This is a genomic window from Gemmiger sp. An120, from assembly GCF_002160955.1.
In the GTDB taxonomy this organism is placed as follows: domain Bacteria; phylum Bacillota; class Clostridia; order Oscillospirales; family Ruminococcaceae; genus Gemmiger_A; species Gemmiger_A avium.
This window is the reverse complement of record NZ_NFLN01000002.1, coordinates 115,015-332,993: the sequence shown is the minus strand read 5'-3', so window position 1 is coordinate 332,993 and position 217,979 is coordinate 115,015. Positions and strand designations below refer to the sequence as shown.

Genomic DNA, 217,979 nt, shown 5'->3' with positions numbered 1-217,979 from the left:
CCCCGACGGCGACCCCCACCCCGACGGCGACCCCCACGCCGTCGGCTACGCCGGATCCGACGGCAACACCCTCTCCGGACAATACGCCGGATTCGACAGCCAGCCCGGAACCTGTGCAGGGCTGAGACCGGCCGGACACGGTAATGAAAACCAAGACCAATCAGAGAGGAACAGACGAATATGAATCTGACTGTATTGGGCTGCGGCCGCTGGGGTACTTTCCTGGCCGGATACCACTGCGCCCGCAATGACGTTATGCTGTGGGGCCGGCCGGGCTCCCGCAGTATGATGACCCTGCAGACGGAACGCAAAAATGAATACATGATTCTGCCGGATAAACTCCGGCTGGAAACGGATCTGGGCAGGGCCCTGAACTTTGCGGAAATGGTGATCATCTCCATCAGTGCCCAGCAGCTGCGCTCTCTGGCCGCGCAGCTGCAGACCTATCCTCTTGCGGGAAAAACCTTTATTCTCTGCATGAAGGGCATTGAGGCCGAGAGCGGAAAGCGGCTGACCCAGGTGTTCCGGGAAGAAGTCACCCAGCCGGTTAAGCTGGCGGTGTGGGTCGGTCCCGGCCATGTGCAGGATTTTTCGGCCGGTATTCCCAACTGCATGGTGGTGGACTCCGATGACCCGGCCGTTACCGAGTCGATTGTGGAGGGCCTGAGCTCTGACCTGATCCGTCTTTACAAAGGCGGTGACCTGATCGGTACGGAAGTAGGGGCTGCCGCAAAAAACGTGATCGGAATCGCGGCCGGCATGCTGGACGGTGTAGGCTATACCAGCCTGAAAGGCGCTCTCATGGCCCGTGGTGCACGGGAAATCGCCCGCCTGATCCGTGCCATGGGCGGCAATGAGCTGTCGGCCTACGGCCTGTGCCATTTGGGGGATTACGAGGCGACGCTGTTTTCCGCCCATAGCCACAACCGGCTTTTCGGCGAGTGCTTTGTCCAGGGCAAGCCCTGCAACTATCTGGCCGAAGGGGCGGCAACGGTGAAGGCGCTGGTTCGTCTTGGTGAGATCTACCAGGTGGATCTGCCCATCTGCAAAACCGTTTACTGTATGCTGTACGAAGGGCATCCTGTGGACCAGGCGCTGCCCACCCTGTTTGCCCGCAGCGTGAAAGGCGAATTTTACATCTGAATCAGGAAAAGCCCGCCGGTACATTGCGTATCGGCGGGCTTTTGTGTCTTCTATCCGACGCGGTCTGTGCCATATGCTGGTATAAGAAAGCAGTTGCCTATCAGGGCGGGAGGAAGACACCGTGGAAACAATCTTTGCACAGTTGACCGCTTTTCTGTGGAGCTGGCCGCTGCCGCTGGCGCTGGCCGGAACAAACCTGATGCTGACTTTACGCCTGCGGGGAATCCAGCGGTACGGCGCATATGCTGTCCGCCTGAGCCTGCAGGCGTCACAGGCGCAAAAGGGTATCTCCGGCTTCGGGGCGCTGGCCACATCGGTGGGGGCCGCCATGGGGGCGGGCAATATCCTGGGCATGGGGGTAGCGGTCACAGTGGGCGGTCCTGGAGCGGTGCTGTGGTTTGGCGTGGCGGGCGTGCTGGGAATGGCGGCGCAATATGCAGAAAGCAGCTTGTCCCTGTCCAGCCGGAACACAGACCCCGAGCATCAGAACTGGGGCGGGCCCATGCTCGCACTGAAAAAGGCCGGGTACCCGGCTATTGGCAAACTGTATGCCCTGTTTGTAATTCTGGCTTCCTGGGGAACCGGCTGTGTGCTGCAGGCCCGCGCTGTGGTGCAGGCGCTCAATCCCTGGCATATCCCGGCCAGCGCCGTGATCGGGGCGCTGGTGCTGCTCAGCGGGGCTGTGATCCTGTGGGGCGGATCGGGCATTGCCCGGGCCAGCGAACGGCTGGTGCCCGCCATGATTCTGCTGTACCTGGCAGGGTGCGGCGGGGTGCTGCTGCTCTGCCGCCATCAGATCGCTGCGGCTATGGCGTCGATTTGCCGGCAGGCTTTTGCGATACGTCCCCTGCTGGGCGCGGGGATGGGTGCGGCGATCCGGAGTGGATTTGCCCGCGGTTTGCTGGCGGGGGAGGCAGGCCTGGGAACCTGTGGAATCGCCGCGGCGGGGGCAGACACCGGTCCTGATAATCAGGCGCTGATTGCGATGAGCGCAGGGATCTGGACAACGCTGCTGGGCATGCTGACAGGGCTGGCCATCACCGCTGCCGGGCTGGCTTTTCCCGCTCAGCTGGCCGGTGCTTCCGCCGGCGAATATACACTGCGGGTGTTCTCGTTGCTTCCCGGCGGTACCGGCCTTTTGGCAGTATGCCTTTGCATTTTCTCTTTTACCAGTATTCTGGGCTGGTGCTACTATGGCCAGGTCAGCGCGCGGGCGCTGGGAGGCGGAGAAAAAACAGTCCGTATCTATAAGATCCTGTTCCTGCTGGTGCTGGGCGGAGCGCTTTGGCCAGACGCCGAAATGCTGTGGATTTACGCAGACCTGCTGAATGGGCTGCTGGCATTGCCCAATCTGTTCTGTTTATGGCGATTGCGCAGGCAAATCCCCGGTGTATGGTTGACGAACCGCAAGGAATAAGGGATAATAGATAAGAAAGAATACAACTAGAGGGAAGGAACCCATATGGCATATTACCATTGCATTTTGTTCGATGTGGACGGAACACTGCTGGATTTTGAAGCGTCGGAAAGCAAGGCACTTGTGGAGACGCTTACCCACTATAATTGGCCCACGGATGCCGAAACACAGGAGACCTACCGGCGGATCAACCGCGACCTGTGGGCAGCGCTGGAGCAGGGGAAAATCAAGAAAGACCGGCTGGTTATCCAGCGGTTTGAAAAGTTTATGCAGGCCATTCAGGTGTCGGGCAACGCCGCTGAGGTAAACCGGTTCTATCTGGACCGGCTGGGCGATCATGCGGATCTGATGCCCGGCGCGGCAGAGGTGCTGCGGGAGCTGTCGGAGGTGGCAACCCTGGCGGTGGTCTCCAACGGTGTGGCACGGGTGCAGTACAACCGGCTGGAACAGTCCGGCCTGGACAAGTATATGGACGGCGTATTTGTGTCCGAAAAGCTGGGGGTCGAAAAACCCAGCCGCAAATTCTTTGAAACGGCGCTGCGCACGCTGGGTGTGGAGCAGCGGGAAAAAACACTTGTGGTGGGGGACAGTCTGGCCGCTGATATTCAGGGCGGCATCAATGCCGGTCTGGCTACCTGCTGGTTCAATCCGGCCGGGCAGGAAAATCCTGGTTCGATCCGTCCCACCCACACGATCACCACGCTGGAGGAACTGTATCCTCTGGTAATGGAGGAGGATGAACTGCAAAATGTGGGCTCCCGTAACCGAAGACATCAAATTTGATTCCGCCATGCCGGGCCGTAGCATCACCGGCCACCTGTTCTATGATGCGGAAAAGCCGCCCCGGGCGATCCTGCAGATCAGCCATGGTATGTGCGAGTATATCGGCCGCTATGCGGATTTTGCCGCCTATATGGTACAGCATGGTTTTGCCGTGTGCGGCAATGAGCATCTGGGCCACGGTGCGGGCTGCGCGCCGGAGGACCTGGGCTATTTCGGCCCCGGGGACGGGATTGGCTGTGTGCTGCAGGATCTGCGCACCATGAACCAAACCGCGCATGAGCGCTGGCCGGGGCTGCCGCTGTTCCTGCTGGGGCACAGCATGGGCAGTTTCTTTGCCCGTGAGTATGCCGCACGGTATCCCGACACCCTGGATTACCTGATCATCAGCGGAACGGGCGGCCCGAATCCCGCCTCGGCGGCTGGGCTGGCTGTAATCCGGATGAGTACGGCAATAAAAGGGGACAGGGCCCGCTCCGGGTTGGTCAACAAACTGGCGTTCGGCAGTTATCTGCGTCATGTGCCGAACCCCGATACCCCCTATGACTGGATCAGCCGGGATAAAGAAATCGTTCGCCAGTACGCAAAAGACCCGCTGTGCACCTTTGTTTTCACGCTGAACGGCTTCCGGGTGCTGGTAAGCGTCCAGGACCTGGTGAACCGCAAGGATTGGGCCGCCCGGTTGTGTGCCGGCCATTGTCCGCCGATCCTGCTGGTATCCGGCGATGAGGACCCGGTGGGTGCATATGGAAAAGGCGTCCGCCAGGTGTACGAGATGCTGCAGCAGGCAGGGGCACCGGATGTTCAGCTGAAGCTGTATCCGGGCGCCCGGCATGAGGTGCTCAACGAGACGAACCGCGCACAGGTTTATGAGGACATTCTGGCCTGGTGCGAACGGTATGTATAAGCAAACAAACAGAAAAGTCTGCGGCGATAAGCCGGGCGTCGGTGCTTGCTGTACCGGGGTCCGGCTTTTGCAGGCGGCTTAACCAACAGATAAAGGATTTTTAAGTATGCTGTTATCAATGCAAGACCTGGGAAAAAGCTTCGGTGAACAGGTCATCCTGCAGGGTGTGACAGCCAGTGTGGAAAAAGGGGACCGTATCGGCATCATCGGAGAGAACGGGGCAGGCAAGACCACCCTGCTCCGGATGCTGTGCGGCGAGTATCTTCCCGATGAGGGAGAGTTTTCCCTGACGCACGGCGTAACCCTGGGATATCTGGAACAGAACGGCAAGCTGGACCCGGACAAGGATGTATATGGCGAAATGCGCAGCGCCTACGCCCCTGTGCTGGAGGCAATGGCGCAGATGCAGATTTTGGAAAAGAAGCTGGCGGCTGCTCCGCACAACACGGAGCTGCTGGAACAGCACGCTGCCCTCAGCGCGGTGATTGATGCTGCGGACGGCTACCACATGGACATCCAGATTAAAAAGGTGCTCAGCGGCATGGCGTTCGGGCCGGAAACCTATGAAAAGCCGGTTTCGGTGCTGAGCGGCGGCGAATACACCCGGCTGCGCCTGGCCCGCCTTCTGCTGCAGAAACCGGACAATCTGATTCTGGACGAGCCCACCAACCACCTGGATTTCGAGACGATGGAGTGGCTGGAAAACTACCTGCTGGCCTATTCCGGCGCGGTGCTGGTTGTCAGCCATGACCGGTATTTCCTCGACCGGGTATGCAACCGGATCTGGGAGGTAGAGGATAAGAACCTGATTTCTTATAAAGGCAATTACTCCGCCTACATGCCCCAAAAGGAGCAGGCTGTAGCCCTGCAGCAGAAGCAGCACGACGCGGATGTGCAGAAAGCGGCCAAGCTGGAGGATTATATTGCACGGAATCTGGTGCGGGCCTCCACCACCAAGATGGCGCAGAGCCGGCGCAAGCAGCTGGAAAAGATGGAGATCACCGCGGCCCCGCGCACTTTTGTGCGGGAGATGAAGTTCCGGTTTGAATTTGACATTACCCCGTATAACGAGCTTCTTACCGCCAAAAACCTGAGCATTGAGATTGGCGGCCGGACACTTCTGGAGCCCTGCAGTTTCCAGCTGCTGCGGGACGAGCGGCTGATTATTGCGGGCCCCAACGGTACCGGCAAGTCCACCCTGCTGCAGGTGCTGGACGGGCACAGGCGGCCCTCGTCCGGCATGGTGCGGCTGGGGCAGGGGGCGCGTCCCAGCATCTTTACCCAGCAGCAGGCACGCCGTGCCGGGCGGGTGATTGATGCCATCTGGGATAAGTATCCCCGCTTTACCGAACTGGAAGTGCGCAGCCACCTGGCAAGATTCAATTTCCGGGGTGAGGATGTATTCAAACCCTGTTCGAATCTGTCTGGCGGCGAGCTGGGACGGCTTCGCCTGGCCGAGATGGTACTGGAACGGCCCAATCTCCTGTTTATGGACGAGCCCACCAACCATCTGGACATTTATACGCGGGAAAGCCTGACCCAGGCACTGGCGGCCTATGAGGGGGCGCTGGTGCTGGTAACCCATGACCGGTATCTGATGCAGACCCTGGCGTGCCCGATTCTTTACATAGAAGACGGAAAAGCCGTGCGATATGAATCCTTTGCCGCCCTGATGAACCGGAACAAAGGCGAAGAGCTGCCGGCCGCAAAGGAGCCTGCCGCGCCTGCGCGTCCCGCTTACGGAAAAGAGCAGCGCAAACGGCGGGCGGATCTGCGTGCCCGGCTGAAAGCAGTGGAGGACGAGATCGAAGCGGTCAGCGCCAAGGTAGTGGAACTGGAGAACGAGATCAACTCGCCGGAAGTCCTGCGCGACCATGTTCTGCTGCGGGATAAATGCGACGAGCTGGAAGATACCCGCTTCCATCAGCAGGAATTGTTTGACGAGTGGGAGAAGCTGCTGGAAGAGCAGGAGCAGATGGAAAAGGAGGAATAGTTTTGCCGCCGCGCGCCAGAGAGCAGCTGGAAACGCCCCGGCTGATTATTCGCGACTTTGTGCCCGGGGATGCCGCCGATCTGCACGAGATCCTGGGAGATCCTGAGACCATGAAATACTGCGAACCCGCCTATGATTTTGAAAAAACCAGGCGGTTTCTGGCCTCTTTCTGTATCGCCCGCGGCGGCGCGATGGCAGCGGTTCATAAGCAAAGCGCCAAGGTAATCGGATATATGCTGTTCAACGAAACAAGCCCCCGAGAATATGAACTTGGCTGGTTCATCAACCGGCACTTTTGGCGGCAGGGCTATGCGTTTGAAGCCTGCCAGGCTCTGATTGACTATGCGTTCAACGTATTGGGGGCACAAAAGGTCTTTGCCGAAACCGTTGACCCGGTAGGATCCATAGGCCTGATGCAAAAACTGGGGATGCGCCCGGAAGAGCTTCAGCATGATCCGCTGAACAAAACAACACGGTATATCTATGCACTGAAAAACACAGAAAGGGAAGTGTTGATATGAAGTTCGAAAAAACGGTGGTTTTGTCCTTCAGCCCCACGGGCGGTACCGCAAAGGCGGCACGCTTGCTGGCAGAGGGCCTGGCACAGCCGGTAGAATTCCTGGATGTGACGGCAATGGCGGCAGAGCATGACTTTCAGCCCGGTACGCTGGCGGTGCTGGCGGTTCCGGTATATGGCGGCCGTGTCCCGGAACCGGCGCTGGAACGCATCCGGGCCTGCCGCGGCAACGGCACGCCGGCTGTTCTGGCGGCGGTGTACGGAAACCGGGAGTTCGAGGATGCGCTTCTCGAACTGGAAGAGACGGCCCGGAACAGCGGCTTTGTGCCGGTGGCCGGTGCTGCGCTGATTGCCGAGCACTCCATCTTCCGCAAGGTGGCTGCGGGCCGTCCGGATGACAAGGATGCCGCCGCAATCGCGGATTTTGCAGCGGCCATTTCTGCGCGCCTTGAAGCGGCAGGCGACGTGGGGCAGATCCCTGCGCCAGAATTTCCGGGAAACCGGCCCTACCGTAAGTTTGACGGTGTGCCAATGAAGCCCAAGGCAGGCTCTGCCTGCATTCGCTGTGGGCGCTGCGCCGCCGGATGCCCGGTGCAGGCAATCCCGACTTCTGCGCCGGACCAGACCGACACCTCCAAATGCATCACCTGCATGCAGTGTGTGCGCAACTGCCCCACCGGGGCGCGGCAGCTGAACAAGCTGATGTTTGTTGCGGCTGAAGCCGGCTTTGTGGCGAAAAACAGCGCCCGCAAAGAGCCCAAGCTGTATCTGTAAATATTTAAGAAGCCCGTCCGCTCAGCCGAAAGCGGACGGGCTTTTTGTATGTTTTTCTGCAAAGGGTATCACAGTCTGGCATTCCTGACGGTACGCGACAAAACAAAACTTGACATTGTCGATATTCGATAATATAATAATGGCAGAAATATCGATATTCGACATTTGAGACCGGGAGGTGCTGCATGCCACGGGAAAAGTTCAAGACCCTCACGGAACAGATGTACTATATTCTGCTCTGTCTGGCGCAGGAATGCTGCGGTATGGACATTATGGACAAAGTTCCGGAAATGACCGGCGGGCGGGTAAAAGTTGGTTCCGGCACCCTCTATAATCTGCTGGAGCAGTTTCTGGATGCAGAAATGATCCGGGAAACCCGCTGCGAAGGACGTCGGCGCAGCTACATTCTCACCGCAAAAGGCCGCCGCTTACTGGACGAAGAGTATCAGCGCCTGTGTGCGCAGGCGCAGGATTATCGCCGGATCCTGGGCGAGGAGGTGCCCCGATGAAAAACAAAAAATGGGAAATCCCGATGTTCTCCTTTTATGACCACACCGGTATGGAGCACCATCTGGAAAAACGGGCCCGGCAAGGCTGGCTGCTGGAAAAGATGTCCGGTCTGGGCTGGACCTACCGGCGCATTCCGCCGCAGCCCCTTACCTATACGGTCAGCTACTTCAATCAGGAGTCTCTTTACGAACCGGAACCCTCCGAACAGCGCCAAAGCTTTCAGGATTTCTGCGAACATGCAGGGTGGAAGCTGGCCGCCGCATCGCCTTGGGCTCAGGTGTTTTACAACGAACGTCCTGATCCTGTCCCTATCGAAACCGATCCGGAACTGGAACTGGCCAGCATCCAGCGGGCGGCCAAAAAGGCGCTGCCAGCCTATATTATGACCATCCTGGCAGGTATTTGGCTGGGAGGGGGCTGGATCTGGCAATTTATTCTGGACCCGGTTGATCTGCTGGTCAGCCCCAACTGGGCGGCGACAGGGTTCTGTTTTGGCCTGTTGGCTGTCTATATGGTCACGGACCTGGTCTTTTATTACCGCTGGCGAAGAAAGGCAATCCGGGCGGCCCAGCATGGCGAGTTCCTGCCAACCCGGGGCCTCTACAAGCTGCATTATGTGCTGCTGGTTTTGTCGGCAGTTAGCTTTGTTTACTGGGCACTGATGGTAACAACGCCCGGCCTGCGGGGGTTTATCCTGATTTATCTGCTTTTGATAGCGGTATTGTCGGCCCTGACAGCCTGGGTACGGCGTACCCTCCAGCGCCGCCGCGTCTCGGCCGGAGTTAACCGGGGGGTTACGCTTGCGGTCAGTATCGGGCTCTCGCTGGCGCTGTTCAGCGGGCTGTTTATCGGTATGTTTGCCGCGATCCGAAACGGTTGGGTGCGGCTGGACGGGGATGTCCACACCTCCACTACCTATGAATGGAACGGCCAAACGGTGGTTGCCTATTCCGACCCGCTCCCGCTTACGGTGGAAGACCTGACCGGCATCACAGCGGAAGGATATTCCCGCCATTGGGAAACCGAAGCCTCGCTTTTGCTGAAACGGGAAAAAGGGGAGCAGCGGGCCCGTTACGACGTAGAAGAGGACCTGCCGCGGCTGGAGTATGTCCGATATACCACCCGCTTTTCGGCCATCTACGAGCTGTGCCTGAACGAGCTGCTCCGCGATCATGAGGACTGGAATGTGCCGGGAACCCCCTCCGAGCAGTGGATGCAGTACCGGCCCATTGACGCGGCTGCGTGGGGGGCGCAGAATGCCTGGCAGTTGTATATGGGCAGCGAACCTATGGATTGCTATATTCTCACCTGGCCGGACAGGATTGTTCAGCTGGAGCCCGACTGGCTTCTGGATGAGGAGCAAATGGCGATTGCCGGCCAAAAACTGGCGGCTTAATCAAAAATAAACGGCGCCGATCAAACAGAAAAGTTTCTGCTTGATCGGCGCCGTTTGCTTTTATCGCAGGTAATTCCGCAGCGGTTCCAGATTTTCCCGTGCATCGTGTACGCCCAGGTCATAGGCGGTTTGCAGCTTTTGCGGCTCCTTTTCGATCCGCTTTACCGCAACCGGCTGAGAAGGACGGATCACAAATGCCTTCCCGTCCGATTCCCATTGCTTCAGCACATCAATGGAGCGGTTGTATAAAATATGCCGTTCCCGCAGCCGTGCGGCAACCGCCGGATAGTTTCGGCTGTACAGCCGGATCAGAAAGGGAGACATAGGTGCCTTTCTGTATTCCATATCCCGGGTCAGAATTACGACCAGACGGTCACAGCCCTGTCGGGAAAGCCACTCAAAGGGGATACTGTCCGAAATGCCGCCGTCCAGATACCGCTGCCCGCCGATTTCCACCGGGCGGGATACCATCGGCATGGAGCCGGAAGCCCGCAGTACATCCATCTGTTCAAATACGCTGTGGATCTGCACATATTCCGGCTCGCCGCTGTCTACGTTGGTAATCACGGCATAAAAAGGAATCCCGGAACGGCGAAACGCCTCGTCGTCGAAGGGATCCAGCCGACGGGGAACTTCTTCATAGGCGTATCGGGTGCTCACGATATTGCCCTCCCGCAGAAGAGGCAGGATTCCCATATACGCCCGATCGCCGTTGAATCGCTTATTGTACCGGATCACGCGGCCTTTCTGCGCGGAAAGATAGTTTACCCCGAACAATGCCCCGGCGGAAACACCTGCCACGCAGTCGGCCTGAATTCCTTCTTCCAGAAACACATCCAGAACACCGGCGGTATACATGCCCCGCATGGCGCCGCCTTCCAATACCAATCCTGTTTTCATAGCTCTCTCCTTATCCGTTCTTTGTATGGTAATTCGGATTTGACCGTTTGTCAAGCCGGGAACAGACACCTTTTGGGCACCTACGCTGTTTTGACAGCCTTTTCCTTGCCATGGGTGTACACTCAAAAACAGGGGAGGGGACACGCCGGTATGAAAATCATCATCTATCTGGATATCCTGCTGCTGGTCAACTTTCTTACAGGTTACCTGCTGCTTTGCGCAGCCGGTCATCTGGCAGGCAGCGAAACATCCGGGCTGCGTCTCTTGGCGGGCGGCCTGGCCGCCGCGGCCGCGTCGCTGCTGATACTGTTCCCTCCGCTCCCTGTACCGCTCCAGCTAATGAGCAAAGCGCTTGTGGGGGCCTTTGTGGTGCGCACAGCATTCTCCTGGCGGGGCTGGCGCATGTTTGGCCGGCAGACGGCCTGGTTTTTGCTGCTGAATCTAATTGCGGCAGGCAGCTGTCTGCTGCTATCCCTTCGCTGCGGGATTCCGGGCCTTCAGGTAAATAACCTGACCGTTTATCTGAATCTGCCGCCCATGCTGCTGTTAGGCTGTATTCTGGCGGTTTATGGCATTGTGCGCACACTGCTGTTTCTGTTCGGCGCCCCCCGCCCGGCGGAAATCTGGCAGCTTCGTGTTTCTTTGGAGCCGGGGCGCACGCTCAGTCTTCCGCTTCTGCACGACACCGGCTTTTTTCTGAAAGATCCCTACAGCGGGGCCCAGGCAGTTCTGGTGGAATACGCCCCCTGTGCCGGGCAGCTTCCGCCGGATCTGCGCGCCTGTCTGGAAGGGTGCTTTTATCAGGAACAGTGGCCGGAACCGCCGCCTGGCCGGGCGATACGGATTCTGGAGTGCCGCACTGCCTCCGGGCGCCGGCTCCTGCCCGCACTGTGCGTAAAAGACGCAGCGCTTTCCCGGCAGCACCAGACAATCCGGCCAGGGGAACTGACCATTGTATTCAGCCCGGAACACAGCATGGGCGGAAGATTCTGCGGCCTGTTTGGCACAGATCTTCTGACCAGCCGGCCGGCAACACGAAAAGGAGAGGATGGAAGATGGATTTCGGTGGGGTAAAAGCAAAAATCAAAGGAATATGCCGGCACTTGTGGAGGGTGCTCCGCATGCCGGACCCGGTTTACTACATCAACGGGCCGGAAACACTGCCGCCTCCGCTGACACCGGAAGAAGAAAAGATGGTGTTTGCCGGATTGGAGGAGGGCAGGGCCAGCTGCCGGGATATCCTGATCACCCACAATCTGCGGCTGGTGGTCTACATAGCCAAAAAGTTTGAAAGCAGCAATCTTCCGGTGGAGGATGTAATCTCGATCGGAACCATCGGCCTGATCAAAGCCGTCAATACCTTTGCCCCTTCAAGAAACATCAAGCTGGCCACCTATGCCAGCCGATGCATTGAAAACGAAATCCTGATGTACCTGCGAAAAGCCTCCAACCGCCGTCAGGAAACCAGCATTGACGAACCGCTGAATACCGACGGGGAAGGCAATGAGCTGCTTCTGTCCGATGTGCTGGGCACCGACCAGGACCAGATCAGTGTGCAGCTGGAACAGGATGCGGAACGGGATATGCTGCGCGCGGCGGTCAACCGGCTGGATGAGCGGGAGCGCTGCATCATGCAGATGCGCTTTGGCCTGGAGGACGGCAAGGAGCATACGCAGAAAGAGGTGGCCGATGCCATCGGTATTTCCCAAAGCTATATATCCCGGCTGGAAAAGCGAATTATCCGCCGTCTGCGGCTGGAATTGGAAAGCGCTACCTGACCAGAAGAGGGAAGAACCCTTTCCGCATACAGAAAAAGAGAGAATGGCGTTTTGCAACGCACATTCTCTCTTTTTTGCTTCATTCAGCAGAGATAGTAAGATCCCAGGATCTTACTTCACCATGTTGGCGATCTCCTCAGCGAAGTTGTCCTCGCGCTTCTCCAGGCCTTCGCCCTTCTCGTAGCGCACGAACTTCACGATCTTGATCTCGCCGCCCAGCTCCTTGCCAACCTTCTCGGTGTACTTGGAAACAGACAGGTCGGGATCCTTGACGAACTCCTGATCCACCAGGCAGTTCTCCTTGTAGAACTTGCCGATGCGGCCCAGAACCATCTTCTCCTTGATGGCGTCGGGCTTGTTGGCGTTCTTCGGATCGTTGGCGATCTGAGCCAGCAGGATTTCCTTCTCCTTCTCGATCACGGAAGCGGGAACCTCGCTCTCGCACACATAGCCGGGGTTGGCGGCGGCGATCTGCATGGCGATGTCCTTGCCGTAAGCGGCAAACTCAGCCTTGGCAGCCACTTCGTCGCTGGTCTCAAAGTTCACCAGAACAGCATGGGTGCCGCCGGCATGGATGTAAGCAGCGCAAACACCCTCGTAGCGGGCAAAACGACGGATCTTGATGTTCTCGCCGATAACCAGGATCTTGTCCTTCAGAGCGGCCTCAACGGTGTCGTCACCCATCTTGCAGGCCAGCAGGGCTTCCACATCGGCGGGAGCCTGCTTCGCGATCACGTCAGCCACGTCCTTGACGAAGGTCTGGAACATCTCGTTCTTGGCCACGAAGTCGGTCTCAGCGTTGACCTCCAGGATCACGCCCACCTTGCACTCGCTGCAGTAGCTGGCGTACACCATGCCTTCAGCGGCGATGCGGCTGGCTTTCTTCTGCGCGGCGGCCAGGCCTTTCTCACGCAGGTACTCGATCGCCTTCTCGAAGTTGCCGTCAGCCTCGGTCAGGGCCTTCTTGCAGTCCATCATGCCGCAGCCGGTCTGCTCGCGCAGGTTCTTGACGTCTTGTGCAGTAAAAGCCATTTGTCTTTACCCCTTTCTAATCCTTTACGTTTACCCGAATCAGGCCTCAGCAGCCTCTTCCACGGTCTCGGTGCCGGCGTTGTTCTGCTCGCCCTGACGGCCTTCCAGAACAGCGTCGGCCATAGCGCCGGCGATCAGCTTGACAGCGCGGATCGCGTCGTCGTTGCCGGGGATGACGTAGTCGATCTCATCGGGGTTGCAGTTGGTGTCCACGATAGCCACGATGGGGATGTTCAGCTTGCGGGCCTCGGAAACAGCGATGCGCTCCTTGTGGGGGTCAACAATGAACATAGCCTTGGGCAGGCCGTTCATGTTCTTTACACCGCCCAGGAACTTCTCCAGCTTCTCGATCTCCAGCTGCAGCTTGACAACTTCCTTCTTGGGCAGCAGATCGAAAGTGCCGTCCTCGCTCATCTTCTTCAGCTGATCCAGACGGTCGATGCGCTTGCGGATGGTGCGGAAGTTGGTCAGCATACCACCCAGCCAGCGGGCGTTCACATAGTGCATGCCGCAGCGGGTAGCCTCGTCACGGATGGACTCCTGAGCCTGCTTCTTGGTGCCGACGAACAGGATCTCGCCGCCCTGAGCGGACAGATCACGAACAAAGCTGTACGCCTCGTCCAGCTTCTTCACGGTCTTCTGCAGGTCGATGATGTAGATACCGTTGCGCTCGGTGAAGATGTACTTCGCCATTTTGGGGTTCCAGCGGCGGGTCTGATGACCGAAATGCACGCCGGCTTCCAGGAGCTGCTTCATAGATACGACTGCCATAATAAATCCTCCAATTTTTTGTTTTACCTCCGCATTGCATGCATGCTTCCCAACCTGTAAAAAGGCACAGAGAAACACTGCAATGCGTGCGTATTGCCGTAATAGAATAGCACAAGCCGCTTCAGATTGCAAGCTTTTTTCGAAAAAAAGCCCCCAAAACGGATTTTGGCTCAGCGGCTCAACATCTGGGCCAGTTTTTGCCGCAGGGACAGCCCGGCCTGCGCCGGCGGCTGGGGCAGATCGGTCTGCACCAGAATCACGTCGGTGCCCAGATTTACAATATCCTGCCAGGGGATCGGCACATCCGGATCCCGCCCCAGCAGGCCTAAAAACCGTGGCCTGCCGTACAGTATCAGGGCCCGGATGCGGGCGTTCTGCTCATCAAACTCCAGATCGTCCACCCGTCCCAGATTGTCGCCGGTGCGGATCTGCACCACATCTTTCCGGGTCAGTTCACGCAGTGTCAATCAACTCACCTCCTGCCAATAGATAGCAAAAGGGCTTTGTATATTAGAGGCGAATCGTGTATAATAGAGAAAACCGCCGTTCTGCGGCGGCAGATTCCCCGGCAGAAGGAGGCGCAATTCCCATGTATGAAGCGATCGTACTGGATCTCGGCGGCGTGGTGGTGGACTTTGACCCCCGCAGCTTTTTGATGGAACGGCTCTGCAACGAGAGCCGCGAAAATCAGGTGTTTGACCTGGTGTTCGGCAGTAAACTCTGGCAGGAGCTGGACGCGGGCCTTATAACCCGTGCCGAAGCCAACCGGCAGATTATGGAGCAGGCTCGCGAGCAGGGCCTGGCATTTGAAACCCAGGCCATTCTGGACGATTGGCCCCAGATGCTGCATACCCGCCGCCGCACGGTGGAACTGATGAAGCAGCTGAAAAAGCAGGGATACGCGCTGTACTACCTGTCCAACATTGCGCCGGATACCCTGGACATGATCAAAGAACGGGACTTCTGGCGGCTGTTTACCGGCGGCCTGGCCTCCTGCGAGGTACAGATCAACAAACCGGATCCGCGCATTTATCAGGAGTTCCTGCGCCGCACGGGCCTGTCCAGTGATTCCATTGTCTTTGTGGATGACAACAAGGCAAACGTCCAGGCTGCCTTTGAACAGGGGATTGCCGGTATTCATTATAAAGGATACAATTCCTTTGTCAAAGCGCTGGGCGCCTGCGGCATCCACCTGAAAGAGCCGCTTGTCTCCCGTTCCACCAAAGAATGATCCTTTCTGAAAGACCGACGCCAAGAGGCGCCGGTCTTTTGTTTTACAGCTGGCTGCGGATGCGGTCCATGGCACTTTTTTCCAGCCGGCTGACCTGTGCCTGGCTGATACCGATTTCCCGGGCCACCTCCACCTGCGTCTTGCCTGCCATATAGCGCAGCGCCATGATACGCCGCTCCCGGGGAGAAAGTGACTCCACCGTGTCCCGGAACATGATGCCGCTGACCCAGTTGTCCTCGCCGCCGTCATCGCCCAGCTGATCCATCACATACAGCGGGTCGCCTCCGTCGGTGTACACCGGTTCATATAAACTTACCGGATCCACTACCGATTCCAGCGCCAGCACCACGGTTGGTTCCGGCAGGCCGATCTGCCGGGCAATCTCGTCGGTGCGGGGTTCACGTCCCAGCTGCTTTTGCAGGGCCTCCCGGGCCTGCATGGCCCTGTAGGCGGTATCCCGCACCGAACGGCTTACCCGCACCGCGTTATTGTCCCGCAGAAACCGCCGGATCTCGCCGATGATCATGGGCACTCCATAGGTGGAAAACCGCACGTTCAGGTCCGGGTCAAAGTGGTCAATCGCTTTAATCAGGCCGATGCACCCCACCTGGAACAGGTCATCCGCGCTTTCACCGCGTCCGGCAAACCGCTGTACCACGCTCAGCACCAGCCGCAGGTTTCCTTGAATCATGGTCTGCCGTGCCTGCATGTCGCCGGCCCGCGCTTTGCGCAGCAGTTCGATCTTTTCCTTTTCTTTCAGTACGGGCAGCTGCGAAGTGCTTACCCCGCAGATTTCCACCTTGTTGTACATCGTTACCTCCCGCGGCCCCGCCAATTGCACGGGACCTGCCCGTTCACAGTATGGCCGGGGTATCGGCCGCAAAATCACGGGAGCTTCTGGCAAATATTGCACCCGGTACGGCAGGCCTGCATAGGATGAGGCAAAGGAGGCGGTAGGGATGACCATCAAAGGAATTGTGATGCTGCTGATTTTCGCTGCGATTATCGCGGCGGCGATTGTGTACGGGATTGTGCGGGGGCGGCTGCGTTCCGGGCCTATGCGCCGGTATTATCCGCAGCCGGATTTTACGCGGCGGGCAGGGTTTCAGGTAGCGGAATATCCCATCAACGATATTCTGACCTATACCGGCAGCTGGCTTTTGGCAGGCGGTGTGGCGGAACTGCAGTTCCGCGTCCAGCCGGACTGGAAACTGTGGCTGCGTGTGGCACAGGAAGGGCGGTCTCTCCGGCTGGATCAGTTTGACCGGCAGTATGAAACCTATCAGACCGTATACTATGATGGCATTCGGGTGGTGCTGCAGCAGACCCCCGGCGGCGCAGGGCTGGCAACCTGGGTGCGGGACGGATTTTCCTACGCGCTGTATCTGCCCCGGGGCGAAATGGGCCTGCTGAATGGTCTGGCGGTAGAGTTTGTGGAGGGTACAGCCTCCAGCAATTCCTGATTGCGGCGGCAAAGCGTTTCCGGCTGAGGAAACGCTTTTTCTCTGCACAAAACCCGCCAGCCGGGAATATAGTGAAACTATATCTTTAGAGAAAGAGGTCCCGGCTTATGCAAAGAAAGTGCCGCCCGATCGTATGCCGCCGTCCGCGCCGCCGTACAATCGCCCTTTTGCTGGGGGCTGCTGTAGTCTGCTATATCCTGTTCAGCGCTGAGGCCCGGCTGCGCCCGATGATCCTGACCATGGCCGAATACGAATGCCGTCAGCGGGCCATACAAAAGATGAATGCCGCGGTCACCGATGCCATGACGGCAGAGCCGCTGCTCTTTGACGGGCTGTATCAGATTGAACGGGACCCGCAGGGGGCGGTTCTGGCGGTGACCGGCGATACCGCCGCCATCAACCAGGTCAAAGCACACCTGACCCAGCAGGTGGCCGCCGCCCTGGACCAGTTGCGGGAACAGACCTTTTATGTCCCGGTGGGCTCACTGCTGGGATGGCAGCTGCTGGCTGGACGAGGGCCATCCATCAGCTTTCAGGCCATCCCGGACTCTTATGTGAACAGCGACGTGATCACTACATTGGATACCGCGGGGATCAACCAGACCGAACTGCGGGTCTTTCTGGTTCTGCAAGCCGACATGACGGCAATTCTGGGCGGCTATTCGGCAGAAGTCTACGTGGAAAACCAGATCTGCATTGCCCAGGTGCTGATTGTGGGGCAGGTGCCGCAAACCTACGTGCAATAGCTGCGGGAATATGGTATACTATTTCTGCCTGTGGCCATATGGCCGGTTCCGGGCAAAAAGCGGGCTGCAGTGATGCGGCCTGGCAGCAGACACGGGAGAAACAGATATGGAACAGAGAGAACGCATAGACTATCTTGTCGATACATTAAATAAGGCTTCGGAAGCTTATTACGGCGGCGAAGAAGAACGGATGACCAACTTTGAGTGGGATCAGCTGTTTGACGAACTGACCGAACTGGAGGGGCAGACCGGCTACATCCGGCCGGACAGCCCGACCCAGACCACCAGCCATGCGGAGAGCGAGCCGGATGCCGCCGGCGAAAAGGAGCCGCATGAATATCCCGCGCTCTCTTTGGCCAAGACCAAGGACGTGGCGGAGCTGCAGAAATGGGCCGGGGACCGGGCGGTCTGGCTGTCCTGGAAACTGGACGGCCTGACCCTGGTGCTTACCTACGACGGCGGCCAGCTGGTCAAAATCCTCACCCGGGGCAACGGCACCATCGGCAGCAACATTACCTATATGAAAGAAGCCCTGGTTGGCGTGCCGCTGACGGTGGACGAGCCCGGCCACCTGGTGGTGCGGGGTGAGGCGACGATTTCCTACACGGATTTTGAGCGCATCAACGACACGCTGGACGAAGAAGACGACAAATATGCCAACCCCCGGAACCTGGCCTCCGGTACGCTGGCACTGGACAAGACCAACCTGGACAAGGTCAAAGAGCGCCGGGTTACCTTCAACGCTTTTACGCTGGTGCACACCGACCGGGAGATCCTGTCCTGGGGCGACCGGATGGACTGGCTGGACAAGCTGGGGTTCATTACGGTGGAACGGCAGCGCACCGATGCGGCAGGGCTGCCGGATGCAATCCAGCATTTTACCGATAAAGTAGACCGGGGCGAAATGGATTTGCCGGTAGACGGCCTGGTGCTCACCTATGACGATACCGAATACGCTGCCACCGGCAGCGTGACCGGGCATCATGCCACCCGGGCCGGTTTTGCCTACAAATGGCAGGATGTGAAAGCGGTGACCATGCTGGAAAGCGTAGACTGGTCCTGCGCGGCCTCCATCATTACGCCGGTGGCGGTGTTTGCCCCGGTACAGCTGGAGGGCACCACCGTGACCCGTGCCTCCCTGTGCAATATCAGCGAAATGGAGCGGCTGGGCATCGGCGAAAACGGCAAAACCGAGATTGAGGTCATCAAAGCCAACAAGATTATCCCCAAATGTGTGGCGGTGCGCAAAGCGGAGGGCACGTTTACGATTCCGTCTCAGTGTCCGGTGTGCGGCGCCCCCACCGAGATCCGGGTGAACGGCAAAGGGGATACCAAAACCCTGCGCTGCACCAACCCCTCCTGCCCGGCCAAGCATCTGAAACGGTTCTCCCGTTTTGTCAGCAAAACCGGCATGGATATCGACGGGCTGTCCATCCAAAGTCTGCGGGTGTTCGTAAACCAGGGCTTTATCCGGGACTACGCGGATATCTATCACCTCAGTGAGCACCGGGATGCCATTGTGGAACTGGACGGCTTCGGTGAAAAGTCCTATGAAAATCTGGCGGCTGCCATTGAAAAAAGCCGCAATGCCCATCCCGCAAACTTCCTGTTTGCTCTGTGCATTCCGATGATCGGTGTGGACGCGGCCAAAAAAATCCTGGCAGCGCTGGGCAGCGAAGGCTTTGCCAAGCGGGTGGAGGAAGGCCTGCCTTTCGATGATGTGGAGGGCATCGGCCCCGAGCGCTCCCGTGCACTGCAAAGCTGGTTTGCTGATGAGGAAAACCGTGCCGTTTACCACAAACTGCTGAACGAACTGCATCTGGAAACGGTGGAACCCCGGGACACCACCGGCGGCCGCTGCGCCGGGATGACCTTTGTAATCACCGGCAATGTGCATATCTTTACCAACCGGGCCGCGTTCAAAAAGTACGTGGAGGCCGAGGGCGGCTCGGTGGCGGGCAGTGTTTCCGGCAAAACCAATTTCCTTGTCAACAACGACCGGGAATCCACCTCTTCCAAAAATAAAAAGGCGGCCGAACTGGGGGTGCCTATCCTGTCCGAGGAAGAATTTATCGGGCAGTTCGGTCAACCCTGATTTGACCAGTTACTCGTATGCGAAACAGCGCGGAGACCTTTTCGTGGTCTCCGCGCTGTTTCTTTGTTCTAAAACCGTCTGCCCGGCCATATAGTGGGAGCATGGAGAGCGAGGCGAAAAGATGGACGAGTATTACCAGGTTATCCGGCGGTTGCCGGAACAGCTGCAAGCCCGGCTGGCCACGCTGCCGTCCGGTGAAGCGCCCGGCGTGCGGGAGATCCGGCTGCGCAGCGGCCGCCCGGCCGAACTGCGGGGCGAACGAACACTCTATCCGGACAGAGCAGGCGGCTTTTGTGACGATCCGGCCGGTTCTCCGGCACTGACCCACTCCCAGCTGCAGGAATGCTTTTATGCATTGTGCGGCCAGTCGGTTCACAGCCGCGCGCCGGAACTCCGGCAGGGCTTTGTCACCCTGCCAGGCGGCCACCGGGTCGGCGTGGCAGGAATCCCGATCCGGGAAGAAACCGGCCTCATCGCCGGGTTCAAGACGGTAACTTCGCTGAATCTGCGGATTGCCCGCCGCTGCAGCGTTTCTCTTTCGCCCGAAGCGGCGCAGGCCCTGCAAAATTTTACCGGGCTTCTGGTAGCCGGACCGCCCGGCAGCGGAAAAACCACCCTGCTCCGGGCTGTTGCCGCTCAGTTGTGCCGGATGGGCCAAACGGTGGCGGTTGTGGACGAGCGGTGTGAGTTGTTTCCTTGCGGAATGCAGGGCTTTGCGTTTGAGCTGCCGCTCCACTGTGACGTTCTGTCTGCCTGGCCAAAGGCGCGGGGCATTCTGCAGGCGGTGCGCACCCTGTGCCCTGATGTAATTCTGTGTGACGAACTGGGGGACGGGGAAGAGGTCCGCGCCGTTATGCAGGGGCTTCACGCAGGGGTACGGTTCGTGCTTACGGTGCACGCCGCAAGCAGGGAGGACCTTTCCCGCCGTCCGCCCCTGCGGGAACTGACCTCCACCGGCGCTTTTGATCGGCTGATCCTGCTGGAGAGCAGCCTGCATCCGGGCCGGATACGGCAGGTGATGGGCCTGTGAGCGGCGGGGTGCTGCGCCTGGCCGGGGCGCTTCTGGCACTTTCGGCCGGGTATGGGTGGGGCACCGCCCGTGTGGAGCAGGCACGCCGCCACACCCAGGCGTTGGACGAAATGGGCCGTGTGCTGGATTTTATCCGCGCGGCGATCCTGTACCGGGAGATGGATTCCGCCGAAATTCTGCACCAGCTTCGCGCGCAAATGCCGTTGGCATGGCTTTGCGAAAGCGGAGACGCGCTGTGCACGGTGCATCCGCCCACGGTGCTCCCGCCCTGCCAGTATGCGGTATTCGCCGAATGTTTTGCAGGCCTTGGCCGCTGCGGTACCCGGGAAACCGTGCGCCGTCTGGACTACTGCCTGGCGCGCTGCGCCGAGTTCCGGGCCTGTGCCGGGCGGGAAGAAGAAAAAGCAAAAAAACTGTATCGCCAGGCAGGACTGTGCCTGGGGGCGCTGGCGGTGCTGTTTCTGCTGTAAAAACAAGGGATCGGGAGGCGGCATTGCATGGATATTGACCTTGTATTCAAGATCGCAGCCATCGGGATTATCGTGGCGGTGCTGAACCAGCTTCTGATACGCTCCGGGCGGGAAGATCAGGCCATGATGACCACGCTGGCCGGGCTGATCGTGGTGCTTTCCATGATGGTGAAGGAGATCAGCGAACTGTTTGTCACCATCAAAACACTCTTTAACCTGTGAGTGCCGCGCAGATAGGCGCCGTAGCCGGTGTTGCCATCGTCACAGTCGTGCTGGCGGTTCTGCTGCGGCCGTATTCGCCGGTGTATGCACTGCTGGCATCGCTGGCAGGCACCGTGGTTCTTCTGGCCTGGATGCTGCCCTATGCGGCGCAGGCGTTGGAATGGCTGGAAAACTTTTCGGTTTATCTGCTGCGGGAGGAATTTATCTGTCTGATCCGGGCGGCAGGCATTGCACTGGTGGCACAAACGGCGCAGGACCTTTGCAAAGATGCAGGAATGACGGCAATGGGGGCCAAGGTGGAACTGGCGGGACGCTGCATGATCCTGCTGTCGGCCCTGCCCATGCTGCAGCGGGTGGTGGATGTATGGAGTCGATTGCTTCAATAAACAAAGGGGGCGTTTTGAGAAGAAAGCGTTTCCGGCTTTGCCGCCTGCTGGCCATGGTGCTGCTTGTGGCGGCGGGGATCGTGTTCTGCCCGGCCGTATATGCTGAGGAAATGGACACGCCTCCCCAGATTCAGGAATATCTGGACGAGCCGGAAATCAGCGCAGAGGAGTTTTCCTCTATGTCCCTGCCTGAACTCATCGCTGCCCTGTGGAAGACCGTTTCCGGTGAATTCCTGGCCCCATTCCGCCTGTTGGGACAAATCGGCGCGCTGCTTTTGCTGGCTTCGGCCGCGCTTACCTTTGCGCCTTCGGACGGCTGGCGGCAGTGTATTGAACTCATCGCGGTGGCAGGCTGCTTTCTGCTGTCGGCAGACGGCACGCTGGAACTGGTCGGTCAGGTATCCGCCGCGATTTCCGACTGGCGGCTGTACCTGGCAAGTTTCCTTCCCATCTTTGCCGGGGTCATGGTCAGTTGCGGCCAAAGTGCCGGGGCTCTGGTCTGCACGGGCCTGTTCTTTTCCATGGCGTCCCTGTCCGCCCAACTGATCTGCAGTGTAGCCATGCCGTTGGTGCGGGCCTATCTGGCGCTGAACAGCGCAGCCGGTATCAGCGGTGTGCCGCCGCTGCAAGAGGCTACCCAAGGGCTTACCCGCTGTGTGCGCAGCCTGCTGCGGGGTGTTTCCGTTGGCTTTGCCGCGGTACTGGGGCTGCAGAACACGCTTGCCGCCCAAAGCGATAATCTGGCCATGCGGGCGGGCGGCGCAGTGCTGAGCAGCAGCATTCCGGTGGTGGGTGCGGCGGCTCAGGACGCCATGGCCAGCGTGCTGGCCGGTTTGCGGGTGGTAAAAGGCTCGCTTGGGTTTGCGGCCATCGCTGTACTGGCGGCGGCATTCCTGCCGCTGTTCGCAAGGTGCCTGGTCATGCGTTTGGTGCTGGCGGCTGGCGGCCTGCTGGCCAAAGCCTTTGGGCTGCCCCGCAGTGGTGCTGTGCTGGAGGGCGCGGCAGAGGGGGCGGGGCTCTGCCTGTCCTTTCTGGTGTTTTTCTTTATGCTGGTCGTATTGTCCACCGCGCTGATGATTGCAACCGGAACAGGAGGCTTGTTTGGATGAATGAACTGCTTCGCCAATGGGCGGGGGGAATCTGTGCCGGGTGTATGCTGGCCGGTGCTGTCCAGGTCTTGCTGCCGGCCAGCCGGCATACCGCAGTCATAAAAAATATAGCGGTGCTGTATATTGTATTGGCCATTCTTTCTCCGATAAACACGTCTGTAAAGCCGTCTGGCATTACAGATCAATTTGACATCGAACCGGAGATCCTCTATGACACAAAGGCGCTTGGAAATGGCAAAACGGAAGATGTACTGGCAAATGCCTTTACAGATGAACTGGCATCCTGCGGCGTACAGGCACAGGTGGAGGTAAGGCTGACCGGCCTGCCTGACGGAACGCAGACCCTTGCTGTTCAGGCCTGTGCCCCCACCGAGGCGCAAGCCCGGGCGGCAGAGCTGCTTTTGCGGGAATGGGTCGGAGAAAGGGGGACGGTGGAATGCCAAACACAAACAGCACAATAGATCGGCAGGCGCTGGCCAGATTGGCAGCGGGCGCCGTAAAGAAGCCGGGCCTGCTGTTTGCCCTGGGTCTGGCCGGAATGGCACTGATTTTATTCGCTGACCTGTTTGACCCGGGAGACAGCAAAACTACCGAGACAGGTGAAGCAACGGCGGCTTTCTCCGGTTCTGCGGAGCTGACCGAGTACGCAGACCGGCTCTCCTCCCGGATGGAAGAACTGCTCTCCGGCGTGGAGGGCGCGGGGGAGACCCGGGTCATGATCACCCTGGAAAGCAGCGAGGAAACCATCTACGCACTGGACGAAAAGCGCGGCGACGCGGAAAGCTACGAGTGGAGCCATGTGATTCTGGATGACGGCACAGGGGACTCGGCATTGGTGGAAACCACCTGGCTGCCTGAGGTGCGCGGTGTTGCGGTGGTTTGCCAGGGCGGAGATGACGCGGCGGTCCAGGCGCGTCTCACAGAGATGGTCTCGGTTCTGTTGGGGGTATCCACCAACAGGATCAGCATAGCAAAAATGAGTTGACGGAGGCAATGAAGATGAGAACTGGAAAGCATAGTCAGAAACTCACGGTGCTCACGCTGGCGGTGGCGCTGGCGGTGGCGGTATACCTGAACTGGGAATATGCCCGCACAGGCGATATTGCGGTGGAACCCGACGCCGCCCAGACCTCGGCAACAGCGGAGGACGCCGTGGTGGTGGATGCGCTTCCGGTAGCGGAGCAGACCGCCGCCGGCGAGGAATCCGCTACGGGGGATAAAAACTATGGGGAAGCCCAGCTGGTGAGCGTGACCGAGAGCACCGGCACGGAGTTTTTTGAACAGGCCCGCCTGAGCCGGACCAAATCCCGGGACGAAGCGCTGGACACCCTGCAGAAAAGCCTGAAAAGCGCCAAACTGACGGACGAAGAGAAAGAAAATCTTACCGCGCAGCTGTCCAGCCAGATCGACAGCATTGCCGCGGAAAACGAGATCGAAACGCTTCTCAAGGCCAAGGGTTTTGTGGACTGTGTGGTGTTTATCGGCGAGGACAAGGTGGACGTAACCGTTATGACCACCAATGCCCAGCTGGGGCAGAGTGAAGTTGCGCAGATCCGGGACGCCGTTCTGGAGCGGTGCGAAGTTGCCGCGCAGGACATTACCGTGGTGGAGGTGCGCTGAACCCGCCGGAAAATCGGTTGCGAAATGTGAATAAGAGTGGTATAATAGGCAACAACAATGAAAAAGAACGGCAAACGGCTCCGTGCGGGCCGGTGATCCGTTTCGCAAAGATTTTGTAGGAGGGCTTTTCCATGGAAGTGAAAGACCAGAACCTCGTGGGCGGAAGTCTGCAGATCTCTACCGATGTGATTGCCAAGATCGCCCGTCTGGCCGCGCTGGAGGTAGACGGTGTGCGGGAGGTCAAAGCCTGCCCGTACAGCATGAAAAGCCTTTTGGGCCGGCTGGCGACACCCAAGCCTGTAGAGGTCACCCTGCAGGATGAGGTGGCCGAGATCACGGTGAATGTGACCATTGCCTATGGTGCCCGCATCCCGGCTTTGAGCGAAAAGGTCCAGCAGAACGTCAAGGCGTCTGTGCAGAACATGACCAGCATTACCGTCTCCCGGGTCAATGTGGTGATCACCGGTGTGGGCGTGGAAATGCCGGACGGGGAAGAATAAAACCAGCAGAAAAAGACGCGTCTCTCCGTCGGCCGGGCCCGGTTGCTGCGGGAACCTCACCGGCGGGGGGCGTATTTTGTGTGTAAGGAGAAAATATGGAACAGAAACTGCCCCGGCGCGCTGCCCGGGAAAATGCTTTTATCGCCGCGTTCAGCACCTCGTTTGATGTGGGAACGCTGGAGGAAGTGATTGAATTCAGCCGTCAGGATGGGGAATACCCGGTGGATGACTTCGGCGAATCGCTGCTGCGTGCCTGCGCGGCCCATGCTGCCGAGATCGACGCTCTGATCGAGCCCCGGCTCAAGGGCTGGACCATGGCTCGCCTGCCCCGCGTCAGCCTGACCCTGGTTCGTCTGGCTGTGGCCGAAATGCTTTATGGGGAAGAAAAGCTGCCCGGCGTGGCGATCAACGAAGCCGTGGAGCTGGCCAAGAAATACGGCGGTGAAGAAGATTACCAGTTTGTCAACGGCCTGCTGGGCTCCATCGCCCGGGACATGGCACAGGACAGTGAGGCACAGCCCGTATGCTGACCCTGGGCATCGACACAAGCAATTACGCAACCTCCCTGGCGGTGTTCGACACCGCCGCCGGGGAGGTTGTTTGTGATAAAAAGAAATTTTTGCCCGTCCGTCCGGGCCAGCTGGGGCTGCGCCAGAGCGAGGCGCTGTTTCATCATACCCAGGCACTGCCCGAAATGCTGCGGGAACTGGCGGCCCAGGTTGACCTGACCGCGATCGGCGCGGTGGGCGTGTCGGAAAAGCCCCGCCCGGTGGAGGGCTCCTATATGCCCTGCTTTACGGCGGGGATCAGCGCCGCCTGGGCTTTCGCTGCGGGGCGCGGCATCCCGGTCCATTATACCACCCATCAGCAGGGGCATATTGCCGCCGCTATTTTTGCGGCGCAGCGCCCGCAGCTGTGGGAGCAGCCGGTGCTGGTATTCCATATCTCCGGCGGCACCACGGATCTGCTTCTCCGCCGGCCGGACGGCAGCGTGGAAACTCTGGGTACCAGCACCGACCTGTATGCAGGCCAGGCTGTGGACCGCATCGGCGTCCGGCTGGGTTTTGCATTCCCGGCGGGGGAGCAGGTCTCCCGTCTTGCTGCCGAATGCGACGAAGAAATTCGTCCCCGCGCCACGGTGCGCGGGCTGGAATGCAGCCTGTCCGGGCTGGAAAACCAGTGCGCCCGTCTGCTGGAGCAGGGCAAATCCCCGGCGTATGTCTGCCGGTATTGCCTGCTCTGCGTAGGAGAAACTGTGATCCGGATGACCCGGGAAGCCCTGCGGCTGCATCCCGGCCTGCCGGTGGTCTGCGCCGGCGGTGTTATGAGCAGCCCGGTAATCCGGGACTATGTGCAGCGCCGTCTGCCGGATGTATGCTTTGTGCCCGGACGTTTTTCGTCCGATAATGCCATTGGCGTGGCGGTGCTGGCCGCCAGAGAGGAGACCGTATGCCCCAGGTAATCGGCATAACAGCTCTGAACCGGTATGTCAAATCGGTGCTGGAAGGGGATGCCGTCCTGGCGGATCTGGCGCTGCGGGGCGAGATCGCAAACTTTGTGCGCCATGCCAAAAGCGGCCACTGCTACTTTTCTTTGCGGGATGCGCAAAGCAGCGTCAAGGCAGTTATGTTCAGCCGGGACGCTGCCCGTCTGGCATTCCGCCCGCAGGATGGCATGCAGGTCGTGGTTCGCTGCCGGGTCAGCCTGTACGAGCGGGACGGTGCCTTTCAGGTGTATGTGCGCGATCTGATGCCGGACGGCATCGGCGCTGCGCAGATGGCCTTTGAAGAACTGAAAGCCCGTCTGGCGGCAGAAGGACTGTTCCGCCCGGAGGCAAAGCAGCCGCTGCCGCCCATGCCCTCCTGTGTGGGGGTGGTCACTTCCGGTACGGGGGCGGCACTGCAGGATATTCTGCAGGTGATCGGCCGCCGCTGGCCGTTGACCCGGCTGCTTGTCGCTCCGGTCAACGTGCAGGGCAGGGAAGCCGCCGCCCAGATCGCCGGCGGAATCCGTGCCCTGGATGCAGATGGCCGGGCCCAGGTCATCATTGTGGCCCGGGGCGGCGGTTCCCGGGAGGACCTGTGGGTGTTCAACGACGAGGGGATTGCCCGCGCCGCTTTTGCCTGCCGCACGCCGTTGATTTCGGCGGTAGGGCATGAGATTGACTATACGATCCTGGATTTTGTGGCGGATATGCGGGCCCCCACCCCCTCTGCGGCTGCGGAACTGGCAGTGCCCGACCAGGCACAGATTCGCCGCGCACTTGCAGAGATTTATGATAAAATGCATAAAAATATGCAAGACAGACTGCATTTATGCTATAATGATACTGTTACGGCCCGTCAGAATTTGGCGGACCTTTCTCCTCTGCACGGCATTGAGCAGCGCAGAGCCTGGCTGGATAACAGTTGCCGGCAGCTGAGCAGCCGGATGGAAACCTGCTGCCGGGCTGCCCAGACCCGTTTTGCCCACAGCCTGCAGGTATTGGATTCGCTGAGCCCGTACCGGGTTCTGGCCCGCGGCTACTGCATCCCGGAAACCCGGACCGGCAAAAGCCTGTGTCTGGCTCAGCAGCAGCCGGGCCAGCAGCTCTGGCTGCGCGGCGATGGTTGCCGCGCCCGTTGCCGCATAGAAAGCATTGAGGTCAAACAGAATGAAGACACCGAAAAACTTTGAACAGGGGATGAGCCAGCTGGAACAGCTGCTGGATAAACTGGCCGACCCGGATACCACCCTGGACCAGTCCATCGCCCTGTACAGTCAGGCGGCGCAGCTGGTGCAGTTCTGCGAAGAATCCCTTGCCCAGGCCAAGCTGCAGATTGAGCAGATTGACCAGACGCTGTTGGCTGCGTCGCCCAAACAAACAGAGGAGGACTGACCCATGGATATGCCGGAGTACGCACGGTACCAAAAACTGGCGGAAGACCGCCTGCAGACATTGTGCGAAACCTATCTGCCGGAGGATTCACAGGTTTGCCGGGCTGCCCGGTACAGCCTGATGGGCGGCGGCAAGCGGGTGCGCGCTGTTCTGGTGCTGGCCGTGTGCGATATGCTGGGCGGCGACATTGAGGCTGCATCCTGGCTGGCAGGCGCTGTGGAAATGCTGCATGCCTACTCCCTGATCCATGACGATCTTCCCTGCATGGATGATGACGATTTCCGGCGCGGCCGCCCCTCCTGCCACAAGCAGTTTGGGGAAGCCACCGCCCTTCTGGCCGGCGATGCGTTGCTGACCACTGCTTTTGAGGTGATCGGGGATGCGCCGCTTTCCGAGCAGGCCCGCACCGCTGCCGTGCAGGCGCTGGCCCATGGCGCCGGTGCAAGGGGCATGGTGCTTGGTCAGGAACTGGATATCGCCTGGGAGGGCAAGCCGGCCACCGACGAAGTGCTGCGCCGTATTCACCGGAACAAGACCGGGGCGCTGATCAACGCGGCGGTGCAGATGGGCGCGGCTGCTGCAGATGGAACCGCCGAACAGCGGCAGGCGCTGGAGACGTTCGCCTATGGGCTGGGACTTGTGTTCCAGATCGTAGATGACGTGCTGGATGTTACTTCAACGGCAGAGCAGCTTGGCAAACCCATCGGCAGCGATGCGGAAAACGGAAAGACCACCTTCGCAACCCTGTATGGTCCCGAAGGTGCACAGCGCCTGGCACAGCAGGTCAATGAAGAGGCCTGCACCGCCCTGAACGGCTTTGGCCCCCGGGCGGAATTCCTGCGCCGGATGGCCGGAGCGCTGCTGGAACGTAAAAAGTAAGGAGTGAGCAAAACAGGTATGGAGTGGATCAAACTCGTCTACAGCTGGAACATCATACTCAGCATCTCGCTGATCGGATGGCTTGTGGCCCAGGTGCTCAAAACGCTCATCAACTTTTGGGTGATCGGCGAGTTTGACCTGGAACGTATGTGGGGAGCAGGCGGTATGCCCAGCGCCCATTCCAGCACGGTCTGTTCCATGCTGATCGCTACCGGGCGGTATGTGGGGGTGCACTCGCCTATGTTTGCCATGGCCTTTGTGCTGGCGGTAATCGTTATGTATGACGCTATGGGCGTCCGGCGTGAAACCGGTGAGCAGGCCAAGGTCCTGAACCGGATTCTGAACCAGTGGATGGACGACAATGCCCGCAATGCGCCGATCTTTGCGGACAAGAAACTGAAGGAAATGGTTGGCCATACACCCTTTGAGGTGCTCAGCGGTGCTGTGCTGGGCATTCTGATCGGGTTTATTCTGCCGGTCAACCTGTAATCCTGTACTCGGAGGTCATGCATATGCCCTATCCGCTTCTGGACCGGATCAACAGTCCGCAGGAGCTGAAAAAGCTGTTTCCGGAACAGCTGCCCCTGCTCTGTCAGGAGATCCGGGATTTTCTGATTCACAGCGTATCCCGCACCGGCGGCCACCTGGCTTCCAATCTGGGCACGGTGGAACTGACGGTTGCGCTTCATTATGTTCTCAACACCCCGCAGGACAAATTCGTTTTCGATGTGGGGCACCAGTGCTATACCCATAAATTGCTTACCGGCCGCCGCAGCGGTTTTGAAAAACTCCGCCAGGAGGGCGGTTTGTCCGGGTTCCCTTCGCCGTCCGAAAGTGAGCACGATGCCTTTGTGGCCGGGCACGGGAACACGGCGATTTCCGCCGCCATCGGCATGGCCCAGGCGAAAAAGCTCAAAGGTGAGCCGGGCAAAGTGGTAGCCCTGGTAGGGGATGGCGCTTTCACCGGCGGCATGGTGTACGAGGGTATGAACAATGTGGATACCCTCAATAATCTTATTGTCATCCTGAACGACAATAAGATGTCGATTTCCAAAAACGTGGGTTCTGTGGCCCGTTATCTTACGGTGCTGCGTACCAATCCGCAGTATAACCAGGCCAAAGCCCGGATGGAAACGTTCCTGGATCATATCCCGGTTCTGGGGGAAGTACTGGTGCGCGCGCTGCAGGCCTGTAAACGGGCGCTGCGCCGTACCATTTACCACTCCACCATGTTTGAGGAGATGGGGTTCCAGTACATTGGCCCGGTGGATGGCCACGATACGGCACGCCTTGTTGAGTTGCTGCAAAACCTGCAGAACCAGGTGGCCCCGGTTTTTCTGCATGTGGTGACTGTAAAGGGAAAGGGCTTTAAACCAGCTGAGGAAAATCCGGGTGAGTTCCACGGTGTGTCGTCGTTTGATACCGACCACCTGCCGGATCCGGATGTGGCGCCCGCCGCCTCGTTCTCCACGCAATTTGGCATGCAGCTGGTGCGCCTGGCGGAGCAGGACGGCCGTATCTGTGCCATTACGGCTGCAATGAAATATGGTACTGGTTTGCAGTATATGTACCGCCGTTTTCCGGAGCGTTTCTTCGACGTGGGCATGGCGGAGCAGCATGCGGTTACCTTTGCGGCCGGTCTGGCCAGCCAGGGCCTGCTGCCGGTGGTAGGAATCTACTCCACCTTCCTGCAGCGATCCTTTGATCAGGTGATCCATGATGTGCGGCTGATGGGGCTGAACGTGCTGTTCGCCGTGGACCGGGCCGGTCTGGTGCCGGGGGATGGCGAGACCCATCAGGGCATCTATGACCCTGCGTATCTGAGCCAGGCGGGCGTGCCGGTTTGGTCTCCCTGCAACTATGCGGAGCTGGATCACTGGCTGGCGGAACTTATGAAAGAACCGAATGGGCCTCGCGCGATCCGGTACCCCCGGGGCGGCGAAACCCCGGCATTGGCTGCGCTGGGATGCTCCGGCAAACCCTATGACCAGCTGGTCAGAACGGACAACGCCGCTGGTGTCTTGATCAGTTACGGCAGTGAAACGGCGGATGTGCTGGAGGCCGGGCAGCAGCTGGCTGCCGCCGGTCAGGCCGTGGATGTATATAAGCTGGTGCAGATCTATCCGCTGCCGGATGGGCTTGTGCGTGAACTTGGCCGCTATGATACCCTGCTGTTTGCGGAGGAGTGCGTTGCCACCGGCGGTATTGGCCAGCAGCTGCAGGCCGCGCTGCTTACAGCGGGCTGGCACGGCCGGTTTATTCATCGGGCCGTTACCACCAACAAGATTGACCATGCGGATGTTTCCCGCCTGAAAGCCCAGCTGGGGCTGGATGCGGCGGCTCTGCGAAAAAGCTGGGAGGATTTATAACTTTGAAGATACGGCTGGATCAATATCTGTGCCAGAATGGCCTGGCGCAGAGCCGGGAACGGGCCAAAGCCCTGATTATGGCGGGTGTGGTGTTTGTCAACGAGCAGAAATGCGACAAGGCAGGCGACATGATCCCGGAAGATGCCAAGGTAGAGGTACGCGGCCATGATATCGGATATGTAAGCCGCGGCGGGCTGAAGCTGGAAAAGGCCATGCAGGTGTTCCCGGTACATCCGGCGGGCAAAGTCTGCATGGACATCGGTGCTTCCACCGGCGGTTTTACCGATTGCATGCTGCAGAATGGTGCTACCAAGGTGTATGCTGTGGACGTGGGGTATGGGCAGCTTGCCTGGTCGCTGCGCACCGATGCCCGGGTCGTCAATATGGAACGCACCAACATCCGCAATGTTACGCCGGATATGCTGGCGGAACCGGTGGAGTTCTTCAGCGTGGACGTATCGTTTATCTCTCTCAAACACATTTTTCCTGTGGCAGCCCGTATCTGTGTGCCCCAGGCCGATGGCGTCTGCCTGGTCAAGCCGCAGTTCGAAGCCGGCCGGGAAAAGGTCGGTAAAAAGGGCGTTGTGCGGGAACCCGAAACCCATCTGGAGGTGCTGCTGCAGGCGATGGAGCACGCCACCACCAACGGCTTTTCGGTGCTGGGGCTGGATCATTCGCCAATCAAAGGCCCGGAAGGCAATATTGAGTTTTTGATGCATGTGCAGCGCTCGGAATCCCCGACGGCGCTGGACGAGAGTATAGCCCGGGATCTGGTGCGGCGCGCCCACGAAACCCTTGACTGATCTTCGCGGGAGGCGTCGAACTATGACCGTATACATGGTACTCAACCAGCAAAAACCGGAGGCGTTGCAGGTCGCCGAACAGGCCGCTGCCATTCTGCAGCAGCAGGGAGCCTGTACGGTCTGGCCGGATGCCGACCCGGCCCGGGACGAAGCGGCACTGGCTTCTGCCGATGCCGTACTCACCATTGGCGGCGACGGTACCATTCTGCATACGGCCCGGCGCACCCAGCCGTATGGCATTCCTATTCTGGGAATCAATCTGGGGCGGGTCGGCTTTCTGGCTACCTGCGAGATTGAGGAGATGCCCTCCAAACTGGCCCGGCTGGCAGCCGGTGACTATCAGCTGGACAGACGGATGCTGCTGCGGGCCCGCTGCGATGCCTGGGAGCAGACCGCGCTGAACGATGTGGTTCTGTACAAAGGCTGGCGGATGCAGACCATTGAGTTTGCTGTCTGGTGTGACGGTACGCTGGTGAACCGGTATCGGGGGGATGGCGTGATCGTGGCCACCCCCACCGGCTCTACAGCCTATTCTTTGAGTGCAGGCGGCCCGATTCTGGATGCGCGTATTGGCGGGATGGTGGTTACCCCCATCTGCGCCCACAGCCTGCAAAGCCCGCCCATGGTATTCAGCGCCCAGCGCCGTCTGACCATCCGGGTGGGGGAATACACCGGCAGCGATCCGGTTTGCGTGTCGGCCGACGGGGCCGGCGACCATAGCCTTTCTCCCGGCGCTCAGGTTGAGATCAGCCTGGCGGACAGTCACCTGGATCTGATCAGCTTTAACCCGGCTGATCAGTTTATGGCCATAGACAAAAAACTGAAAGGTCGGTGAACCAACCGTGAAAAGCAAACGTCAGCAGGTGATCCTGCAACTGATCGAAGAGCATCCCATCGACCGGCAGGAAGAGCTGCTGCAGCGGCTCAAGGCAGCCGGCTTTGAGGTGACCCAGGCCACGGTTTCCCGGGATATCCGGGAGCTGGGCCTGATCAAAACTGCGGCCAGCGGCGGGGGATACCGCTACGTTACGCCTGCAAACCAGAATGCCTTTACACCGCATTCTGCCAGCCGCTTTGAGACGATTTTCCGGGAATCGGTGCTGCGGGTGGACAATGCCGGCCATGTGGTGCTGGTCAAGTGCTATTCCGGTATGGCCAATGCGGCTTGCGGCATGTTTGACGCCATGCCCTGGCAAAATGTGGTGGGTACGCTTTCCGGCGATGATACCTTCCTGATCCTGATGCGCACGGAAGAGGACGCCAAGACCATCACCCAGCAGCTTAATCAGTATATTTCGCCCCATATGCCGGGCGCAGCGAGGTGAACAGCCCAAATGCTTTCCAGCCTGAAAATTGAAAATGTGGCGGTCATTGAAAAGGCACAGGCACAATTCACCGCCGGGCTGAACGTGCTCACCGGCGAAACGGGTGCCGGCAAGTCCATTCTGATTGATTCCATCAATGCGATCCTGGGTAACCGTACCTCCCGCGATCTGGTGCGTACCGGCGCGGCTAAAGCCTGTATCTGGGCTACCTTTACCGACCTTTCTCCCCGTACCCGTGCCTTACTGGAAGAGGCCGGCTATGAAGCAGAGGACGAACTGCTTCTTTACCGGGAAATCAGCGCGGAGGGAAAAGGCGGCTGCCGCATCAATGGTATGCCTGCTACGGCAGCGGTGCTTCGCGAAATTGGCGGAAGCCTGATCAACATTCATGGCCAGCACGACAGCCAGAGCCTGACCAATCCGGCACGCCATCTGGCGCTGCTGGATACCTTTGCGCAGGATCAGGCCCAGTTGGAGGAATACCAGACACTGTATCGCCGGCTGATTCGCGTCAAGCGCCAGATGGATGCGCTGGAGATGGACGAGACGGAAAAGCAGCGCCGCATTGAGGTGCTGCAGTTTCAGCTGCAGGAGATTGAAGAAGCACGCCTGCAGCCCGGCGAAGAAGAACAGCTGCAGGCGCGCCGGCGGGTGCTGTCTCATGCGCAGACCATTGCCCAGCAGCTGAGCGCTGCCCACGCGGCCCTGTCGGGAGATGATGATGCGGCCGGTGCGGCGGACGGCCTGGGGGCTGCCTGCGGCGCAATGGAGCAGGCAGCCGCGCTGGACCCGGATCTGCAGTCTCTCGCCGAGAAGCTGAACGAATACTATTATGGTGTGCGGGATCTGGCGGAAGAACTGGCCCAGCGCCTGGAAAGCACCGATGCCGAACCGGGTGAACTGGACCGCATTGAAGAGCGCCTGGACTTGATCTACCGTCTGCGCCAGAAATATGGTACAGACCTGGAGGGTGTGCTTGCCTTTGCGGACAAAGCCCGCACCGAGTTGGAGACTATCCAGACCAGCCAACAGCAGCTGGAGGAACTGGCCGTCCAGAAACAGCAGCTTTACCAACAGGCCAAACAGGCCGCTGAGATGCTTACCAAGGCACGCCTGGCGGCATTTGATGCCCTGCAGGGACAGCTGGTGGAGGCGCTTACTTTCCTGAACATGCCGGGAATCCGGTTTGTGCTGCAGCACAGCCGTGGCCCGCTGGCTCTGGCCGGGCAGGATTCGGTGGAGTTCTATATCTCGGCCAATGCCGGCGAAGACCCCAAACCGCTGGCCCGCATCGCGTCCGGCGGTGAGCTGTCCCGTATTATGCTGGCCTTGAAAAGCGCGCTGGCGGATAAGGACGATATTCCCACGGTGATCTATGATGAGATCGACACCGGCGTTTCCGGCCTTGCGGCCGGGCGTATCGGGGAAAAGCTGCGCCAGACCTCCCGTGGCCGGCAGGTCTTGTGCATTACCCATACCGCGCAGATTGCCGCGCTGGCAGATACCCATCTGCTGATTGCCAAACAGGTGGAGGGATCCCGCACCTATACCCAGATTCACCCGCTGGATGAACAGGGGCGTGTGGAAGTTCTGGCCCGGATTATCTCCGGCGACCATGTAACCGAGCTGAGCCTGGCCAACGCCCGGGAAATGCTGCAGCAGAGAAGATCCTGACCGGGGCACTTCCCCGGAAAATACAAGGAGGCGTATATGGAGCCGCAGACCGTTACCGATCAGGTTCGGAAAAACCTCAAATACCTTTCTCTGCTTGCGCGGGAATATCCCACCATTGCAGCGGCCTGCAGCGAGATCATCAACCTGCAGGCAATCCTGCGCCTGCCCAAGGGCACCGAGCATTTCATGAGCGATCTGCACGGGGAATATGAGGCGTTTACCCATATCCTGAACAACGCTTCCGGCGTTATCAAGGAAAAGGTGGATCGGGTTCTGGGCCCGTCGGTGCCGGATGAAGAACGCGCAGAATTTGCCACCCTGATCTATTATCCGACGCAGAAACTGGATGAGCTGAAAGCCGGCTGCGACGACCTGGATGCCTGGTACCGAAAGACGCTGTACCGGCTGATTGACGTCTGCCGCATGGTGTCCTCCAAGCATACCCGCAGCTTTGTGCGCAAGCGTCTTCCGCCTGCCTTTTCCTACATTCTGGACGAGCTTCTCCACGCACATTTTGAGGACCACGACAAGGAATTCTACTATGAGCAGATTCTGGCCTCCATTATCGACGTGGATCAGGCCGATGAGTTCATTGAGGCCCTTTGCCAGCTGATCAAAACACTGGCTGTTTTTAAGCTGCACATTGTGGGAGACATCTTTGACCGGGGTCCGCGTCCGGATATCATTATTGATCATCTGATGGCCCACCATTCGGTGGACATCCAGTGGGGCAACCACGATGTGGTATGGATGGGGGCAGCGGCGGGCAGCCCGCTCTGCATTGCCACCGTGCTGCGCACCACCCTTGCTTACAACAATCTGGAAGCCCTGGAAGACGGGTACGGCATCAACCTGCGTCCGCTGGCCCTGTTTGCTGAGGCGGAATACCAGAACTGTGACATTCACCGGTTCTATCCCCATGTGGACGAGGCCCGCGGTCCCTATCATCCCTCTGAACTGGCCCGGGTTGCCCGGATGCACAAGGCGATTTCCCTGCTTATGTTCAAGCTGGAATGCCAGGTGATTGACCGGAACCCGGATTTTGAACTGGGAGAGCGGGATTTCCTGCGCCGCATTGACTACAATACCCGCACGGTCCTGATTGAGGGAAAACGCTACCCCATGCTGGATATGGATTTCCCCACAGTGGACCCATCGGATCCGGCTCGGCTTACCGCCAGTGAACAGCAGGTGATGAATACATTGTGCCGAAGCTTTACCCAGAGCGAGCGGCTGCAGCGGCATGTTCGTTTCCTGTATGCCAAGGGCGGCGTCTATCATCTTGAAAACGACAATCTGATGTTCCATGGTGCAGTGCCGCTGGCGGAAAGCGGCGGCTTTGCCATCGAGACCTTCGAGAACCGCAGCTATGCAGGACGTTCGCTGATGGACTATTGCGATGAGCGGGCGCGCCGCGGATTCTTTGCCCCGGAGGGCAGCGCTGCCCGTCAGAGCGGTGAGGACTTTTTGTGGTATCTCTGGTGCGGAAAGCTCTCGCCCCTGTACGGCCGGGACAAAATGACCACCTTTGAGCGGCTGTTTGTAGCGGACGAGGCCACCCACAACGAGCGTAAAAACCCGTACTACCGCTTTATTAACGATACTCGTATGGCCCGGGCTATTTTGGCGGAATTCGGCCTGAACCAGGGTCATTGCCACATTGTCAACGGTCATGTGCCGGTGCGCGCCGTGGAGGGGGAGACTCCCATCAAAGGCGGCGGCAAACTGATCGTGATTGACGGAGGCTTCTGCCGTGCATATCACGAAAAAACCGGCATTGCCGGATATACGCTGGTTTACAACAGCCATGGGCTGAGCCTGCGTGTGCATGAGCCTTTTGAAAGTACCGAAAAAGCCATCCGCGAGAATAAGGACATCCTGTCCAGTGTGGATATGTTTGAAACCACGGAGCGGCGGATTCTGGTAGGCGACACCGATGAGGGCAGAAAACTGGCTGCTAATGTACGTGACCTTAAACTGCTGGTGGCCGCCTATAAATCCGGTCTGGTAAAGGAAAAACAGTAAACGGTGCAAAGCCGGGAGGTGATACCTGTGCAGCAGAAAGAATGCGAACCGGGAACGCCGCTGCCCTTTGAAGGGGCAGACAACTTCCGGGAACTGGGCGGTTATCCCGTGAGGGACGGCCGCCGGGTGCGGCATGGAATTTTCTGGCGTTCCGGTGCGCCGGCCAAACTTATGTCCGAACACGACAGACAGTTGTTTGAGAGCCTGGGCATCCGCACAATCTTCGACTTTCGCTCCGCGGCGGAACGGAACTATCTGCCGGATCCTGCTTTTCCCGGGGTGACCTTGTATGAGATTTCAGCGATTCTGGATGAAAACGGCAATGAGGTGAACTTCGATCCCCGGGAACTGGCTGCCCAGGGCCATGATGCGGCGCGCCGCTATCTGGAACAGGGTATTCCCCGGATCTATCGGAAATTGCCTTTTGCCAATCCGGCATACCGTAAACTGTTTGCCTGTCTGCTGGCGGGGGAGGTGCCGGTTCTGTTTCACTGTACAGCCGGAAAAGACCGCACCGGAATGGCGGCCGCGCTCATCCTGCTGGCGCTGGGTGCAGACAGGGAGACGATCCGGCAGGATTATCTTCTCACCAACCGCTGGCGGGCAGACACGATCCGGGCTGCCCAGGCCGCACAGCCGGAACGGGCCGATGATCTGGCCCTGTTGATGGGGGTGCGGATGGAGGATTTGGATACAGCGCTGGACGCTATTGACCGTGCCTATCCAAACCCGGAAGCCTATCTGCAGGCGGAACTGGGGCTGGACGCGGCCGCGCTCCAAACCCTTCGCACAATGTATCTGGAGTGATTCGGCTTTTGCCGGGGCTCCAGCAGTCAATTATACAACAAAGGAGAGATTACCCATGAGTACACCCCACAACCGGGCCGAAAAAGGCCAGATCGCGGCAACTGTTCTGATGCCGGGCGACCCTCTGCGCGCCAAGTTTATCGCCGAGACCTTCCTGACCGATCCCGTACTGTTCAATGATGTGCGGGGCATGCTCGGGTATACCGGCACGTATCAGGGCAAGCCGGTCAGTGTAATGGGCAGCGGTATGGGCATGCCCAGCATCGGAATTTACTCCTACGAACTCTATACCCAGTATGATGTGCAAAACATCATCCGCATTGGTTCGGCGGGCTCGTATACCCCCAAGGCTGCGCTTTTTGACGTGGTCCTGGCCACCGGTGCCTATTCGGAAAGCAGCTTTGCCCGTACCCAGAGCGGCTGCACCGACGACATCATCCTGCCCAGCGAAACCCTGAATGACCGTCTGCGGGCCAGTGCCCGGGCATTGAATATCCCTCTCATCGAGGGGATTATCCACTCCAGTGATGTTTTCTATCGCCATGACGACCGCACCAATCCCACCTACTGGGAGGCCCTGCGGGATGAGAAGGGCTGCGTGGCGGTGGAAATGGAAAGCTTTGCCCTGTTCCACAATGCCCACGTTCTGGGCAAAAATGCCGCCTGCCTGATCACCATTTCGGACAGCTTTGTGGACAGCCGTGTCACCACCGCGGAAGAGCGGCAGACCAGCTTTACCAACATGATGAAGATCGCACTGGGGGCTGTGGAGTAATGGAGAACAGGGAACTGGTTCGCATGGCCATTGCGGCACGCGAAAATGCCTATACGCCGTATTCGCATTTCAAGGTGGGCGCAGCGCTTCTTGCCAAAGACGGGCGCGTATTCACCGGCTGCAACATTGAGTGTGCCAGCTACAGTCCCACCAACTGCGCCGAGCGTACCGCTTTGTTCAAGGCTGTAAGCGAAGGCGCACGGGAATTTTCGGCGATTGCTGTTGTGGGCTGGAAAGAAGGGGAGAAATGCACCTCCTTTGCAGCGCCCTGCGGCGTATGCCGGCAGATGCTGTTTGAGTTCTGCGGGCCGGATATGCCGGTGATTATGGCCAAAAGTGAAGAGGATACCCTGGTTATGACACTGGGAGAGCTGCTTCCGGTCGGTTTTGGCCCCGACAATCTTCTCTGACCCGGATGGCTCTATACCGCCAATTTCACGGCTTGTTAATATTTTGTAACTGTCGCAGTTTGTGACAAACTGTTGAAATTGGCAGACTAAAAGACTATACTTTTACTGTTACCGCGGTACAGAATTTACCATACCGCGTATCCGCTCCGGCCGGGCGCGCTGTTGCGTCCGCGCAGGAAAAATCGAACAGGAATAGGAGAGTACAAGCATGAAAAAGATTATTGCTCTGATTCTGGCTCTTGTCATGGCTCTGTCTCTGGTGGCTTGCGGCAGCACTGGTAGTTCCAGCAGCGTTGCGGGCAACTCCCAGAGCAACGCCGGCAGCGAAGCTGGTTCCGAGGGCGGCGAGGCCCTGGAGTCCATCAAGGTCGGCATGGTTACCGACGTGGGCGGCGTAAACGATAAGTCCTTCAACCAGACCTCCTGGGAAGGCCTGCAGGCTCTGGCCGCTGAGTATCCCAACATTGAGGTCAACTACCTGGAGTCCAAGACCGATGCGGACTATCAGTCCAACATCGAGACCTTCATGGACGAGGGCTATGACCTGATCATCTGCGTGGGCTACATGCTGGCGGATGCCACCCGTGAGGCGGCCGAGGCCAACCCCGATCAGAAGTTCGCCATCATCGACGACGCTACCATCGACCTGCCCAACGTGGCTTGCCTGATGTTCTCTCAGGCTGAGGCTTCCTACCTGGTAGGTATCGTGGCCGGCATGATGACCGAGACCGATACCGTGGGCTATGTCCAGGGCATGGTTTCCGATTCCATGAACCAGTTCGGCTGCGGCTTCATCGCTGGCGTCAAGGCTGCCAACGAGAACGCTACTGTCCTGCAGTACAATGCCAACAGCTTCGGCGATCCCGCTGCCGGTGGCACCGCTGCCAAGGACATGATCACCAAGGGCGCTGACGTTATCTTCCACGCTGCGGGCGGCACCGGCAACGGCGTTATCGAAACCTGCAGCACCGAAGGCATCTACGCCATCGGCGTTGACACCGACCAGTCTTCTCTGGCCCCCAACACCGTTATCACCTCCGCTATGAAGCGCGTGGATACCGCTGCGCAGGACATCTCTCTGGCTGTCCTGAACGGCACCTTCACCCCGGGCGTGCACCTGTACAGCCTGGAGAACGGCGGCGTTGACCTGGCTCCCACCCGCGATCTGCTGCCTGAAGAGGTGATCGCGGCGGTTGAGGATGCCAAGACCAAGATCATCGCTGGCGAAATCACCGTTCCTTCCACTCCGGAAGAACTGGGCGGCGGCCTGTTCACCCTGGCTGAGGAAGCTGCGTAAAGAGTTTTCTCTTTAAAAATCAGCATCTGAAAAGTGCCCGGCACATTTTTGTGCCGGGCACTTTTTTCTGTGATTTTTTTGCTCATTTTGCAAATAAATATCGTGAAATATGCTGGAATTGACAGCGCAATTCACAATTTAAGTTGAAATTTTTCCTGTTTTTTAGTACAATAGAAAAGTCATAAGATTGTTTTGTGTTGATTCGGGAGGACACTTGCAGATGAGACCCATTTCCATGGAAACCGTTGAAGAGAAGCGCCGTGAAATTCTGGCTACAATCCAGGACAAAACCGCTTCTCACGAACAAAAGGTCACCTATCTGGCACGCCATGCCGAGAATTTTTTGACCGTGATTGATGAGCCGGAAGAGCTCGATGCGCTGATGCGCTGCCCGCAGCCGGAACGCTGTATCTGTAATCTGTTTGAAGGGGATGCACCTTACCGGCCCCGCTATATCTGCCCGGACTATCCCAAGTTCCTGAAACAGGGCAGTGAGTTTTTGCAGCTGGACGTGCCGAAGGACCTGTGGGAGGCGCTTAACAACCTGCTGATTCTGTACCACAATGTACCCAGCATTACCAATTATCCGGTGTATATTGGCGATCTGGACACCTTGCTGGAGCCTTATGTGAGCCAGGTGGATGATGAAACCGCCAAAAAAGCGCTGCGTCTGTTCTTTATCCAGATTGACCGCACCATTCTGGATTCCTTCTGCCATGCGGACATTGGCCCGGCGGATACCCGTGCCGGCCGCCTGATCATGGAGGTGGAAGCAGAACTGGAGGATGCTGTGCCGAACCTGACCATGCGGGTCAGCCAGGATACGCCGGATGAATTCCTGCTTGCCGGTGTGAAGTGCGCGTTGCGCTCGGCCAAACCCAGCTTTGCCAATGACAGAATGTTCCGGGGCGAACTGGGGGATAATTACTGCATTGCCAGCTGCTACAATGGCCTGTACAAGGCGGGCGGCTCGTATACGCTTTGCCGCCTGCTGCTGCATGGCATTGCCAAGCGCTCCTCCGGCATCGAGGATTTCAAAAAGAATCAGTTGCCCTATGTAATGGATGTAATGGCCCGGTACATGGATGCCCGCATCCGGTTCCTGGTGGAGGAAAGCGGCTTCTTTGAAAGCAATTTCCTGGTTCGGGAAGGACTGATCCAGCGTGAAAACTTTACCGCGATGTTCGGCCTTGTTGGTCTGGCGGAATGCGTGAATACCCTGCTGGAAAAAGACGGCCGCGAAGGCCGGTTCGGGCACAGTGCCGAAGCGGATGCGCTGGGCGTAGAGATTATGGAGCAGATTGCCGCTTTCAATCAGGCGCATCAGGCCCCTTATTGTGAAGCTACCGGCGGACACTTCCTGCTGCATGCACAGGTGGGTATTGACAGCGACAAGGGCAGCAGCCCCGGAACCCGTATTCCGGTTGGAGAAGAGCCGGCAGAGCTGGTGGATCACCTGAAGAACATCAACCTGTTCCACAAGTATTTCCCCTCCGGAACCGGCGATATCTTCCCGGTGGACATGACAGTGCACAAGAATCCCCAGTTTGTCTTTGACGTGATTCGTGGGGCATTCCAGCTGGATATCCGCTATCTGTCTTTCTACAACAGCGACAGCGACGTGGTTCGGGTGACCGGTTATCTGGTCAAGCGTTCCGAGATGGAAAAGCTTGCTGCCGGGCAGAATGTGCGCCAGAACACTACCGGCCTGGGTCTGGGCGCTTCCACAAACTGCAAAGCGCTGAATCGACGGGTACGCTGATTTGGAGGCGCTGGTTAACAAAATCATCCCGTTCAGTTCGGTGGACGGCCCCGGAAACCGCACCGCCATTTTTCTGCAGGGATGCAATTTTTCCTGTTTATACTGCCACAATCCGGAAACCATTCAGCTTTGCCGTGCCTGCGGCATTTGCGTGGATAAATGCCCAACCGGCGCGCTTTGTCTGGAAAACGGCCAGGTTCGGTATGATTCTGCTTTGTGTGTCTACTGCGATACCTGCTTTAAAAGCTGTCCGCACAGCGCTTCGCCCCGGGTACGCAGCATGACACCCCGGCAGGTCATGGAAGAAGTCTCCCGTAACCAGCCGTTTATCCGCGGCATTACGGTATCCGGTGGGGAATGTACCCGCCAACGGGACTTTCTGGTGGAGTTCCTTACGCTGGCCGGACAAGCCGGGCTGGATACCTTGCTGGACAGCAATGGAAGCTATGACTTTTCAGCAGATCCGGAACTGATGTCTGTTACCGGTGGGGTAATGCTGGATGTAAAAGCCTGGGATCCGGCAGAGCATCAGCGGGTTACCGGTCAGGACAACCGCCAGGTGCTGGCGAACCTTTCCTGGCTGGCGCAGGCGGGTAGACTGGAAGAAGTACGTACCGTGGTGGTGCCGGAACTTTTCGACGCGGAACAGACGGTGCGGGAAGTGTGCCGGGTAGTTGCGCCGCATATTGCAAAGCGCAACACCCGCTATAAAATCATCTGCTACCGGCCTTTCGGGGTCCGGCAGGAATATCGCGGGCTTACCCCTCCCTCCGGGGAACTGCTTGCGCATCTTTGTCAGCTGGCTCAAAGCTGCGGGGTGCCCAACGCAGTCGTAGTGTAAAAGTCCGCTGTGGACCGAAATTTTCGCATGGACCGCTGTTTTGGCCGGCACGTGCGGAACAAGTTAAAAGACAGGCTGCAAAGGAGGCATACTTTTGGCGAAGGAACGACACGTTGACCTTGGCACCACGGTCATCGAAATGCGGAATATCACCAAAAAATTCGGCGATTTCGTGGCAAACGACGGGATCAACCTGACGGTGCACAAAGGGGAGGTCCACGCCATTCTGGGCGAAAACGGTGCCGGTAAGAGTACCCTGATGAACCAGCTCTACGGCATGTACCCGCCCACGTCCGGCGAGATTTTTGTCAATGGCAAAAAGGTTGTGCTGGACAACCCCAAAAAGGCTATTGAAGCAGGTATCGGCATGGTCCATCAGCATTTCATGCTGGTACAGCCCTTTACCGTTACCGAGAATATTGTGCTGGGCATGGAGCCCCGCAAGGGCATCAGCCTGGACATGGCAACTGCGCGCAAAAACGTTAAGGCGATTTCGGAAAAATACGGTCTGGAAGTTGACCCGGATGCCCGCATCGAGGATATTTCGGTAGGCATGCAGCAGCGCGTGGAAATCCTGAAAGCGCTGTACCGCGGCGTGGATATCCTGATCCTGGACGAGCCCACTTCCTCGCTGACCCCGCAGGAAATCAAGGAACTGATCGATATCATGCACAGCCTGACGGCGAACGGCAAATCCATCATCCTGATTACGCACAAACTGAAAGAAATCAAGTCTTCTGCGGATTACTGTACGATCATCCGCATGGGCAAATACATTAATACCGTGGACGTGGATGAAGTAACGGAAAACGACTTGGCCAGCATGATGGTGGGCCGAAACGTTACTTTTAGCGTGGACAAGCCGGAAAAAGAGCCGGGCGAACCGGTACTCCAGATTAAAGATCTGCACGCCCTGGATTACCGCAAGCTGGAAGCGCTGCGCGGCTTGAATCTGGAAGTCCGCAGAGGAGAGATCCTGGGCATTGCCGGTATTGACGGAAATGGTCAGACCGAACTGGTGGAATGCATTACGGGCTTGCGGCGCGCAACCGGCGGCTCCATCACAGTCAATGGGGTAGAGGTGGCCAACAAGCCTCCACGTTTTGGCTTTGAAAACGGCGTGTCCAGTATTCCGGCTGACCGGCAGAAGCATGGCCTGGTGCTGGAGTTTTCTGTCGCCGACAATATGATCCTGCAGAATTTTGCTGACGAGCCGTATTCCCACCATGGATTCCTGGATCAGGCGGCTATCCGCAAATTCACGGAAGAGAGCATTGAAAAATTCGACATCCGGCCCCGGGATTGTGCCGTCAAGCCGGCAGGAACCCTTTCCGGCGGCAACCAGCAGAAGGTTATTATCGCCCGCGAGGTAAACAACGACAAAGATCTGCTGATTGCAGTAAACCCCACCCGCGGCCTGGATGTAGGCGCAATTGAATATGTGCACCGCTATATTGTGGAGCAGCGCAATAAGGGCAAAGCCGTGCTTCTGGTCTCCTTTGAATTGGATGAGATTATCAGTCTGTCTGACCGGATTGATGTTATCTACGAAGGACGCATCACGGGCAGTATGCCGGGCAAGGACGCGGATGAGAACGTCCTGGGCCTGCTGATGGCGGGAGGTAAGAAGCATGAGTAAAGTGAAAAAAGCCCTGGAAAGCAAACTCGCCATCACGGTCTTCTCCATACTGATCTCCTTTGTGGTGGGTGCGTTCTTCCTGGCAATCATGGGCATCAGCCCCATTGAGGCGTATGCCAAGCTGTTTTCCAGCATTTTCAGCACACCCAAAAACATGGCGTACTGTGTTGTGTACGGCACCCCGTTGATTTTCACCGGCCTTGCGGTAGCATTCTCTTTCCGTACCGGCGTGTTCAACATCGGTGCTGAGGGCCAGTTTGTTGTTGGCAGTATGGCTGCCTGCGTTGTAGGCATCCTGGTTCCGGCACCGTCCATCATCCTGATCCCGCTCTGCTTCATTGCGGCGGCGGTGGCAGGCTGCCTGTGGGGACTGATTGTAGCATTCCTGAAGGTTAAGTGGGGCATTAACGAAGTGCTTTCCATGATCATGTTCAACTGGATTGCCTACTATTTGTCCAACTATATTGCCGGTTTTTCCATAATTCACAGCGACGGCAACGCGGAAGCTACCAAAAACGTGCAGGACGCAGCCCGCATTCTGTTCCCGGAATCCTGGCGCGACGCCCTTTGCCCGTCCGCGAACTGGGGTATCTTTGTTGCACTGGCAGCTGTGGTTGTGGTCTATGTGATTCTGGAAAAAACCACGCTGGGCTATCAGCTCAAAGCTGTGGGCTTTAACCGTCACGCAGCAGAGTACGGCGGTATCAACGTAAGCCGCAACATCTATACCGCAATGGCGATTTCCGGCGCTCTGGCCGGTATCGGCGGTGCCGTGCAGCTGCTGGGCATGGGTGCCCGTATCAGTATCTTCACCAGCCAGGAAAGCTACGGCTTCCAGGGTATCAGTGTTGCACTGATTGGCGCTTCCAATCCCATTGGCGTATTCTTTGCCGGTATCTTCTACGGCGCTCTGAAATACGGCGGCAGCAAGCTGAACCTGATCGGTGCCCCGTCCGAAGTAATCAACATCATCATGGGTACCGTGGTATTCTTCATCGCCATTTCCCACGTGTTCCGCTTCACCCGTATACGCAAGAGCAAGAAGAAAAAGGAGGGGGCTCAGTAATGGACGCTTTTATCAATGATCTGGGCATCATCCTGTATGCCACGCTGCTGTATACGCCGCCGCTGCTGTTTGCCGCCATGGGCTCCTGCTTCTCGGAGTTGAGCGGTATCGTCAACATCGGCATTGAAGGAATGATGACCATTGGCGCGTTTACCTCTGCCACGGTTGCCTATTATACCGGCAATCCCTGGATCGGTTTCCTGGCGGGTGGCCTTTCCGGCCTGGCCTTTGGTGCACTGCATGCACTGGCAACCGTGAACCTGGGCGCAGACCAGACCATTTCCGGTACGGCAATCAACTTCCTGGCGCCGGGCGTCGCCATTCTGATGGCAAAAGCCTTGTTCAACTCTTCGGATACGGTGCCCCTGGATCCTACCGCCAAGATTCCGCTCCTGTTCAGCGATGTGTTCACCAGCGGAACGGTATGGAGCAATTTCTTCAAAAACATCTTCAATACGTATGCATCCACCTATCTGGTGTTTATCGTCCTGGTCGTAGTGTGGTTTATCTTCTATAAGACCCGTTATGGTCTGCGGCTGCGGGCCTGCGGTGAGCATCCTGCCACCTGTGCCACACTGGGTATCAGCGTGACCCGCACCCGTTTTTCCGCGGTCTGCATTTCCGGCTTTCTGTCCGGTCTGGGCGGTGCCTGCGTAACCATGGCGACCATGAACCAGTTCCGTCCCACCTCTATCGTGGGTCAGGGCTTCATTGCCATTGCGGCGGTTATCTTTGGTAAGTTCCGGCCGCAGGGCGCCATGATTGCCTGCCTGCTGTTTGGCATGTGTTCCGGCTTGAAGGTTGTGGTTGGTACCAGCAACGCTGCTGTGTCGGCACAGCTGATCTCCATGATCCCGTATGTGGTCACTGTTATTGTGCTGATTCTGTTCGTGGGTAAATCCCGCGTTCCGGCCGCTAACGGTAAGCCGTATATCCAGGCTAAATAAGCACATTTTGTCGGATCCCGGCCCCCGGACTCCCTCCGGGGGCCTTATGTTTTTTTGAAGGAGGCTTGGCCTGTATGAGAATGTTCGATGTTATCGCAAAGAAACGCGACGGAGAGACCCTTTCCAAGGAAGAACTTCAATTTGTAATCGACGGATATGTGTCCGGACAGATCCCGGATTATCAAATGAGCGCTTTGCTGATGGCCATCTACCTGCGTGGTATGACCGATCAGGAAACCGCACAGCTTACTGATATCATGGCACATTCCGGCGATATGGTGGATCTGTCCGCCATTCACGGCATCAAGGTGGACAAACACTCTACGGGCGGTGTGGGGGACAAGACCACGCTGGTTATTACACCTATTGTAGCGGCCTGCGGCGTCAAAATTGCTAAAATGAGCGGCCGTGGCTTGGGGCATACCGGCGGCACCGTCGATAAAATGGAATCGGTGCCCGGTACCCGTACCAGCCTGGACCGGCAGGAATTCTTCGATCAGGTAAACCGCATTGGCATCAGCGTAATCGGACAAAGCGGGAACCTGGCACCGGCTGATAAAAAAATCTATGCCCTGCGGGATGTAACGGCCACTATTGGCTGTGTACCGCTGATTGCCAGCAGTATCATGAGCAAAAAGCTGGCGGCTGGTTCCGACTGCATTTTGCTGGATGTAAAAACCGGAAACGGTGCCTTTATGAAAACATTGGATGGCTCGATTCAGCTGGCCCAAGCGATGGTGGCGATTGGTGCCCATAACGGGCGCAAGGTTGCGGCTCTGATTACCGACATGGATACTCCGCTTGGCTATAATATTGGCAACAGCCTGGAAGTGATCGAGTCGGTGGAAGTACTGAAAGGACGTGGTCCGGCCGACCTGACCGAAGTGTGCTATCAGCTGGCCGCCAATATGCTGCTGCTGGCAGGAAAAGGTACTCTGGCGGAGTGCCGCAAGATGGTGGAAGAAGCAGTTGCCAGCGGCGCCGCCTATGAGAAGCTGAAACAGATGTTTGCGGCCCAGGGCGGTGATGTTTCGGTATTGGACGATCCGGACAAGTTTGCCAAAGCTAAGTATAGCCGCGAGATCCGCGCAGACCAGAGCGGCTGGCTGTATGCTACCAACACCGAAATGATCGGCAACGCCAGTGTACTGCTGGGGGCGGGCCGTATCAAGAAAGAAGATACCATTGATTTCGCTGCCGGTATTGTGCTGCACAAAAAGGCAGGGGACCGGGTGGAGAAAGGTGATCTGCTGGCTACCTTCTACGCAGAAGATGAGGGCAAGTTTGCTTCGGCTGAGGAGATGTACCGGGGAGCACTGACCTTCCGGGATGAAAAGCCTGTCCTTCCTGAACTGGTTATGGCACGTGTAACCGAAGAGGGTGTGGAACGGTTCTGAGATGACTGAAAAAGGGAAGCCCTGTGGCATATGCCACAGGGCTTCCCTTTATAATTGTTGCAGTCCAAGCTGGGATTGGCGGAGTAAATTACTTCATCAGCTCGCACACAGCCTGTGCATATGCCACAGGATCTTCAATGGGCAGGCCCTCAATCAGCAAAGCCTGATCAAACAGAAGCTTGGTGTACTTCTCCAGTTTTTCCGTATCGCCGGATTCCTGTGCCGCTTTCAATACGGCGAATACAGGATGCTGTGCGTTGAGTTCCAGCACTTTGTCACTCTTGACACCTTCCGCGCCCGGCTGCTGACGCAGTACCTTTTCCATTTCGATAGACAGCGGGCCTTCGCTGGACAGGCAGACAGGATGGTTCTTCAGACGGGTGCTTACCTTAACGGCCTTTACCTTGTCGCCCAGAGCCTTCTGCATGGCCTCAAACAACTCTTTGCTCTCGGCGCTGGCTTCCTCGGCGGCCTTCTTTTCTTCTTCGCTCTCCAGACCCAGGTCACCGCTGTTTACGTTCTTGAATTCCTTCTCCTTGTAGTTGCGCAGTACCTGCAGGCAGAATTCATCCACATCCTCGGTCAGCAGCAGCAGATCATAGCCCTTTTCCAGTACCAGCTCGGCAGCAGGCAGCTTGGCCAGACGATCCGCGCTTTCACCGGCAGCGAAATAAATGCACTTCTGGTCTTCCGGCATCGCTTCCACATACTCGTCCAGCGTTACCATCTTCTGCTGCTTGGCACTGAAGAAGAGCAGCAGATCCTTCAGCAGTTCACTGTGCATTCCGTAATCTGCGTAGCAGCCGAACTTCAGCTGACGGCCAAAGTTCTTGAAGAATTCCTCGTATTTTTCGCGGTCGTTGTTCTTGAACGCATTCAGCTCGTTCTTGATCTTCTTCTCCAGGCTGTTGCGGATCAGCTTCAGCTGGCTGTCCTTCTGCAGCATCTCACGGCTGATATTCAGGCTCAGATCCTGGCTGTCCACAATGCCCTTTACAAAGCTGAAATGATCAGGCAGCAGATCCGGGCACTTATCCATGATCAGCACACCGGAGGCGTACAGCTGCAGGCCCTTTTCGTATTCGCGGGTGTAGTAGTCAAAGGGAGCGCGCCCCGGGATAAACAGCAGGGCATTGTAGGTGGCGGTACCCTCGGTACGGCTGGTGATTACGCGGGCCGGGTCGGTGTAGTCGAAGAACTTTTCTTTATAGAAGCGGTTGTACTCTTCCTCGGTTACTTCGCTCTTGTTGCGCCGCCACAGAGGAACCATACTGTTCAGGGTTTCCAGCTCGGTGTAGGTCTCGTACTCAGGCTTGTAGTCGTCACCGGCATCAGCGGGCTTCTCCTTGGCGCGGGTCTTTTCCCGGTACATCCGGATCGGGTAACGCACATAATCGCTGTATTTCTTGACGATGTCCACCAGGGTATACTCATCCAGGTACTGGTCGTATTGATCCTGTTCGGTATTCTCTTTGATGACCAGGATAATCTGGGTACCGGCTTCCGCCTTTTCCGTCTGGGTCAGGGTATAGCCCTCAGCGCCCTTGCTCTCCCACATCCAGGCCTCGTCACTGCCAAACGCTTTGCTGATTACGGTTACACGGCTGGCAACCATAAAGGCCGAGTAGAAGCCCACGCCAAACTGACCGATGATATCAATGTCCTCGGCATGGTTTTCCGCCTTGAAATCCAGGCTGCCGCTGCGGGCGATAGTGCCCAGATTCTTTTCCAGTTCTTCCTTGGTCATACCGATGCCGTTATCGGTGATGGTCAGGGTGCGATCCGCCTTGTTTACCGTCAACAGGATCTGAAAATCGTCTTTCGTCAGTTTAACGCTGTTGTCGGTCAGGCTGCGGAAATACAGCTTGTCGATTGCATCGCTGGCGTTGCTGATCAGCTCCCGCAGGAAGATATCCTTGTTGGTGTAGATGCTGTTGATCATCAGGTCCAGCAGCTTTTTGCTTTCCGCCTTGAATTGCTTCATAGCCATCTGAAATACGCCCCTTTTATTTGAAATTCTTTGGAACAAAAATAGATTAGCACTCGATATATTTGAGTGCTAATCTACTATACAACATTTTTAGAGAAATGGCAAGGGACTTTACAAAAAGTTCAGAATTTCCATTTGTAAGGGCTGTGGAGAAGGCTTGTCCATCCGATTGGCGCTCGCCGGCTGAGACAGTCAGAATTCTTTATTTGCGTAGATGCGGCAGCTCAGGGAAAAGCAGATTACAGGGATCAGGATGGCAACTGCCAGTGCGCCCAGTGCCCAGAGCAGGGGAAAGGCGGCAATGGAGGCAAGCACAGCCACAAATCCGGCATCATCCAGCATACCAATTTGCCCGCCCAGGAAGATGATAAGGAAGAATCCGATGAAGATCAGGAAGAACAGGCTTCTAGCCTTTTCCACACCGGCACGAAAGGTCATGGCCAGCAAGATGGAAATCATGTCAATGGCGATCACTCCAACGACCACAGAGGAAACCGCCATATCTGACGCCAGAGTCTCACCGGGATGAAGCAGGCAGACCGCCGCCCCCACAACGCCGGCATAGATGGTGCCGGGCAGAATCCAGGAAATAGCCAGCAAAAATTTGCCGCCCACAATCTGCCGGGATGACACCGGTAAGGTACGGGCATAAAGGTTCCAGCGGCAGCTTTCGTCCAGGGAGAAGCTGCTCAACGTATAGAAGCCCAGCAGCCACGGGGTCATAAACAGGAAAAATGGCATGTTGAGAATCATGCTCAGCGCTGCATACAGCACCAGTACCAACAGCAGATTCTTTTTGTACATTCCCAGCAGACCATACCAGTCTTTCAGAAACAGACCTTTCATTTTGCGTCCCTCCCGGTAAAAAACTGCATGATGGTATCAATATCTGCCTTGCCGAACACGGCGTTCGGCAGCTGCTGACGTACCTGTTCCGGATTGCGCACCAGCGTTTCCCGGCCAAATGCGTGCTCGCGGCTGTGCACAATCCATTCCGCAGGAAGCCGGGCCAGGTCCTGCGCACTGCACTGAATAAGTGCGTAGCTTTCCATCAGCTCGTCTTTATCCTTTTGGAACAGAAGTTGGCCTTCGTGGATATAGGCCACACTGTCGGCAACCTTTTCCAGGTCACTGGTGATATGGCTGCTCAGCAGGATGCTGTGGTCCTCGTCCTGAATGAAATCCAAAAACATATCCAGAATCTCACCGCGCACTACCGGATCCAGACCGCTGGTAGCTTCGTCCAGAATCAGCAGCCGGGGATGGTGCGCCAGCGCGGTAGCCAGACTCAGCTTCATCCGCATTCCACGGCTGAAATCCTTGACCATTTTTCCTTCTGTCAGCTGAAAACGACGGCACAGGCCTTCAAATCGTGAAGAATCCCAGTCCTGCTTGTACATTCCGCGCAAAATCCGCTCGATCTGCCGGGTGGTAAGCGTGGCAGGGAAGTAGGCGTCCTCAAATACAACGCCTACCTGCGATACGGTTGCCGGCCCGGGCTCGCCGCCCAGCAACTGAATTTCCCCCGCATCCCGACGCAGAATTCCCAAAATGCATTTCAAAGTGGTGGTTTTACCGGCGCCATTTTCGCCAATCAATCCCACGATGCTGCCTTTTGGTACCGTTAGATCCAGATTCTGCAAAGAGAAATCCTTCTTGGCAAAGGTCTTGCAGAGACCACGCACCTCAATGGCGTTTTCCATACTACGTCATTCTCCTTCTGTCAACAAAGCCAATGTAGCCCGCACCTCGTCCACAGAAACGCCGCCCGTCCGCGCGGTATCCAGCGCTTGCTGAAGCAATTCCTCAACCCGACGAAGGGTTTCCTCCCGGTGCAGTTCCGGGTTGGGCGCATTCACAAATACGCCTTTTCCCGGCACGGTATACACAAATCCTTCCGCTTCCAGTTCTTCGTATGCCCGCTTGGTGGTAATTACGCTGATGCGCAATTCTTTGGCCAGAAGCCGGATACTGGGCAACGCCTGGCCGGATGCCAGCTCTCCGTTCAAAATTTTCTCCTTGATTTGGCCGGTGATCTGGGCATAAATCGGCAGGCTGCCGGTGTTGCTGATGTAGATCTCCATCAGGCGCCCTCTTTTCCTATAAATTGCAGACTGTACATATCTGCTATATACAGTATATACACGGTATACACAGTTGTCAATAGGTTTGCGGAAAAAGAAAAGCCCGACGGCCATTTCATAAGCGAAATGTACCGTCGGGCTCAGCCTAGCAGACAAATTGTCGTTTACCGCAGGAAAAGGTGGACCATTTTGTCATACAACTTGCTGGTATAAGGGAAATACCGCAGGGGCAGGTCGATCCAGCAGGCCTTGTCCACAATGCTCTTGGTGTGGCTGAAGGTGTCAAAGCTGAATTTGCCATGGTAGCCGCCCATACCGCTGTTGCCCACACCGCCAAAAGGCATTTCGTGGGTGGCCAGATGAATGATGGTATCGTTCACGCAGCCGCCGCCATAACTGCAGCGACGCAGCACCTGTTCACGGGAATGCTTGCTTTTGGTAAACAGATAGAGGGCCAGGGGTTTAGGCCGGGCATTGACAAACGCAATGGCTTCCTCCAGCGTATCGTAGGGGATTACCGGCAGAATCGGCCCAAAGATCTCTTCCTGCATGGGTTTGCAGTGTTCCGGATCACAAGCGTCCACCAGCGTAGGGGCAACCCAGCCGGATACTTCGTCCGCCCGGGTCTGTCCGCCGTACAGCAGTGTTTCATCTGCCAGCAGGCCTTGCAGACGCTCAAAATGCTTGCGGTTGATGATGCGGACGAAATCCGGGTTATGCAGAGGGTCTTCCCCCAGCATCTTTACAAACTGCTTTTTCAGTTCTTCTACCAGCTTGTCTTTTACACTGCGCTGCACCAACAGATAATCCGGTGCCACACAGGTCTGACCTGCGTTCAGCACCTTGCCGAAAGCCAGCCGCCGGGCGGTAAGGGGAATATCCGCTGTCTCGTCCACAATGACCGGGCTTTTGCCGCCCAACTCCAGCGTGACCGGGGTCAGGTGCTGGCTGGCCTTTTCCATTACCAGTTTGCCAACCGTAACGCCACCGGTAAAGAAGATATAGTCAAATTTCTGATCCAACAGCGCGGAGTTCTCTTTCCGGCCGCCCTCTACGACCGCCACCCAACGGGGATCAAAGACAGCGGCAATTAGTTCCGCCATGGCGCGGCTGGTGGCCGGGGCGTAAGCGCTGGGCTTCAGAACTACGCAGTTGCCCGCTGCTATTGCGCCAATGACCGGATCCATGCTCAGCAGGAAGGGGTAATTCCAGGGCGCCATGACCAGAGTAAGGCCGTAGGGTTCTTTCATCATATAGCTGCGGGCAGAGAACTGCGCCAGGGGAGTGGCCGCCCGTTTGGGACGTGCCCACTTTTCCATTTTACGGATCGTGTGGCCCAGTTCATCCAATACCAGACCGATCTCGCACATATAGCTTTCGTAATGGCTTTTGTTCAGATCCTGGCGCATAGCTTCGCATAGAATATCCTCGCGGCGGCGGATTTCTGCCTGCAGGCGAATCAGCGCCTCCTTGCGAAGGGTGACCGGCAATGTGGCGCCGGTGGCAAAATATTCTCTTTGTGCCTGCACAATAGTCTCAATACTCATTACCATACCTCCTGCAGCAGCGCGCGGATATCATTGGCGCCGGCTTCACGGGGATTTACGATGATAGCGCCATCGTTCAGGGCGCGGGCAATCACGGCATCAAAATCGCTTTCCTGTACTTTGCCGGTATCCCGCAGCCGGGCCGGAAGCTTGCAGGTCTGAGCCAGACGGCCGCGCAAACCTTCAATGGCCTGAATAGCGGCCATAGGCCGCTCCGGCGCGGGGGTTGCCGCATAGATTTCAGGACCGGCCAGCGGCAGCAGCAGCTCACCATATCGCTCGGCGCATTTGGGAAGATTGTACCGCATAACCGCCGGAAGCAGAATATTCATCGCTTCTCCGTGCGGTACCCGGCATACACCGCCCAGCGCGTGCCCAATGGCATGAACAAGACCTACCATGCTGTTAGAGAACGCCGCCCCCGCCAGCAGGCTGGCATTGGCCATGCCCTGACGGGCTGCCAGATTGTCTCCATCGTCCACGGCGTCGGTCAGGTGCGCCATAACCAGCCCAATGGCCTTTTCAGCAAAGGCATCGCTGATGGGATTGCGCTGCAGGCAGCTGGCCGCCTCTACCGCATGACAGAGAGTATCCATCCCGGTTGCGGCCGTTACCCGCGGAGGCAGAGTTCGGGTCATCCGCGGGTCAAGCACCGCTACATCCGGCAACAGATGGTAGCTGATGAACTCCATCTTTACCTGCCGGTCCGGGTCGGCAATTACAGCTACCAACGTGGCTTCACTGCCGGTGCCGGCAGTGGTCGGTATTGCCACATAGGGGATATGCTGCCCGCGGGGCAGCGCTTCGCAGCCCATGTTCTGCCGCAGATCCTCGGTTCCCTGAGCCAGGACCATGCCTACCCCTTTGGCCGTATCCAGCACGCTTCCTCCACCCACGGCCACCAGACTGTCGCATCCGCTGCGGCGGAACAGATCTGCTGCCTGGTTCACTACCTGAATAGAGGAGTCAGCGGGCACATCGTAGAATTCGGCAGCGGGGTGGCAGCCGCTGCCCTCCATAGCTGCCTTGACCTGCCCGGCAACGCCGAAGCGCACAAGGCCTGCATCGCTCATCAGCATAGGCGCATGGGCGCCCAAGCCTTCCAGTTCATGTGCAATGTGCTCCAAAGCGCCAGCACCGCTCAGAATTTTGGCGGGCAGCTTGAATTCAAAATATTCCGGCATTTTCCTTCCGCTCCTTTCTTTATTTGCCCAGCAGAACGGCCAGATATACCCGGACAGCCGGGACTTCATGGAAGGGAACCTCTTTTAAAATACGGCGCGCCCAGAAGCGAGGAAACAGATAGCCCTCCGCAATATCCACACAACGCACAAATCCCATAACACTGCTTACATTCCCGCGTAAAACAAAGCGATGCTGTGCGTAAGCCCCCGCAACACCCAAGCGTCCGGTGCACAGGTAAAACGCATCCTGTACACTCTTAAAGCGAATTGCCACGTCCGGATGTACCGGGCCGCCAGCCGGAACAAGCCCTTTGCTTTTGGTGTGGCGAAGCCGCAGGGCAGGGCCTCCCGGCAACTCCATACTGATACAAAACCCTTCCGGCCATTGTGCCATCTCACCGCGCACACGGCTGTCACACCGTTCCAGCCCCCGCAAAGCCCGGGACAGGCAGGTCAGCACCAGCGAACAAACCGCGCGCTGAAAACGCAGTTTTGCACGGTACAAACGCTCTTTCTTCATCGGCATGACGCACCTCCTCTGAAAATGGTTTTAATTTCAAATTAAATAGAATGCACACTATTGTATCACCAAATGGGGGCAATGTCAAAGCCTGTCGAAGGCCTGCTCTGGAAAAAGAATCCGGCGGCAGGGGGCAAATATCCGCTGGTTTTGCACGCTTTCATCTGGTATACTGAAAACACGGCCGGCCTGCATGGCTGGCAACTATCTGGCAGGGAGAGTATCATGAAGCGAGTTTTGGCTTGTTTGGCTGCAATTGTTCTGGCGCTGTGTTTGGTACCGGCGGGATATGCTGTCTGGGAACTTCCGTTTTCGGTGGACTCCCAGGCGGTGTACCTTTTCCATGTAAACACGGGCACCGTTGTGCTGGATGTAAATGGGTCACAGCGGCGCAGTCCTGCCAGTCTGACAAAGATGGTCACCGCGCTTCTGCTGCTGGAGAGCGGCGAAGACCTGGATACGGTGGTAACCATTCCGGAGCATCTGCAGGCAGAATTTGATTTTATTCAATCGGAAAACGGCTCTGATGCCGACCTGAAGATCGGGGAACAGATTACCCTGCGCAATTTGCTGTACGGTATGATGCTGCCCAGCGGCAATGACGCGGCTTCGGTGATCGGCGATTACCTCAGCGGCGGCGATTTGGATGCATTTGCTGTACAGATGACCGAATATGCGGCAGCGTTGGGATGTGAAGATACCCAATTTTCCTGTGCACATGGGCTGGCGGATATAGAGGACGGAAACTGGTCCACCGCCCGGGACATGGCGCTGATCCTACAGGCGGTATCCCGGAACCAGACGCTTTTGGATGTGATGGGAACAGCTGAATGGTGGATGCCCCTTTCCAATATGCACACCGAGCCCAAGACCTACACCGATGAAGAAACGCCGGCCGGTATGGCATACCGGGTACGGAATACCAACAGCATGCTGGTAGAGGACAGCACCGTGTACCGCAGCTATATTGTGGCGGGGAAAAGCGGCTTTACCAACCAGGCAGGCCGCTGTTTTGCCAGCCTTTCCCGCCAAGGGGAGGACAGCTGGATTCTTGTGGTAATGGGTGCGCGCCGGGAGCTGGACGATGGCGTCACCTGCGCAACCCGGGACACGGTGGCAATTCTGGATTGGGCGCTGGAACGTTTTGCGACCGGCCAGGCACCGGAAGAGACCGGGCCTCTGGCTGAGGTTCCGGTACTTTGGAACAGTGAGGCGGATATGGTTGCGGTTTGGCCCGCCCAAACCGTCACCGCCTTGTTGGATAAGGAGCAGCCGACAGAATGGAAACTTACCCTGCCGGAACAGCTGGAAACTCCGCTGGAAGCCGGCCAGACAGTGGGCGAAGCGGCCTTATACATAAACGGCGATCTGGTTGGCACCGTACCACTGGAGGTGCGCGATACGCTTTCCCGCAATTGGTGGCTGCACTTCACGGGTACCCATAGTACCGGGCAGATTGTTTTGCTGGCTGTCGCTGTACTGCTGGCCGTTGCACTTGTTGCTGCCGTTGCCATTTTGCGTCTGCGGCGCAGTATTCGACGGCGCCGCCGCAGAAAAGCAGCCGCGGCTGGCCGCTATCTCTATCGCGGATAAATCAAAAGGCAGCCTGCAGAGGCTGCCTTTTTGCCTAGCGTTTCGCAAACAGCTTTTTCAATAACAGCCGTGTGCGGGAATAGCCGTGCTCCTTGTCGGTTTTCAGATCCTCCAGAAACTCCCATTTCAGGCGGCTCCCATCAAACCAAAGAACTCCGTTTTCCTCTTTGGTAAGATGGCAGGGAAGGGGCGGATCCTTGGCGGCCCAGCTTGGAACTGCTTCCCAGATCAGACCTTCTTCACCGGCATCACGGCCCCGAACTTCCATTACAAGACAGGCAGCCTCCCCGTAACAGTAACGGGAAAATACCGCTGCGCCATCGGTATAAATGGTAAGAAGATCCCGATATTTGCTTACGTATTCCTTTTCATAGCGCCGTGCACAAAATCCTTCCGGAATAAACCGGCTCAAGCTGCTCATACTTCGCCCCCCTGTTTTGTACAGTTCATTTGGGTATATTGTAGCAGAAATCCGACAATTCGCCAACAAAATCCGCAAAAACGCTTGACCGAATGCCGCCGGGGCGGTACGCTATATATACGACCATGAACTGTAAACAAGGAGAATCTGTTATGCTGAATCAGTATATCGACCACACCTACTTGAAACCCTTTGCCAAGAAAGAAGACATCCTGCGTGTATGCAGTGAGGCCCGGCAGTATCAGTTCGCTTCTGTCTGCGTAAACCCCTGCAACGTGGCGCTTGTCCATGAAGCGCTGGCCGGCAGCGGCGTCAAGACCTGTAGTGTGATCGGGTTCCCGTTCGGTACCCACACCACCGCCATCAAGGTGGCCGAAGCGGAAGGCGCACTTGCCGACGGCGCGGATGAGATCGACATGGTCATCAATGTGGGACGCCTTCTGGACGGCGACGAAGCCTATGTACAGGCGGAAGTAGCGGCTCTTGTGGAGGCCTGCCACAGCCGCGGCGCGCTGCTCAAGGTGATTATTGAGACCTGCTATCTGAATGAAGAACAGATTGCTGCCATGTGCCGTATTGTAGAGGATACCGGTGCGGACTTTATCAAGACCAGCACCGGTTATGGCTCCCGCGGCGCTGAGCCCCATGACATTGAGCTGTTCAAGAAGTATCTGAAGAAGCCCGCCAAGATGAAAGCCTCCGGTGGTATCCGCACTACCAAGGATGCCCAGATGTACGTGGATATGGGCTGCGCCCGCCTGGGTACCAGCAACGGTGTGCAGATCATGGAAGGCGCACAGGGCGGCGAAGCGTATTGATTTTCAAAACTGCCTGTAAAGCAAAGAGCCTGCCGGGAAACGGCAGGCTCTTTGCTTTTTACAAATTTTGTCATGCATGCTTTTGATGCTTTTTTTCGGACAGTTTCGCAGCCAGCGGGGCAGCCCGGCGCAGCATGAGCTGGCTGATGCCCAGCGCCACGGCGCTGACGAGCAAAACCAAATAAAAGCTGACACCCCGGTTGATACACAGCGAGGCAGCCAGATATTGCCCGGGAAAGACAGCGGCAAATACAGTGGAATACACAAGCTCATTCGCTCCCACCGAACCGGGAAGCGGCAGCATGTCCACCGCGATGTAGACCGAAGCCTGCAGAACCAGTACGGTCAGCAGGTCTGACCCACGCAGACCGAGGCCGCAATAAATGAACCAGGTCAGAATAAACAAGGTGCCGCGCTGCAGAAATGTCATCCCCACGGCGGTCAAAATACAGCCGGGATGGCCGCGAAAATACCGCACTACATTTTGGTATTCCGCCACGGTGCCCATCAGCTTTTCATGACGGGCGGGAGAGGGCTTGAGCAGGTGTAGCTTTTCCAGAAGATGTTCCAGTCCGCTCACAATCCGGCGCGAGCAGCCGGGGCTTACCATAACAAACACCAGAAAGCCCACCAGCAATATGTTCAGTCCGAGCCCCAGGTAATATAGCCAGAGCAGGCCGCCGAATGCGCCGCGCAGGATATTTCCGGCGGCGGCAATCAGGGCAAGGCCCAGCACAACCAGCACAAATTTGTAGAGTACGGCCACTACCATAAGAACCGGTGTGCTGTCGGCAATGCGGACGCCTTCCCGCTTCATATAGTATATCTGCGCCGGCTGGCCGCCGGTAGCAGAAGGGGTGATGGCCGAAAAGAAGAACCCGACAAATGACCAACGGATGCACTGGGGCGGGTGTACCGGGATATTCAGTGCGCGCAGCAGATACCAGATAATCATGCCCTCGCCCGCGACAAACAGCAGCGCGGCCAGAATACCAGGTGCCAGCCATGTCAGCTTCACCGCGGCAATAGCCGCCAGCACCGCCCGCATATCGTTGGATTTGAGCAACACAAAGGTGGTGGCGGCGATCAAAACTATCAGAAACAGAACGCTGCCCCAATATTTACGCTTCATAGACACGCCTCTTTTCATATAGCAGCGGCTGGCGGCCAATATATCCCGCCAATGAGCCTTCATATACCAGTCGTGTTCCGGGCAGCTCGTAGAAATCGCGGGGGGTTACCAGGGAAAAATGCTTGCTGAATAAATGCATGCCGTTTTTGCTCAGTACACGGGCCAAAAACGAACTGCAGGTAAAATGGTTTTTTTGGTAAAAGGGCCGCCCCATCAGAATAAACGGAAGCCCCAGGACACAATAGTGAAAATGAAAACGGCGCTGCCAGCACCGGCGCAGTTCCCGGCGCAAACGATCCTTGAATTCAGCCGAACAGGGATAGCTGACCACCCGATAGCTGGCCGTAGGAAAGACCTGCAGAATGCGGTGTGCGTCTTCCTGCACAAAGCCGGCAATAACCGGCACCGAGGGGACGCGCCGTCCCACGCTGTAGGTTTCGTGAAGATCCGGGTCGAAAGCCAGCGCCACGTGGCAGTATTCAATGCCGGTTACCTGCCGTATGATGCTGGCGAACAGGCCCGGTGTGCTCACAAGCACAAAATACAGGTTTTCCATACAGGGTTCCTCCTCATTGGAACTGCACTACGCGGCGCGCCAGACGGTAACCAGTCAGGGTAAGCCACCGGCCAAAGCTTCCCGGCAGATAGGTAAAGCCGCTCAGACAATGGTAGCGCAGCTTTTTGTACAAGGTTGGATCCAACCGGTCCATATATTCCCACAGTTCCCGGCGCTTTTCCAGTGCCTCCGGTGTGCCGATCAGAAGCAGGTGAATTGAGGAAATCGAGGTCATGATGGAAACATTGCGGGTCATGTAGCGCGCCAGTTTGGGACTGCGTACCGTTTTCAGATCCACACTTTCGGCCACCAGCTTGTTCACCTTGATCTGCTGGTCAATCCGGCGCATCAGCACACTTTCATTTACCGACTGGTCGTCCCGTCCCAGAAAATAGTGATACAGGTCCATATCCAGATAGCAGATGGTTTCCACCAGAGGGAGCGGCTTGTACGCAAAGAGGTTGTCCACATAAAAGGTATGGACAGGCAGGCGCACGCCGCTGTCGCGCAGTAGCTGGGTACGGAAAATCAGTGCATGCATGATCAGGTATTGGGACGGCCCGAACCGGCCCGTATCTTCCCAGCCGCAGATCTTGCCGGCAGGGAAAATATTCCGGTAGCCCATGGAGCTTTGCTTGCCCTCATGCAGATGATCGTATACATAGTTGCATACCACCATATCTACGCGGGTCTCGGCGTGGTGCCATGCTTCCAACTGATCCAGAAGCCGCTCCAGGCTTCCGGTATCCAGCCAGTCGTCCGAGTCGACCACCTTATAATATAATCCCGTCGCATTGTCCAGCCCGGCGTTCACACCGGCCCCATGTCCCTGGTTGGGTTGGTGGATTACCTTAACAATATCCGGATGCTCTTCCGCATACCGATCGGCAATGGCACCGGTATTATCCGTGGAACCATCGTCCACCAGAATGATCTCAACCCGGTCACCGCCGGTGAGCAATGTATCCACACAGCGGGCCATGTAGTCCTGTGAATTGTAGCAGGGCACCGCAAAGGTCAGTAATTTCATACTTATGCCTCCTGTCAGCACGTTTCGCGCGGTCCGGCTGCGAACGTGTCTTGCCGGCTTTTTTCGTACAGTCTTATATACGACAAAGCAAAGGATTTGTTTTCAGCACTTTCAAAAGATTTACAAACGCTTTTCCCGCTTTTAACCTGAAAATCTTTGTAAACCCCATTTTGAACCCAATTTCTTGTGCAACAAGTACAACTTGTACTATATTTTTGCCGGATTTTTTCTACGGGGCTGTTTTGTCATTCCGTTATGGTTAAAAGTACGGGAGCAGCAAATGGCTTTCCGTTTTGCAAATGAAAAAAGATACAGATTTTTTTGCATTTTCCATTGCCCCCCGCCGTTTTTTGCCCTATAATACAAACTATCGGGAAAGTTTGAACGCCCGGAATTGAGGGCAAGAAAGGGAAGATCCGTATGGAAAAGAAACCGTTTATCACGCTGGAGCAGGCGCAGCGCATTATTGCTGACGTACCGACTCCGTTTCATATTTATGACGAAAAGGGCATCCGGGAAAATGCCCGCCTGCTGAACAAAGCGTTTGCCTGGAATAAGGGATACAAGGAATACTTTGCCGTTAAGGCGACTCCCAATCCCTATATTCTGAAAATTCTGCAGGAAGAAGGCTGTGGGGTTGACTGCTCGTCCTACACCGAGCTGATGCTGGCGGAAGCCTGCGGCTTTTCCGGGCAGGACACCATGTTTTCCTCCAATGTAACCCCTGTGGAGGACATGCAGCTTGCCGCCCGCCTGGGTGCCTATATCAATCTGGACGACTACACCCATGTGGAGTTTCTGGAGCGGGTGGCCGGTATTCCGGAAACGATCTGCTGCCGGTATAATCCGGGCGGTGTATTCTCCATGGGCAACGATATTATGGACAACCCCGGCGAGGCCAAATACGGCATGACCGAGCAGCAGATGGTGGATGCCTATAAAAAGCTGATGGCCAAGGGGGCCCGGCATTTCGGTATCCATGCATTCCTGGCCAGCAATACGGTCAGCAATGAGTATTACCCGACTTTGGCCGGCATCCTGTTTGAACTGGCAGTTCGTTTGAAAGAAGCCACCGGGGCGCACATCAGCTTTATCAACCTGTCCGGTGGTGTAGGGGTGGACTATCGTCCGGAACAGCCCGCCAACGATATCATGGTTATCGGAGAGGGTGTGCGCCGGAAGTTTGAAGAGATTCTGGTTCCCGCTGGTATGGGTGATGTAGCAATCTTCACCGAGCTGGGCCGGTTCATGCTGGCGCCTTACGGGCACCTGGTAAGCACTGTGCTGCATGAAAAACACACCTACAAAGATTACATTGGTCTGGATGCCTGTGCTGCTAACCTGATGCGTCCTGCCATGTATGGTTCCTATCATCACATTACGGTCCTCGGCAAGGAAAACGCGCCCTGTGACCATCGATATGATGTAACCGGCGGCCTGTGCGAGAACAATGATAAGTTTGCCATTGACCGCATGCTGCCAGAAATCCAGATCGGTGACATTCTGGTGCTGCACGATACCGGGGCACATGGATTCTCTATGGGATACAACTATAACGGCAAGCTGCGCAGCGCTGAAGTGCTGCTGCGGGAGGATGGTTCCCACAAGCTGATCCGCCGCGCCGAAACGCCGGAAGATTATTTTGCAACCTTTGACTTTACGCCGTTCTTTAAAAAATGAGCAAAACGGGCAGACTGCGGAATACGGTCTGCCCGTTTTAATTTGCAGAAAAGTATTGACATTCCCCCGGGTGGAAGGTGTAAAATAGGGCAAGAAAGTCAGCCCGTTCCCGGACAGGGCGGCCGGTCAGGAGGAAACAAGCGATGCTTTCGATTGAACACTTTTCCAAAACCTATCCCGGCGGCAAACGTGCCGTAGACGATCTGAATCTGGTCGTTCATGCGGGGGAGATTTGCGGCTTTATCGGGCATAACGGTGCGGGTAAAACCACGACCCTGCGTGCGGTGGCCGGTGTGATGTCCTACACAGAGGGAACCATCCGGGTGGACGGGAAAGACCTGCATACCGATCCGGTGGGCGCCAAGAAGGTTATGGCCTTTCTGCCGGATAATCCGGATCTCTACGACTATATGAAGGGAATCGACTATCTGAACTTTATCGCGGATCTGTACGATATTCCAGGGGACGACCGCACCCGGCGGATTGCCCGGTATGGCGATGATTTTCAGCTTACGGAGGCACTGGGCAGCCCCATCGGAAGTTATTCGCATGGCATGAAACAAAAACTGGCCCTGATCAGCGCCTTGATTCGCAAGCCAAAACTGCTGATTCTGGATGAGCCGTTTGTAGGTCTGGATCCACAGGCATCCCATCTTCTCAAGGGATACCTGGCCCAGCTGTGCGCCCAGGGCGGAGCGGTGTTTTTCTCCACCCACGTGCTGGAGGTAGCGCAGAAGCTTTGCCACAAGGTGGCTATCATCCAAGAGGGCAAACTGATCCGGTACGGTACCATGGAAGAGGTCGTGGCCGGGGAATCCCTGGAGGATGTTTTCCTGCGCCAGACAGCGGGAGGTGCCGACCATGCGTAAATTCGGCGCGCTCCTCAAGGTCAGCTTCTGGGGGATGCTGTACGCCATGAATCTGGCGGGCGGAAACCGAAAACGCCGCATCTCCGGCGCTGGTGTTCTGGCGCTGGCGGGTGGTCTGATGCTGATGCTTTCCGCTACCTACAGCTTCAGTTTCTCCACTATGCTGGCACAGCAGGGAATGGTGGATATGCTGCCGATGCTTATGTCGCTGCTGGCGGTTATTCTGTGCGCGGCATTCAGCCTGTTCGGGGCGCAGGGGATCCTGTTCAGTACGCGGGATATGGATCTGGCCCTCTCCTGGCCGGTCTCGCCGCTGCAACTGGTTCTGTCCCGCGTGTTGGCGCTATATCTGGAAAACCTGTTCCTTCTGGGGGTCTGGATGCTGCCCGTGTGGCTGGCGTGGATGCTGCAGGGCGGCTGCACACCGGCTGCCTTTATTGCCCTACCGATCAGTGTCCTGCTGCTGGCGTTTCTCCCTTGCGTTTTGGCTATGGCTGCCGGTTTTGTGCTGGCCCTCATCTCCGCCCGCTTCAGTCACAAGGCGCTGATCAACAATCTGCTGTATCTGTTGTTGCTGGCGGGCATTTTTGCCGGATCGTTTTCCCTGCAGGGACAGATGTTCCAGATGCAAAGCGCCTTCTTTACATCCTGGCCTATGCGGCCTTTCCTTTGGTTTACCGAAGCTTTGAAATTGCAGGATGCTTCTCTGGCGGCGCTGGCAGCGGTATGCGTCCTTCCGTTCCTGCTGATTGCCTGGCTGATCAGCCGGCAGTATGCGGCAATCTTAACCTTGTTGGCCAGTCACCGCGCCCGTTTTGATTACAGACTGACCCGCCAGCATTCCAGTGGACATATGCGGGCGCTGATCGGCCGGGAATTTCGGCGTTACTTTGGTATCAGCATCTATCTGTTCAATACCGGCATTGGTTTGCTGCTGCTTGCAATAGGCGCAGTTGCCGCCGTACTGCAAAAAGACCAGCTTCAGCTCTTAATGGCCCAGTTGGGTTCCGAATCCATGCCTATGACGGCCGTTTTGGCATTGACGGTTGGTTTTATTCTGGCGATGACGCAGCCCACCAGTTGCTCGATCAGTCTGGAGGGAGAGCAACTCTGGATCCTGAAAAGTGCACCCCTGCGTCCCTGGGAGCTGTTTGGAAGTAAAATTGGAATGCAGCTTATTCTTGTGCTTCCGTTCCTTGTAGTCTGCGTCCCTGTTATGGGGTGGGCGCTGGGTGTTACAACGGCGCAGGCAGTGGCTTTGCTGGTGGCCGCTGTGGCAATGGCATTCTGCGTAGCCCCTATGGGCCTTGTGGTGAATCTGCATCTCCCCAAGCTGGATGCACCGAATCCCACTGTAGTGGTCAAGCAATCTGCCGCTACGCTTGTGGGGCTGCTGGCAGGATTTGCGTTGATGCTGCCCGGCGCACTGCTGTTCAAGCTGATTCCGCAGGTATGGAATGGCTGCGGTTGGCTTGCTGCTGCCGCAGCGCTGTACCTGACCGTTGGCATCCTGCTCTGGCGTTTTTTGCTTACCCGGGGCGCTGCGATGCTGGAAGAACTGTAATTATATAAACAAAGCGCCGGGCTGCGTTGCGTAAAACGCGGCCCGGCGCTTAACTTTTTATTAGCCCTGCCAGTGAGTCTCAATCTCTTCCCGGAGCAGCTGCACGTAACGCCGCACACGGGCCGGATCTTTCTGTACGGTATACACGTCGCGCTGGGTAAACTCCAGCGTGCAGCCGCGGGCGGCCTGCAGGGTGTGATCAAAATGCTCACGGATGGCCGCTTCGTCCAGCGTGCCGGTCAGACCCAGGAAATTGGGGCTGGGTTTGCGGTGGAAAACGGTCTTGCGTCCGCGAAGCTGTTCACCCATAAACACCTCGTCGCACCAGGGCGAAATGCTCACTTTGCGCAGATTGGTCAGGGTGGATACATCATCCCACACAGCACTGACCGGTTCACAGCAGCCATAGGACAGCAGACCGAATGCGTCAGCCACCTTTTTGTAGCTGGGGAAGATCAGTTCGTGGAACATCTGCGGGGAAACACTGACGGTTTCCTGCGAATCCATAAAGCCCCATATTTCCTTTACACTTGCAGGACGGGTGGAGGGCAGTTCCTCCGTAAAGCAAAGGCTTCCCTGACGGAGCAGCTCAAATCCTGTAGTGGGGTAGAGGCAGTCGTTCTCAGCCAGATAGGCAAAGAAGCGCAGATAGTCTTCCGCCAGACGATCCATCATGGCAGCGAAGCGCTCCGGATCATCCATCATGGCAATGTACATATTTTCCATGCCCATCAGGTGCACAATCTGCTGCGTAAGCACAACCGGCGGGCTGCTCATGATCATTTTGACCGGCAGAATATCGCCAAATGCTTCCTGCGCCAGCTCCATATGGCGGCGGGTCGCTTCCTTGTCTACGCCAAAATCCGAGGGGCGCAGCTTGTCTTCATCCTGCTCCAGCTCCTCAATGACCGGCACAAAACAATGGCCCAGGCGGTTCCCGTTGGCGTCTTCCGCCGTTTCGGTACGAACATCCCAGCCAAACGGACGGAACCACTGCTCCCATTCCACACCAAAATAATCCGGAACCACCCAGTCATCGTCGAATTCCGTCAGGTTGATGGTTTTCTGCAGCAGTTCGGTCTCCAGCCGGCGGGCATCCGGCGATTCACACTCCAGCCGCGCGGGGATCAGTTCATCCGCAAAGGTATCCAGCTCGATATGGATCATGGGACGGGTACCCCGAAAGGCGTTGTGCCGTTTCCACAGGGCAATACGCGCCTGGTTGACCGGGCTGTTGTGGATTTCCAGCTGCTGTTGCGCCAGTTTCCGAAGCCGGTCGCGATCATGAGAAGAAAACATGGTGTGCCTCCTTGTTATCGTGAGCGTCAAAATTAGGTTCCTTGAGCTTCCGGCTTGTATCCTATCACGGACAGTGCCTGGGGAGAATGAAGAATCTTGCCGATTCCATACAAAAAATTGCTCTTTGTTTGGCGGCATACAGCCCTGTTTTCTTTCGGATTTGGTTTTGCTCATGCGTGGGATTGTTTACGGCAGTACAGCATGATACAATTCAGGTATCACGTTCTTGTAAGGAGGAAACCGTTGTGGATTCGTTTGAGCAGACCCACATATCCACCGCTGTACCGCCCTTGCCGGAAGCTGAATTGTCTTCCCGGCCGGTGCGGCTTGCGGTAGCGGGCTTTTATCGTCAGATGAACCAGCATCTGGTGCGCAACCGGCAACTGAATGAGTGGATATTGCTGCTGTGCACCGATGGGCGCGGATGGGCAGCCCGGGGGGAGGAAGCGGCTTTTCCGGTCGAACGCGGCCAGATGGTACTGCTGAGCCCGGATCAGCCACACAGCTACGGCAACAGGGAAGGGGAAACCTGGTCGCTGCTCTGGCTTCACTGTACGGGAGCAGGCGTTCCTGCGCTGGCAGGGCGGGCGGCGCAATCCGGTGCGTTCCCGGCACCGCCGCAGGCGTTTGAACTGATGCGGCAGATTCTGGACGAAGTACGGGCCGGGCAGCAAACTACCCGTGTCCTGTATGCCGAATCCATGCTTACCCGCCTGCTTGCCCTGATCGGGCACCTGCCTGACCATGCGGTTCCGCCTGCCGTGCTGCAGGCGCAGCAATTGCTTGAGGATTTGGCGCATCCGTTGGATCTGGACTCTCTGGCACGGGCAACGGGTATGTCCAAATACTACCTACTCCATCAGTATCGTCGCTTTACCGGAGAAACCCCTATGGAATACCGCAGCCGGCTGCGTCTGGCAAAAGCCTGTGATCTGCTGGCGGACCCGCAAAAAACGTTGGCGGCTATCAGTGAAGAATTAGGATACAGCAGTCCGTATCATCTGTCCTCTGCATTCAAAGCCCGGTATGGAATTTCTCCGTCAGCTTACCGCAGGCTGCTGTGATAGAAACAGGAATTGACCCTTGCATTCTGCAAAACAATGTGCTATACTTTGGTACATTAAATCAACGATGCGCTAAAGAGCGCGTCGTTACGGGGAGGAAATACGCAGATGAAAAAGGGTTTGGCTATTCTGGTCGGGGGCTGTATGCTGGCCCTCAGCCTGACGGGTTGCGGCGGTTCCGGTTCTTCCGCCGCGGGGGGCTCGTCCGGTTCTGTCGCCACCGGTTCCGATGGTGCTAAGGTGTTTCAGGTGGGCGTGCTGCAGCAGATGGAGCACGAAGCGCTGGATGCCGCCACACAGGGATTCCAGGACGCTTTGACGGAGGCGCTGGGCGACCAGGTGGAGATCACCGTCCAGAATGCGCAGAACGATTCCAATACCTGCACAACGATCGCAACCAGCTTTGTTTCCAGCGGGGTGGATCTGATTATGGCCAATGCCACCAACGCCTTGCAGGCAGCGGCGGCCGCTACCGATACGATTCCCATTCTGGGCACCTCGATCACGGAGTACGGCGTGGCTCTGAGCCTGTCTGACTTTAACGGCACGGTGGGCGGAAATATTTCCGGCACTTCCGATCTGGCGCCTCTGGATCAGCAGGCTGCCATGCTGCAGGAATGGTTCCCGGATGCCGAAAAGGTGGGCTTGCTGTACTGCTCCGGCGAACCCAACTCCCAGTACCAGGTGGATGTTGTCAAAGCTGAGCTGGAAGAGATGGGCTACACCTGCACGCTGTATCCTTTCTCGGATTCCAACGACCTGGCCACCATCACCACCAGCGCGGCGGCGGAAAGTGACGTAATCTACGTTCCCACTGACAACACCGTGGCGTCCAATAGGGGTATTGTGGACGGCATCTGCCGGCCTGCCAAGGTTCCGGTGATCGCAGGTGAAGAGGGCATCTGCGCTGGCTGCGGCGTGGCGACCCTGTCCATCAGTTACTATGATATCGGCTACAAGACCGGCGAAATGGCAGCCCAGATTCTGACGGGCGAGGCGGATATCGCCACAATGCCGATTGAGTACGCACCTCAGTTTACCAAGAAATATAACGCTGCGATCTGCGAGGAGCTGGGTCTTACCGCTCCGGAAGGCTACGAGGCCATTGGCTGACCAACAAAACTATGCATGAACGGAACAGCGGGAGAGAGCTCAGCTTTTCCCGCTGTTCTGTCCGCATACAGAATGTACATGCAACGGGGGAACGATCGTGAGCTTTTTTCAATCTTTCTTGAATGCGATGCCCGGCGCGGTGGCGCAGGGGCTGATCTGGGGCATCATGGCTATGGGTGTCTATCTGACCTATAAAGTGCTGGATGTGGCGGACCTGACAGTCGATGGCTCTATCTGCACCGGCGGCGCTACCGCCGTAATGGTTATGCTGGCGGGTCACAGTGTTTGGCTGGCACTGCTGTGCGCGCTGCTGGCGGGGCTTCTGTGCGGCCTTGTTACCGGGCTGCTTCATACTTTCATGGGGATCCCGGCTATCCTGGCCGGTATTCTTACCCAGCTTTCTCTGTACTCCATCAACCTGAAAATCATGGGCAAGTCCAATCAGTCCATCAACGTGGATCAGTTTGATCTTCTGATTTCACTGCGTTGGGTTAAAGAGTTTTCCCTGCGCAACCCGGTACTGGTGGTATCGCTCTTCACGGTTGTGATTATTGCACTGCTGTACTGGTTCTTCGGTACAGAATTGGGCTGCTCGATCCGGGCCACCGGATGCAATCCGAACATGAGCCGCGCCCAGGGCATCAATACCAACCGGAATGTCGTGTTGGGCCTGATGCTTTCCAACGGGCTGGTAGCACTCTCCGGCGCTCTGCTCAGCCAGTATCAGGGATTTGCAGACCTGAATATGGGCCGTGGCGCCATCGTGATCGGTTTGGCTGCGGTGATTATTGGCGATGCCATCTTCGGGCGTATTTTCCGCAATTTTGCCCTGCGCCTTTTAAGCGTTTGTCTGGGGGCTATTATTTACTACCTGGTATACCAGTTTGCCGTACAGCTGAAACTGGATCCGGATATGCTCAAGATGCTTAGCGCTATGGTGGTCGCCGTGTTCCTGGCGGTTCCGTATTGGAAGAGCAAATACTCCCGCATCAAGGTAAAGGAAGGAGGCGCTGACCGTGCTTAAGCTGGAACATGTGGTAAAAGTTTTCAACCCCGGCACCGTCAACGAAAAGGTAGCGCTGAATGACCTTTCGCTGGAACTGAAAGATGGGGATTTCTGCACGGTAATCGGCGGCAATGGCGCCGGTAAAAGCACCATCCTGAATGCGGTGGCAGGTACCTGGCTGGTGGATCGGGGTCGTATTACCATCGACGGGAAGGACGTAACCCGTTTGCCGGAGCATAAGCGTGCTGCTTTTCTGGGGCGTGTGTTCCAGGATCCCATGACGGGCACAGCCGCCGATATGGAAATTGAAGAAAACCTGGCGCTGGCAGCCCGCCGCGGTCAAAAACGCGGGCTTGGTATTGGCATTACCCGCAAGGAACGGGAAGAATACCGGGAAATGCTCAAAATCCTGGATCTGGGGCTGGAGGATCGCATGACCGCCAAGGTAGGCCTGCTGAGCGGCGGCCAGCGCCAGGCTCTGACCCTGTTGATGGCTACCCTGAAAAAGCCGAAGCTGCTGCTGCTGGACGAGCATACGGCGGCCCTTGACCCTAAAACCGCGAAGAAGGTTCTGGAACTGAGCGCCAGAATTGTGGAGGAAAGCCACCTGACTACCCTGATGATCACCCATAACATGAAAGACGCCATTTACTATGGCAATCGGCTGATTATGATGCATGAGGGCCGTGTAATCTTTGATGTTTCTGGCGAAGAAAAGAAAAAGCTTACGGTTCCGGATCTGCTGGCCAAATTTGAAGAGGTCAGCGGCGGCGGGATCGCCAACGATCGTATGGTCCTTTCCTAACCATTTTTTGTCCCAATAAACAGGCACACGCCCCGGCTGCGGAAGTCAGCCGGGGCGTGTGCCTGTTTATTGGAAAAGTGGCCCTGTTCAACCGGGATGGTTTCGGGTATAATAGAATGCATATTGATGATCCCGAATGCAAAGGAAGGGCAGCGAAACCAATGGCAAACAAGACGAAAACCATTTATGTGTGTTCCAATTGTGGCGAGGTAAGCCCCCGCTGGATGGGCCGCTGCCCCTCCTGCGGGATGTGGAACACCATGACCGAAGATGTAGAACAACCCGCACCTGCCCCGGCAAAATCCGGGCGTGGGGCTGCTGCCAGAGTGCCGGGAGTAACCAGCCTGGTGCCGCGCCGCCTCAGTGAAATCAGCACTACCGAAGAAAAAAGCCGCATTATTACCGGTATCAGCGAATTGGATCGGGTGTTGGGCGGCGGCATTGTGATCGGCAGCGTAGTACTGCTGGGCGGTGAGCCCGGCGCAGGCAAATCTACCCTGCTGCTGCAGCTGTGCGGCGCAATTTCCCTGCAGTATCATGTGCTTTACGTGACGGGTGAGGAATCGGTGCGGCAGATCAAGCTGCGTGCCAATCGTCTGGGGGTTCCGCAGGATAACATCTCACTGGTAAGCGAAAATGAAATCGACGAAATTTGCGGCCTGATTGAACAGATGAAGCCCCAGCTGGTGGTGATCGACTCGATCCAGACCATGCATTGCGGGGATATCGCTTCTTCTTCCGGCAGTGTTTCTCAGGTAAAAGAGTGCTCTTCCCGGCTGCTGGCGGTAGCCAAAAGCCTGGAAATCCCCACCTTTATTGTGGGGCACGTGAATAAGGACGGCGCCATTGCCGGCCCCAAGGTCATGGAGCATATCGTGGATACGGTACTGTATTTTGAAGGGGACAAAACCCTGCCGTACCGGGTTCTGCGTGCGGCGAAAAACCGGTATGGTTCCACCAATGAGATCGGTATGTTCGATATGACCGGTGAGGGCCTGGAGGAAATCTCCAACCCGTCCCAGCTGCTTCTAAAGGGGCGACCGCTGGGCATCAGCGGCAACTGCGTGGCTTGTACCATGGAAGGCACCCGCCCGATCCTGAGCGAGGTTCAGGCGCTGGTTACCAAGAGCGGTTTGGGCACACCCCGGCGAACCAGCAGCGGCTTTGACTATAACCGGGCCAACCTGCTGCTGGCAGTGCTGGAAAAGCGGGCAGGCTTCTTCTTTGGCACGCTGGACGTATATATCAACATTGTAGGCGGTTTGCGCTTGGATGAAACGGCCTGTGATCTGGCCGTCTGCCTGGCAATGGTTTCTTCACTGCTGGATCAGCCGGTGGGAGATACCACCATTGCGCTGGGCGAAGTGGGGCTGGGCGGTGAAATCCGCAGTGTGACCCACCTGGAATCCCGGCTGCGCGAAGCGGCCCGTATCGGCTTTACCCGGGCAATTGTTCCGCAGCACAGCCTGTCGCAGGTGGATCGCTCTGGTCTGGAGGGGATGCGGCTGATCGGCGTGCGCTATCTGCGGGACGCAATCGCAGCGCTTAAGCAAGGGGAAAACCCGGCATAAAAGAATAGCATCCCCGGAAAAGGGCCACACTCTTTTCCGGGGGTGTTTTTATGCGTGCCAAACGGGTGATTGCGTTGTTTGCTGCGGCCTTGCTTTTGTACTCTGTTGTTTTGGGGCGGCTGTTCATTACGGCCTCAAACCGGGAGTACGGGCAGACGGCCATGGCGCAGACCGTCACCACCTTGACACTGTCGCCCCGCCGCGGGGATTTTTTTGACAGGAACGGGAACAATCTCACGGGATATGGCACGGAATATTATGCCCTGTCCATTCCGTCAGAGGGAAGTTATACGCGGCTGTTTGACTATGTCTCATATCGGGAACAGACACTGCTGTATCAGCGGCGCAATGCGACCACTCCATTTCTTGTTCAGGTAAGCACGGATCTCACGGATCAAGGAATCTATACCTATGCCAGAACGGGGCGATATTGGCCCATACCGGTAGCCGTGCATCTGCTGGGTTATCTGGATGGGGATGGAAATGGCGTATCCGGCCTGGAACTTACCTGCAACGAACAGCTTTCCGACAGCGGCGGTGCCGACTACGTGCAGTGCATCACCAATGCCAGCGGCCAATTGATGGAGGAGCAGCCGCCCCGCCTTACCGAAACTGGTACGCAGGCAAATGGTGTTATGCTGACACTGGATCTGGGAATCCAGCGTGCCTGCGAGGCGATTGCGCAGCAAACCATACAAAAAGGGTGCATTCTTGTAATGGAGCGCCGTACAGGACGTATCCTGGCCAGTTCCAGCATGCCGGTTTTTGACCCGGATAATGTGGCGGACAGCATCGAGGCGAACGACACATCGCTGCTGAATCGCCCGCTTTGTGCATTCAATGTCGGCTCAGTGTTTAAACCTGTAATGGCAGCATTGGCACTGGAAAAGGATATGGGCTGGTTTACTTGGGAATGTACCGGCAGCACTGAAATCAACGGACATGTTTACCACTGTGCAGGCAACACCGCACATGGCATGGTCAACCTGGACAGCGCGCTGACCGAAAGCTGCAACTGCTACTTTATTCAGCTGGGTCAGCTTCTGGGGGGCAAAGCAATTCAGGAAATCGCGGCACGCTTTGGCTTCGGTGAAACCCAGACCCTGGCGGAAGGGCTAAGTGCCTCGGCCGGAAATCTGCCCGATGCCAATACCCTGCAAAACAAGGGGCAGCTGGCGGGCATCAGTTTTGGCCAGGGCGAACTGCTGGCCACACCTTTGCAGGTTCTGTCCATGATGAATGCCATTGCCAATGACGGTGTTTTCCTGGATCCGTCCGTGCTGTTGGGGGCTTGCACAGCTGATGGTTCGCGGGTGATTGATCCGGCGGAACAAACCGGTCAAAGAAAGGCAATCAGCGATTCTGTCGCCGGCAGACTCCAGGGAATGCTGCGCCGGGTAGTAGAAGAGGGAACCGGCCGTGCGGCTTCCGAAGTTCCCGGCGGTGCAGCGGGAAAAACCGGTACGGCACAGACAGGCCGGTACGCAGAAGACGGCACCGAGATCATGGACCTGTGGTTTGCTGGATGGTATCCGGACGAGAAACCGAATTACACCATTCTGGTTTTGCAGGATACTGCGACAAACACCCTGAGCAGCTGTACCGAGATTTTCGCACAGGTATGCCAGGCACTGTACTGGCTGGAAAACAGTTGACAACCGCAGCCGGGAAGAATATAATGAATATGTATGAAAAAGGCAGAGAAGGGGCCAAGACATTGGCTGTCGCCTCCAGAGAAGAGCCGGTTGGTGCAAGGCTCGGCAGGCAGTCCGCTCAAGCCACCCCGGAGCCTCCGGCGAATCAAACCGGACGTAAGCGCGGCGTTAACGCGGCAGAGTGGCGGTATACACCATATGCCGCAAACCGGGTGGTACCACGGAAGCGTTCAGCCTTCGTCCCAGTAACAGGGGCGGAGGCTGTTTTTTGTGGCTCTGTTCGTAATAAGAAAAGGAGAAATCACACAATGCAATGGACTGGATTGAACGAACTGCGTGAAAAGTACCTGAGCTTTTTTGAGAGCAAGGGCCATCTGCGCCTGGGCAGCTTTCCGCTGGTTCCGAAGGACGACAACAGCCTGCTGCTGATCAACAGCGGTATGGCCCCCATGAAGAAGTGGTTCCTCGGCCAGGAGGAGCCGCCCCGTCACCGGGTGACCACCTGCCAGAAGTGCATCCGTACGCCGGATATCGAGCGGGTTGGCATTACTGCCCGTCACGGTACCTATTTTGAAATGCTGGGCAATTTCAGCTTCCAGGACTATTTCAAACGGGAAGCCACTGCCTGGGCCTGGGAGTTCCTGACCAAGGTGCTGGAGATCCCTGCTGACCTGCTGTACATCTCGGTGTATGAAGAGGACGATGAGGCTTGGGATATCTGGGTCAATGAAGTGGGCATTGATCCCAGCCACATGGTCCGTTTTGGCAAGGAAGACAACTTCTGGGAGCATGGTTCCGGCCCCTGCGGTCCCTGCAGCGAAATCTACTTTGACCGTGGACCGGAACATGGCTGTGGTAAGCCCGACTGCAAGGTCGGCTGTGACTGCGACCGTTACATGGAAGTCTGGAACCTGGTCTTCAGCCAGTTCGATTCCGACGGCAAGGGCAACTATACCCGCCTGGAAAAGCCCAACATCGATACCGGTATGGGTCTGGAGCGCCTGGCTTGCGTGATGCAGGGCGTGGGCAACCTGTTTGAAGTGGACACCGTGCAAGCGATCCTGCATCACGTGGAACGCATCAGCGGCAAGACCTACGGTCAGGATGAAAAGACCGATATCTCCATCCGCGTGATCACCGACCACATTCGTTCCACCACCTTTATGGTCAGCGACGGCATTCTGCCCTCTAATGAGGGCCGCGGCTATGTGCTGCGCCGTCTGCTGCGCCGCGCTGCCCGTCATGGCCGGATGCTGGGCATCAACCGCCCGTTCCTGACCGAACTGGTGGATACCGTTATCCATGAAAACAAGGCCGGCTATCCCGAACTGGAAGAGCACGCCGATTACATCAAGAAGGTCATCAGCACCGAGGAAGAGCGGTTCTACAAGACCATTGATCAGGGCATGGCAATCCTGAGCGGCCTGATTGACAGCATCGAAAAGGCCGCGCTGGAAGGTAAGAAAAAGATTCTGTCCGGTCTGGATGCTTTCAAGCTGAACGATACGTTCGGTTTCCCGCTGGATCTGACCAAGGAAATCGCGGCCGAAGCGGGTGTCCTGGTGGATGAAGAGAACTTCCGCATCGAAATGAAGAAGCAGAAGGAGAAGGCCCGCAAGGATCGTCTGAGCCGTGATATTTCTGGCTGGGCTGCGGATATCTTCGGGGAACTGGATGCGGCTCCCACCACTTTCACCGGTTATGATACCCTGACTGAAGAGGCCACTGTGCTGGCTCTGTCTGATGAAGAGGGCCTGAAAGACGCGGTTTCTACCGACGATGGCGCTAAGGAAGGCATTCTGGTGGTGCTGGATCACACTCCGTTCTATGCGGAAATGGGCGGCCAGGTGGCCGACCAGGGCACCCTGACCAGCGGCGACACCAGCCTGAAAGTTCTGGATGTGAAGAAGACTCCGAAAGGGTATTTTGTTCATACCTGTGTGCTGGAAAGCGGCATGATCCAGGTGGGCCAGACTGTGACCGCTGCGGTGAACAAGGGCCGCCGCCGTGCCATCGCCCGCAACCATACCAGTGCTCATCTGCTGCAGCAGGCGCTGCGCGATGTACTGGGCAACCATGTGCATCAGGCTGGTTCCTACGAGGATGACGAACGGGTGCGTTTTGACTTTACCCACTTCAGCGCAATGACCCCTGAGGAGATTGCGCTGGTAGAGCACATCGTAAACCAGAAGATCTTTGCCGCGATGGATGTAACTGTGCGCAACCTGCCGCTGGCTGAGGCCAAGAAGATGGGCGCTATGGCCCTGTTTGGCGAGAAGTACGGCGAGATCGTACGGGTTGTGGACATCGAAGGATACTCCACCGAATTCTGCGGCGGTACCCACGTAAAGAACACCGCGCAGTTGGGCTGCTTCAAGATTTTGAGTGAGTCCAGCGTGGCGGCGGGTGTTCGCCGCATCGAGGGCACCACCGGTATGGGCGTTCTGCGCCTGCTGGACGAGCGCACCGAAATGCTCCACCAGGTGGCTGATGCGCTCAAGGTCAATAGCGTGCACGATCTGCCTCTGCGCGCCGTTACCATTGCCGGTGAACTGAAGAGCACGCAGCGCGAACTGGAGGCAGCCAAGGCTGCTCTGGCTGCCAACAAGATTGACGGCTTGTTCGAGAATGCGCAGGATGTAGAAGGCATCAAGATCATGGCCGCGTATTTCTCCGGTACCGGTTCGGATACCCTGCGCAGCATGTGCGACAAGATTCGTGACAAGGCCCCCAACACGGTTGCTGCGCTGGTTGGTGCCAGTGACGGCAAGATCACCCTGGCGGTATCCTGCGGTAAGAATGCACAGGAGCGCGGCCTGAAAGCTGGTGCCCTCGTCAAGGCGATCGCGGCTGTAGCCGGCGGCAACGGCGGCGGCAAACCGGACTTTGCCATGGCTGGTATCAAGGACGCTACCAAGGTTGACGAGGCCCTGGCGGCTGTGGCCGGTATTGTGCGCAGTGCGCTGAACGGCTGATAGAAAAGCATCTGGACGTTAACCACCCGTCCTGGCTTGTGTATAAGCCAGGACGGGTGGAAGCCGTGCACAGCACGGAATAGTTTCGTATCGAAAGGAGTGAACCCAGCGTTATGGAGAATTGCCTGTTCTGCAAAATTGCGGCAGGGGAAATCCCTTCCAACAAGTTGTATGAGGATGACCAGATTCTCGCTTTCCATGACATTGATCCGCAGGCTCCGGTGCACTTTTTGGTGATTCCGAAACAGCATGTGGACTCGGCTGCCTGCCTGGAAGAGACCGACAGCGCGCTGGTCGGACACATCTTCGCTGTGATTGCCCGCCTGTGCAAAGAGCTGGGCTGTGAAGATGGCTACCGGGTTGTTACCAATGTGGGCGAAGATGGCGGACAGAGTGTAAAGCATTTGCACTTTCATGTGCTTGCCAAGCGCAGTCTGGCCTGGCCTCCGGGCTGATTTGAAAGCAGGAAAGGAGATCGTTTATCATGCCGGATACCTATACTCTGCAGGTCGCTGGGGTTACCCGCGAACTACCTATCTGCAAGATTAATGAACACCTGTCTATCGCAGCGTTTATCATGTTCAGCGATGTGGAGCTTACAGTTGCCTGCGCGCAGGCACTTTTGGAAAAGTGCCCTGAGTTTGACGTGATTGTTACTGCTGAAGCCAAAGGCATTCCTTTGGCCTATGAGATGAGTCGGCAGAGCGGGAAGCTTTATATTCCTGCCCGTAAAGGCACAAAGCTTTACATGAGCGAGCCTGTCGTTGTGGAGGATCAGTCCATTACGACCGCTGCCAAGCAAACGCTGGTTATCGACAAGAAGGATCTGGATGCCATGAACGGCAAACGTATTCTGATTGTGGATGATGTGATCAGCAGCGGCGGCTCTCTGCATGCGCTGGAAGCGCTGGTGAGCCGCAGCACCGGTAAGGTTGTTGCCCGCGCCGCTGTCCTGGCCGAGGGTGACGCTGCCGAGCGGGACGATATTGTTTTCCTGGAAAAGCTCCCTCTGTTTGAGCACTGATTCAGAATGGTCATTCGCAGAAAACTTGCATTGCTGGGCTTGTTCTTTCTGCTTTGCCAACTAGCCGCAGCACAGATGCCGCCGGGCACATGGTTCGCCCTGACGGCTGTATGTGCTGCGGCCATTTTTGTGTTTTGCCGCTTCTTTGCCAAACAATATACGCTGCTGTTTCTGCTGCTGAGCGCTGTTGCGCTGGTTGGCTTTCAGCAGTTGTATGTACACTTAATTTTGTATCCGACGGCTGCACAGCATCAGGGAGCCAATTTGCCCTTGCTGGTCCGTGTTGAGAAAACAGGAGAATGCTATGAAGATGACCGTGTCAGCGCACAGGTAACAGTTTTGGAGAGCGATGGCAAAAGCTGTCACTATACCGCTTACTGTTCTGTTTTTCCGAATTCTGAACCTGGAGAACTTGTACGCGGTCTCTTTGACGTTTCCACTCTTGCAGACGATGAGTACAAACTGTCGAGACTTGCGGATGGGATTTATCTGGAATTGACCTATCTTTCAGACGCGGACTGGATAGGGGAACAGCAGACTTTCTGGCTGGCTGTTCAGCAATGGCGGCTTATGCTTTCCAGAAAGATACGCCAGTATATCTCATTTGATGCAGGATCCCTGCTCTGCGCTATGACGCTGGGAGAACGCACCGGCCTGTCTGAGGAATGGGAGATTCTCTTCCGGCAGGCGGGTGTCTCTCATCTTCTGGTAGTTTCCGGTCTGCACCTGAGCCTTGTCTGCGGAATTTTAGCCGGTTCATTGAAAAACAGCCGGGTTCGTGCTGTGGCAAACCTGGTGATATTTCCGGCATATGCTGTGCTGACCGGCTTTTCGCCCTCTATTTTTAGGGCAGGAACCGCACTGGTGATTGGAAGTATAGGTGCGCTGTTTGCGCTTCCGGTTGATTCCTTCACGTCTCTGGGCATGGCGGCTCTGCTTTTGGGAATTGCCAACCCGTTTGCGTCCTGCGATTTGGGATTGCAGCTGTCTTTTGCCGCAACCTTGGGTGTTCTCTGCGCCGGCGCGCTTTACTCAAGAGTGACCCGAAATCAGTATCCGGTGCCCCGGCGCTTTCAGCTGGTTAACATACTGCTTGTGCCGGTTTTTGCTGCCTGGTTTTCACTTCCGGTTCAGCTTGCCCAGAATATGGAACTAAGCGGTGTCTCTGTGCTTTCCAACCTGCTTTGCCTGTACCTGATTCAGCCAATTCTGGTGCTGGGCCTGCTGTGTGCGGTGTGTGCCCTGACGCCGATGCTTGCAGTTCCCTTGCAGCTGCTATCACGCCTGGCAGAAATTCTGATTCGGCTGCTGGTTGCCATTCTGCGCGCCACAGCTTCGCTGCCTTTTTCCCGTATTGTTCTGGAAAAGGATTACTACCTTTGCGCCTGGATGATCTTGATGGGGCTTGCCCTGCTTTTCTGGTTCAGCCCGCATCATTGGAAACGGATGCTTATAATCCTGCCATTCTGCACAGCGTTTGCTGTTGGAATCAGTACATTTGCCTCTTTTGGCCTGGTACATGTGGCGCTGGTGGGAAGCAGTTCTTCTCCTTGTATGATTGCATGGCAGGGAGATGACGCCATACTTGTTTTTCAGGGAGGGTACAGCGCGGTTAAAGAAGTAAGAGAGTATCTGGAGGTTCGTTGCCTGGACCTGCGTTATATACTGGATATACGGCAAAAGGCGGATAACAATTTCTGGGAGGAAGCTGCTTGTCCTGCGATCCAGGTGCAGCAGCTGCCCGCCGGGATGCAGACAAACCACCAAGTTTCTGATATACTGGTAGAGAGCTATCACGCTAAAAATGGATGCCTTGCCCGCCTTAGTGTGGGTGGTTACTCAATGGTTCTCTGCAGCGGCACAGTTCGTTTGGCAAACCCGCTGGCGGCCAGTGTTTGGATCCTGGGAAACTCTGGTGAGTCCAGTGATATCCAGGCGGATTTGCAGATTTCGCCCGGCCGTCTGGCAGGTGGGGAGGTCTTGTATGGTGATGGCGATATTCTGGAGATACGGCCGGGAAAAAGCGTCCGTATGATCGAGGTCTATCATGTTGATGAATGAAAAAGAATGGAAAAGCGCCTTGAAGGCTGATACACCTGTATTCTGCTTCTGGGGCGAGGAAGAATACTCGCTTCATAAAACAGCCCGCCAGACCTTGCAGGCATTGACGGAACAACAGGATGAGGTAACCGTTTTGCCGGGCCCTGCCCCGACCATTGAAGAAATCGTAATGGCGGCAGGAACTATTTCTTTCTTCGGAACCCGCCGTGTGGTGCTTATGGAGCGTCTGCGGCCGGCGGATTACAGCGACAAAGATATTAAGGATTTGTGTGATGTGTTGTCCAGCCTGGAGAGCGCTGTATTTATCATCACGGTGCTGCTGGAGAACGCCAAAGACGCAGGCGGAAAACGGGTCAAAAAATTGCTGGAGCAATGTGGCAAGAGTGGGTACTGCGCAGAACTGAAAAAGCCAGGGCCCCAGGACCTGTGCCGCATGCTGATTGCCCGTGCTAAAGAGCAGGATACGCAGCTGGATATGACCACAGCACAGGTCATCCTGGATCGCTGCGGCAGCGATCCGTTTGCACTGAGAAATGAGGTGGACAAGCTGGCTGCCTCCTGCGGCTATACTCAAATCACACCGGCGTTGGTGGCGGAACTGGGCACCCGAAGCCTGGAGGCGGATGTCTGGGAAATGGTGCGTTCCATGACCGCCAAAAACGGAGGCAAAGCGCTGGAAAAACTGAGGATCCTGCTGGAGCAGCAGAATGAGCCGCTGGCAATTCTGGGGGCTCTGTCCGGCAGTTATATCGATATGTGCCGGGCAGGTGCTGCCCGTACAGCCAAGCGCAGCAGCGAAGAATTGTATAAAGAGTTTCATTATTCCGGAAGCCCTTACCGGATCAAGGCTTCTATGGATGCAGCCCGGCGTTACTCCACCGAGCAGCTGGACCAGTGCATTGAAATCCTGATGGAAGCAGATCTGGCTATCAAACAGACGCCTGTGGATGCAGAGGTCATCCTGCAAACGGCGTTCTGCCGCTTGGCGGCTGTGGGGGTGAGCCGATGAGTCAGGAACGACTTCGTGTTCGCCAGGTCATTGTGGTGGAAGGCCGGTACGATGCAGCCGCTTTGGAGCCGCTGGTGGACGGGTTGATTCTTACCACCGACGGATTCGGGATTTTTAAGGATAAAGAAAAGCAGCAGCTGCTGCGGGAACTGGGGCGTGCGAGAGGCGTGCTGATTCTGACAGATTCCGATGCTGCCGGCTTTCGTATCCGACGCTTTGTGGAAAATGTGGTGGGGAAGGAGAGGACCCTTCAGGCGTATGTGCCCAGTCTGCCCGGCAAAGAGAGACGCAAAGCCGTTCCCGGTAAAGAAGGGCTGCTGGGGGTGGAAGGAATGGATGCTGCCGTATTGCGGGCTGCCATTCTGAACGCCGGGGCGCAGCAATGTGAGCCCCGTAAAGGCCGGACGATTACCCACGCGGATTTATTTGCCTGGGGCCTGTCCGGACGCCCTGACTGCCAGCAGCAGCGGTTTTTGTTTCTGAAACGCCTGGGCTTACCGGTGCGGCTTTCCAAAACGGCACTTTGCCGGGTATTGAACTCTCTTTACAGCTATGAAGAAGTAGAACGAATCGCGCAGGAAACGGCGCTGACAAATCAATAAGAAACCGGTGGCTGTCTTCACGAAAGTGAAAGGCAGCCACCGGTTTATCGTTTATTGCAATTCCCCACGCTGTACCTGACCGCAATACCAGGGCATAGGCAATTCAAAAGTCTGCCCACTTACACCGGCAAGTTCCGGCTGAGACAGTTTTGGAAAATACAACCGCCAGGCGCACAGGGCCTGATAGCGGAAGTGAAGTTCCCGGTTTGCGGCGTTGTTGCCATACTTGCTGTCACCCAAAATAGGGCATCCAATGGAGGCCATATGGGCCCGAATCTGGTGGGTCCGCCCGGTAATCAGCTGCACTTGCAGCAGAGCGAGCCGCCCGCTGACGGCAAGGGTTTTATAGCGCGTTTCTACCGGCTTTGCCGTTGGGCCCGGCCGCGGGACAATCCGGACAACGCCTCTTTGAGCGTCCTTGGACAGATATCCTCCCAGTACACCCGCGGCTGGATCTGGCCGCCCAAAGGTTACGCAGAGGTATTCTTTCTGCAGTTCCCGGCGGCGGATCAGATCGGTGAGAAGCGTTTCCGCCCGATCTGTGCACGCCAGCAGCACAAGACCGCTGGTGCCGGTATCCAGCCGGTGGCAGAGCCTTGGCTGTGCGGAAGTACCCTCCGCTGCTTTGCGGGCTCGTGCCAGCAGGCTGTCTCCTTCCGGTGCATCCACGGGAAGGCCAGCCGGCTTGTTTACCAGCCATACCTGTTCGTCCCGGTATACAAACCGAAGAGAATCCGGCTCTTCCAGCCAGGAATCCGGAATATACAGGCAAATTTCGTCTCCGGTCTGTACCCTAGTGGACAGCGGCTGCTTTTTTCCGTTCAGCTTGATCTTATTTTCCCGCAGCGCCTTGTTCAGACGGCCTAAACCCAGCTGAGGAAGTTGATTCATCAGGTACTTATCCAGACGAACCGGTGAAGAACTGTCTACGCAGATTCTTTTCATGATACAAACTCCAATTCCACACCGCGCAGCACGGCGGCGTCTTCTGTATCCAACGTAAGCATGATATACCCAGGGTCGCTGTCATCTACCGTCAGAATCTCGTAGCGGATACCGTTTGCCACAACAGCCGACGCCCCCTCCAGACGGCGGCGAAGCAACGGGGTATCATCGAACATAACGGTGCAGTTATCCCAGGTCAGTACGCCGTGGTCCCAGTTGGCATCGGTATAGTCCAGTACATAAATGGGATAGTCTTCGCTGTACAGCAGCGCATCCGATCCGGTATACGTCATGCCGGGAGCAATAATATAATGGCTATCCACCCGCGCACAGAATGCCTGCCCCTGCAACTGATCGGCCAGGCGGAGGAATATTCCTTCATTGTCAGTGAGATACAGACAGTCTTGCTGTATTTCGCCTTGTTCCAGCTGCTGAATCGTAGCCTCGCGACGGGCATTCAGCGTTTGCTGATCGGAGCGAGCGGCAAACGGATCGTCTGTGGTCATTCCGGCGTCTGCTGCCCACAATGCCAGATACAGAGTGTCCTCTGCTGTATCGCTCAGCGTTACCAGATGGTCGTATTTCCCGGCAGCCTGCCGCCAGAAATTGCTCTGCAATCCGCTGGCGAATTCCGCAGGCTGTTCGTAGTCCGCCAGCATTTGGCGACGCTCCAGCAGCGCAGGCGAGATGTCCCAGACCTGCAGTACTGCCACGGCACAAAGAAGAACGGCCAACCGTTTAGCAGACAGGACATCCTGCAAAGTTTTCAGACTGTACGCAATGATCAGGTAGTAAACTGGCCAGAACATCCGCCCGCTGGAACGGAACGAGGAGGCAAGCCGAAGCAACCACAACGGAAGTGGAATTTCCAACAGGGTGGCGCCGTTTGCTGAGACAACATTGCTTACGGCAAATACTGTCAGGCAAGCGCATACCAGAAGAAGCATCCCATGCCGACGCAGGGCTTTCCAGGGAGACCAGCGACGGAGAACGGTCTGCACAATGCGGATCACGACAGCACAAACAGCCATCAACAAAACGCCCAGGCCCAAATAGTTGAAACCATCATAGTTGCCCCGCACCTGATTCTGGATTGGCAGCAGGCGGCTCCAGGTTGATGTGCCGATACTGGTGGGGTTCCACAAGGCATTCAGGTTCATGCCGAAGTATCCATACAGTAGTTGGCCGCTGCTTTCGCTGAGTACGCCGGAAAACAAGCCAAACGCCCAGGCGGAAAGCAATGTTGCCCCAAAGTTCAGCAATAAAAAGGCGGCCGGACGCAGCCAGCTCCGATGCCGCAGCGCGTACTGCACCAGCATGGCAAACAGTACTGCATAGACCATTGGCACAAAGTAAGGATGCAGGCTGATGGCCAATGCGTTAAGAACAAACGCACCTTTGAAAAAATAACGGTCTTCCTGAACAGAACACACATAATAGTAGAGGGCCCATATAAGCAGGAAATGCGCCGTGAGTGAGGTGTGCCGGAAAGCGCGCTCTACCATGATAGGGCTCACAACAAACAGACAGCTTCCTGTCAAAAGAGCCCAACGGCTTTTCAGCAGCCGGTCAAGCAGCAGCGCAGAAAAGCCGCCCTGCAAACAAAAGCAGAGCAGTACATACCACCCGAAATACTGGAACACAGAAGGCAAAAGCGGCTCCAGCAAGCGGAAGAATGCGGCAAACAGGGGAATGGAATCGGTAAAGGCTACACTTAAACCGTCCGGCCAGTTTACATCCGGCGATACGCACAAAGGAAAGGAGAGAGGGGCCTCCCGGTAGAACAGCCACCCCGTGTAATGCTGGATGCAGTCTTTTTCAATAAAGCCGCCCCGCAGCCACGCATCCCAGGTGACGCCCAGTGTGCGTGTTCCAAAAATCAATAAAAACGCCAGAATCCCCAGCAGACAGCCCTCTGCAAAAAGCAGAGAACGGGCATGGCGGCGATCTGCCCCCAGCGTCGATGAAGAAAACCGCATAAGGAACCTCCCGGTTGTGGTGTGATACCGATTTCGGTGAATCGAATCCGCGGATTATTCTTTCTGATTTTAGCATCTTTGATGCGGGAATGCAATTGACAAGCTGACTGTAATCCTGTATGATTAAAATTGCAGTTTGCCGCTGTGGCGAAATTGGCAGACGCAAGGGACTTAAAATCCCTCGATGGAAACATCATACCGGTTCGATCCCGGTCAGCGGCACCATGGCAAGAAAAGCCCGGTCTTTTGACCGGGCTTTTCTTTGTGTATTTCTTTATGCTTTTGCGGAATGAGCCCCGTTCCAGGTTACACATTACGTCCCATCGCAAGTGCCTGCTCTATGGCAGGGTGGCCTTCGATCTGGCCGGGGTCGTTCACCCCTCCCGCAAAGACTGTGCCCGTCAGCCGGGCGCGCTCAAAACAGGCAATCCATCCTTCCAGGCCCTGGACGGCGCGAAAATCTGTGCCGGCCTCTTCCTCTGCTGCGGTGGAGAGCATATATACGTCCTGAAACTTATAATCCGACCCGTACAGGGGATTGGCACGATCCAGCATGGTTTTCAGCTGCCCGGACATCTCATAGTAATAGATCGGTGTGGCAAAAACCAGTACGTTGGCGTCATGCATCATCTGCACAATCTGCCCGGCATCATCCTGCAGTACGCACTTTCCGGTTCGGGTGCACGCCAGACATCCCTGACAGAATCCATAGGTGTGTTCCCGCAGGCGAACTTCCTGCACCGTGTGTCCGACTTCCCGGGCACCCTGCGCAAACGCTTTCGCCAAACGGTCTGAATTGCTGTTCGTACGGGGACTTGCCGAGATGATGCAAACAGTTTTACTCATAACGAAGCACTCCTTTTTGATGCACTAAACCCTGTCAGGCCAAGTCAGCCGGCAGGAGATAAAGGTTTATGGGATGGGCTGGCGGTTCCGATTATGATTTCTCCGTGAGCGCGGGGATCATCCCGAATTACCTCTTTGACTTCCGGCACAAGAATTCTCCCGCTCCAGGGATTCTTGATGCTTAACACCGGCGTGGTAATTTCTGCCTGTACGTCTGAACGCTCAAAGCAGAGATCCGTGTTTACCATCTCACAGTCAATCAGCTTCAAACCGCGGCAATAGCAGAAAGGCTGTGTTCCCTCAATGCGGCAATGCTCAAAGGTAACATTGCTGCAATACCAGGCGAGATACTCTCCGCGCACAACACAGTTGCGTATGACGGTATTCTTTGCGTGCCAGAATGCGTCCTTGGTGTCCAACACACTGTCCTCTATTACGGCGTTTTCCACATACTGGAAAGAGTACTTTCCGGTGAACTGCAACTGCCGCGCGGTGATATCCTTGGCGCGCAGCAGAAAATATTCACCTTGAATCCGGCAATTCTCCATCTGGATATTCGCTGTGGACCACCCGAATTCCGGGGAAATTTCATCACAAGAATCAAGAACGACCGAGCGGCACTCCCGCAGCGCTTTGATGCCGTGCATCTGTGTGTTGCGGATCTGAACATTTTCGGAATACCAAAGCGCCGCCCGGCAGGCTTCGTTCATCTCACAGTTTTCCATCACAACGCCGTGGTCGTGCCAGAGCGGATACCGCAGGTGAAAGGCACAATTTTCCACCCGGATCGAATCGCATTCTTTCAGGGCACTTTCCCCGTCGGCCGGCCCTTCAAACCGGCAATTCCGTACCAAGATATCGCGGCTTCCGTACAGTGCGCGTTCCTCATCCAATGATTGATGCTCCACGATTTTCAAACCAATCCCTCCCTGTACAGGAACATTTTTATTCGAATCCAGTATAATACAGCCTGCGAAAAAAGGCCAATACCTGTTTTGTATAACGTTCCATAGCTGAAATCTATAGAAGCTAATAAAAGAAGCCGGACTGCTTGAAAACGGCCCGGCTTCTTTAAATCGGCAATCAGTCTACACAGAACGCTTTATGCAGGGCAGACAACGCGACATCTTCGTTCTCTTCCCGCACCAGCAGAGAAATGTCCAGATCACTGGTGGTGATCAGAGCAACTTCGATGTTTTCGTCCGCCAGTGCGCTCAATGCACGGGCAGCAACCCCGCAGCTGGTTACCATTTCTTCACCAAACAGATTCAGCTTACTGTAGCCGCGGCTGATCAGCGGTGCTTGCTGCTTATCCGGAGCCAGCTTGGTGATAACCTGCATTACCGCCGCAAAAGCGTCTCCGCAAGTGGTAAAACTCAGATCGAACCGGGTGCCGCGCGGGGCACTCTGGCAGATCATGTCCACCACCACGCCGTTTTGCGCAAAAGCATCCAGATGATTGGCAGCACTCCGGGCTGAGTATTCGGCAGCCGGAAAAGTCACCAGCATCACATCAGGCTGACTTGTGATTTTGGAAACGCCATACATATTTCGATCGCTCCTCTCGTAAAAATCAGGCCATATCCAGGAATTCTTCACTGATGGTATTGGTCAGGACGTTGGATATGTAACTGCGGCTGAACTCCGGGTACTTGGCACGTACACCGTGCTGGGAAGCCAGTTCGTCGGTGTAGTCCTGGAACCAGTACAAACGAATGTTGCCGTAATTGGCATCATAATGGTTGATGACCGGATGCAGAACAGGGGACTGGATCACCGTCTCGCTGGTTCCATCCGGCTGGGTGGTTTTCTGGATGGTGAAATCCAGTACCGCACCGATCATGGTATCCATGGTGGACTGCGCGTTCAGATAGTTGCCCAGGGAATAGGCTACAAAACACTGCCGGCCATCAGCGGCGGTAAGCCATTGGGCATCCTGTACCACATGGGGGTGAGTGCCGATAATTACGTCTGCACCCCAATCCACCATTTGCTGGGCAAGATTGCGCTGCGCATCGGTGATGGTGTGACTGCCTTCTACACCCCAGTGATTGCTTACCACCACCAAATCAGCCAGTTGAGCCGCCTGGGTAATCTGGCTTTCGATTACGTCCAGTTCGCTGGTGTAGATCACATTCGCGACAGCACCGGAAGGCGTGGGGATACCATTGGTATGTTCCGTATACGCCAGGTAGGCAATGGTTACGCCGTTTACGGTTTGCAGGGTGATATTGGAGTAATCTTCCTGCCCGCGGTACAGGCCGCAGACCACCGTGTCTTCCGGCATGGTATCCCAGAATTCCAGGGTCGCTTCGATACCGCCGGCACCCTTATCATAGGTGTGATTGTTGGAGATGCTGAATACCCGGAACCCTACATCGTACAGATCGTGGGCCATCTGACCGGGAGTAGAAAAGCAGGGGTAGGTAGCAGGCTCATACTTATCGTTGATCAGGGTTTCCTGATTGATCCAGTTGATATCAAAGTCTGCGTAGAAATCCCGCACATTCTCATAGCAGTAGGAAAAATCGTATCCTTCACCGCCTGCACGGCGGTTTGCCTGTTTGTAAATGCCCTGGTGGATCAGATTGTCGCCAGTGGCGGAAAAACGCAGGGTTGTTACCTGCGGGGTAGGTTCAGGCGTTGGCGCTGCTGTAGGCGCAGGCGTAGGGTCGGGCTGTACGGCGGCGGGCAGATCGAGCTTTACGCCGGAGCAGCCGAATAGCAAAACAGCGCCCAGCAGAAGGGCCAGCAGCTTGTTCTTCAGCATGAATCAGTCCTCCAGAAGATCGCGCATCGTGTACAGACCGGCCGGCTTTCCGCACAGGAACAGCGCCGCATTGATGGCGCCGTTGGCAAATACACCGCGGGAAGCGGCGCTGTGAGACAGGGTAATTACCTCATCCTGGCCGCAGAACAGGATTTCATGCTCGCCCACGATACTGCCGCCGCGCACGGCGTGCAGCCCCATTTCGTGTACATCCCGGGCTTTGCGCACAGCATGCCGGTCATATACGTAGGTATAGGGCACATCTACCGAAGCATTGATGGCATCCGCCAGCAGCAGGGCCGTGCCGCTGGGGGCATCCACCTTGTTGTGGTGATGCTTTTCGATGATCTCGATGTCATAATCCAGCCCCAGCTTTTTGGCCGCACGGCAGGCCAGTTCGGCCAGCAGATTGATGCCCAGCGACATGTTGGCGCTCTGGAACACAGCTACCTTTTCGGATGCCTGACAGATTTGTGCTTTCTGCTCTTCGGAAAAGCCAGTGGTGCAGAGCACGCAGGGGAGGGAATGGGCTACACAATACTCCAGCAGCCGCATGGAGGCTTCCGGTGCCGAGAAATCAATTACCACATCTCCGCCGGCAGGCAGGTCGCTGGGAGAGGAAACAACGGGAATGGCACCTTCCTGCCCGGCGGACAGATCGATACCGGCCAGTACGCGGCAGTCCTGACGGCCTTCAATGCGCTCACACAGCGCACGGCCCATCTTGCCGCGGATACCTTGAATAATAATCTGCTTCATGGTTCACGTCCTTTGTCTGATGATTTGACGAACTTCGGGGCGAACGACAAAACGAAGAATCCTTCCGAAAATTGCCGGATCGCCGCATAATATAAGTATAGCCCGGGCCCGCCGCATTTGCAACGTGCCCGGGCTTACTTTTACAGTTTGGTTACAGCAAACCGGCCTTCTGCAGTTCCGTGCGCACCCGGGCGGTCTGTGCCTCGTCCAGATCGATCAAAGGCATCCGACAACTGCCGGCATTCCAGCCCAGCAGATTCATGGCAGCTTTGACCGGCATGGGATTTACGTCGCAGAACAGCGCATGAATCAGCGGCAGCATAGCCAGCTGCAACTTCGCGGATTCCTGCACTTTGCCATCAAACCAGAGCTGGCAGATGTCGTGAGCTTTCTGAGGGGCTACGTTGGCCAGCACCGAGATAACGCCCTTGCCGCCCAGCGAGAGCAGGGGGACAATCTGGTCGTCGTTGCCGGAATACAGATCAATCTCATCACCGCAATCCGCTGCAATCTGCGCTACCTGCGCAATGTTGCCGCTGGCTTCTTTGATGCCGCAAACCAACGGGTTCTTGGCCAGCTCTTTTACGGTGGCGGGCGCGATGTTCACGCCGGTGCGGGAAGCTACACTGTACAGAATAGCGGGCAAACCAGCAGCGTCAATAATGGTATTGAAATGCTGTACCAGGCCCCGCTGGCTGGTCTTGTTGTAATAGGGGGTCACCAGCAGCAGTGCGTCTGCGCCCAGATCGCGGGCTCCGCGGGAGAGACTGATCGCATGGGGCGTGTCGTTGGAACCGGTACCGGCAATCACCGGAACCCGGTGGTTCACCGTTTGTACGGCCCGCTCAATCACAGAGAGGTGTTCTGCGTCCGGCATGGTGGACGCTTCGCCTGTGGTGCCGCAAACCACAATGGCGTCGGTGCCGTTTTCAATCTGATAGTTCAGGATACGGTCAAATTCCTCATAGTTCACACTTCCGTCCGGATGCATCGGGGTGATGATCGCCACGGCAGAGCCGGTAAAGATAGTGGGCTTCATGCACAGACCTCCTGTCAGTCAAAATATCCCTTGGCGGCCAGCAGTTCGGCCAGAAGCACCCCGCCGCCGGCAGCGCCGCGAAGCGTATTGTGGGAAAGGCATACAAACTTGTAATCGTACTGGGTATCCTCGCGCAGGCGGCCGATGCAGACAGCCATGCCTTTTTCGGTATCCCGGTCAAGGCGGGTCTGCGGCCGGTCAGCTTCCTCAAAATAGTGCAGGAACTGCTTGGGGGCGCTGGGCAGATTCAGCTCCTGCGCGGGGCCGGCAAATTTGGCCCACTTATCCAAAATCTGCTCCTTGGTGGGCTTGTTGGCAAAGCTCAGGAACACAGCCGCCATATGGCCATCGGATACCGGGATGCGCAGGCACTGGGCTGTAATGGCCGGGCTGGCGGCGGAAACAATCCGGTCGCCCTCAATATGGCCCCACAGCTTGAGAGGCTCCTGCTCGCTCTTTTCTTCCTCGCCGCCGATGTAGGGAATGCAGTTATCCACCATCTCCGGCCAGGTGGCAAAGGTCTTGCCGGCGCCGGAAATGGCCTGGTAGGTGCAGACCAGCGCTTTGGTTACGCCGAACTCTTCCATCAGGGGGTGCATAGCGGGCACATAGCTCTGCAGCGAGCAGTTGCTCTTGACCGCGATAAAGCCGCGCTTGGTGCCCAGACGGCGGCGCTGGGCAGGAATGATCTCCAGGTGGTCGGCGTTGATTTCCGGCACAACCATTGGAACATCCGGGGTAAAGCGGTTGGCGCTGTTGTTGGAAACCACCGGACACTCAGCACGGGCATAGGCCTCTTCCAACGCGCGGATCTCATCCTTTTTCATATCCACAGCGCAGAAAACAAAATCCACCTGAGAGGCAACCGCTTCCACGTCGGCGGCATTCAGCACCACCAGCTTTTTCGCCGCTTCCGGCATGGGAGTAGGCATCGCCCAGCGGCTGCCCACGGCTTCTTCATAGGTTTTGCCCGCCGAGCGGGGAGAAGCGGCTACAACCGCCAGATGGAACCAGGGGTGATTCTCCAGCAGCGAAACGAAACGCTGTCCCACCATACCGGTAGCGCCTACTACACCGACACGATACTCTTTCATACTGCAAACACCTTTCCTCAATTGAGTTTTGCCCGGCAACGGCATATTTCAGGATAAAAAAACAGCCGGCTTGAAAACCGGCAAGTTATGCAATATAATAAATTAGATTGCATGACACAGCGCAACACGCCTTGTCCGGCGTGACAGTTCCAGCTCTTTCGATACTGACCCCAGGCGAATGCTTGCCGAACATCCACCTTCGGCAGCTTGCCCTTTTGGCGGGTCTGCATGAGCGGCCTGGCAGCCGGAACAGACGGGCCTACTCTTGCAAGCCGCAACCTCTGTGCTGGTAACAATATAGCATTGTCAGCCGGTAAATGTCAATCTAAAGCGAGGAAAAGTATGCTGAAAAAAGATTTCTGGTTTGACCTGCCGCCCGAGCAGATCGCGCAGGAACCCGCAGAACCGCGGGATGCAGCCCGTCTGATGGTGCTGGGCCGGCAGGACGGTCATATTGAACACCGGGTGTTTCACGACCTTCCTGATCTATTACATGCCGGCGACCTGCTGGTGGTGAATAATTCCAAGGTTCTGCCCGCCCGACTGATCGGTTCCAAGGACACCGGTGCTGTCTGCGAGTTGCTTTTGCTGCATCAGGTAAAAGGGGACGAGTGGGAGTGTCTGGCCAAGCCCGGTAAGCGTCTCAAAGAGGGGGCTGTGATTCATTTTGGCGATGGCTCTCTGACTGCCCGGATTCTGCAGACCCTGCCTGATGGAAACAAGCGGGTAGAGTTCAGCTACGATACCGCCACTTTGTACGAAAAGCTGGATCAGTTTGGCCGGATGCCGCTGCCGCCTTATATTACCAAGCAGCTGGAGGATCAGAGCCAGTACCAGACGGTTTACGCCAAGGAACTGGGAAGTGCTGCTGCCCCTACTGCCGGGCTGCACTTTACACCGGAACTGCTGGACACTTTGCAGAAGATGGGCGTTGGCGTTACCCAGGTTACGCTGCATGTGGGGCTTGGTACGTTCCGCCCTGTAAAGGAAGACGATATCCTTGACCATGTAATGCACAGCGAGTGGTACAGCGTCAGCGAAGAGAATGCTGAAGCAATCCGCCGCACCAAAGCGAATGGCGGCCGGGTTATTGCGGTTGGTACCACCAGCTGCCGTACCCTGGAAGCGGTAGCCGAAAAATACGGTGAGATTCGCGCCTGTTGCGGGGATACGGATATCTTCCTGTACCCGGGCAAACCGTTCCGGTGCATTGATGGCTTGATTACCAATTTCCATCTGCCGGAAAGCACCCTGATCATGCTGGTGGCAGGCTTTTGCGGATACGAAAATACCATGCATGCCTACAAGGTGGCCGTGGAGGAAAAATATCGCTTCTTCAGCTTTGGCGATGCCATGCTGATCCTTTAACAGAATCAAAACAGAAAGGATGGACACACCCTTGCCGTACACTTTACTCAAACAGGAGCACAATGCACGCCGCGGGCAGTTTGAAACCGTACATGGTACGGTACAGACCCCTGCATTTATGAATGTGGCCACCGCAGCAGCCATCAAGGGCGGGCTTTCCGCATTGGATCTGAAGGATATCCGCTGCCAGGTTATGCTCTGCAACACCTATCATCTGCATCTGCGCCCCGGCGATAAGATTGTGGCCGAGTTGGGCGGACTGCACAAGATGACCCGTTGGGATGGTCCTATCCTGACCGACAGCGGCGGATTTCAGGTGTTCAGCCTGTCCAAGCTGCGCAAGATCACCGAGGAAGGGGTGACCTTCCAGTCTCATCTGGATGGGCATCGTATTTTTATGGGGCCTGAAGAAAGCATGCAGATTCAGGCCAACCTGGGTTCCACCATCGCCATGGCATTTGACGAGTGCGTGGAGAATCCGGCTGAGTACGCCTATTCCAAAGCCTCCTGCGATCGTACGGTACGCTGGCTGGCCCGCTGCAAGGCGGAAATGGCCCGGCTGAAGAATGAAGGCAAGGCAGTGAACCCGCACCAGCTTCTGTTCGGCATCAATCAGGGGTGCACCTTTGATGATCTGCGGGTTGAACACATGAAGCAGATTGCAGAGCTGGATTTGGACGGCTACGCTATCGGCGGGCTGGCGGTGGGGGAGCCCACCGAAGAGATGTATCGGGTGATTTCCGCTGTGGAGCCGCACATGCCCAAGGATAAGATCCGGTATTTGATGGGTGTGGGTACACCCGGCAATATCATCGAGGCGGTCAGTCGCGGCGTGGATCTGTTTGACTGTGTAATGCCCAGCCGCAATGCCCGTCACGGACATTTGAATACCTGGAGCGGCATCATCAACATTAAAAACCTGAAATATCAGAAGGATGAACAGCCGATCGATCCGGAATGCGATTGCCCGGTATGCCGCACCTTTACCCGCGCATATCTGCGCCATCTCTTCAAGGCGGATGAGATGCTGGGAATGCGGCTGGCGGTTATGCATAATCTGTATTTCTACAATCGTTTGATGGAGCGTATCCGCGAAGCGCTGGACAACGGGACCTTTGCTCAGTTCCATGACCAGTATGTGACCTTGCTGGATACCCGGATTTGATTTCCGGTTTGGACTTGCAATCATCGCGTAAAACCGATATAATTGTAATACTGTGTTGGACCCAATAGTACAGATGTAAGGAGATTATTGACCATGACCCCTGAGATGCTTCAAATCGTATTTATGCTGGTGATCCTGGGCGGTATGTTCTTTTTCATGTACCGTTCTCAGAAAAAGCAGCAGAAGAAGGAAACGGAAATGCGCAACTCCATCGAGATCGGCGATGAGGTGACCACCATCGGCGGCATCGTGGGCCGCGTTGTTGCCCTGAAAGAGGATACCTTCGTGCTGGAGACCGGCAGCGACCGCGTCAAGATCCGTTTCCGCCGTACTGCCATTGGCTCTGTGAACAAGCTGGACATGGACGCTGGTTCCGAGAACAAGTAAAGCGTTTTCAAGACAGCATAAAGTGAACACCTCCCTGCATACCGTTTGGTATACAGGGAGGTGCTTTTTTATGGCAAAATCACAGTTTTCTAAAGGACCGCTTTCCAAAGGTTTATACACCGGTAGTGGTACACCGGTCAATATTCCAATTCAATTGCTGATGGCGGCTGTGCAGGGGATTCTCTGCGCTGGCTTGGCTATGCTTGCCTGCGCATGGGTATATTGCCGGGTAGATATTCCCGACTATGCTGCCCCCGTGGCGGCAATCTGCAGTGCCGGTCTGGGAACCGCCGTAACAGCGTTTGCGGCAGCAAAACGCATCCGACAAGGGGGATTATGGATTGGCCTTGGCTGCGGTGCGGTTTATTTTGTCCTGTTTGTGGTATCGGCCTTTTTGAACGGTCAGACGGAATTTACTACAATCGCCATCTGGAAACTGATTTGCCTGGTTGCCTTTGGGGGATTAGGCGGCGTTTTGGGCATTGGCAGTGGAGAAACGCGCAGGCATGCGGCAGTATAGCCTGGCTCTTTAAAAAGGCAGCTGGCAATCACACTTGTTGCCAGCTGCCTTGCAAGACTATTTTCAGTCCGCCCATACATATACTGTGCAAAAAAACAAAGAGGTACAAGCTATGTGGACTTATCGCTGCCCGCCATCGGTGTCGCCCTCAAATACCAACACAATAAAAGAATTTCCGCGCCAAACAGAAACCATGTCGATGCCATCCATGCCTGTACCCGCAGTGACGCAATCTTCGAAAAGGGCTTGCGAGCACACTGCAACGCCTGGAAAAGAAAGGGAAGATCATGCCATTCGGCCTAAATCGCCCACCAGACACAGTAAAGTGAATTTGCTTGTCGGCACTCTGTACCTGCTGGGGCTTGGGTTAGGCATCGCGGCTGTTCAGTCGCTGCCACAGGTAACACCTTTTCTCACGCTATATGGACGGAATCTGGCACAAACTGGTGCACAAGCCGGCGCAGATATGCTTTTCAGTATGGGATTCCTTGGATATATAGGGGTGCTTCTGGCCTTGTTGCTTGTGGGACTGTGTGCATTTGGAAGCCCTCTTGTGCTGACCCTGATTTTCCTGCGGGGGCTTTGGGAGAGTGCCTATGTTGCGCTGCTCTACGCACAGTCTGGATGGCAGGGCGTTTTGCTTTACACGCTTGTATTCTGGATTCCTGGCCTTCTGTGTGTTGGATTCCAACTGCAATTTGCTGCTGAGGCATTGCGGACGTCCCGCCTTATCAGGCAGAATTGTTTAGCGAATGGGGGCCCCACGATGAGAAGCAGCGTCAAACGGTTTCTGTTACGTTTCCTCACTTTCGGTGCCCTTGGCGTTGTCGTCGAGATTCTCCAGGTTGCTTTCTTCCTGATGTTCGGGCAACTCTTTGTCTGACCGGTGCACCATCGCCGCTTTTACCCGCGACAGGGGAGAGGAACTCACAGCATCCTTTAACTGCTGAGTGTTGATGTGAGTATAGATTTCTGTGGTGGAAACATGTTCGTGTCCCAGAATTTCTTTTAAAGCCAGCATATCTACATTGCCGTGACGGTACATTAAAGTCGCCGCTGTGTGCCGCAGTTTGTGCGGCGAATATCCGCGTCCACTGAGTCCGGCAGTTTTCAGGCATCGTTCCACAATCTGCTCAACCCGTCGGTTGGACAAACGTTTTCCCGTGCGTGCTGATACAAACAGCGCTTTTTTGTCCGTCAGATTCGGTAAGGCAGCCCGTGCATCACAGTAACGCCGTAAGGCTTCCTTGCAGGCGTTATTTAAGTAAACAAGTCGCTCTTTATTGCCTTTACCTACGATGCGGATGGTGTCTTCCTTGAAATCGGAAAGGTCGATGGTTACCAGTTCTGTAAGACGCATTCCGCAGTTTAAAAACAAGGTAATGATGCAGTAGTCGCGCTCAAAAAAATCACTTTGTATATTATTTAACAATTCGAGACTTTCTTCCAAAGATAAGTATTTAGGAAGTGCCCGCTTGATACTGGGGGTGGAAATATCCTCAGCGGGGTCGTAAGTAAGCAGATTTTCCTTTCGTACAAGGTATCGGAACAGCCCTTTGACGGCGGCCAGCTTTCGTGCCCGGGCTGCCGGCTTGTTGGCGCATTCGTTGGTCAGATAATACAGGTACTCGTAGATTTCTTCCTGTGTGATGGCTCTTACAAAGGCCAGATCCAGTTCATGTACATCCAGCTCATTCGAGGGCGTGTCGGCATGGGTACGAAAGCCCAGCAGAAATCGGAAGAAACCTCGCAGGTCAATATAATATGCATTAACCGTACGTGGGGAACGATTTAAAATGGTTTCCAGATATTTCAAATAGCGGATCACAACATCCGGAATGTCAGTGTAAGGATCATGCCGGTTGGGATGCGCTGGATCGATGTAGGTGCTCATACGTTTGGAGAACTCCTTTGCTGGTATGTTTTTTATTGTAGCACACTTTGTGGATACAAACAAATATCAGTGCTTTTACACAAGATTAGGCATACGCATATGCAGCCAGACTTTCAAGTATAGGCAGGCTTAAAGAGGGCTTTTGGGCGAAGTAGTGGCTTTTTGCTCCCCTATATTTCGCTAAATTTATATTTAGCGAAATACTATGGATTTTTCTAGGGCTGCCCATGAAGGCGCTTCTCTTCCCTCTATGCTGGCTGGAAACTCTTTATATACTACTCAGAACCCTTGACGTCTCTCATTACCGGCTGTGGTTTATAAAACCTATCTCACAAAATGCGAAAAATCAATTGCGTAAAAAGCTGTTCAGCAAAAGCTAATCCGAATAAAATACACCCAGCAACATTTTTATCGTCAGTCTTCATTTGAGCCAAAGGCCAATCCTTCATGAAATCAGCGCCATAATTATTCCATATTCATAGCGCTGCTTTTGGGACTGCGTACTTCCCCACTTGTGGTTTCAATCATGATTTGCATTTCGCGATTTAGTATATTACAATTAAGAAACAAGGCATGTTGTTGCTACAACATAGAGGTGGCATATATATGGATATGGATTTTCTGGCAAATACTGAATTGTTTTATGGTATTGCCGCAGCGGAACTTCCGGTCTTGCTGGAAAGACTACACGCCAGGCAGTTGGGCTTCTGCAAGGATGAGATTCTTTGCCCCGCTGGGCAGCCAATTCATGAAATCGGGCTTGTGCTGCAGGGAGAATTGTATATCCAGCATGAGGATGTTTGGGGTGGGCGTACGCTGCTGGACAGGATTACTCCGGGCCAACTATATGGAGAGGTGTATGCGTGCATTGGCAATGAGCCTTCCCTGGTGAGCGTAGCGGCTGCTGCCGATAGTCGTGTTCTGCTGCTGAACCCCACTCACCTCCTGCATCAGAACGCACAAAACGAGGCTGCACAGGAAATCCTGCTTCGCAATTTGATTCGCGGAATTGCAGGAAAAAATCTGAATCTGTCCCGCCGTGCTCTTTATACAGCGCACCGTTCTATACGGGGGCGTGTCCTTGCTTACCTTTCCGATCAGGCGCTTCTTCATAAAAGCGCTACTTTTCTGATCCCGTTTGACCGTCAGCAGTTGGCGGATTACCTGGGGGTGGATCGCAGTGCACTTTCCGCAGAACTGGGAAAACTGCAGCGGGAAGGGCTTCTGACTACCCACCGCGAAGCGTTTCGGCTCACTCCTCCCCTGATGCCTAAAGGGTAAAATTCCTGTACAAGCAAAAATGAGCTCCCGCGCCGCAACGCGCGAGAGCTCATTTTTGCTTGTAATCATTTCAGCTCTACTACCGTTACACCGGCTTCGCCCTCGCCGTATCGGCCCAGGCGGAAGCTTTTCACGTTTTTGTGCCGGCGCAGATGCTCATGAATTGCGGTGCGCAGTGCACCAGTACCCTTTCCGTGAATCAGGTAAACCATCGTCTGACCGTTCATAACGGCATGATCCAGGAACTGGTCAGTCTCCATCAGCGCCTCGTCTACCGTCATGCCCAGCAGATTAATCTCCATAGAGGCGCTGCGCTGACCGCGCTCTACGGTAACACCGCCTTTGCGGGCAGGGGCCGGACGGGCAGATACGGGTTTGCTCGGCGCCTTTTTAAACTTGTCCGGAGCTTTCAGACCAGACAGCGGAACTTTGGTCTTCAGGATGCCGGCGCGTACTTCCACCATCCCGCTTTTATCCGGCAGGCTCATGACAGTCGCAGTCTGGTCCAATTCGGCAATAACGACTTCATCGCCAATCTTAACGCTTTTAAGCGGTACAAATTCACGAACGACATTATGCACCACGTCGGTTTTTCCAAACAGTTTTTCGGTATCGCGTTTGGCAATTTCCCTGGCACGGGCTGCACGCTGGGAAGCTGACATTTTCTCATCCTTTTGCAGCTTGCGCAGTTCATCTGTAAGGGCGTAAGCCTCACTTTGCACCTGTTGAGCCATCTGCCGGGCTTTTTCCCGGGCGGCTTCCAGTTCCTGCTCGCCTTGACGAATCAGGGCTTCCTTCTTCTTCTGGGCAGACTCCAACTGGTGTTCTGCCTCGTATTTCAGCCGCTCAATTTCGTCCTGCCCGGCTTTCAGCTGAAGCTTCAGATTGTCCAGCTGGGCCAGTACGCTGTCCAGACGGCGGTCATCGCTGGAAAGGTGTTTTTTGGCGGCTTCGATCACTTCGGCAGGAATACCCAGCTTTTCGCTGATCAGAAACGCATTGGATTTGCCGGGAACGCCCACGCTCAGTTTGTACGTGGGACGCAGGCTGTCAACGTCAAATTCGCAGCTTGCGTTGACTACACCCGGCGTTTCCAAGGCAAAGACCTTGATTTCTGCATAGTGGGTAGTGGCCATGACCAGCGCTCCCAGCTTGCGCAGCCGTTCGATAATGCTTACAGCCAGTGCTGCGCCCTCGGCCGGATCGGTACCGGCACCCAGCTCATCCAGCAACACCAGAGTGCCCGGCCCGGCCAGCCCCAGAATATTGGTGATCTTTTTCATGTGGCCAGAGAAGGTGGACAGACTCTGCTCAATGCTCTGTTCATCACCAATGTCCACCAGATACTCCTGAAACACACAAACGGTACTGTTTTCATGAGCAGGAATCAGATATCCGTGCTGTGCCATGGCACAGAGCAGACCCGCTGTTTTCAAAGTAACCGTTTTGCCGCCGGTGTTAGGACCGGTGACTACCAGGGTATCATATTCCTGCCCCAGAGATACATCAATGGGAACAACTTTGGCCGGATCGATCAGCGGATGCCGGGCCTTCAGCAGAGAGAATCCCCTTCCCGAAGACACATGCGGACACCAGGCTTTCTGCTCCAGAGCCAGACGAGCCTTGGCAAGCAGTACGTCAATGTCCAGCATTGCACTGTAGCTGTAACTGAACAACGGATCCAGAGCGGCAACCTGATCGGTAAAAGCTGCCAGAATGCGGTCGATTTCCGCCTGTTCTTGGCTGCGCAACTGCAGAATTTTAGCGTTGGCTTCCACCACGGCAGTGGGCTCTACGAAAACGGTAGCGCCGGTGGAGGATACATCGTGAATGACGCCGCCCACCTCGCCCCGGTGCTCAGCTTTGACCGGCACCACGAAGCGGCCGTTGCGCAGGGAAACCACGGCTTCCTGCAGATATTTGGACGTAGCAGAGGATTTTACCAGTGCATCCAGCTTGTCACGGATGGAGTTTTCAGTGGCGCGGATCTTGCGCCGGATATCAAACAGAGTGTGGCTGGCGGTATCCGCCATCTCTTCCGGCGACAGGATCGCATCGGTGATGGCTTTTTCCAGGCCAGGTTGAGGGCTCAGGGCGTAGAACAAATCGTCTACCGGAAGCATGTCATGCTCGGTCATGGTATACCACTGGGACAGGTTCTGAAAATTGCGCAGAGCACCTGCCACCAGCAGGAGTTCACCCATAGAAAGCAAGCCGCCTTTGACCGCACGCTGTACGGCCTTGTCGGCGCCTTCTACCCCGCCAAAGCGAGGGCTGCCGTTTTTCAGCAGCAGGCTGTTGATTGCATCCGTCTGGGACAGGGCAAACCGGACCTCATCCGGGTCAGTCCAGGGCTGCTGTGCAAGCAGACGGGCTGCCGCTTCCTTGCAGACGGTGAAACCCGCAGCACGGTTACGGATCTTGTCCAGTTCCAGAGTTTTATAATAAGCGTTATCCATAGATCTTCCTCACTGAAATGGCGCGAACCGGGCCGAATTACTCCAGCACGGTTTGTAAAAATTCCAATGTTTTGGGTGTCTTATCCAGCTGACGGCAGGCATATTGCTCCGCTACAGCGTTCAGCAGGCGCTGGCTTTCCGGCGGTATGGTGTATCCGAAGACCCGTCGGTCTTCCACCAGAATAATATGCCGCAGTGCCGTCAGTGCCGCTTCATCCAAATTTGGGGCAAGCCCTTGTTTGGCGGCACAATCTTCACAGAGAAGGTCACTGGCGGTTAAATCAAAGCAGAAAGGGCCGCCCTGGTATTTGCCGCATTCCCGGCAGCAGAGCAGATTCGGCATAAAACCAGCTTCGCTTACAGCGCGCAGCTCATAGATTGCTTTGATTTTACGTGGCAAGGCTTTTTTTTCGCTGAGCAGGTACAGGCTGTTGAGCATCAGCCGCAGCAGAGTCTCCCCTTCCTTGCCGGAGGGAGACAGCATTAATGTGACCTCCGCCATGTACATAGCCAGCGCCATGGCGTCCAGCCGGTTGGCCAGCCCATGAAATACATTTTTGACCTGGGCATCATCCACTGTATAGAGAGTGCGCCCGGCAAAAAGGGTGAATTCAGAATAACAAAACAGCCCGCAGGCGCTGAAAAGTTTGCTTTTCAGCCGCAGGCTGCCTTTGGCCGTACAGGAAAGAACCCCGTGTTCCGGGGTCAGAATGGTGAGGATGCGATCCGACTCCCCTACCTTGACCTCGCGGAGCACAAGGCCCGGCGTGACCAGCTGCATAGCATCCTCCTCCTTTCTGATTAACGCATGTCAAGGCTGGCGAAATCCGAAATCATTGAGCAGAAAATCGCTGTCCCGCCAATCGTCCTTGACCTTGACCCAGCACTGCAGATTGACCTTGGCGCCCAAAAACTCCTCACAGTCTGCCCGGGCCTGGCTGGCGATCTTTTTCAGCATCTGTCCGCCTTTGCCGATGACCATCCCCTTGTGGCTCTTGCGCTCACAGTAGATGTTTACGTCAATGTCGATGATGTTCTTATCGGTGCGCTCCTTGAACCGTTCCACTGTGACCGCGATACCGTGGGGAATTTCGTCCCGCAGGTTCAGCAGCATCTTTTCACGGATTACCTCGCTCACCAGCGCCTTTTCCGGCATGTCGGTGTAGGCATCATCCGGGAAATAATGGGGGCCGGGCACCGCATAAGCACGCAGTTCTTCCAGCAGCGTGTCGCAGCCCTCATCGGCCAGAACAGAAACGGTCAGCACCTTATCAAAGATTCCCAGCTGCTCCAACTGCCGGGCACGAATCTCCGCATCCTGGGGCGCTTTCAGCGTATCGGTTTTGTTGATAACCGCCAATGCAGGCCCGTGGGAAGCCCGGATGCCCTCCACCAGAGCCAGTTCCGACTCGGTAAATTCCCCGTAAGGCTCAAAAAGCATGAGGGTTACGTCCACGTCTGCGATGGAGTCGGTGGCTGTTTTGCTCATCCGTTCCCCCAGTTTGGTGCGGGGCTTGTGGATGCCAGGGGTATCCAGCAGAACATACTGCGCGGGTCCCTTGGTTACAATGCCGGTGATACGGGTGCGGGTGGTCTGGGGCTTGGAGGTTACAATGGCAACTTTTTCCCCTACCAGACGATTGGTCAGGCTGGATTTTCCCACGTTAGGACGGCCCACCAGGGCCACAAATACCGAAGAAGTCTGTTCCTGCAAACTGTTTCCTCCCGGCGCGCCGGTAAAGCGCGCATATTTCTGTGTCTTAAATATCTTTGGGCTTTCGGCCGCGAATAAACAGAACAGCCAACACAGCCGAAAGCAGCAGAGCCGCCGCTGCGGGCAGATTGCTGGTATAGAGTTTCATGATCCGGCAAAGTACCTCCCAGTCGCCCAAAAGGCAAAGGCCAACAACAACCGCAGCGGCGCTGAACACCAGCACCGCGCCGGCCGCCATATCTTTGGCAGAACCGGCAGCGCGCCAGTGGGCCACATCCGGCTTGTCCACCGCACGCTCCACGGCGGAATTTACCAGCTCCAGTGCCATGACCCCGCCGATACAGAGCGCCAAGAGGGCATACTCCACACTTGTGAATGTATAATACTGGCTAAACCAAAGCACATAGGCTGCGGCACAAAGGTGAAACCGGAAATTGCGCTCGGTACGCACAGCGGCGACAATGCCTGCCCAGGCATAACGAAAGCCTCGAAGAAAGCGGCGCATCAGACCTCGTCCGCCGTATAGGATACCGTACGGGGCAGACCCAGCTGAATCAGCACGGCTTCTTCCTTTTCCCGCATACGAACCGCTTCCAGACCGCCCTGCTCATGGTCGTACCCCAGCAGATGCAGCATGGAATGTACTACCAGGAACGCAACCTCACGCTGCAGCGGATGACCATACAGCTGTGCCTGCTCCATGGCCTTTTCCATCGAGATCACGATATCGCCCAGCATGGCAGCACCGGTGTCCTGATTGTGGTCGTAGACGCCATTTTCACCCAGAGGGAAGCTGAGTACATCCGTGGGCATGGGCTTGTTGCGGTACTGGCTGTTCAGTTCCGCGATGCGGGCGTTATCTACAAAAGTAACGCTGATCTCTGCGGGCTCAGCGAAATGCTCGAACTCCAGTACAGCATTGCAGCTGCGCCGGATCAGGATACGCAGCCCGGACGGGACCTTGACTGCATGTTGGTCATTGGTAATATACACCTTGTTGGACATCCTAGTTGCCTCCTTTTATTATTTGCGGCCGCGCGCGGCCGCCGCTTTGTCGTAAGCACGGACGATCTGCTGCACCAACCGATGCCGCACAACATCCTTTTCACTGAACCGGATCTGGGCAATGCCCTCAATCCCGCGCAGTACCTGCAACGCATCCACCAGACCGCTGCGGCTTTTATCCGGCAGGTCGATCTGGGTCACATCACCGGTGACAACCACCTTGCTGCCGGCCCCCATACGGGTAAGGAACATCTTCATCTGCTCCGGGCTGGTATTCTGGGCCTCATCCAGAATAATAAAAGCGTCATCCAGAGTGCGGCCCCGCATATAAGCCAGCGGTGCTACCTCAATGGTCTGCTTTTCCAGCAGCTTCTGAAAGGTATCCGGCCCCAGCATATCGTACAGGCCGTCATACAGCGGGCGCAGATACGGATCAACCTTGGTCTGAAGATCGCCGGGCAAAAAGCCCAGTTTCTCCCCTGCCTCTACTGCCGGGCGGGTCAGGATAATGCGTTCCACCTCTTTGGCCTTGAAAGCCTTGACAGCCATTGCCACCGCCAGATAGGTTTTGCCGGTACCGGCAGGCCCGATTCCGAAGGTGATCGAGTTTTCCGCAATGGCTTTCAGATACTCTTTCTGGCCAAGCGTTTTCGGACGCACCGGACGGCCTTTGGCCGTGATAGCCACAAACCCGTCGGTTAACTCCTGTACCCGGGCGGCTTCCCCTGACCGGGCCAGGCTGATGCAGTAACGTACAGTCTGCTCTTCCAGCGGGGTATGATTTTCCAGCAGGGTCAGCATTCCGTCGATAGCGCGGCCCGCCGCGGTAACCGCGTCGCTCTCGCCGGTCAGCTTGAGCTGCGCACCTCGACATACAGCCGTTACGCCCAGTTCGCTTTCCAGCAGGCGTATGTTCTGATCACAATTGCCGAACACCGCCACCGCCAATTCAATGCTATCCAGATCAATCAGCTTTTCTGCCATAGTTTCCCTTTCCATCACTTAATTTTCCACTATATTATAGCACAAAATTGTTGATATGGAATTGTAAATCTTACACAAAATTTTTCATGGTTCTTCCACGTCCGCAGCACGGGCTATATCTGCGTCGAAGCATACAGTAACCGAATAGGACAACAGTTGATCGCTCCAGCTCTCCTTTTCCGTGCTGGTGCGGATCTGAGCACCAGGATATTGGGTATACAGTGCTTTCATGCAGGCATACCGTGCAAACTGCCGGGCGCTGTCAGCATCCAAGTCCATCCATTGCGCGCTATGATCTATCCATAATGTTTCCGTCAGGGTTGCGGGCAGGGAAAATCCTGCCACGGAAACCGGCCGGTGATAGACTTTTTGCTCCCCGGTTTCCGGCAATTCCTTTTCAACCGGCGTCCAGAAACCCCAGAAAGACTGTAAAGTGTACTGGCTTTCCAGAATCCCGGAAGGAGCGTCTACCTGATAGCGAAGCGGCTGTTCGCAGGTAAAGGTCTGCTCGACCCGCGCGATTACCTCACCTTTGGGATGCGCTTTGCGCACGGTCTGGTTTCGATCCGGCTGATGGGCAGCGATGAGCACGTCCCCTTTGGCGACAGTTTGTCCTGCTGTTTTACAAACAAATCCCTCCTGAGCATTTACCGATAGGATCACCCCATCTGCTGCGGCGATCAAATCTACCGGTTCGTTGGATTCTACAGATAGAGTGTCCAATGCGGGAGCTGCTTCTACCATGAGACGTCCTTGCTGAAAGTTCAGAGCAGCCCAGCTCACTTCCTGCCATTGAAGCAGGGCTTGTTCTCCTTTTTCAAGCAATTCCGGCGTGACCCATGCACCGGAACAGAGCCCTGCTTCATACAGGATTTCGGCAGCGGTTTCCTGTGCCGCCAGGCTGATGCCTGTGTATTCAACTGTCCAGATCAGATTCTGCAGAGCACAAAGTAGTGCGGCAAAGGCGGCTGCTCCTACGATCAGACCCCATCGCCCTCGAAGAAAGCGGATCTGAAACCATATGCCGTTGCGCTGTTCTACCCGCAGCCGGGTACGGTTGCGGCGGGCCAAACGATGAAGTCGTCGGTAGGAACCGGCCGGAACCGTCAACTGCACGCCTTCGTCTGTAGGTTCAATCTGAGAAAGCGGAATCCCTCGATCCAGGCAATCACTCAGGAACTTTTCATAGCGCCCGCCCACAGCACGGATGCGTACTACGGAACGGAGCGACAAACGACGTACCCTTTCCTTCATAGGACGGAAGCCTCCTCTCCGGATAAAAACTCGATGGAAATGATCTGGCCACAGATACGCAGCAAACGTTTCTGGGCCGAGAGCAGGCGCAGCTCGTCTCCGCGAACCAGCACGGCCTGTTTGCCAAGGTCCAAACGAATCATTTGACTTGTGCAAAGCAGTATGCCTTTACAGTTTTCGACTTCCAGTTCGCCGGGAAATGTGAAGTGAAGGCGGGGCCGGAAGTAAAATCCGGCCGGTACATGGCTGGAAATCTGTCGGCTGCTGGACTTTTTGCTCATTCAGCCGCCCCCTTACGAAAGAATCGCACGCGCAGGTTCTATCCCATCGGGCGCGCCGCTACTATTATATGGAGGGAGGCGATTGGATTATGAATCACTGCCGCTTGGAACGCGCGCTGGAGAGTGCAGCTGCTGTGATGCTGCTGGGGTTGATGCTGCTTTTTCCCCAGCAGGTGGTGCAAGGCGCACAGGAAGGGCTGCGCTGCTGTGCGGAACAGCTGATCCCCGCGCTGTTACCTTTCCTGATCATTTGTCAGATGGTAGTGGATTGTCCGGCGGCGGGTGCTTTGGGACGAGGTTTTCTGCCTTACTTGCGGTTGCTGGGAATTTCCGCCCCATCTGCCGGTGCGGCACTTTTGATGGGGTTGTTGGGCGGCTTTGCACCGGCAGGCAGATGCGTGGCCCGCTTGCGGCAGCATAACCAGATTGATGACAGGCAGGCGCAGGCTTTGGTGGTGGCTTGCGCCGGTTCAGGCCCGGGTTTTGTGGTGAACAGTGTCGGCATGCTTATGCTGGGATCACCGGCTGTCGGGTGGGCATTGGTGATCAGCCAAACAACCGCCAGCCTTTTTTGTGGTTTTGCGGCAGCACGATTTTTGCGGCTGCCGATTCGCTGCAATTCTTCTTGCCTGGCTGCGACAGAAGATGGCAAAGAAAAAAGCGGACTATCTTTAATCATTCTGCAATCGGCGCAGGCAATGCTGGCCATTTGCGGTACAGTTGTGCTGTTTCGGTGCCTGTACCAAACCGTGGCACCTGTTTTTCGCCTGGATGATCGTATTGCTGCCCTTGGCGCAATGCTGCTGGAAGTGACCAGTGGCTGTCTGGAAGCATCCCGCCTGCCCGGAAACGGAGCGATCTATGGCTGCTGCGCAGCCCTGAGCATGCTGAGCGGCTCTGTTTTTCTGCAGCTTCGCACTCTTTTACCGGAAAGTGTGTCTTTGAAGCCACTTCTTTTTACCCGAGTGCTCCATGTGCCTGTAAGCCTGGGAATGCTGCATTTGGCGCTTCGCTTGATGCCGGACCTGACGGCCCAGGTGGTTTTGCCGGTAGGGCCTGTATTGCTGCTTTCCACCCGTGCACGTCCGGATGCGGCGCTGGCATTGTTTGCTTTGTGCTGTCTTGTAGCGTACCGTCTGCAAAAGGAAGGTACCAGACGGTGCTCAGGCGGGACAGAATAGATCACAAGATACGAGATAAATGAAATCGATTGCTGCTGGTGTAAATCGGAATCGGCTTTACAATGCCGGCGGTGGTGGGTATAATAGAAACGCAAAACGAAAGGAGAACTGCCCATGTTTCGCAGAAATGCGCTGTACGGCGCCACCATTTCCCCCGCCTGTGAGTATTGTCAGCACGGCCGACGGACTGCCGACGAAAAGATGATTCTGTGCAATTTCCGCGGAGCGGTTTCCCCTTATTACCAGTGCCGTAAGTATGTATATGACCCGCTGCGCCGTATCCCCCGCCGCCAGCCGAAACTGCCGGAGTTTTCACCGGAGGATTTCAGCCTAGACTGATATACGTTTTCCGATTTTTCGGTCTGGTACTTGACGCGGGCTGTTTTTTTCGTTAAAATAGATGTGCTGTCTTGATGGACTTGCCTTTGCTGGAATAGCTCAGCCGGTAGAGCAGCTGATTCGTAATCAGCAGGTCGCGTGTTCAAGTCACGTTTCCAGCTCCAAATTCAATCCCTGGGAAATGGCTAAAGTAAGCCGTTTCCCGGGGATTTTCACTTTTTTGAACCAATCAGAGTTGTACGTTGTTAGCTTATTTGTTAGTTTTTGAATGACCGCAAATTCTATGTGAGTGGCATATCGTGTTTATGTATTGCAAGCAGACTGCATTAAGCTATCCTCAAAAATTATGCATAGAAAGTGTGTGATTCCTGAAATGATCGATTTTGAAGCGGGCGGCAAACACATCGCAGTATTTCCGGGCTGTAAGCCGGATGTGCCGGTTATATATCTCAATACCTTTTCTGGCGAAGGACAAGTGGTTTGGAAAGCTGCACAGATCCTTGGTTGTCCTCCGCTTACCTTGGTTGCCATCAGCAATCTGGACTGGAACCATGATATGACACCCTGGAACAGCCCGCCGGCCTTCAAAAATGGCGAACCCTGCACAGGAGGCGCCGATGATTACCTGCGGATTTTGACCGAGGAGATTGTTCCGGCGGTAGAAAAAGAAATTTTTGCGGCGCCGCGCTGGCGTGGAATCGCAGGATACTCGCTGGCGGGCCTGTTTGCCTTGTATTCGATGTACCAGACGGATATGTTTTCCCGTGTGGGCAGTATGTCCGGCTCACTGTGGTTTCCCGGAATGAAAGAGTACATTGCTGCCCACAAACCAAAGCGGCGGCCAGATTGCCTGTACCTTTCCCTGGGAAATAGAGAAAGCAAGACCCGGAATCCGATTCTGAAAACTGTCCAACAAAATACGGAAGAGATGGCAGCTTTTTATAAAGCTGACGGAATTGAGACGGTGTTTCAACTGAATGAGGGGAATCACTTTGACCAGGCAGCGGAGCGCACGGCCAAGGGTATATGCTGGCTTCTGAACAGGTAACTGCACGTTGCTGTTCTGACCGTATTTCTGTGCTATAATAAAACAATATACAGCACGGAGGGCCAGGCCGGAAAAGCGCTGGCTCTGGGCAGCGAGGTGTTCCATGAATATCTGGAGAATACTTGGCATCGATCCAACCGCAGACAAAGCGGCCATTACAGCGGCCTATCGTTCACGCCTGTCCGGCGCGAACCCGGAAGATGATCCCGAAGCGTTCAAGCAGCTGCGTGCCGCCTATGAGCAGGCTCTGGCGTTGGCCAAACAGGCTGCAGCCGCTGACAGCGGTACGTTGAACGAAGCGGATCGCTGGATTGCACAGGTAGACGAAGTATATCGGGACGTACGCCGTCGTCGGAACGCGGCAGAATGGCAGTGGCTCTTGAATGAAGAATATTGCCAGCGCCCGGCAAACCGCGTACAGGCCCGGGACAATCTGCTTCGCTACCTGGCGGAACATTACTTTTTGCCCCACGCAATCTGGCAGCTGCTGGAAGAAACGTTTTCCCTGCGCCAGAACGCTCCGGAATTGCGGGGGCTTTTTCTGCCTGCCTTTATTGACAACGTAGTGCTGCCGGGTATTGCCTACAGGGAGCAGGTTCCCTATGAGCCGCTGGAATGCGAGGATGGAGCGGACTGCGATGTCTATCTGCGCACTTGCTCGCAGTGTTTCCGGGCGTTGGCGGATGGGCAGGCGGATCAGGCACAGACACTGCTGGAACGGATGGAGTCCTGCAGGGTCCGCCATCCCTATACCGACTTGTGCCGTGCCCGTCTGGCCCGGCTGCGCGGTCAGCTGGATCAGGCGCAGGAACTGGTAGATGTGGTACTGAGCCAGATGCCCGGTGATGTGCAAACCATGCTGGTGGACGCACAGCTGGCGGCCCAGCGGGAGGATTACGAAAAGACAGAACGTATTCTGCGGCAGATATTGGACACAGCCCCGCATCTGGCTCAGGCAAAGTTTGACCTGGCACTTTGCCTGAGCCGGAGCGGGCGCAAACGGGAAGCCAAAGCCCTGTACCTGGAGCTGGTGCGGATGCTGCCTAATAACCAGGTTATCTTGGATGCGCTAAATAAGCTGAACCAACAACTGTTGCCGGAACTGGAGCAGCGGTACGCAGCCTGTCCCGAAGATACAGGCAATGCCATCGAACTGGCCTGGTGCTATCACCAGCTGCATAAATCGGACAAGGCAAACGAAATAGTAGAGGCTCTGCCTGGTGAACTGGCCGGCACGCTGGAGTATGAAAACCTTGCCTCAAAGGTGAAACTGGCCCGGCGCGAGTGGAAGGATGCGTTGGCACACCTGCGTGTGTGGGAGTTGGCGCTGCGGCAGAAAGAACCGGTGGATACCGTACGGCTGATTGAGTCTCAGCGGCTGCAGGCTTGTTCCCTGTTCTCTCTGGGGCAGCAGGAAAAGGCAATGGCACTGCTCAAGGAACTCAGCTGCCAGTGGCCGAAAGACAGCGAGTGCCGTAAACTGCTGGCGCAGTTCTGCCTGCGTGCCAACCGATTGGACGAAGCGCTCAAAGCAGCCGGGCAATACCGTGAGCTGATGCCGGAGGACCCGACCGGAACGTTTTTGTGCGGTGAGGTGCTTTTTCGCATGCGGCGGCTTCAGGAAGCCTACGACGCTTTTGGCAAAACGATGGAGCTGGCGGGGAGTCGGGATGCAGGCTGCCTTTTATACCAATGCCGGATCCTGTTGCTGGCCAACCAGTGGGAGGACGCCAAAAAGCTGCTGACCCAGTTGGAAGAAGCCAAGGTGACCGGGCCGGTTATGGAGTTCTGCCAGGGGCAGCTTGCGAACCACGAACGGCGCAGCGAGGCGGCGCTGAAACACTATCAGGCGCTTTTGCCGGTCTGCCGCCGGGAGAATCCGCCGGATTTTGCCGGAGAGGTTTTCTTCCGTCTGGTTTGCCTGCAGTACAACAGCCTGAACACAGCGGAATTGCTGGGCCTTGTGGAAGAAGGGCTGCGGGCGGATCCGGGCAGTACCAGCCTGCTGGATCTGCAGGTGGATCTTTTGCGCCGCTGCGGCAAGGTGGATGAAGCGATCGCGGCCTGCCGGAACCTCTGCACACTGGCTCCCCGGCATGATTCCGCATTTGAAACACTAGGGCGTCTGTTGCAGTTTTACCGGCAAGACTACGCCGGGGCGGTACAGGCCTATGAACAGCAGCTGAAGAACCGGGAGAGCGCAGCAGTTCACAACTTGCTGGGACTCTGCCTGCAGGAACTCGAACGTTTTGGTGAAGCGGAAACACAACTGGGGCGCGCGCTGGAACTGGCGCCCCGCTGCCCGGCGTTCTTGGCCAATCTTGCGGAATTGCATCTGCTGCAAAAGCACTATAGGCAAGCGGAGTCTACCTATCGGGCGGCGCTGTCGTTGCCAATGCCCCGCGCCCGGGATCGGGTGCTGATGCGGCGGCGCCTGGCGCTTTTGCTGCGTCGCCGGGGTGATTGGGATGGCGCCGCGGAACTATTGAGCCACAACGTAAAGACGGAGTATCAGTATGATGACTGCCGTCGGCTGGCGGAATTGTGGGCCCAAGCCGGTCAGATTGACAGGGCACAAAAAGCTCTGCGGGAGTGGCGACGGCTTGCCTGTCCGCTGGAACCGGTGTACCTGCAGGAATGGGCAGCGTTGCTGCGGCAGACAGGCCGGGACTGGATGGCATTGCAGGCCTTGCGCCGCGGTGCCCAGAGCAGCCGGGACTGCTGTATGAAACTGGGAGATCTGTATGCGGCGATGGGGCGGTACCCGGAAGCGATGCGGATGTTCCGCCAACTGTCGCAGGATCTCCCCGACGAGGATGAACAGCTGGACCGGCTGGCAAAATGTCAGCTCTGGTCCAACGATCAGGCCGGAGCGAAAGAAACTGCCGGGCGCGGCCTGGAACTGCTGGAACGCAACTGTAGCCGGTACAACAAGACTATGTTCTATACCCGAAAGGCCGCTTTTCTAATTGCAGCAGGACGGCTCAACGATGCGGCGGCGGCTCTTGATCAGGCAGAAAGCAGCCCACTCTGTGCGCAATGCGTATATCCTGAATGCAAGGATGCGGCTGCCTTGCGGGCGTTGCTGCTGGAGCAAAAAGGCCAGTTGAAAGAAGCGGCAGAGTTGTGCCGGACATGGGGCACACGGTATCCGGACGAGGTCGATTTTCGGGACTGGGAAAAACGCATCAGAAAGAAGATGGGCAAAACGCGATGATAGTAGGAATTGATTTGGGTACAACCAACAGTTTGATCGCCTGTGTGGACGGGCAGAACGCGCAGCTGATCCCCAATCGGCTGGGCGAACTGCTGACCCCTTCGGTAGTCAGCGTGGACGAAAACGGCACGGTCTATGTGGGGCGTACCGCTCAGGCGCGGGCCGGGCTGTATCCGCTGGATACGGCTTCGGTGTTCAAGCGCAGCATGGGTACCGGCCGGGAGTTCCGACTGGGCGGACGGGTATTCCGCGCGGAGGAACTCTCCAGCCTGGTGCTGCGCAGCCTGAAAGAGGATGCCGAAGCCTTCCTGAGGCAGCCGGTGGAAGAAGCAGTTATCAGTGTGCCTGCCTATTTCAATGATCAGCAGCGCCGGGCAACCCGCCTGGCCGGAGAGATGGCCGGGTTTCGCGTGGAACGGATCGTAAATGAACCTACGGCTGCCGCCATTGCCTACGGGCTGTGTGACCAGGGAAAAGATGGCCGGTATCTGGTGTTTGACCTGGGTGGCGGTACGCTGGATGTTTCCATCCTGGAACGCTTCCAGAATATCTTTGAGGTACATGCCATCGCTGGCGACAACTTCCTGGGCGGCGAAGACTTCACCCGCACGCTGGCGGAACTGTTTGCAGGGCGGGCAGGGCTGAATCTGCAAACGCTCTCCCCTGCCGATGCCTTCCGGGTATACCGGCAGGCGGAACTGGGTAAGCTGGCACTTTCGGAAGGGCTCCTTGCCATCGTGACCTGTGAGCTGAACGGACAGACCTATTCGGCAGCTATCAGCCGCAAGGACTACGAGGAGGCCTGCCAGCCGCTGCTGCAGCGCATCCGGAAACCTGTAGAGCGCAGCTTGCGGGATGCCGGAATTTCCGCGGATGAGATCGACGGAATCCTGCTGGTGGGCGGTGCGTCCAAGAGCCCGATTGTGCGCAGCTTCTGCCGGAAATTGTTTGGCCGGGAACCTCTTGGCGGGGTGGATCCGGACCAGGCGATTGCGCAGGGAGCGGCGCTGGCGGCTGCGATCAAGGAACGCCGGGCCGAACTGCATGAGGTGATTCTGACCGATGTATGCCCGTTCAGTCTGGGGGTGGAGGTTTCCGCTTATAACGGGGTATTCCGGGAGGACGGGCACTACGCGCCGATCATTGAGCGCAACACCGTGATTCCGGTCAGCCGTACCCAGCGGTTCTACACCGTTCACGACCAGCAAACAGAAGTTCGCATCGTGGTACTGCAGGGGGAAAGCCGGCTGGCGCGGGATAATCTGGCGCTGGGTGAGCTGACCATCCCGGTCCCGCCCAACAAGGCAGGGGCTGAATCGGTAGAAGTGACCTTTACCTACGACATCAATTCCCTGTTGGAGGTGGAGGTTCTGGTGAACTCTACCGGGCAGAAACACCGGAAAGTGATTCAGAATGGCAGCCGCGTACTTTCCGAGAAAGAGGTACAGGCACGGCTGAAAGAACTGCAGTACCTGAAGATTCCACCCCGTGAGGAGGAGCCCAACCGCCTGCTGCTGTTCCGCGGCGAACGGCTGTATCAGGAAACGCACGGCGCGGTGCGCCAGGAGGTTGACCGGCTGCTGACCTGGTTTGAGCAGGTACTGGCGCAGCGGGACCGGCGGGCCATTGAAAAGGCGCGCAAGGAGCTTTCTGAAGCGCTGGACCGGCTGGAAGAAATGGAGTGATGCTATGCAGATCAAACGCTCGCTTTTGTGGGGGCGCACCGCGCTGATTGCCCTGTGCGCTGTCCTGCTGCTGATTTGGGCCGGGAGCGTCACCGAATCACCCTCGATTATTCTGCTGAGTTGGGTATCGGCACCGCTGCTGGGGCTGCTGGTAGCCCATATGTGGCTGACCTACGGGATGCTGCCGCCGGCACCGGAAGCCAACTTCCACTCTTCCCCACCGGACAAGGAAACATTTGCCTTGTCTGCCGTGCAATTCTTTCCGATCCGCGACGATTACACCGAAGACCCGCCCCAACCGCCAGAGTACCCGCGCTTTACCGGGGCCCGGGTATTGGGCTGGGTATCCGTTGTTTTAGGCTGGCTGAGCTGCCTGATGCCGCTTGTGTGTCTGTGGGCCAGTTTCTTGGCAATCCTGTTTGCCTGCCTGAATCCAAACGGGATCAAAGGAGCGCAGAATAACCGCGTAATGCCGATCCTGCGGCTTACGCTTACAGGCCTTTGTCTGGGCATAGCTGGGATTTGGAGTTCGGCCATGCTGCTGATGCTATGAAAATGGGGCGGGAATGACGCTTTATGCAGCGCCATTCCCGCCCCACTGTTATATTTACTCTGCTTTGTAAAACGCTATCATGTTTCCGGATGGGAAGGCATAACCCGCCGATAGCCGGTTTCATCGCGCGTCAAGAACGCCTCTGCCACAAGGTCCCGGCGGATTGTACAGAAATCGTCGTGAAAATCAGCAATTTGAAGATTGACTTCCCGCTCCGAATACACGCGGCCAAACTCGAAAGCGCCGGCAATGACCTCCAGAACAATCCGCCTTTTTTTCTGCTGGGCGGGAATGGCCTTCAGTTTTCCATATACAAAAAAGCCGTCTATCACCTTTTGCCGGTACTCGGCATCCCGCTGTGCCAGCAGGTCGGCTTCGTCCGATTCTTCCTGCAAAATATCCAGCAAACGGACAGCAAAGAGCTCCCGATTCAGCGAGTACATGGTATAATACTGGCTTTTGTAGGAAGTAACAGCCTCCGCTTCGGTCAGCTTTTTCAGATGAAACGACACAGTGGCTGCCGTAATACCCAGCCGTTCCGCCAGCCGCTCCACATACATGTCCTCGATAGCAAGGGATTTCAGAATCTGAAACCGTGATTTGTCCGACAAGCACTTGAACAGCCGGATAGCTTCCGTTTCTGTCATACGGCTTCCCTCCAGATCTGATCGGCTGCTTTGGTTATGGCACGGGCGGCTTCCAGTTTGATTCGTTCAATCTGCATGGTTTCAGTATCGCCATGCTGGCGGGCGTGTTCATACGAAGCAGACCAGCTGGCGGGGATTTGCTCCAGTTTCTGGGAAAAGAACCGCCAAATCTTATCCGGATCCCCGGCACAGGCTTTTTCACCGGCGGAAAGAACCGTATCAAAGATTTCAAAGATATTGGCCCGTATGGTTTCAAAGTGGGACTCATCGCCCCGGTCATCCGCCAGCAGCGTTTTGGCCTGCTGGCGGTACAAGGCATTCTGTGTTTTCAGATAGCTGTGCAGGGCATCCATTCTGGTATCCATGATTTCATATCCTCCTTTTTCGTCGGGGGTATTCAAGTGTTCTTTAACTTGATTATATATGCGCAAAACTGAAAAGTCAATTCTGATTTTATAAATATCCAAATAAATTCAGCAGAGGGCATTCTTTTACTCCTTCCCCCTTTTATGATACAATGGCGGCAGACAGGAGGTGAAAGGCATGGCCTACCGTGAATTGATTAAGAACTTTGCGCGTATCCGCAGCTATATGCGCGAATTTTATGTGTACGGGTTCAAAAGCCGGGAGGAATATACCGAAAAGAGTGTCCGCAGCTACGATAACGAGCGGCGGCGCGTGGAAAGCTGGCTGGGTGAGCATATGTCCTTTCACCAGGATGCCGGCGGGAAAAACGTATTCCTTTCCATGGACAGCCGGCGTATCCCGCACAATCCCCTGTACAAGGCGTTCAAGGCCAAAAGCTTTACCGACAAAGATATAACGCTGCATTTCTATATTCTGGACCTTTTAGCGGACGGCAGTGCGCTTTCCGCGGGCGAGATGACCGATCGCATTTGTACGGTATATCTTTCGCGGTTTACGGATGCGCATACCCTGGATGAGTCCACTGTGCGCAAAAAGCTGAAAGAGTACGAAAGCCTGGGGCTGCTGCGCGCCGAAAAGAGCGGCCGCGAGGTGCTTTACCGTCGTACGGACAGTGAGCATCCGGCGCTGGATTCCTGGGAAGATGCGCTGGCGTTTTTCTCGGAGGAAGACCCTTTGGGGGTAATCGGATCGTTCCTCATGGATGCGCTGGGCCGATCATTTGATGGGTTCCGCTTCAAGCATCACTACATCCTCCACGCACTGGACAGCGATATCCTGTGCGAACTGCTGCTGGCCATTGACGAACGGCGGGCGGTGGAACTGACGCTGCAGAGCCTGCGGGGCGGAAAGGAATACCAGCGTACAGTCTGTCCGCTCAAAATTTATCGCAGTACCCAGACCGGCCGCCAATACCTTCTGGGCTATCACTACCGGGGCCGGCGGATGGTGTTTTTCCGCCTGGATACCATCCAGCAGATCCTCCCGGGAAATACAGAAAAGCAGTTTGAGGATTATCTTGCCCTGCAAACGCGATTCGACGGGCATCTCTGGGGCGTTTCCACTGGAACGGACCGGCGGTTGGATCACCTGGAAATGACGGTCCGGTACGGCCCCGGCGAGGAGTTTATCCTCCAGCGGCTTTGGCGGGAAAAACGCCACGGCACGGTGGAGGTGCTGGATGAACAGACCTGCCGTTTTACCGCAGATGTGTACGACGCATCAGAAATGCTGCCCTGGCTGCGCACCTTTACCGGCCGGATCCTGGAACTGAAATGCAGCAACCCGGCGGTTACGGATCAGTTTTATCAGGACCTGAAGCGAATGGCGGATCTTTACGGAGGTGGCGGCGATGCTGTTCAGTGAGATATATGGCAGCTATTTCCGGGTAGTGGCGGCAATATTGACAGAGGCCGCTGATGCGCCGCTGACCCAGGCACGGCTGACCGCTATTGTGCGGGAAAAGGCATTTTCAGAAAGCACGCTGGCCATCCCCCGCGCGCTGCAGACGGGCGAATGGCCGCTGCTGGACGATAGTATGCGGTCTGTTTTGCGGCACAAGCCTACCATGCCGCTCACACTCTTGGAAAAGCGATGGATGAAAGCGCTGCTTGCCGATCCCCGGATAGCATTGTTTGATGTAGATGCCAGCGGGCTGGAGAACGTACAGCCGCTGTATTCTCCGGACGTGTTTGTGCCGTTTGACCGCTACGCGGACGGCGACCCGTACGATGACTCGACATACATTGCCTGCTTTCGCACCGTGCTGCAGGCGATCCGTGAAAAGCGAAAACTGCGCATTTCGTTCCGTGGCAAAAACGGTGCGCGTCATTCGTTCGTATGTATCCCCCATCGGCTGGAATACTCCGCCAAGGATGACAAATTCCGGCTTCTGGCATCGGGAAAACGCGCGGTAAACTGGATCAATCTGGGCCGTGTTTCTTCCTGCACACTGCTGGACCCGTACCCGCCAGCCGCGTTTTCTCCGCCGCAAACGCACACCGAAGAGCTGGTTCTGGTGCTGCATGATGAACGCAATGGGCTGGAACGGGTTTTGCTGCATTTCTCCCATTTTGAAAAGGAAACGCGCAGAAAAAGCGTGGGAGAATACGAGATCCGGATCCGGTACGACCGGGATGACGAAACCGAACTGCTCATCCGTGTACTGTCTTTCGGCCCGGTACTGGAGGTCAAAGCGCCGGATCGTTTTATCCAGCTGGTACGGGAGCGGGTTCAAAAACAGCTTGGTTATACATCCCCTTCTGCCATAAGAATCTGACGAGAAAGAGCCTGCCGCTTGCAAGCGGCAGGCTCTTTCTGTATCACGCATTCAGGGCGGAGAGAAATATCTGGTTGAGTTCTGTCCAATCCCGGCAGGGTTCTCTGGGATAGCTTTCCACGGCCTGCCGCAGTTCTGTAAGGCTTTGCTCAATATATGTGTTCAGGAAATCATTCCGGGGAATCAGCTGGATTTCCGACGCATTTTGCTTTAAATCAAGCAGTGCCTGCACGGCCGGCAGCATTTCTGCCGGGAGCTGACTGGCTACAAGTTCAGAAAACAGCATCGGGGGCGGTGTTCCGGTTGCCAGGATCCAGCGGCAGGCCAGGATGGGACGCAGCACATAAAAGTACTTTTTGGCCCGGACCTGTTCGCGGCACAGATGCTCCTGGTAGTTCCTTTCTGCCATCCGCAGATAGTGCCACAGCCCTTTTCTGGACAGGAAGTACCGCTGCAGAATCGGCATAAGCGCATCGGCAAACGGGGTGGTTTTGTACACAATGGGCGAAGAAAACCACTCGAATACGGTGGGGTTGGAGCCGTGGAGCAGCCGCAGCATCTTGGCAAGATCCCAGCCGTTGATGTTCAGCAGGTCACTGATGGGCAGCTCAATCACATCCCGGACCCGCTCCAGACGCAGATAGCTCTCTTTAGGGCGTACGTACAGAAAGCGCACATCGTAGTCGCTGTCCGGAGAGGCAAATCCCCAGGCGCGGCTTCCCGACTCTACCGCCAGCAGTATCTGGCAGTTTTCTTTTTCCTCAATCTCACACAGTAGCTTTTGAATTTGCGTTTCCATAGAATTCCCTCCTTGATTCCGCCCTTTGCTCACAGTATAAGGCCCGTGAAAATAAAGATCCCGGAAAAAAGGTTGCGGAGTTGGTGCCAAGGCCGGAGAAAAGAGAAAGACGCCTTCCTGCACAGAAAGGCGTCTTTCGTCATTGTATCGGAAGTTATGCGGCAGCGGGCTGCGCTGTACGAACCTTCCGGAGGAGGATCAGGAAGCAAATCAGATGCACAGCCGCCGTGATCGCCCAGGATACCGGATACGAAAGGTACAGACACAGCTGGGTGCGTTCCCACTGGAAAAGGGTCATGACCCAGATAATACGTAGTACACAGGCGCCCAGGATGGATACGATCATAGGCAGCATGGAAGAACCCAGGCCCCGTACACTGCAGGCAAGACAGTCCATCCAGCCGCAGAGAAAATAGGTAGTGCAGACCACGCTCATCCGGTACAGCCCGTAGGTAATAACCTGCGGTTCCGGGGTGTAGATGCCCAGCAGCCAGCGACCCAGCAGATAGGCACTGTTGCCCAGCAGGATGCCTACGCCGGCGGACAGCAGCATGCAGCGCAGAACCACCTGATCCACCCGGGCGAAACGTCTGGCACCCACGTTTTGGCTCACAAAACTCATGGAAGTCTGGGACACCGCGTTCATACAGGTATACACAAAGCCCTCAATATTGGAAGCAGCGGTGTTGCCTGCCATCACGGCAGAACCAAAACTGTTTACCGAGGACTGGATTACCACGTTGGAGAGGCTGAACACCATGCCCTGGATCCCCGCCGGTACACCAATGCGCAGGATCTCTTGAAGCTGTTCCTTGTCGATGCGCAGTTCCTGCAAAACCAGCTGGAACGCACCGGTATTGTGCATCAGACAGAGCACAATGAGCCAGGCGGAGAGCGTCTGGGACAGGATGGTGGCCAGCGCCACGCCCGCAACTCCCATAGAGAACACGATCACGAACACCAAGTTCAGTATGACATTCAGCACCCCGGCCAGGGTGAGAAAGTAGAGCGGGCGCCGGGTATCCCCGACCGCACGCAGGATAGCCGCGCCAAAGTTGTACACCAGCAGGCTGGGGGCACCTACAAAGTAGATACGCAGATACAGCGCTGCCTGGTCGATAACATCATCCGGCGTGCCCATCAGGCTCAGCATGGGGCGGGAGGCAGCCAGACCAACGAAAATCAGAGCAATTCCGCCAACCAGCGCCGTAAGCATCGCCGTGTGGACACCCTTGTGCACTGCCTCCATCCGGCCGGCGCCATAGCTGCGGGCAATAAGCACGTTTGCGCCCACCGAAAGGCCCACAAACAGGTTCACCAGCAGGTTGATCAGCGAGGAGGTGGAACCCACTGCCGCCAGCGCTGTGTGTCCGGCATACCGCCCCACCACGATAATGTCCGCCGCATTGAATAGTAGCTGCAGAACACCCGAGCACATCAGGGGGAACGAAAACGCCAGAATCTTACCCAGCAGCGGTCCGCTGGTCATATCCATCTCGTAGTTGCGCGCCACGCTTTACACTTCCTTTACAAGACTCATACTTTTATCATAGCATTAAAGCTTGACAAAGACAAGTACAGCAATGGATTGGCAGGATCAGCCGCTTTTGCTCAAAGGCAGATGGATCACAAAACAGGCACCGCCCAGCGGAGAATCCTCTACAGTGGCATCTCCTCCATACTGACGGGCAATACGGCGCACGATGGACAATCCCAGACCATTGCCGCCGATACGGCGGCTACGGGACCGGTCCACCCGGTAGAACGGCTCAAAAATATGCTCTTTGGCGGTATCGGGAATGCCGGGCCCGTTGTCTTCCACCCGCAGGGTGACCTGGTTCTCCTGCTGCGCCAGATGAACCCGAATGCGGTCTCCCCCGTACTTGGCCGCGTTTTGCAGCAGATTCAATACAAGCTGGCGGTTACAGGGCGGGATTTTCATCAACCTGCAAATGATCTTCCAGGTTTATGTCCACAGTTTTCTGCTCCAGAACCGGTGCCAGTTCGCAGACGGCATCCTCCACAATATCGCCCAGACAGATCCCGCATTTTGTATCGGGTACATGGCTGGAGGACAACTGCAGCAGCTGCTCCACCAGAGTGTTCAGCCGCTTCAGATTGCCGTCAAACCGCTGCAGCAGTTGCTGGTATTCATCCGGTGTGCGCTCCTTCATCAGGAACACTTCCAGGCGGCTCTGCATGGCGGCCAGCGGTGTGCGCAGCTCATGGGCAGCGCTGGCGGCGAATTCTTTCTGCCCGGCATACGCCTGCCCTACCCGTGTGATCATGTCATCCAGCGCCAGAGCCAGCTGATAGCTTCCATCCCGGGTATTGGGCAAGGGTACTTTTATCTGGGCCATATTGTCGGCTTCCAGGGCCTTTACACTGGCTGCCAGCTGTTCCAACGGGCGAAGCTGGCGGCGGACAAGCCAATAGGCGGCGGCGCTGCCCGCAAGAATCACCAGAACCATAGCCGCCAGATTCTGGGTCTGAAACCGATCCTGAGCAACCGACGCAATCTGAGCCGGTTCACAGGAAACGGCACCGGTGGTATCCGAATCGGCCGGAAAGGTGAGAACAGGCTGCATCAGGGGCAGCGCCTCCACCATTTGCGCTGAGGTGGATAGCGATACAGCCGTAAGCAGCAGGCAGCAGATACTCATTACGCCGGCCACGATTGCCGTAAGCTTAAAACGCAGAGAGACTCGAAACTTTCGCATTATTCTTCCTCCAGACAATACCCCGCGCCGATGCGGGTACGGATCGGATCCCGGCCCAGTGCGGCGCGCAGCTTGCGGCGCAGTGTGGAAATATGTACCTGAACGGAGTTGGAAAACTCGTCGATTTCTTCCCCCCAGATATGCTCGATCAGGCGGGCCTGGCTGATGGTTTCACCGGGATGTACAAGCAGATATTCCAGCAGGGCGGTTTTCTTGGCGGTAAGCGTTATGGGACGGCCCCCGGCACATACCTGCCGGCTGGCGGTATCCATTGTGATTGCGCCGCAGGTCAGCACACGCCGTTCCTGTACGGTGCACCGGCGGAGCAGTGCCCGTACCCGGGCGAGAAACTCGTCAAAATGGAACGGTTTGGTCATGTAATCGTTGGCGCCCTCGTCCAAACCGGCGGTTTTATCCTCCAGGTCTGCCCGTACCGACAGGATCAGGACGTTTGTCTGCTTGTCGTATCCGCGCAGCCGCTGCAGAACCTCCATGCCGTCGAGACCGGGCAGATTCAGATCCAGCACCACCAGATCATAGTCCACATCAAACAGCATCAGGTCGGCCTCGTCCCCACGTTCTGCCGTGTCCACCAGATACCCTTCCAGTGTCAGACCCTCGGCAAGCGATTCCCGCAGATCCAGATCGTCTTCCACAACCAAAATACGCATCTCGGCCCTTCTCCCCTTTTCGTTTGGCACCATTATAGCACAGAGGGATTAAATCCGTGTTAAACAGACTTTACCCGGATTTAACACCGGCTGTGGTATAGTCGGTGCTGCGATTTGACCAACGACAAGGGAAAGGAGTGGATACCGTGGAAGAAATCGCAGAAATTTCCCGGGTGAAACCACATAAGAAATGGCTGGTTGCAGGAGGTGCATTGGCTGTATGCCTCCTGCTGGGATTAGTATGGCTGGCCCGGCCTCAGGCAGCAGAAGAAGAACCGCTGCGGCGGGAATATCCGGTCAGCCGGAAGGATATCACCGTCGGTATTGACGCGGCCGGGAACATTCAGTCGGAGCAATGGGGCCAGTTTGCACCGGTCACGGTGACCTTGAAAGAATACAAGGTCCGGGTGGGCGACAAGGTGGCCGAGGGAGATGTACTGGCCGAATACGACGCCGATGACCCCGGCCACCGAAGCGGGTGCGGCAGCGGACGGCCAAACCGGCGCTGAGGAACGCACCGAACTGGAATATACCGGAGAAAGCAAAGATTTTGTGATTCCGGGCGGGCTGAAGATCTCCGGTGCCAACGGTGAGGAAAAACAGCTGTCGGACATCAAGAAAGGCAGCATTCTGGGCGTGTTCACCGGCGAGGACGGGCTGGTGACCGAGGTGGTTCTGTATGAGTGATATGCTGCAGCTGCAGGATATCAGCAAAAGCTATCCGATGGGCGAAGAACGGCTGCAGGTGCTGAAACATGTCTGTTTCTCGGTACAAAAAGGCGAATTCATCTCGATTCTGGGAGCATCCGGCAGCGGAAAATCCACCCTCATGAACATTATCGGGTGTATGGACACGGCTGACAGCGGACGCTATCAGCTGGATGGCACCGATGTTTTCCGCCTGGAACCCGGGCAGCTGGCCATGCTGCGCAACCACAAAATCGGCTTTATATTCCAGCGCTATCACCTGCTGCCGCAGTACAATGTGCTGCAGAATGTGATGATGCCGCTGCTGCTGCGGGGCCTCACCCACCGGCAGGCGGAACCGATCGCCCGGGAAAGCCTGGCCCGCATGGGGCTGGAAGATCGGCTGAAGCACCGGCCCAGCCAGCTTTCGGGCGGCCAGCAGCAGCGTGTGGCCATTGCCCGTGCTCTTGTGGGCAGACCGGCGCTGCTGTTGGCGGATGAGCCTACCGGTGCGCTGGATACCGCCACCGGCCGGGAAATTCTGCGTCTGTTTCAGGAACTGAACCGTCAGGGACACACCATTATCCAGATCACCCATGACCTGACGGTCGCGCAGGCGGCCAGCCGGGTTCTGCATCTGCGGGACGGGGTGCTGACGGCGCAATAAACTCTTCGTATATGCGAAAACTCCGAACCCTGGGCCGGCAGGCGTCAGGTTCGGAGTTTTTTTGCTTGTCTGTATACGCGATTCTGCCGCCAAATCCGGAAATCAGCCCAGAAACGGTTCCACAGCCTGCATAAGCTGCCGGGCAATCACCAGCTGGCCGACTTCGTTCGGATGAACCCGGTCCCAGGTCAGGTATCCAGGGTAGAAGTTCTCCAGCAGCGCCGCAAACGCCTGCTGCAGGTCCACGAAAGGAATCCCGTTTTCCTGGGCAACAGTGCGCATGATGGCGCCGTATTCATCCATTCGGGCGCGCATGGGATCCTGACAATGGGGTTCCAGGAAGAAGGGCGATAGGAATACCAGCCGATACGAATGCTCCGCCTGCTGTGCCGCTATTCTGCGCAGATTGGCGGCATACTCTTCGGGCAGGACATGGGATTCCGGCTGGAACGGGCTGTCAAACTGCCGCCAGACGTCGTTGATGCCGATCAGAACAGCGACAATATCCGGATTCTGGGCATTGACATCCGTTTCCCAGCGGGCCAGCAGATCCCGGGACGTATTCCCGTCGATGCCCATATTCACTACCCGAAGCCCCCATTCCGGATGGTCCACCTGGGCCAGCGCGTCAAACAGGCTGATATATCCCCGGCCCAGCGCGCCGAACAGCCCTTCCCCTACCGGTTTGGCGCGGCCGCAGTCGGAGATGGAATCTCCCATGATCACAAGTTTCTTGCGAGCAAGCATATTGGTCCCTCACTTTTCAAATTGCAGCGGTGTGGTGTTCCGCACAGAAGAGATTATTTCTTATTATATCATGAAAAGGACGGAACCGTGCGGTATTCCTTCTGAAAATTACGCAAAAAATTTTCGCAGTATCTCTTGACAACCGGCGGGTGGCTCACTATGATGAACATTGTTCAAGTTGAGGTGAATCTGATGAATACCATTGTGACATCCAAAGAGCAAATCCTGGAAACCAGCCGGGAACTGATCTGCCAGCAGGGCTGGACGGCGGTCAATATCCGCACCGTTGCCGCGGCCTGCGGGGTGTCGGTGGGCTCCATCTACAACTACTTTGATTCCAAATCCGCGCTGGTAAGCGCTACGGTAGAGAGTGTCTGGTGTGAGATCTTTCATCGCCCTGAGGACGGTGATGTGTTCGGGGATACCGAAGCCTGCATCGCCTGGATGTATCAGCGGATGGAATACGGCTGCCGGCAGTATCCCGGCTTTTTCACCCTCCATTCCCTGGGCTTTATGCGGGAGGACAAATCCGACGGCAAGCAGCGCATGCAGCAGACTTGGCAGCATATTCTGAATGGCCTGTGCGCGGTTTTGAAGCGGGACAGCCGGGTAAGGCCGGGCGCTTTTACTGAGCAGTTTACCGCCGAAAAGTTTGCCGATACGCTGTTTTCCCTGATGCTTTCTGCCCTGCTCCGGCAGGACTATGACCCCTCTACCGTGCTGGAAATTGTGCGTCGGACCCTGTATTGATCCCATTCCCACACAGCGTTGTGGGAATTTTTCAGAACTCAAAATGAACATTGTTCAAAAGGAGACTGTCCAATGAAAGTCAAGCGCAATACCCTGCTGCTGATCGCCTGCCTGGTATGGAGTGCGGCGGGCTTCAACATCCTGCGGATCGGGCTGGAAACCTATCCGGCCTACCTGTCTGCGGTCAATATCCTGCTGTCGGTGCTGGTTTTTGCCGTGTTTCAGCGGTTTATCTTCGGAAAGCTGGTCCAGAAGCACACCGCCCGGATCCAGGCCTATCCGGACACGGAACGCCAGTTTTTCCTCAAATTCTTTGACGCCAAGGCCTTCGCCATTATGGCGGTCATGATGACCGGCGGGATCGGCCTGCGAGCAAGCGGGCTGGCGCCGGGGCGGTTTATCGCCTTTTTCTATTCCGGTCTGGGGGCTTCCCTCCTGCTGGCCGGGCTCTTGTTCGGATGCAACTATGGAAAGGCGGTCCGGGCCGCCGCCGCAGTTCAGAATACACATTGAAAAGGAGAATTTTGAGAGATGCAAGCTATTGTAGAAACCCTGTTTGACGCTGTTTACCTGATTTCTGTTATTACTATCGGCATTCTGATGATCCGCGGCAGCAAAGGCCAGGCCCAGTTCCGTCTGTTCGGCTGGATGGCTGTGGTGCTGGGTGCGGGCGACTCGTTCCACCTGGTTCCCCGCGCTCTGGCTCTGTGCACTACCGGCCTGGAAAACTTCACCGTGGCGCTGGGGCTCGGCAAGTGGATCACCTCGGTTACCATGACGGTTTTCTATGTTCTGCTGTACTATGTGTGGCGCAAGCGGTATACTATTAAGGGAAACAACGGCCTTACCGCTGCAATTTACCTGCTGGCGGCTGTGCGGGTTGCTCTGTGCATGATGCCGCAGAACCAGTGGCTCAGCGCCGACGCGCCTCTGTCCTGGGGCATCTGGCGCAACATTCCCTTCGCTCTGCTGGGCCTTGTGATTATTGTGCTGTTCTACCGCAGCGCCAAGGAGCACGGCGACAAGGCGTTCCGCTGGATGTGGCTGACCATTGTGCTGAGCTTCGGGTTCTACATCCCGGTTGTGCTGTGGGCGGACACCATTCCCCTGATCGGCATGCTCATGATCCCCAAGACCTGCGCTTATGTCTGGACGGTTCTGATTGGCTATTCTGCCATGAAACAGGAAGTGAAATAAGGAGGAAAGCCCAATGAAACGCTACATGAATTCGGCTCTGCTGTACGCTGTTCTCGCCATGGTCGGCGGTGTATTCTACCGGGAATTCACCAAATTCAACGGCTTCACCGGCAAAACCGCCCTTGGTGTGGTCCATACCCACTACTTTGTGCTGGGCATGGTGTTCTTCCTGCTGCTGCTCCTGCTGGAAAAGGCCTTTGCTTTCACGGGTAAGAACACCGGCCGCGTGCTGGCGGTATACCACGCGGGCCTGAACCTGGCCGCGGTGATGTTCGTGGTGCGGGGTGTGACCCAGGTTCTGGGCCTGGCCCTCTCCTCCGGAATGAGCGCTGCGATCTCCGGTGTGGCCGGTATCGGGCACATCCTGCTGGGGGTCAGCCTGGTTCTGATCCTGCTGGAAATCCGCCGCAGTGTGCTGGCGAAAGGCTGATTTTCACCCTGATTTAACGGCTAAAACGCCCGGTCTTCCTGGCCGGGCGTTTTCTTTGTGCCTACAGGAATCCGGGCGAATGGGGCCTCCTGGAAGGTGATGCAGACGCTTTTCAAGCCTGTGTCCCGGCGTGATTGCCGGGAGGATCTGGCGGCTCTTTGAGGCAGGAACACGTGCCTCACTTGTCCTTTTGCTATACTGGCCTGGCGGGTCTGAGGGACTGAGCTACTCCCCTTTTGACACATAAAAACGCATTGGCTGGCGTCTGGTCTTCGGTGACCGGGCGCTCATTTTTTGCCCATATGGACCCTACACAGGCAGGGGATCCGAAGGGATCGAGTCACGGCTGTGTACCCCGTCCTGAGAGGGTGCGGAAGGGAGTGCCGGGCAGGTTTGGGGTGGATCCAGAGGGGGCAAGCCGGCCTCTGGTGGAGCGATGAGTCATATTTAGGACTATCAAGGCGGCTGAATCGGGGCGCTTTTGCATGGACAGCGGCACACCGGTTTTGCACGATTTCGCAAAAATCGCCACTTTCGGGCACGCCGGTTTTATGAGGAGGATGGGTCCTTCCCTACCCTCTGAATCGCATTTTTGGGACGGTTTTGGTCGCAGCATGTACCCCGCCCGGGCGGGTATGGGATCGGGCTGGTGGATGGATCTGGGGTGAAGGTCGTAGGGGTACGAGTCGGCATTTGACGGGATGATGGGTCATATTTGGGACTATCAAAGCGACCAAACCGGGGCGTTTTTGCGTGGGCAGTGGCACACCGGTTTTGTGCGATTTCGCAAAAATCGGCGCCCTTGAGCACACCGGTTTTAAGAGGAGGATGGGTCCTTCCCTACCCTGTGGATCGCAATCCCCGGGACGGGTTTAGTCGCAGCGTGTACCTCGCCCGGGCGGGTGTGGGATTGGGCCGGTGGATGGATCTGTGGAGAAAGCCAGAGGGGTACGAGGTCAACACCTGATGAAATAGTGGGTCATATTTCGGACTATCAAGGCGGTTGAATCAGGTCGCTTTTGTATGGACAGCGGCACACTGGTTTTGCGCGATTTCGCAAAAATGGGCGCCCTTGAGCACACCGGTTTCATTTGAACGGAGGCGGTTCTCGATTTACCGGTCCTCTGGCCTGTTTGCCAGATCGTTCCCCGAGTGATTGCCCCATCCCTGTCCATGGGCCTTCTTTCAAGGTGAGAAAATACAAGCGGCTTACAGACAAAGAAAACCAGCCGTTGCGGGATTGGCTCCTGCAGCGGCTGATTTTCTTGTACTTTAGCTATGTGTGAGGAAAAGTAATTTTATCACTATTCCATCCCCAAATTCTTTGAGTTCAGGACTATCCTCCAAAAGCTTTATCCTTGTTTGCGCCTATAGACTTCATGTATTCTGATTTACTTTGTTGAGGATCGCAGCAATCGCTTCCGGGGCACATTTGTTGACTTCATGTCCTGCGCCGGGAATAATTTGTAATTGCGATTGCGGCAGCAGTGCGTTCAGCTGTTTAGCCGCCTTTTTGTTGGCATAATCCTTTTCTCCACAGACAATGGTCACGGGACATTCCACTTTATTTAGCCCGGATTTGAAATTCAGAGAACGCAAGGAGTGGGACAGTTTTATCGTGTCGCTTTTAGAGATGCCCATCGTTGCAAAGGCTTTACGAGGCATACAGCGAAAAATGAGATTTTGAAAGTTGATCAGCAAGGTGGGAATCTTATATTGTGCTCCAATCAAAATTAAAGAGGATACCTGATTCCCGTGCCGGATCGCATAATCCAATGCAAGGATGGCTCCCAAGGAAAGACCGCAGAGGACAAACGGTTCCGCAGTGTCCGCATATCTCCGCTCGAGCTGAGCGAAAACATTGGAATAGGTAACGTCCTGCTTATCCAACGAAAAAAGTTCTGGACAGTCTGTATCAGAACAGGACACCTGCTCCGTGACCGAGTTCCAATCTTTTGCTGTCTGTCCTAATCCATGCAAAAAGACAATCTTCATTTCAGCGTTCTCCTAATAAATCAGCGACCATAATATATTCTTCTTCATTTTCATCAACGATATGGAATCCGGCCGCTAGATACATGTTTTTAATACTCCGTACTAAGCAGAAAATCCGCTATGTGCATTGTCTTGATTCCCTCATAGTTCCCACCGGCAGATTCGTCTGTTGTAAGAACAAATTTGGGGTAATTATCAGGTATTTCAAGCAGGCGATTATATTCTCGCTTTTCTGTCTTTTCCGAGTTGATCTCCTGCGTAACCTGAACATAGATTTTTTCGTTTTGTCTGACTGCTACAAAATCAATCTCGCCATCTCCGGTTTTCCCCACATTGACCGTGTATCCCCGTCGGCAAAGCTCCAAATATACGATATTTTCCAGGCTGGAAGCAACGCTGTCTGTGTTATAGCCGAGAACACTGTATCGCAAGGCAACATCGGCCAGATAAAATTTTTCCTGTGTTTTCAGGATTTCTTTTCCCTGCAAATCATATCTCGAACAGCGGTGAAGCAGATACGCCTTTTCCAACTTATCCAAATAGCTGCAAACGGTTTCGTTATCAAGAGACCGCCGTTCTGATTTCAGGTAATCGGCAATCGACTTGGCGGAAAAGGTGTTGCCGACATTGTTGAAGGTGTATTTTACAACGCGCTCCAACTGGTCGATCTTCCGAATTTGATTTCGTTTTACAATATCTGAAAAGATCGTGGAATTGTATATGTCCCGGACAATCGTGTAGATTTCATCCTGAGAATACGCCTGCAAATGCGTCGCTGGAAATCCTCCCAAGCGAACATAATTGGCAAGTTCTGCTTTCGGCTCCCCCACGGTGGTGAATTTGCTTTTGAACATCAGGTATTCGCCAAAAGACAAGGTAAAAATGCGGAAGGAGACATATCGGCCAGTGAGATAGGTGGCTATTTCAGAGGACATCATTCTGGAGTTGGAGCCTGTAATATACAAGTCAACATCAAAATCGGATGCCAGCGAGTTTACAATCTTTTCCCATCCTTTGATTTCCTGAATCTCATCCAGAAACAGATAGGTCTTTCCATCCGGGGAAAGTTGTTCCTTCAATAGCGTATAGATCTGCTTCGCCGTCATATCCTCATATTCCATAGAATCAAAACGGTGGCTTATAATGCGATCTTCTGGAATGTTTCGCTCCGTTTTCAGCCTTTCCATAATCATTTTCAGTATGGTAGATTTTCCGCAACGGCGCACTCCTGTAAGGATTTTTACAAAGGGAGCATCCACATAGGCCATGATCTTATCCACATATAACGGTCTATCAATCATCGTGACCACCTCCATTTGTAATTATTATACCGCAAAACAAGCAGCTTATCAATTTATTTTGCGGTTTATAACCGCAAAACTTTTAGACAATATATTTAATTGCGGGTTACCATGGGTCTATGCCTTTGCTTTTGTGGCGCAGATACCACTCTTTTCGGGCTTCCTTTGACAGATCGGTACTCAGAGCCTTTATATTACTTTTCTTTCATGTAAAAAGACCTCCTGGTTTTTTATTGTTGCAGTTGGCCGACGCCCGCGTCAAGGAATGTTCGCAAAAAGGGTTCCTGTAAAACAAGAAGTTAAAGCCGCCAGTCGCAGCATCGCCTGAACAGACTGCTCACTGAGATACGCTCTGGAGGCGGATCAGTCTTCCGCATATTCCATGAGGTATGACCCAGCGTGCAAGATGAACTCCGATGTGCAAATGACAGAAATGATGCAATTTCACTTTTGATTTTGTATTTTGCAACAACAAAATACTAATTCTATTATACAATATACAGAAATTACTCGAAAATCCGGGAAAACTATTGTGAATTTTGTATTTCAGAAATATAATATTCGCAGAACGGATCCGCAAACGGTTTTTACTTCTCCGCTGAGGGCTGGTGCGCACGACCCTTCCGTTGGAGAAAGCGTCAGCGGCCGGCTTGTGCCACGGGGCTGTACGGCACAGGCCAGTCCCTGAGAGAGTCAAAAAGAAATGAAGAGAAGGAGTGAAATCATGAATACGCGAAAATACTGGAAGATGTTAGCGGTATGTCTAGTTGTTATGCTATTGGCAAGTTTTGTGTCTGCCCTAGTAAAGACCGGTGCTGGCAGCATCCTGGTGCGCGAAACCCGGATCAATACCCGCGGAGGAACACTTAGCGGCGTAATGTATATTCCCAAATCCGCTCTGGAGAACGACGGTCATGGCAACTACACTTCTCCCCGTCCTGCTGTTGTGCTTAGCCATGGGTATTTGAATAGCAATCAGATGCAGGATCCCAACGCTATCGAACTTTCCAGACGGGGTTTTGTAGTCTTTTCCATGGATATGTACGGCCATGGCAACTCGGATCTGCCCAACGCTACCGATGATCCCACTGGTACGGGAGCAACGCTGGGGGCCATCGACGCCTATGAGTATATGCTTACCCTGCCCTATGTGGATCACACTCGCATCGGGTTAGCAGCACATTCAATGGGTGGTATGAATACCGGTAACGCTGTGGCGTTGGAGGCAGGTTTCTTCACGCTGGAGGACGCGCTGCTGGAGATGCTCTACAGTGAATTGGGCGCAGAGGTTACTGCCGAAGACGTGGCGGCCCAGGATCCGGATGCGGTGGCCGCTCGACTGAGCGAAAAGGAACAAGGCATCTACGAGGTGCGCAAGCAGGAAATTACGGATGAATATGCTGTGCGCCCCTTTGCAGAACTGTTTATCGGCTCCGGCCCGGGCTTTGCTGCCCTGACACAGTCTCATGAGGTAGAAGTAGCTGGCGTCACTGTATGGCGTGACCTTCAGGCAAACGTGGGCGTGAACATCGGACTCATTGAGGAGAACGCTTGGCTGATGTTTGGCGCTAACGCCGATGGTATTGACAATGCCTCTCAGATCCCCGAGACGACTCTGGCCCGCCAGCTGTTCGGTACCGGCGAGAATACGGTGGAGCGGCTGACCTGGTACTCTCTCAATCTCTCTAACACTACTACCCAAGCCCAAAGCGACATGCTGGGCGGTTTTAACGAATTGGATGCCAGCGATGAAGCTCTGCGTCAGGCTATCGCCAACCGCAGTGCCCGGGTTATCAATCAGCCGTACGAGATCCACGCCGGCAACCACTTCTCCCTGAATACCACCTCCTTTGTGGTGCAGTTCTTCTCCACCGTGATGAACTACAATAATGGTGAGTTGGCCGATGGGGCTGTAGCCTTGGATCCTGGAAACGCCATCTGGCCTGTAAAGGAAATTGCCAATGGTGTGGCATTGGCTGCCCTGTTTGTGATGGTCTGGCCCCTGTTCATGATTTTGCTGAATGCACCCTTCTTCGCCAGCCTGCAGGCAACACCTGCCGAGCCGATGCTTAGCCGACACGACAAAGGCTTCTGGGGTATGAATGTTCTGCTGGTCCTTATTCCTGCTGCTACCCTTATCCCCTTCTTCATGCTGGGCGGCGCTCCTACTACCTATGCGGGTAACAAGGGCCCCATTGCCTGGAGTGCTCTGTTCAGCCAAGAGATGTCTACTCGACTGATGGTCTGGGCCGTGCTCAATGGTCTCATCGCTCTGGCGCTTCTGGCAGTACGTCACCTGTGCCTGAAAAAAGACGGGCTGTCTTTTGTCTCCCGCTACAGCCTGGCTATCAAACCCAAAGCCCTGGGCAAGACAGCCGTGTTGGCTCTGTGTGTATTTGCCTGCACCTATCTCAGCGTAGTGGTATGCAGTTTCTTCTTTGACTTGTCGGACGCACGGCTGTGGGTTATTGCCGGCCGGGTGATGACCGCCGAACAGTTCCGCACTTGGGCTGGCTACCTGGTGTTCTTCCTGGTATTCTATCTGGTGAACAGCATGGTGGTGAATTCCGGTCGGATGAAAGACATGAGTGAGGGCAAAAATCTCGCCCTTTGTGCTGTGATCAACGGACTGGGGCTGCTGCTCATGGAAGCGGCCAACTATATCTATCTGATGGCTCAGGGCCATTTGGTATGGTATGATTTTGGACAGGATTTCTTCTTGACACTGGTGGTAATCTACCCGCTGGTAGTGGTTCTGCCGTTGGCAGCGGTGTACGCTCGTAAGATGTATCTGCGCACCGGCAGCGTCTGGCCCGGCGCACTGCTGAACACGATGCTGTTTACCTGGCTGTCGGTAGGCAACACTTGCTACCACTATTCTATGATTCTGTAACAAGCGGCTGAAATTGCTTTTTCCCCTCCTGGCTGGTATAATATTACATAAATTTGCATTTACCAGCTGGGAGGGAAAGCGACCGTGACCGAAACTCAATGGATGGGCCGATACCGCACCCTTGTGGAGCGGATTATCCATCTGTGCAACAAGTCCGCAACACATTTTACGCGGCCAGCTTTTTTTGATACACCCTACAAGCTCACCGCTATACAGATCCAGATCATTGAATATCTGCTGGAAGACCGGGATGAAAACATGTCTTCTGTGGCTCAGCGTCTGGGCATTACCCGAGGTGCCTTTTCCAATAATGTTACCCGCCTCATCGGTATGGGGCTTTTGGAGAAAGCACACCGGCCTGGCAACAATAAGAATTTGTTTGTTACTGTGACGCCTAAGGGGCGTGGGCTCTATCGCGATTACTCCCGTTTTATTTACGAGCGGTGGTTCCGGGATATGTTTAAGCTGGCGGATCAGATCCCCGAAGAGCACCTGAAGATTTTTGAGGATATTCTGCAAGGCTTTGCGGACACGCTTGTGTGATCCATACTGGCGGTCGTGTTTTAATGTAAATTCATAAAGACCTGAACCAAAACTGAAAAGGCTCCGGCACATCGCTTTCTGACGGTGTGCCGGAGCCTTTTGCCTATCTGTTGCCCGTTATGCATACAATGAAAGAAACGCATGGAACGGATTCTTTTGAAAAGGATTGCCTTCTGGACAGTCTGTATCAGAGCAGGACACCCACTCCGTGACCGAGTTCCAATCCTTTGATGTCTGTCCTAAGCCATGCAAAAAGACAATCTTCATTTCAGCGCTCTCCTAATAAATCAGCGACCATAATATATTCTTCTTCATTTTCACCAACGATATGGAATCCGGCCGCCAGATACATGTTTACAGCATAATTTGCTTTCTGAACCGATAAGGATACTTTCGGATAACCCTGTGCCATCAAGGTGGAAAGAAGCTCTTTTAATAGTGCTGTTCCGATGCCATGCCCACGGTATTCTTGATATACGGACATCGCCAAGGAGGGAGTGGCATCATTAATGTGTCCGTAATCATTCATAATCCGACCCCAAACAGCTCCCACAATCCGTCCCTGCACCTCTGCAATCAAAGCATGGTCGTGTTTTCGTGTTCCAAAGTCAGCGATATACTCCTGCAATTCCGGAAGAGATACCACAGATCTGGGAGGCGGTTCGACCCCTTTCGGAATATAAATAGCTTCATATAAAAAATCACGGAGCAAGGCATATTCCCCGCGGTTCATCTCTCGTATCAGATAATCCATAACTCAGCTCCTAATCATCTATTCTAAGATATCATCCTCTATTATCACTTACATCTACTATATCACAATCCAATGTCTTTTATAGAGCTTTTCCTTCGCTGATCTTGTACTCTTTGAATTATGTTTCGATTGGGGGAATCCTCATTTCTATGTAACGGATGTATTATGTCGCGAAAAATTTAGCCGACTCCCCCCTATTAGAGAGAATCTTTATAGGCAATAGAGCTTATTCATGGGCTATCAAACATAAATATTTCTAAATGTGCTAAACTTACTGCTTTTTCATTTGCCACAGAAAGGATCGTACAGCAAAAATTGTTGTTACCGCCGCATATCCCAGCACCCATAGGAGATGTGGAAAACATTCTCTGAAATTCCCATTCAATATACTCCGTTCCAACTCCACGGCGTGAACAAATGGCAAGGCATATGCAATGCGCTTGATGATGCCTCCTACTAAATCAAGATCAAACCATGTACCGGATAACCATGCGGACACATTGATCAGCAACGCACCACAAATATCGCTGACCTGCTTGGCGTTGAGAACGCTGCCACATAGCAGTCCCAAAGCGATATACAGAATTGAGATCGGCAGAATCATTATAACAGCGTACAAAATATGGATACTGAACGGCAATCCAAGAAAAACAGCAGCCAAATAACAGGCAGCACTTTGCGCTATTGCAATTGGAATAATCGGAACCGCATAACCAAAAATAAAATCCGACGCAGTCAGTGGTGTTGTATATAGCCGCTGTAACAGCGCAGTTTCTCGATCTTTTGAGATTAAAGTAGCCGAAAATAATGTCATAAAGGAAAGCCCGAATATAGTAATGCCGGGGGTTAATTCCTGAATTTCAAACAAGCTGACAGGGATATTGGCCTGAATTGCTGTCAGCAGCAAAAGCAAAATGAGCGAAAATCCCAGGCTAAATACGATGCTAAGTGGATCGCGTAAAATTTCCTTTGTATTTCGTGTTCCAAAAGCCAGCAGTTTCATTATTCTGCCCCCTTTACCAATGCAACAAATGCATCCTCAAATTTGTTGGTTCCAGCTTTTTCCTTTAGCTCGTCTGCCGTCCCAACAATCAACAATTTCCCGTCTTTCATAATTCCAATGTGATCTGAAAGCACTTCCGCTTCCTCCATATAATGGGTCGTCAGTATAATGGTGATTTTCCCCTTCAAAGAACGAATGACGTCCCAAAGATCACTGCGTGCCAACACATCCAACCCCAGCGTCGGTTCATCTAAAAATAAAATTTTAGGTTCGCTTATTAGAGCCATAGCGATACTTAATCTGCGCTGCCATCCACCGGACAATTTTCCTGCTTTCTTTTTCAAAATGCTATTCAGCTGAAACTGATGGGCGAGTTCAGCGGCCTTTTCTTTTTGCTTTTCTTTTGAAAAGCCATGCACTCCACACATTAATTCCAGATTTTCTTTTACTGTTAAATTGGGCGCTACTGCGGTTTCCTGCGGAGATACACCAATGGTGCGCTTTACGGCAACAGTATCCGTTATAATACTGTAACCGTTCAAAACGGCATTTCCACTGCTAGGAGCGAGCAAACAGGATAGCATCTTGATTGTAGTAGTTTTTCCGGCTCCGTTTACACCCAAAAGAGAAAACAACTCACCTTGTTCTACGGTTAAATTTAGATCATCAACAGCAGTCAAATCTTTATACTGTTTGGTCAAGTGCTCTGTTTGGATTGCTTTCATATTGTGTCCTCCTAAAAATAAAAAGCCGATAAACTATGGAATAATTCCATAAGTTCATCGGCTCTGCGTCTTAGCGTCTGGCTCTTTGATGACCGTTATTTTCAGTTGTTCTGCATCAATAAGGGTTTCTTGTTTACACTTGGGGCAATATAAGGGATAATTTTTCAATAGCGTATCTTCCCGTATCCTGGCACGGGTTTTGCTACCGCATACGGGACATTTAATCCATTCTGATACCATGATCTTTATCGTGCGTTTTCTTGAGTAAGCCCAGGGCAGTGTTTGCAAGTTGCCCGGACACTCAACATCATTCATTTTGAAAATTATTGTCGGGTTCCATCATATTCAAAGTGGTTTTGAATATCTGTGCAATTCCTAAAACGTATTCTTCTTTAATTAGGGCAAGCCCCGGGAGTTCTATCGCTTCATCCCCTAAAATCACCAACAAATCTCCCGGCTTAATCTTAAATACATCTCTAGCCTGTTTAGGAAGCACAATTTGACCTCGCTCGCCCACACGAACAGCACCAAATATGTGCTTGCCTTTTTGCGGGATTTTTACGCCCTTCTTTTCTTGGTCGTAATGGATAAGGTCGCTCAGCTCCACATTATATAATTGTGCTAGAGCATCGCAGTTTACGATGTCCGGCATGGAGTCGCCAGATTCCCATTTTGCAACTGCCTGGCGGGAAACACCGATTTGCGCAGCCACATATTCTTGAGAGTATTTATTTAATTGCCGCAATGTAGTCAAATTGCAGGCAATGTTATTTTTCTGCGATTTCATACTTTTCACACCTCCTGAAATCATTATACAAAAACCTCTGTCAAAGTTCCACCAACCGCTGCAAACAGTTAATGTTATATTTGGTTGCATGAGACATTGAAATCTATGCTGTTCTTAATTTCATTTACTTTGGGACAAAATGTCCCAAAAGTAAATTGACTGCGTCACCGTCGCTACCGCTCCTATTCCCTATTCCTGCGCCCGTCTGTCACATCTAGCAGATGGTCAATATTGGTCTTGACCACCACGGCCTTCCACATTTCCTGTTGGGCGGCCCGGTACTTGGTATACTTACTTTGGGACAAGTTGTCCCAAAGTAGTGAAAATAAAATGCGCCTGCGTGACAAAGCGACACGCAAACGCATGAAACGACAAATTCATTTAGGTACTGCCATATTTCGCGTCTGCTGCCAGACTATCCCCATAGTGCGGACAGTCTTTTTTTGACAGATTAGGCGGATGGAATAAGAAAACGGACATGACGATACCTCCCGGATACCGCCGTGTCCTTCCTTAGAGCATGGTGAATGATCTGCCCACGGCGTTTTTTCTTTTCTGCCGCCGGGCAGATGATAAAGCAATATAAACATGAAAAAGCCGACAACATCAGGATTTGATCCTGTGTTATCGGCTCTGCGTCAAAGCGTCGGGCTCTTTGATAACCAATACCGTTTGCTGTTTAACATTGATCAATGACTCTTTCTTGCACTTGGGACAGTACAGAGGAAAGTGTATCAGTTCGGTATCTAACCGTATTTGCGGGCGTGTTTTGCTGCCGCACGCCGGGCATAAAATCCAATCTCGGTTTTCCGTGTTGTTCACCTCTTTCAGCGGCCCCGATGTTTATCCCGCTTTTTCTGCTGGCGCAATTCATATTGCCGTTCTTTTTCTGCTTCCCGCTGCTCACGGCTTATGGTTTTACGTTCCAATTTGTTTTGTTCATGCTGCAATTTCAGTGCCTGCTGTGCCTTTGTACCAATCCCGGGCTCCTGCAACTTGCCGTGGATCTCCCGCTGCATCCGTTTAGGATTTATCTTCCGCTCCTCAACGCGTTCAGCTTTGATGGGTGGGCTGAATTTCAGCTTGCTCCAATTTTTTAGCAGGAAATCCCATACCTCATAGTCCTTTGGCTCCGCTCCAAAAGTAATTTTGCAAACCTCATATCGATCACCGTCAACACGCTCGTAGACCCCGACCCAAAATGGATTTTCAAAGAATACCGTTAAGGTACTTCGTGCCATTACGGGGCGTTCCCCTCTTCGGAAAACTGGGCCGAAAAAGAATCCAACCATGCTAACAGCGCTTGATACAAAAGGCGCTGTTGGTCAAAGATTGTCCGGCCTACCAAGGGAATGTCTGCATATTGCTGTGCATACCCCTCGTTTTTTTCCGCAGATGCAAGAATATTTTTCCGCAGCTTACTGACAAGGGCTTGGGCATGAGGGCGATCCATTTTGTTGAGGTTCGTAATCACCACATTGAAGTCAAAGGTAAGCGGCACATTCTGTTCAGCGATAGTGTCCATCAGCGTTTCAAAGTAGGCTCTCCCGGTATCGGTAATCGAGTAAATTGCCTTTTCCGCAAAACGCTCTCCCTTTACCACATCGCTCGTAAGATAGCCTTTTTCTTTTAGTTGGAGCACCTTTTTGTAGACAGATGGAATACTGATTTTTGTCCAGCGGGAGAAATTGTGGTACTCAATATCTTTTTGAATGTCATAGGCACTTTGGGGCTTTTCCAGCACAATCCCCAGAATCACTAAATCAATGGATGACACAAATACCATCCTCCTTTGCTATAAAATATAATACTATAAATTATAGTGAAAGTCAACGAAAGAAAAGGCGGACAAATCCCGCCAAATCCATAGGAACTATCCGGGAGTACACTAACGGCAAGCAGGGCAAGTGTGGCCACACTTGCTATTTTTGCAGCCCAAGGGGCCGCAAAAACGCTTGTTGGGGAGCATCCCCAAACCCTCGTCGGCGCAAGTTCCACATCTTTCGCAACCGGCTAAAGCCGCTTCCTCACTTGCTCTGCTGCGCCTCCTTTCCCCACCGAACCCGCTGGCGCTGGGCTTCGGCGGGGGCCCCGATGTAATTGTCTGCGGCCCAAGGGCATTAACTTTGGGACAAATTGTCCCAAAGAGAAAGACTATCGGAGATTCTGACTCGCCCCTCTCGGCGCATCAGATGTGGAAGGTGTTTCGTCCAAAATAAGCAAGTAAGGAAATTGCATTAGCCGCTCTAAAACTATGCCCGCAATCCCTTGGAGATGGGGTACTTTTACAGCTTAATTTTCCACGCAGCCCCTCTGTTGCTCCGGAACAAAATGTTAGCATTATTTGAGATAATTGAGAATGGATAAGGAAATCATATTGCTCCCGTCAAGGCTGTAGTCGGAACCCCTTGTAAAACGGGCGTCGTTTAGGGCCAAACGCTAACATATTAGCTCTGCTCTTTGAAGTACTTCCAATAGCAGAAAACACAGGTAATCCCCCTCCAATAAGAACACCCCGCACAAGGCGATCCTTCCGGGGCCTTCTGTGGGGCGAGCTTCTCATAACGAGGGACTTCTTTCATTATGCGTTCATAGGGGCTGTTGGTAAAATTCATAAGTAAAACCTCCTTGATGTTCAACACTATCCCCCCCGCCCTTTCCCAATCTTGGGAAAGGGGGCGGCTCTGGAGGATATTCCCCCGCCACGCCGCCAGAAAGTAAAACAGCCGGGCCCGTCAGTCAAGGGCAAGCCGCCGTATAACGTCGGTGCTATGCACCCTTGACAGACAGCTCCCGGCTGTTCTGAACAATATGTGGCGACGGGGGATATATCACCTGAGCCATGTGATGGAAAATAGTTTGGGACAAGTTGTCCCAAAGTTGAGTAATAACGTTAGATAATTCGACGTTCTCTTGTAATCTATTTGTTTATGAACTATAATAGTTAACAATATTACCATTTCTTAAATGCATTAAATATTTCACAGGGGGTAAAGCTATGTCGTTGCCAACAAGTTATTTAACTGGTAGTTTTTCTAAAATTCCGCAATACTTCGATACCTTGCTAACTGCGCGTGCACCTGAAAAGTTTACAGCAAAATTCTTCGCAGATCTTGGCTTTACCAGTTCGAATGATCGACAGTTCATCAATGTATTAAAGGCAATTGGTTTTTTGGACGATTCCGGAACTCCTACGCAAAGATATTATGAATTTTTAGATCAAAGTTCTTCTAAGAAAATGGTCGCTGAGGGTATTCGGGAAGCCTATGAAGATTTATTTGCTCTGAATATTTCTGCGAACACAATGACTGTTCAAGAGGTTGAAGGGAAATTTAAAACTTTGACAAACGGCTCAAAAGCGGCAACAACTATTACCCAGATGGCAAAAACATTTACTAATCTCTGCTCATATGCAGATTGGAGCGCACCATTACCTCAGGAGAGAGATATTCCGGAGACTCCCAAAAATGAAGCCACATCCCAACATAATAAAAGTGAATCCACCATTTCGGCTCCGTCCAGCACTAGTGCATTTGACTTAAATTATGATATTCATATTCATTTGCCGGCTACGAGAGATCAGGCTGTGTATGACGCGCTGTTTGCAAGTTTAGCCAAACACATACCTCTGAAATGAAGGAGGTCAAAATGGATCTATATTCTTTCGCATTTAGAGGCATGCTGGCAGAAGAAGCATTAGATAAGGCAGAACATAAAAGATATTCTTGTGAAGAGTCATTTTTTTCCGAAGAACTTGCAAAAAAACTACATTTTAACGAAATAGATCCAAAATATGTAGAACAGTCTAAAACTATGCTAACAGCCTTTGCAACAATTACTGCTTTTGAAAATGCAACCAGGGAGTTTGTCTATACTACACTCTTCGGCTCGTATGGGGCAGAATGGTGGAGCAAAGGCGTGCAAAATAGCATACGTGAAAAGGCCCAAACCCGAAAAGATTCGGAAACAAAAGTCAAATGGCATGTCAATAGAGGTGATGCAATGATGTCGTATCTCGAATTTGGCGATCTTCCCAAAATCATTTGCTCACAGGGTAATTGGCCATATTTCGAACCGTATTTTGGATTTTCAAATGCTCAAGAATGGGTTCGCTCTACTTTCGATGCAATTGAGAAGTCGCGAAATGTAATAATGCATAGCGGTGTACTTGACGATCTTGATATTGCTCGAGTTGGTATGAACATAATTGACTGGCTACATCAAATCAACGCATAGTTATTAAAATTCAAGTGGTAAAAACATTTGAAAGATGTTGCAGCCAATATACATTTCGGGTTATATAGAGTTATATAGATTAGAAATACCGATTACCCGTACCCAAATCATTTTTGTGCGTTTGTAATTTCTTGAAACCCTTAAATAACACTCCGACCAATCGGACTGTCTCTCCTGTTTGACCATATTCTCTTTTTATTCTCGCTGGTGGGAATGATTCAATGTCTGATGAAAATCATTTGTGGCCTGCGATCTTCCTAAAAAGCGCCGGGCCCGGATAAAATCCGGGCCCGGCGCATTGTGTTGCGTTTACGGTATTAAGTTATCCTTTCTTGTAGCCACATTTAGGGCAGACGCCGTTTTCGTTCAGCGCGATGCCGCACAGAGGGCAGCGGTCGATCTGATTATGGGTATCAAACTCAGCAGAGGCCGCGTTGACGCCGCTGGTAAAGGTGATCTTGGCAATGTTCAGCTTATCTTTCAGCAGATCATAGACGATTTTAATCATACCCTCTACGGTCATGGTTTCCTTGGTCACTACCAAACGGCATTCCGGATAAGCCTTGGCCAGCTCCGTCTCAAAGGCGGGGCCTTTCATCTGGTTTTGAGGAGCACCGTTGCGGATGCCCTGCTCCTCGTACACCTTCAAAATCGCAGGCAGAAGGGGGTCATCCTGGCGCAGAATCAATGCGTGATCGAAGTTTTTCAGCACGGACCAAGCGGTCTTCTGAATCTCGTTACAGGGGAAAACCATGTTGACACCAGGCTCAACGGTGTCCTCTACCTCGATGGTCAGCACGCCGGTGTGGCCATGGAGATACTGGGCTTCGCCTTTAAATCCGTAAAAACGATGGGCATACTGCAGATCCAATGTAGTGATACTTCTCATAGAAAAATCTCCTTACTGTTTTGTTGAAATCTATCCGGACAAAAGTAGTTTTTTTGCCCAGAATCTTGTGGTTTGTGTTAAGCATACCGAAACATTGAGAGTATGTCTGTGATATCATCACGAAGAAATGGATTTTTTGAAAATTTTCCAATCCTCGCCAAAGGACCGCCCCTTGTCTTTTTGGGCAACCAGTTGACAGCCTGCAACCCTCTCCCTTATACTGGGGGCACCATGAAGGAGGGCGGGCCATGAGTTTTGAAAACTACTTTCCTATCTGGAATCAACTACAACATCATCAGAAGCAATTGCTTCTGGATTCCCTGAGCTACCAGACAGTAAAGAAAGGCACCATCCTGCGCAGCAGCAATACAGACTGTGCCGGACTTTTACTGATTCGCTCTGGTCAGCTGCGGGCCCTGGTCTATTCAGAAGAAGGTCGTGAGATTACTATCTATCGGCTGTTTGATGGGGATTTGTGCCTGTTTTGCGCCCCCTGCATAATTCGCTCCATTCAGTTTGATGTGACGATCCAGGCAGAAAAGGATACGGAGTTCTGGAAAATTCCCTCTGAGGTCTACCAAGAGCTGATGGTTCAGTCTACAGCGGTATCCAATTTCACCAACGAGCTTATGGCAAGCCGATTTACCGAGGTGATGAGTCGTGTGGAACAGTTTATGTGGAAGAGCATGGACAAGCGCGTATCCGCCTTTTTATTGCAGGAGGCTTCTATTGAAGGAACCTATGAATTGCGGATCACCCATGAGACGATTGCGAATCACCTGGGCTCCCACCGGGAGGTGATCACCCGCACACTGCGGGATTTCCAGGACGCTGGGCTGGTGAAACTGTCCCGGGGTCTGGTGACCATCCTGGACAGCGAGAAACTGCAGGATATTATGCGATAACAACTATCCCCCTATTACTGTACGGTGCCTTTTTATTCGTGTACAGTATAGGGGGATTTTTGATTCACATGCTGAAAAGGCGGCTGCCTGTTCCGTACGGTACGATTTGGAGCGAGCGTAACGAATCTCAAACAGCTCCAAGGGGCGAGGGCATTTGTGAAGACTTGCCGATGCTACCACTTTATGCGCTTTTGCCCTGAATTATAGACACAAAATATCTGCAAAGCATAATTACTATACAGCTGACGAACGTGAGTTTGCGACGGTGATTCGATGCGAATCTGCCCGGCTGCGGCCAGGATGAGATCCATGGTCCGGTGTACTGCATCCCAAAAATCCACTCTGCAAGCCGAAAATCCGAGATTACCCAGGTGCTTGCGGGAAATGCATCAGCCGGGGCTCCCCGGCCTTCGTTCATTAAGCACCCCGGGTAAAGCCGTCCGGAAATAGCCCGGACACCCCTCAAAAACATCGTATAAAGCGAAAACACTATACAGATAAATGGAGCGCACAAACCTTCGGGATAGTGCGATTTGCAACATAGCCCGACAAGAATTTTCCAAATGACTCCGGTTGGTTCAGGCCTTTGCTGTAAAATGCTTCCTCCAAAGGCGGGTTGATATTAACCTTGAATCATAGTACTATGAAAATGGAAAGTAGAGATACGTGGGCGGCGCGGCGATAATGTTCGCCAAGACCCCTCCTCTGCTTCTGGGTCTACGGAACTTCAAATGGCATCTATGTACACCAGGCATGGTCTATGGGACGAGAGACATTGCCTGATGGCTCTGACTCACCAAAGAAAGGACAGTCATGAATACAATCACGTACCTGTTTTGGGTTAAGGCGTGTTTTTTCCTTTTCTTAATGGTTGACATTGTTCTGTTTGCATTCAACTTTTATGTGCTGGGAGGAATTGTGCTTTTCGCCGGACTGATCATTATGTGGCGGCTATATCGCTGCCCGGTATATAAATGCCATCTCGATCCCAGATTGGCTCTCAGAGAGATGGAGTACTGCCCATCTTGCGGGTGTGATTTTATTTTGCATAAAAAGTAAATACCTCGATTGTGGGGGGATGACACGATTGGAAGAATGGGAAAGATGGAATGCCAGTCAATTGGTGGCAGATGATTATGAGCTAAAATACCTGCTTCAGGATCGGAATGGTCTCAAGATTGTTTTTGCCGGGCTGGAGACAGAAGTCACCATTGTCTATAGAAAACAAATTTTGTCATTCCGAAGCTGCGACGAAAGTGATCGCTGGAAAACCGTTTCAGACGTGCTTGCAGGTCATGGCAAAGATTTCTTCCGGAACTGGCTCGCGTATAGAGTTACTGCGTCGGACTACGCAAGCTGGTTTGCACGCGAAACCTTCGACAGCACGACGGCCGATGAGATCCTTCATCTGGCATTTGTCACGGCCAATGACGTGATTGACGTCCTTTCGTTAGAAGAACCGGATATATTGCTCTCTCCTATCCGGGATTAAAGACACTTAGAGCTACCGCTATACTGTGCTTCAAAGAACATGGTATCCCCTCTTCGGCAAAAAGATCATCCCTGATGATTCTGGAGATTTGTTTTGATGATTGGAAAGCTGGTAAAAGTGATTGTCGATAGGCCGCTTGGAAGCTATCACCCGGTGCACAAAGATATGTATTATCCGGTAAATTACGGCTTTGTGGAAGGGATAGTTGCGCCAGATGGCGAGTATCAGGACGCTTACATCCTTGGAGTAGATACAGCAGTGAAGGAATTTACCGGGATCGTCATTGCAGTGGTGCATCGGCATGACGATGTGGAAGACAAGTGGGTGGTAGTGCCTGAAAACGTCAGTTTCACAAAAGAAGACATAGAAAAACAAATCCGTTTTCAGGAGCAATACTTTCAATCGGAAGTCTGTATGTAAACTTTCACTTTTGGAAAACAGAGGATTTTAGAGGAAGAGAGTCAGATGCATGGTCCAAGCATAGTATTTGCCAATTGTGCATCTGTTTTAGGCTTCATAAAAGCATTGAGTTTGCTTGTGTTTCAATGTATACTGAACACAATAAATCTTAATTACATCTTCATCGATGGGAAAGCAAAAATCGAATCAATCTCGAGATAAGAAAGCAGCGAGATGCGGTGCCTTTGGGGCTGTTCGAACATTGAACCACTTCAAGATGAATAAGGCAGAATGCCGAACAGCCCGGCAGCTGTCTGGAGCTTGGCACACTATGCATACAAATTGAACTGCAACTGGATAGATTAAAAGGCCCCCTGACACTTGCAGGAGGCGGGAAGGATACATTATGAAAATCTTCACCATAATAGGCGGCGTAAACGGCTGTGGAAAGTCCAGCCTTACTGGCTCGCTCAAAGCTGAGCGCACGGATCTGGGTATTATCGTAGATCCGGATAAACTTACCGCCGAGCTGGGTGGGGATGAATACGAGGGCGGCAAGCTGGCTGTGGATAAGCTGGAGAAAGCACTGGCTAACGGAGTCAGTTTCACCCAGGAAACTACCCTTTCCGGCGGTTACGCCCGTAAGTTAGCACGCCGGGCCAAAGAGGCCGGATATTACATTCGCTTGTATTACGTTGGGCTGGACACCGTGCAAGAAAGTCTCCAACGCATTCAGAACCGTGTCCGTAAGGGTGGGCATGATATTCCCAGGCAAGATGTGGAGAGTCGTTTCTCTCACCGCTTTGCTGACGTGGCAAAGGTGCTGCCATACTGTGACGAAGCTCGTTTTTTTGACAATGACAATGGCTTTGAATTGGTAGCGGAATATCGCAATGGAGAAATACTGCCTATCGGACACAGTCGGCCTGAGTGGCTGATCCAGTTGATGAAGGAAATTAAATGAAACCGGAATGTCATGAAGGCACTGAAGAAACAGAAAAAGGCAAACAACGGCCAAATGAGTCCCCTATTGTTATTGAAAGACATGCCCCCGGTCAACCCACTGGTTGGCCGGGGGTTACTTTACTCTATATATACAGATTTAAAATAATAGTATACACAAGATATCACTTTCGAAAATGCATTATTTTTTGTCTTTTGAAAGCGAGTGCGTAACGGGCAATCTAAAGAATGCTCTAGGCTAAATGCCTGATTTTGATTACACGGTTTCGTTGCATTCACTGAGGGAGATGCTGTCGACCGCATCTCCCTCAGCATAGCCAGAATCCTCGGAACCATCCACAAAATCAACGTCCAATCGGGGGTCCCCTTGCTCCTTAGAAATGCTGCCGGCAGCTCTTCTTTTTGGCGACCGATATCTGTCGGCTTTACATTTTGGCTAGTTTCTGAATGTATGCCGCTAATTCTATCTTCGTTCAAACGCAAAAGATAATCAAGCGTTAAATCCGCAGATTTCCAGACCATGTACTTCCATCGTGATTACCAATCACGATAGCAGCATAAGCGGCGCAAGGGGTGCAACCCATTGTACGGAACGCAGTGACGCAAAACAGCCCGGACTTCTATCGTCCGGGCTGTTTGCCTCGCAGAGCGCACGCATACAGGGGTTACCAGGTATAGAAGTGCGCCTCTGTTGCCAAGGGATAATTCCGGTTCCACTTAGTTGAAACTTCCGTCCCATGTTGGCATATTGGAAATATAGGTGCCTTCCACCGCTGGAACATAAAATGCTCCGTAGTCTTTTAATCCATTTTCGTGTTCAGCTTCCGGCAGTTCAACATAGAAGCGATAGTATGGCATATAGTACGCTTCATATCCGCCTGTTCGGTAGATGAGTTCGACTTTCTTGATAAACTCTGCGCCAGGAAATTCATACGGGACAGTCGAAAGATAATTGCCATTTAACAACAGCTCTTTTGCCTTACCCGAACTGATGATTGGATAATCCCCCATTTTCTTTGACAAATCGGGCTGAAATACCCTTGCCAGGAACAACTTTCCATTGTCATCACAATAGAATGCCACCCGATTGAAATTGTAGTTGATGATTTGCTTGATATCATGGTCGTCCGCATCAAAAAACTCAATGGAAAAACTTTGCTGGCTATAGATATTGTAATCCCCACCATGAATGTTTACTTGAGGATTGGCCATGCCAATCAACTCTCTATATTCGCTTTTTAAATAATCTGCCACAGCAGCCGTATCAGCGTAGGACGCATAATGGGTAAAGTTATACTCTTCCGGGAGAGATACGACAGGATCAAAATGTATCGTCGCTGTCATGGTTTGGTCTACTTCTATTTTTATTCCATCGGCTTCTATGATTAGTGCAGTCGGATCAAAAAATCCATCAGGAACAACCACGCCTCCTGCTTCATACTTTTTTGTTATTTGCTGTTTTTCCTCTTCGCTGAGTGCATTGTCAGTGATCGTCAGGTTGCTTGGATCAAGTCCCAATCTCCCAGCAACATCCAGGATAAACTCCCGCATTTTATCAAAATCCGCTCCTGATGCAATATAGTACTCATTGTAGAGCAAGAGGTTTTGATAGACAGGGAGTGCGGATATCTCAGATTCTTCATTCCAGGGATTCGCGTTTACGAGTTCCGAAATGTCATAAGCCATATATCCCTCATATCCCATTCCACCCGAAGTGTTTTCAGAAATCGACAGCATCGGTAGGTCAGAGGGCAATTCTGGTTCATCGTGTGGGAAGAGCATCGTTGCTGCAACAACAATGACTGCAAAACAAGCAGCAATCGCTCCCCACTGCATCCAGGGATTTTTCTTTTTGTTCGTTGCGGTATCTGCTGCTTCAACATAGGCAGGATCAATCAGCCCCATCTTTTCTAAAAAATCATTTCCTCTCATATGGAGTAACCCTCCTTCTCAAGATACTCCCGAAGCTCATTTCGACAGCGAAAGAGCGTCGTTTTAATTTTGCTCTGTGATAAGGCGAAGTGTTCGGAGATGGAAGCTATGGAATCCAGATACCAATACCGGCGAACAAAAATATTCCTTTTTTCCTCATCCAGTCGGCTGAGGAATTCATTGATTGCATCGGCAAAGACTTTATCCTCGATGCGGCATTGAACATCGTCGGGCGCAGGAATACACTGTTCCATCTCTGCACTGAGTTCGCATATGAAGGCACTGCGTTTCAGCCGACTGCGGTTACGGCAACAGTTCAGGGAAAAATGACGGATGATCCGGGCAAGGAACGCATACAGATAGCTTCTTGGCTCATGGGGCGGAATCGTATCCCACGCTTCCGTGTAAGTATCATTTTCACATTCCTCGGCAGTCTGCCTATCTTTTACAATACTGTGGGATAGCGAACGCAGACGGTTTCCATATTTTTCGGAGGCGTACCGGATTGCGGTTTCATCGCGTTCAAAAAACAGGTCTATAATTTTAGTGTCATCCAAAGCCTTCATCTCCTTTCCTCTGTAGTAAAAGGCCTTTCACCCTTATAAGCACTTTTTAATTGGCTTTCGTTACAGCTTCACAAAAACTATAGCAAAATTTTTTGAACATTTCGACATTAACCTTTGCTTCCATTCTTCTTCGCCCACTCGCTTGCCGCCTGTTTCCGCTCCTCACTATACGGTGCAGTCAGCCTAAAACTCAATCTGCCTTTTTCAATCTCAAAGGTCAGTCCTCCTTGCTCGTCATCGTCAATTTGGCGGCAGCACTCCGGGTAATTCGCTGCAAATGCTGTCAGCCGCTTTTTCAGATCGGTGTTGTGGGTTTGTACCTCGATCATACTGCCATACTCGTCAAAATAGATGGCTGTGGTCTTTTCTCTCTTGGTAAGTCCTGTTCTCATAAAACTTCCTGTTTTTCGCAAATTTTTCTCAGTTCTTGAATTGGAAAAGTGATGTGATTATCCGATAGAAATACTCCAAACGATGTGGCGTATGTTCCAGCTATCACTATCGGCTGATTTTCAGCTTTTCCAACTCTTGACCATGTTTTCATACCTTTCGGTTTGTGCGGCTTTGCAGCCATTCCAAAAGCTCATTTTTCATCACCAATTTGCGCCCACCGATCCGCAAGGTCGGAAAGTCCGGGCTATTAAAAGGTTATATGCTCCCGCTTTGGAAATCTGCAACGCCTGTGCAAGCTGCTTTGCGTCCATCACATCGGGCATGGTTTCAAAGGGTTCTCTGCTCATAAAATCTCCTTTCCTGCATGAAAAAGCAGCAGTCCCTATTTTGGTAACTGCTGCCCGCTTTACGCTGTTAGTTTCTGAATATACGCCTCTAATTCTATAATCTTCCCTTTTATTTCAGCAATGATCGCTTCCGGGGTATCGGTTGTTATCCCCTTTTCTACTGTAGCCTTGAGTATGAAATCGTTCTTTTCCGGATCGGAACACACTTCAAAGGGGCACGCGGAATTATAGAGCATTTTATAGTAGCGGCATTGAATCTTTCGGTTGTATCCGGACATCCAAACTTCGAACTCGCAGGTGCTGTGGATGAACACGATTTGGACTTTGAGGCCGGTTTCTTTCAGGCTTTCCCGGGTAGCTTGAAAATATGAAAAGTCCATCTGATTCTCTACTACTCTGCCCATAAAAGTGTATTCCGGCATCTCTTTTTCAAGCTCGGAAGCAATGTATTTGATGAGCTTCATGACCTGCTGATAGCACTTCTGAATCGAGGTCGTTTCAATTATGTGCTTATATTCCTGGAATAAACTTTGCTCAAAGGACATGCTCAGCGCCTCCTTGTTGATGCATTGCTTTTATTATACTATACCAGTGCCGATGGTGATACATGCAAAATGACCCGGACTTATATCAGAGAAAGCGGTCGTCTGGAAGCGGACTCGCTATGTAATGCTTTTCCTGATTCCGTTTACAGGTTCGGCTCGATAAAATGCACAGAGGAGGTATCCCAGTACTTCTTATAGACCCGGCTTTCGTTTCCGTCAAGATTGAGCTGATACGCCCGGAATGTCACCAGAATATTTTTCGGCTGCCATTGCTCCTCGTAAGAATACTGGTATTTCATCCCCACTTTTCGCATGACGCCGCCGCTTCTGGGATTATTTCTGTCGTGGGTTGCTGTGATATAGGGAAGACCATCCTTTTTCACCTGTTCAATCACAGCTTTGCCCGCTTCCGTGACAATCCCTTTATGCCAAAACTCCTTGCGCAGCCCATAGCCGAAATCGTGGTGTTCTTCCATATCCACCTTGATGTACCCAATGGGGGTGTTGTTCTCTTTCAGACAGATCGCATAGGCATATGCTTGCGGTTGGGCATATTTGGCGGCAAAGCGTTCCTCGTAAAATCGCTTTGCCCCTTCCAGGCTCCTGGCCGGATACCAGGGCAAAAAACGGTTGACCTCTTCATCCTGCAGGATAAGGAACAACGCATCCATATCCTGATTGGTAAATTTCCGCAAAATCAGACGTTTTGTCTCTAAGGTTGGTGTGTTCATAAGGCCCTCTCTGTCACTATGATTTTTCGCAGATGTATTCGGCAGGCTCATGTACAAAAGCGGATAGGGATTGCCCTGCTCGTCAAGATCCATTCTTTTGTAAACCTGAACCTCCATGTGTTCATCTATTTCAGTTTAATTGTATCATGATTTCGAATACAAAGCATGGGCAGACGAATTTTATTGGCTTTTCATTTAAGCAGTATAAGTTAATGAATTTCCGGTATTCACGGATCTCTTTGGAGAGTTTTGCTTCTAATAAGATTTCCCTCCTGTTGCTGCAAAAAGCGTACCACTTTTCAGTGACGCGCCTGATAAATACTCACCTATTAAAACATACAAGAAAGCGCGGAAACAAGCCGCTTTACAGCAGGCTTGTTTCCGCGCTTTTGGTATGAAGCAGGGGCATTCTTTGCGGCTCCTGAATGGACAGCCGGAAAAGCCTAAGACTTATCCCCTGTCCCCGGTTTTCGGAACCTGTACGGTTTCCTGTTTTCTACCTTTGGGGTACGGATCCGGAACGGCAAAACTGCCGGAGTATCCGGGATTCTGGCATAAAGAGAAGAATGAGAAACTACCGCCGCAGGGTATATCCTGCGGCGGTTTTCTTGTGCGGAATTTAAAAAGAGCTATCCTGGGATGACAGCACGGATATGGGCTCGAAATTAACAACATCTTAACAAATGCGGAGATTTGTTAGATTATACTGAGATTAACAAATTGTGCAAATACTTCTTTTTGTCCGAAAACACATAAAGATGGAGATGATATGGAATACATTTTGCAAACAGATGGCCTGTCTAAAGTCTATGGCGCTAAAACGGTTTTGAATCATGTGAGCATTCATGTGCCGAAAAAGTCGATTTATGGTCTGGTCGGAAAGAACGGAGCCGGCAAGACCACGCTCATGCGCATTATCTGCGGCCTGACCCAGCAAAGCGACGGCAGCTATACCCTGCTGGGAAAGACAAACGATCCTGCCGTGCGCAAGAACCTGGGTATGCTGATTGAGAAACCGGGCGTCTATGAGCATATGACAGCGCTGGAGAACCTGCGCTATTTTTCCCTGCTGTTTGGTATCCAGGGGCAAGATCATCAGAAGATTCTGGAAATGGTCGGACTGCAGAATGCCGGAAAAAAGAAAGCCAGCCAGTTCTCCTTGGGTATGAAACAGCGGCTGGGCATTGCCATTTCGCTGTTGGGAAATCCTGATTTCCTCATCCTCGATGAGCCGATCAACGGCCTTGACCCGGAAGGCGTATATGAGATGCGCAAAATGCTGGAGGCGCTGAACCGGGAGCATGGCACCACGATCCTGATTGCCAGCCATATCCTGAGCGAACTGCATAAGCTGGCGACGGACTATGCCATCATTGATGGCGGATGTCTGATTGACGAGTTCAGCAAAGAGACGCTGGAAAAGGCCTGCAGCAGCGGTGTGCGGGTTACGGTTGAGCCGGGGTATCTGGAAGGCGCCAAAACCCTCATTGCGTCCCGGTATCCGGACGTTCGCTGTGAGGCCATTTCTGATCAGAGTCTGCAGCTGTATGAGAAAATCAATCCGGCGGATCTGAACCAGTTCCTGGTAGAAAACAAGGTGCGCGTATGTGGCTTGGGAGCAAACGACGAAGATATCGAGAGATTTTTCGTGGAAAAACTCTCGGGAGGGAAAGCGGTATGAAAAGCTTGATTCGCGGACATATGTATCAGCTGAAAAAAGACCATTTCTTCTTTGGCTGCCTTGCCCTCAGTTTTATCCTTATGTTTGTATCGATCCGGCTCACTCTTTCCCTGGCCTCGGTGGACAACCCGGTTACAGGTCTGGAAGGGCTGTTTGATATATTCTTTAGCGGAGATACCGTCCTGTATGTCTTCATGCTGCTGACAACGAACATGGTGGCGGAAGCCTATCGCTCCGGTGTCATGAAGAACATTTTTGGCCGGGGTATTGCGAAGAAGCATTACTACCTCTCCATTGTTTTCACCGTATCCGCCGTGTATGTGCTGGTAACGCTGGCCGGCGGTATCGTTATGGGCATTATTGCTGGCAGCAGATTCGGCTTAGGTGGAGTTGCCTATCCCGCCTATTATGTTCTGGGCGTGCTGGCACGCATTCTGTATGCAATGGCGCATATCAGTTTTGCGGTTACTATGGCAATCTATACCAGAAATGCCATTACGGGTGTTGTGTTCGGTCTTGTAATTCCAAATCTCCCCAATATCCTGGAAATGGTTTTGGGATTCCTGAAAATCCAGGTCAGCCTTGGGTTTATCAAAATCTCTGCGAATATGCCGTCCGTTTATTCGGCATCGGATGACTTGTCTGCATTCCTGCCGTGCTTCCTTGTGCTGTGCGGCTATCTGGCGGTATCGACTTTTGCCGGCTTCAAGCTTCTGAAAAATCAGGATGTCATGTGACGTACATACCCACATAGTCCGTATTTCCTGATTTTGCAGGCTTTGAGCGGAATGAAACGATTTGATGCTGGCGATTTTCGGGTGAATATACGAAACTCCCGTCTGATTCCTGACAGGAATCAGACGGGAGTTTTTCTTGTTAACAGAGTTTATATTTTGTCAGCGGTTGCCTGGGAGCGTTTTTCTGTCATTAGCGGCGCACTTTCTCTCTGTAAATTAGTGCGCAAGAAATTCTTTGGGAAATGATAACTTGTCTCCATTTATGTATGGAATACTTTACAATAGAATTTCGTATTTATAATCTTTCATGATTATATCTGTTCCCCTTTTCTTATATGTGCTCTCGCTGACAATTTTTCCGCCACATTTCTGGGCAACACGATTGGAAGCGGTATTTTCCTGATTCACATAAATCGTTACTTTCTCAGCTCCTTGTCGACGAGCATATTCTATCAATCCCTGAGCGATTTCAGTTGCATAGCCTTGACACCAAAAATTCTTATGTACGCAATAAGCAATATCGTATACTTTTCCATCATCACTTACCATGAAACTGCATGTCCCAACCCGTTCCAAGGAATTCTTAAAAACAGGAATCAAATAACAACAGTCCTCATCCTCGCCTAAGCCTTCTAACATGCTCAAATATTCATCATCTATTTCTTCTTTTGCTTCATCTGGCAGATATTGTCCCATCTCTGGATTGTTCCAGATACTATATGCCCACAAAGCATCTTCTTTTGTGAATGCTCTTAATAAAAGTCTTGAAGTTTCAATATCCTTTATCTTCATAAAATCCTCCGTCAAATTCAACTTTTCGCCGTTGCTTCTTTCAGCAAGGCATCGGGTTCCATTCCTTTGGCGTAATCATCCTGTGCGCAGGCAACTTCTTTGATTGCCCGTTTCAGTTTGTTTTTCGCAAACAGTTTCATTCCCTTAGAGATCTGTTCGTCCAGTTTTCCACATGGAGATACTGCGCAGTCGTATTCCTGCGTCGGTTGCAGATCGCCTTTATCGGATGATCATCGGCAAGTGCGGATCCCAATCTGAAATTTGCACCTGATCCCTCTTGGAATCAGGTGCTTTTTGCTGTAGACGGTTTTCTCGGAATAATTACACCGGCAGAAACAATACCTTAATCTGACCACCACAGGCCGTGTCCGGCTCTGCGGCAGCGCTTTGGTGGAGCCCGTAGGTCTGGATATCCAAGCCTGCGTGTTCCCGGGCATGGCAGATGGCCTGGTATTCGCTCTCACCGCCGCCGATGGTCCCCAGTACCTGGCTGGCGGTTACCAGCATCATGCTGCCTTCCCGCCGGGGTACCGAGCCCTGTGCTTCGATGACTACGCACAGAACGCCCTTTTCCTGGCTTTCCAAAAGATTCCGGTCGGCGGAACTCACAGGGTGCTGGTTCTTTACCTGGATGATCTGCGCCATGATGCTGAAGGCAATCTCGGTCGGCGTTACCGCCCCGATGGACAGACCGATAGGTGCATGGATACTATCAATCTGTTGCCGGGAAAAGCCTGCTTCCTCCAGCTGCCGGAAGGCAGAGGCGGCCTTTCTCCTGCTGCCGAGCATCCCGAGATAGGTATAGGGGGTGGGCAGAATGGTAGAAACGCATTGGTAATCGGCCTGATGATCCGGGGTCACTACCACATAACAGGCTCCCGGTTCCAGATGGTCGTTCAGGTGATCGTAGGAATCGCAGATCAGCTGCCGGGCGGCAGGAAAACGTTCCCGGGTTACCAACTCGGGCCGAGCATCTATTACACGGATATCAAAATCCAGGCGGGATGCCAGGTCTGCCACCTCCCGGCCCACATGGCCGGCGCCGCAGATGATAAGGGCGGGCTGAAGGGCAAACCAGGCCGGATCCAGCACCGACACATCCTGTTCCCGAGCCAGAAGACTGGCCACCGCCCTCTGATACAGCGAACCGTTGTCCCGGGGCATCAGCACCACCTTTTTGTCCGGGTACTGCTGCCGCAACGGTTTCAGGTATCCCTCGGTCACGAGCCGCTGGACATGAACCGGGGTGATGACGGTGTTTTCGGAAATCCCCAGGCAGGCCGTGACCAGATCCAGCCGGTGACAAACCTCCCGGGCCGGACGGCCCAGGCCATTCAGTCCGCAGACCACCAGAATTTCATCGGTATTGTCCGGGATCACCGGTTCCTGTTCTCGGGGGAATTTCAGAGGCAGACTCCGGGATCCGTCCGCTTCGATCAGAACCAGGTCAGCGGCAGCGCAGGCGGCCCGGTACACGTCCGGCGGCAGGGCGCAGATCTTCTCCCCTAGCGGCAGACCCGCCATGGCATAGCCCTTTTCCTCCAGCGCCTGGAGAATGGGGGCAGTCTCTCCGCTCAGCAGGGTGTCGGGCTCGATCCGCATATGGGTAGTGGTGGTTACCAGAACCTTTTTCCCTTGAGCCCGGGCCTCCGTGGCCAGCCGGTGAATCAGGGTAGTCTTACCCCCTGACCCCACAACCGCCTGAATCATATGCCTCTCTCACCTTTCAGATGCAGTACGGCTTCCACCACGCCCCCGGCAATGCACCGGGCTTTATCCGAGATGGTAAAGCAGTTCTGGTACTCCCCTATGCGGGGGTCAATGTCCGCGATCTTGAATCCCTGGGTTACCGGGTAACCGTCCCGGATCAGGCCGCGCAGCAGACCGTCCAGGGTTGCCTCCACCGGTACATCGCCGGCTTCATTCTCCACCACGGCAATCGTCTGGCCCTTACGGACCGTATTGGTGATTTTGCAGACATTTCGCAGCACTCCCGCCGCAGGACTGTGTATTACCCGTTCCTTGCCATAACCCGCAATGATGCCGGGAACGCCGGTGTTCGGGGCGGCAGCTCCCTGCCACAGCACCCGTCCCAGGTTGTGACCACGCTGGGTTTCCACCACGGCATCCACGTCCACCCCGGCGGTGAAACCAGGGCCCAGGGCTACCGTGATGGGAGCCATCTCCTTATGCGTGCCTAGGTTCCGCTTGGCCAGAATGGCGTCCACCACGGCCATGGGTTTCAGCGCTTCAATGGATTTCCCTTCCGGGTCCACCAGCAGGGGCAGTTCCCCGTTTTCCAGCAGGCGGACAGCCTCCTCCAGCGAGTCGGCAAAACGGCAGGTCACATTTTCCACCTGTTGGGTGCCCTGGTATACAGCTTCCGAGAAAGCCACGTTCCGCCGGATAGCGGAGGGCGCGGCGATCTCCAGAACCAGCACAGGAAACCCGCATTGGTGCAGTTTATAAATGGTGCCGGTGGCCAGATCTCCCCCGCCCCGGACAACAATCAAATTCTTCATGATTTACTCCAGTTTAATGGCTGCATCCTGCAGCTCGGTCACATAGCCAATCCGGGCAGCCTGCGGAATCTGTTTTTGCAGTTCGGCCAGGCACGCTTCGGCAGCTTCCGCCGGGAGAGCGATCAGCAAACCGCCGCTGGTCTGCGGATCGTAGAAGATATCCTCCAGGGCCAGGGGGATTTCCCGGCACACCCTGACCCCCGGCTGGGCGTAGTCACGGTTCCGGTAGGCGCCGTCAGGAACCAGGCCCATGTCGGCGAATTCCAGAGCTTCCGGATGATACGGTACCTGATCCGCCTGAATGTGCAGGGTGCAGCCGCTGCCCTGGGCCATCTCATAACTGTGGCCCAGCAGGCCGAAGCCGGTAACGTCGGTGCAGCTGTGAACCGGGTACTGCACCATGATATCCCGGGCGGTCTTGTTCAGAGTTGCCATCTGCCGGTAGATCCGGTCCATCACGGCGCCCTCGGCCATCCCGGCCTTGGCGGCGGTGGTCAGGATCCCTACACCCAGCGGTTTTGTCAGCAACAGCACATCTCCCGGCCGGGCACCGGAATTGGTCAGAACCTTGTCGGGGTGCACAAACCCCGATACCGCCAGGCCATAGAAGGGTTCAGTTCCCTTGATGGTGTGGCCGCCGGTGATGATGGCCCCGGCTTCGTAGGCTGCGTCGTAGCCGCCCCGCAGGATCTCCCGGATGGTCTTGTCCTCCATGGACTCAGCCGCGCACAGGATGTTCAGAGCCAGCTTCGGCTCGCCCCCCATGGCGTACACATCACTGAGGGCATTGGTGGCGGCGATTTTGCCGTATAGGTAAGGATCGTCCACAATGGGCGGGAAAAAGTCGGTGGTCTGGATCAGGGCCTGATCCTCGCTCAGCACATAGACGCTGGCGTCATCGCTCTTATCATAGCCCACGATCAGCCGGGGATCCGAATGGGTCTTGAAGCCCTCCAGCATTTTGGTCAGAGTGCCGGCACCCATCTTGGCGCCGCAGCCGGCGCAGGTGGCCAGTTTGGTGAGTTTTACCTGTGTTTCCATCCTGTTCTCCCCTGTTACGGCCGGATGATCTGGCTGGCGGCTTCCATTCTCTCCACGATCTCATACATATTGGTGACACCGCCCACCGCCACCTTCTCCCGCAGACCGTAGAAGTCCAGGCAGGTGCCGCAGGTCAGGATTGTGACCCCTTCCGATTCCAGCAGCTGCAGGTCTTCCAGCGATTCGGAACCCTCGCAGGTCAGATATGCGCCGCTGTTGTAGCACAGAATCGTATCGGGCAGCTGATCCTGCTTGGTGAGAGCAAATACAAAGGCCTTCATCAAGGCGGTGCCCAGCTTGGGGTCACCATTGCCCATAGTGTTGGCCGACAGCACTACCAGCATCCCTTTCCGACGGGTATCCTGGTGGCAGGCAATTGCCTCTTCCGGAGCAGCCGTTCCAGCGCCGGTAATGGTCATTACTACCGTGTATTCCGTTTCGCTCTTCTTCTCACCGGTGGAGACATATCCCTTGTGAGAAGCAAAGCGCTGCAGGTTCTGCACCGCTACCTCGTTATCCACCAGAACCGTCAGAATATCCCCGGCCTGCAGTTCTTCCGATGCCTTTTTTGCGTTGACTACCGGCAAAGGGCAGGCCATGCCCCGGCAATCAATTGTTCGTTCCATGATTTATTCCTCCTGTGCCAGTTCCGCCAGTGCGGAAACGGCCGTTTCGATTTCCTCGCGGGTGTTGAAGTGGGAAAAGCTGAACCGCACGGCTCCCTGCTCCACTGTGCCCAGGGCCTGGTGCATCAAAGGAGCACAGTGAGCCCCCGGCCGGGTAGCGATGCCATAGTGAGAAGACAGCGCATCACTGACCTGGCTGGAATCGTAATCCCGCACGTTCAGGGCCACAATGGGACAACGGAGACGCTGAGAAAAATCTCCGTACACCGTTATCCCCGGGATTGCCCGGACACGACGGTAAAACTCCCACATCCGGTCCATTTCCTGTTCCCGGATGGTTTCCAGTCCCACCTGTCGGATGTAGTCCACCGCGGCCCCCAGGCCCGCCAGGCCGTGGGCGTTGAGGGTGCCGGCTTCCAGGGCGGTGGGCATCTCGGGCGGGTGGTGCCGACGGTAGGTCTGTATCCCGCTGCCCCCGCTGAGCAGCGGCCGCACGGTTACGCCCGGCCGCACATACAGGCCGCCGGTGCCCTGGGGTCCCAGCAGACTTTTGTGACCGGTGAAGCAGAGAATGTCGATCTGCATCTGCTGGACATCGATGGGAAATACACCTGCCGTCTGAGAAGCGTCCGCCACCAGCAGCAGACCATGACGCCGGGCCAGCTGCCCCACCTGTCCGATGTCCACCAGGTTTCCGGTAAGGTTGGAGCCATGAGTAGAGACGATGGCCCGGGTATTGGGGCGTATGGCTGCCTCGAATGCCTCCAGATGAAGACGGCCCTGCCGGTCTGCCGGAAGGATGGTCAGTTCCGCTCCCCGCTCTTCCATTTCATAGAGTGGGCGCAGAACCGAATTGTGCTCCATAGCAGTGGTGATGACATGGTCCCCCGGCTGCAGTATCCCTTTAATGGCTATGTTCAGGGCTTCCGTGGCGTTGGCCGTAAAAGCGATCCGCTCCGGGCCCTCGGCGTGAAACAGTTCTGCCAGAGCCAGTCGGGTATCAAAGACCACACGGTCTGCATCCAGGGATCCCTCGTGTGCCCCACGGCCCGGGTTGCCCAGGCTGCACAGGGCGCGGGTTACCGCTTCCACCACACAGTCCGGTTTATGCCGGGTGGTGGCGGCATTGTCCAGATAAATCATCTCGCCACCTCTTACACCAGGCAGCGATACACGCCTTGAAACCGGATGTGTTCCGCATCCAGTAAGGCACGCAGCGCTTTTTCGCTCTCGGGAGGGGCGCTCCAGGCCAGCCCGCAGCCGGCAGAGATGCTGCGGGGTACTGGAATCATCCGGCCGTCGGCCTTCTGTTCCCGGCACAGATGCTCCATGGCCATGGCATCGGTGGTGGTATAAAAGGTAATCACCAGCCTGTCCTGCTTGGGTATCATGGGCCATCCTCCCTGCCGTCTCGTTGTAGTTTTGAAAGTAGAACGATTTTACCTATTATAGCATGGATGGAGGCTGGGTTCAATCTGGCGGGGATCGGGGCTTTTTGACTTTGAGTATGGGCTGCAATCTTCCCATGAAGCAAATATAAAAGTCAGGACCCCCGGCTAAGCCGGGGGCTTGAGTAAGCCCTGGAAGGGCATAATACAGACAACGCCCCTCAAGGGGCCACGAATGGGTCGGCCAACTGCATTGCTGACTCATGGCGGCCCCTTAAGGGGCTTTCTTATGCCTTGATATTCTTGCTACCTGTAAACGGGTCAATAAACGCTTTCAGGCTCATCTGGTCCGCAATCTGGTCCTCATCCAACTGCCTTTTGATGTATTCCTGTATCTGCCTTTTGTTTCGCCCCACCGTATCAACGTAGTATCCTCTTGCCCAGAAATGCCTGTCCCCATATTTGCATTTCAGATTCGCGTGTCTGTCGAAAATCATCAGGCTGCTTTTCCCTTTGAGATACCCCATGATTTGTGATACACTATACTTCGGAGGGATACTCAGCAGCATGTGGATGTGGTCTGGGCACGCTTGCGCCTCGATGATCTCTACCCCTTTTTGATCGCACAACGTTCTTAGTATTTGCCCAATATCTTTTTTGATTTGCCCGTATATTGCCATCCGACGGCATTTCGGTGCAAACACTACATGATACTGGCATCTCCATGTTGTGTGCTGCAGGCTCGCTATATCCTTTTCTTTCATGTAAAAAGACCTCCTGGTTTTTTATTGTTGCAGTTGGCCGACCGCAACTTTATTCTACCAGCAGGTCTTTTTCACTATATAATTTCTTTACACTCCCCGGCAAAGCCGGGGGTTGCCTTTGCGCTAAAGCTAACAACAGCAAGAACTCCCACAGGGCTTTACCCGTGGGAGTTCTTTTACATTACTCTTTTTGCGTCAGACGACCACCCTGAACCAATTTCTTGAATCCAGCCTTTTCCTGTTCATCGATCTTATACTGATTTACGAACGCCAGGTCTTCTTTCCATCTTTCACAGGCTTCCGGCAAGCGGTTCTTCTGCAGCTGGATAAACTGGTTGAGCAGTGCAATGATCTCGTGCTTTTCGGCTATGTGGTTATCCAGCAGATAAGCCAAAACACGTTGCCTTTGTGCAGCAGAGACTCCGGCCTTTACGGAGTATCCGTTTTGGCTGAGAACACTGTCGGCTGCGAATTTATCCCAATCCAGCACTTCCGAGGATACTTCATCCAGAATGAACTGGAAGTCCAGCGGCCCGTACATCTTTTTATACGCATAGAAAGAGCGGAGCGAAAGAAAATACTGTCCGCACCCCATGCAAAATTGCACATTGATTTCTACCGGAATACCGCTTGCGGTAAATACGGTTGCGGTTCTGGCCACAATCGTGTCCTGCTTGAAGGTTTCCCGGCAGGTGGCGCATGTACACTTCCTTGCAAATACAAGAACTTTCCGGGACTGGGAAATGCGGCTTAAGTCAGGGAGCTCCCGCGCCCATGTTTTCGGAGCAAATGGGAGGATGCTTTGTGCCTCTGTTGCGGGCGGAATATAGGCTGGAATCTTCATGACCTTTTTCTGCCCTTCCGCAATCACCGCACTTGCCTGAGAAAAACGGGACGCATACAGGATTTTTACGATTCTACCCTTGGTGTGCGCCCGTATCCGTTCCAGATCTTTATGGGTTGCAAGCGGCAGGTTGCAGCGACTGCATCCCGCAACGATAAAATAGATGCTCTTTTGCGGTTTCCTTTGCGCGTAAAGGACAATATTAGCCGCCCGCACATGCTCCAGTTTGGTGTGGCAAAACGGGCAGTATTCCTCGTGCGACTCATCCAGCAATGGCAGGGTGTAATAAAGGCCTGGGTAAGCGTTTTGGATCAGTTCTTTCTGCTTTTTCAAACGGGCTTCTTTTGCTTTTGCCTGTTCTTCGGCCAATCTTTTCGCCCGTGCCTCCCACTCTTTCCTGGCTTTCAGGTAGGTCCGGCCGGACTTTGTGGTATTCAGATAGTTGTGCGGGTCGTTCACTTTGATTTGCGACAAATCTGCATTCCCCAGGCCTTCTATATCAAGACGATCTGGAAGACAGTAGAATTGCTGGTTTTCCGCTACAAAATATCCGATGACCCGATACATACGTTTATTGCTCAGGTACAGTATGTTTTTAGCGGAAGTCATGTCGCGAAATGCAGAAAGCTCTTTTTTGCTTCGAATAATGTTGACGGGCTTATTCTGAAGGACGGGTTTGACTGGCTTTATTTTGGGCTTTCCGTTCTTTTGAATCTGCACGCGCAGCCCGGACCAAAGAACGACTTTGTCCCCGACATGGAATTCCCCATTCGGTACATTCAAAGGAGCATAATCATTTGTGTACAGACAGCCGCATTTCGGGCATGGAGAAACCAGAATCTCCCTTCCGTCATTCAACCGCAGCCGTCTTAGCTCAGTTAAGGGGATTCGATGTTTCGGGCAAACAATTTGCCCTGACGATATTTTCGACACAGGGTGATGCATGGGCTCTCCTTTGGCAGGAAAATGAATGGCGGAAGCAAAATGGACTGACTTAGCGTTTGATTTTCTTTAACGCCTTTACATATTGGTTCTTTACACCGTTATCCTGTTCGGTATCGCAGATAGAAACCAAAGTTTCATACAGAGCGGTGTTTTTGTAGTCTTCCAACACAATGATCCTGGACAGTGCATAGGCGCTACTCCAGCGAACCACTGTCCCCTCATCGGTCGCGTTACCAAGCAATGTGGGAATACAATCCTGAACAGCCTGCGGGTACTGGGCAGCTAAATTGCCAACTATCCGTGATGATTCGCGTTTGCAGGAATTATCCTTGCTCGAAATATATTTCTTGGAAAACGCAAGGTAATCTACGCTTAAATTCATGAGCTTCTTATTGGAAATTTCCTCAATAGCCTCCAGAACAGTGGCAATTTTAGTATCTTTTAAATGGTGACATGCGGCTTCTATTTCTTCAATTGTCAGCTCGCCGCTTATAATCCCTTCCACAATCATGGCCCGGGCCTGGATTTTTTTAATGCTTTTATCCCCGAAAATCTCCGTTAGACTCAAGAACAATCACTCCTATTCAGGCTTCTTTTAAAATTTTTATCAGCCGAGTATCCACCAGCCCCTGTAAGGCGGCATGGTATTTGCTGACGCATGTCCCTCTTTTTGTCTGCCTTGCCGATACACATGCCTCAGCACGGCCCAAATAGCCTTCGACGTTCTTGGGATCAATTTCGATTGCCTGGGTAAAGGCAAGAATAGCCTCTTCGTAGTTGCTTTCGTTCAGGTACCGCATTCCCAGATCATACTGCTCCTGCCAGGTCATCAACTCGCCGGCACAACCTGCCAATAGCAGAACTGCCAGAACAACCATTGCCGCAACCCGTTTCATAGACATCCTCCTCGTTTTACTGAGTAAAAATCCCGGCTTGTGGACGGGGTTTTTTGAATATATCACGAGGGTTGGAGCATTGCAATATTCTCTCCCGGCAAACCGCATAAGACGCCAGTATTCCGTCATAAAACGACAGTGTCAGCCCTGAACCGGTAGAGAAATTTTGTGTGTCGTAAAGAGCTGCTGCTCTCGTCCTGAGGGCCTATTATAGTATAGTGCATTGGTTTCTGCGCAACATCTACCGTGTGTGCTAATCGAAAATCGAAAATCAAGGAAAAGCGGCCGCATCCGAATGGACACGGCCGCTTACTTTCCCTTATTCACCCACTGGTCGGAGTACAAGCTGGTCGGTTTCCGGGATATAACCCGTTACACGAACGGTGAGAGATCCGGCTGCCGGGGCAGTTCCGTCCAACTCCCAGTCTCCTATGCGGAAACCGCGGGTTTGGGGACCATCGGGACCAAAGTGTAAAGTCAGCAGATACGATTCCATTTGTTTGGGTACAAGCAACAGGCTGCGTCCGGCCCGGGCACTGGCGCCCAGCAGCCGGTTCAGCGGCAGTACCGCCCGGAGTACCGAAGAAAAATAAATCCGCAGGCTGGTTTCCAGTTCCTGGTGGAGCGCCAGAAGACGTGTCAGCTCGTTCAACGGAGCACTGTGGGACAGATCAGCTACCCATTCATCCAGGCCGGTATCCTGAGCGGTGGGCCATGGATTATTGGGCCCCAGGTCAGCCAGAAATTGTTCCAGTGCGGAGGCGCTGTCTGCTCGAAGGCTGAGCGCCTGAAGAGTCATGGTGATCAGTTCGGTGCGGTCTTCCCAGGTAAGCGGTCCGCTGAAAAGGCCCAGATCCCGGCGTACTTGTTCCGGGGGTGCGGCGGTGCAGGCAGCCTGGCCCATCGCTTCCATGTAAACCGCCTTGGGAGAGATCCGCCGCCGGTCGTCAGCGAGTGCCAGTTCCTCCAGTACAAAACAATGGTCACGAGGCAGCAGCTTGCTAATGCGGAAAGCATACAGCCTGTCACTGGGCGGCAGTTCATCGGCAGGGCCGGAAATCGGGTACAGGAACCGGTCCTGATGGTTAGGCGCACCGGGCGAAAATTCCAGCGGGTGCAGTATCAGGCAGTCTTGCCCTAGTGGAGAGCGATGCGCCGGCAGCCGGCCGGTTATGGTTCCGGCGAACCAGTGAGGGTGCGGATGGGAATACTGTTCCCGCAGATCCATAGGAGCATTGCCTGGCGGGGCGTACAGACGCACCAGTTCCCCCATCGAGACACACATTTTGAATGGGGTGTTGATATACACAAAGAACAGCTCGTCCCAGGCAGGGCGCAGCGTACGGATGGTTTGCCAGAGTTTGCGGCAATCACTGAAAAGCTGTTTGTCCAGATAGGTGGACATGCGATGACGGCTGTTCTGACAGGGAAACCGGTACCGATTCAGACGGCCCCGGTGCAGGTTGCTGAGCATCAGAACAAAATGCCGCGCCTGTCCCGGGGTGGCCAGCAGTGAGGCGCAGCAAGCTACCACCAGCCGTTCCATGCGAACCATTTTGTAGGGCGGCAGTAAGGGAGAAATACCCAGTTGCTGAATCTCCCGATTGATAAGCGGGTCAAACCGGCCGGTATCAGCAATCTGCTGCAGACGGAGACAAAACTCATCAAAGGCTTCCCGCCGGACCTGGCGAGCAGCCTCAGCCTGGGTGTTGTCAAACAGAGGTTTGACATACGCCGAGCCGTTGGCTGCGGACAGGCGGAATACTACACAACGTACCCGGGTCCCATCCAGACCGGCAGCATTGAAATGCGCCTGTCGGGCGGAGACCCAGTCCGGAGGGATGGTCAGGAATCCCGATTCACCGGTCCGCACGTTCAGCGGCCGCACGGACCAGGAGACATTCTGCCCCTGCAGGATTGCAGGTATGGGGTAATCCTCAAACAGGTTTTCTACCGTGATGGTACCGTACTGATTGGGGTGCATTTCCGGGTATTCACAAAGAATGCGACCCAGATGGTGCAGAGCAAACTGGCAGCGGGCGAAGCTGTTCATGTACAGATATACCAGTTCCCGGGCGGTACGCCCCTGGCTGCGCTGAAACCGGAATGCCGCATCCAGATTCAGCTGCCGATTCAGATAGGAATACGGGGTGCGCTCCTCATCGGAACGGAAGCGGAAAGGATTGTAATCACAGCACCATTGCAGATAGCGCAGCAGGACATCGCCTGGGGTGAAAAACAGGTCGGTAATGGCATTCTGAATTACCCGGCTGGTCTTTTGATAAGGCTTACCCGGCGGCGGGGGCGGCAGTGTCGGATACTGATCCAGAAGTTCGGCCACCCGGGCCGGTTCAAAACGGGCTTGACGGCTGACATAGTATAAGGTGAACCAGCCGCGATGCTGCTGCCAGAAAGGGTTGGCATCCTCCTGGTGGCGCTGCAGGACGGTCCACCAGCGATCCAGCCCCTCCAGTTCAGAGGGACTTTCCAGCTTAAAGACCTTGTGGCAGAATAGCAGAGCACGAAAGATTTCAATGCTCTCGATCCCAAATGCCCGCTCCGTCAACGGCTCGGGACTCAGCCCCACGTCAGCGGGGCGCAGATCCACAAAAACGGTAAACAGGTTGTGCAGGTAACGAAAGGCGCAGTCCTGTTCTGCCCGGTGCACCAGTTCGATCAGCGCCGGAGGAATCTGTCCGCCAGTGGGCAGTTCTACCCCGTAATGGTACAGCAGCTGCTCATTCCAGTCCAGGGAAAGACACTGGTACATCAGATTCAGCAATTCTGCCTGAAGAATCAGAGGCTGGCTGTTTTCTGCATTCAGAAACTGAAGCAGCCGCCTGGAAAACTCCTGCCCGCCTTCCGTATACTGAGGCATTGACCGCCCGCAAAGAGACAGCGCCCGGACAGCTTCTGGCCGCAGCTGCAGCATCACCAGCGCGGCGCACAGCGGTGCCAGCGTTACAGGGTCGGCAGTATCGGCGGTTTCGGCAGCAGCCAGTTCCCGGCGGCAGGCGTCTGCAATGGCGGTGGTCAGATCGGTGTCCAGCAGATTCCGGCGAAGAAGCAGGCGGTTCAGCAGCAGCGCTGCCGGCGGGTTTTGTTCAAGCCCGGCTTGTATCAAAGCGGAAGTACTGCCGCCCCGGCGATGCACCGTCAGCGCAGCCCGCTCACCGGTGCGAAGTACAGCGGACGGGTCGCTGGACTGCCAGGGTATGCGGGATGCCATCCGTTGTTCCAGGGATTGTTCCATGGCGCACCTCAATCCAGCACACTGATCAGGTCATTGGCATCGGCCTCAAACTCAAAGTATTCCTGGTACTCCGGTGAGGCAAATCGCAGGGTGTTGGCCTCCTCGCTTACGAGCAGCCCCATGTCCAGCGCCAGCTTCAGACATTGCAATGTGTCCGGCTGGGTGTAGCCCAGAGCGGTTTTGCATTTGGCCAGTTCCCTCTGGGCCGCCATCATGGAAAACTCTTCCTGGAACTGCAGCGCCAGTACCTGCAGAAATACGTTCAGATATTCAATGTTCGGATCCTTTTTCTCATTCATTTCCCGCTCCAGCAGATGCTGCACGTAACTGTGCAGCAGATCTTCCGGCACGGTGTGGGTGGCGGTGACTACATCCACCAGCTGCTTGAGCTTGAGCGGGGTGTTCATCCCCTCAAAATAAGCCGGATCCTGGTCGGCTTTGCTCAGTATCAGCTTACGGGCGGCTTCATCCTTGCAGTTATGCTTGAAATACTCCACACGAGCTTCCATGGTAATGGGAGACAGGTACAGCCGCCGGGCTTGTGCCAGTGTGGGAATGTTGGCCCGGGCCATGGCCCGATCCGTAAGCAGGATGCGAGATGCAGGGTATCGGGCATTCAGACTGTCCAGTTCGTTGGCAACCTTTTTCTTGACAACCAGATCCAGGATCTCGTTGAAGCCGTCCAGCAGCAGGCAGATTTCCCCGCTGGCCAGCAGCGCCGCCAGATGGGTTTCCTCAATCCCCAGCTGGCGTGCGGCGCGGTTTAGCACGGGATGATCGTCATCGGTCAGACTATTCAGCTCCAGATACACGGGAATGATTCCCCGGGCATTGTTTGCAAGCGCCTGGGCCATCAGGAACTCCATGCGCCGCAAGGCGGTGCTTTTTCCGGTGCCCGCTTCGCCCAGCAGTTTCAGTGCCGGATCTTTAGACCTGCGCCGCAGATCATCGATGGTTTTACCCGTAGTGTCCGGATCGCTGTCCGCATACCAGTGCACGTCCAGATAGCCGAAGCCCTGACGACACAACTCATTATAGGCGTCCGTAATTTGCCGACAGTACCCCATCCGGTCAAAGGTGTTCCAGGCCTGGCGCTGAGCCCACAATGCGGCTAGTTCTTTTGCCCAGGTATAGCACAGCCGCAGCTCGCAAACCAGCATACTGGTGATAAGTTCTGTCATGCGGGCCGGGTCCAGCGCCGGATTTTCTCCGTGAGAGATACGGTTACGGAACTGGTAAAGGTTGACGAAATGCCACTTTTCATCGTTGTCCTTTTTCAACGTGTCCAGCGACGCAGAATTGGACAGGGAGAAGTTTGGCGCAAACAGTCTAAAGGCCTGAGTATACAGCGGCTTCAACGACCATTCCGTGCAGCCTGCGGGCGCTTTATTCAAAACATCCGGAGAAACCTGTTTCAGCAGATCTTTCATGAACCGTTCGATGTCGGTAAATTCCTTCATCTGCAGCTGCTTTTGCAGATCGTTTGCCTGGCTCATGGCTTGAATACAGGCTTCCATTGGGCGGTCGTCGCCAGAGGTCAAATCCAGGAAATAGCTCAACGCTTGCAATGCGGTGTCCCGGCTGTTGTCCGGATACACATTCCGCACATTGGCGACAATCCAGGCTGCCGTTTCGGTGTTCAACATGATGCGCTCCCCCTTGCGTGACATTTGTTTAATTATACCACAAATGGGGTGAGAACAGAAAACACTTTTCCGGATAAAAGCATTTTAGCTGGTTGATCAGGTATGAAAAAAGCTGTGTGCAAGCCAGGATACAGATTGCCAGTCTCTGCTGCCCCATCTTTTATTCGTCAATTAGATTACCGGCTGCCAGCTGCAATTGCTTATCTGCCATCTGTGCCACTGCGGGATCATGGGTAACAACAATCACTGTTTTCTTATTCTTGTGTGCCAACCTCTGCAAGAGCTTTACGATGATCTGCGTGTTTTCTTCATCCAGATTTCCGGTCGGCTCATCAGCGGCTATGATTTTTGAGTTCGTTGCAAGGCACCGGGCAATCGCGACCCGTTGTTGCTCGCCGCCTGACAGCTTTTCAGGAAGCCGGTCATAAAGTTTTTTGTCGATACCAACGGATTGCAGTAGCTGTTTAGCTTCTTCTGCGGCTTCGTTATGGGGGTGCTTTTTTAGATGCAACGGATAACAGACATTTTCCAGTACAGTTCTTGTTGGGAACAAGAGGTAGGATTGACTGATAATGCTTACGACATTTCTCCGGTAGGCAGATAAATCCGTGACAGGGGTATTATCCCACAAGAGCTGGCCGCTGACGGGATGGTCTATTCCTGCTATCAGATACAATAAAGTGCTTTTACCTGCACCTGACTGTCCCCGGATGGAGGTCACAGTGCCTTCCCGAAATGTGGCATTGATTTCATGCAGCACCATTTGCCGGGTTTTGGGATAACGATAGCAGATATTTCTGAGCACTAAATCAGACACGATTATCCCTCCCTTGACTGATAGAGTGTAACGAGTTTGGTTTTGCATAGTAAGCCGATGGCAATTCCGGCGGCGAGAATGGAGACAGCTACAATTCCCGTGATATTCCACCCGTTGAGATAACCCATGGCTTGAGAGAGCAAAAGAGCCAGCATCCCGTACAGGATAACCAATCCGGTGTATGGCGCCCAGCTGCTCCAGAACACACGGCTTGGCTTTTCTCCGTACAGGATCCGGATCAGAACCTCATTTTTGTCTTTCGTGCAAAGCAAAAATGTGATGAGTGCCGGGAGAAATACAAACAATACCGTCACAATGCGAAACAGCATTTCCTGCATTTGCAATTTCTTTTCCAGGGGCTGTACGGCACGGTACAGCTCCCGGCTTGTGGAGTAGAGCAGCCACTTGTCACCGACGATGCCTTGTAAGGCCTCTTTTACCGTATCAAATTCTTTGTTGCAGGCTTGGTCGATCGTAAAATCGAAAGCCGTGTAAACTCTCCATCTGCGGATCCCCTCCGCGGTCGATAGCAGTTCTGCTGTGTCGAAGAAACAGGCTTTCGGCACGATAATGGCGTTCCATGGAATATCGGTATCTTCCGCTGTGAAAGAGCCGACAATCGTTAGGTTCAGGTCGGGCGCATTTGTATCCTTTTCTGCCGTTGACACACTGCCCGCAACGGTCACGGTATCCCCTATACTTCGGGAGGCCGCATCCAATAAATCTTCGCTGACAACGCAGATGTTTTCATCGCCGGAAAAATCGATGCTCTCCCCTACAGGAAAACATAGCTCCAATGCGTGTTCTTCGGCAAATCGGTAGATATCATTCGTCCCGTGCGCCATACTGTTGCCGGAAGATGGCCCCGGATCCCGGAAATAGTAAGGACAGTTCAGTTCGCAGTAGTATCCGGAGACCTCGTCCATTCGGGATATCTGATCCCCTATTTCCGGCGCCAAAGCAAAATCTGCACCGATATATGTCTGCGGTATCAGCTTGCACTGTATCACTATTCCGGCGTAAAGCTCGTCTAATTCTGTATAGCTTTTTTCGATTGACTGATTCAGTACCGTGGGAAACAATACGCCCAGCAGGATAACCAGCAACAGCAGCAATGGCAGTAAGGGCTTACGACATATTCGTTTCATGAACATTCCGCGCACCTCACTTCAGCAATCGTAATACGGATTTCCTTCGGGAATGGCCGGCTAAACAGAGAATCAGTATATAGGTCATCAGCATCTGGATAAGTGCCAGGGCGGTGAGAACGGCAAGAATTTGTGCGTTTGCGGGGGTTCGGCCCGGTGCTATCAATTCTGTTTGCGGTACCAGGCGGTACAGATACCACAGGTATGCCGCAAAGACAGCCAGGACAGACGCAATAACAGAGGATACAGCGAACGGGATCGTATACGCTTTTCTTGTATGGCGGAAGCTTGCACCGAATAATTCCCGCAGAGCAAATTCTTTGCGGTACAGGAACAGCAGAATCAGGACATAGAGGATTATGCCGGCAATACAGGACAGAATGGCACAAAGCAGTGTCAGCCGGCGCCTGCTTGCCATTGCTTCATAGGTGGATTCCACATCCTCCCAGCGAGAGGCCGACATCTGCACAGTGTAGCCCATATCAGACAGATCGGCGACAGTTGTATCCAGAAACGTATTGTATTCGGGCCCGCCGACACAGAAGGACAAAGTGTATGGATAGGTGTTTTTGCTGGGCGGAATTGTTTCGGTGCTTGTCGGGATAAAAATGTCGTTATACCCAAACAGCAAGGTTGCCTCGCGTGGATCAAATGAGGAAAAAGCATAGATACCGATGATTTCATAGTCTTGCGGGGTATTATAGCTTACCGTGGACAACTCACCAAAAGCAGGAAAACCGGATTCATATCCATTGTCCGTATAACAGCCGTTACCCAATGAGATGGGGATATAATCCCCTACATTCAGCTTTTGCTGCGCTGCCAGTTCATGGCTGATTACACAGACCTTTTTACCACTGTCATCGGGCCGGATACCGCGCCCTGCGGTGAAAAACATGACCTCGTTGGCAACGGGAATCAGCATTTGCATGTCACTTGTCTGGCGGATTGTAAACACGTCATCCAGCTCTTTTATCTCCTGAATATAGGGGTCGAGACCACGGCTTTTTAAGATATCCAGAAAATACGCATCTGCCTCTTCCCCGCTCATAGAATCAGGAACGGGCAGAACGGTATCATGGTACAGCTCATAATTGCTTTGAATCTTCTCATACCCCGCAACACTTTCTTCCGTGTAATTCGGGGCATACAGCAGAGTGTCCAGCATACCGAGCGCGCTGGAAAAAGAGCTGTGCGCCAAAAAGCAGTATTCCTCCCCTACTGTGGTGCTGCATTCCGGATCGCCGTTCCATATAATTGCCACATCAACATTTTTCCCCTTGGTGATCCAGTTGGACTGTCCGGCGAGAATGGAATCCACCCGGACGGTTGCATACCGTGCGTGGTAAGACACGCTCGCATCAGCAGGCACGTCCATCTGATTCAAAACCGTTCCCCGGAAGAAAACCAGGTGATTTGTCTGCGGCACAGCAAAATAAGAAGGAACATTTTCCATCCCGTGAACCTTCGCGGATAAGGTTTGTCGGATATCGATCTTCTGTACGGCATCCGATTCTGCAAGTAACGCCAGTACATCTTCTTCAACGGGAGTAAATGCCGCGTTTTCCGCATCGGAACGATATACAGTGCCGACAGATGCATAGGATTCTATTGTATATTGCAGACCAATTCCATCCAGAATGGACTGTATTACAAAAAGAAACACGGAAAGCAATATGAGCAGAAGGAATAACGTGATCAGCACAATCTTCCGGGCTCTTCTTACAACAATTCGCAGTTCCAAACCGATTCCCCCTTTTTCCATTCCTTTCTCGCGTTTCCGGGATAGTTGGCTTGTCTGTATCTCCTCACCTATTAAGACCGAAAATGGGGGCTTGCCATTACAAATACAAAGCTCAGAAGTGATTTTGCGCCTGAAAACTGCGCAATTTCTCACGAATATTCACGTAAAGGCTATACACTGTACAGCTAGAAAATGGCGCAATTCCGCGGTTTTTGCGAATCAAGCCGGTAGCCGGCAAATTGTGGAGCGGTTACAAGGAGAATGCGGGTTTCGCATTGAGAACGGCCGATATAAAAAGGGCGCAAGTGATTGCCCGTTCACTTGCGCCCTTTCGGATCATGTATTTGGTTCTGTAAATCTCCCCGGTTCAACGGTGGAGATGGGTCAAAAGATGCGTTTCTTCATGAGCGGCCTTCCCTGCACCGCTAGGCGGACAGGAAAGAAAAATGCGTACGTTACGGCAATGTTTCTTCGCCCTTGTTCTTTCGTTTGCGAGATACGATCAGAATTACAAAAAGAACAGCGAGAGAAGCCGGTATCAGGAAGAACCAAAGCCCTGTTTTGCTGCTGTCGGTCTGCGAACCAACGCTGGCGATACCTTCTTTTTCCCAATGCGCATAGATGGTGGGTAAAGACGGTGTCGGTAGTTACTTGGTCACCGGCGTCTTTTTCTGTGTACCAGCCGAGGAAGTTATAGCCATCGTACGTGGGCGTGGGCAGCGTCTCCAGCTTCCAACCCTTGGTGGTGGCGCTGGTCGGTGTCACGCTGCCGCCGTTGGCATCAAAGGTCACGGTGCACTCCGGATCAGCCTGGTTCTTCCAACGGGCACAGATGGTGGAGTCCTTCGTGAAGATGGTGTCGGTGGTTACTGCATTTCCTCCGTCTTTTTCCGTGTACCAGCCGAGGAAGTCAAAGCCATCATACGTGGGGGTTGGCAGCTTCTCCAGTTTCCAACCCTTGGTGGTGGCGCTGGTCGGTGTCACGCTGCCGCCGTTGGCATCAAAGGTCACGGTGTACTCCGGATCAGCCTGGTTCTTCCAACGGGCATAGATGGTGGAGTTTTGTGTAAAGACGGTGTCGGTAGTTACTTTGTTACCGCCGTCTTTTTCCGTGTACCAGCCGAGGAAGTCATAGCCATCATACGTGGGAGTGGGCAGGCTTTCCAGCTTTCCGACTTTAGTGGTGGTGCTGGACGGTGTTACATTGCCGCCGTTGGCATCGAAGGTTACTGTTACTTCCGTCGTCGGCTTTGTTTCAGGCTTTGTCTCCGGCTCTGTCACAGGCGGAGCAGCATCATTGTGGATAGTCAACTGGTAGGCAGTGTCCCCGATTTCCACGGAAATAATGGTCTGCCCATATTTATTGATGGAAACACACTTGCTGTTGGCCGCTTCGCCGTTAATGGTAACCGTTTCCCCACTGCCGGAGATAGCGGTGACAAGGGTATCGGATGCGGTAACACCATAAATATCATAGGTGTAGATGTCGTTCGTAAGAACGAAATCATCCATATCCACAGGCAGACCGTCAAAGGTCAGGCTATCCTCGCCATCGGCAGCGGCGTGGACCACTACCTGGCTACCCAGCTGACTGAATTGAACGACGGTGGACTGTTCACTCTCGCCATTCAACGCCCCGGAAATAGAGGTGTTCTTGATTTCCAGAACCTTGTTGTTTTCATCCAGCAGCGTCGCTACCAGAGTGGCGGTGGACTGCGGCTGGAGACTGTTGTTTCTCAGAACCACCGTGGCCGTGGTGGTGTCATTATTGGTCTGAACCACGTCCAGTGTAGTCTTCTCGCCCGTACGGGCATAGCTTAATAAGATTTGTCTTGTATTCTATAAACACGGACAAAAGAGTACTCTTTTGTCAAATAACTTGACAACATCATGTATTATCAAAATTATATACGACTTTCCAAATACTTTTCAAGATAAAAACGAAATCGCTGACTTTTTCAGGGATTTTTCGGCAAGTCCCATTCCGCGAGGGCTGTAGCAGGCTCTGAGGAAAAATCGACATGCAGGATTCTTGGACAGAGCGGCGCCTCCTGCCCAATACCGCAGCTGTATGGGCAAGCAGGTCAAAATGACAGATTTGCCCTCTCCCCTGCTTTGCACAAGCAGGCACCAATAAAATTTTGAAGATACGTTCTTGACAATCCGCTTTTCTTACAATATTATGTAGCTTGCTACTGGATTATGTAGTGTGCTACGAATTCGCAAAAAAGGAGGCGGCATTCATGTCACAGGTCGGTAAAGGTGACCTGGGATTCAAGATTAAAACCATTTCCAAGCTGCTGACGCAGAACATAACAAACAGCATCACCTCCCTGGATCTGACAAGCTCGCAAGCCCGTGTGCTCGGCTATCTGTGTTACCGAACGAAACGGCAAGAAAAGGTCTATCCGCGGGACATCGAACGGGATTTCCGCTTTACCCATCCCACGGTATCAGGACTGCTGCAGCGGCTGGAAACAAAAGGATATCTGAGCATCGAAACGTCCGCGGAGGATCGGCGGTGCAAGCAGATCCACGTCACAAAGCGGGCACTGGAAGCTAATCAGCAGGTCCTTGATCAGCTGGCCGCGTCGGAGCAGCGGCTGGTCAGCGACATGTCTGGAGCAGAGATTGCCCAGCTCAAAAACTTACTGGATAGGATGATTCAAAATCTCAGCGCTTCCAACAGCGCATCGCAGTCGACGGACCAGCTTCACCGGTTCGCTGACGAAACGGAGAGAGAAATCGAAGATTGCGGGTGTTAATCTCCGGTTTTCGATAAAATCTGCTTTACAAGCTCCAAATGGGAGCTGTACCGCGGGAAGTGCGGATCTCGCGCGGTGCGGCATCCCAAGGTGCCGGAAGGTTCCGGGAGTTTAGATAGGAGGAATTTACTGGTATGATCAAAACACTAAGTAAAAGCATACGGGAATTCAAGAAGCCAGCAATCCTCACACCGATTCTGGTGGTGGGTGAGGTTATCCTGGAATGCATCATCCCGTTTGTGATTGCTAATCTCGTCAATGAGATGCAGGCTGGCTGCGGCATGGACGTCATTATTCAATACGGCCTGCAGCTGGTTATCATGGCTATGCTGTCTCTGATACTGGGTGTAGCAGCCGGCAGCACCTGCGCCACGGCTTCTACAGGTTTCAGCCGTAATCTGCGGCAGGATATGTTCTACCGCATTCAGGACTATTCGTTTGAAAACATCGATAAGTTCTCTGTCTCCAGCCTGGTGACACGAATGACCACCGATGTAATCAACGTACAGATGTCCTTTATGATGATCATCCGCGTGGCGATCCGCTGCCCGCTGATGCTGATCTTCTCTTTCGTAATGGGCTTTGCCATGGGCGGCCGCCTGGCCATGATCTTCCTGGTGACCATTCCCCTGCTGGGTATTGGCCTTACTCTGGTGATCCGCAAGGCCACCCCCATTTTCCGCCGGGTGTTCCGCAAGTACGATGCTCTCAATGACTCGGTACAGGAAAATGTCCAGGCCATGCGCGTGGTCAAGAGCTATGTCCGCGAGGATTATGAGAAGAAGAAATTCGGCATTGCCGCCGAAGATGTCTGCAAGGACTTCACCCGTGCCGAGCGCATCATGGCCATCAACAGCCCCATGATGCAGTTCTGCGTGTACAGCGGCATGGTCTTTGTTCTGAGCTTTGGCTCCTATGCCGTTATCTCCAGCCAGGGCCTGGAAGTCAACGTTGGACAGATGTCTGCCATCCTTACTTACAGCTTCCAGATCCTCATGAGCCTGATGATGCTCTCCATGGTGTTTGTGATGATCGCTATGTCCATGGAATCTGCCGAGCGTATCGTTGAGGTGCTGCAGGAAAAGAGCAGCCTGACCAGCCCCGAAAATGCGATTACGGAAATTAAGGACGGCTCTATCGATTTTGACAGCGTCAGCTACAAGTATTTCAAGACCGCTGAGCGCAACGCGCTTGAGAATGTGGATCTCCACATTCATTCCGGTGAACTCATCGGTATACTGGGCGGTACGGGTTCGTCCAAGACTACTCTGGTGCAGCTGATCCCCCGCCTTTATGACGTAACCGAAGGCGCGGTCCGGGTCGGCGGCGTAGATGTACGGAAGTATGACCTGGAAACTCTCCGCGACAGCGTGGCCATGGTGCTGCAGAAGAACGTGCTGTTCTCCGGCACGATTAAGGACAACCTCCGCTGGGGCAATCCCAACGCCACCGATGAGGAGATGCGTGAAGCCTGCCGTCTGGCCCAGGCCGACGAGTTCATCCAGCAGTTCCCGGATAAGTACGACACCTGGATCGAGCAGGGCGGCAGCAACGTTTCCGGCGGTCAGAAACAGCGGCTCTGTATCGCTCGTGCTCTGCTGAAGAAACCCAAGGTCCTGATCCTCGATGACTCCACTTCCGCCGTGGATACCCGGACCGACGCCCTGATCCGCCAGGGCTTCCGGGAGTTCATCCCGGATACCACCAAGATCATCATTGCCCAGCGCGTGGCCTCGGTTCAGGACGCTGACCGCATCATCGTTATGGATGGCGGCCACATCAGCGCTATCGGCACCCATGAAGAGCTTTTGAAGAGCAGCGAGATTTACCGTGAAGTGTACACTTCCCAGACGAAGGCAGGTGATCATGATGAAGCGTAAAAATACGATAGAAGAGCGTAATGCCACCCCCGCCGCCACCCGCAGCAATACCAGCCGCGGCCGCCGTGCCCCCAAGGGTGTGCTTCGCAGACTGCTGAAAACCCTGTTTGAGTTCTATCCGGTGCTGCTGCCGGTCACACTGGTATGTATCCTGATCAACGCTCTGGTCAGCTCCATACCGGCGGTCTTCCTGCAGAAGGTTATTGCCCTGGTAGACCAAAGCTACAAGAGCGGTGACTGGTCGGCGGTCTCCGGAAAAATCCTCGGTCTTGTGGGGGTTCTGGTGACCATGTATGTGATCAGCCTGATCGCCGGCGCTTTCTACACGCAGATGATGGCCATCATCACCCAGGGCTCTCTGAAAAAGATGCGCCAGAAGATGTTCAACCACATGCAGGACCTGCCCATCCGGTACTTTGATACCAATGGCCACGGCGACATCATGAGCTATTACACCAACGATGTCGACACCCTGCGTCAGCTCATCAGCCAGAGCCTTCCCAACATTCTTATCTCTGCCATTACGCTGTTCGTGGTGTTCTGCATCATGGTCTACTACAGCGTCATTCTGGCCCTCGTCGTGGTGGTTGGCGTCGTCTGCATGGTCTTTGCCGCCCGTGCAATCACCAAGCGGTCCTCCGCCTACTTCCTGCGCCAGCAGGTCACTCTGGCCAACGCCGAGGCCTTTATGGAGGAAATGATGACCGGTCAGAAGGTCATCAAGGTCTTCTGCCATGAGGAAGCCGCCAAGGCCGACTTTGATAAGGTCAACGACGAGATCTTCTTCAACGCCCGTAACGGCAACCGTTTCGCCAACATCCTCATGCCTCTGCTGGGCAATGTGGGCAACGTAATGTATGTGGTCGTGGCCCTGGTGGGCGGTGCCCTGCTGCTGTCCGGCGCTCCCAACATCAGCCTTTCCGGCATGGCCTTCAGCATCAGCATTGTGGTGCCGTTCCTGAATATGACCAAGCAGTTTGCCGGTTCCATCGGCCAGGTGTCCAACCAGATCAACATGGTCATCATGGGCCTGGCTGGCGCCCACCGGATCTTCTCCCTGCTGGATGAGGAGCCCGAAACCGACGATGGTTATGTTACCCTGGTCAACGCCAAGGAGAACGCCGACGGCACCCTGACCGAGTGCCCCGAGCGCACCATGGTATGGGCTTGGAAACATCCCCATCACGACGGCACCGTTACCTACACCCGGCTGACCGGCGATGTGCGGTTCTACGATGTTGACTTCGGTTATACGCCGGAGAAAACCGTTCTTCACAATGTCTCCCTTTACGCTAAGCCTGGTCAGAAGATCGCTTTCGTAGGCGCCACCGGTGCCGGTAAGACCACTATCACCAACCTGATCAACCGGTTCTATGACATCGCCGACGGTAAAATCCGTTACGACGGCATCAACATCAACAAGATCAAGAAGGCTGACCTGCGGCATTCCCTGGGTATAGTGCTTCAGGACACAAACCTGTTCACCGGTACCGTTATGGAGAATATCCGCTACGGTTATCTGGAAGCCAGCGATGAAGAGTGCATCGCAGCGGCCAAACTGGCTGGTGCCGATGACTTCATCCGCCGTCTGCCCGAGGGTTACAATACCGTACTCCATGGCAACGGTGCCAACCTGAGCCAGGGACAGCGGCAGCTGCTGAGCATTGCCCGGGCCGCTGTGGCCGATCCCCCGGTCATGATTCTGGACGAGGCTACCTCTTCCATTGATACACGTACCGAGGCCATCGTACAGCGCGGTATGGACGCACTGATGCATGGTCGGACGGTGTTCGTTATTGCCCACCGTCTTTCTACGGTTCAGAACTCCAATGCCATCATGGTCCTCGAGCATGGCCGCATCATTGAGCGCGGCAGCCACGATGAGCTGATTGCCCAGAAGGGTAAGTACTATCAGCTGTATACTGGTGCTTTCGAGCTGGAATAATCCCGAAACAAAATGCTATGCCTACTTCTCCTTTCTCCCAATGCATTTCATTTATGCTTTCAGAGGCAAGAAGTATGATGTAGAGCCGCAAAATTTAATACTGCTTAACAAAAAGGGGGCTGACATGAAAAGGTACACCCCCATAAAGAAGTAATTTAATTGTCGCAGGACGGCATGGTTGAAAAGTCATGCCGTCCTGCCTTTTCTTTGCCATTCCACAGTTCCATTGTCGCCCGGTAAGTTAACTTCTCCGATGAAGTTTTAGACCAGTTCGATCTTCTGCCTGCGGTGGCCGTTGGATTTGTCCGATGTGTCCCGCCATGCCTTGACCCCTGCTCCGTCAGTCCTTTTTGTTCTGCCTCATAGTCGGCAGAAAGTTTCAAAAACTGTTCATGGCTGATTGCCCCATTGATGTCGGCCTCATAGATTCGTTGCGTTTTTCCGCTTGGGCGATTTCACGTGTGTACTTCTTGGCGCCTTTTTCGGCTTCTTGGAAACGTTGCTTTCTCGCCGCTTCCTCAAATGCCAATCGCTCTCTTTGATGCTTCGTTTCCTTTCCATTCTGTTCCCGACCTTTTCAGGGAAGCTACAACAGGGCAAGCATATGTCACTTACACGAAAAAACAATACAGTGCACAAAAATTCATAAGCGTTTCATGGCAATAAAAACCAAGAGATTAATCTCATTTCAGGCAGTACAACCTCATTGCGCAACCATTTTGGCCTTGTGCGCATAATTACTTCGCTTTTATTGGAATGGACAGTACTGCGCGGACGAAACAAAGTTTGTAGTCACGATTATTCTACATCTTTGTACTTGAGTCGTAAATCTACTCATATTTCCAATAGCCTTGTTCTGAGCCAACACCTTTGAATAAGCCCTGACGGGTTGATAGAGCCCCCCCTACAGCGTTGACTTGATTGATGGCTTAGTTAACCGATCTGCCCCACTAGCGAGCAGAAATTTATTTGTTTTCCCAATGCCCATTTCGCTTTCATAGATGTTTTCTGAGTTTGAAATGATATAATTAAGTCAAATATGTAATGATAAACCATCTGGAAATCTAAAAGGAGACCATATTTACCATCTGAATTTAACATGGAGAGACTTTTATGACAAATCATAAAATGCTGGAAATCGCCATGAGGCAATCCGCGGAGGATATAGGCTGCTGTGCGGATGACTTTAGGCTTTCTGAAAATATCATTGTACCTTTTGAGCTGGGAAAGAATGCCCGCAAGTATCTAAAAGAACCGATTACCTGCAACTTTGTTTCCTATGGCAATAATGTGGTGGTGGCTGCTATTCCTGAGACCATCGATGTGGTGTCGGAGTATGTAGGGAAATTCGGGTTTTACGACTGTTTTGAAACTCCGAACATGCATTGGCTGAACGAACGCCTGTCAAACCAAGGGCACAAGGTATGCTTTATGGCGGAATACTATCTGCCGGATATCAATAGAATCCCGGATCTCTCTTGTGCATATCAGATGCGCCTGCTAAAACAGGAAGACTTTGAAGAATTGTACATCCCAGAATGGAGCAATGCGCTCTGCAAAGACCGAAAGCAGCTGGATGTTCTCGGAGTTGGAGCATATGAGGGTGATACACTGATCGGACTGGCTGCCTGCTCTGCCGATTGTGAAGAGATGTGGCAGATCGGTGTAGATATCCTGCCACAATACAGGTGGCAAGGAATTGCTTCTGCACTGACAAGCACGCTTGCTAAAGAGATACTGAGCAGAAACAAGGTTCCATTTTATTGTACGGCCTGGTCAAACATCCGGTCAGTTCGGAACGCTGTCAAGAGCGGCTTTATTCCGGCCTGGGTGGAAATGACTGTTAAGCCCGCAGCTATTGTAGACGAAATGAATCGGTGAGGCGCTGATTCAACTGTGTACGGGCACTGTGCATCACAATCATCGATCAATACTAGGAAAATATATGCCAGCAACAAACCAGAGGGAGGCAGCACAGATGCTGCCTCCCTCTGGTTTGTTATCAGGACGCTATGGCGGGAATACTGCATACCCACATATTGTCGGGCTCATTGATATACCCACTGAACTGGTATACCGGCTGATAAAAGCCCTTGGTATCGTAGATATAATCCAGATTGCATTCGTTCACATACAACACATCCCCCGGCTGGAACGGAACGTATTGCTGGAAGTTCCCTGCCTGAACCTGCTTGAACGCCTCATCCTTGGTAAGGATGAGCTCAGTCGTCACATATTCGTTCCAGGTAATCTGGTAGAAAAAGTCGCTCAAAGTGCCGGATGCATCAAACTGGAGCATAACCGATCCTTCCTGGAAAGAAGCGCTTCCGGTGGCGAGATTCTGTGTGTCCGGGACATCCCAGCGGAGTATATTACCATTTTGCACGGAGAACTCCACCTGTTCCGGCAGCAGACCCTGCTGCTGCATCCAGCTTTCGTATCGGCTACGCAGCTCCTGTACCGCTTGTTCGCTCAGCGGCTCGGAATCCGCAAAGGTGGTGTAGTTCCACTCGCCGGTGCGGAAAAAGAAAAGCAACCGAAATTCAGTGCCGTTTGCATCGGTGCCCATATAGCCCAGGTTTTCGTCTTCCCGGCGGGCGGGGCCCCGGAAAGTCAAACCTTCCAGATCTTTGAGCCCATCTTTTATCTGTTCCAGATAGTCTTTGTCTGAGGCGTACCGATTGCGATAGACAGAAGCAGCAGCCGGACTCTGGAAAGATGTCCAGTTGGCTTCAATTTGTACCACAGACATATTAGACAGGCATTCTGCCCGTAATTGTAGTATTAGCGGATGTTTGATCACTCATTAACGCGATTTGTTCATCGCGTAGTATTTAAAGTCAGGACCCCCGGCTAAGCCGGGGGCTTGAGTAAGCCCTGGAAGGGCATCGTACCGGCAAGCCTCTCAAGAGGCACTGAATTATCCACCTCTTGCATCACTCGCACGGCAGCCCGTAAACGGGCGTTGCTTTTCCAAAAATCAACTTTCGGGCAACCATAACGTTGCTGTTCTTTTCTCGCTTCGCTCGGTACTTGAAGCTAAAGCTTTTTGACACTCCCCGGCAGAGCCGGGGGTTGCCTTTGCGCTTAAGCAAACAATGCAGAAGGCACCGCCCCGGAAGGGGCGGCACCTTCATTTTATCGGTAGGAAAAGGACTTGCCAGAAACTTACTCAAAGGGAATGAACTGTTTTCAAACATCCTTGTTTTTTAATGACGTTCCGATGAATGGTACTTCAAAAAAATCCTTTGGAAAACGACGTATCAAATAGTCGATATAGTTACCAACCATAAGAGCATAGCAGTAATAACCGACAGGGTTCGGGTGAAAGCCCAGCGCGAATGTTTTACGCATCGTTTCGTCGTAAACAGGGCCGTCATTTGTCATGTCAATCAAATAGGTAAACGAAAACAATCTGCATACTTTTTTCATTTCACAGGCAATTTGACGGATAACCGCATCGCACTCTTCTTCTCCTCGCCTCTGCATAGAGACGAGAAAGATGCGAGCATTCTTTTCGAGAGATTTGAGTCGCGAAAGGATGCGTCCAAGGTTACCGAAAAAAGTGTCCGGATTATTCTCCGGTGTATCAGGATGGATGTCCGCAGCACTGCCAATCGGGTGATGAAATACAAAAATATCGTTATTTCCAAGAGCAATAATATAGGCCTGTTGTGGCTGCCAGAATCCGTTTTTGTCCGCCCAGCTTTCATAGAACTCTTTCGCTGTCATCCCCCCACGGGAATAGTTGTGGTAGACGGTGCTGGTCAACCGCTGTAAAATAGCAGGCCATGAGTACTCATACATATCATGGTACAGTACATTGCCCTCGTGGTCGTGCGATTCAAATTCTCCAGAGGAAAGCGAATCGCCGATAACACCTATATTCTTGAATATTCCGGCAAATCCACAGGTTTCCCGAATCGTGTCGAGGGGTTGCTCGCCTTCTTTAAGCATGAAGCATTCGTAATTCATCAACTTGCACTCCTCTTTTTATCCCATTCAGCGCCAGTCACCTTTGTCAGGTCTAGGCCCTTGGTCTCGCCGACACATTTCCACATGACCAGGATCGTACCGATCAGACCCGGGACCATCAGGCTAAGATACATGTACCCAAACATCTCTTTAGGGATGATAGGCAGAAGAATCATCGTAAACACGGTGGCGAGGCCGCCAATAATCCCATTCAACAGCGTATTGATAACTGTGACGGACGAACGCAGGTTCGTCGGCGATGACTCCGAGAACATAATGCCGCCAATGGTGTCACCAACACCCCAGTAGCTGCCCATGAATCCACCGATTGCAAAGCCTGTAAGCCACGGCGTCCATCCAAGCATAGAACTTGCAATGAATACACTGTAGCAGACGAGAGCCGAACACGACATCGTAATGATCGTGACTTTTCTGCCGAATTTGTCGGAGACAAGTCCTGTAATGAAAGTCATCAACGCATTGCCCACGGGATAGAGATAAAGCGCCTGCGTAATGGCAGCTTCTGTCATTTGCGCGGATTCTTTCATTACAGTGTTGTATGTCGCTGTTGCAAGAGATGCAAGATAGAAAAAGCAACATGCAATAATCAACGAACGCAGTTGCCGGTGACGGAAAGCGAATTTCACAGCGGGGATAATACCACCCTGCGCATTTTTAGACGCTTCCTCGGCGCTCTGTCGTTTGCGCTCCTCAGGTGTCGTCTTCAGATATGCGATGCGCTTTACGAGGAACGTGTTTGTTTCGCGAGCAAACATGAGCGCAATCAGTGACATGGAAAAACCAATAATAGCCGGAATCAGGAACACAAGATGCCACCGCTCGCTTTGATTATGCATCAGAGTTTCCCTTAGAAGCGGTACGAGCAGAGTTCCGAGAATGGCGACGGATTTGACAAGGGCGTAATTTCGCGCACGTGTCTTCTCGCTGGAGCATTCCAAAATATATACACATTGCATATCATGGGAGACCATAAAACTCATCATTGTGCTGCCCAACAGGTACACCACCAGGTTGTCGGACAGATAGACAAGGAACAGTCCAAGGCCCATTGAAAATGTGTTGATCACAAGAAACGGTTTACGGCCAAATTTATCTGCAAGCGGACGGTAGAAAACGATTAGAACCGTTATGGGGTATGAGATAAAGCTAAGCGCTGAGGAAAGCGACATCCCCTCGCCATAGGTTAACCCCATTTTCTGAACGTAAAATTCGTTGATGATGTTAGACTGAAACTGAATGCCGATCGTAGATGCGATTTCGTCGGTGATGTAAATAAGTGCGAGGATCATGAGCAGGTAAACCATGTAAAACTGGTTGCCTCTGGCACTTAGCTGCTTTTCTCGCCGCCGGAGTTCACTTTGTTCTCTTTGCAGAGCTTTTTCAAGTTTTGTCTCCATTATGGTCGCCTCTTTCTCTCTGGTAGTTGAACACTTGCATATTCTTCGTCATGTTGGCGTCAATCCCAAGTTCATCTGCTAACCGATCCATCACGCTAAGAAATTCCTTGCTCGTATTCTTTTGGCCGAGAAGTGCCTTTTTTTCAATATAGCGGTACCCAAAAATGTTCAGAACCATCTCATCCGTTGCCAGAGAAACAATTGATCGGTTTCTGGTATATGTAAATATACCCCTGTCAATGTGACTCTCTCCGATTAGAGCTTGCTGATTGTCTACGATCAGCGCAGTTCGCCGGTAGGGAAAAAGATTATCAATGTCACAGATACGGTAGGAAAATACAGTGGCACCCTGCAGAGGAATCTGTTCAAACGAAAAAAGATACACTTTAACACCTCTGCCTATGGCGCGGTTCAGAGAGTCGTGTAAAAAGGAAAACTCTTTTTGCCAAACAGACAATGAAATTTCCTGAGTTGCGCTGTCGATTAGCTCTTTTGCTTTAGCGATGAACTTTTCAAAGCCAACAATGTTCAGTACATAATCTTCCTGCATTTCTTCACTGCTGATGCTTTGGAATAAAGCTTGTGCCTTCTCCAAATTGGCTTCCGTTTCCCGTTTGATTTGCTCAATGAGTTTCTCGTATTCCAGAGGCCTGTAGTAAGCGGGTTCGCCGTCGATTTTAAAGATAGTACCTCTGTTTACCATGCGATTAAGCACATCATAGACGGAAGCACGGATGACACCGGAATATTTGGAGATTTCGTATCCATTTAGCATCTTATGCTTCAAAAGCGTTGTGTAGATTTTTGCTTCATTTGTCGAAAATCCGAGCTTTTCTAAATACAGTAAATCGTCCATATAGTAGTGTACCTCCATACCACTATAATGATGGTATCACTGTGAAGTTCCATTGTCAATTGATTTTCCTGTGGCAAAGAGGAGAAGTATATAAAAATAGCTGCATAGGACGTGGTATAGTCGGTGAGAAATGATATGTATACAAAAAGGTGAAGTTAATGGGCTTGTGCAGCAACGCTCCGGGAAGTGTGGGGATTTCCGTGTGAAACTCAAGAAAACAAAAAGCGCTTTGCTCCAAGCAAGAAATACCGGATGCAAAGCGCTGCTATATAGAATTATATTTGCTGAAATACTAAGGAGAATAGCTTAGTAGCTTTTAGACGGGCATGATCCCGCTGTAATCCTGTTGCGGGCCGCTCATTCTCCTGCGGTGGAAGCTCGTTCAATCAGAGAAGGCAGCGTTGTCTGAGACTGTACCAACAACTGCGGGCGGCGGATGCGCCGCAGTACGATTTTGGCTGCCTGCTCCCCCATGTCGTACATATCCAGATTTACCACCGTGAGCGGCGGATCCAGCACCTGCGAAAAAGGAAAGTCGTCGAAAGTCAGCACGGCCACATCCTGAGGAATGGATTTCTGCGCGTCCTTCAACGCCTGCACGCAGCCATAGGCGATGTACTGGTTGGCGCAAACAATGCCGCTGGGCGGTTCGGGCAAGGTCAGCAGTGTCTGTGTAGCGGTATAGCCTCCTTCCCGCGTAGGCTCGCCGCTGCGGATGTATCCTGCCGGCGGATCAACCTCCAGCCGGTCCAGAAATCCGCTGAGCCGGTGAGCCGAAATAGAGTCCCCTTTCGGGCCGCCGATGAAGGCCAGACGGTCGCGCCCCTTGGCCAGCAAGTGTGTAGCGGCGATCTGCCCGGCTACACTGTTATTGGTATCGATCCAACAGAGCTGATTGGCAAAGTCCGGCATGCCTACCACAATGTAGGGCAGCGGTGCTTCCATCAGGGCCCGCGCTACCGCCTTGTCTACCACAGATGCGTGGAGGATGGCGCCGTCCACATATTCACTGCATAGCAGCTCGGCGTAGTGCTCTATGAGTTCCTGCGGAGTACTCTGCCGAAGAATAAGGCCATAGCCCTTGTGAGACAGGGCATTTTCTGCCCCGGCCAGGATCTCGAACAGATGTGGGTTCGAAAAGCCTACTCCGTGCTCCATCCGGGCCAAGAACAGGATGTTCCGGGTCTTGCCGGTGGCAAAACTCTGGGCCCGGCGGTTGGGACTGTAACCCAGTTCCTGAATCACTGCCTGTACCCGATCCTTGGTAGCCTGGGAGATGGAGTAGGAATCGTTCAGCACTTTGGATACTGTGGCCTTGGAGACGCCAGCCCGCTGAGCCACATCCCGGATGGTAACGCTCATGGTGTATGCTCCTCTCGGAATACTGCAAAGCCCATGGGGGCAAGGCGCCCGTTCTCCACCCCCTGAGCCCACAGCGTCTGGACCGGTGTGGCGGGCAGCAGAACCTCTGTGTCCTGGTTGTTCAGCCAGACACTGACAGCACTCTGGTCATCGGCACGGCGATACCCGTACAATCCGCCTTCCGCGCAGAGGGTGGTGTAGCTGCCTCGACGCAGTGCCGGCTGTTCACGCCGCAGCCGGATGGCCTGCCGGTAAAAGTCAGCCAGCGGGCAGGGTGTGTCGGACCAGTCCATGGGGTGCCGGTATTCGTCCTCCAACACCCCGGCAATCCCCCGCTCATCTCCGTAAAAGATCGAAGGTGCGCCCAGGAAGGTCATCTGGAACAGTACGGCCAGCCGCATCCGGGCCTCGTCTTCTCCGCACAGAGAGAAAAAGCGGCTTACATCATGGCTGTCCAGCAGGTTCAGCTGGGCATAGGTCATGGGCAGCTTGTACCGCATCCGCATGTGGGTCACACGTCCGTCAAAAGCAGCTGCGTCAATGGTGCGCTCAGCAAAGAAACGGCGGCAGTGCTTGCGCAGATCGTAGTTCATGGTGGAGTCGAACATGTCTCCGGCCAGCCAGTGGCCGGCGCTCTCCCATACCTCTCCGATCAGTACGCAGTCAGGATTTTCTCCCTTGACCGCCCGGCGAAAAGCCCGCCAGAACCCGTCGTTGATTTCGCTGGCCACATCCAGCCGCCAGCCGTCGATACCGAATTCCCGCACCCAGTACCGGCCTACATCGCAGAAATAGGCTTCGACTTCGGGGTTTGGGGTATTGGTTTTAGGCATTATCCGCTCATAGCCAAAGCACTCGTAATCCGGATAGGCTTCCGGGTCTTCCGGCCGCTGTACCGGGAAAGAGAGCCGGTAGAACCAGTCCTTGTAGCGGGATTCCTCCCCTTTCTGTACCACATCCTCAAAGGCAAAGAAATTCCAGCCTACATGATTGAATACCCCATCGATAATGACACGCATCCCACGGACGTGGCAGTCCTCTACCAGAAGACGGAATTCCTCATCGGTGCCAAAGCAGGGGTCAATGTGATAATAGTCCAGCAGGTCATACTTGTGGTACTCCCCTGCCGCGAAGATGGGATTCAGGTACAAACAGTTGATACCCAGATCCGCCAGGTAGTCCAGGTTTTCCCGCACACCCCGCAGGGTACCGCCTCGTTTGCCATGGGTGATTTGCCCGTTCCACTCCCGCTGTGTGGGGATATCGGAGATAAATCGGCGGGAAGTGGCAAAGCTGTCCGGGAAAATGTTGTAGACCACTGCGTCCTGCACCCATTCCGGGGGCGAGGCGATATCCGCCGGATGATTGTAAGGCAGCTGGTAGTATTCAGAACGGTCATCTACCCGCTCGTCGGCAAAAAAGTCGCCGTAGTACAGGCGGGTGGTCTGGCCGTCGTCCAGTTCAAAGTAATAGCAGATGCGCCGGTAAGGGCTTTTAAGGATCACTTGGTAGTAATCGAACCACTCATCCTGCGCTTCTTTCTGCATGACTGCGGAAGAAAAGATCACCGGCGTTACCCGGCAGGAACGGTCTGCGTAGAACAAGGTACAGCGCTTGCAGTCATCCCGGCCGGTTCGCAGCCGGAAAACCACATGGTCCGGATCAATGCCGTGTGCGTCCTGGGACAAAGGAATGTGCCGGACAGCCTGATAGTTCATTGGTTGTTCACCTCGCTTTGAATCAGCCCTTCACGCCGCCGGCGGTCAGGCCGGAAGTCATGTGCCGCTGGATGGCAAAGAATACCACCAGGATGGGCAGGCTCACGACCAGTGATGCAGCCGCGAACACCGGCCAGCTGCCGCTGATCTCAGTGGCCTGCAGGGAGTAGAGCCCCGCAGCCAGGGTATAGTGCTCTGCTCCGGTCATGAAGGTGGTGGCGAAGAGGTATTCGTTCCATACATAGATCAAAACCTGCACCGCAGTGACCAGGATGCTGGGCTGTGCCAGAGGCAGCACCACCCGCAGCACAATCTGAGCCCGGGAAGCGCCGTCGATGGAGGCTGCTTCCTCAATTTCCACCGGAATAGTGTCAAAGTATCCTTTCATATTCAAAAGGCCGAATTCTGCCATGGTACCGGTATAAATGAGGATAAGGCCCAGATGGGTGTTCACAAATCCCAATGGGCTGAGCAGCCGATAAATGGCGAACATGGACAGCACCGAGGGAAAGGAATAGAGCAGGACCAGCAGCCGCAGCACCGGACGGCGTCCTTTAAAGCGCATGCGGGAAAAGACATACGCCGCAGGCACCGATACCGCCAGGCAGATAGCTACGGTAGCCAGTGCCAGGATCAGGGTATTGACAAGCCAGAGCATTACCGGCTCCTGCGTAAAGACAGCCTGGTAGTTGCGCAGGGTAAACTGCTCCGGAATAAACCGGAAGTTGGAACTGAGCAGGCTGTTGTCTGCATTGAGGGAAACCGACACCGCATACAGGATGGGCACCAGCGTGGCAAAACAGATTGCCAGAAACAGCAGATGGAGCAGCAGGTGCGCCAGAGCGCGCCGTGTCCGGCGCCGTTGGTGCATCGTCATGAATCAGCCCTCCTTTTTGCGTCTGTTCACCGCGGTTGAGAAGAGGATCAGCACGGCGAAGATAATCATGGACACCGCCGAGCTGTATCCGTAGTTGTTGGTAATAAAGGCGTTTTCGTGTGCGTAGGTCAGGATGGTGTGGATGTTGGCGCCGGTACGGGCTCCTGCCTGCTGGGTAAGCAGATAGACTACATCGAACTGTTTGAAGGTGGTGAACAGGGTGATCAGGACAGCCGGACCAATGATACCCCGGATCTCCGGAATCGTAATGTGCACTGCCCGCTGCAGCCAGGTGGCCCCGTCCAGAATGGCACTCTCATAATAACTTTTATCCACCGCCTGAAGCGCACCATCCATGATCATAATCATGAAGGGCAGTGCCAGCCACAGGTTTACCACCGTGCAACACAGGAAAGCGGATACATCGTTGGCCAGCCAGCGCACCGCTTGCAAACCCAGGCGCTCCATCCACTGGTTCAGCAGACCGAACTGGGAGTTGAACATACCGGTTTTCCACAGCAGGATAGACACATATCCCGGAATGGCCCAGGGAACCATCAGAATAGTCTTGTAGATTTTACGGCCCCGGAAATCCCGGATGTTCAGCAGGCTGGCCAGCACAAAGGCAATCACCAGCTGAAGCACCATGTTCAGTACCGTCCAGATCACCGTGCGTCCCAGTGCCGCCAGAAAGCCGGAATCAAACACGAACAGCGCATCCCGGTAGTTCTCCAGCCCCACAAAGGAGAAGTTGAACCAGTGGTAGACGTTCATGTTGGTGACCGAAATATACGCAGTATAGAGAATGGGAAACACCACGATGAGCAGGATCAGCAGCAGCGACGGGGCGCTGCACAGCCAGCTGTACATCGTTTCTTTCCGTTGTTTCATGGCTCCCCCTTCCGCCGGGTGAAAATCCGGCTGTCACTGCATCTGCTTGATCAGATCCAATGCCTGCTGCTGGGCAGCGTTGGCGCTGGTTTGCAGGTCTGCGCCCTGCATGTTGACCTCTACCAGCAGGTTTTCTGTTACCGTCCACATAACGTCCATCTCGGGTACGTTGGGCATAGGTACCGCGTTCTGGGCGGTCTCATACATGGCCATGACCATTTCGTCTTCGGCTACCGCCGGGTCCTGGTAACAGGTCTCCCGGGCAGGCGCACAGCCGCTGGCGGCGGCGATGGCAGTGCCTACGCTGTCACCGGTCAGCACTTCCAGTACCTTGGCGATGGCGTCATGCTTGCGTTCTGCCGCTACCTTCAGTACATGGACACCCTGCACTCCGGAATAGGGAGCGATGGGGCTGCCGGTTTCATCCACTACCGGCATAGGAGCAATGCCCAGGTCAATGCCTGCTTCCCGGGCGGTGGGAACCAGCCAGGGTCCGCCGATGGTGGAGTGGGCTTTTCCTTCCCTGAACAGGGTGTTTACAGTGGCGTACTCCCCTTCTGTAGGCATGAGAGAGACAAACTTCTTATGGTATTCCAGCGCCCGGATCGTGTTCGGATCGTCGAGGCCAGGGTTGCCCTCACTGTCCAGAATATAACCGCCAAAAGCGTGCAGCCAGCCTGCGGCGTAGTAGGCGGTGCTGTGCTGTTCAACAAAGCCATAGTGGCCGCCCTGGGTGGTCTGCTCCATGTAGGCGTACAGTTCCTCGGTGGTGGCAGGCACCTCTTCGTCGCTCATGTAAAGGCGGTTGTACATGTACAATAAAGTCTCAAAATATAGCGGAAGCTGATAGACCTCGCCCTTGTACGTGGCTGCTTTAATGGTCATGGGAAGATACCCGGCCAAGGTTTTTTCATCCACAAAATCGGTAATGGGGGCCAGGATACCCATCTCGGCAAAAACGCCGACCTTGTCATGCGCAAAGAAGTACATGTCCGGTGCGGCCTTGGGATCGTTCCCCACCATTTTAAGAGAGTCGGTCAGGCCGTCCTTGCGCTCCAGCTTTACCTGGATATCCGGGGCCAGCTGATCCAGCTCCTCCTGCAGAACGGCGGCTACTTCGTCTTCCTTGTCATGCCAGATGGTGATGGTTGCCGGACCGTCCGGATCGACGGCGGGGCCCCCGCAGGCGGTCAGCAGCGCGGCCAACAGGCACAGGCTCAACAGGGCTGCGAACAAGCGTTTCATACAATACCTCCCTTGCGTCCCGCGATGCGGGGGTGAACCGCGTCAGGCGGCGCAGACATAGGCACGCCTGCGCCGCCGCGGATTTACTGTTTCTTTTTCTTCATGGCCAGGAACACACCGCCCGCAGCCAGGATCACCACCGCTGCAATGGCCACGATCACGCCGACAGCCATGCCGCCCGGTTCTTCCGCCGGGGCCTGCGGTTCCGCAGCCGGCGCCGAGGCGCTGTCCGGGGCGGGTGCTGCGTCCGCCGGTTCCTCATAACTCACCGCAGCATTCTCTGCGTCGGTTACCACGACCCATACATCCTTACCCGGCTCCACAGACAGGTCACCTGTCTGTACCGAGCCCTCATTGCCATTCACGATCAGGCTGTTTACCCAGCCGGGAACCGTCAGGGCCAGCCAGCCGTCGCCGGTATCTTCCAGCGGTTCACCGGGCCAGGAAGTAAATGCGTTGGTGCCGTCTGGAGCAGACCAGGCCCACAGGCAAGGACCGGTCCAGTCGGCGGGAGCTTTCACCCGCACGGTGATATCTTCGGCCACCGGCGCGTTGGGATCGTTGTAGGTGAATTCAGCACTGCCGTCCTCGGCTACTGTTACCCAGATTTCCGCAGGATCGATGGACAGGTCTTCGGTTTGTACTTCGCCGCCGTTGCCGTTCACAATGATACGGTTGACCCATACCGGCGCAGCAGCGGTATACCAGCCGTCCTCCCCTGCTGCCATCGCCTTGCCGGGCCAGGCTTCAAAGGCATTGGTGCCGTCCGGATCCAGCCAAGCCCACAGGCCTACGTCCTGCCAGCTTTCCGGTACCTGGGCGTGGATCTTGAAAGTAGCCACATATTCCGGAAGCTCGCCCTCGGTCTGCTGGTCGTAACTGACCGTTACGTCCTCCGGGCCGGCGATGGTGAACCAAGCATTCTTGGCCTCAATCTTCTGGTCTTTAGTCTGCACTGTGCCTTCGCTGGCGTTAATGATGATGTTGGTGGCAGTGGCCGGTACCCAGCAACGGTACCAACCGGGATTGTCGGCATCGGCCTCCATGGCTTCGCCCGGCCAGGCGGCGAAGGCATTGGTGCCATCATCGGCCCAAGCCCAGATGTGGGGCGCTTGCCAGTCCTGGGGCACCTGCGCATAGATCAGGATGTAATCGTCCCCTTCTGCAAACGCGGCAGCGGGAGCCATCACGAAGAGAAACAGGAGCGCCAGAAGCGCGGCTGTCCATCGTTTTATTCTGCTCATACCGTATTCTCCTTTGCCTTGCATTTTGTTTTCGGAAGCGCATCCTCTGTGTCTTTAGCGTACCATTGTGCGCGACAGTATGCAATGGCAAAGTGGTAAACCGGTTTCCGGCCTTCTTGTATAAAAAATACAAATAAAACCTGTAAAAATGACGGTATTAACCGTGAATTCGAAGAATACTCCCGGTCTGTAACAGAATTGTAATTTTGTGAGCGAAAAACAAGAAAATAGTTTCCTGCTTGTACGCCTCGGATCGGACACTCCGGACACAGACTGCACAGCCGTATTTGGGGAAACACTTTTCCTGCAACGGATCCTTGTACAGCGAAAGGCAATGGGGGCACATTACCTGCGATACTCTACAGTCTCCCCTGTTTTCTCCTGGCGGATCAGCTGACCGGAATTGTCAAAGGTATATTGATACACGCAGCTTGTACCGCCGATTGTGAAAGAGCTTGTTGCGGGCGAGAAGAAGGTAGATGTAATGCTCTCAACGTTCCACAAAAGTTCGCCGGTATCGCTTACAGCGAGTTCGCTGCCAAGCGAACCCTTGACAGAATAGAACTCCTGCGGGGTTCCGGAAACCGGATCGCAAACCAGCAGCATAGCAGTATAGTTCTCTCTAACCATAGGGGTCAGTTCCTCACTGGAGATATCCCAGATTCCATTGTCGAACAGATAATTCAATACGGCAGCAATCTCATACCGGCCGCCGGCACTCTGCTCTTCATCGGCAAGTTTAGGAACAGCATAGGCGGACAGATAGACATTCCCATTGAATTCGATCATATCGGCAATGTAATAATAGGCGTCCTCACCGCTGTACGAGAAGGAGTCGGTAATGGTTCCCTCATAATCCACCTTCACGATCTTTGCGTGTTCATTCAAAAGAACATTTCCCAGCTGCACAATATAGCCGTTCCCTAACCGTGCGGCGTTCCATATCCCGTAATTGCCGATTTCGGTCCTGGAAATACTCGTTTGCTCACCATCGGCAGAATACTGGCTCAGACAGAAAGTTGTCAGGTCTCCCCTGCTGAATATCGCATAGCTTCCATCCGCGTTCTCTACTACCTCTGCAATCGATTCATCTTCGAATCCATGATTCAGCATCTGCTTCCAAATAAGCTGGCCGTCAGTATCGATTTTGGCCATCCAGGCGTAAGAATCCTGCGTACTTGACCATGTATCGGTTACCCCATAAGCAATTACACCGTCGGATACAGTGCTGCACCCTTCAACCCGAAACTCAGGTACAGGAACGCTCCAGAGCAAGGTCTCTCCGTCGTACTTCTCGATATAACTTGTGTCGAAGACCTCAAAACCAAGAGAAGGGTCTTCTTTGTACTCGGCGCGATAGAGATAATGAACACCCGTCTGTGTATCGCCGGCAAATTGGCCTGTGAAGTTTTTCTGGTTCCATAGAGCTTCTACATCTTCCGGGGTAGGATCCTCTTGTGGTATTTCATAACCGCCAACGGTATCCGGAGAAATACTGCTTTGGATCACCTCGGCAGTTTTGGAATAGCTGAACGACTTTGTGGTGATATCCCGATACACAGCTTTGATTTCCCCTCGGGTAAGCCCCTCGGTGGACATATCGTAGTAGCGGAAAAATTGTATGGCTGTTTCGTATTCCTTGGCTTCTGCCGCAATGGCAAATGCTCCCAAGCAGGCGGATAGTATTAGCACCATGCAGGCCGCCATTCCGCCCCACTTCACCCAAACTAACTTACTGCGGGATTTTCTGACAGCAGGAGCGGCCTCCAGAATATGCCGTTCATCGATTTCTCCGATAATCTCTAAAAGGCGTTTGCCGTTCATAAGGTGACACCTTCTTTCTCCAGGGCGACTTTCAGCTTCCCTCTTGTGCGAAATAGTGTAACGGCGACTTTGCTCTGCGAGAGATTGTATTCTTCTGCAATTTCTTTGACAGAGCTCATGTACCAGTAACGACGAACGAATATTTTCCTCGTTTCTGCAGGAAGGTTCTCCAGAAATCGGTTCAGAACCTCTCGGATAACCACGTCTTCAACGGTTTGGGCTGTGTTTTCGTTGGAAGAGACACATTCCGCCAGTTCGTCCAGAATCAAGGGTACTTGTCCGGCGCCCCGCTTTTCGGCGGATCGCTTTTCCCACTTGTTTATGGACAGATTGCGTGTGATTTTGCCCAGAAATGTTTGCAGCCGATTTGGGTGTTGGGGTGGGATGGAATTCCAGGCCTGAAGGTATGTATCGTTTACACATTCCTTGGAATCCTCATCGTTTTGCAGAATGCTGTATGCAATGTAGTGGCAGTACCGTCCGTACTTTCGGGAGGTTTCGGATATGGCTTGTTCAGATCGCGCTATGTACAATTCAAGGATTTCTTTATCATCCATGCCATCACACTCCGTTTGCTTGACCCAAGGCCCTTCAGACAAATACACCGGATATAGGTTCACTGTATTACATATTTTTTATAAATTAACTGTACCGTACAAATTGCCCTGTACTATTTCCCTGCAACCGCTGTGATTTACCTGCTATGCTTTTTGTCATACGTATGCATTTTAATATTCTTTTCTCCCACTATAGCACGGCCGACTATTACCGTCTATTTCTTCGTGATTATCCCCAAGCGATCCCAGTGTTGTTCTGTATACATGACAAGCGATATACCTTGTCAGTAAGAGGCGCATAAGTGACTGTAAAACGCTTCTGTACAGTGAACACTTTTCATAGTATTTCTGACATCCCACTCGAAATTAGCATTATCTTTACGATACTCTAAGGTAATTGGCCTGTCGTTGCCCATTAAATTGAGCGGAATATATTAATAAACATAATCCAGTCCCACACCCATCCCAAAAGGAGAAAGTTTTGTTTGAAACACACAGGGTAAAAGAGAGTCAAAGAGGAACTACCGGAGTCGAGAAAAGAGACAAAGAGGGCGATAGAGTGCCAGCTGAAGGATCAGACTCACGTTTGGAAGAATACGCCCGGGCCACCCCACAACTTCATATCCGGGTGTAGCGCAGCTGGTAGCGCGCCTGCTTTAAGTCGCTATAGGAATCAGAAACGAATAATCGTGAAAAGATTACCAACAATCTCTCAAGGTGGGGACAACCCTCTTAAAGATTGCAGAATAGTTATATACTTTTGTGAATATTGGCCATCATAAGCGGAGGGAGAAATTCTTCTGAAGAAGGCACTGAAGTGAGAAAAATTCGAAAAATCACGCTAAATACTTTTTTCTCTTACAATAATTAGTTTTTGAGTATTAGAATTTGTTTATAGCCCGTATCTCTCGGTTTGCTGGCTTAAAGGCCTTTAATATGCTTTATAGCACCTATTTCTTTGTGTATATTGCGTGCAAAAAATTGGTACGCCCGTTGTCAGCCATCATCTATGTGTTTCCCTAACAGAGAACTGTTTTTGGGATTTTTCTATTCAAGTTTTAGTTGATAATTTCCATGTAATTAGGTATGATGGAAAAGAACCATCCAACCTCCATCCAACCTTATGATTTGAAAGAAGCAACTAACCATATATAAAAATATCACAAGCAACTTACACTGTACGCATGGAATCATGCGTGATGTAGGCGGAAGTTTTTGGGAGATGTACACCAATCAGTTAAAGATAACTTTGATTCTATATAAAAAATGGATTTTGCCTGTGGAGGAAACCGCATCTGGAGGCAGATGTGGCTTCTTTCTTGCGGCTTTTTCACGCCCTGCGTCAGCCTGTCCAAGTGACAGCGTGTCGCAGGGCGTTTTTCTATCTTTGGAAAGGAGTCAAAGAATATGAGCCTGAAGTACACCTGCCCCGGCTGTGGGACACCCTTGGGCTATGAGGGATTGTGCTGGAAATGCAAATCTGAACAGGAGCGGAAGGCTGCTCTTGCTTGGACACCGGAACAAATCACAGAAAAGCAAAGAAACCTGATTCAGAACATCCAGCGGCTGGCTGATATGGAGGACCCGGAGTTCACCGACTTCTGGCAGCTGCTGGGGTACCATGATGCCATCACCCCGGAGATTCAGCGGGCGGCACTGGCCGCAGAGGTGTTCTGGCCGTGTGAAATCTATTATCACGCTCCCGCCGATGTGCGGGATGGTCTGATTCATGCGCTGTTGTCTGCGGAATATTCCAGCGCGGCTTCTAACCTGATGAGTTGCCTTGCTATGCAGGGAGATGACAAGGCAATGGAGACGCTGCTGGAGCTGGAGCGAAATCCCCGGCCCTGGCGCAAGGGCCTCTATGTGGACCCATCCAGCTATGCACAGATCGGCGGCTGGACCTTCGACAAAGAGGGCCAGAAAATCCAACTCAACTTCGATACCTGCTATCCTATGGTCAAAGGAACTACCGGCGAGAAATCTCCCGTCCGCATTGGCCGGGCACGGGAGGACACATGCCCCCACTGTGGCGGACGCATGGTGGACATGCTGGTGCTGGATGGCCGGGATGAGCGGCTCCGGTTCCTGGGGCTGGATGGTGTCCTGACTGCCACCTGCTGCCCCAGCTGCGTGGGATTCCTCAAAGGCCCCGCCTTCAACCGGTTCGCTCTGGATGGCGGCGTGGAGGTCTTTCCCTCCGAACTCTTTGACGGAGCGGAGAAGACGGATTGCTATGTCAGTCCCGAGGACTACAAGGCCCTCACGGAAAATCCCTTTGTGCTGGGCAAGATGCCTGTGCCCCTGTTTTACGGCGCGGCCTGTCAGGATGTGAACACCATCGGCGGCTTTGCCAACTGGGTACAGGACGCGGAATATACCATCTGTCCCCACTGCGGGAAACCTATGAAGTATCTGGCGCAGATCCAGTGGGATACGGTGTTTGACTGTGCGGAGGGCACGCTCTATGTGGAATTCTGTCCAGACTGCCAAATCGTATCCATGCAGCATCAGCAAACCTGAGAGGAGACCTTGCCATGAGTTTGCCAAAGCGTGATGGCGTACATGACCGCTACTATCTGATCCACAAGCCGGACACTTCCCCGGAGGTGCTGGCGGAGGCGGATCTCTGCATTCAGGATGTGCTGAACGGAACCGCTCGTGAAAATCACTCCGCCTACCCGACCGTGGTGCGAAATCACAACGGGACACCCTTTCTTCCCAACCAGCTCCTGGAGCGGTATCTGTCCAAACTGCCTTTGAAGGGATTCCCCTATGAGGAAGCTGTTACATTCTGCGATGCCCTGCGGCGGTTGGTGGGCTGGCAGGAGATCCGCTATACATTGGAGAAATACATAGAAAAGCAGGTGCAGGAAAGGTATTTTGAGGCTGGAGAAAAAGAGGATGATTTTACGCCTTACCCGCCTTGTACTGTGTGGCCGGAGCTGCGGCCGGAGGATGTGGATGAAGGCCTGCTGCGCTTTGCCTGCTATGTGGCGGTCTGCCATACGGTGTACGGGCAGAGTTTTGAATCCCTCACCACCGAGCACATCCTCGGCCTGGTCTCCCAGCTTCGCCCAGATATGGTGAAGCAACTGAAAACAGCCGGCAGCGGCAAATTACCAAAGGACATCCAGCAGCGTAAGACGGAGCATTTCACCGCATCGGCCAATGATGCGTTTGCTGCCATCCGCATCACCGCCAGGGACTCCACCGAGGAGTGCTATGCTGAAATCCTGGACTACCTGTGTGCGGTGTTGGAGCAGGAGGAATTCCCCCGCAGTTACTCGGTGGAGTTCAGAGGAAAGGAGAAAATCTATCTGCCCATTCCCGGCTTGCCCAAGAAGGGAGTCAATCAGCTCTTTGCCTGCGCTGTGCAACACCCCAATCTGCATCCGTCTATAGAGCGATACGCTCGTCTGGCTATGCGGGAGTATGAGTGGTACCAAAACCTCGCGGATGAAGCCTGCGCCATGCCCGGCTCTTTTGCTGTGTTCGCTCTGGGGCTGGAAGGGCCGAAGTGGTGGCGGCTGGTGTGCGATTACCTGGATCGATGTGATGACGAGCACTCCTCTTTGCAGGAGAAGTTCCTGCATATTCTGTTCAAGCAGTACGGGTTCACTGCCCAGTCCCTGCCGGTGCTGGTCCACGGAGTACAGTCCATGCAGAATCTGAAGCCCGCAAAGGAGTTCCGCGCCCTGATCGCCAATGAGGAGAGCCTGGATGCTCTGCTGGAGATCAAAGGGCATCTGGAATATTACCTGCCGGAAGAATCCGGCAATGACAAAAGGGTGCTGGCCTACCTGTGGCGTGATGTGCTCTGGGCCATCTGGGGCACAGCCTCTGAAAACGGCGGCAGCAAGGTCATCAAGACAGCGCCCAAGGAACTGAAAGAGAAATACCAGCAGGTATTTGCGTAAGGAGAACGCCATGAAAAAGAGAACGGTCAAGGACTTTATTGCCCTGTACGCCCCAGAAGATGAGGAAAAACTGGTACTGATTCAGGACGGTGTCAGCGCGGACAAAACCTTTCTGGATACCTACTGGGCGGCGCATACCCATGCCCTCGCCATGGCGGATGTCCAGACCGGACAGGCGATCTCCGGTCGATGCTACCTGAGCTGGCCGCTGACGGACAAGGAACGGGATGCCGGCGACTATTCCAAGCGGTTTACCAAGGGCCAGATCTACCGGATCAAAGCCCGCGGCTGGAAAGGTGATGCCCTCTACGAACCTCAGTGGTATGTCACTGAGGTACTGGAGGAAGGCGTACCCTGTCCGGCACTGGAGGAGATTTGGGCGGAATACACAAAGCCCATTCTTCTGGAGGACGAAGTGCTGGGAACCCTCACGCTGGATCGTGAGATGAGCATATTCGAGGGGACCTGTAAGTGGATGGGAAAAGAAGTCCGGATCTCGTTGGATGTGGAGATTGAAAAGAAAGCGTCCTGGACCCGTGTCACCAATGTGATGAAGAAACTGGTGGCAGATCAGGAGGTGTGGGACAAGTCCCTGCGGGCGATGGCTGCCCAGAAGCTCATCGCTCAGGCCAACGAGTGGCTGGCGGACAATAACCAGACCGCCCGGGACCCGAAACAAGACCCCATCACCGAGGATGAGTTTGCCCGGCGCATCCTCCTCACCGAGTTTACAGTATCTCCCGGCGGCCGTTTTACCGCCTGGTACGAGGATGACGATATGTTCTGGGGCCATGTGATCACTGTGGATGGAACGCTGAAAAAAGGCCCCGTTGACGCTGAGATACAGGGCTGACTACAACCGTTTATGGGAGGAGGTGCCCATTATGTGCGAGCACTGCCGTAACATTCAAACATGGAGAAAATTTGATGCCCCCAAGGACTACCTGGCTTGTATTGCCTATATCCAGCAGTTGGTGGAACAAGGTGAATTTGAACTGATTGCAGAGGAATCCACCTGTCCGCTGGAGAAGGTAAAGACTGAGGATGGGTGGGCAGACGAAATTATGGCTCACATGATTCGATGCAAGCACTGCGGTCAGATCTTCACCTGTGTAGTCAACACCTGGCGAGGCAGCGGACACTTCAAAAAAGGCAAAGGATGACTGGAAGGAGGAAACCTAAATGAACAGCGAGCAGATCACGGCTTTTTTACAGGAGCATTGGTATATTGCCTCAGTGATCATTGGGGTCGTGATTTTGATTGGAGCAATCCGCAACTGGAATTGGCTCTGCGACCCTACCGGCAAGCCGGATTCTCACCGCTATGGACGCGGCTCCCGGCGGGTGATCTTCTTCCTGCTGGGTGTCCTTCTAATCGTGGTGAGCATCTGGGGATTTGTGCTGAAATTGCAATAAAAGGAGCGATCCCATGACCCAAGAAGAACAGATCCGCCTCTATCGGCTGATGGAAAAGCTCAACTGGTTTTTCCACCAAGAGATGCACTACCTGGATCGGGAAACGGCGGAAAAGACCGCACGAGAGTGTTACCCGGAGATTCGGGATTTTACATACGATATTTTATGGAATGACCTGCCCAAAGAGGTCCAGGAGCAGCTCATGGACGAGGAGGAATCCCTATGAGTACGCTGATTTGCTCTTTTGATGGTCTGCACGACAACAGAGTCCTGCGCTACTACGCTGACTTTGAAGCCCACATCCTGCACATGGATACCCAGACCGAGGCCGGAGAGAAAGTATCCGTTCACTTTACTGGCCTGCTGGCCCACTGGTTTGAAAATGTGGTCCAGGACAACATCCTCTTCGGCATGGATGAGATCAGCGTGGACGCTTTTTTTAAACAGTACAAAGACCTGCTGGGCGGGGCCATCTCTTACGGCTTTCCCGCCTGTTGCAGCATCGAGGAACTGCGGGAGCGCATGGATCGGGAGCACATCCGGGTATTTGTCATTGATTCTTCCCTTGGGCTGTGTGGATTTGTATTGGCTCAGGAGGTGGAACTGCAATGTCTATAACTGCCTATAAAGTGGAAGCCGTCGGTCATGACCGAACCGGCGAAGACTATGGCTATGTAAATATCATGTACCGCTATGGCAACAAGCAGTCTTGTCCTCGGCCAGATCAATGTGAAAAGATAGAGGTCATGTGGGCGGATGAGAGCGTCTACGGGCCGCCTGCTCCTGGCAGCAAGGTGGGCGATTTTATACAGACATGGCTGATGGGTTCCTGGGACTGTGGAGTATTTACCCACCGGGAGATTGCCCAGCGGCTCATGGATACCTTCACCGGTCTGAAGATCAAGGAACTGGCGTGGTTTGAGAACCCCAGGGAAAAGACTCTGAAAAATGGTAAACCGCGTACACGCCGGGCCAAGTGGCTGCCGGACCGGGAGGTGGATCTGGTCTACCTCTATTCCGACCGCTATCTTGACGCCAGAAATCCCTCTCCCTCCGAAACCGACTTCTTCACCGTCACAAGGATGGATGCCTGGGGCGTGAGCACCTGGTTCATGTGTACCCCAGAGGCCGCCGGGAAACTGATCGCCATGGATTACGACAATCTGGCTGTCAAGGAAACCACCATTGTGGGATAGGAGAAAATGAATGATGACTTTGGAACAACTGCCCCCCAAGGGCGTAAAGCGAGAACAGGCCATTTTGGAGCTGGGCAAGGATGAAGCAAACGGCGAACTGCTGTTCCAGCTTGTGAATACAGAAAAGGGCAAATGCAAAACGGCTGCTCAGAAGGCTTTGGCGCAGCTGGAGTATGCCCCTGCTGCCCCACTGTGGGCCAAGCTGGTCAAGGGCAAGTGGATGGGCAGCAATATCATGTCGGATGCCTGCTCCGACTGTGTATCGGAGCAGATTGCCCCAGTTATTCTGAAGACTCTCTCCCAGCTGCTGGACGAGGGGGACACAAAGCCACTGGATATAGAACAACTGAACTTCTGTTTCCATTTGATGTTGGGGAAAGCCTCGCCTAAAATGCTGGAGGTCTACCGCTTCCTGGCGGAGAACACCCAGCGGATCGCCCAGCTGAAACGCGCGCCTGTTTATTCCGATGATGACTGCACCTCCTGGTGGATCACGGACGGGCTTCGCATTTGGGATGCCACACCAAAGGAAAAAGAGAAAATTCCCGCTGTGGTGCTGACCGCCTCCCTGATCCGCAACCCGGATGAGCGACTGCAAGCATTGGCTGATGAACTGAATGAACACTACGGCGGCAGCTGGCTGATGCCGGTCTTTATGAAGGCGATCATCACCCAGCCCAAGGAGCAGGTGTATGAAACCTATTCGCCCCTTCTGGATACGCCGCAAAAAGGCTATTTGTTCCATGCGCTGGGAATGCTCCATTACCGCTGTTATCCGGAAGGCTGGACCTATGAACGCCTGGGCCCGGATGGAATGATTGCTCTGATTTTCTGGGGGGATTATAGCTATGGAACCTATGACACAAGGTTCATGTTTGAACGGTATGTGGAGCTGGATGAGCGGTGGCTCTTTGATCTGGCAAAAGATCCAGAGGGCCGCAAGCCTACGGTGACATGGCAGACCTACAATCGGGGCGGTGTGCTATATGGAAGCTACGACGAAATGTTCATCAGCCTGCTGCCCCTCAAGGTGGAGAACCCGGAACTGAAGCGCATTCTGTGGGACTATTTCCGCATTCGTAGCCAGAAAAAGAAGGTGGCTAAGAGCATCACTGTTTACAAAGACGCTGCTGAGCGGTTCGGGGATGAATGAGTACAAGTCGAGAAAGCAGGTGCCTTATGTACCAAATTGCATATATTGGCCGCTGGGAGACCCTCCCGGAAACGGCTGCCGCCATCTGTGACCATGACACTCCCAAGCTGGAGGCGCTGCTCCAAGGCGGTCTGGATTTAGATGTTCCCATCCAGCTCAGCGAATACATCAAGCTGATGCCATTGGAGATTGCGGTTTTTCGGAATGATGTGCCCATGATCCACTTCCTGCTGGAGCATGGAGCTGACCCCGGTCTGGCAGAGGAACAGCCCCTGTTGCTCACCGCCGCCCGCTGTTGTGGGCCAGAGGTGGTGGCGCTCTTTGCTGGACAGGCCGCAAAACTCAGCTCGAAGCAGAAAGAGCGGGCCTTCCAGGAAGTACGCTGGGGCAAGCGCCCGGAGAACATCCCGGTGCTGGAGCAAGCTGGGATCACAGTGGACAAGTTTGGCGGCGAGGCATTCCGGGCCGCTGTGTCCGAGGGCAACACCAAACTTGCCCGGCTGCTTCTGGAAAAAGGGGCAGACATCAATTACCACAAGCCGGACATGGTGTTCCCTTACGCCTCCACCCCTGTCACCGAGGCCGCCCGCTCCAACAATTTCCCCATGGTGCGCTGGCTCATTGAGCAAGGAGCCGACATCACCATTGCTGACAAATACGGCGACCGGCCTTACACCGTGGCGGTGCAGAACAAGAATCAGGAGATGGCCGACTACCTGAAGGTGCTGGAGCCGGAGGAATGGCACAACGAGCTGGAAAAGATCCGGCAGCTCATGCCCTACAAGCTGCCCGCTAAGCTGGTGGAATACTTGAAGACTGGCCCCCTACGGCTGGAGTTCCCGGATCAGGAATGGGTGAAGTGGGCGGAGCTCTACTCCTTCATGGATGTGCAGGAGATGACCTGGAAACGGAAGAAGCTGCTCTCCCTGATGGTGCAGATGGACAACTACAGCGACTATCTGCTGCTGTGGAGCCCCAGGGACAAAAAGCTGTGGTATCTGGACATAGAGCATGAGGAATTCCACCCTCTGGCCAAATGGGATGACTTCATCGCAGATCCCGGCCGGTATCTGAACGGGATGATCGAGGGTGAGTTTGAGGAGTAAAGCCATGACATCAATAGACTTTCTGAACAAGGTACATAAAAGCCTGGACTCGCAGGAATATAGCCTCTCTTATTCTCCAGCCAAGTCCAAGAATTATATGTTGTACTGCAACGGCAACTTCATCGGTGGCCTGTTCGATGAGGAGTTGTGCTTCGTCTACGCCGACAGTGTGAGTGAGCTGTTGGGACAGCCGGAGCCCGTCTACCGCGGCTACTCCAGTACCGCCCAGCACAGGATGCTGGTGATCCCGGAGGAACACTGGGCGAAGGCGCTGAAACTGCTCTATGCTGAGAAATTTGACTGGAGCCGTTTGGTGTACGACATCACCTACACCAGCATTGGCGCGGCTGTGGTGGAGGACTTCTACGACGAGAATGTGGTATTCCTGCGCTTCTGCTTTGAAAAGGAGCTGCTGAAAAAGAACCCTCTGGACCGGCAGGGCCGTATCCTTCGGATGGTCTATATCAACCAGGACTTGACAAATACCGGTAAATATTTGTTTCCTGAGTTGCTGGACAAGTTCCTTGCCTTTTTTGATCGGAAAGGAAAAACCAGTCTGGAAACCATGCTGAATCGGTGGTACTCCGCACTGGAGAAGGAGTACCGCAGCCAGATAACGGGATAAGGGGGGGCGACAACATGACAGAAGAAAACAGAACCTACATTACCCATCTCAAGGTCACGGATGTCCCGTGGCACCGGCTCACCACCGCCTATGGCCGGGGGACGGAGTTTCCCGCTCACCTGGCTGTGCTGGAGCAGATGGGGGATTTGGCGTCCGTCAAAAAGTCCCTCTATGAGCTCACCACCAACATGGAGCACCAGAGTACCCTTTGGCACGCTACCCCCTTCGGCATGGTGTTCCTGAACCGGATTCTGGAGAAGGCCCTCGCGGAGAGCGGGCAGAACCCCGCAGCCCATTTCCTGGCTGGGGAACTGCTGGACTTCTTCTCCTGCATCCTCCAGTGCTTCCACGATGGAGACGAGATGGAACATGCCTCTCCCCTCCCCTGCTTCTCCGATCTGCTCCGGGAAGAATACCTGTGGTCGGAGGAATACGACGAGGAAGAAAATGAGATGCGCTACGAGGAGGACGAGGTCTTCCCCGATGACCTGTTCTATAGCTTCTATTACTACTCCTGGCAGGCGGTAAAAGCCTACCAGGATGTATTGGAGCAAGTCCCGGCAGAGTTTTCCAAGCCCGCTGCCGCGGTGCTGGAACTGCTGTAAAGGAGGCTACACCGATGTTTGAAGAATTCTATGAGATGTACGAGCCCGAGGAGCAGGAAATGGTCGCCCTGATCAATCGCTGCATTGGGGGCGGATATAACTGGAAAGGCAACTTTTGGGAAATGACCGTTGTGACGCTGGGCATGGTGTTCTGTGACACAGGCAAGGTCAGCACCAAGGAAGAGCAGCTGGATTGGCCGGTCAGCGATGAGGAGCGTAACAGCGAAAAGGGCTGGGGACGCTTTGGCAAGGAGCAGATCTGCCGCCTGAAGATCCGCCGGATGAAAGAAGAATGGGCAAAGGATCTGGTGGTGCGCCCCTAGTGTATCTCCCAGGTGGTCAAGGCCCACGAGGACTGCCCGGAACTCCAGGCCGTTCTGGACGAGTACCACAAGCCAGTGGTGATCCAGGACTAGGTGCTGGGAGAACTGACACTGGACAAGGACTATGATACCTTCGAGGGCGAAATCCAGTGGTGCGGAAAGGATGTGAGCCTTTCTCTGGAAGTCAATGCCGAGAGCAAGCCCTCCTGGACCCGCGCCCGCAGTGCCGCCAAGAAGCTGCTGGCCGACTGTGACACCTGGGACAAAGCCATGCGGGAGCTTGCGGCCAAGAGCCTGACCGAGCTGGCCAACAACTGGCTCTCCCAAGATGAAGAAAATCCCCGTGACCCGGAAACCGACCCCATCACAGAGGAAGAATTGGCCCGGCGGATCAGCCTGACGAGCCTGTCCGTCACCTCCGGCGGCAGCTTCACCGCCTGGTTTGACTGCGATGAGATGTTCACCGATCATGCGGTGACGGTCTACGGTTCCTTGAAAAAGGGCCTCAAAACTGCCAACATCGAGGGATAAGGAGGCGCAGAGATGAAGCTGAACTGTAAACGCATTGATTTTACATATACCCCCGGCGAGGAAATCTTCAACTTTCCCGAGGAATCGGGACTACCCTTTATCTTCGATGTAGAGGAAGAACTGACCGGCGATCCTGCTGCCATGGATGTGGTGGGAGAAATACTGGATGAGGCGGAGAAATTGGCGGAGAAGGCCAAAGCCGCCATCAAAGCGGCGCTGGCGGACGAGGACAGCCGCTACCATAGCGTTGTGACATTTTTCATGGAGTTCCACCGGGACGATGTAGGCCCGGATATTGCGGCGGAACTTTTTCCGGGAACCGACCCATCCAAGCTGTCCTTTGCCGAGATGGTGGACTTTTTGAAGCTCAAGCGGTTCGGCAGTCTGGTGGATGACGAGATGGATCAACAAGTTTTCATTATGGATCTGTCCTTCAACCCGGAGATCACCGACGAGTTGATGGTAATCTACTTTGACTTAAACCAGGAGATTTTCTGTATTACCCATGAAAGCTGATGAAAGAGAATTGCCTATGGAAAAAGCGACTGCTGTTAATACCTGCTTAGGTGTTTTGAAGGGACGGGACTGCATCTATCTGGATCAGGTGAAACAGGATGCTCTGAACAATCTGACCTTTACGGGGGACATCAATGGCCATCTAATCTCCCAGTGCAGGGACGAAAAAGACTGGTTTCCCTATACACTCACCTTCCGGCAGGTGCTGGCCTATTTTACCTGTGAATTGGACACCTATGAAAATATGGCTGGGACGGAGTATCTGGATGGCAGTTCCTTCGATTTAATTGAGGACAGCACCTGGCTGAAGTCTCTGCCAGTGCGGGAGGACTTTGACAAAGGCATCTATCGGCACTACCGGCTGTTTACATACGATGATGTTTACAACATCATTGCGGTTTCCTATGAGTTTGCAGCAGAGTTGTAAATGCCTGAAACATGGAAGACCATTGGAGGGATCTATCAAGGAAGGAGGTATGGCGATGAAACAGAATAAGCATCAGTTGGAGCATCTGCCCACACTTCTGGTTCAGCAGATCCGCCTGCAATGGTATAAAGACCGCCGGGGCGGAAATGCGGCCGCACAGCGGAACCAGTATCCCAGAGCCATGCGTCTGCCGAAAGACTTCTTCTCCTATTATCCTTTTGGTCTGCCTACTCACTTTGCATCTATCATACAGAGGCCCGATGGATTTCAGATCGATAGGGACTGTCGTAGGCTGATGGAATGGAAGCCGAATGGCACAATGCGGCTTCACCCTTTCGAACTGATTCAGCAGGAGCCCGGAATCCATGTGCGTTACCGCAATGATTGGCACATCGGGGCGATGCCGGAGCGATATACCTACGATAAGACCGGGCAGAAACAGCCTCTCAATGAGCTGGCATTGGATTTGGCTCCCGGCGAGTATGGGAGAGCTGTCTGCAATGGGCGGTTCCGGGACTGGGATACAGGAATCTGGTATTATGTACTGGATATTTTGAATGTGATGCCGCTTACAGAACCCACTGACTCATTGACCAGTTTTACGGACAGAGAGCCTAATAAGATATATACCCAGATTGACCGACTGTGGTGACGAAAGACAGGAGGATAACCACATGATTTCCACAAAAGATTTATCTGGCCTGCCCAACGCGGAGCGCCTGAAAAACTTCTGCAAAGGGCTGGCGGCTCTGGACATCATCATGGTGGAGGAGGAATGGAGCTTCATCCGCCACTATACATACAACCCCGCATGGCGAAAAGGCAAAGAGGCATTCTTTGCCACTGATGGCAGTGACCAGAGCATGATCGTCATGTTTGCGCCGGAAGGCTGTGTCATCAACGGTGTGGATTCCGAACTCTACGACTGGGAGGAAAAACTTCCCCGTATCGAAGACCTGACGGATGGAATGCCCTCTGCTTTGCAAAAGCTCATGAGCAGCCGTGAAGTCAAAAAGATGAAAAGCACCTTCTGCGTCTGGACGGAAGATGGCACCACATGGCACTGCAATCCCATGGACGGCGAGGACGCATCCAAAGATTTGCTCTCCACGATTGATGGTAATCCACAGAGCTATGTGGATTACGGGAAGTGGTTTTACCCAGCAGACCTGCCTTTGGAGGCTGTGCGCCAGCTTGCTGATGGGGTTCCGGTAACAAAATAACTGGTCGCTGTGTTGAACCCTAAGCGCAATGAATGGGAAGAAATAAAGGCGGGTCTGGACAAGATCGGGTATCCAAATGAACTTTGATTGGCAGCCGACAGGAGAGGATTCGAATGATCAAAGAACGCATCCCCATTTCCGGCGATCTCAAACCCGTCTACTTCGGCTATGACGCCAAGGGCGAAATCTGCGCCGTGTATGTACGCTTCATCGACATTGAAGCCAGCTACAAGGAGCAGGCGTAAGGAGGAAAACAGCGATGGAATGGCCGAAACGGGCGCGGGCAGTGAACTGGGAGAGCGGTGTCCTGACCTTAGACGGAGAAAAGCAATTTGAAGTCCCGGAACTGACCGCAGAGATCATGGAGCGGCTGGCCGGTTACACTCTGGTGGGCTTTCATGTGAAAGGCTATCCGGTGACGGATGAACTGCTTGCCCCCTTTGCCGGACATAAAAGCATGGCCAACCTCGGCGTGGAGGACGGTGCGCTCACCGACGCCTGTTTCCCTGTTTTTTCCGCTATGCCCAAGCTGCGCTATCTGCTGCTGGACGGCAATGCCGCCATCCACGGCAGCGGTCTGTCCGCCTTGCAAGGCTGCAAGCTGGATCTTATCACTCTCAACCGCACCGGGCTGGATGATGCTGGTCTGCTCCAGGCGGCCTCCATCCCCAAGCTCTCCCACATCCAGATCGACCATACCGCCGTTACCTATGAGGGCCTGCTGGCCATCGCCGGTAACAACCGCATCGAGCCGGTGGCCCATGTGCAATTCACCAAGGAGCAGATGGAACACTTCTCCCAGCTCCAGCGGGAAAAGGCCAAAAAGCCCGTCCAGCTGGATGAGCAGGCGGCGGAAGAATGCCGCAGGGTGCTGTCCGCTTTCTTTGCCGAGATGACGCAGTGGGAGCAGTACATGGAGCATGCCGGGTTTGAAGATGCCGAGGCTGTGCCCCGCCTGCTGGCGATCTGGGAGAAGTATGTGAACGAAAAGCCCCGTCCGGGCTACCGTCCTCTGGGCCTCTCATATAGTGCCCAGGGCACCTACAACGGGGAAGAATTCCTTGACGCGGAGCAGATCACCAAGAACAAGCTCTACATCTACACCAGGGAGAAAAACACCGGCTTTGACCGCCGCTTCCTCATGAAGCGTGTGGGCGAGGGCTGGATGATCGACGCGGTGCAGGAGAAGCTGGACGGCTGGCAGCGCACGGGATTGTGAGGCATCACATGGCTTGGGAATATGAAACCTTTGGCCCAGACGGTCAATGCAAATTGTTTGGTGTGAACATCTTTGACTACGACTGGCAAACCACCGGCAAGCGAGTAAAAGTCAAAGACCCGATCTATCACCAAGACCATACCTTCGAGGTCTGGCAGGTGGAGATTGACGGGCAGCTCCACCGCTTTGCCGCCGGGGAGTTCTCCAACTGTGTATGGGGATTCTATCTGGAAAAGAACAGATGAGAGGAGCGTGGCGCCATGAAAGCCAACGCCGGAGAGGTCTATACAGTCTATAACCAATATCTGAAACGCTACACCGCCTGCCAGGTGGCCTATATTGCGCCGCCGGACACGGTGAGCGAAGAATCTTGGGCGGTGGTCCTCTCTCTGGATTGGGTGGGCGACGCCCCTCTGACTGCGGAGGAACTGCCCCATCTCCGCCCGCTCTACAAGGACTTCATGTACTGGTCCCGCGACCTCCACCTGCTGCGGGTGCCGTTGGAGGTCCCGCCCCAGTACACGCTGGTAGGCACACTGCCGCCCTTCACCGACCAGCCCTGCCGCTCCTATGGCAGCTGGAGTGACGGCTATGATGTGTATCTCCAGATCCGGTGGCAGGCCATTCCGGAGGAACGGCGGCGGGCCTTCAAGGAGGCCATGGAGAGCGAAGAGAAAACGGAGATCGGCGGTATCCCGGTGAAGGTCAGCAGCCACCGGGTGACGGACCAGTACGAACCATTCGATTCGGCGCTGGAACTAAAGTCGCTGCCTTGCCTCTCCACCCTTATCTGCGAGCGGTGGCACCCGGATCTGCTGGAGTTTTTGCGGGAAAACCCCTTTGTTGATGAAGTGACTTTGCTGAACCACAGTCAGAGGACACTTGATCTGCGAGGCACCAGCATCAGAAAGCTGATGCTGGACATGACCGGGCTGGAGGAACTGTGGCTGTGTGAGGGAACGGAGCTGCTCCTGTTCCAGAACAAGGGGCCGGACGCCTGTGCCATCCATGCCCCCGAAGATGGCGGCGGTTTGACTCTCCAATTTATCGGGGAATACCGCCCGCACACGGAACTGCCGAACCTACGAGGGCTGCATGGCATCGAGCTGAAGGACTTTGATCTGACCGGGCTGGCTGCTGTCCATCCCCACCTGAAGGAACTGAGGCTCTGGGGTGCGCCGGGAAACCTGGGGAACTTCTCCGCTGTGCGAGGGTTCCGGGAACTGACGAACCTCTCCACCTTCGACCTGTTCGGCTTCGGCGCAGCTGACATCCCCACCCCGGAACAGATGCCGGAGCTTCGCTGGTTCTGGATGACCAGCCTGCCGGAGACGGCAGCAAAAGCGGCAAAGCAGCTCTGGAAAAGCAAGCCGGGAATGGATCTGCGGATCACCAAGCCCCGGAAATCGGAGTGGCTGGCGCAAAACCTGGACAATCCCTTCCGAGGCTGGGACGGTACGGAGCATATCCCTGCTTCTGCTGCGAAAAAGGCAGCCAATCAATACCGAAAGACTCGTTCCCAGCTGATGAAGCTGGCCGCTGAACCGGGCGAGGACGCCCAGTCCCAGGCGCTGGATGCGGTGACAGCCTATACCAAGACCTTCAACAAGATGGGCTTTATCGAAACCGAGGAACGGGATGAAATCTACATGGCCCTGCGGGGTATCCTGGATGCCCTGCCGGGTGATGCGCTCCAGAAAGATGCCCTGATTGAGAAGTTTGATGAGCTTCGAGATTTTTGAGGAGGGGTTAGGATGGACCAGGCAGTAATTTACAATGGCCAAATTCTTACCCTGACGCGCTTTTGGGCGACGGGAGAGCCTTGCCTGTGGATCACCGACCCGGAGCAGATCGGGATGCCTAAAATGGAATTTGTGGGAGGCCACCCGGACGAATACTGCATTTTCCTGAAAAATCTGACTGAAGCAGAGCTGGCACAGATCACATCCCTGGACGGCGTTCCACTGGATATGAAAGAAGAACGAAACGACATTGAATGAGGTGAACACCATGGAATCGATTAGAAACCCACTTCCCAAGCCGCCAAAATACATAGATGTGGACTATATGACTTTGCCTGACATCGACAGCAACCCACTGTTCTATGATGAAGATGCGCAGGAGATGCTGACCTATTGGACGGATGGGAAAATGGTCTACTGGTATTTTGACCGGGCGTCCAGGGATGTAGAGCATTTTGTCTGGTTCAATCGGCTCTTTGCCAAGGATAGCAAACACTGTTTTCTCCATGGCCACAAGCTGCGGAATGTGGATCACGCCTCGTTCACGGCACTCAACAACTGCTACGCCAGGGATTGTAAAAGTGTCTGGACCACCGGCGGCCGGTTTGAACCAGAGGACATCAGCTCTTTCGTTGTCTGTGATGATGGAGTCAAACTGATTGAACATATCCGGACCATGTCCGATGGGACACAGCGCCCCATCCGAGTGCGGATTCCCTACGGATATGCCAAGGACAGCAAGGCCGTGTACTATGAAAACTTTGCCGGCAAGATCAAGATACTGAAAAAAGCAGACCCTGCCACCTTCGTTTCCAACAATGACGCCCATTTCGCATGGGATGCCAAGTCCATCTTCTGGGGCGGTTATCTGCTGCCGAAAGCCGACTTGCAATCCTGGCGAATCGTGAATGCACAAAAGAGTCTCTCAAGGGATGATAAGCACTTCTATATCCTGAATAAACTGGTCACAGAAGAAGAATGGAACCAGAAACTGCTCGGATAAGAAAGGACAAACCCTATGGCTCTACAAGATAAGAAAATAATGCCTCCCCCCTGGCTGGCCCACCGGGAGATCGAGCGATACTCCATTGGCTGGCGCATGGGCTATGGGGAGGATTACATAGACCGATTTGGCGATTGGCTGGACACCCTCTCCCCGGAGGAGCGGACGGAATACCGCACCCTCTTTCCCGAACCGGTGACCTGGAAGGGCTGGTGGGAGGACGAGGACACTGGTGAAGTGCTGGTACACGGCGACTTCCTGGTGGAGGCATGGCAGCCGGAGGGCCGGCCCAAGTACACCCGCCAGTGGCTCCATCAGGAGTTTGCCGCCGGGCGGAAGCGGGAGCTGTGCCTGTTCTGGGGCCATCAGCCTTCCGAGGACGGCCAGCTGACAAAAAGCTGCCTCAGCCAGTGGTGGATGGAGGACTTCTATACGACGGCTGACTCCTACCTCTGCATGGAGCAGTATATGATGGCTGCCAAGGCCGAGCTGTTTGGTGACAAAGAGATCCGAGACCAGATTTTGAAATGCAGCGACCAAAAGCAGATCAAGGCCCTGGGCCGCAAGGTGCGGGGCTTTGATCAGAAGGTATGGGACAAGTTCAAGTACGCCATTGTGCTGCTTGGCAACTGGCACAAATTCAGCCAGAACCGCGAACTGCGGGAGTTTCTCCTTTCCACCGGGGACAGCGTGCTGGTGGAGGCCAGCCCCTATGATGCCATCTGGGGCATCCGCCTCGCGGCCAGCTCCCCGGAGGCTCAGGACCCCATGAAGTGGCGGGGACAAAATCTGCTGGGCTTTGCGCTGATGGAAGTGCGGGACGAGCTGCGCCGGGTGACACAGAATGAAATGCTTTGCGATTGGAGTATGGTATGGCAACAATGAAACTCTATGAACTGGTCAACCACTACCACATCGGCACGGAACTGACCTGCGCCGAGGCGATGTTCATGGCCTGCAATGAATATTACCATCTGAATTTGTCCGAGGAGACCCGGAAAATGTTCTCCGTCATGGGCCTTGGGATGCAGACCGAGCACTCCTGCTGCGGCGCCTTTACCGTGGCAGTAGGGATCATTGGGCTGATGACCGCAAAAGAAGGTCAGACGGATGTGAGCAACATGGAAGGCTATCAGATGATTGCTGAATTGACGGAGTTTATGCTGGGCTTCTATGGAACGCTCCACTGTGTCGAGCTGCAAAGGCTGGAGATCGTGGGCTACGAAAACCCCTGCCACGCCATTGTGGAGGCGCTGGCCAAAAAGCTGGAGGAACTGTTGGCGAACCGCAGGATCTTTTGCCCGGCAAACGGAGGACAACTGGGCTGCTGATGTGCCGGGAAGCGAGGGATTACATGAAAGACTTTTCCCAATACGGAAACAGACCGGACAACCAGTGGGAGATGCTGCCCTGGATACCCGATCCGCGTCCGCCTTTCAAAATCTGGGTGAAGCCGGAGCAGATCGCGCCATTCTTCCTCATTCCCCACCACCCCTATGCCATCTCCCTTCTGCTGAAGATCAGTGACGGGTTCCGGACAGAAGAATTCTGCCGGCTGGGACTGACCGGCAGCAGCGGAAACTGGGAACGGCTGGTCCGGGGTGTGATCCGGGAGTTTGAGGAAAACAATAGTGGTGAGGATCTGTTTCACTTTGACTCCGACGAGGATGTGTTCTGCGTGTATTCCCAATACATCGACGATTTGATGATGCTGGCCAAAATGATCCGAGTAGCCTGTGCCGATGAAAAAACGATGCGGACTTATCTTGGCAAGATCGAGTACATCAAGCTCTTTTGGGAGGGCGCACCGGAGGGTGAACCAGCGGTCATCCTCTATGAAGTGGATACCGAAAATGAGCGGCTGGCCCATCGCTCCATCGACATTTTTGCAGATGGCCGCACCCACAACATCCCTGACCTTTACGACGGTGTCATCGAGATCACGCCGATCCCCACCGTGGAGGAATTGAACGCCCATGTCTGGGGTGAGGAGTTCCACGCCTGCATCATAGAGAAAGCGGAATTTGAGGCCATCTGGGAGAGCCGATTTTATAGCGGAGCGTTCGGAAAAGCGAGGAATGACAATGGTTGAAATCAATCGTGTCTGGCTCAATGTGGATACAGACACCAACAAAATCACACTATTCAGCCGCCCCCGCGTATCCATCCGCGTGGATGAGTACATTTGGAGCTTGATCGAAGAACATATCGTGAAGCCCCATAAGCTCATGCGTAGTGAAAAGCACAAGTATCTCCTGAAAATTGCCTTTGGCCGATTTGATCCGGTGCGGCACCGATATTATCCGCTTTCCCCGTACAACGGGCAGCTTCGGGAAGGCGTCAAGCCGGACAGCGCAAACGGATGGTATCCCCGTGAGGACTTTGCAGACTCTGAGGAACGCACCACCTGGTTCTCTCCCGATAAAATCTGGACAAACTGCGGCAACAAGGTTCTGGATGTCAATATTGATGCCGCCAATGTGAGCGAGAGTATCACCCCCAGAGAATACGCAGACTTGCTGTTCGATGGGATTGGTGCTGCACTGGTGTTTAACTTCAAAAGGCTCAAGCGCGAGGAGCTTGATGAGCTGAAACCCAAGATCGACTGGAGCATGGTAGAGAGTTTTCCCTTTCCCGCACCCTTTGAGGAGCAACAGTACATTGGGGACGAGGGCAAAATTCATGTGTATTCCTGGAATGGCCGGCAGGAAATGAACCTTGTAGGCCCTTATTCTGTGCGGGATTTATATCTGGAGCATTTCGGAAAATAGTTGGGAGGAATCTGATGAAACAGACAGATATTTATACTGAGGCTCTGATCTGTCTGCGCTCAATCCTTCAGGCAGACCATCCGGAATTCAATAACTGGATCGACTGGTTGGAGCGGGACATTCAGGACAGGAACCAGCGGCGGGAGGTTGCCCATCATCTTCGGGCATACGGTGGTATGGGTTCATTCAATGATCTGCCCAGTATGCGCGGAAATCACGACTACATTTTTGACTTTCTAAAGTCTGTGTGCTATGCCTTCGGCCATCTTTATGCCAAACGGGAAGGCATTTCGCCAGAGGTATTGATGGCGGAGTGCCTCCACGATGTAGGGCAGGCAGCCTATCACCCCCATAAGGCACTGAACCAAGCCATTGCCCAACACTTGATGCAGGGCGATCTACAGGAGAATCTGGATAGGCTGTAGGAGGACTTGCTATGAACGAAAGACTATTTCGCACCCAATTCAATCAAATGGAAACCACCGAGAAGCAGGCGCTGATGGAAAGCCTGGCTACTCGTTATGATATGACCTTTCTTGGCCTGCATACCTTTGACCGCTGGGGCCAGAACTGTACCACCGGCATATTCGAGAAAGATGGCCGGGAGTTCGTCTTTGTCCCCGGTGATACCATCACCCTGGGCTGGGAACGGTTCGCCGTAGGGCTCAGTCAGAACAGCCGCGAGGAACTGGACTATCTGTTCCAGGAATGGGAGATGGAACAGGACCCGGAGGAGATGATCCGGGAAAGCATGGCCCCCATCCGGCAGGCAGCCATTGGTCCTATGCTGGTGGGCCGGGAGTTGGAGGAACTTTGCTGGGAGCCGGTCACAATGGACGATCCCAGATTGACCGCCCATCCTGACTGGCTGAAGCAGTTCCGGGAGTTTGCCTGGAGCGACCTTGACAGCCTTACTATGCACCAGTCAGCCCGCATTGAGCGGACGGAAAAGGGCTTTCAGATCTGTATCTATAACCGCACTGATTACGATGAACTTCTTGCCGGGCTGGAAAAGCAGGGGCTTTCGTTGCCTACGGCGGACGAGTGGGCCTATCTGTGCGGCGGCGGGTGCCGCACCCTGTTCCCCTGGGGGGATGGAATGGACTACTCCATGCACCTGCACCACTTCGAAAGCCCGGAGGATGAGGACAAGCCCTTCGATATGGAGGAGCCTAACTTCTTCGGAGTGTCCATCGCCTATGACCCCTATATGCGGGAGGTCGTGAAGGCCGAGCAGTTTACCACCTGCGGAGGCGACGGCGGGTGCAACATCTGCGGCGGACTTGGAATTTTCCTCGGTTTCCTGCCCTGTTCGCCCCACTGCAAGCCGGAAGTGCAGGAGGACAAGGAATTGAACGGTGACTATGACTTCTATCGGCCTATGATCCGGGTGGAGATGGACAGATAGACTGGAGGGATACCATTGGAAAAAAAGAATCTCAGTTGCCCCTCCTGCGGCCCGCTGGCGGCACAGATGGAGGAGGCCAGCGGCGGCTCCTACCGCCAGTATGACCAAATCCTCCAGAAGCTCATGGAACTGGAGCAGCGGGGCAACATGGAATTGTTTGCCGGGGACTGCACGCTGGAGGAGACCGACGCTGCGTTGGCATCCGAGCGGCACTACACGGTCTGCCACTATATGCGGTGCCGCCGCTGCGGGGCCCTCTATTTTGTGGGGGCCTGCATCCGGGGTGCGCCGGTCTTTCGGCAGGTGGCAGACATCGGAAAAGAGAACCTGGACACCCGGCTGTGGGGCCGGTGTGGAACCTATTACTTACAGAAAAAAGGATAAAGGAGGCGTCAATATGGATGTCGTGAAACTCCCCAAAAAAGTCCGTATGGTCTGCTATGAGATCATGGATGGCAAAGAAGAAGCCTTGGACACGCTGGAATCCTTTGCCGATAAATACCCCCATCAGGTAGCAGCGGTCAAGGCCGAGGTCGCCTATTTCAACCTGGACTATGAAAAGGCGCTGGCTTTGGATTTGGCCATCCTTCCCTGGCTGGAGGAGTGGTATTACAGCAATGTGAGCGATGAACACATGATCGCCATGACGGTGGCGGCCATCCGGCTCCACCGGGAGCAGGAGCTGATTGAGGCGCTGACGAAGGAACAGACGCGCATCCGGGCTGAGAACGGCCTCCCCCAGCGGGATCGGTTCTGTGACATCCTGATGGACTACCTCAAACGGGGCCTTATGCCCTTTGCGGACAACGACAAGAACTACCCCTACCATGAACCAGAGGAACCGCAGACAAAGGAGCAGCTCTGGGCAAAGCTGGTGGAACAGAATAAGAAACTCTCGCCAGACGATCCCGATGCCAGGCGGAAGCTCTATAACCACTGCTGTATGTTCGGAACCGCCAGGGATGCCGTAGATCTCTTTGAGGAGATTCAAGGCGTGCCCATGGCTGACTCCTCCTATCGGGACGCAATCGCCCGCTATCTCTATTTAGGCGAACGGGAGAAGGCGCTCCAGACAGCGGAGCGGTTGGCAACATCGCGGCTGTGGGCGGTTGCCGGGCCGACGCAGGTGCGTCCCATGTCCTTCTTTGAGGACCCGAACCTGCGGAAGTTTTTGCTGGAACCGGAATCCCTCCGGCGCATCCGGGAAGCTGCCTTCATTGATGACGGGAACTTGATCCGAAAGTAAATCACTTGGGAATGGAGGATCTGCTATGAGCAAGGAGCTGGTACTGTATAAAGCATTTATTGACGGCCTTGTGGAGCGGAAAGACAGCATGACGGCACTTTGTGTCAAGGGCGGTGGCTTTCCCAAGACGGAAGACAACAAGGCGAAGAATGATCTTCTCGCCACACTGACCCCGGAGCAGAAAGATGTACTGGCCGAGATGCTTCAGGACGAACATATTGCGGGTATCCATACCACTCTTGCTTTTATCAATAAAATGATGGACTTGGATGGTTTGGAGCTTCATCAGGACGGCGAATCCTATCCCAACGACTATTTTGAGAGCCTGCACTATGACTTCATCAGCCGTTGTGACGGAGATGAGTGGCCGGAATAATAGGAGGTGCGACAGATGTATATCAAAAAATACTGGGGCAACTTTATCGGAGGTTCGGATGACAGCCTGAACCTTGTGGCATTTTTGGAAGACCAGAAGAAAGAGGAGATCCCCCTCAGCGAGATATTTGCCAAGATTGGGCTGGACAAACAAAACTGGAACTTCCGCCAGACCGTGGATTACCTGGAGTTCACCCACTCCAGTGGTGTGGAAATGGATTTTCACTTCGCTATTGATGTGGTCACTGATCTGGCCGCCATCCTGCTGGAGTGCAGTGTCAGCGGCAGTGTAAACCTTCAAGATCTGGATGAGTACAACACCCCTTCCCGCCGTATCCGCATCACCGCCACGCCAGAGGAGCATGACGCCATGAACAAGGCCCTGGCGGATTTTGCCCAGAACCCACTGGAATATGACCTCAGCGAGATGATGGACGACGAGGAGAGCCATGAGATGGCTCGGGATGTGGATGCACTGCGGAAGGAGCTGTACGAGGCTGCTGGCCGCAACCGGGACTACCATGTGAAAGCGGAGGATGTGAAACCTCTACTCTCTGACTGGAAGGGTGCCGATGGCTGCATTACCACCAACCGTATCACGGTGGAGGGCTACAAGGTCGGCTACTGCTACCGGGAGAAGCCGGACGGCGACTGGGACAGTGGCTGGCGCTTCACCGCCGGTGATGAGAGCGACGAGTACATGGACGACCCCAACAATGCCGGGATTTACAAGCTGAACACAATCTGCAACGACGATCCCGACATCATTGCGCTGCTACATACGCCCGCCCCCTGCGCCTTTGAGCGGGATGAGAACGGCGTGTTCCAACAAATCAAAGACTGGAAACCGGATGAGGACGAGGAGGACCCGGATATGGATATTTTGAAGCAGTGCCAGAAGTTGAATGAAAAAGGTGAGTCCCAGCAGAAGATTATTGACGCGCTGGAAGCAATCCCCGCTGAGGAGCGCACCCCGGAGATGGACAGCGAACTGGCCCGGGCCTACAACAACTGGGGGGCGATCCGCTCTGATCGGGAGGCACTCAAAAAGGCCATTGCCCTCCTGGAACCCCATGAGGAATACTTCGAGGGAGACTACTACTGGAACTTCCGTATGGGCTATTCCTATTACCATCTGAATCAGGAAGGCCGGTCTCTGCGATATTTTGAAAAGGCATTGGAAGCTCGACCTGGTGACGAGGACACCAAAGAGTTTATCGACCGGTGCAAAAAGGGTATTTCTCTGCCGCAGTTCTGGGAGTGCTTCCGGGAGCGGACAGAGAACTGGTGGGAAACCTTTGCCGAGATGGAAGCAGAATTGCGCCAGATGATGGACGAGGACAAGGACCACACCCGCGGCGTCGAACTCGTAGCCCAAATGGAAGGGGCTTTGAACCAGGCGTTTGACGAAATCTCCTTCGAGATGGGTTTCAACGGCGAGAAGTACGAGCTGATCCTCACCCCGGAGGGTGACAAGGTCAAACTGTTTGAGCTGGTCTACTTCCAGAAGCACGCCTCCAAAGAGGTGCTGGAGCACTGGAACATCCTTGTGGGCCGTCAGCCCCTCCAGAACATCGGCTTGCGTACCGAGGACGGATGGAATATCTCTGGGGATGATGTGCAAATCTGGCTGGAGGAACAGGGTGAAAACAGCTTCGCCATCTCCGCCTACTGCGAAAAGCTTCTGCCCATGCTCGGGGAGGCTGAGGGCCGGGTCTGGTGGATGCTCACCACCCTCACCGACCAAGTGCTGGGAGAGATCTCCCATATGTGGTATATTGACGATTTCGATGTGTTGGAAAACCCCAAGGAAGAACCTTCTATCCTCCTGTCCAAACTGCCCGACAAACTGAAAGAAAAGGGAGCGAACCTCTCCACCGATCCCAATGCCTATCTGGAGAGCTATCTTGGCTACGAAATGAAACCCAATGAAGACCCGGATGCCGATTGGCGGCTGGATGTGATGGCCGGTACCACCAAGTGTGTGCCACTCCTCAACGGATACCTGAATGCCGACAATGACTTCATGGACAATCTCCATGCCGACGGCGCGGTGGCAGGCTTCTTCTGCTATCCTCTGGACACCTTGCGGGAGGAGGAAGGAACGGAGAAAATCTTCGACTTCCGGGACAAGTTGGAGGAATTGTTCACCACCGGGGACGGACCGGAGGTGCTCACCCTCATCGGCGGAGCTACCGGTCTTTTTTGCGGCTATGTAGATTTCATCGCCTGGGACATCCGGACGGCGCTCCAGATGGCAAAGGAGTTCTTCGAGGACAGTGAGATCCCCTGGGCCAGCTTCCACACCTTCCGCCGGGAAGCAGGCACTGTGAATCTGAAAACGCCGCCCGAGGAGGAACCGGACGATGAGGATCAGGTCCCCGAGCTGGACGAGACGCTGACGGGTATGGACTATATCCCTTACACCCCGCAGAACGAAGAAGAATTCTTCCAGCAGCTGGAGCAGTGGAACGATGAGGACGAATACACCCACTGCATCCAGGCATTGAACGCCATCCCGGAAGATTGGCGAAACTACCGCACCGCCTATGCCATGGCACGGGCGCTGGAGAACTACGCTATTCTGGGCGACCACAAGGAGGTCCCCCCTAATTATAAGGGAGATAAGGCCCTGCGCCGAGCTATCGAAATGCTGGAGTCCGTCCAAGAAGAGGGTCAGGACAAGGCCCAGTGGAATATGCGGATGGCCTATGCCTATCAGTATCTATATGGTCAGGAAGAAAAGGCCATCCCCTACGCCCAGCGGTGGGCCGAGCTGGACCCTGAGGACGAGGACGCCCCGGCGGTGATTCAAGCGTGTCAGGAGGAGATTGCAAAGCGAGCTGAGGCAGAAGCCGAGGACGAGAGTGACCACACAGGCGTCTTCACCGGCTTCGTGCTGCTGTCCAAGGCAGAATGGGATAAAGAGCAGTTCATCCGGGACATGAAGGAAAAGTGGGACATCGCTGTGGATGAATACGACGCCAGCGAGGAGAAGGACGACGACGCGCTGGTGTTTGAAGTCGGCGATATACTCGCCGCCGTCAGCCTGAATGACTATCCAATCCCCGGTGGCGAGGCCGAGGGCAATGCGGAAAACAACTATATGTGGGAGGATGCGGTCAAGGTAGCCAAAGAGCACCGTGCCCACCTGATGGTAGCAGTGCTGGGTAAAGAAGAGGATCTTCTGGAAAAGGGCAAGCTGTTCACCAAGTTAGTAGCCGCCTGCTGCCGCCAGGAATATGCCACCGGTATCTACACCAGCGGAGTGGTGTTTGAACCCCGGTTCTATGAGGGCTTTGCCGACATGATGCGGGAGGACGAACTGCCCATCTTCAACTGGATCTGGTTCGGCCTCTGGCGGGATGAGAATGGCATGAACGGCTACACCTACGGTCTGGATGTGTTCGGCAAGGACGAGATGGAGGTACTGGGTACCGATGCCAAGCCGAGCGATCTGCGGGACTTTTTGGCCAGCCTTGTGTCCTATGTACTGGAGAATGATGTGGAACTGCACGATGGGGAGACCATCGGTTTTGCGGCAGACGATAAGCACACCATCACCCGCAGCCCCGGCGTCGGTCTGCCGGAGGAGCAGATGACCCTGAAAATCTCCTGGGCGTCATCGGACGGTGACCCTGACGATGATGACGATGACCCGGACGGCGAAACGTCCGAGGATGAAGAAACCGGTGTTCCCGAGGTCTACACCGAGGAGGAGATGGAGGCCAT

At 54.3% G+C, this 217,979-nt stretch carries 221 protein-coding genes, 2 tRNA genes, 2 pseudogenes and 1 riboswitch (1 of these 226 running past the window's edge); of the genes and pseudogenes, 134 read left to right on the top strand and 91 right to left on the bottom strand.

Annotated elements, in window-relative coordinates:
* Positions 1 to 180 precede the first annotated feature (180 nt).
* From B5E65_RS03375 to B5E65_RS03335, 9 genes are all read left to right on the top strand, one after another.
* Positions 181 to 1,143, top strand: a complete 963-nt coding sequence (locus tag B5E65_RS03375) for an NAD(P)H-dependent glycerol-3-phosphate dehydrogenase (RefSeq protein WP_087170366.1) — start codon at positions 181 to 183, stop codon at positions 1,141 to 1,143.
* Between the two features lie 121 nt (positions 1,144 to 1,264).
* Positions 1,265 to 2,560 (top strand): alanine/glycine:cation symporter family protein, encoded by a 1,296-nt coding sequence (locus B5E65_RS03370; protein ID WP_087170365.1) that lies wholly within the window; start codon positions 1,265 to 1,267, stop codon positions 2,558 to 2,560.
* Positions 2,561 to 2,605: 45 nt separating this feature from the next.
* Positions 2,606 to 3,343: a YjjG family noncanonical pyrimidine nucleotidase gene (locus tag B5E65_RS03365; protein ID WP_087170364.1), complete on the top strand. Its 738-nt coding sequence runs from the start codon at positions 2,606 to 2,608 to the stop codon at positions 3,341 to 3,343.
* A complete protein-coding gene (locus B5E65_RS03360) occupies positions 3,309 to 4,247 on the top strand; it encodes an alpha/beta hydrolase (RefSeq protein WP_158098503.1) in 939 nt (312 codons plus the stop codon). Before B5E65_RS03365 ends, B5E65_RS03360 begins: the two co-directional genes overlap by 35 nt.
* 106 nt (positions 4,248 to 4,353) lie before the next feature.
* Positions 4,354 to 6,240 (top strand): ABC-F family ATP-binding cassette domain-containing protein, encoded by a 1,887-nt coding sequence (locus B5E65_RS03355; RefSeq protein WP_087170362.1) that lies wholly within the window; start codon positions 4,354 to 4,356, stop codon positions 6,238 to 6,240.
* A 2-nt stretch (positions 6,241 to 6,242) separates the two neighbouring features.
* Positions 6,243 to 6,761: a GNAT family N-acetyltransferase gene (locus B5E65_RS03350; protein WP_158098502.1), complete on the top strand. Its 519-nt coding sequence runs from the start codon at positions 6,243 to 6,245 to the stop codon at positions 6,759 to 6,761.
* Positions 6,758 to 7,531 carry a 4Fe-4S binding protein gene (locus B5E65_RS03345; RefSeq protein ID WP_087170360.1) on the top strand — a complete coding sequence of 258 codons (774 nt, stop codon included), beginning with the start codon at positions 6,758 to 6,760 and terminating at the stop codon, positions 7,529 to 7,531. Before B5E65_RS03350 ends, B5E65_RS03345 begins: the two co-directional genes overlap by 4 nt.
* A gap of 185 nt (positions 7,532 to 7,716) precedes the next feature.
* Positions 7,717 to 8,040 carry a PadR family transcriptional regulator gene (locus B5E65_RS03340; RefSeq protein WP_087170359.1) on the top strand — a complete coding sequence of 108 codons (324 nt, stop codon included), beginning with the start codon at positions 7,717 to 7,719 and terminating at the stop codon, positions 8,038 to 8,040.
* Positions 8,037 to 9,437, top strand: coding sequence for a DUF2812 domain-containing protein (locus B5E65_RS03335; protein ID WP_087170358.1), 1,401 nt, complete (start codon positions 8,037 to 8,039; stop codon positions 9,435 to 9,437). Before B5E65_RS03340 ends, B5E65_RS03335 begins: the two co-directional genes overlap by 4 nt.
* A gap of 60 nt (positions 9,438 to 9,497) precedes the next feature.
* On the opposite strand, the gene B5E65_RS03330 is transcribed toward B5E65_RS03335, so the two are convergent.
* Complete coding sequence (locus B5E65_RS03330) at positions 9,498 to 10,337, bottom strand: patatin-like phospholipase family protein (RefSeq protein ID WP_087170357.1); 840 nt, start codon at positions 10,335 to 10,337, stop codon at positions 9,498 to 9,500.
* A gap of 150 nt (positions 10,338 to 10,487) precedes the next feature.
* On the opposite strand from B5E65_RS03330, the gene B5E65_RS03325 reads away from it, so the two are divergent.
* The gene (locus B5E65_RS03325; protein ID WP_087170356.1) at positions 10,488 to 11,411 is read left to right on the top strand and encodes a sigma-E processing peptidase SpoIIGA; all 924 of its coding nucleotides are present in this window, start codon (positions 10,488 to 10,490) and stop codon (positions 11,409 to 11,411) included.
* On the top strand, positions 11,393 to 12,115 hold the full coding sequence (gene sigE, locus B5E65_RS03320; protein WP_087170355.1) for an RNA polymerase sporulation sigma factor SigE: 723 nt from the start codon (positions 11,393 to 11,395) through the stop codon (positions 12,113 to 12,115). The genes B5E65_RS03325 and sigE overlap by 19 nt, the downstream gene beginning before the upstream one ends.
* Positions 12,116 to 12,226: 111 nt before the next feature.
* Here sigE and tsf read toward each other — a convergent pair whose 3' ends face one another.
* From tsf to B5E65_RS03305, 3 genes are all read right to left on the bottom strand, one after another.
* Positions 12,227 to 13,147, bottom strand: coding sequence for a translation elongation factor Ts (tsf, locus tag B5E65_RS03315; protein WP_087170354.1), 921 nt, complete (start codon positions 13,145 to 13,147; stop codon positions 12,227 to 12,229).
* A gap of 39 nt (positions 13,148 to 13,186) precedes the next feature.
* Positions 13,187 to 13,918: a 30S ribosomal protein S2 gene (gene rpsB / locus B5E65_RS03310; RefSeq protein ID WP_087170353.1), complete on the bottom strand. Its 732-nt coding sequence runs from the start codon at positions 13,916 to 13,918 to the stop codon at positions 13,187 to 13,189.
* Between the two features lie 170 nt (positions 13,919 to 14,088).
* A complete protein-coding gene (locus tag B5E65_RS03305) occupies positions 14,089 to 14,385 on the bottom strand; it encodes a YlmC/YmxH family sporulation protein (RefSeq protein WP_087170352.1) in 297 nt (98 codons plus the stop codon).
* 122 nt (positions 14,386 to 14,507) lie between these two features.
* On the opposite strand from B5E65_RS03305, the gene B5E65_RS03300 reads away from it, so the two are divergent.
* Positions 14,508 to 15,149, top strand: a complete 642-nt coding sequence (locus B5E65_RS03300) for an HAD family hydrolase (RefSeq protein ID WP_087170351.1) — start codon at positions 14,508 to 14,510, stop codon at positions 15,147 to 15,149.
* A gap of 43 nt (positions 15,150 to 15,192) precedes the next feature.
* Here the strand turns inward: B5E65_RS03300 and sigG are convergent, their stop codons facing one another.
* Complete coding sequence (gene sigG / locus B5E65_RS03295; protein WP_087170350.1) at positions 15,193 to 15,960, bottom strand: RNA polymerase sporulation sigma factor SigG; 768 nt, start codon at positions 15,958 to 15,960, stop codon at positions 15,193 to 15,195.
* A gap of 148 nt (positions 15,961 to 16,108) precedes the next feature.
* Between sigG and B5E65_RS03290 the strand changes: the two genes are divergently transcribed.
* The 34 genes from B5E65_RS03290 to B5E65_RS03125 all read left to right on the top strand — a co-directional run bounded on the left by B5E65_RS03290 (position 16,109) and on the right by B5E65_RS03125 (position 47,684).
* Positions 16,109 to 16,612 (top strand): hypothetical protein, encoded by a 504-nt coding sequence (locus tag B5E65_RS03290; RefSeq protein WP_087170349.1) that lies wholly within the window; start codon positions 16,109 to 16,111, stop codon positions 16,610 to 16,612.
* A gap of 107 nt (positions 16,613 to 16,719) precedes the next feature.
* Positions 16,720 to 17,358, top strand: coding sequence for a sporulation protein YunB (gene yunB, locus B5E65_RS03285; RefSeq protein WP_087170348.1), 639 nt, complete (start codon positions 16,720 to 16,722; stop codon positions 17,356 to 17,358).
* Between the two features lie 106 nt (positions 17,359 to 17,464).
* Complete coding sequence (ligA, locus tag B5E65_RS03280) at positions 17,465 to 19,453, top strand: NAD-dependent DNA ligase LigA (RefSeq protein WP_087170347.1); 1,989 nt, start codon at positions 17,465 to 17,467, stop codon at positions 19,451 to 19,453.
* A gap of 121 nt (positions 19,454 to 19,574) precedes the next feature.
* A complete protein-coding gene (locus B5E65_RS03275) occupies positions 19,575 to 20,483 on the top strand; it encodes an ATPase, T2SS/T4P/T4SS family (protein ID WP_087170346.1) in 909 nt (302 codons plus the stop codon).
* Positions 20,480 to 20,953 carry a hypothetical protein gene (locus tag B5E65_RS03270; RefSeq protein WP_087170345.1) on the top strand — a complete coding sequence of 158 codons (474 nt, stop codon included), beginning with the start codon at positions 20,480 to 20,482 and terminating at the stop codon, positions 20,951 to 20,953. The genes B5E65_RS03275 and B5E65_RS03270 overlap by 4 nt, the downstream gene beginning before the upstream one ends.
* A gap of 27 nt (positions 20,954 to 20,980) precedes the next feature.
* Positions 20,981 to 21,175, top strand: a complete 195-nt coding sequence (gene spoIIIAC, locus B5E65_RS03265) for a stage III sporulation protein AC (protein WP_087170344.1) — start codon at positions 20,981 to 20,983, stop codon at positions 21,173 to 21,175.
* On the top strand, positions 21,172 to 21,561 hold the full coding sequence (locus B5E65_RS03260; RefSeq protein WP_087170343.1) for a SpoIIIAC/SpoIIIAD family protein: 390 nt from the start codon (positions 21,172 to 21,174) through the stop codon (positions 21,559 to 21,561). The genes spoIIIAC and B5E65_RS03260 overlap by 4 nt, the downstream gene beginning before the upstream one ends.
* A 14-nt stretch (positions 21,562 to 21,575) precedes the next feature.
* Positions 21,576 to 22,670: a stage III sporulation protein AE gene (locus B5E65_RS03255; protein ID WP_158098501.1), complete on the top strand. Its 1,095-nt coding sequence runs from the start codon at positions 21,576 to 21,578 to the stop codon at positions 22,668 to 22,670.
* Positions 22,667 to 23,131 (top strand): hypothetical protein, encoded by a 465-nt coding sequence (locus tag B5E65_RS03250; protein WP_087170341.1) that lies wholly within the window; start codon positions 22,667 to 22,669, stop codon positions 23,129 to 23,131. The genes B5E65_RS03255 and B5E65_RS03250 overlap by 4 nt, the downstream gene beginning before the upstream one ends.
* Complete coding sequence (locus B5E65_RS03245; protein ID WP_143402962.1) at positions 23,107 to 23,655, top strand: stage III sporulation protein AG; 549 nt, start codon at positions 23,107 to 23,109, stop codon at positions 23,653 to 23,655. Before B5E65_RS03250 ends, B5E65_RS03245 begins: the two co-directional genes overlap by 25 nt.
* Positions 23,656 to 23,669: 14 nt before the next feature.
* Positions 23,670 to 24,290: a SpoIIIAH-like family protein gene (locus B5E65_RS03240; protein ID WP_087170339.1), complete on the top strand. Its 621-nt coding sequence runs from the start codon at positions 23,670 to 23,672 to the stop codon at positions 24,288 to 24,290.
* A 131-nt stretch (positions 24,291 to 24,421) separates the two neighbouring features.
* On the top strand, positions 24,422 to 24,790 hold the full coding sequence (locus B5E65_RS03235) for an Asp23/Gls24 family envelope stress response protein (protein ID WP_087170338.1): 369 nt from the start codon (positions 24,422 to 24,424) through the stop codon (positions 24,788 to 24,790).
* Between the two features lie 95 nt (positions 24,791 to 24,885).
* On the top strand, positions 24,886 to 25,320 hold the full coding sequence (gene nusB / locus B5E65_RS03230; protein WP_087170337.1) for a transcription antitermination factor NusB: 435 nt from the start codon (positions 24,886 to 24,888) through the stop codon (positions 25,318 to 25,320).
* Entirely contained in the window at positions 25,314 to 26,252 is a 939-nt protein-coding gene (locus B5E65_RS03225) for a tRNA (adenosine(37)-N6)-threonylcarbamoyltransferase complex transferase subunit TsaD (RefSeq protein WP_087170336.1), read from the top strand. The genes nusB and B5E65_RS03225 overlap by 7 nt, the downstream gene beginning before the upstream one ends.
* Positions 26,240 to 27,466 carry an exodeoxyribonuclease VII large subunit gene (gene xseA, locus B5E65_RS03220; protein ID WP_087170335.1) on the top strand — a complete coding sequence of 409 codons (1,227 nt, stop codon included), beginning with the start codon at positions 26,240 to 26,242 and terminating at the stop codon, positions 27,464 to 27,466. The genes B5E65_RS03225 and xseA overlap by 13 nt, the downstream gene beginning before the upstream one ends.
* The gene (gene xseB / locus B5E65_RS03215; protein WP_087170334.1) at positions 27,444 to 27,668 is read left to right on the top strand and encodes an exodeoxyribonuclease VII small subunit; all 225 of its coding nucleotides are present in this window, start codon (positions 27,444 to 27,446) and stop codon (positions 27,666 to 27,668) included. The genes xseA and xseB overlap by 23 nt, the downstream gene beginning before the upstream one ends.
* Positions 27,669 to 27,671: 3 nt before the next feature.
* Positions 27,672 to 28,547 carry a polyprenyl synthetase family protein gene (locus B5E65_RS03210; RefSeq protein WP_087170333.1) on the top strand — a complete coding sequence of 292 codons (876 nt, stop codon included), beginning with the start codon at positions 27,672 to 27,674 and terminating at the stop codon, positions 28,545 to 28,547.
* An 18-nt stretch (positions 28,548 to 28,565) separates the two neighbouring features.
* Complete coding sequence (locus B5E65_RS03205) at positions 28,566 to 29,036, top strand: divergent PAP2 family protein (protein ID WP_087170332.1); 471 nt, start codon at positions 28,566 to 28,568, stop codon at positions 29,034 to 29,036.
* A 23-nt stretch (positions 29,037 to 29,059) separates the two neighbouring features.
* Entirely contained in the window at positions 29,060 to 30,916 is a 1,857-nt protein-coding gene (gene dxs / locus B5E65_RS03200) for a 1-deoxy-D-xylulose-5-phosphate synthase (protein WP_087170331.1), read from the top strand.
* Positions 30,917 to 30,918: 2 nt separating this feature from the next.
* Positions 30,919 to 31,719 carry a TlyA family RNA methyltransferase gene (locus B5E65_RS03195; protein WP_087170330.1) on the top strand — a complete coding sequence of 267 codons (801 nt, stop codon included), beginning with the start codon at positions 30,919 to 30,921 and terminating at the stop codon, positions 31,717 to 31,719.
* 22 nt (positions 31,720 to 31,741) lie between these two features.
* Positions 31,742 to 32,554 (top strand): NAD(+)/NADH kinase, encoded by an 813-nt coding sequence (locus B5E65_RS03190; protein WP_087170329.1) that lies wholly within the window; start codon positions 31,742 to 31,744, stop codon positions 32,552 to 32,554.
* Between the two features lie 7 nt (positions 32,555 to 32,561).
* Positions 32,562 to 33,044 (top strand): arginine repressor, encoded by a 483-nt coding sequence (locus B5E65_RS03185; protein ID WP_087170328.1) that lies wholly within the window; start codon positions 32,562 to 32,564, stop codon positions 33,042 to 33,044.
* Between the two features lie 9 nt (positions 33,045 to 33,053).
* Positions 33,054 to 34,718: a DNA repair protein RecN gene (recN, locus tag B5E65_RS03180; protein ID WP_087170327.1), complete on the top strand. Its 1,665-nt coding sequence runs from the start codon at positions 33,054 to 33,056 to the stop codon at positions 34,716 to 34,718.
* 36 nt (positions 34,719 to 34,754) lie between these two features.
* Complete coding sequence (locus B5E65_RS03175; protein ID WP_087170326.1) at positions 34,755 to 36,743, top strand: fructose-1,6-bisphosphatase; 1,989 nt, start codon at positions 34,755 to 34,757, stop codon at positions 36,741 to 36,743.
* A gap of 60 nt (positions 36,744 to 36,803) precedes the next feature.
* Entirely contained in the window at positions 36,804 to 37,550 is a 747-nt protein-coding gene (locus B5E65_RS03170) for a tyrosine-protein phosphatase (RefSeq protein ID WP_481810349.1), read from the top strand.
* Positions 37,551 to 37,605: 55 nt separating this feature from the next.
* Positions 37,606 to 38,325 carry a purine-nucleoside phosphorylase gene (gene deoD, locus B5E65_RS03165; RefSeq protein WP_087170324.1) on the top strand — a complete coding sequence of 240 codons (720 nt, stop codon included), beginning with the start codon at positions 37,606 to 37,608 and terminating at the stop codon, positions 38,323 to 38,325.
* A complete protein-coding gene (locus tag B5E65_RS03160) occupies positions 38,325 to 38,735 on the top strand; it encodes a cytidine deaminase (RefSeq protein ID WP_087170323.1) in 411 nt (136 codons plus the stop codon). Before deoD ends, B5E65_RS03160 begins: the two co-directional genes overlap by 1 nt.
* 208 nt (positions 38,736 to 38,943) lie before the next feature.
* Positions 38,944 to 40,032, top strand: coding sequence for a BMP family ABC transporter substrate-binding protein (locus B5E65_RS03155; protein ID WP_087170322.1), 1,089 nt, complete (start codon positions 38,944 to 38,946; stop codon positions 40,030 to 40,032).
* Between the two features lie 220 nt (positions 40,033 to 40,252).
* Complete coding sequence (locus tag B5E65_RS03150) at positions 40,253 to 41,794, top strand: YjjI family glycine radical enzyme (RefSeq protein ID WP_087170321.1); 1,542 nt, start codon at positions 40,253 to 40,255, stop codon at positions 41,792 to 41,794.
* A gap of 1 nt (position 41,795) precedes the next feature.
* Positions 41,796 to 42,635 carry a YjjW family glycine radical enzyme activase gene (locus B5E65_RS03145; protein ID WP_087170320.1) on the top strand — a complete coding sequence of 280 codons (840 nt, stop codon included), beginning with the start codon at positions 41,796 to 41,798 and terminating at the stop codon, positions 42,633 to 42,635.
* Positions 42,636 to 42,774: 139 nt separating this feature from the next.
* Positions 42,775 to 44,274, top strand: a complete 1,500-nt coding sequence (locus B5E65_RS03140; protein ID WP_087170319.1) for an ABC transporter ATP-binding protein — start codon at positions 42,775 to 42,777, stop codon at positions 44,272 to 44,274.
* On the top strand, positions 44,267 to 45,340 hold the full coding sequence (locus B5E65_RS03135; protein WP_087170318.1) for an ABC transporter permease: 1,074 nt from the start codon (positions 44,267 to 44,269) through the stop codon (positions 45,338 to 45,340). The genes B5E65_RS03140 and B5E65_RS03135 overlap by 8 nt, the downstream gene beginning before the upstream one ends.
* Positions 45,340 to 46,287 (top strand): ABC transporter permease, encoded by a 948-nt coding sequence (locus B5E65_RS03130; RefSeq protein WP_087170317.1) that lies wholly within the window; start codon positions 45,340 to 45,342, stop codon positions 46,285 to 46,287. The genes B5E65_RS03135 and B5E65_RS03130 overlap by 1 nt, the downstream gene beginning before the upstream one ends.
* A 74-nt stretch (positions 46,288 to 46,361) precedes the next feature.
* The gene (locus B5E65_RS03125; protein WP_087170316.1) at positions 46,362 to 47,684 is read left to right on the top strand and encodes a pyrimidine-nucleoside phosphorylase; all 1,323 of its coding nucleotides are present in this window, start codon (positions 46,362 to 46,364) and stop codon (positions 47,682 to 47,684) included.
* A gap of 88 nt (positions 47,685 to 47,772) precedes the next feature.
* On the opposite strand, the gene htpG is transcribed toward B5E65_RS03125, so the two are convergent.
* The 7 genes from htpG to B5E65_RS03090 form a co-directional block, all read right to left on the bottom strand.
* Complete coding sequence (htpG, locus tag B5E65_RS03120) at positions 47,773 to 49,674, bottom strand: molecular chaperone HtpG (protein ID WP_087170315.1); 1,902 nt, start codon at positions 49,672 to 49,674, stop codon at positions 47,773 to 47,775.
* Between the two features lie 192 nt (positions 49,675 to 49,866).
* The gene (locus B5E65_RS03115; protein ID WP_087170314.1) at positions 49,867 to 50,520 is read right to left on the bottom strand and encodes an ABC-2 transporter permease; all 654 of its coding nucleotides are present in this window, start codon (positions 50,518 to 50,520) and stop codon (positions 49,867 to 49,869) included.
* On the bottom strand, positions 50,517 to 51,377 hold the full coding sequence (locus B5E65_RS03110; RefSeq protein ID WP_087170313.1) for an ABC transporter ATP-binding protein: 861 nt from the start codon (positions 51,375 to 51,377) through the stop codon (positions 50,517 to 50,519). Before B5E65_RS03110 ends, B5E65_RS03115 begins: the two co-directional genes overlap by 4 nt.
* 6 nt (positions 51,378 to 51,383) lie before the next feature.
* Positions 51,384 to 51,758, bottom strand: coding sequence for a GntR family transcriptional regulator (locus B5E65_RS03105; protein WP_087170312.1), 375 nt, complete (start codon positions 51,756 to 51,758; stop codon positions 51,384 to 51,386).
* 164 nt (positions 51,759 to 51,922) lie between these two features.
* A complete protein-coding gene (locus B5E65_RS03100; protein ID WP_087170311.1) occupies positions 51,923 to 53,305 on the bottom strand; it encodes an aldehyde dehydrogenase in 1,383 nt (460 codons plus the stop codon).
* Entirely contained in the window at positions 53,305 to 54,489 is a 1,185-nt protein-coding gene (locus B5E65_RS03095) for an iron-containing alcohol dehydrogenase (RefSeq protein WP_087170310.1), read from the bottom strand. Before B5E65_RS03095 ends, B5E65_RS03100 begins: the two co-directional genes overlap by 1 nt.
* A gap of 19 nt (positions 54,490 to 54,508) precedes the next feature.
* Positions 54,509 to 55,015, bottom strand: a complete 507-nt coding sequence (locus B5E65_RS03090) for a hypothetical protein (RefSeq protein ID WP_087170309.1) — start codon at positions 55,013 to 55,015, stop codon at positions 54,509 to 54,511.
* A gap of 219 nt (positions 55,016 to 55,234) precedes the next feature.
* Here B5E65_RS03090 and B5E65_RS03085 point away from each other — a divergent pair, with 219 nt between their 5' ends.
* A complete protein-coding gene (locus tag B5E65_RS03085) occupies positions 55,235 to 56,602 on the top strand; it encodes a D-alanyl-D-alanine carboxypeptidase family protein (RefSeq protein WP_158098499.1) in 1,368 nt (455 codons plus the stop codon).
* A gap of 34 nt (positions 56,603 to 56,636) precedes the next feature.
* Here B5E65_RS03085 and B5E65_RS03080 read toward each other — a convergent pair whose 3' ends face one another.
* Positions 56,637 to 57,023 carry a hypothetical protein gene (locus tag B5E65_RS03080; RefSeq protein ID WP_087170307.1) on the bottom strand — a complete coding sequence of 129 codons (387 nt, stop codon included), beginning with the start codon at positions 57,021 to 57,023 and terminating at the stop codon, positions 56,637 to 56,639.
* Between the two features lie 152 nt (positions 57,024 to 57,175).
* Between B5E65_RS03080 and deoC the strand changes: the two genes are divergently transcribed.
* Entirely contained in the window at positions 57,176 to 57,841 is a 666-nt protein-coding gene (deoC, locus tag B5E65_RS03075) for a deoxyribose-phosphate aldolase (protein WP_206406270.1), read from the top strand.
* Positions 57,842 to 57,911: 70 nt separating this feature from the next.
* Here deoC and B5E65_RS03070 read toward each other — a convergent pair whose 3' ends face one another.
* Genes B5E65_RS03070 through B5E65_RS03060 form a run of 3 tightly spaced genes read right to left on the bottom strand, consistent with a single transcriptional unit; the run spans position 57,912 to position 60,559 of the window.
* A complete protein-coding gene (locus B5E65_RS03070; protein WP_158098498.1) occupies positions 57,912 to 58,973 on the bottom strand; it encodes a lysylphosphatidylglycerol synthase transmembrane domain-containing protein in 1,062 nt (353 codons plus the stop codon).
* Positions 58,963 to 59,529, bottom strand: coding sequence for a hypothetical protein (locus B5E65_RS03065; protein ID WP_087170304.1), 567 nt, complete (start codon positions 59,527 to 59,529; stop codon positions 58,963 to 58,965). Before B5E65_RS03065 ends, B5E65_RS03070 begins: the two co-directional genes overlap by 11 nt.
* Positions 59,530 to 59,542: 13 nt before the next feature.
* Entirely contained in the window at positions 59,543 to 60,559 is a 1,017-nt protein-coding gene (locus B5E65_RS03060) for a glycosyltransferase family 2 protein (RefSeq protein WP_087170303.1), read from the bottom strand.
* A 420-nt stretch (positions 60,560 to 60,979) separates the two neighbouring features.
* Here B5E65_RS03060 and B5E65_RS03055 point away from each other — a divergent pair, with 420 nt between their 5' ends.
* The 3 genes from B5E65_RS03055 (at position 60,980) to B5E65_RS03045 (ending at position 64,672) form a co-directional block, all read left to right on the top strand.
* Complete coding sequence (locus B5E65_RS03055; protein WP_087170302.1) at positions 60,980 to 62,239, top strand: diaminopimelate decarboxylase; 1,260 nt, start codon at positions 60,980 to 60,982, stop codon at positions 62,237 to 62,239.
* 143 nt (positions 62,240 to 62,382) lie between these two features.
* Positions 62,383 to 63,108 (top strand): ABC transporter ATP-binding protein, encoded by a 726-nt coding sequence (locus B5E65_RS03050; protein ID WP_087170301.1) that lies wholly within the window; start codon positions 62,383 to 62,385, stop codon positions 63,106 to 63,108.
* Complete coding sequence (locus B5E65_RS03045; protein WP_143402961.1) at positions 63,065 to 64,672, top strand: hypothetical protein; 1,608 nt, start codon at positions 63,065 to 63,067, stop codon at positions 64,670 to 64,672. The genes B5E65_RS03050 and B5E65_RS03045 overlap by 44 nt, the downstream gene beginning before the upstream one ends.
* A gap of 60 nt (positions 64,673 to 64,732) precedes the next feature.
* On the opposite strand, the gene B5E65_RS03040 is transcribed toward B5E65_RS03045, so the two are convergent.
* Positions 64,733 to 65,971: a uroporphyrinogen decarboxylase/cobalamine-independent methonine synthase family protein gene (locus tag B5E65_RS03040; RefSeq protein ID WP_087170299.1), complete on the bottom strand. Its 1,239-nt coding sequence runs from the start codon at positions 65,969 to 65,971 to the stop codon at positions 64,733 to 64,735.
* A gap of 86 nt (positions 65,972 to 66,057) precedes the next feature.
* On the opposite strand from B5E65_RS03040, the gene B5E65_RS03035 reads away from it, so the two are divergent.
* The 12 genes from B5E65_RS03035 (at position 66,058) to B5E65_RS02980 (ending at position 80,856) form a co-directional block, all read left to right on the top strand.
* Complete coding sequence (locus B5E65_RS03035; protein WP_087170298.1) at positions 66,058 to 67,035, top strand: helix-turn-helix transcriptional regulator; 978 nt, start codon at positions 66,058 to 66,060, stop codon at positions 67,033 to 67,035.
* Between the two features lie 108 nt (positions 67,036 to 67,143).
* Positions 67,144 to 68,148: an ABC transporter substrate-binding protein gene (locus B5E65_RS03030; RefSeq protein WP_087170297.1), complete on the top strand. Its 1,005-nt coding sequence runs from the start codon at positions 67,144 to 67,146 to the stop codon at positions 68,146 to 68,148.
* 127 nt (positions 68,149 to 68,275) lie between these two features.
* Positions 68,276 to 69,172, top strand: coding sequence for an ABC transporter permease (locus B5E65_RS03025; protein WP_087170376.1), 897 nt, complete (start codon positions 68,276 to 68,278; stop codon positions 69,170 to 69,172).
* Positions 69,165 to 69,959, top strand: a complete 795-nt coding sequence (locus B5E65_RS03020) for an ABC transporter ATP-binding protein (protein ID WP_087170296.1) — start codon at positions 69,165 to 69,167, stop codon at positions 69,957 to 69,959. Before B5E65_RS03025 ends, B5E65_RS03020 begins: the two co-directional genes overlap by 8 nt.
* 161 nt (positions 69,960 to 70,120) lie before the next feature.
* Positions 70,121 to 71,530 (top strand): DNA repair protein RadA, encoded by a 1,410-nt coding sequence (gene radA / locus B5E65_RS03015; protein WP_087170295.1) that lies wholly within the window; start codon positions 70,121 to 70,123, stop codon positions 71,528 to 71,530.
* Between the two features lie 50 nt (positions 71,531 to 71,580).
* Entirely contained in the window at positions 71,581 to 73,185 is a 1,605-nt protein-coding gene (locus tag B5E65_RS03010; protein WP_087170294.1) for a peptidoglycan D,D-transpeptidase FtsI family protein, read from the top strand.
* A gap of 308 nt (positions 73,186 to 73,493) precedes the next feature.
* Positions 73,494 to 76,160, top strand: a complete 2,667-nt coding sequence (alaS, locus tag B5E65_RS03005; RefSeq protein WP_087170293.1) for an alanine--tRNA ligase — start codon at positions 73,494 to 73,496, stop codon at positions 76,158 to 76,160.
* Between the two features lie 113 nt (positions 76,161 to 76,273).
* Entirely contained in the window at positions 76,274 to 76,615 is a 342-nt protein-coding gene (locus B5E65_RS03000; RefSeq protein WP_087170292.1) for a histidine triad nucleotide-binding protein, read from the top strand.
* Between the two features lie 29 nt (positions 76,616 to 76,644).
* The gene (locus tag B5E65_RS02995; RefSeq protein ID WP_087170291.1) at positions 76,645 to 77,184 is read left to right on the top strand and encodes a phosphoribosyltransferase family protein; all 540 of its coding nucleotides are present in this window, start codon (positions 76,645 to 76,647) and stop codon (positions 77,182 to 77,184) included.
* A 6-nt stretch (positions 77,185 to 77,190) separates the two neighbouring features.
* Complete coding sequence (locus tag B5E65_RS02990; RefSeq protein WP_087170290.1) at positions 77,191 to 79,245, top strand: ComEC/Rec2 family competence protein; 2,055 nt, start codon at positions 77,191 to 77,193, stop codon at positions 79,243 to 79,245.
* Complete coding sequence (gene holA / locus B5E65_RS02985) at positions 79,232 to 80,254, top strand: DNA polymerase III subunit delta (protein WP_087170289.1); 1,023 nt, start codon at positions 79,232 to 79,234, stop codon at positions 80,252 to 80,254. The genes B5E65_RS02990 and holA overlap by 14 nt, the downstream gene beginning before the upstream one ends.
* A complete protein-coding gene (locus B5E65_RS02980) occupies positions 80,251 to 80,856 on the top strand; it encodes a ribonuclease M5 (protein ID WP_087170288.1) in 606 nt (201 codons plus the stop codon). Before holA ends, B5E65_RS02980 begins: the two co-directional genes overlap by 4 nt.
* A 51-nt stretch (positions 80,857 to 80,907) precedes the next feature.
* Here B5E65_RS02980 and B5E65_RS02975 read toward each other — a convergent pair whose 3' ends face one another.
* Positions 80,908 to 81,801 carry an RluA family pseudouridine synthase gene (locus B5E65_RS02975; protein WP_087170287.1) on the bottom strand — a complete coding sequence of 298 codons (894 nt, stop codon included), beginning with the start codon at positions 81,799 to 81,801 and terminating at the stop codon, positions 80,908 to 80,910.
* The gene (locus B5E65_RS02970) at positions 81,798 to 83,780 is read right to left on the bottom strand and encodes a DUF6311 domain-containing protein (RefSeq protein ID WP_087170286.1); all 1,983 of its coding nucleotides are present in this window, start codon (positions 83,778 to 83,780) and stop codon (positions 81,798 to 81,800) included. Before B5E65_RS02970 ends, B5E65_RS02975 begins: the two co-directional genes overlap by 4 nt.
* A 138-nt stretch (positions 83,781 to 83,918) precedes the next feature.
* Here B5E65_RS02970 and B5E65_RS02965 point away from each other — a divergent pair.
* Positions 83,919 to 84,005, top strand: a tRNA-Leu gene (locus B5E65_RS02965).
* An 81-nt stretch (positions 84,006 to 84,086) separates the two neighbouring features.
* Here B5E65_RS02965 and B5E65_RS02960 read toward each other — a convergent pair.
* The 7 genes from B5E65_RS02960 to asd form a co-directional block, all read right to left on the bottom strand.
* Positions 84,087 to 84,626 (bottom strand): flavodoxin family protein, encoded by a 540-nt coding sequence (locus tag B5E65_RS02960; RefSeq protein WP_087170285.1) that lies wholly within the window; start codon positions 84,624 to 84,626, stop codon positions 84,087 to 84,089.
* 44 nt (positions 84,627 to 84,670) lie between these two features.
* The gene (locus tag B5E65_RS02955; RefSeq protein ID WP_343286380.1) at positions 84,671 to 85,534 is read right to left on the bottom strand and encodes a DUF3737 family protein; all 864 of its coding nucleotides are present in this window, start codon (positions 85,532 to 85,534) and stop codon (positions 84,671 to 84,673) included.
* Positions 85,535 to 85,709: 175 nt separating this feature from the next.
* On the bottom strand, positions 85,710 to 86,174 hold the full coding sequence (locus B5E65_RS02950) for an ACT domain-containing protein (protein WP_087170283.1): 465 nt from the start codon (positions 86,172 to 86,174) through the stop codon (positions 85,710 to 85,712).
* A gap of 25 nt (positions 86,175 to 86,199) precedes the next feature.
* Positions 86,200 to 87,396, bottom strand: coding sequence for a CapA family protein (locus tag B5E65_RS02945; protein ID WP_087170282.1), 1,197 nt, complete (start codon positions 87,394 to 87,396; stop codon positions 86,200 to 86,202).
* A 3-nt stretch (positions 87,397 to 87,399) separates the two neighbouring features.
* Positions 87,400 to 88,155 carry a 4-hydroxy-tetrahydrodipicolinate reductase gene (gene dapB, locus B5E65_RS02940; RefSeq protein WP_087170281.1) on the bottom strand — a complete coding sequence of 252 codons (756 nt, stop codon included), beginning with the start codon at positions 88,153 to 88,155 and terminating at the stop codon, positions 87,400 to 87,402.
* Positions 88,156 to 88,306: 151 nt separating this feature from the next.
* Positions 88,307 to 89,194 (bottom strand): 4-hydroxy-tetrahydrodipicolinate synthase, encoded by an 888-nt coding sequence (dapA, locus tag B5E65_RS02935; protein ID WP_087170280.1) that lies wholly within the window; start codon positions 89,192 to 89,194, stop codon positions 88,307 to 88,309.
* A gap of 14 nt (positions 89,195 to 89,208) precedes the next feature.
* Complete coding sequence (gene asd / locus B5E65_RS02930) at positions 89,209 to 90,288, bottom strand: aspartate-semialdehyde dehydrogenase (protein ID WP_087170279.1); 1,080 nt, start codon at positions 90,286 to 90,288, stop codon at positions 89,209 to 89,211.
* Positions 90,289 to 90,397: 109 nt separating this feature from the next.
* A riboswitch (Lysine riboswitch) is annotated at positions 90,398 to 90,580 on the bottom strand.
* A gap of 50 nt (positions 90,581 to 90,630) precedes the next feature.
* On the opposite strand from asd, the gene queA reads away from it, so the two are divergent.
* The 5 genes from queA to B5E65_RS15995 all read left to right on the top strand — a co-directional run bounded on the left by queA (position 90,631) and on the right by B5E65_RS15995 (position 94,611).
* A complete protein-coding gene (gene queA / locus B5E65_RS02925; RefSeq protein WP_087170278.1) occupies positions 90,631 to 91,656 on the top strand; it encodes a tRNA preQ1(34) S-adenosylmethionine ribosyltransferase-isomerase QueA in 1,026 nt (341 codons plus the stop codon).
* A 31-nt stretch (positions 91,657 to 91,687) separates the two neighbouring features.
* The gene (gene tgt / locus B5E65_RS02920; protein WP_242957465.1) at positions 91,688 to 92,821 is read left to right on the top strand and encodes a tRNA guanosine(34) transglycosylase Tgt; all 1,134 of its coding nucleotides are present in this window, start codon (positions 91,688 to 91,690) and stop codon (positions 92,819 to 92,821) included.
* Positions 92,822 to 92,914: 93 nt separating this feature from the next.
* Positions 92,915 to 93,208: a preprotein translocase subunit YajC gene (gene yajC / locus B5E65_RS02915; protein ID WP_087170276.1), complete on the top strand. Its 294-nt coding sequence runs from the start codon at positions 92,915 to 92,917 to the stop codon at positions 93,206 to 93,208.
* A 70-nt stretch (positions 93,209 to 93,278) separates the two neighbouring features.
* Positions 93,279 to 93,728, top strand: a complete 450-nt coding sequence (locus tag B5E65_RS02910; RefSeq protein WP_087170275.1) for a TIGR04086 family membrane protein — start codon at positions 93,279 to 93,281, stop codon at positions 93,726 to 93,728.
* A 112-nt stretch (positions 93,729 to 93,840) separates the two neighbouring features.
* On the top strand, positions 93,841 to 94,611 hold the full coding sequence (locus B5E65_RS15995; RefSeq protein WP_143402960.1) for a hypothetical protein: 771 nt from the start codon (positions 93,841 to 93,843) through the stop codon (positions 94,609 to 94,611).
* Here B5E65_RS15995 and B5E65_RS02905 read toward each other — a convergent pair.
* The gene (locus tag B5E65_RS02905; RefSeq protein WP_087170274.1) at positions 94,522 to 95,622 is read right to left on the bottom strand and encodes a tyrosine-type recombinase/integrase; all 1,101 of its coding nucleotides are present in this window, start codon (positions 95,620 to 95,622) and stop codon (positions 94,522 to 94,524) included. The two genes, B5E65_RS15995 and B5E65_RS02905, sit on opposite strands and share 90 nt — an antisense overlap.
* A 606-nt stretch (positions 95,623 to 96,228) precedes the next feature.
* Here B5E65_RS02905 and B5E65_RS02900 point away from each other — a divergent pair.
* On the top strand, positions 96,229 to 96,903 hold the full coding sequence (locus B5E65_RS02900; RefSeq protein WP_158098497.1) for a Crp/Fnr family transcriptional regulator: 675 nt from the start codon (positions 96,229 to 96,231) through the stop codon (positions 96,901 to 96,903).
* A 65-nt stretch (positions 96,904 to 96,968) separates the two neighbouring features.
* Here the strand turns inward: B5E65_RS02900 and B5E65_RS02895 are convergent, their stop codons facing one another.
* From B5E65_RS02895 to B5E65_RS02860, 8 genes are all read right to left on the bottom strand, one after another.
* Positions 96,969 to 99,362 carry an endonuclease MutS2 gene (locus tag B5E65_RS02895; protein ID WP_087170272.1) on the bottom strand — a complete coding sequence of 798 codons (2,394 nt, stop codon included), beginning with the start codon at positions 99,360 to 99,362 and terminating at the stop codon, positions 96,969 to 96,971.
* 37 nt (positions 99,363 to 99,399) lie between these two features.
* Complete coding sequence (gene recO, locus B5E65_RS02890; RefSeq protein WP_087170271.1) at positions 99,400 to 100,143, bottom strand: DNA repair protein RecO; 744 nt, start codon at positions 100,141 to 100,143, stop codon at positions 99,400 to 99,402.
* A 30-nt stretch (positions 100,144 to 100,173) separates the two neighbouring features.
* Positions 100,174 to 101,076, bottom strand: a complete 903-nt coding sequence (gene era / locus B5E65_RS02885) for a GTPase Era (RefSeq protein WP_087170270.1) — start codon at positions 101,074 to 101,076, stop codon at positions 100,174 to 100,176.
* 46 nt (positions 101,077 to 101,122) lie between these two features.
* Complete coding sequence (locus B5E65_RS02880) at positions 101,123 to 101,581, bottom strand: diacylglycerol kinase family protein (protein WP_087170269.1); 459 nt, start codon at positions 101,579 to 101,581, stop codon at positions 101,123 to 101,125.
* Positions 101,581 to 102,081: an rRNA maturation RNase YbeY gene (gene ybeY, locus B5E65_RS02875; RefSeq protein ID WP_087170268.1), complete on the bottom strand. Its 501-nt coding sequence runs from the start codon at positions 102,079 to 102,081 to the stop codon at positions 101,581 to 101,583. The genes B5E65_RS02880 and ybeY overlap by 1 nt, the downstream gene beginning before the upstream one ends.
* Positions 102,082 to 102,099: 18 nt before the next feature.
* A complete protein-coding gene (locus B5E65_RS02870) occupies positions 102,100 to 103,065 on the bottom strand; it encodes a PhoH family protein (protein WP_087170267.1) in 966 nt (321 codons plus the stop codon).
* An 84-nt stretch (positions 103,066 to 103,149) separates the two neighbouring features.
* Positions 103,150 to 104,319, bottom strand: a complete 1,170-nt coding sequence (locus B5E65_RS02865; RefSeq protein WP_087170266.1) for a sporulation protein YqfD — start codon at positions 104,317 to 104,319, stop codon at positions 103,150 to 103,152.
* Positions 104,316 to 104,600, bottom strand: coding sequence for a YabP/YqfC family sporulation protein (locus B5E65_RS02860; protein WP_087170265.1), 285 nt, complete (start codon positions 104,598 to 104,600; stop codon positions 104,316 to 104,318). The genes B5E65_RS02865 and B5E65_RS02860 overlap by 4 nt, the downstream gene beginning before the upstream one ends.
* An 89-nt stretch (positions 104,601 to 104,689) precedes the next feature.
* Here B5E65_RS02860 and B5E65_RS02855 point away from each other — a divergent pair, with 89 nt between their 5' ends.
* The 7 genes from B5E65_RS02855 (at position 104,690) to B5E65_RS02825 (ending at position 112,623) form a co-directional block, all read left to right on the top strand.
* On the top strand, positions 104,690 to 105,781 hold the full coding sequence (locus tag B5E65_RS02855) for a hypothetical protein (protein WP_087170264.1): 1,092 nt from the start codon (positions 104,690 to 104,692) through the stop codon (positions 105,779 to 105,781).
* 114 nt (positions 105,782 to 105,895) lie between these two features.
* Positions 105,896 to 106,120 (top strand): hypothetical protein, encoded by a 225-nt coding sequence (locus tag B5E65_RS02850; protein ID WP_087170263.1) that lies wholly within the window; start codon positions 105,896 to 105,898, stop codon positions 106,118 to 106,120.
* Positions 106,121 to 106,208: 88 nt separating this feature from the next.
* Positions 106,209 to 106,284, top strand: a tRNA-Thr gene (locus tag B5E65_RS02845).
* 209 nt (positions 106,285 to 106,493) lie between these two features.
* Entirely contained in the window at positions 106,494 to 107,168 is a 675-nt protein-coding gene (locus tag B5E65_RS02840; RefSeq protein ID WP_087170262.1) for an alpha/beta hydrolase, read from the top strand.
* Between the two features lie 103 nt (positions 107,169 to 107,271).
* The gene (locus B5E65_RS02835; protein ID WP_087170261.1) at positions 107,272 to 110,385 is read left to right on the top strand and encodes a tetratricopeptide repeat protein; all 3,114 of its coding nucleotides are present in this window, start codon (positions 107,272 to 107,274) and stop codon (positions 110,383 to 110,385) included.
* Positions 110,382 to 112,070, top strand: coding sequence for an Hsp70 family protein (locus B5E65_RS02830; RefSeq protein ID WP_087170260.1), 1,689 nt, complete (start codon positions 110,382 to 110,384; stop codon positions 112,068 to 112,070). Before B5E65_RS02835 ends, B5E65_RS02830 begins: the two co-directional genes overlap by 4 nt.
* Positions 112,071 to 112,074: 4 nt before the next feature.
* Complete coding sequence (locus tag B5E65_RS02825) at positions 112,075 to 112,623, top strand: hypothetical protein (protein WP_087170259.1); 549 nt, start codon at positions 112,075 to 112,077, stop codon at positions 112,621 to 112,623.
* Between the two features lie 77 nt (positions 112,624 to 112,700).
* Here the strand turns inward: B5E65_RS02825 and B5E65_RS02820 are convergent, their stop codons facing one another.
* A complete protein-coding gene (locus B5E65_RS02820) occupies positions 112,701 to 113,270 on the bottom strand; it encodes a DUF2087 domain-containing protein (RefSeq protein ID WP_087170258.1) in 570 nt (189 codons plus the stop codon).
* Complete coding sequence (locus B5E65_RS02815; protein ID WP_087170257.1) at positions 113,267 to 113,635, bottom strand: hypothetical protein; 369 nt, start codon at positions 113,633 to 113,635, stop codon at positions 113,267 to 113,269. The genes B5E65_RS02820 and B5E65_RS02815 overlap by 4 nt, the downstream gene beginning before the upstream one ends.
* 178 nt (positions 113,636 to 113,813) lie before the next feature.
* Here B5E65_RS02815 and B5E65_RS02810 point away from each other — a divergent pair, with 178 nt between their 5' ends.
* Both B5E65_RS02810 and B5E65_RS02805 read left to right on the top strand, forming a co-directional pair.
* Entirely contained in the window at positions 113,814 to 115,061 is a 1,248-nt protein-coding gene (locus B5E65_RS02810) for a WYL domain-containing protein (RefSeq protein WP_087170256.1), read from the top strand.
* The gene (locus tag B5E65_RS02805) at positions 115,048 to 115,974 is read left to right on the top strand and encodes a WYL domain-containing protein (RefSeq protein WP_087170255.1); all 927 of its coding nucleotides are present in this window, start codon (positions 115,048 to 115,050) and stop codon (positions 115,972 to 115,974) included. The genes B5E65_RS02810 and B5E65_RS02805 overlap by 14 nt, the downstream gene beginning before the upstream one ends.
* 43 nt (positions 115,975 to 116,017) lie before the next feature.
* Here the strand turns inward: B5E65_RS02805 and B5E65_RS02800 are convergent, their stop codons facing one another.
* The 5 genes from B5E65_RS02800 to B5E65_RS02780 all read right to left on the bottom strand — a co-directional run bounded on the left by B5E65_RS02800 (position 116,018) and on the right by B5E65_RS02780 (position 120,164).
* Entirely contained in the window at positions 116,018 to 116,773 is a 756-nt protein-coding gene (locus tag B5E65_RS02800) for a nucleotidyltransferase domain-containing protein (RefSeq protein ID WP_087170254.1), read from the bottom strand.
* Between the two features lie 154 nt (positions 116,774 to 116,927).
* Entirely contained in the window at positions 116,928 to 118,286 is a 1,359-nt protein-coding gene (locus B5E65_RS02795; RefSeq protein WP_087170253.1) for an MATE family efflux transporter, read from the bottom strand.
* Between the two features lie 84 nt (positions 118,287 to 118,370).
* Complete coding sequence (locus B5E65_RS02790) at positions 118,371 to 118,682, bottom strand: sensor histidine kinase (protein ID WP_275532855.1); 312 nt, start codon at positions 118,680 to 118,682, stop codon at positions 118,371 to 118,373.
* 13 nt (positions 118,683 to 118,695) lie between these two features.
* Entirely contained in the window at positions 118,696 to 119,493 is a 798-nt protein-coding gene (locus B5E65_RS02785) for a histidine kinase dimerization/phospho-acceptor domain-containing protein (protein WP_087170251.1), read from the bottom strand.
* The gene (locus tag B5E65_RS02780) at positions 119,493 to 120,164 is read right to left on the bottom strand and encodes a response regulator transcription factor (protein WP_087170250.1); all 672 of its coding nucleotides are present in this window, start codon (positions 120,162 to 120,164) and stop codon (positions 119,493 to 119,495) included. The genes B5E65_RS02785 and B5E65_RS02780 overlap by 1 nt, the downstream gene beginning before the upstream one ends.
* 212 nt (positions 120,165 to 120,376) lie before the next feature.
* Between B5E65_RS02780 and B5E65_RS02775 the strand changes: the two genes are divergently transcribed.
* The 3 genes from B5E65_RS02775 to B5E65_RS02765 are packed head-to-tail and all read left to right on the top strand — an operon-like array spanning position 120,377 to position 121,518.
* A complete protein-coding gene (locus tag B5E65_RS02775) occupies positions 120,377 to 120,673 on the top strand; it encodes a hypothetical protein (RefSeq protein WP_143402959.1) in 297 nt (98 codons plus the stop codon).
* Positions 120,597 to 120,851 carry a hypothetical protein gene (locus B5E65_RS02770; protein WP_143402958.1) on the top strand — a complete coding sequence of 85 codons (255 nt, stop codon included), beginning with the start codon at positions 120,597 to 120,599 and terminating at the stop codon, positions 120,849 to 120,851. The genes B5E65_RS02775 and B5E65_RS02770 overlap by 77 nt, the downstream gene beginning before the upstream one ends.
* Entirely contained in the window at positions 120,844 to 121,518 is a 675-nt protein-coding gene (locus B5E65_RS02765; RefSeq protein ID WP_087170247.1) for an ABC transporter ATP-binding protein, read from the top strand. Before B5E65_RS02770 ends, B5E65_RS02765 begins: the two co-directional genes overlap by 8 nt.
* Positions 121,519 to 121,620: 102 nt before the next feature.
* On the opposite strand, the gene B5E65_RS02760 is transcribed toward B5E65_RS02765, so the two are convergent.
* Positions 121,621 to 122,265 (bottom strand): SGNH/GDSL hydrolase family protein, encoded by a 645-nt coding sequence (locus tag B5E65_RS02760; protein WP_087170246.1) that lies wholly within the window; start codon positions 122,263 to 122,265, stop codon positions 121,621 to 121,623.
* Between the two features lie 192 nt (positions 122,266 to 122,457).
* On the opposite strand from B5E65_RS02760, the gene B5E65_RS02755 reads away from it, so the two are divergent.
* From B5E65_RS02755 to B5E65_RS02740, 4 genes are all read left to right on the top strand, one after another.
* Positions 122,458 to 123,015 carry a TetR/AcrR family transcriptional regulator gene (locus B5E65_RS02755; RefSeq protein ID WP_087170245.1) on the top strand — a complete coding sequence of 186 codons (558 nt, stop codon included), beginning with the start codon at positions 122,458 to 122,460 and terminating at the stop codon, positions 123,013 to 123,015.
* 72 nt (positions 123,016 to 123,087) lie between these two features.
* Complete coding sequence (locus B5E65_RS02750) at positions 123,088 to 123,528, top strand: hypothetical protein (protein WP_087170244.1); 441 nt, start codon at positions 123,088 to 123,090, stop codon at positions 123,526 to 123,528.
* A gap of 18 nt (positions 123,529 to 123,546) precedes the next feature.
* Complete coding sequence (locus B5E65_RS02745) at positions 123,547 to 124,212, top strand: hypothetical protein (RefSeq protein ID WP_087170243.1); 666 nt, start codon at positions 123,547 to 123,549, stop codon at positions 124,210 to 124,212.
* A gap of 13 nt (positions 124,213 to 124,225) precedes the next feature.
* Positions 124,226 to 124,642 (top strand): DUF2871 domain-containing protein, encoded by a 417-nt coding sequence (locus B5E65_RS02740; RefSeq protein ID WP_087170242.1) that lies wholly within the window; start codon positions 124,226 to 124,228, stop codon positions 124,640 to 124,642.
* A 1,377-nt stretch (positions 124,643 to 126,019) separates the two neighbouring features.
* Here the strand turns inward: B5E65_RS02740 and B5E65_RS02735 are convergent.
* Together B5E65_RS02735 and B5E65_RS02730 are read right to left on the bottom strand one after the other, a co-directional pair.
* The gene (locus tag B5E65_RS02735; RefSeq protein WP_087170241.1) at positions 126,020 to 126,637 is read right to left on the bottom strand and encodes an alpha/beta fold hydrolase; all 618 of its coding nucleotides are present in this window, start codon (positions 126,635 to 126,637) and stop codon (positions 126,020 to 126,022) included.
* Positions 126,638 to 126,726: 89 nt separating this feature from the next.
* Positions 126,727 to 127,938 (bottom strand): ATP-binding protein, encoded by a 1,212-nt coding sequence (locus tag B5E65_RS02730; RefSeq protein WP_087170240.1) that lies wholly within the window; start codon positions 127,936 to 127,938, stop codon positions 126,727 to 126,729.
* 724 nt (positions 127,939 to 128,662) lie between these two features.
* On the opposite strand from B5E65_RS02730, the gene B5E65_RS02725 reads away from it, so the two are divergent.
* A complete protein-coding gene (locus tag B5E65_RS02725) occupies positions 128,663 to 130,831 on the top strand; it encodes an alpha/beta hydrolase (protein WP_158098496.1) in 2,169 nt (722 codons plus the stop codon).
* Between the two features lie 84 nt (positions 130,832 to 130,915).
* Positions 130,916 to 131,374 carry a MarR family winged helix-turn-helix transcriptional regulator gene (locus B5E65_RS02720; protein WP_143402957.1) on the top strand — a complete coding sequence of 153 codons (459 nt, stop codon included), beginning with the start codon at positions 130,916 to 130,918 and terminating at the stop codon, positions 131,372 to 131,374.
* 268 nt (positions 131,375 to 131,642) lie between these two features.
* On the opposite strand, the gene B5E65_RS02715 is transcribed toward B5E65_RS02720, so the two are convergent.
* The 8 genes from B5E65_RS02715 to B5E65_RS02675 form a co-directional block, all read right to left on the bottom strand.
* Positions 131,643 to 132,128 carry a GNAT family N-acetyltransferase gene (locus B5E65_RS02715; protein WP_087170237.1) on the bottom strand — a complete coding sequence of 162 codons (486 nt, stop codon included), beginning with the start codon at positions 132,126 to 132,128 and terminating at the stop codon, positions 131,643 to 131,645.
* Between the two features lie 271 nt (positions 132,129 to 132,399).
* Positions 132,400 to 133,131, bottom strand: coding sequence for an ABC transporter permease (locus B5E65_RS02710; RefSeq protein ID WP_087170236.1), 732 nt, complete (start codon positions 133,129 to 133,131; stop codon positions 132,400 to 132,402).
* Positions 133,131 to 133,856, bottom strand: a complete 726-nt coding sequence (locus tag B5E65_RS02705) for an ABC transporter ATP-binding protein (protein ID WP_087170235.1) — start codon at positions 133,854 to 133,856, stop codon at positions 133,131 to 133,133. Before B5E65_RS02705 ends, B5E65_RS02710 begins: the two co-directional genes overlap by 1 nt.
* Before the next feature lie 54 nt (positions 133,857 to 133,910).
* On the bottom strand, positions 133,911 to 134,096 hold the full coding sequence (locus tag B5E65_RS02700) for a cysteine-rich KTR domain-containing protein (protein ID WP_087170375.1): 186 nt from the start codon (positions 134,094 to 134,096) through the stop codon (positions 133,911 to 133,913).
* 67 nt (positions 134,097 to 134,163) lie between these two features.
* Positions 134,164 to 134,643, bottom strand: coding sequence for a helix-turn-helix domain-containing protein (locus B5E65_RS02695; RefSeq protein ID WP_087170234.1), 480 nt, complete (start codon positions 134,641 to 134,643; stop codon positions 134,164 to 134,166).
* Positions 134,644 to 135,267: 624 nt separating this feature from the next.
* Positions 135,268 to 135,465: a cysteine-rich KTR domain-containing protein gene (locus B5E65_RS02685; protein WP_087170232.1), complete on the bottom strand. Its 198-nt coding sequence runs from the start codon at positions 135,463 to 135,465 to the stop codon at positions 135,268 to 135,270.
* Between the two features lie 5 nt (positions 135,466 to 135,470).
* A complete protein-coding gene (locus B5E65_RS02680) occupies positions 135,471 to 135,884 on the bottom strand; it encodes a YjdF family protein (protein WP_087170231.1) in 414 nt (137 codons plus the stop codon).
* The gene (locus B5E65_RS02675; RefSeq protein ID WP_087170374.1) at positions 135,884 to 136,420 is read right to left on the bottom strand and encodes a PadR family transcriptional regulator; all 537 of its coding nucleotides are present in this window, start codon (positions 136,418 to 136,420) and stop codon (positions 135,884 to 135,886) included. Before B5E65_RS02675 ends, B5E65_RS02680 begins: the two co-directional genes overlap by 1 nt.
* Before the next feature lie 1,221 nt (positions 136,421 to 137,641).
* Between B5E65_RS02675 and B5E65_RS02665 the strand changes: the two genes are divergently transcribed.
* Positions 137,642 to 138,280, top strand: a complete 639-nt coding sequence (locus tag B5E65_RS02665; RefSeq protein WP_087170230.1) for a DUF5343 domain-containing protein — start codon at positions 137,642 to 137,644, stop codon at positions 138,278 to 138,280.
* A gap of 11 nt (positions 138,281 to 138,291) precedes the next feature.
* Entirely contained in the window at positions 138,292 to 138,879 is a 588-nt protein-coding gene (locus tag B5E65_RS02660; protein WP_087170229.1) for a Swt1 family HEPN domain-containing protein, read from the top strand.
* A gap of 322 nt (positions 138,880 to 139,201) precedes the next feature.
* On the opposite strand, the gene B5E65_RS02655 is transcribed toward B5E65_RS02660, so the two are convergent.
* On the bottom strand, positions 139,202 to 139,768 hold the full coding sequence (locus tag B5E65_RS02655) for a 6-carboxytetrahydropterin synthase (RefSeq protein ID WP_087170228.1): 567 nt from the start codon (positions 139,766 to 139,768) through the stop codon (positions 139,202 to 139,204).
* 248 nt (positions 139,769 to 140,016) lie between these two features.
* Between B5E65_RS02655 and B5E65_RS02650 the strand changes: the two genes are divergently transcribed.
* The 4 genes from B5E65_RS02650 (at position 140,017) to B5E65_RS02630 (ending at position 143,528) form a co-directional block, all read left to right on the top strand.
* On the top strand, positions 140,017 to 140,673 hold the full coding sequence (locus B5E65_RS02650) for a Crp/Fnr family transcriptional regulator (protein ID WP_087170227.1): 657 nt from the start codon (positions 140,017 to 140,019) through the stop codon (positions 140,671 to 140,673).
* A 1,087-nt stretch (positions 140,674 to 141,760) separates the two neighbouring features.
* Positions 141,761 to 142,165 (top strand): hypothetical protein, encoded by a 405-nt coding sequence (locus B5E65_RS02640; RefSeq protein ID WP_143402956.1) that lies wholly within the window; start codon positions 141,761 to 141,763, stop codon positions 142,163 to 142,165.
* Positions 142,166 to 142,261: 96 nt separating this feature from the next.
* Positions 142,262 to 142,585, top strand: coding sequence for an inorganic pyrophosphatase (locus B5E65_RS02635; protein ID WP_087170224.1), 324 nt, complete (start codon positions 142,262 to 142,264; stop codon positions 142,583 to 142,585).
* A gap of 385 nt (positions 142,586 to 142,970) precedes the next feature.
* Complete coding sequence (locus tag B5E65_RS02630) at positions 142,971 to 143,528, top strand: ATPase (protein ID WP_087170223.1); 558 nt, start codon at positions 142,971 to 142,973, stop codon at positions 143,526 to 143,528.
* A 716-nt stretch (positions 143,529 to 144,244) separates the two neighbouring features.
* On the opposite strand, the gene B5E65_RS02625 is transcribed toward B5E65_RS02630, so the two are convergent.
* The 6 genes from B5E65_RS02625 to B5E65_RS02605 all read right to left on the bottom strand — a co-directional run bounded on the left by B5E65_RS02625 (position 144,245) and on the right by B5E65_RS02605 (position 148,041).
* Positions 144,245 to 145,459, bottom strand: coding sequence for a hypothetical protein (locus B5E65_RS02625; RefSeq protein ID WP_087170222.1), 1,215 nt, complete (start codon positions 145,457 to 145,459; stop codon positions 144,245 to 144,247).
* Complete coding sequence (locus B5E65_RS02620; protein ID WP_087170373.1) at positions 145,456 to 146,016, bottom strand: RNA polymerase sigma factor; 561 nt, start codon at positions 146,014 to 146,016, stop codon at positions 145,456 to 145,458. The genes B5E65_RS02625 and B5E65_RS02620 overlap by 4 nt, the downstream gene beginning before the upstream one ends.
* 116 nt (positions 146,017 to 146,132) lie before the next feature.
* Complete coding sequence (locus B5E65_RS02615) at positions 146,133 to 146,417, bottom strand: hypothetical protein (protein ID WP_087170221.1); 285 nt, start codon at positions 146,415 to 146,417, stop codon at positions 146,133 to 146,135.
* Positions 146,414 to 146,599 (bottom strand): hypothetical protein, encoded by a 186-nt coding sequence (locus tag B5E65_RS15990; protein ID WP_143402955.1) that lies wholly within the window; start codon positions 146,597 to 146,599, stop codon positions 146,414 to 146,416. The genes B5E65_RS02615 and B5E65_RS15990 overlap by 4 nt, the downstream gene beginning before the upstream one ends.
* A 225-nt stretch (positions 146,600 to 146,824) precedes the next feature.
* Positions 146,825 to 147,310 carry a DUF7000 family protein gene (locus tag B5E65_RS02610; protein WP_087170220.1) on the bottom strand — a complete coding sequence of 162 codons (486 nt, stop codon included), beginning with the start codon at positions 147,308 to 147,310 and terminating at the stop codon, positions 146,825 to 146,827.
* A 143-nt stretch (positions 147,311 to 147,453) separates the two neighbouring features.
* Positions 147,454 to 148,041: a GNAT family N-acetyltransferase gene (locus B5E65_RS02605; RefSeq protein ID WP_087170219.1), complete on the bottom strand. Its 588-nt coding sequence runs from the start codon at positions 148,039 to 148,041 to the stop codon at positions 147,454 to 147,456.
* Positions 148,042 to 148,810: 769 nt separating this feature from the next.
* Between B5E65_RS02605 and B5E65_RS02600 the strand changes: the two genes are divergently transcribed.
* From B5E65_RS02600 to B5E65_RS15985, 3 genes are read left to right on the top strand one after another with little or no spacing between them, the layout of a single operon-like run.
* Positions 148,811 to 149,722 carry an ABC transporter ATP-binding protein gene (locus tag B5E65_RS02600; protein WP_087170218.1) on the top strand — a complete coding sequence of 304 codons (912 nt, stop codon included), beginning with the start codon at positions 148,811 to 148,813 and terminating at the stop codon, positions 149,720 to 149,722.
* Positions 149,719 to 150,459: a hypothetical protein gene (locus tag B5E65_RS02595; protein ID WP_087170217.1), complete on the top strand. Its 741-nt coding sequence runs from the start codon at positions 149,719 to 149,721 to the stop codon at positions 150,457 to 150,459. The genes B5E65_RS02600 and B5E65_RS02595 overlap by 4 nt, the downstream gene beginning before the upstream one ends.
* A gap of 51 nt (positions 150,460 to 150,510) precedes the next feature.
* Complete coding sequence (locus B5E65_RS15985; RefSeq protein WP_143402954.1) at positions 150,511 to 150,705, top strand: hypothetical protein; 195 nt, start codon at positions 150,511 to 150,513, stop codon at positions 150,703 to 150,705.
* A 30-nt stretch (positions 150,706 to 150,735) separates the two neighbouring features.
* Here the strand turns inward: B5E65_RS15985 and B5E65_RS02590 are convergent, their stop codons facing one another.
* From B5E65_RS02590 to B5E65_RS02510, 18 genes are all read right to left on the bottom strand, one after another.
* Positions 150,736 to 151,251 (bottom strand): GNAT family N-acetyltransferase, encoded by a 516-nt coding sequence (locus B5E65_RS02590; protein WP_087170216.1) that lies wholly within the window; start codon positions 151,249 to 151,251, stop codon positions 150,736 to 150,738.
* A 17-nt stretch (positions 151,252 to 151,268) separates the two neighbouring features.
* Positions 151,269 to 151,391 carry a hypothetical protein gene (locus B5E65_RS16685; protein ID WP_275532854.1) on the bottom strand — a complete coding sequence of 41 codons (123 nt, stop codon included), beginning with the start codon at positions 151,389 to 151,391 and terminating at the stop codon, positions 151,269 to 151,271.
* A gap of 181 nt (positions 151,392 to 151,572) precedes the next feature.
* A complete protein-coding gene (yqeC, locus tag B5E65_RS02585; protein ID WP_087170215.1) occupies positions 151,573 to 152,961 on the bottom strand; it encodes a selenium cofactor biosynthesis protein YqeC in 1,389 nt (462 codons plus the stop codon).
* Positions 152,958 to 153,773, bottom strand: a complete 816-nt coding sequence (gene yqeB / locus B5E65_RS02580; RefSeq protein WP_087170214.1) for a selenium-dependent molybdenum cofactor biosynthesis protein YqeB — start codon at positions 153,771 to 153,773, stop codon at positions 152,958 to 152,960. Before yqeB ends, yqeC begins: the two co-directional genes overlap by 4 nt.
* 3 nt (positions 153,774 to 153,776) lie before the next feature.
* A complete protein-coding gene (gene selD, locus B5E65_RS02575) occupies positions 153,777 to 154,814 on the bottom strand; it encodes a selenide, water dikinase SelD (RefSeq protein WP_087170213.1) in 1,038 nt (345 codons plus the stop codon).
* A gap of 14 nt (positions 154,815 to 154,828) precedes the next feature.
* Positions 154,829 to 155,440, bottom strand: a complete 612-nt coding sequence (gene yedF, locus B5E65_RS02570; protein WP_204657691.1) for a sulfurtransferase-like selenium metabolism protein YedF — start codon at positions 155,438 to 155,440, stop codon at positions 154,829 to 154,831.
* Positions 155,441 to 155,443: 3 nt separating this feature from the next.
* Entirely contained in the window at positions 155,444 to 156,583 is a 1,140-nt protein-coding gene (locus tag B5E65_RS02565) for an aminotransferase class V-fold PLP-dependent enzyme (protein WP_087170211.1), read from the bottom strand.
* An 11-nt stretch (positions 156,584 to 156,594) separates the two neighbouring features.
* The gene (locus tag B5E65_RS02560; protein ID WP_087170210.1) at positions 156,595 to 156,831 is read right to left on the bottom strand and encodes a putative Se/S carrier protein; all 237 of its coding nucleotides are present in this window, start codon (positions 156,829 to 156,831) and stop codon (positions 156,595 to 156,597) included.
* 284 nt (positions 156,832 to 157,115) lie between these two features.
* A complete protein-coding gene (gene tnpA / locus B5E65_RS02555; RefSeq protein ID WP_087170209.1) occupies positions 157,116 to 157,592 on the bottom strand; it encodes an IS200/IS605 family transposase in 477 nt (158 codons plus the stop codon).
* 181 nt (positions 157,593 to 157,773) lie between these two features.
* On the bottom strand, positions 157,774 to 159,381 hold the full coding sequence (locus B5E65_RS02550) for a hypothetical protein (RefSeq protein WP_143402953.1): 1,608 nt from the start codon (positions 159,379 to 159,381) through the stop codon (positions 157,774 to 157,776).
* 49 nt (positions 159,382 to 159,430) lie between these two features.
* Positions 159,431 to 159,949 carry a HEAT repeat domain-containing protein gene (locus B5E65_RS02545; protein WP_087170207.1) on the bottom strand — a complete coding sequence of 173 codons (519 nt, stop codon included), beginning with the start codon at positions 159,947 to 159,949 and terminating at the stop codon, positions 159,431 to 159,433.
* A gap of 16 nt (positions 159,950 to 159,965) precedes the next feature.
* Positions 159,966 to 160,277, bottom strand: a complete 312-nt coding sequence (locus B5E65_RS02540; protein ID WP_087170206.1) for a tetratricopeptide repeat protein — start codon at positions 160,275 to 160,277, stop codon at positions 159,966 to 159,968.
* A 319-nt stretch (positions 160,278 to 160,596) separates the two neighbouring features.
* Positions 160,597 to 163,530 (bottom strand): hypothetical protein, encoded by a 2,934-nt coding sequence (locus B5E65_RS02535; protein WP_087170205.1) that lies wholly within the window; start codon positions 163,528 to 163,530, stop codon positions 160,597 to 160,599.
* Positions 163,531 to 163,538: 8 nt separating this feature from the next.
* Entirely contained in the window at positions 163,539 to 165,176 is a 1,638-nt protein-coding gene (locus B5E65_RS02530) for an NACHT domain-containing protein (protein WP_158098495.1), read from the bottom strand.
* A gap of 160 nt (positions 165,177 to 165,336) precedes the next feature.
* Positions 165,337 to 165,993, bottom strand: coding sequence for an ABC transporter ATP-binding protein (locus tag B5E65_RS02525; RefSeq protein WP_206406268.1), 657 nt, complete (start codon positions 165,991 to 165,993; stop codon positions 165,337 to 165,339).
* Between the two features lie 2 nt (positions 165,994 to 165,995).
* Positions 165,996 to 167,147 (bottom strand): ABC transporter permease family protein, encoded by a 1,152-nt coding sequence (locus B5E65_RS02520; RefSeq protein WP_087170202.1) that lies wholly within the window; start codon positions 167,145 to 167,147, stop codon positions 165,996 to 165,998.
* A gap of 10 nt (positions 167,148 to 167,157) precedes the next feature.
* Entirely contained in the window at positions 167,158 to 168,885 is a 1,728-nt protein-coding gene (locus tag B5E65_RS02515; protein ID WP_087170201.1) for an ABC transporter permease family protein, read from the bottom strand.
* A gap of 384 nt (positions 168,886 to 169,269) precedes the next feature.
* Positions 169,270 to 170,667 (bottom strand): InlB B-repeat-containing protein, encoded by a 1,398-nt coding sequence (locus B5E65_RS02510; RefSeq protein WP_087170200.1) that lies wholly within the window; start codon positions 170,665 to 170,667, stop codon positions 169,270 to 169,272.
* Between the two features lie 461 nt (positions 170,668 to 171,128).
* On the opposite strand from B5E65_RS02510, the gene B5E65_RS02505 reads away from it, so the two are divergent.
* The 3 genes from B5E65_RS02505 (at position 171,129) to B5E65_RS02495 (ending at position 175,475) form a co-directional block, all read left to right on the top strand.
* On the top strand, positions 171,129 to 171,650 hold the full coding sequence (locus B5E65_RS02505; protein ID WP_087170199.1) for a MarR family winged helix-turn-helix transcriptional regulator: 522 nt from the start codon (positions 171,129 to 171,131) through the stop codon (positions 171,648 to 171,650).
* A 134-nt stretch (positions 171,651 to 171,784) separates the two neighbouring features.
* Complete coding sequence (locus tag B5E65_RS02500) at positions 171,785 to 173,530, top strand: ABC transporter ATP-binding protein (protein ID WP_087170198.1); 1,746 nt, start codon at positions 171,785 to 171,787, stop codon at positions 173,528 to 173,530.
* Entirely contained in the window at positions 173,520 to 175,475 is a 1,956-nt protein-coding gene (locus tag B5E65_RS02495; protein WP_087170197.1) for an ABC transporter ATP-binding protein, read from the top strand. The genes B5E65_RS02500 and B5E65_RS02495 overlap by 11 nt, the downstream gene beginning before the upstream one ends.
* A gap of 379 nt (positions 175,476 to 175,854) precedes the next feature.
* Here B5E65_RS02495 and B5E65_RS16380 read toward each other — a convergent pair whose 3' ends face one another.
* Positions 175,855 to 176,004: a hypothetical protein gene (locus tag B5E65_RS16380; protein WP_206406267.1), complete on the bottom strand. Its 150-nt coding sequence runs from the start codon at positions 176,002 to 176,004 to the stop codon at positions 175,855 to 175,857.
* Between the two features lie 584 nt (positions 176,005 to 176,588).
* Between B5E65_RS16380 and B5E65_RS02485 the strand changes: the two genes are divergently transcribed.
* Positions 176,589 to 177,356: a GNAT family N-acetyltransferase gene (locus tag B5E65_RS02485; protein ID WP_087170196.1), complete on the top strand. Its 768-nt coding sequence runs from the start codon at positions 176,589 to 176,591 to the stop codon at positions 177,354 to 177,356.
* Positions 177,357 to 177,477: 121 nt separating this feature from the next.
* On the opposite strand, the gene B5E65_RS02480 is transcribed toward B5E65_RS02485, so the two are convergent.
* From B5E65_RS02480 to B5E65_RS02420, 12 genes are all read right to left on the bottom strand, one after another.
* Positions 177,478 to 178,227 (bottom strand): hypothetical protein, encoded by a 750-nt coding sequence (locus tag B5E65_RS02480; protein ID WP_143402952.1) that lies wholly within the window; start codon positions 178,225 to 178,227, stop codon positions 177,478 to 177,480.
* Positions 178,228 to 178,667: 440 nt separating this feature from the next.
* Complete coding sequence (locus tag B5E65_RS02475; RefSeq protein WP_087170194.1) at positions 178,668 to 179,450, bottom strand: SGNH/GDSL hydrolase family protein; 783 nt, start codon at positions 179,448 to 179,450, stop codon at positions 178,668 to 178,670.
* On the bottom strand, positions 179,450 to 180,868 hold the full coding sequence (locus B5E65_RS02470) for an MFS transporter (protein WP_087170193.1): 1,419 nt from the start codon (positions 180,866 to 180,868) through the stop codon (positions 179,450 to 179,452). The genes B5E65_RS02475 and B5E65_RS02470 overlap by 1 nt, the downstream gene beginning before the upstream one ends.
* Positions 180,852 to 181,724 carry a TrmB family transcriptional regulator gene (locus B5E65_RS02465; RefSeq protein WP_158098494.1) on the bottom strand — a complete coding sequence of 291 codons (873 nt, stop codon included), beginning with the start codon at positions 181,722 to 181,724 and terminating at the stop codon, positions 180,852 to 180,854. Before B5E65_RS02465 ends, B5E65_RS02470 begins: the two co-directional genes overlap by 17 nt.
* A gap of 357 nt (positions 181,725 to 182,081) precedes the next feature.
* Positions 182,082 to 183,086: a LacI family DNA-binding transcriptional regulator gene (locus tag B5E65_RS02460; RefSeq protein ID WP_087170191.1), complete on the bottom strand. Its 1,005-nt coding sequence runs from the start codon at positions 183,084 to 183,086 to the stop codon at positions 182,082 to 182,084.
* Positions 183,083 to 184,804, bottom strand: a complete 1,722-nt coding sequence (locus B5E65_RS02455; protein ID WP_087170190.1) for a glycoside hydrolase family 13 protein — start codon at positions 184,802 to 184,804, stop codon at positions 183,083 to 183,085. The genes B5E65_RS02460 and B5E65_RS02455 overlap by 4 nt, the downstream gene beginning before the upstream one ends.
* Before the next feature lie 22 nt (positions 184,805 to 184,826).
* Positions 184,827 to 185,681, bottom strand: a complete 855-nt coding sequence (locus tag B5E65_RS02450) for a sugar ABC transporter permease (RefSeq protein ID WP_242957464.1) — start codon at positions 185,679 to 185,681, stop codon at positions 184,827 to 184,829.
* Positions 185,682 to 185,684: 3 nt separating this feature from the next.
* Complete coding sequence (locus tag B5E65_RS02445; protein WP_087170189.1) at positions 185,685 to 186,572, bottom strand: carbohydrate ABC transporter permease; 888 nt, start codon at positions 186,570 to 186,572, stop codon at positions 185,685 to 185,687.
* 33 nt (positions 186,573 to 186,605) lie between these two features.
* Positions 186,606 to 187,817, bottom strand: coding sequence for an extracellular solute-binding protein (locus B5E65_RS02440; RefSeq protein ID WP_087170188.1), 1,212 nt, complete (start codon positions 187,815 to 187,817; stop codon positions 186,606 to 186,608).
* Positions 187,818 to 187,900: 83 nt separating this feature from the next.
* A complete protein-coding gene (locus B5E65_RS02435) occupies positions 187,901 to 189,061 on the bottom strand; it encodes a starch-binding protein (RefSeq protein WP_158098493.1) in 1,161 nt (386 codons plus the stop codon).
* Between the two features lie 345 nt (positions 189,062 to 189,406).
* A complete protein-coding gene (locus B5E65_RS02425) occupies positions 189,407 to 190,885 on the bottom strand; it encodes a hypothetical protein (RefSeq protein WP_087170185.1) in 1,479 nt (492 codons plus the stop codon).
* Entirely contained in the window at positions 190,882 to 191,442 is a 561-nt protein-coding gene (locus B5E65_RS02420; protein ID WP_087170184.1) for an RNA polymerase sigma factor, read from the bottom strand. The genes B5E65_RS02425 and B5E65_RS02420 overlap by 4 nt, the downstream gene beginning before the upstream one ends.
* A gap of 1,407 nt (positions 191,443 to 192,849) precedes the next feature.
* On the opposite strand from B5E65_RS02420, the gene B5E65_RS02410 reads away from it, so the two are divergent.
* The 33 genes and pseudogenes from B5E65_RS02410 to B5E65_RS02255 all read left to right on the top strand — a co-directional run.
* Positions 192,850 to 193,965, top strand: coding sequence for a hypothetical protein (locus tag B5E65_RS02410; protein ID WP_087170182.1), 1,116 nt, complete (start codon positions 192,850 to 192,852; stop codon positions 193,963 to 193,965).
* Between the two features lie 14 nt (positions 193,966 to 193,979).
* Positions 193,980 to 195,362, top strand: a complete 1,383-nt coding sequence (locus tag B5E65_RS02405) for a DUF6138 family protein (RefSeq protein ID WP_087170181.1) — start codon at positions 193,980 to 193,982, stop codon at positions 195,360 to 195,362.
* A gap of 10 nt (positions 195,363 to 195,372) precedes the next feature.
* Complete coding sequence (locus B5E65_RS02400) at positions 195,373 to 196,215, top strand: DUF2262 domain-containing protein (protein WP_087170180.1); 843 nt, start codon at positions 195,373 to 195,375, stop codon at positions 196,213 to 196,215.
* Positions 196,216 to 196,246: 31 nt separating this feature from the next.
* Positions 196,247 to 196,525 (top strand): hypothetical protein, encoded by a 279-nt coding sequence (locus B5E65_RS02395; protein ID WP_087170179.1) that lies wholly within the window; start codon positions 196,247 to 196,249, stop codon positions 196,523 to 196,525.
* A 19-nt stretch (positions 196,526 to 196,544) separates the two neighbouring features.
* Positions 196,545 to 196,778, top strand: a complete 234-nt coding sequence (locus B5E65_RS02390; RefSeq protein ID WP_087170178.1) for an Imm17 family immunity protein — start codon at positions 196,545 to 196,547, stop codon at positions 196,776 to 196,778.
* 13 nt (positions 196,779 to 196,791) lie between these two features.
* Positions 196,792 to 197,004 (top strand): hypothetical protein, encoded by a 213-nt coding sequence (locus tag B5E65_RS02385; RefSeq protein WP_055270385.1) that lies wholly within the window; start codon positions 196,792 to 196,794, stop codon positions 197,002 to 197,004.
* Complete coding sequence (locus B5E65_RS02380; RefSeq protein WP_087170177.1) at positions 197,001 to 197,396, top strand: hypothetical protein; 396 nt, start codon at positions 197,001 to 197,003, stop codon at positions 197,394 to 197,396. The genes B5E65_RS02385 and B5E65_RS02380 overlap by 4 nt, the downstream gene beginning before the upstream one ends.
* Entirely contained in the window at positions 197,387 to 197,974 is a 588-nt protein-coding gene (locus tag B5E65_RS02375) for a hypothetical protein (protein WP_087170176.1), read from the top strand. Before B5E65_RS02380 ends, B5E65_RS02375 begins: the two co-directional genes overlap by 10 nt.
* A 10-nt stretch (positions 197,975 to 197,984) precedes the next feature.
* A complete protein-coding gene (locus B5E65_RS02370) occupies positions 197,985 to 199,127 on the top strand; it encodes a hypothetical protein (RefSeq protein ID WP_087170175.1) in 1,143 nt (380 codons plus the stop codon).
* Between the two features lie 26 nt (positions 199,128 to 199,153).
* Complete coding sequence (locus B5E65_RS02365) at positions 199,154 to 200,233, top strand: ankyrin repeat domain-containing protein (protein WP_087170174.1); 1,080 nt, start codon at positions 199,154 to 199,156, stop codon at positions 200,231 to 200,233.
* Positions 200,234 to 200,237: 4 nt separating this feature from the next.
* Complete coding sequence (locus B5E65_RS02360; RefSeq protein ID WP_087170173.1) at positions 200,238 to 200,858, top strand: hypothetical protein; 621 nt, start codon at positions 200,238 to 200,240, stop codon at positions 200,856 to 200,858.
* A 14-nt stretch (positions 200,859 to 200,872) separates the two neighbouring features.
* Positions 200,873 to 201,463, top strand: coding sequence for a hypothetical protein (locus tag B5E65_RS02355; RefSeq protein WP_087170172.1), 591 nt, complete (start codon positions 200,873 to 200,875; stop codon positions 201,461 to 201,463).
* Between the two features lie 14 nt (positions 201,464 to 201,477).
* A pseudogene (locus tag B5E65_RS02350) lies at positions 201,478 to 202,317 on the top strand (DUF2262 domain-containing protein).
* A 12-nt stretch (positions 202,318 to 202,329) separates the two neighbouring features.
* A complete protein-coding gene (locus B5E65_RS02345; RefSeq protein ID WP_087170171.1) occupies positions 202,330 to 202,833 on the top strand; it encodes a DUF2004 domain-containing protein in 504 nt (167 codons plus the stop codon).
* A gap of 16 nt (positions 202,834 to 202,849) precedes the next feature.
* Positions 202,850 to 203,260 carry a hypothetical protein gene (locus tag B5E65_RS02340; protein ID WP_006773016.1) on the top strand — a complete coding sequence of 137 codons (411 nt, stop codon included), beginning with the start codon at positions 202,850 to 202,852 and terminating at the stop codon, positions 203,258 to 203,260.
* A gap of 55 nt (positions 203,261 to 203,315) precedes the next feature.
* The gene (locus B5E65_RS02335) at positions 203,316 to 203,912 is read left to right on the top strand and encodes a hypothetical protein (RefSeq protein WP_242957463.1); all 597 of its coding nucleotides are present in this window, start codon (positions 203,316 to 203,318) and stop codon (positions 203,910 to 203,912) included.
* Positions 203,913 to 203,934: 22 nt separating this feature from the next.
* Entirely contained in the window at positions 203,935 to 204,483 is a 549-nt protein-coding gene (locus B5E65_RS02330) for a hypothetical protein (RefSeq protein ID WP_242957462.1), read from the top strand.
* 152 nt (positions 204,484 to 204,635) lie between these two features.
* Positions 204,636 to 204,728, top strand: a pseudogene (locus B5E65_RS15980) (DUF4241 domain-containing protein); the annotation flags it as partial.
* 14 nt (positions 204,729 to 204,742) lie between these two features.
* Positions 204,743 to 205,702: an NTF2 fold immunity protein gene (locus B5E65_RS02325; protein WP_087170168.1), complete on the top strand. Its 960-nt coding sequence runs from the start codon at positions 204,743 to 204,745 to the stop codon at positions 205,700 to 205,702.
* A gap of 8 nt (positions 205,703 to 205,710) precedes the next feature.
* Positions 205,711 to 205,947, top strand: a complete 237-nt coding sequence (locus tag B5E65_RS02320) for a hypothetical protein (protein ID WP_087170371.1) — start codon at positions 205,711 to 205,713, stop codon at positions 205,945 to 205,947.
* Positions 205,948 to 205,962: 15 nt separating this feature from the next.
* The gene (locus B5E65_RS02315) at positions 205,963 to 207,444 is read left to right on the top strand and encodes a hypothetical protein (RefSeq protein ID WP_087170167.1); all 1,482 of its coding nucleotides are present in this window, start codon (positions 205,963 to 205,965) and stop codon (positions 207,442 to 207,444) included.
* A 12-nt stretch (positions 207,445 to 207,456) separates the two neighbouring features.
* Positions 207,457 to 207,702: a hypothetical protein gene (locus tag B5E65_RS02310; protein ID WP_087170166.1), complete on the top strand. Its 246-nt coding sequence runs from the start codon at positions 207,457 to 207,459 to the stop codon at positions 207,700 to 207,702.
* Between the two features lie 10 nt (positions 207,703 to 207,712).
* A complete protein-coding gene (locus B5E65_RS02305; protein WP_087170165.1) occupies positions 207,713 to 208,447 on the top strand; it encodes a DKNYY domain-containing protein in 735 nt (244 codons plus the stop codon).
* A gap of 15 nt (positions 208,448 to 208,462) precedes the next feature.
* Complete coding sequence (locus B5E65_RS02300) at positions 208,463 to 209,332, top strand: NADAR family protein (protein WP_087170164.1); 870 nt, start codon at positions 208,463 to 208,465, stop codon at positions 209,330 to 209,332.
* Positions 209,320 to 209,778, top strand: a complete 459-nt coding sequence (locus tag B5E65_RS02295) for a C-GCAxxG-C-C family (seleno)protein (protein ID WP_242957461.1) — start codon at positions 209,320 to 209,322, stop codon at positions 209,776 to 209,778. The genes B5E65_RS02300 and B5E65_RS02295 overlap by 13 nt, the downstream gene beginning before the upstream one ends.
* A 23-nt stretch (positions 209,779 to 209,801) precedes the next feature.
* Entirely contained in the window at positions 209,802 to 210,539 is a 738-nt protein-coding gene (locus tag B5E65_RS16840) for an immunity 51 family protein (protein ID WP_087170370.1), read from the top strand.
* Positions 210,532 to 211,218 carry a hypothetical protein gene (locus B5E65_RS02285; protein ID WP_242957460.1) on the top strand — a complete coding sequence of 229 codons (687 nt, stop codon included), beginning with the start codon at positions 210,532 to 210,534 and terminating at the stop codon, positions 211,216 to 211,218. Before B5E65_RS16840 ends, B5E65_RS02285 begins: the two co-directional genes overlap by 8 nt.
* A 14-nt stretch (positions 211,219 to 211,232) precedes the next feature.
* The gene (locus B5E65_RS02280) at positions 211,233 to 211,643 is read left to right on the top strand and encodes a DUF6966 domain-containing protein (protein ID WP_087170161.1); all 411 of its coding nucleotides are present in this window, start codon (positions 211,233 to 211,235) and stop codon (positions 211,641 to 211,643) included.
* Between the two features lie 11 nt (positions 211,644 to 211,654).
* On the top strand, positions 211,655 to 212,626 hold the full coding sequence (locus B5E65_RS02275) for a hypothetical protein (protein ID WP_087170160.1): 972 nt from the start codon (positions 211,655 to 211,657) through the stop codon (positions 212,624 to 212,626).
* A gap of 15 nt (positions 212,627 to 212,641) precedes the next feature.
* Positions 212,642 to 213,010, top strand: coding sequence for a hypothetical protein (locus B5E65_RS02270; protein WP_087170159.1), 369 nt, complete (start codon positions 212,642 to 212,644; stop codon positions 213,008 to 213,010).
* 13 nt (positions 213,011 to 213,023) lie between these two features.
* Positions 213,024 to 213,872, top strand: coding sequence for a hypothetical protein (locus tag B5E65_RS02265; RefSeq protein WP_087170158.1), 849 nt, complete (start codon positions 213,024 to 213,026; stop codon positions 213,870 to 213,872).
* Positions 213,873 to 213,897: 25 nt separating this feature from the next.
* Entirely contained in the window at positions 213,898 to 214,248 is a 351-nt protein-coding gene (locus tag B5E65_RS02260) for a DUF6547 family protein (RefSeq protein WP_087170157.1), read from the top strand.
* A 15-nt stretch (positions 214,249 to 214,263) separates the two neighbouring features.
* On the top strand, positions 214,264 to 217,979 hold the 5' portion of the coding sequence (locus tag B5E65_RS02255; protein WP_087170156.1) for an immunity protein Imm33 domain-containing protein. The gene runs 1,882 nt beyond the window's last position; the window shows 3,716 of its 5,598 coding nt (coding positions 1-3,716); its start codon is at positions 214,264 to 214,266; its stop codon lies off the right edge, out of view.

Bases quoted from the DNA above. Each gene is read 5' to 3' on its own strand.
- xseA (WP_087170335.1), top strand. From the start codon at position 26,240: ATGCCCCAGGTAATCGGCATAACAGCTCTGAACCGGTATGTCAAATCG.
- B5E65_RS03085 (WP_158098499.1), top strand. From the start codon at position 55,235: ATGAAGCGAGTTTTGGCTTGTTTGGCTGCAATTGTTCTGGCGCTGTGT.
- B5E65_RS02805 (WP_087170255.1), top strand. From the start codon at position 115,048: ATGCTGTTCAGTGAGATATATGGCAGCTATTTCCGGGTAGTGGCGGCA.
- B5E65_RS02740 (WP_087170242.1), top strand. From the start codon at position 124,226: ATGAAACGCTACATGAATTCGGCTCTGCTGTACGCTGTTCTCGCCATG.
- B5E65_RS02330 (WP_242957462.1), top strand. From the start codon at position 203,935: ATGATTTCCACAAAAGATTTATCTGGCCTGCCCAACGCGGAGCGCCTG.
- B5E65_RS16685 (WP_275532854.1), bottom strand. From the start codon at position 151,391: ATGAAACTGTTTGCGAAAAACAAACTGAAACGGGCAATCAAAGAAGTT.
- B5E65_RS02815 (WP_087170257.1), bottom strand. From the start codon at position 113,635: ATGGATACCAGAATGGATGCCCTGCACAGCTATCTGAAAACACAGAAT.
- selD (WP_087170213.1), bottom strand. From the start codon at position 154,814: ATGGAAACACAGGTAAAACTCACCAAACTGGCCACCTGCGCCGGCTGC.
- B5E65_RS02400 (WP_087170180.1), top strand. From the start codon at position 195,373: ATGAAAAAGAGAACGGTCAAGGACTTTATTGCCCTGTACGCCCCAGAA.
- B5E65_RS03025 (WP_087170376.1), top strand. From the start codon at position 68,276: ATGCCCGGCGCGGTGGCGCAGGGGCTGATCTGGGGCATCATGGCTATG.
- B5E65_RS03060 (WP_087170303.1), bottom strand. From the start codon at position 60,559: ATGAAATTACTGACCTTTGCGGTGCCCTGCTACAATTCACAGGACTAC.
- B5E65_RS02520 (WP_087170202.1), bottom strand. From the start codon at position 167,147: ATGTTCATGAAACGAATATGTCGTAAGCCCTTACTGCCATTGCTGCTG.
- spoIIIAC (WP_087170344.1), top strand. From the start codon at position 20,981: ATGGATATTGACCTTGTATTCAAGATCGCAGCCATCGGGATTATCGTG.
- yqeC (WP_087170215.1), bottom strand. From the start codon at position 152,961: ATGATTCAGGCGGTTGTGGGGTCAGGGGGTAAGACTACCCTGATTCAC.
- B5E65_RS03190 (WP_087170329.1), top strand. From the start codon at position 31,742: ATGACCGTATACATGGTACTCAACCAGCAAAAACCGGAGGCGTTGCAG.
- B5E65_RS02700 (WP_087170375.1), bottom strand. From the start codon at position 134,096: ATGGTATCAGAATGGATTAAATGTCCCGTATGCGGTAGCAAAACCCGT.
- dapB (WP_087170281.1), bottom strand. From the start codon at position 88,155: ATGAAGCAGATTATTATTCAAGGTATCCGCGGCAAGATGGGCCGTGCG.
- B5E65_RS02320 (WP_087170371.1), top strand. From the start codon at position 205,711: ATGGCTTGGGAATATGAAACCTTTGGCCCAGACGGTCAATGCAAATTG.
- B5E65_RS02385 (WP_055270385.1), top strand. From the start codon at position 196,792: ATGACCCAAGAAGAACAGATCCGCCTCTATCGGCTGATGGAAAAGCTC.
- B5E65_RS02755 (WP_087170245.1), top strand. From the start codon at position 122,458: ATGAATACCATTGTGACATCCAAAGAGCAAATCCTGGAAACCAGCCGG.
- tnpA (WP_087170209.1), bottom strand. From the start codon at position 157,592: ATGAAAGAAAAGGATATAGCGAGCCTGCAGCACACAACATGGAGATGC.
- B5E65_RS02610 (WP_087170220.1), bottom strand. From the start codon at position 147,310: ATGTCCTTTGAGCAAAGTTTATTCCAGGAATATAAGCACATAATTGAA.
- B5E65_RS03360 (WP_158098503.1), top strand. From the start codon at position 3,309: ATGTGGGCTCCCGTAACCGAAGACATCAAATTTGATTCCGCCATGCCG.
- B5E65_RS03065 (WP_087170304.1), bottom strand. From the start codon at position 59,529: ATGGAAAACCTGTATTTTGTGCTTGTGAGCACACCGGGCCTGTTCGCC.
- yedF (WP_204657691.1), bottom strand. From the start codon at position 155,440: ATGGAACGAACAATTGATTGCCGGGGCATGGCCTGCCCTTTGCCGGTA.
- B5E65_RS03125 (WP_087170316.1), top strand. From the start codon at position 46,362: ATGAGAATGTTCGATGTTATCGCAAAGAAACGCGACGGAGAGACCCTT.
- B5E65_RS02960 (WP_087170285.1), bottom strand. From the start codon at position 84,626: ATGAGTAAAACTGTTTGCATCATCTCGGCAAGTCCCCGTACGAACAGC.
- B5E65_RS02705 (WP_087170235.1), bottom strand. From the start codon at position 133,856: ATGAAAGCAATCCAAACAGAGCACTTGACCAAACAGTATAAAGATTTG.
- B5E65_RS02325 (WP_087170168.1), top strand. From the start codon at position 204,743: ATGGAATGGCCGAAACGGGCGCGGGCAGTGAACTGGGAGAGCGGTGTC.
- B5E65_RS02980 (WP_087170288.1), top strand. From the start codon at position 80,251: ATGAGTCAGGAACGACTTCGTGTTCGCCAGGTCATTGTGGTGGAAGGC.
- B5E65_RS03135 (WP_087170318.1), top strand. From the start codon at position 44,267: ATGAGTAAAGTGAAAAAAGCCCTGGAAAGCAAACTCGCCATCACGGTC.
- B5E65_RS03155 (WP_087170322.1), top strand. From the start codon at position 38,944: ATGAAAAAGATTATTGCTCTGATTCTGGCTCTTGTCATGGCTCTGTCT.
- B5E65_RS02375 (WP_087170176.1), top strand. From the start codon at position 197,387: ATGTCTATAACTGCCTATAAAGTGGAAGCCGTCGGTCATGACCGAACC.
- B5E65_RS02750 (WP_087170244.1), top strand. From the start codon at position 123,088: ATGAAAGTCAAGCGCAATACCCTGCTGCTGATCGCCTGCCTGGTATGG.
- B5E65_RS02345 (WP_087170171.1), top strand. From the start codon at position 202,330: ATGAAGCTGAACTGTAAACGCATTGATTTTACATATACCCCCGGCGAG.
- queA (WP_087170278.1), top strand. From the start codon at position 90,631: ATGCTGAAAAAAGATTTCTGGTTTGACCTGCCGCCCGAGCAGATCGCG.
- B5E65_RS03055 (WP_087170302.1), top strand. From the start codon at position 60,980: ATGGAAAAGAAACCGTTTATCACGCTGGAGCAGGCGCAGCGCATTATT.
- B5E65_RS02305 (WP_087170165.1), top strand. From the start codon at position 207,713: ATGGAATCGATTAGAAACCCACTTCCCAAGCCGCCAAAATACATAGAT.
- B5E65_RS03105 (WP_087170312.1), bottom strand. From the start codon at position 51,758: ATGGAGATCTACATCAGCAACACCGGCAGCCTGCCGATTTATGCCCAG.
- B5E65_RS02825 (WP_087170259.1), top strand. From the start codon at position 112,075: ATGCAGATCAAACGCTCGCTTTTGTGGGGGCGCACCGCGCTGATTGCC.
- deoC (WP_206406270.1), top strand. From the start codon at position 57,176: ATGCTGAATCAGTATATCGACCACACCTACTTGAAACCCTTTGCCAAG.
- B5E65_RS02460 (WP_087170191.1), bottom strand. From the start codon at position 183,086: ATGAGCGTTACCATCCGGGATGTGGCTCAGCGGGCTGGCGTCTCCAAG.
- B5E65_RS02340 (WP_006773016.1), top strand. From the start codon at position 202,850: ATGGAAAAAGCGACTGCTGTTAATACCTGCTTAGGTGTTTTGAAGGGA.
- B5E65_RS02865 (WP_087170266.1), bottom strand. From the start codon at position 104,319: ATGAAGGAAAGGGTACGTCGTTTGTCGCTCCGTTCCGTAGTACGCATC.
- B5E65_RS02440 (WP_087170188.1), bottom strand. From the start codon at position 187,817: ATGAAACGCTTGTTCGCAGCCCTGTTGAGCCTGTGCCTGTTGGCCGCG.
- sigG (WP_087170350.1), bottom strand. From the start codon at position 15,960: ATGTACAACAAGGTGGAAATCTGCGGGGTAAGCACTTCGCAGCTGCCC.
- B5E65_RS02315 (WP_087170167.1), top strand. From the start codon at position 205,963: ATGAAAGCCAACGCCGGAGAGGTCTATACAGTCTATAACCAATATCTG.
- B5E65_RS02565 (WP_087170211.1), bottom strand. From the start codon at position 156,583: ATGATTTATCTGGACAATGCCGCCACCACCCGGCATAAACCGGACTGT.
- B5E65_RS03245 (WP_143402962.1), top strand. From the start codon at position 23,107: ATGCCAAACACAAACAGCACAATAGATCGGCAGGCGCTGGCCAGATTG.
- B5E65_RS02995 (WP_087170291.1), top strand. From the start codon at position 76,645: ATGCCGGATACCTATACTCTGCAGGTCGCTGGGGTTACCCGCGAACTA.
- B5E65_RS02335 (WP_242957463.1), top strand. From the start codon at position 203,316: ATGAAACAGAATAAGCATCAGTTGGAGCATCTGCCCACACTTCTGGTT.
- B5E65_RS02265 (WP_087170158.1), top strand. From the start codon at position 213,024: ATGGATGTCGTGAAACTCCCCAAAAAAGTCCGTATGGTCTGCTATGAG.
- B5E65_RS02405 (WP_087170181.1), top strand. From the start codon at position 193,980: ATGAGTTTGCCAAAGCGTGATGGCGTACATGACCGCTACTATCTGATC.
- dapA (WP_087170280.1), bottom strand. From the start codon at position 89,194: ATGAAGCCCACTATCTTTACCGGCTCTGCCGTGGCGATCATCACCCCG.
- B5E65_RS03050 (WP_087170301.1), top strand. From the start codon at position 62,383: ATGCTTTCGATTGAACACTTTTCCAAAACCTATCCCGGCGGCAAACGT.
- B5E65_RS03040 (WP_087170299.1), bottom strand. From the start codon at position 65,971: ATGTTTTCTTCTCATGATCGCGACCGGCTTCGGAAACTGGCGCAACAG.
- B5E65_RS03035 (WP_087170298.1), top strand. From the start codon at position 66,058: ATGAAGAATCTTGCCGATTCCATACAAAAAATTGCTCTTTGTTTGGCG.
- B5E65_RS02450 (WP_242957464.1), bottom strand. From the start codon at position 185,681: ATGACGATGCACCAACGGCGCCGGACACGGCGCGCTCTGGCGCACCTG.
- B5E65_RS02665 (WP_087170230.1), top strand. From the start codon at position 137,642: ATGTCGTTGCCAACAAGTTATTTAACTGGTAGTTTTTCTAAAATTCCG.
- yunB (WP_087170348.1), top strand. From the start codon at position 16,720: ATGCAAAGAAAGTGCCGCCCGATCGTATGCCGCCGTCCGCGCCGCCGT.
- B5E65_RS02850 (WP_087170263.1), top strand. From the start codon at position 105,896: ATGTTTCGCAGAAATGCGCTGTACGGCGCCACCATTTCCCCCGCCTGT.
- B5E65_RS03240 (WP_087170339.1), top strand. From the start codon at position 23,670: ATGAGAACTGGAAAGCATAGTCAGAAACTCACGGTGCTCACGCTGGCG.
- B5E65_RS02870 (WP_087170267.1), bottom strand. From the start codon at position 103,065: ATGGCAGAAAAGCTGATTGATCTGGATAGCATTGAATTGGCGGTGGCG.
- B5E65_RS02395 (WP_087170179.1), top strand. From the start codon at position 196,247: ATGTGCGAGCACTGCCGTAACATTCAAACATGGAGAAAATTTGATGCC.
- B5E65_RS02655 (WP_087170228.1), bottom strand. From the start codon at position 139,768: ATGAGAAGTATCACTACATTGGATCTGCAGTATGCCCATCGTTTTTAC.
- B5E65_RS02860 (WP_087170265.1), bottom strand. From the start codon at position 104,600: ATGAGCAAAAAGTCCAGCAGCCGACAGATTTCCAGCCATGTACCGGCC.
- B5E65_RS02910 (WP_087170275.1), top strand. From the start codon at position 93,279: ATGGCAAAATCACAGTTTTCTAAAGGACCGCTTTCCAAAGGTTTATAC.
- B5E65_RS03330 (WP_087170357.1), bottom strand. From the start codon at position 10,337: ATGAAAACAGGATTGGTATTGGAAGGCGGCGCCATGCGGGGCATGTAT.
- B5E65_RS03160 (WP_087170323.1), top strand. From the start codon at position 38,325: ATGGAGAACAGGGAACTGGTTCGCATGGCCATTGCGGCACGCGAAAAT.
- xseB (WP_087170334.1), top strand. From the start codon at position 27,444: ATGAAGACACCGAAAAACTTTGAACAGGGGATGAGCCAGCTGGAACAG.
- B5E65_RS02820 (WP_087170258.1), bottom strand. From the start codon at position 113,270: ATGACAGAAACGGAAGCTATCCGGCTGTTCAAGTGCTTGTCGGACAAA.
- B5E65_RS16840 (WP_087170370.1), top strand. From the start codon at position 209,802: ATGAAAGACTTTTCCCAATACGGAAACAGACCGGACAACCAGTGGGAG.
- B5E65_RS03250 (WP_087170341.1), top strand. From the start codon at position 22,667: ATGAATGAACTGCTTCGCCAATGGGCGGGGGGAATCTGTGCCGGGTGT.
- B5E65_RS03290 (WP_087170349.1), top strand. From the start codon at position 16,109: ATGACCATCAAAGGAATTGTGATGCTGCTGATTTTCGCTGCGATTATC.
- B5E65_RS02760 (WP_087170246.1), bottom strand. From the start codon at position 122,265: ATGCTTGCTCGCAAGAAACTTGTGATCATGGGAGATTCCATCTCCGAC.
- B5E65_RS02410 (WP_087170182.1), top strand. From the start codon at position 192,850: ATGAGCCTGAAGTACACCTGCCCCGGCTGTGGGACACCCTTGGGCTAT.
- B5E65_RS02435 (WP_158098493.1), bottom strand. From the start codon at position 189,061: ATGAGCAGAATAAAACGATGGACAGCCGCGCTTCTGGCGCTCCTGTTT.
- B5E65_RS02295 (WP_242957461.1), top strand. From the start codon at position 209,320: ATGGCAACAATGAAACTCTATGAACTGGTCAACCACTACCACATCGGC.
- B5E65_RS02800 (WP_087170254.1), bottom strand. From the start codon at position 116,773: ATGGAAACGCAAATTCAAAAGCTACTGTGTGAGATTGAGGAAAAAGAA.
- B5E65_RS03275 (WP_087170346.1), top strand. From the start codon at position 19,575: ATGGACGAGTATTACCAGGTTATCCGGCGGTTGCCGGAACAGCTGCAA.
- B5E65_RS02900 (WP_158098497.1), top strand. From the start codon at position 96,229: ATGGATATGGATTTTCTGGCAAATACTGAATTGTTTTATGGTATTGCC.
- B5E65_RS02650 (WP_087170227.1), top strand. From the start codon at position 140,017: ATGAGTTTTGAAAACTACTTTCCTATCTGGAATCAACTACAACATCAT.
- B5E65_RS03030 (WP_087170297.1), top strand. From the start codon at position 67,144: ATGAAAAAGGGTTTGGCTATTCTGGTCGGGGGCTGTATGCTGGCCCTC.
- B5E65_RS02725 (WP_158098496.1), top strand. From the start codon at position 128,663: ATGAATACGCGAAAATACTGGAAGATGTTAGCGGTATGTCTAGTTGTT.
- B5E65_RS03110 (WP_087170313.1), bottom strand. From the start codon at position 51,377: ATGGAAAACGCCATTGAGGTGCGTGGTCTCTGCAAGACCTTTGCCAAG.
- B5E65_RS02465 (WP_158098494.1), bottom strand. From the start codon at position 181,724: ATGGACGATTTACTGTATTTAGAAAAGCTCGGATTTTCGACAAATGAA.
- B5E65_RS02770 (WP_143402958.1), top strand. From the start codon at position 120,597: ATGTACTGGCCGAATACGACGCCGATGACCCCGGCCACCGAAGCGGGT.
- B5E65_RS02780 (WP_087170250.1), bottom strand. From the start codon at position 120,164: ATGCGTATTTTGGTTGTGGAAGACGATCTGGATCTGCGGGAATCGCTT.
- rpsB (WP_087170353.1), bottom strand. From the start codon at position 13,918: ATGGCAGTCGTATCTATGAAGCAGCTCCTGGAAGCCGGCGTGCATTTC.
- yajC (WP_087170276.1), top strand. From the start codon at position 92,915: ATGACCCCTGAGATGCTTCAAATCGTATTTATGCTGGTGATCCTGGGC.
- B5E65_RS02625 (WP_087170222.1), bottom strand. From the start codon at position 145,459: ATGAGAGGAAATGATTTTTTAGAAAAGATGGGGCTGATTGATCCTGCC.
- B5E65_RS03080 (WP_087170307.1), bottom strand. From the start codon at position 57,023: ATGAGCAGCTTGAGCCGGTTTATTCCGGAAGGATTTTGTGCACGGCGC.
- B5E65_RS02830 (WP_087170260.1), top strand. From the start codon at position 110,382: ATGATAGTAGGAATTGATTTGGGTACAACCAACAGTTTGATCGCCTGT.
- htpG (WP_087170315.1), bottom strand. From the start codon at position 49,674: ATGGCTATGAAGCAATTCAAGGCGGAAAGCAAAAAGCTGCTGGACCTG.
- nusB (WP_087170337.1), top strand. From the start codon at position 24,886: ATGGAACAGAAACTGCCCCGGCGCGCTGCCCGGGAAAATGCTTTTATC.
- B5E65_RS03070 (WP_158098498.1), bottom strand. From the start codon at position 58,973: ATGAAGCGTAAATATTGGGGCAGCGTTCTGTTTCTGATAGTTTTGATC.
- B5E65_RS02785 (WP_087170251.1), bottom strand. From the start codon at position 119,493: ATGCGAAAGTTTCGAGTCTCTCTGCGTTTTAAGCTTACGGCAATCGTG.
- B5E65_RS02355 (WP_087170172.1), top strand. From the start codon at position 200,873: ATGACAGAAGAAAACAGAACCTACATTACCCATCTCAAGGTCACGGAT.
- B5E65_RS02475 (WP_087170194.1), bottom strand. From the start codon at position 179,450: ATGAATTACGAATGCTTCATGCTTAAAGAAGGCGAGCAACCCCTCGAC.
- B5E65_RS02300 (WP_087170164.1), top strand. From the start codon at position 208,463: ATGGCTCTACAAGATAAGAAAATAATGCCTCCCCCCTGGCTGGCCCAC.
- B5E65_RS03345 (WP_087170360.1), top strand. From the start codon at position 6,758: ATGAAGTTCGAAAAAACGGTGGTTTTGTCCTTCAGCCCCACGGGCGGT.
- dxs (WP_087170331.1), top strand. From the start codon at position 29,060: ATGCCCTATCCGCTTCTGGACCGGATCAACAGTCCGCAGGAGCTGAAA.
- recN (WP_087170327.1), top strand. From the start codon at position 33,054: ATGCTTTCCAGCCTGAAAATTGAAAATGTGGCGGTCATTGAAAAGGCA.
- deoD (WP_087170324.1), top strand. From the start codon at position 37,606: ATGAGTACACCCCACAACCGGGCCGAAAAAGGCCAGATCGCGGCAACT.
- B5E65_RS02600 (WP_087170218.1), top strand. From the start codon at position 148,811: ATGGAATACATTTTGCAAACAGATGGCCTGTCTAAAGTCTATGGCGCT.
- B5E65_RS03115 (WP_087170314.1), bottom strand. From the start codon at position 50,520: ATGAAAGGTCTGTTTCTGAAAGACTGGTATGGTCTGCTGGGAATGTAC.
- B5E65_RS02765 (WP_087170247.1), top strand. From the start codon at position 120,844: ATGAGTGATATGCTGCAGCTGCAGGATATCAGCAAAAGCTATCCGATG.
- B5E65_RS02905 (WP_087170274.1), bottom strand. From the start codon at position 95,622: ATGAGCACCTACATCGATCCAGCGCATCCCAACCGGCATGATCCTTAC.
- B5E65_RS02660 (WP_087170229.1), top strand. From the start codon at position 138,292: ATGGATCTATATTCTTTCGCATTTAGAGGCATGCTGGCAGAAGAAGCA.
- B5E65_RS02605 (WP_087170219.1), bottom strand. From the start codon at position 148,041: ATGAACACACCAACCTTAGAGACAAAACGTCTGATTTTGCGGAAATTT.
- B5E65_RS02735 (WP_087170241.1), bottom strand. From the start codon at position 126,637: ATGAAGATTGTCTTTTTGCATGGATTAGGACAGACAGCAAAAGATTGG.
- B5E65_RS02285 (WP_242957460.1), top strand. From the start codon at position 210,532: ATGGTTGAAATCAATCGTGTCTGGCTCAATGTGGATACAGACACCAAC.
- B5E65_RS03150 (WP_087170321.1), top strand. From the start codon at position 40,253: ATGAGACCCATTTCCATGGAAACCGTTGAAGAGAAGCGCCGTGAAATT.
- B5E65_RS02365 (WP_087170174.1), top strand. From the start codon at position 199,154: ATGTACCAAATTGCATATATTGGCCGCTGGGAGACCCTCCCGGAAACG.
- B5E65_RS02880 (WP_087170269.1), bottom strand. From the start codon at position 101,581: ATGCGCCGCTTTCTTCGAGGCTTTCGTTATGCCTGGGCAGGCATTGTC.
- B5E65_RS02480 (WP_143402952.1), bottom strand. From the start codon at position 178,227: ATGTCTGTGGTACAAATTGAAGCCAACTGGACATCTTTCCAGAGTCCG.
- B5E65_RS02485 (WP_087170196.1), top strand. From the start codon at position 176,589: ATGACAAATCATAAAATGCTGGAAATCGCCATGAGGCAATCCGCGGAG.
- B5E65_RS03090 (WP_087170309.1), bottom strand. From the start codon at position 55,015: ATGCCGATGAAGAAAGAGCGTTTGTACCGTGCAAAACTGCGTTTTCAG.
- B5E65_RS03010 (WP_087170294.1), top strand. From the start codon at position 71,581: ATGCGTGCCAAACGGGTGATTGCGTTGTTTGCTGCGGCCTTGCTTTTG.
- B5E65_RS03325 (WP_087170356.1), top strand. From the start codon at position 10,488: ATGAAAATCATCATCTATCTGGATATCCTGCTGCTGGTCAACTTTCTT.
- B5E65_RS02535 (WP_087170205.1), bottom strand. From the start codon at position 163,530: ATGGAACAATCCCTGGAACAACGGATGGCATCCCGCATACCCTGGCAG.
- B5E65_RS15995 (WP_143402960.1), top strand. From the start codon at position 93,841: ATGTGGACTTATCGCTGCCCGCCATCGGTGTCGCCCTCAAATACCAAC.
- B5E65_RS02505 (WP_087170199.1), top strand. From the start codon at position 171,129: ATGTCACAGGTCGGTAAAGGTGACCTGGGATTCAAGATTAAAACCATT.
- B5E65_RS03000 (WP_087170292.1), top strand. From the start codon at position 76,274: ATGGAGAATTGCCTGTTCTGCAAAATTGCGGCAGGGGAAATCCCTTCC.
- B5E65_RS03175 (WP_087170326.1), top strand. From the start codon at position 34,755: ATGGAGCCGCAGACCGTTACCGATCAGGTTCGGAAAAACCTCAAATAC.
- B5E65_RS03210 (WP_087170333.1), top strand. From the start codon at position 27,672: ATGGATATGCCGGAGTACGCACGGTACCAAAAACTGGCGGAAGACCGC.
- holA (WP_087170289.1), top strand. From the start codon at position 79,232: ATGTTGATGAATGAAAAAGAATGGAAAAGCGCCTTGAAGGCTGATACA.
- B5E65_RS03355 (WP_087170362.1), top strand. From the start codon at position 4,354: ATGCTGTTATCAATGCAAGACCTGGGAAAAAGCTTCGGTGAACAGGTC.
- B5E65_RS02855 (WP_087170264.1), top strand. From the start codon at position 104,690: ATGAATCACTGCCGCTTGGAACGCGCGCTGGAGAGTGCAGCTGCTGTG.
- B5E65_RS02370 (WP_087170175.1), top strand. From the start codon at position 197,985: ATGATGACTTTGGAACAACTGCCCCCCAAGGGCGTAAAGCGAGAACAG.
- B5E65_RS03225 (WP_087170336.1), top strand. From the start codon at position 25,314: ATGCTGACCCTGGGCATCGACACAAGCAATTACGCAACCTCCCTGGCG.
- B5E65_RS02275 (WP_087170160.1), top strand. From the start codon at position 211,655: ATGAACGAAAGACTATTTCGCACCCAATTCAATCAAATGGAAACCACC.
- asd (WP_087170279.1), bottom strand. From the start codon at position 90,288: ATGAAAGAGTATCGTGTCGGTGTAGTAGGCGCTACCGGTATGGTGGGA.
- B5E65_RS02745 (WP_087170243.1), top strand. From the start codon at position 123,547: ATGCAAGCTATTGTAGAAACCCTGTTTGACGCTGTTTACCTGATTTCT.
- B5E65_RS03340 (WP_087170359.1), top strand. From the start codon at position 7,717: ATGCCACGGGAAAAGTTCAAGACCCTCACGGAACAGATGTACTATATT.
- B5E65_RS03375 (WP_087170366.1), top strand. From the start codon at position 181: ATGAATCTGACTGTATTGGGCTGCGGCCGCTGGGGTACTTTCCTGGCC.
- B5E65_RS02390 (WP_087170178.1), top strand. From the start codon at position 196,545: ATGAACAGCGAGCAGATCACGGCTTTTTTACAGGAGCATTGGTATATT.
- B5E65_RS02280 (WP_087170161.1), top strand. From the start codon at position 211,233: ATGAAACAGACAGATATTTATACTGAGGCTCTGATCTGTCTGCGCTCA.
- B5E65_RS02810 (WP_087170256.1), top strand. From the start codon at position 113,814: ATGGCCTACCGTGAATTGATTAAGAACTTTGCGCGTATCCGCAGCTAT.
- sigE (WP_087170355.1), top strand. From the start codon at position 11,393: ATGGATTTCGGTGGGGTAAAAGCAAAAATCAAAGGAATATGCCGGCAC.
- B5E65_RS02540 (WP_087170206.1), bottom strand. From the start codon at position 160,277: ATGAAACGGGTTGCGGCAATGGTTGTTCTGGCAGTTCTGCTATTGGCA.
- B5E65_RS02990 (WP_087170290.1), top strand. From the start codon at position 77,191: ATGGTCATTCGCAGAAAACTTGCATTGCTGGGCTTGTTCTTTCTGCTT.
- B5E65_RS02560 (WP_087170210.1), bottom strand. From the start codon at position 156,831: ATGATACCCAAGCAGGACAGGCTGGTGATTACCTTTTATACCACCACC.
- B5E65_RS03140 (WP_087170319.1), top strand. From the start codon at position 42,775: ATGCGGAATATCACCAAAAAATTCGGCGATTTCGTGGCAAACGACGGG.
- B5E65_RS02975 (WP_087170287.1), bottom strand. From the start codon at position 81,801: ATGAAAAGAATCTGCGTAGACAGTTCTTCACCGGTTCGTCTGGATAAG.
- B5E65_RS03095 (WP_087170310.1), bottom strand. From the start codon at position 54,489: ATGCCGGAATATTTTGAATTCAAGCTGCCCGCCAAAATTCTGAGCGGT.
- B5E65_RS02895 (WP_087170272.1), bottom strand. From the start codon at position 99,362: ATGGATAACGCTTATTATAAAACTCTGGAACTGGACAAGATCCGTAAC.
- ligA (WP_087170347.1), top strand. From the start codon at position 17,465: ATGGAACAGAGAGAACGCATAGACTATCTTGTCGATACATTAAATAAG.
- B5E65_RS02730 (WP_087170240.1), bottom strand. From the start codon at position 127,938: ATGATTGATAGACCGTTATATGTGGATAAGATCATGGCCTATGTGGAT.
- B5E65_RS02615 (WP_087170221.1), bottom strand. From the start codon at position 146,417: ATGAGAACAGGACTTACCAAGAGAGAAAAGACCACAGCCATCTATTTT.
- B5E65_RS03130 (WP_087170317.1), top strand. From the start codon at position 45,340: ATGGACGCTTTTATCAATGATCTGGGCATCATCCTGTATGCCACGCTG.
- B5E65_RS02360 (WP_087170173.1), top strand. From the start codon at position 200,238: ATGACATCAATAGACTTTCTGAACAAGGTACATAAAAGCCTGGACTCG.
- tsf (WP_087170354.1), bottom strand. From the start codon at position 13,147: ATGGCTTTTACTGCACAAGACGTCAAGAACCTGCGCGAGCAGACCGGC.
- B5E65_RS03045 (WP_143402961.1), top strand. From the start codon at position 63,065: ATGTTTTCCTGCGCCAGACAGCGGGAGGTGCCGACCATGCGTAAATTC.
- B5E65_RS15985 (WP_143402954.1), top strand. From the start codon at position 150,511: ATGAAACGATTTGATGCTGGCGATTTTCGGGTGAATATACGAAACTCC.
- B5E65_RS02420 (WP_087170184.1), bottom strand. From the start codon at position 191,442: ATGGATGATAAAGAAATCCTTGAATTGTACATAGCGCGATCTGAACAA.
- B5E65_RS02945 (WP_087170282.1), bottom strand. From the start codon at position 87,396: ATGCTGAAGAACAAGCTGCTGGCCCTTCTGCTGGGCGCTGTTTTGCTA.
- B5E65_RS02260 (WP_087170157.1), top strand. From the start codon at position 213,898: ATGAGCAAGGAGCTGGTACTGTATAAAGCATTTATTGACGGCCTTGTG.
- B5E65_RS02635 (WP_087170224.1), top strand. From the start codon at position 142,262: ATGATTGGAAAGCTGGTAAAAGTGATTGTCGATAGGCCGCTTGGAAGC.
- B5E65_RS03335 (WP_087170358.1), top strand. From the start codon at position 8,037: ATGAAAAACAAAAAATGGGAAATCCCGATGTTCTCCTTTTATGACCAC.
- B5E65_RS02840 (WP_087170262.1), top strand. From the start codon at position 106,494: ATGATCGATTTTGAAGCGGGCGGCAAACACATCGCAGTATTTCCGGGC.
- B5E65_RS02710 (WP_087170236.1), bottom strand. From the start codon at position 133,131: ATGAAACTGCTGGCTTTTGGAACACGAAATACAAAGGAAATTTTACGC.
- B5E65_RS02445 (WP_087170189.1), bottom strand. From the start codon at position 186,572: ATGAAACAACGGAAAGAAACGATGTACAGCTGGCTGTGCAGCGCCCCG.
- B5E65_RS02495 (WP_087170197.1), top strand. From the start codon at position 173,520: ATGAAGCGTAAAAATACGATAGAAGAGCGTAATGCCACCCCCGCCGCC.
- B5E65_RS03100 (WP_087170311.1), bottom strand. From the start codon at position 53,305: ATGAGTATTGAGACTATTGTGCAGGCACAAAGAGAATATTTTGCCACC.
- B5E65_RS03365 (WP_087170364.1), top strand. From the start codon at position 2,606: ATGGCATATTACCATTGCATTTTGTTCGATGTGGACGGAACACTGCTG.
- B5E65_RS03300 (WP_087170351.1), top strand. From the start codon at position 14,508: ATGTATGAAGCGATCGTACTGGATCTCGGCGGCGTGGTGGTGGACTTT.
- B5E65_RS02530 (WP_158098495.1), bottom strand. From the start codon at position 165,176: ATGTTGAACACCGAAACGGCAGCCTGGATTGTCGCCAATGTGCGGAAT.
- recO (WP_087170271.1), bottom strand. From the start codon at position 100,143: ATGCAGCTGGTCACGCCGGGCCTTGTGCTCCGCGAGGTCAAGGTAGGG.
- B5E65_RS02715 (WP_087170237.1), bottom strand. From the start codon at position 132,128: ATGGATTATCTGATACGAGAGATGAACCGCGGGGAATATGCCTTGCTC.
- alaS (WP_087170293.1), top strand. From the start codon at position 73,494: ATGCAATGGACTGGATTGAACGAACTGCGTGAAAAGTACCTGAGCTTT.
- B5E65_RS02680 (WP_087170231.1), bottom strand. From the start codon at position 135,884: ATGGCACGAAGTACCTTAACGGTATTCTTTGAAAATCCATTTTGGGTC.
- B5E65_RS02595 (WP_087170217.1), top strand. From the start codon at position 149,719: ATGAAAAGCTTGATTCGCGGACATATGTATCAGCTGAAAAAAGACCAT.
- B5E65_RS02970 (WP_087170286.1), bottom strand. From the start codon at position 83,780: ATGCGGTTTTCTTCATCGACGCTGGGGGCAGATCGCCGCCATGCCCGT.
- B5E65_RS03205 (WP_087170332.1), top strand. From the start codon at position 28,566: ATGGAGTGGATCAAACTCGTCTACAGCTGGAACATCATACTCAGCATC.
- radA (WP_087170295.1), top strand. From the start codon at position 70,121: ATGGCAAACAAGACGAAAACCATTTATGTGTGTTCCAATTGTGGCGAG.
- B5E65_RS02550 (WP_143402953.1), bottom strand. From the start codon at position 159,381: ATGCATCACCCTGTGTCGAAAATATCGTCAGGGCAAATTGTTTGCCCG.
- B5E65_RS02470 (WP_087170193.1), bottom strand. From the start codon at position 180,868: ATGGAGACAAAACTTGAAAAAGCTCTGCAAAGAGAACAAAGTGAACTC.
- B5E65_RS02630 (WP_087170223.1), top strand. From the start codon at position 142,971: ATGAAAATCTTCACCATAATAGGCGGCGTAAACGGCTGTGGAAAGTCC.
- B5E65_RS02500 (WP_087170198.1), top strand. From the start codon at position 171,785: ATGATCAAAACACTAAGTAAAAGCATACGGGAATTCAAGAAGCCAGCA.
- B5E65_RS02695 (WP_087170234.1), bottom strand. From the start codon at position 134,643: ATGAAATCGCAGAAAAATAACATTGCCTGCAATTTGACTACATTGCGG.
- B5E65_RS02425 (WP_087170185.1), bottom strand. From the start codon at position 190,885: ATGAACGGCAAACGCCTTTTAGAGATTATCGGAGAAATCGATGAACGG.
- yqeB (WP_087170214.1), bottom strand. From the start codon at position 153,773: ATGAAGAATTTGATTGTTGTCCGGGGCGGGGGAGATCTGGCCACCGGC.
- B5E65_RS02455 (WP_087170190.1), bottom strand. From the start codon at position 184,804: ATGAACTATCAGGCTGTCCGGCACATTCCTTTGTCCCAGGACGCACAC.
- B5E65_RS15990 (WP_143402955.1), bottom strand. From the start codon at position 146,599: ATGGCTGCAAAGCCGCACAAACCGAAAGGTATGAAAACATGGTCAAGA.
- B5E65_RS03235 (WP_087170338.1), top strand. From the start codon at position 24,422: ATGGAAGTGAAAGACCAGAACCTCGTGGGCGGAAGTCTGCAGATCTCT.
- B5E65_RS02310 (WP_087170166.1), top strand. From the start codon at position 207,457: ATGGACCAGGCAGTAATTTACAATGGCCAAATTCTTACCCTGACGCGC.
- B5E65_RS02380 (WP_087170177.1), top strand. From the start codon at position 197,001: ATGAGTACGCTGATTTGCTCTTTTGATGGTCTGCACGACAACAGAGTC.
- B5E65_RS02835 (WP_087170261.1), top strand. From the start codon at position 107,272: ATGAATATCTGGAGAATACTTGGCATCGATCCAACCGCAGACAAAGCG.
- B5E65_RS02950 (WP_087170283.1), bottom strand. From the start codon at position 86,174: ATGTATGGCGTTTCCAAAATCACAAGTCAGCCTGATGTGATGCTGGTG.
- B5E65_RS02590 (WP_087170216.1), bottom strand. From the start codon at position 151,251: ATGAAGATAAAGGATATTGAAACTTCAAGACTTTTATTAAGAGCATTC.
- ybeY (WP_087170268.1), bottom strand. From the start codon at position 102,081: ATGTCCAACAAGGTGTATATTACCAATGACCAACATGCAGTCAAGGTC.